The 228,222-nt window shown below is 74.9% G+C and carries 196 protein-coding genes and 2 pseudogenes (1 of these 198 cut by a window edge); 90 read left to right on the plus strand and 108 right to left on the minus strand.

Going from position 1 to position 228,222, the window contains the following annotated elements; translation table 11 throughout:
* The 3 genes and pseudogenes from Ae505Ps2_RS31390 to Ae505Ps2_RS23550 all read left to right on the plus strand — a co-directional run.
* Positions 1-156, plus strand: a pseudogene (locus tag Ae505Ps2_RS31390) (IS5/IS1182 family transposase); the annotation flags it as partial.
* A gap of 109 nt (positions 157-265) precedes the next feature.
* Positions 266-883 (plus strand): GGDEF domain-containing protein, encoded by a 618-nt coding sequence (locus Ae505Ps2_RS23545; RefSeq protein ID WP_075553999.1) that lies wholly within the window; start codon positions 266-268, stop codon positions 881-883.
* A gap of 307 nt (positions 884-1,190) precedes the next feature.
* Entirely contained in the window at positions 1,191-1,889 is a 699-nt protein-coding gene (locus Ae505Ps2_RS23550) for a hypothetical protein (RefSeq protein ID WP_139318705.1), read from the plus strand.
* Positions 1,890-1,947: 58 nt separating this feature from the next.
* On the opposite strand, the gene aroB is transcribed toward Ae505Ps2_RS23550, so the two are convergent.
* From aroB to Ae505Ps2_RS23570, 4 genes are read right to left on the minus strand one after another with little or no spacing between them, the layout of a single operon-like run.
* Positions 1,948-3,075, minus strand: a complete 1,128-nt coding sequence (aroB, locus tag Ae505Ps2_RS23555) for a 3-dehydroquinate synthase (RefSeq protein ID WP_075306061.1) — start codon at positions 3,073-3,075, stop codon at positions 1,948-1,950.
* Positions 3,072-3,752 (minus strand): shikimate kinase, encoded by a 681-nt coding sequence (locus tag Ae505Ps2_RS23560; RefSeq protein WP_075554000.1) that lies wholly within the window; start codon positions 3,750-3,752, stop codon positions 3,072-3,074. Before Ae505Ps2_RS23560 ends, aroB begins: the two co-directional genes overlap by 4 nt.
* Entirely contained in the window at positions 3,749-4,951 is a 1,203-nt protein-coding gene (aroC, locus tag Ae505Ps2_RS23565) for a chorismate synthase (RefSeq protein ID WP_075311707.1), read from the minus strand. Before aroC ends, Ae505Ps2_RS23560 begins: the two co-directional genes overlap by 4 nt.
* A gap of 13 nt (positions 4,952-4,964) precedes the next feature.
* Positions 4,965-5,633 carry an A24 family peptidase gene (locus Ae505Ps2_RS23570; protein WP_083702372.1) on the minus strand — a complete coding sequence of 223 codons (669 nt, stop codon included), beginning with the start codon at positions 5,631-5,633 and terminating at the stop codon, positions 4,965-4,967.
* Between the two features lie 87 nt (positions 5,634-5,720).
* Here Ae505Ps2_RS23570 and Ae505Ps2_RS23575 point away from each other — a divergent pair, with 87 nt between their 5' ends.
* A complete protein-coding gene (locus tag Ae505Ps2_RS23575; RefSeq protein WP_075554001.1) occupies positions 5,721-6,596 on the plus strand; it encodes a fused MFS/spermidine synthase in 876 nt (291 codons plus the stop codon).
* Between the two features lie 21 nt (positions 6,597-6,617).
* Here Ae505Ps2_RS23575 and Ae505Ps2_RS23580 read toward each other — a convergent pair whose 3' ends face one another.
* The 5 genes from Ae505Ps2_RS23580 to shbA all read right to left on the minus strand — a co-directional run bounded on the left by Ae505Ps2_RS23580 (position 6,618) and on the right by shbA (position 13,148).
* A complete protein-coding gene (locus Ae505Ps2_RS23580) occupies positions 6,618-7,670 on the minus strand; it encodes a 2,3-butanediol dehydrogenase (RefSeq protein ID WP_075554002.1) in 1,053 nt (350 codons plus the stop codon).
* A gap of 103 nt (positions 7,671-7,773) precedes the next feature.
* Positions 7,774-8,910 (minus strand): endolytic transglycosylase MltG, encoded by a 1,137-nt coding sequence (locus Ae505Ps2_RS23585; protein ID WP_158071495.1) that lies wholly within the window; start codon positions 8,908-8,910, stop codon positions 7,774-7,776.
* Between the two features lie 99 nt (positions 8,911-9,009).
* Positions 9,010-9,459, minus strand: a complete 450-nt coding sequence (gene ruvX / locus Ae505Ps2_RS23590; protein WP_075306053.1) for a Holliday junction resolvase RuvX — start codon at positions 9,457-9,459, stop codon at positions 9,010-9,012.
* Positions 9,456-12,116: an alanine--tRNA ligase gene (alaS, locus tag Ae505Ps2_RS23595; RefSeq protein ID WP_075306051.1), complete on the minus strand. Its 2,661-nt coding sequence runs from the start codon at positions 12,114-12,116 to the stop codon at positions 9,456-9,458. Before alaS ends, ruvX begins: the two co-directional genes overlap by 4 nt.
* Before the next feature lie 258 nt (positions 12,117-12,374).
* Positions 12,375-13,148, minus strand: a complete 774-nt coding sequence (shbA, locus tag Ae505Ps2_RS23600; protein WP_075306049.1) for an RNA polymerase sigma factor ShbA — start codon at positions 13,146-13,148, stop codon at positions 12,375-12,377.
* Between the two features lie 378 nt (positions 13,149-13,526).
* Between shbA and Ae505Ps2_RS23605 the strand changes: the two genes are divergently transcribed.
* Positions 13,527-14,579, plus strand: a complete 1,053-nt coding sequence (locus tag Ae505Ps2_RS23605; RefSeq protein WP_075306047.1) for a S1 family peptidase — start codon at positions 13,527-13,529, stop codon at positions 14,577-14,579.
* Positions 14,580-14,586: 7 nt separating this feature from the next.
* Here the strand turns inward: Ae505Ps2_RS23605 and Ae505Ps2_RS23610 are convergent, their stop codons facing one another.
* Positions 14,587-15,957 (minus strand): replication-associated recombination protein A, encoded by a 1,371-nt coding sequence (locus Ae505Ps2_RS23610; RefSeq protein ID WP_075306046.1) that lies wholly within the window; start codon positions 15,955-15,957, stop codon positions 14,587-14,589.
* Between the two features lie 43 nt (positions 15,958-16,000).
* On the minus strand, positions 16,001-17,302 hold the full coding sequence (locus Ae505Ps2_RS23615; RefSeq protein WP_075306044.1) for a hypothetical protein: 1,302 nt from the start codon (positions 17,300-17,302) through the stop codon (positions 16,001-16,003).
* 179 nt (positions 17,303-17,481) lie between these two features.
* Between Ae505Ps2_RS23615 and Ae505Ps2_RS31395 the strand changes: the two genes are divergently transcribed.
* From Ae505Ps2_RS31395 to Ae505Ps2_RS23625, 3 genes are all read left to right on the plus strand, one after another.
* Positions 17,482-17,700, plus strand: a complete 219-nt coding sequence (locus Ae505Ps2_RS31395) for a hypothetical protein (protein ID WP_139318704.1) — start codon at positions 17,482-17,484, stop codon at positions 17,698-17,700.
* Positions 17,701-17,777: 77 nt separating this feature from the next.
* Entirely contained in the window at positions 17,778-18,293 is a 516-nt protein-coding gene (locus Ae505Ps2_RS23620; protein WP_075306042.1) for an Lrp/AsnC family transcriptional regulator, read from the plus strand.
* On the plus strand, positions 18,290-19,444 hold the full coding sequence (locus Ae505Ps2_RS23625; RefSeq protein ID WP_075554003.1) for an aminotransferase class I/II-fold pyridoxal phosphate-dependent enzyme: 1,155 nt from the start codon (positions 18,290-18,292) through the stop codon (positions 19,442-19,444). Before Ae505Ps2_RS23620 ends, Ae505Ps2_RS23625 begins: the two co-directional genes overlap by 4 nt.
* 47 nt (positions 19,445-19,491) lie before the next feature.
* On the opposite strand, the gene Ae505Ps2_RS23630 is transcribed toward Ae505Ps2_RS23625, so the two are convergent.
* The 5 genes from Ae505Ps2_RS23630 to Ae505Ps2_RS23650 form a co-directional block, all read right to left on the minus strand.
* Positions 19,492-20,367 carry a GDSL-type esterase/lipase family protein gene (locus Ae505Ps2_RS23630; RefSeq protein WP_170917153.1) on the minus strand — a complete coding sequence of 292 codons (876 nt, stop codon included), beginning with the start codon at positions 20,365-20,367 and terminating at the stop codon, positions 19,492-19,494.
* Positions 20,368-20,476: 109 nt separating this feature from the next.
* Positions 20,477-21,682, minus strand: a complete 1,206-nt coding sequence (locus Ae505Ps2_RS23635; protein ID WP_075306039.1) for a hypothetical protein — start codon at positions 21,680-21,682, stop codon at positions 20,477-20,479.
* Between the two features lie 11 nt (positions 21,683-21,693).
* Positions 21,694-22,635 carry a DUF389 domain-containing protein gene (locus Ae505Ps2_RS23640; RefSeq protein WP_075306037.1) on the minus strand — a complete coding sequence of 314 codons (942 nt, stop codon included), beginning with the start codon at positions 22,633-22,635 and terminating at the stop codon, positions 21,694-21,696.
* Positions 22,636-24,480, minus strand: a complete 1,845-nt coding sequence (gene aspS / locus Ae505Ps2_RS23645) for an aspartate--tRNA ligase (RefSeq protein ID WP_075554004.1) — start codon at positions 24,478-24,480, stop codon at positions 22,636-22,638.
* A 58-nt stretch (positions 24,481-24,538) separates the two neighbouring features.
* Complete coding sequence (locus Ae505Ps2_RS23650) at positions 24,539-26,539, minus strand: intein-containing Rv2578c family radical SAM protein (RefSeq protein ID WP_139320207.1); 2,001 nt, start codon at positions 26,537-26,539, stop codon at positions 24,539-24,541.
* Positions 26,540-26,648: 109 nt separating this feature from the next.
* On the opposite strand from Ae505Ps2_RS23650, the gene Ae505Ps2_RS23655 reads away from it, so the two are divergent.
* Positions 26,649-28,334: a YibE/F family protein gene (locus tag Ae505Ps2_RS23655; protein ID WP_233147560.1), complete on the plus strand. Its 1,686-nt coding sequence runs from the start codon at positions 26,649-26,651 to the stop codon at positions 28,332-28,334.
* Between the two features lie 3 nt (positions 28,335-28,337).
* Here Ae505Ps2_RS23655 and Ae505Ps2_RS23660 read toward each other — a convergent pair whose 3' ends face one another.
* The 4 genes from Ae505Ps2_RS23660 to Ae505Ps2_RS23675 all read right to left on the minus strand — a co-directional run bounded on the left by Ae505Ps2_RS23660 (position 28,338) and on the right by Ae505Ps2_RS23675 (position 32,031).
* Complete coding sequence (locus tag Ae505Ps2_RS23660; protein WP_075306035.1) at positions 28,338-29,207, minus strand: dioxygenase; 870 nt, start codon at positions 29,205-29,207, stop codon at positions 28,338-28,340.
* Positions 29,204-30,001: a citryl-CoA lyase gene (locus Ae505Ps2_RS23665; RefSeq protein ID WP_075554005.1), complete on the minus strand. Its 798-nt coding sequence runs from the start codon at positions 29,999-30,001 to the stop codon at positions 29,204-29,206. Before Ae505Ps2_RS23665 ends, Ae505Ps2_RS23660 begins: the two co-directional genes overlap by 4 nt.
* Positions 29,998-31,149, minus strand: a complete 1,152-nt coding sequence (locus Ae505Ps2_RS23670; protein ID WP_075311700.1) for a CoA transferase — start codon at positions 31,147-31,149, stop codon at positions 29,998-30,000. The genes Ae505Ps2_RS23665 and Ae505Ps2_RS23670 overlap by 4 nt, the downstream gene beginning before the upstream one ends.
* Positions 31,150-31,221: 72 nt before the next feature.
* A complete protein-coding gene (locus Ae505Ps2_RS23675) occupies positions 31,222-32,031 on the minus strand; it encodes an IclR family transcriptional regulator C-terminal domain-containing protein (protein WP_075306031.1) in 810 nt (269 codons plus the stop codon).
* A gap of 180 nt (positions 32,032-32,211) precedes the next feature.
* Here Ae505Ps2_RS23675 and Ae505Ps2_RS23680 point away from each other — a divergent pair, with 180 nt between their 5' ends.
* Positions 32,212-33,633: an amidohydrolase family protein gene (locus Ae505Ps2_RS23680; protein ID WP_075554006.1), complete on the plus strand. Its 1,422-nt coding sequence runs from the start codon at positions 32,212-32,214 to the stop codon at positions 33,631-33,633.
* Positions 33,634-33,647: 14 nt separating this feature from the next.
* On the opposite strand, the gene Ae505Ps2_RS23685 is transcribed toward Ae505Ps2_RS23680, so the two are convergent.
* Positions 33,648-34,193, minus strand: coding sequence for a class I SAM-dependent methyltransferase (locus Ae505Ps2_RS23685; RefSeq protein WP_075306027.1), 546 nt, complete (start codon positions 34,191-34,193; stop codon positions 33,648-33,650).
* A gap of 8 nt (positions 34,194-34,201) precedes the next feature.
* Positions 34,202-35,503 carry a histidine--tRNA ligase gene (hisS, locus tag Ae505Ps2_RS23690; protein ID WP_020625475.1) on the minus strand — a complete coding sequence of 434 codons (1,302 nt, stop codon included), beginning with the start codon at positions 35,501-35,503 and terminating at the stop codon, positions 34,202-34,204.
* Positions 35,504-35,636: 133 nt separating this feature from the next.
* Here hisS and Ae505Ps2_RS23695 point away from each other — a divergent pair, with 133 nt between their 5' ends.
* The gene (locus Ae505Ps2_RS23695; protein WP_075306025.1) at positions 35,637-36,482 is read left to right on the plus strand and encodes a peptidylprolyl isomerase; all 846 of its coding nucleotides are present in this window, start codon (positions 35,637-35,639) and stop codon (positions 36,480-36,482) included.
* Positions 36,483-36,521: 39 nt separating this feature from the next.
* On the opposite strand, the gene Ae505Ps2_RS23700 is transcribed toward Ae505Ps2_RS23695, so the two are convergent.
* The 8 genes from Ae505Ps2_RS23700 to ruvC all read right to left on the minus strand — a co-directional run bounded on the left by Ae505Ps2_RS23700 (position 36,522) and on the right by ruvC (position 45,733).
* The gene (locus Ae505Ps2_RS23700) at positions 36,522-38,810 is read right to left on the minus strand and encodes a bifunctional (p)ppGpp synthetase/guanosine-3',5'-bis(diphosphate) 3'-pyrophosphohydrolase (RefSeq protein WP_139319000.1); all 2,289 of its coding nucleotides are present in this window, start codon (positions 38,808-38,810) and stop codon (positions 36,522-36,524) included.
* A 123-nt stretch (positions 38,811-38,933) separates the two neighbouring features.
* Complete coding sequence (locus tag Ae505Ps2_RS23705; RefSeq protein ID WP_075334272.1) at positions 38,934-39,467, minus strand: adenine phosphoribosyltransferase; 534 nt, start codon at positions 39,465-39,467, stop codon at positions 38,934-38,936.
* A 38-nt stretch (positions 39,468-39,505) separates the two neighbouring features.
* Positions 39,506-40,684: a protein translocase subunit SecF gene (gene secF / locus Ae505Ps2_RS23710; RefSeq protein ID WP_075306022.1), complete on the minus strand. Its 1,179-nt coding sequence runs from the start codon at positions 40,682-40,684 to the stop codon at positions 39,506-39,508.
* On the minus strand, positions 40,681-42,426 hold the full coding sequence (secD, locus tag Ae505Ps2_RS23715; protein WP_083695981.1) for a protein translocase subunit SecD: 1,746 nt from the start codon (positions 42,424-42,426) through the stop codon (positions 40,681-40,683). The genes secF and secD overlap by 4 nt, the downstream gene beginning before the upstream one ends.
* Before the next feature lie 152 nt (positions 42,427-42,578).
* On the minus strand, positions 42,579-42,953 hold the full coding sequence (yajC, locus tag Ae505Ps2_RS23720) for a preprotein translocase subunit YajC (protein ID WP_075306020.1): 375 nt from the start codon (positions 42,951-42,953) through the stop codon (positions 42,579-42,581).
* A 352-nt stretch (positions 42,954-43,305) separates the two neighbouring features.
* A complete protein-coding gene (gene ruvB, locus Ae505Ps2_RS23725) occupies positions 43,306-44,325 on the minus strand; it encodes a Holliday junction branch migration DNA helicase RuvB (RefSeq protein ID WP_170917155.1) in 1,020 nt (339 codons plus the stop codon).
* Positions 44,326-44,375: 50 nt separating this feature from the next.
* Positions 44,376-44,981: a Holliday junction branch migration protein RuvA gene (ruvA, locus tag Ae505Ps2_RS23730; RefSeq protein WP_075329803.1), complete on the minus strand. Its 606-nt coding sequence runs from the start codon at positions 44,979-44,981 to the stop codon at positions 44,376-44,378.
* Positions 44,982-45,082: 101 nt separating this feature from the next.
* Positions 45,083-45,733, minus strand: a complete 651-nt coding sequence (gene ruvC / locus Ae505Ps2_RS23735; RefSeq protein ID WP_075306014.1) for a crossover junction endodeoxyribonuclease RuvC — start codon at positions 45,731-45,733, stop codon at positions 45,083-45,085.
* Positions 45,734-45,875: 142 nt separating this feature from the next.
* On the opposite strand from ruvC, the gene Ae505Ps2_RS23740 reads away from it, so the two are divergent.
* The 3 genes from Ae505Ps2_RS23740 to Ae505Ps2_RS23750 all read left to right on the plus strand — a co-directional run bounded on the left by Ae505Ps2_RS23740 (position 45,876) and on the right by Ae505Ps2_RS23750 (position 48,535).
* The gene (locus Ae505Ps2_RS23740; RefSeq protein WP_075306012.1) at positions 45,876-47,024 is read left to right on the plus strand and encodes an alpha/beta hydrolase; all 1,149 of its coding nucleotides are present in this window, start codon (positions 45,876-45,878) and stop codon (positions 47,022-47,024) included.
* Positions 47,024-47,602, plus strand: a complete 579-nt coding sequence (locus Ae505Ps2_RS23745; RefSeq protein ID WP_075306010.1) for a molybdenum cofactor biosysynthesis protein — start codon at positions 47,024-47,026, stop codon at positions 47,600-47,602. The genes Ae505Ps2_RS23740 and Ae505Ps2_RS23745 overlap by 1 nt, the downstream gene beginning before the upstream one ends.
* A 279-nt stretch (positions 47,603-47,881) precedes the next feature.
* Complete coding sequence (locus tag Ae505Ps2_RS23750; protein ID WP_075306008.1) at positions 47,882-48,535, plus strand: hypothetical protein; 654 nt, start codon at positions 47,882-47,884, stop codon at positions 48,533-48,535.
* Between the two features lie 13 nt (positions 48,536-48,548).
* Here the strand turns inward: Ae505Ps2_RS23750 and polA are convergent, their stop codons facing one another.
* Both polA and Ae505Ps2_RS23760 read right to left on the minus strand, forming a co-directional pair.
* Entirely contained in the window at positions 48,549-51,344 is a 2,796-nt protein-coding gene (polA, locus tag Ae505Ps2_RS23755) for a DNA polymerase I (protein WP_083695858.1), read from the minus strand.
* A 131-nt stretch (positions 51,345-51,475) separates the two neighbouring features.
* Positions 51,476-52,225 (minus strand): YebC/PmpR family DNA-binding transcriptional regulator, encoded by a 750-nt coding sequence (locus Ae505Ps2_RS23760; RefSeq protein ID WP_075306718.1) that lies wholly within the window; start codon positions 52,223-52,225, stop codon positions 51,476-51,478.
* Between the two features lie 288 nt (positions 52,226-52,513).
* Between Ae505Ps2_RS23760 and Ae505Ps2_RS23765 the strand changes: the two genes are divergently transcribed.
* The gene (locus Ae505Ps2_RS23765; protein ID WP_249265332.1) at positions 52,514-52,792 is read left to right on the plus strand and encodes a DUF1490 family protein; all 279 of its coding nucleotides are present in this window, start codon (positions 52,514-52,516) and stop codon (positions 52,790-52,792) included.
* 40 nt (positions 52,793-52,832) lie between these two features.
* A complete protein-coding gene (locus Ae505Ps2_RS23770; protein ID WP_139318738.1) occupies positions 52,833-55,052 on the plus strand; it encodes a cation-translocating P-type ATPase in 2,220 nt (739 codons plus the stop codon).
* Here Ae505Ps2_RS23770 and Ae505Ps2_RS31400 read toward each other — a convergent pair.
* Positions 54,983-55,486 (minus strand): hypothetical protein, encoded by a 504-nt coding sequence (locus Ae505Ps2_RS31400; RefSeq protein WP_139318739.1) that lies wholly within the window; start codon positions 55,484-55,486, stop codon positions 54,983-54,985. The two genes, Ae505Ps2_RS23770 and Ae505Ps2_RS31400, sit on opposite strands and share 70 nt — an antisense overlap.
* A gap of 137 nt (positions 55,487-55,623) precedes the next feature.
* On the opposite strand from Ae505Ps2_RS31400, the gene Ae505Ps2_RS23775 reads away from it, so the two are divergent.
* Together Ae505Ps2_RS23775 and Ae505Ps2_RS23780 are read left to right on the plus strand one after the other, a co-directional pair.
* A complete protein-coding gene (locus tag Ae505Ps2_RS23775; protein WP_075306719.1) occupies positions 55,624-56,250 on the plus strand; it encodes a TetR family transcriptional regulator in 627 nt (208 codons plus the stop codon).
* On the plus strand, positions 56,247-57,428 hold the full coding sequence (locus tag Ae505Ps2_RS23780) for an oxygenase MpaB family protein (protein ID WP_020621854.1): 1,182 nt from the start codon (positions 56,247-56,249) through the stop codon (positions 57,426-57,428). Before Ae505Ps2_RS23775 ends, Ae505Ps2_RS23780 begins: the two co-directional genes overlap by 4 nt.
* Before the next feature lie 61 nt (positions 57,429-57,489).
* On the opposite strand, the gene pdxT is transcribed toward Ae505Ps2_RS23780, so the two are convergent.
* From pdxT to Ae505Ps2_RS23800, 4 genes are all read right to left on the minus strand, one after another.
* The gene (gene pdxT, locus Ae505Ps2_RS23785) at positions 57,490-58,119 is read right to left on the minus strand and encodes a pyridoxal 5'-phosphate synthase glutaminase subunit PdxT (RefSeq protein ID WP_020621855.1); all 630 of its coding nucleotides are present in this window, start codon (positions 58,117-58,119) and stop codon (positions 57,490-57,492) included.
* A 148-nt stretch (positions 58,120-58,267) separates the two neighbouring features.
* Positions 58,268-59,674, minus strand: coding sequence for an NAD-dependent malic enzyme (locus tag Ae505Ps2_RS23790; protein WP_020621856.1), 1,407 nt, complete (start codon positions 59,672-59,674; stop codon positions 58,268-58,270).
* Between the two features lie 61 nt (positions 59,675-59,735).
* Positions 59,736-61,010 carry a DUF4032 domain-containing protein gene (locus tag Ae505Ps2_RS23795; protein ID WP_075306720.1) on the minus strand — a complete coding sequence of 425 codons (1,275 nt, stop codon included), beginning with the start codon at positions 61,008-61,010 and terminating at the stop codon, positions 59,736-59,738.
* Positions 61,011-62,045 (minus strand): LacI family DNA-binding transcriptional regulator, encoded by a 1,035-nt coding sequence (locus Ae505Ps2_RS23800; protein ID WP_139318741.1) that lies wholly within the window; start codon positions 62,043-62,045, stop codon positions 61,011-61,013.
* 225 nt (positions 62,046-62,270) lie between these two features.
* Here Ae505Ps2_RS23800 and Ae505Ps2_RS23805 point away from each other — a divergent pair, with 225 nt between their 5' ends.
* From Ae505Ps2_RS23805 to ugpC, 4 genes are read left to right on the plus strand one after another with little or no spacing between them, the layout of a single operon-like run.
* Positions 62,271-63,566 carry an extracellular solute-binding protein gene (locus tag Ae505Ps2_RS23805; protein ID WP_075554008.1) on the plus strand — a complete coding sequence of 432 codons (1,296 nt, stop codon included), beginning with the start codon at positions 62,271-62,273 and terminating at the stop codon, positions 63,564-63,566.
* Positions 63,563-64,525 carry a sugar ABC transporter permease gene (locus tag Ae505Ps2_RS23810; protein ID WP_075306723.1) on the plus strand — a complete coding sequence of 321 codons (963 nt, stop codon included), beginning with the start codon at positions 63,563-63,565 and terminating at the stop codon, positions 64,523-64,525. Before Ae505Ps2_RS23805 ends, Ae505Ps2_RS23810 begins: the two co-directional genes overlap by 4 nt.
* Positions 64,525-65,358, plus strand: coding sequence for a carbohydrate ABC transporter permease (locus Ae505Ps2_RS23815; protein WP_075311884.1), 834 nt, complete (start codon positions 64,525-64,527; stop codon positions 65,356-65,358). The genes Ae505Ps2_RS23810 and Ae505Ps2_RS23815 overlap by 1 nt, the downstream gene beginning before the upstream one ends.
* A 42-nt stretch (positions 65,359-65,400) precedes the next feature.
* The gene (ugpC, locus tag Ae505Ps2_RS23820) at positions 65,401-66,639 is read left to right on the plus strand and encodes a sn-glycerol-3-phosphate ABC transporter ATP-binding protein UgpC (RefSeq protein WP_075306724.1); all 1,239 of its coding nucleotides are present in this window, start codon (positions 65,401-65,403) and stop codon (positions 66,637-66,639) included.
* 143 nt (positions 66,640-66,782) lie between these two features.
* On the opposite strand, the gene Ae505Ps2_RS23825 is transcribed toward ugpC, so the two are convergent.
* The 3 genes from Ae505Ps2_RS23825 to Ae505Ps2_RS23835 are packed head-to-tail and all read right to left on the minus strand — an operon-like array spanning position 66,783 to position 69,279.
* A complete protein-coding gene (locus Ae505Ps2_RS23825; protein WP_075306725.1) occupies positions 66,783-68,246 on the minus strand; it encodes a DUF2867 domain-containing protein in 1,464 nt (487 codons plus the stop codon).
* A gap of 53 nt (positions 68,247-68,299) precedes the next feature.
* Positions 68,300-68,608, minus strand: coding sequence for an AzlD domain-containing protein (locus tag Ae505Ps2_RS23830; protein ID WP_075306726.1), 309 nt, complete (start codon positions 68,606-68,608; stop codon positions 68,300-68,302).
* The gene (locus Ae505Ps2_RS23835) at positions 68,605-69,279 is read right to left on the minus strand and encodes an AzlC family ABC transporter permease (protein WP_075554009.1); all 675 of its coding nucleotides are present in this window, start codon (positions 69,277-69,279) and stop codon (positions 68,605-68,607) included. Before Ae505Ps2_RS23835 ends, Ae505Ps2_RS23830 begins: the two co-directional genes overlap by 4 nt.
* Positions 69,280-69,333: 54 nt before the next feature.
* On the opposite strand from Ae505Ps2_RS23835, the gene Ae505Ps2_RS23840 reads away from it, so the two are divergent.
* Positions 69,334-69,894, plus strand: coding sequence for an XRE family transcriptional regulator (locus Ae505Ps2_RS23840; protein ID WP_075306728.1), 561 nt, complete (start codon positions 69,334-69,336; stop codon positions 69,892-69,894).
* Here the strand turns inward: Ae505Ps2_RS23840 and Ae505Ps2_RS34065 are convergent, their stop codons facing one another.
* The 8 genes from Ae505Ps2_RS34065 to thrS form a co-directional block, all read right to left on the minus strand.
* On the minus strand, positions 69,895-71,688 hold the full coding sequence (locus Ae505Ps2_RS34065) for a glycoside hydrolase family 16 protein (protein ID WP_139320208.1): 1,794 nt from the start codon (positions 71,686-71,688) through the stop codon (positions 69,895-69,897).
* A gap of 246 nt (positions 71,689-71,934) precedes the next feature.
* Positions 71,935-72,852, minus strand: coding sequence for a pyridoxal 5'-phosphate synthase lyase subunit PdxS (pdxS, locus tag Ae505Ps2_RS23850; RefSeq protein ID WP_075333495.1), 918 nt, complete (start codon positions 72,850-72,852; stop codon positions 71,935-71,937).
* A gap of 16 nt (positions 72,853-72,868) precedes the next feature.
* On the minus strand, positions 72,869-73,456 hold the full coding sequence (locus Ae505Ps2_RS23855) for a hypothetical protein (RefSeq protein ID WP_075306731.1): 588 nt from the start codon (positions 73,454-73,456) through the stop codon (positions 72,869-72,871).
* The gene (locus Ae505Ps2_RS23860) at positions 73,453-74,577 is read right to left on the minus strand and encodes a glycosyltransferase family 4 protein (protein ID WP_020627808.1); all 1,125 of its coding nucleotides are present in this window, start codon (positions 74,575-74,577) and stop codon (positions 73,453-73,455) included. Before Ae505Ps2_RS23860 ends, Ae505Ps2_RS23855 begins: the two co-directional genes overlap by 4 nt.
* On the minus strand, positions 74,574-75,464 hold the full coding sequence (locus Ae505Ps2_RS23865; RefSeq protein ID WP_233147561.1) for a phosphatidylinositol mannoside acyltransferase: 891 nt from the start codon (positions 75,462-75,464) through the stop codon (positions 74,574-74,576). Before Ae505Ps2_RS23865 ends, Ae505Ps2_RS23860 begins: the two co-directional genes overlap by 4 nt.
* Entirely contained in the window at positions 75,457-76,071 is a 615-nt protein-coding gene (gene pgsA / locus Ae505Ps2_RS23870; protein ID WP_020626619.1) for a phosphatidylinositol phosphate synthase, read from the minus strand. Before pgsA ends, Ae505Ps2_RS23865 begins: the two co-directional genes overlap by 8 nt.
* A gap of 95 nt (positions 76,072-76,166) precedes the next feature.
* The gene (locus tag Ae505Ps2_RS23875; RefSeq protein ID WP_075306732.1) at positions 76,167-76,724 is read right to left on the minus strand and encodes an HIT domain-containing protein; all 558 of its coding nucleotides are present in this window, start codon (positions 76,722-76,724) and stop codon (positions 76,167-76,169) included.
* 9 nt (positions 76,725-76,733) lie between these two features.
* A complete protein-coding gene (thrS, locus tag Ae505Ps2_RS23880; protein ID WP_075306733.1) occupies positions 76,734-78,791 on the minus strand; it encodes a threonine--tRNA ligase in 2,058 nt (685 codons plus the stop codon).
* A 131-nt stretch (positions 78,792-78,922) separates the two neighbouring features.
* Here thrS and Ae505Ps2_RS23885 point away from each other — a divergent pair, with 131 nt between their 5' ends.
* The 3 genes from Ae505Ps2_RS23885 to Ae505Ps2_RS23895 all read left to right on the plus strand — a co-directional run bounded on the left by Ae505Ps2_RS23885 (position 78,923) and on the right by Ae505Ps2_RS23895 (position 83,714).
* Entirely contained in the window at positions 78,923-79,294 is a 372-nt protein-coding gene (locus Ae505Ps2_RS23885) for a nuclear transport factor 2 family protein (RefSeq protein WP_233147562.1), read from the plus strand.
* Positions 79,295-80,909: 1,615 nt separating this feature from the next.
* Positions 80,910-83,462, plus strand: coding sequence for a transglycosylase domain-containing protein (locus Ae505Ps2_RS23890; protein WP_249265336.1), 2,553 nt, complete (start codon positions 80,910-80,912; stop codon positions 83,460-83,462).
* A 39-nt stretch (positions 83,463-83,501) separates the two neighbouring features.
* Positions 83,502-83,714, plus strand: a complete 213-nt coding sequence (locus tag Ae505Ps2_RS23895) for a hypothetical protein (RefSeq protein ID WP_020626576.1) — start codon at positions 83,502-83,504, stop codon at positions 83,712-83,714.
* Positions 83,715-83,792: 78 nt separating this feature from the next.
* Here Ae505Ps2_RS23895 and Ae505Ps2_RS23900 read toward each other — a convergent pair whose 3' ends face one another.
* Positions 83,793-84,686 carry a LysR family transcriptional regulator ArgP gene (locus Ae505Ps2_RS23900; RefSeq protein ID WP_075306736.1) on the minus strand — a complete coding sequence of 298 codons (894 nt, stop codon included), beginning with the start codon at positions 84,684-84,686 and terminating at the stop codon, positions 83,793-83,795.
* A gap of 75 nt (positions 84,687-84,761) precedes the next feature.
* On the opposite strand from Ae505Ps2_RS23900, the gene Ae505Ps2_RS23905 reads away from it, so the two are divergent.
* From Ae505Ps2_RS23905 to Ae505Ps2_RS23920, 4 genes are read left to right on the plus strand one after another with little or no spacing between them, the layout of a single operon-like run.
* The gene (locus tag Ae505Ps2_RS23905; protein WP_060712024.1) at positions 84,762-85,358 is read left to right on the plus strand and encodes a LysE/ArgO family amino acid transporter; all 597 of its coding nucleotides are present in this window, start codon (positions 84,762-84,764) and stop codon (positions 85,356-85,358) included.
* A 60-nt stretch (positions 85,359-85,418) separates the two neighbouring features.
* Positions 85,419-86,249 carry an AraC family transcriptional regulator gene (locus Ae505Ps2_RS23910; protein ID WP_075306737.1) on the plus strand — a complete coding sequence of 277 codons (831 nt, stop codon included), beginning with the start codon at positions 85,419-85,421 and terminating at the stop codon, positions 86,247-86,249.
* The gene (locus tag Ae505Ps2_RS23915) at positions 86,246-86,638 is read left to right on the plus strand and encodes a VOC family protein (protein WP_075554011.1); all 393 of its coding nucleotides are present in this window, start codon (positions 86,246-86,248) and stop codon (positions 86,636-86,638) included. Before Ae505Ps2_RS23910 ends, Ae505Ps2_RS23915 begins: the two co-directional genes overlap by 4 nt.
* A complete protein-coding gene (locus Ae505Ps2_RS23920) occupies positions 86,635-87,021 on the plus strand; it encodes an MmcQ/YjbR family DNA-binding protein (RefSeq protein ID WP_075306739.1) in 387 nt (128 codons plus the stop codon). The genes Ae505Ps2_RS23915 and Ae505Ps2_RS23920 overlap by 4 nt, the downstream gene beginning before the upstream one ends.
* 1 nt (position 87,022) lies before the next feature.
* Here Ae505Ps2_RS23920 and Ae505Ps2_RS23925 read toward each other — a convergent pair whose 3' ends face one another.
* Complete coding sequence (locus tag Ae505Ps2_RS23925; protein ID WP_075306740.1) at positions 87,023-88,195, minus strand: serine hydrolase domain-containing protein; 1,173 nt, start codon at positions 88,193-88,195, stop codon at positions 87,023-87,025.
* 98 nt (positions 88,196-88,293) lie between these two features.
* Between Ae505Ps2_RS23925 and Ae505Ps2_RS23930 the strand changes: the two genes are divergently transcribed.
* Complete coding sequence (locus tag Ae505Ps2_RS23930) at positions 88,294-88,899, plus strand: TetR family transcriptional regulator (protein ID WP_075333498.1); 606 nt, start codon at positions 88,294-88,296, stop codon at positions 88,897-88,899.
* A 98-nt stretch (positions 88,900-88,997) separates the two neighbouring features.
* Here Ae505Ps2_RS23930 and Ae505Ps2_RS23935 read toward each other — a convergent pair whose 3' ends face one another.
* From Ae505Ps2_RS23935 to Ae505Ps2_RS23945, 3 genes are read right to left on the minus strand one after another with little or no spacing between them, the layout of a single operon-like run.
* Positions 88,998-89,933 (minus strand): ABC transporter permease subunit, encoded by a 936-nt coding sequence (locus Ae505Ps2_RS23935; RefSeq protein WP_075306742.1) that lies wholly within the window; start codon positions 89,931-89,933, stop codon positions 88,998-89,000.
* On the minus strand, positions 89,933-91,141 hold the full coding sequence (locus tag Ae505Ps2_RS23940; RefSeq protein ID WP_075333500.1) for a glycine betaine/L-proline ABC transporter ATP-binding protein: 1,209 nt from the start codon (positions 91,139-91,141) through the stop codon (positions 89,933-89,935). The genes Ae505Ps2_RS23935 and Ae505Ps2_RS23940 overlap by 1 nt, the downstream gene beginning before the upstream one ends.
* Entirely contained in the window at positions 91,138-92,094 is a 957-nt protein-coding gene (locus Ae505Ps2_RS23945; protein ID WP_075554012.1) for a glycine betaine ABC transporter substrate-binding protein, read from the minus strand. The genes Ae505Ps2_RS23940 and Ae505Ps2_RS23945 overlap by 4 nt, the downstream gene beginning before the upstream one ends.
* Positions 92,095-92,296: 202 nt before the next feature.
* On the opposite strand from Ae505Ps2_RS23945, the gene Ae505Ps2_RS23950 reads away from it, so the two are divergent.
* Positions 92,297-93,061, plus strand: coding sequence for an alpha/beta hydrolase (locus Ae505Ps2_RS23950; protein WP_075306745.1), 765 nt, complete (start codon positions 92,297-92,299; stop codon positions 93,059-93,061).
* Positions 93,062-93,148: 87 nt separating this feature from the next.
* On the opposite strand, the gene Ae505Ps2_RS23955 is transcribed toward Ae505Ps2_RS23950, so the two are convergent.
* Both Ae505Ps2_RS23955 and Ae505Ps2_RS23960 read right to left on the minus strand, forming a co-directional pair.
* A complete protein-coding gene (locus Ae505Ps2_RS23955; RefSeq protein ID WP_075306746.1) occupies positions 93,149-93,583 on the minus strand; it encodes a TIGR03668 family PPOX class F420-dependent oxidoreductase in 435 nt (144 codons plus the stop codon).
* A 5-nt stretch (positions 93,584-93,588) separates the two neighbouring features.
* Positions 93,589-94,473 (minus strand): SMP-30/gluconolactonase/LRE family protein, encoded by an 885-nt coding sequence (locus Ae505Ps2_RS23960; RefSeq protein WP_075306747.1) that lies wholly within the window; start codon positions 94,471-94,473, stop codon positions 93,589-93,591.
* Positions 94,474-94,554: 81 nt separating this feature from the next.
* On the opposite strand from Ae505Ps2_RS23960, the gene Ae505Ps2_RS23965 reads away from it, so the two are divergent.
* The 3 genes from Ae505Ps2_RS23965 to Ae505Ps2_RS23975 all read left to right on the plus strand — a co-directional run bounded on the left by Ae505Ps2_RS23965 (position 94,555) and on the right by Ae505Ps2_RS23975 (position 96,434).
* The gene (locus tag Ae505Ps2_RS23965; RefSeq protein WP_075554309.1) at positions 94,555-95,541 is read left to right on the plus strand and encodes a pirin-like C-terminal cupin domain-containing protein; all 987 of its coding nucleotides are present in this window, start codon (positions 94,555-94,557) and stop codon (positions 95,539-95,541) included.
* A 66-nt stretch (positions 95,542-95,607) separates the two neighbouring features.
* The gene (locus Ae505Ps2_RS23970) at positions 95,608-95,952 is read left to right on the plus strand and encodes a metalloregulator ArsR/SmtB family transcription factor (RefSeq protein ID WP_075306748.1); all 345 of its coding nucleotides are present in this window, start codon (positions 95,608-95,610) and stop codon (positions 95,950-95,952) included.
* Positions 95,949-96,434, plus strand: coding sequence for an SRPBCC family protein (locus Ae505Ps2_RS23975; protein WP_075306749.1), 486 nt, complete (start codon positions 95,949-95,951; stop codon positions 96,432-96,434). The genes Ae505Ps2_RS23970 and Ae505Ps2_RS23975 overlap by 4 nt, the downstream gene beginning before the upstream one ends.
* On the opposite strand, the gene Ae505Ps2_RS23980 is transcribed toward Ae505Ps2_RS23975, so the two are convergent.
* The gene (locus Ae505Ps2_RS23980) at positions 96,398-97,213 is read right to left on the minus strand and encodes a helix-turn-helix domain-containing protein (RefSeq protein ID WP_075306750.1); all 816 of its coding nucleotides are present in this window, start codon (positions 97,211-97,213) and stop codon (positions 96,398-96,400) included. The genes Ae505Ps2_RS23975 and Ae505Ps2_RS23980 overlap by 37 nt on opposite strands.
* A 173-nt stretch (positions 97,214-97,386) precedes the next feature.
* Between Ae505Ps2_RS23980 and Ae505Ps2_RS23985 the strand changes: the two genes are divergently transcribed.
* The 5 genes from Ae505Ps2_RS23985 (at position 97,387) to Ae505Ps2_RS24005 (ending at position 103,437) form a co-directional block, all read left to right on the plus strand.
* Complete coding sequence (locus tag Ae505Ps2_RS23985; protein WP_249265338.1) at positions 97,387-98,313, plus strand: VOC family protein; 927 nt, start codon at positions 97,387-97,389, stop codon at positions 98,311-98,313.
* Positions 98,313-98,933 carry a hypothetical protein gene (locus tag Ae505Ps2_RS23990; protein ID WP_020624661.1) on the plus strand — a complete coding sequence of 207 codons (621 nt, stop codon included), beginning with the start codon at positions 98,313-98,315 and terminating at the stop codon, positions 98,931-98,933. Before Ae505Ps2_RS23985 ends, Ae505Ps2_RS23990 begins: the two co-directional genes overlap by 1 nt.
* Before the next feature lie 9 nt (positions 98,934-98,942).
* Entirely contained in the window at positions 98,943-102,026 is a 3,084-nt protein-coding gene (locus tag Ae505Ps2_RS23995) for a DEAD/DEAH box helicase (protein WP_075554013.1), read from the plus strand.
* The gene (locus Ae505Ps2_RS24000; protein WP_075306754.1) at positions 102,019-102,846 is read left to right on the plus strand and encodes an SWIM zinc finger family protein; all 828 of its coding nucleotides are present in this window, start codon (positions 102,019-102,021) and stop codon (positions 102,844-102,846) included. The genes Ae505Ps2_RS23995 and Ae505Ps2_RS24000 overlap by 8 nt, the downstream gene beginning before the upstream one ends.
* A 90-nt stretch (positions 102,847-102,936) precedes the next feature.
* Positions 102,937-103,437 (plus strand): hypothetical protein, encoded by a 501-nt coding sequence (locus Ae505Ps2_RS24005; protein ID WP_139320209.1) that lies wholly within the window; start codon positions 102,937-102,939, stop codon positions 103,435-103,437.
* Between the two features lie 465 nt (positions 103,438-103,902).
* Here the strand turns inward: Ae505Ps2_RS24005 and Ae505Ps2_RS24010 are convergent, their stop codons facing one another.
* Positions 103,903-104,235, minus strand: a complete 333-nt coding sequence (locus tag Ae505Ps2_RS24010; protein WP_075306756.1) for a DUF3817 domain-containing protein — start codon at positions 104,233-104,235, stop codon at positions 103,903-103,905.
* Between the two features lie 175 nt (positions 104,236-104,410).
* On the opposite strand from Ae505Ps2_RS24010, the gene Ae505Ps2_RS24015 reads away from it, so the two are divergent.
* From Ae505Ps2_RS24015 to Ae505Ps2_RS24025, 3 genes are read left to right on the plus strand one after another with little or no spacing between them, the layout of a single operon-like run.
* Complete coding sequence (locus Ae505Ps2_RS24015; RefSeq protein WP_170917078.1) at positions 104,411-104,989, plus strand: TIGR03086 family metal-binding protein; 579 nt, start codon at positions 104,411-104,413, stop codon at positions 104,987-104,989.
* 20 nt (positions 104,990-105,009) lie between these two features.
* Complete coding sequence (locus Ae505Ps2_RS24020; protein WP_233147563.1) at positions 105,010-105,936, plus strand: TIGR03854 family LLM class F420-dependent oxidoreductase; 927 nt, start codon at positions 105,010-105,012, stop codon at positions 105,934-105,936.
* Positions 105,937-105,976: 40 nt separating this feature from the next.
* Positions 105,977-106,846, plus strand: a complete 870-nt coding sequence (locus tag Ae505Ps2_RS24025; protein WP_075333504.1) for a MerR family transcriptional regulator — start codon at positions 105,977-105,979, stop codon at positions 106,844-106,846.
* Between the two features lie 22 nt (positions 106,847-106,868).
* Here the strand turns inward: Ae505Ps2_RS24025 and Ae505Ps2_RS24030 are convergent, their stop codons facing one another.
* A complete protein-coding gene (locus Ae505Ps2_RS24030) occupies positions 106,869-107,630 on the minus strand; it encodes an SDR family oxidoreductase (protein ID WP_075554015.1) in 762 nt (253 codons plus the stop codon).
* 37 nt (positions 107,631-107,667) lie between these two features.
* Between Ae505Ps2_RS24030 and Ae505Ps2_RS24035 the strand changes: the two genes are divergently transcribed.
* Positions 107,668-108,174, plus strand: coding sequence for a DUF309 domain-containing protein (locus Ae505Ps2_RS24035; protein ID WP_139320210.1), 507 nt, complete (start codon positions 107,668-107,670; stop codon positions 108,172-108,174).
* 123 nt (positions 108,175-108,297) lie between these two features.
* On the plus strand, positions 108,298-109,812 hold the full coding sequence (locus Ae505Ps2_RS24040) for a GDSL-type esterase/lipase family protein (protein ID WP_075554016.1): 1,515 nt from the start codon (positions 108,298-108,300) through the stop codon (positions 109,810-109,812).
* Positions 109,813-109,840: 28 nt separating this feature from the next.
* Here Ae505Ps2_RS24040 and Ae505Ps2_RS24045 read toward each other — a convergent pair whose 3' ends face one another.
* The 3 genes from Ae505Ps2_RS24045 to Ae505Ps2_RS24055 form a co-directional block, all read right to left on the minus strand.
* Positions 109,841-110,920: a dipeptidase gene (locus Ae505Ps2_RS24045; protein ID WP_075306763.1), complete on the minus strand. Its 1,080-nt coding sequence runs from the start codon at positions 110,918-110,920 to the stop codon at positions 109,841-109,843.
* 7 nt (positions 110,921-110,927) lie between these two features.
* On the minus strand, positions 110,928-112,052 hold the full coding sequence (locus Ae505Ps2_RS24050) for an NDMA-dependent alcohol dehydrogenase (protein ID WP_020626236.1): 1,125 nt from the start codon (positions 112,050-112,052) through the stop codon (positions 110,928-110,930).
* 120 nt (positions 112,053-112,172) lie between these two features.
* A complete protein-coding gene (locus tag Ae505Ps2_RS24055; protein ID WP_075306764.1) occupies positions 112,173-112,928 on the minus strand; it encodes an SDR family NAD(P)-dependent oxidoreductase in 756 nt (251 codons plus the stop codon).
* A 180-nt stretch (positions 112,929-113,108) separates the two neighbouring features.
* On the opposite strand from Ae505Ps2_RS24055, the gene Ae505Ps2_RS24060 reads away from it, so the two are divergent.
* The 4 genes from Ae505Ps2_RS24060 to Ae505Ps2_RS24075 all read left to right on the plus strand — a co-directional run bounded on the left by Ae505Ps2_RS24060 (position 113,109) and on the right by Ae505Ps2_RS24075 (position 115,948).
* The gene (locus Ae505Ps2_RS24060; protein WP_075311890.1) at positions 113,109-113,747 is read left to right on the plus strand and encodes a nicotinamide mononucleotide transporter family protein; all 639 of its coding nucleotides are present in this window, start codon (positions 113,109-113,111) and stop codon (positions 113,745-113,747) included.
* A 22-nt stretch (positions 113,748-113,769) separates the two neighbouring features.
* Positions 113,770-114,612: a shikimate dehydrogenase gene (locus Ae505Ps2_RS24065; protein WP_075306765.1), complete on the plus strand. Its 843-nt coding sequence runs from the start codon at positions 113,770-113,772 to the stop codon at positions 114,610-114,612.
* A gap of 101 nt (positions 114,613-114,713) precedes the next feature.
* Positions 114,714-115,139, plus strand: a complete 426-nt coding sequence (locus Ae505Ps2_RS30570; RefSeq protein ID WP_249265339.1) for a DUF3253 domain-containing protein — start codon at positions 114,714-114,716, stop codon at positions 115,137-115,139.
* A gap of 5 nt (positions 115,140-115,144) precedes the next feature.
* On the plus strand, positions 115,145-115,948 hold the full coding sequence (locus Ae505Ps2_RS24075) for a methyltransferase domain-containing protein (protein WP_083695852.1): 804 nt from the start codon (positions 115,145-115,147) through the stop codon (positions 115,946-115,948).
* A 38-nt stretch (positions 115,949-115,986) separates the two neighbouring features.
* On the opposite strand, the gene Ae505Ps2_RS24080 is transcribed toward Ae505Ps2_RS24075, so the two are convergent.
* From Ae505Ps2_RS24080 to Ae505Ps2_RS24100, 5 genes are all read right to left on the minus strand, one after another.
* On the minus strand, positions 115,987-116,589 hold the full coding sequence (locus tag Ae505Ps2_RS24080) for a class I SAM-dependent methyltransferase (RefSeq protein ID WP_233147565.1): 603 nt from the start codon (positions 116,587-116,589) through the stop codon (positions 115,987-115,989).
* 9 nt (positions 116,590-116,598) lie between these two features.
* Complete coding sequence (locus Ae505Ps2_RS34305) at positions 116,599-118,251, minus strand: hypothetical protein (protein WP_212567665.1); 1,653 nt, start codon at positions 118,249-118,251, stop codon at positions 116,599-116,601.
* A 303-nt stretch (positions 118,252-118,554) separates the two neighbouring features.
* Positions 118,555-119,106: an ACT domain-containing protein gene (locus Ae505Ps2_RS24090; protein ID WP_075554017.1), complete on the minus strand. Its 552-nt coding sequence runs from the start codon at positions 119,104-119,106 to the stop codon at positions 118,555-118,557.
* 78 nt (positions 119,107-119,184) lie between these two features.
* Positions 119,185-120,867, minus strand: a complete 1,683-nt coding sequence (ilvD, locus tag Ae505Ps2_RS24095; RefSeq protein WP_075306769.1) for a dihydroxy-acid dehydratase — start codon at positions 120,865-120,867, stop codon at positions 119,185-119,187.
* Positions 120,868-121,121: 254 nt separating this feature from the next.
* Positions 121,122-123,056 carry a DEAD/DEAH box helicase gene (locus tag Ae505Ps2_RS24100; protein ID WP_233147566.1) on the minus strand — a complete coding sequence of 645 codons (1,935 nt, stop codon included), beginning with the start codon at positions 123,054-123,056 and terminating at the stop codon, positions 121,122-121,124.
* A 284-nt stretch (positions 123,057-123,340) separates the two neighbouring features.
* On the opposite strand from Ae505Ps2_RS24100, the gene Ae505Ps2_RS24105 reads away from it, so the two are divergent.
* Positions 123,341-124,090, plus strand: coding sequence for a tyrosine-protein phosphatase (locus Ae505Ps2_RS24105; RefSeq protein ID WP_075306770.1), 750 nt, complete (start codon positions 123,341-123,343; stop codon positions 124,088-124,090).
* An 80-nt stretch (positions 124,091-124,170) separates the two neighbouring features.
* On the opposite strand, the gene Ae505Ps2_RS24110 is transcribed toward Ae505Ps2_RS24105, so the two are convergent.
* The gene (locus Ae505Ps2_RS24110) at positions 124,171-126,702 is read right to left on the minus strand and encodes a Tex family protein (RefSeq protein WP_075554018.1); all 2,532 of its coding nucleotides are present in this window, start codon (positions 126,700-126,702) and stop codon (positions 124,171-124,173) included.
* 271 nt (positions 126,703-126,973) lie between these two features.
* Between Ae505Ps2_RS24110 and Ae505Ps2_RS24115 the strand changes: the two genes are divergently transcribed.
* Together Ae505Ps2_RS24115 and Ae505Ps2_RS24120 are read left to right on the plus strand one after the other, a co-directional pair.
* A complete protein-coding gene (locus tag Ae505Ps2_RS24115) occupies positions 126,974-127,411 on the plus strand; it encodes a hypothetical protein (protein ID WP_212567666.1) in 438 nt (145 codons plus the stop codon).
* 11 nt (positions 127,412-127,422) lie between these two features.
* Positions 127,423-129,081 carry a GMC oxidoreductase gene (locus Ae505Ps2_RS24120; protein WP_212567667.1) on the plus strand — a complete coding sequence of 553 codons (1,659 nt, stop codon included), beginning with the start codon at positions 127,423-127,425 and terminating at the stop codon, positions 129,079-129,081.
* A gap of 100 nt (positions 129,082-129,181) precedes the next feature.
* On the opposite strand, the gene Ae505Ps2_RS24125 is transcribed toward Ae505Ps2_RS24120, so the two are convergent.
* Complete coding sequence (locus Ae505Ps2_RS24125; RefSeq protein ID WP_020622697.1) at positions 129,182-130,393, minus strand: cytochrome P450; 1,212 nt, start codon at positions 130,391-130,393, stop codon at positions 129,182-129,184.
* Positions 130,394-130,513: 120 nt separating this feature from the next.
* On the opposite strand from Ae505Ps2_RS24125, the gene Ae505Ps2_RS24130 reads away from it, so the two are divergent.
* Positions 130,514-131,626 (plus strand): hypothetical protein, encoded by a 1,113-nt coding sequence (locus Ae505Ps2_RS24130; RefSeq protein WP_075306773.1) that lies wholly within the window; start codon positions 130,514-130,516, stop codon positions 131,624-131,626.
* A gap of 89 nt (positions 131,627-131,715) precedes the next feature.
* On the opposite strand, the gene Ae505Ps2_RS24135 is transcribed toward Ae505Ps2_RS24130, so the two are convergent.
* The 3 genes from Ae505Ps2_RS24135 to Ae505Ps2_RS24145 form a co-directional block, all read right to left on the minus strand.
* The gene (locus tag Ae505Ps2_RS24135) at positions 131,716-132,690 is read right to left on the minus strand and encodes an alpha/beta hydrolase (protein WP_075306774.1); all 975 of its coding nucleotides are present in this window, start codon (positions 132,688-132,690) and stop codon (positions 131,716-131,718) included.
* 179 nt (positions 132,691-132,869) lie between these two features.
* Positions 132,870-133,415, minus strand: coding sequence for a DUF4334 domain-containing protein (locus tag Ae505Ps2_RS24140; RefSeq protein WP_060712062.1), 546 nt, complete (start codon positions 133,413-133,415; stop codon positions 132,870-132,872).
* 92 nt (positions 133,416-133,507) lie between these two features.
* Positions 133,508-134,800, minus strand: a complete 1,293-nt coding sequence (locus Ae505Ps2_RS24145; protein ID WP_075554020.1) for an MFS transporter — start codon at positions 134,798-134,800, stop codon at positions 133,508-133,510.
* A gap of 188 nt (positions 134,801-134,988) precedes the next feature.
* Between Ae505Ps2_RS24145 and Ae505Ps2_RS24150 the strand changes: the two genes are divergently transcribed.
* From Ae505Ps2_RS24150 to Ae505Ps2_RS31405, 4 genes are read left to right on the plus strand one after another with little or no spacing between them, the layout of a single operon-like run.
* Positions 134,989-135,873: an alpha/beta hydrolase gene (locus Ae505Ps2_RS24150; protein ID WP_075306776.1), complete on the plus strand. Its 885-nt coding sequence runs from the start codon at positions 134,989-134,991 to the stop codon at positions 135,871-135,873.
* Entirely contained in the window at positions 135,873-136,616 is a 744-nt protein-coding gene (locus tag Ae505Ps2_RS24155) for an enoyl-CoA hydratase-related protein (protein WP_075306777.1), read from the plus strand. Before Ae505Ps2_RS24150 ends, Ae505Ps2_RS24155 begins: the two co-directional genes overlap by 1 nt.
* A 10-nt stretch (positions 136,617-136,626) precedes the next feature.
* Entirely contained in the window at positions 136,627-137,673 is a 1,047-nt protein-coding gene (locus tag Ae505Ps2_RS24160; protein WP_075306778.1) for a DUF4185 domain-containing protein, read from the plus strand.
* Between the two features lie 3 nt (positions 137,674-137,676).
* Positions 137,677-137,889: a hypothetical protein gene (locus tag Ae505Ps2_RS31405; protein ID WP_139318745.1), complete on the plus strand. Its 213-nt coding sequence runs from the start codon at positions 137,677-137,679 to the stop codon at positions 137,887-137,889.
* Here the strand turns inward: Ae505Ps2_RS31405 and Ae505Ps2_RS24165 are convergent.
* On the minus strand, positions 137,852-138,244 hold the full coding sequence (locus tag Ae505Ps2_RS24165) for a hypothetical protein (RefSeq protein WP_075306779.1): 393 nt from the start codon (positions 138,242-138,244) through the stop codon (positions 137,852-137,854). The two genes, Ae505Ps2_RS31405 and Ae505Ps2_RS24165, sit on opposite strands and share 38 nt — an antisense overlap.
* Positions 138,245-138,390: 146 nt before the next feature.
* On the opposite strand from Ae505Ps2_RS24165, the gene Ae505Ps2_RS24170 reads away from it, so the two are divergent.
* Positions 138,391-139,074, plus strand: a complete 684-nt coding sequence (locus tag Ae505Ps2_RS24170) for a VTT domain-containing protein (RefSeq protein WP_139319229.1) — start codon at positions 138,391-138,393, stop codon at positions 139,072-139,074.
* A gap of 21 nt (positions 139,075-139,095) precedes the next feature.
* On the opposite strand, the gene Ae505Ps2_RS24175 is transcribed toward Ae505Ps2_RS24170, so the two are convergent.
* The 8 genes from Ae505Ps2_RS24175 to Ae505Ps2_RS24210 all read right to left on the minus strand — a co-directional run bounded on the left by Ae505Ps2_RS24175 (position 139,096) and on the right by Ae505Ps2_RS24210 (position 148,205).
* Complete coding sequence (locus Ae505Ps2_RS24175) at positions 139,096-140,445, minus strand: solute carrier family 23 protein (protein WP_075554021.1); 1,350 nt, start codon at positions 140,443-140,445, stop codon at positions 139,096-139,098.
* A gap of 113 nt (positions 140,446-140,558) precedes the next feature.
* Positions 140,559-141,737 (minus strand): epoxide hydrolase family protein, encoded by a 1,179-nt coding sequence (locus tag Ae505Ps2_RS24180; RefSeq protein WP_075554311.1) that lies wholly within the window; start codon positions 141,735-141,737, stop codon positions 140,559-140,561.
* Positions 141,738-141,823: 86 nt separating this feature from the next.
* Positions 141,824-142,633: a molybdenum storage protein subunit alpha gene (locus tag Ae505Ps2_RS24185; protein ID WP_075306782.1), complete on the minus strand. Its 810-nt coding sequence runs from the start codon at positions 142,631-142,633 to the stop codon at positions 141,824-141,826.
* Complete coding sequence (locus Ae505Ps2_RS24190) at positions 142,630-143,457, minus strand: uridine monophosphate kinase (protein WP_020625931.1); 828 nt, start codon at positions 143,455-143,457, stop codon at positions 142,630-142,632. Before Ae505Ps2_RS24190 ends, Ae505Ps2_RS24185 begins: the two co-directional genes overlap by 4 nt.
* Positions 143,458-143,873: 416 nt before the next feature.
* A complete protein-coding gene (locus Ae505Ps2_RS24195; RefSeq protein WP_075306783.1) occupies positions 143,874-144,671 on the minus strand; it encodes an ABC transporter ATP-binding protein in 798 nt (265 codons plus the stop codon).
* Positions 144,668-145,789, minus strand: a complete 1,122-nt coding sequence (locus Ae505Ps2_RS24200) for an iron ABC transporter permease (RefSeq protein WP_075306784.1) — start codon at positions 145,787-145,789, stop codon at positions 144,668-144,670. Before Ae505Ps2_RS24200 ends, Ae505Ps2_RS24195 begins: the two co-directional genes overlap by 4 nt.
* On the minus strand, positions 145,786-146,982 hold the full coding sequence (locus Ae505Ps2_RS24205) for an ABC transporter substrate-binding protein (RefSeq protein ID WP_075306785.1): 1,197 nt from the start codon (positions 146,980-146,982) through the stop codon (positions 145,786-145,788). The genes Ae505Ps2_RS24200 and Ae505Ps2_RS24205 overlap by 4 nt, the downstream gene beginning before the upstream one ends.
* Positions 146,983-147,005: 23 nt before the next feature.
* Entirely contained in the window at positions 147,006-148,205 is a 1,200-nt protein-coding gene (locus tag Ae505Ps2_RS24210; RefSeq protein WP_075306787.1) for a cysteine desulfurase-like protein, read from the minus strand.
* A 107-nt stretch (positions 148,206-148,312) separates the two neighbouring features.
* Here Ae505Ps2_RS24210 and Ae505Ps2_RS24215 point away from each other — a divergent pair, with 107 nt between their 5' ends.
* Positions 148,313-149,641, plus strand: a complete 1,329-nt coding sequence (locus tag Ae505Ps2_RS24215) for an Ig-like domain-containing protein (protein ID WP_249265340.1) — start codon at positions 148,313-148,315, stop codon at positions 149,639-149,641.
* 31 nt (positions 149,642-149,672) lie between these two features.
* Here Ae505Ps2_RS24215 and Ae505Ps2_RS24220 read toward each other — a convergent pair whose 3' ends face one another.
* Complete coding sequence (locus Ae505Ps2_RS24220; RefSeq protein WP_170917079.1) at positions 149,673-151,277, minus strand: AMP-binding protein; 1,605 nt, start codon at positions 151,275-151,277, stop codon at positions 149,673-149,675.
* 942 nt (positions 151,278-152,219) lie between these two features.
* Here Ae505Ps2_RS24220 and Ae505Ps2_RS24230 point away from each other — a divergent pair.
* On the plus strand, positions 152,220-153,506 hold the full coding sequence (locus Ae505Ps2_RS24230) for an acyl-CoA dehydrogenase family protein (protein WP_075306793.1): 1,287 nt from the start codon (positions 152,220-152,222) through the stop codon (positions 153,504-153,506).
* 5 nt (positions 153,507-153,511) lie between these two features.
* Here Ae505Ps2_RS24230 and Ae505Ps2_RS24235 read toward each other — a convergent pair whose 3' ends face one another.
* Both Ae505Ps2_RS24235 and Ae505Ps2_RS24240 read right to left on the minus strand, forming a co-directional pair.
* Positions 153,512-154,003: a MarR family transcriptional regulator gene (locus Ae505Ps2_RS24235; protein WP_075306795.1), complete on the minus strand. Its 492-nt coding sequence runs from the start codon at positions 154,001-154,003 to the stop codon at positions 153,512-153,514.
* Positions 154,004-154,049: 46 nt separating this feature from the next.
* Entirely contained in the window at positions 154,050-154,820 is a 771-nt protein-coding gene (locus tag Ae505Ps2_RS24240; RefSeq protein ID WP_233147568.1) for an enoyl-CoA hydratase-related protein, read from the minus strand.
* A gap of 52 nt (positions 154,821-154,872) precedes the next feature.
* Between Ae505Ps2_RS24240 and Ae505Ps2_RS24245 the strand changes: the two genes are divergently transcribed.
* The 3 genes from Ae505Ps2_RS24245 (at position 154,873) to Ae505Ps2_RS24255 (ending at position 158,206) form a co-directional block, all read left to right on the plus strand.
* Positions 154,873-156,012 (plus strand): MBL fold metallo-hydrolase, encoded by a 1,140-nt coding sequence (locus Ae505Ps2_RS24245; protein ID WP_233147569.1) that lies wholly within the window; start codon positions 154,873-154,875, stop codon positions 156,010-156,012.
* A gap of 219 nt (positions 156,013-156,231) precedes the next feature.
* Positions 156,232-156,573 (plus strand): Lsr2 family protein, encoded by a 342-nt coding sequence (locus tag Ae505Ps2_RS24250; protein WP_020626846.1) that lies wholly within the window; start codon positions 156,232-156,234, stop codon positions 156,571-156,573.
* 97 nt (positions 156,574-156,670) lie between these two features.
* Entirely contained in the window at positions 156,671-158,206 is a 1,536-nt protein-coding gene (locus Ae505Ps2_RS24255; protein WP_075306799.1) for an acyl-CoA synthetase, read from the plus strand.
* Between the two features lie 36 nt (positions 158,207-158,242).
* Here Ae505Ps2_RS24255 and Ae505Ps2_RS24260 read toward each other — a convergent pair whose 3' ends face one another.
* Positions 158,243-159,514, minus strand: coding sequence for an MFS transporter (locus tag Ae505Ps2_RS24260; protein ID WP_139318746.1), 1,272 nt, complete (start codon positions 159,512-159,514; stop codon positions 158,243-158,245).
* 91 nt (positions 159,515-159,605) lie between these two features.
* Here Ae505Ps2_RS24260 and Ae505Ps2_RS24265 point away from each other — a divergent pair, with 91 nt between their 5' ends.
* Entirely contained in the window at positions 159,606-161,165 is a 1,560-nt protein-coding gene (locus Ae505Ps2_RS24265) for a long-chain-fatty-acid--CoA ligase (RefSeq protein ID WP_337819508.1), read from the plus strand.
* Positions 161,166-161,218: 53 nt separating this feature from the next.
* Positions 161,219-161,857, plus strand: coding sequence for an MOSC domain-containing protein (locus Ae505Ps2_RS24270; RefSeq protein ID WP_198932186.1), 639 nt, complete (start codon positions 161,219-161,221; stop codon positions 161,855-161,857).
* Here the strand turns inward: Ae505Ps2_RS24270 and trpS are convergent.
* On the minus strand, positions 161,835-162,896 hold the full coding sequence (gene trpS, locus Ae505Ps2_RS24275; protein WP_075306803.1) for a tryptophan--tRNA ligase: 1,062 nt from the start codon (positions 162,894-162,896) through the stop codon (positions 161,835-161,837). The genes Ae505Ps2_RS24270 and trpS overlap by 23 nt on opposite strands.
* 185 nt (positions 162,897-163,081) lie before the next feature.
* On the opposite strand from trpS, the gene Ae505Ps2_RS24280 reads away from it, so the two are divergent.
* The 5 genes from Ae505Ps2_RS24280 (at position 163,082) to Ae505Ps2_RS24300 (ending at position 170,295) form a co-directional block, all read left to right on the plus strand.
* Complete coding sequence (locus tag Ae505Ps2_RS24280) at positions 163,082-164,230, plus strand: GTP-binding protein (RefSeq protein WP_075306805.1); 1,149 nt, start codon at positions 163,082-163,084, stop codon at positions 164,228-164,230.
* Between the two features lie 11 nt (positions 164,231-164,241).
* Complete coding sequence (locus Ae505Ps2_RS24285; protein WP_075554023.1) at positions 164,242-165,678, plus strand: pyridoxal-dependent decarboxylase; 1,437 nt, start codon at positions 164,242-164,244, stop codon at positions 165,676-165,678.
* Between the two features lie 105 nt (positions 165,679-165,783).
* On the plus strand, positions 165,784-166,770 hold the full coding sequence (locus tag Ae505Ps2_RS24290) for an ABC transporter substrate-binding protein (RefSeq protein WP_075554024.1): 987 nt from the start codon (positions 165,784-165,786) through the stop codon (positions 166,768-166,770).
* Between the two features lie 52 nt (positions 166,771-166,822).
* Positions 166,823-168,529 (plus strand): ABC transporter ATP-binding protein, encoded by a 1,707-nt coding sequence (locus tag Ae505Ps2_RS24295; protein WP_075554025.1) that lies wholly within the window; start codon positions 166,823-166,825, stop codon positions 168,527-168,529.
* Positions 168,526-170,295, plus strand: coding sequence for an ABC transporter ATP-binding protein (locus Ae505Ps2_RS24300; RefSeq protein ID WP_075554026.1), 1,770 nt, complete (start codon positions 168,526-168,528; stop codon positions 170,293-170,295). The genes Ae505Ps2_RS24295 and Ae505Ps2_RS24300 overlap by 4 nt, the downstream gene beginning before the upstream one ends.
* 52 nt (positions 170,296-170,347) lie before the next feature.
* Here the strand turns inward: Ae505Ps2_RS24300 and Ae505Ps2_RS24305 are convergent, their stop codons facing one another.
* Both Ae505Ps2_RS24305 and Ae505Ps2_RS24310 read right to left on the minus strand, forming a co-directional pair.
* Positions 170,348-170,560, minus strand: coding sequence for an MbtH family protein (locus Ae505Ps2_RS24305; protein ID WP_020625570.1), 213 nt, complete (start codon positions 170,558-170,560; stop codon positions 170,348-170,350).
* A 34-nt stretch (positions 170,561-170,594) separates the two neighbouring features.
* A complete protein-coding gene (locus tag Ae505Ps2_RS24310) occupies positions 170,595-171,989 on the minus strand; it encodes a SidA/IucD/PvdA family monooxygenase (RefSeq protein ID WP_075306813.1) in 1,395 nt (464 codons plus the stop codon).
* 659 nt (positions 171,990-172,648) lie between these two features.
* Here Ae505Ps2_RS24310 and Ae505Ps2_RS24315 point away from each other — a divergent pair.
* Complete coding sequence (locus Ae505Ps2_RS24315) at positions 172,649-173,998, plus strand: GGDEF domain-containing protein (protein ID WP_075306815.1); 1,350 nt, start codon at positions 172,649-172,651, stop codon at positions 173,996-173,998.
* A gap of 40 nt (positions 173,999-174,038) precedes the next feature.
* On the opposite strand, the gene Ae505Ps2_RS24320 is transcribed toward Ae505Ps2_RS24315, so the two are convergent.
* From Ae505Ps2_RS24320 to Ae505Ps2_RS24340, 5 genes are all read right to left on the minus strand, one after another.
* A complete protein-coding gene (locus tag Ae505Ps2_RS24320) occupies positions 174,039-174,668 on the minus strand; it encodes a TetR/AcrR family transcriptional regulator (protein ID WP_020625567.1) in 630 nt (209 codons plus the stop codon).
* Positions 174,669-174,700: 32 nt separating this feature from the next.
* Positions 174,701-175,852, minus strand: a complete 1,152-nt coding sequence (locus tag Ae505Ps2_RS24325; RefSeq protein ID WP_020625370.1) for an acyl-CoA dehydrogenase family protein — start codon at positions 175,850-175,852, stop codon at positions 174,701-174,703.
* A 35-nt stretch (positions 175,853-175,887) separates the two neighbouring features.
* Entirely contained in the window at positions 175,888-176,649 is a 762-nt protein-coding gene (locus tag Ae505Ps2_RS24330; protein ID WP_075306817.1) for a 3-hydroxyacyl-CoA dehydrogenase, read from the minus strand.
* A 35-nt stretch (positions 176,650-176,684) separates the two neighbouring features.
* Positions 176,685-177,842, minus strand: coding sequence for an acetyl-CoA C-acyltransferase (locus Ae505Ps2_RS24335; RefSeq protein ID WP_020625372.1), 1,158 nt, complete (start codon positions 177,840-177,842; stop codon positions 176,685-176,687).
* Between the two features lie 112 nt (positions 177,843-177,954).
* The gene (locus Ae505Ps2_RS24340; protein WP_020625373.1) at positions 177,955-178,605 is read right to left on the minus strand and encodes a Pr6Pr family membrane protein; all 651 of its coding nucleotides are present in this window, start codon (positions 178,603-178,605) and stop codon (positions 177,955-177,957) included.
* 132 nt (positions 178,606-178,737) lie between these two features.
* Here Ae505Ps2_RS24340 and Ae505Ps2_RS24345 point away from each other — a divergent pair, with 132 nt between their 5' ends.
* Positions 178,738-179,640, plus strand: coding sequence for an SAM-dependent methyltransferase (locus tag Ae505Ps2_RS24345; protein WP_075306819.1), 903 nt, complete (start codon positions 178,738-178,740; stop codon positions 179,638-179,640).
* Positions 179,641-179,791: 151 nt separating this feature from the next.
* Here Ae505Ps2_RS24345 and Ae505Ps2_RS24350 read toward each other — a convergent pair whose 3' ends face one another.
* A complete protein-coding gene (locus tag Ae505Ps2_RS24350) occupies positions 179,792-181,090 on the minus strand; it encodes a dicarboxylate/amino acid:cation symporter (RefSeq protein ID WP_075311902.1) in 1,299 nt (432 codons plus the stop codon).
* Positions 181,091-181,620: 530 nt separating this feature from the next.
* On the opposite strand from Ae505Ps2_RS24350, the gene Ae505Ps2_RS24355 reads away from it, so the two are divergent.
* Complete coding sequence (locus Ae505Ps2_RS24355; RefSeq protein WP_233147774.1) at positions 181,621-182,085, plus strand: (2Fe-2S)-binding protein; 465 nt, start codon at positions 181,621-181,623, stop codon at positions 182,083-182,085.
* The gene (locus Ae505Ps2_RS24360; protein ID WP_075554027.1) at positions 182,085-183,062 is read left to right on the plus strand and encodes a xanthine dehydrogenase family protein subunit M; all 978 of its coding nucleotides are present in this window, start codon (positions 182,085-182,087) and stop codon (positions 183,060-183,062) included. The genes Ae505Ps2_RS24355 and Ae505Ps2_RS24360 overlap by 1 nt, the downstream gene beginning before the upstream one ends.
* A gap of 247 nt (positions 183,063-183,309) precedes the next feature.
* On the opposite strand, the gene Ae505Ps2_RS33705 is transcribed toward Ae505Ps2_RS24360, so the two are convergent.
* On the minus strand, positions 183,310-183,582 hold the full coding sequence (locus Ae505Ps2_RS33705; protein WP_249265405.1) for a hypothetical protein: 273 nt from the start codon (positions 183,580-183,582) through the stop codon (positions 183,310-183,312).
* An 86-nt stretch (positions 183,583-183,668) separates the two neighbouring features.
* Between Ae505Ps2_RS33705 and Ae505Ps2_RS24365 the strand changes: the two genes are divergently transcribed.
* Positions 183,669-185,267 (plus strand): xanthine dehydrogenase family protein molybdopterin-binding subunit, encoded by a 1,599-nt coding sequence (locus Ae505Ps2_RS24365; RefSeq protein ID WP_084786419.1) that lies wholly within the window; start codon positions 183,669-183,671, stop codon positions 185,265-185,267.
* A 197-nt stretch (positions 185,268-185,464) separates the two neighbouring features.
* Positions 185,465-186,907, plus strand: coding sequence for an alkaline phosphatase D family protein (locus Ae505Ps2_RS24370; RefSeq protein WP_075306823.1), 1,443 nt, complete (start codon positions 185,465-185,467; stop codon positions 186,905-186,907).
* A gap of 14 nt (positions 186,908-186,921) precedes the next feature.
* Here Ae505Ps2_RS24370 and Ae505Ps2_RS24375 read toward each other — a convergent pair whose 3' ends face one another.
* Both Ae505Ps2_RS24375 and Ae505Ps2_RS24380 read right to left on the minus strand, forming a co-directional pair.
* Positions 186,922-188,088: an acyl-CoA dehydrogenase family protein gene (locus tag Ae505Ps2_RS24375; protein ID WP_075306825.1), complete on the minus strand. Its 1,167-nt coding sequence runs from the start codon at positions 188,086-188,088 to the stop codon at positions 186,922-186,924.
* Positions 188,081-189,292, minus strand: a complete 1,212-nt coding sequence (locus tag Ae505Ps2_RS24380; RefSeq protein WP_075306827.1) for an acyl-CoA dehydrogenase family protein — start codon at positions 189,290-189,292, stop codon at positions 188,081-188,083. The genes Ae505Ps2_RS24375 and Ae505Ps2_RS24380 overlap by 8 nt, the downstream gene beginning before the upstream one ends.
* Positions 189,293-189,442: 150 nt before the next feature.
* On the opposite strand from Ae505Ps2_RS24380, the gene Ae505Ps2_RS32130 reads away from it, so the two are divergent.
* A complete protein-coding gene (locus tag Ae505Ps2_RS32130) occupies positions 189,443-189,589 on the plus strand; it encodes a hypothetical protein (RefSeq protein ID WP_020622758.1) in 147 nt (48 codons plus the stop codon).
* Between the two features lie 16 nt (positions 189,590-189,605).
* The gene (locus Ae505Ps2_RS24385; RefSeq protein WP_075311908.1) at positions 189,606-192,278 is read left to right on the plus strand and encodes an ATP-dependent helicase C-terminal domain-containing protein; all 2,673 of its coding nucleotides are present in this window, start codon (positions 189,606-189,608) and stop codon (positions 192,276-192,278) included.
* Between the two features lie 231 nt (positions 192,279-192,509).
* Here the strand turns inward: Ae505Ps2_RS24385 and Ae505Ps2_RS24390 are convergent, their stop codons facing one another.
* Both Ae505Ps2_RS24390 and Ae505Ps2_RS24395 read right to left on the minus strand, forming a co-directional pair.
* Positions 192,510-193,205, minus strand: a complete 696-nt coding sequence (locus Ae505Ps2_RS24390; RefSeq protein ID WP_233147570.1) for a class F sortase — start codon at positions 193,203-193,205, stop codon at positions 192,510-192,512.
* 228 nt (positions 193,206-193,433) lie between these two features.
* Positions 193,434-193,814: an excalibur calcium-binding domain-containing protein gene (locus Ae505Ps2_RS24395; protein WP_075306829.1), complete on the minus strand. Its 381-nt coding sequence runs from the start codon at positions 193,812-193,814 to the stop codon at positions 193,434-193,436.
* Between the two features lie 135 nt (positions 193,815-193,949).
* On the opposite strand from Ae505Ps2_RS24395, the gene Ae505Ps2_RS24400 reads away from it, so the two are divergent.
* The gene (locus Ae505Ps2_RS24400) at positions 193,950-194,924 is read left to right on the plus strand and encodes a threo-3-hydroxy-L-aspartate ammonia-lyase (RefSeq protein ID WP_170917081.1); all 975 of its coding nucleotides are present in this window, start codon (positions 193,950-193,952) and stop codon (positions 194,922-194,924) included.
* A 90-nt stretch (positions 194,925-195,014) separates the two neighbouring features.
* Here Ae505Ps2_RS24400 and Ae505Ps2_RS24405 read toward each other — a convergent pair whose 3' ends face one another.
* Positions 195,015-196,322, minus strand: a complete 1,308-nt coding sequence (locus Ae505Ps2_RS24405; RefSeq protein WP_043280253.1) for an MFS transporter — start codon at positions 196,320-196,322, stop codon at positions 195,015-195,017.
* 156 nt (positions 196,323-196,478) lie between these two features.
* On the opposite strand from Ae505Ps2_RS24405, the gene Ae505Ps2_RS24410 reads away from it, so the two are divergent.
* Entirely contained in the window at positions 196,479-196,727 is a 249-nt protein-coding gene (locus Ae505Ps2_RS24410) for a hypothetical protein (RefSeq protein WP_075554028.1), read from the plus strand.
* Here Ae505Ps2_RS24410 and Ae505Ps2_RS24415 read toward each other — a convergent pair.
* Complete coding sequence (locus Ae505Ps2_RS24415; RefSeq protein ID WP_075306831.1) at positions 196,712-197,728, minus strand: zinc-binding dehydrogenase; 1,017 nt, start codon at positions 197,726-197,728, stop codon at positions 196,712-196,714. The two genes, Ae505Ps2_RS24410 and Ae505Ps2_RS24415, sit on opposite strands and share 16 nt — an antisense overlap.
* A 39-nt stretch (positions 197,729-197,767) precedes the next feature.
* Positions 197,768-198,148: a VOC family protein gene (locus Ae505Ps2_RS24420; protein WP_043280256.1), complete on the minus strand. Its 381-nt coding sequence runs from the start codon at positions 198,146-198,148 to the stop codon at positions 197,768-197,770.
* A gap of 195 nt (positions 198,149-198,343) precedes the next feature.
* On the opposite strand from Ae505Ps2_RS24420, the gene Ae505Ps2_RS24425 reads away from it, so the two are divergent.
* Positions 198,344-198,766, plus strand: a complete 423-nt coding sequence (locus Ae505Ps2_RS24425) for a DUF6319 family protein (protein ID WP_020625785.1) — start codon at positions 198,344-198,346, stop codon at positions 198,764-198,766.
* A 40-nt stretch (positions 198,767-198,806) separates the two neighbouring features.
* Here the strand turns inward: Ae505Ps2_RS24425 and Ae505Ps2_RS24430 are convergent, their stop codons facing one another.
* The 5 genes from Ae505Ps2_RS24430 to Ae505Ps2_RS24450 all read right to left on the minus strand — a co-directional run bounded on the left by Ae505Ps2_RS24430 (position 198,807) and on the right by Ae505Ps2_RS24450 (position 212,044).
* The gene (locus Ae505Ps2_RS24430; RefSeq protein WP_170917082.1) at positions 198,807-201,479 is read right to left on the minus strand and encodes a LuxR family transcriptional regulator; all 2,673 of its coding nucleotides are present in this window, start codon (positions 201,477-201,479) and stop codon (positions 198,807-198,809) included.
* Positions 201,472-203,745: an ATP-binding protein gene (locus tag Ae505Ps2_RS24435; RefSeq protein WP_075554029.1), complete on the minus strand. Its 2,274-nt coding sequence runs from the start codon at positions 203,743-203,745 to the stop codon at positions 201,472-201,474. The genes Ae505Ps2_RS24430 and Ae505Ps2_RS24435 overlap by 8 nt, the downstream gene beginning before the upstream one ends.
* Complete coding sequence (locus Ae505Ps2_RS24440; protein ID WP_075554030.1) at positions 203,742-206,579, minus strand: LuxR family transcriptional regulator; 2,838 nt, start codon at positions 206,577-206,579, stop codon at positions 203,742-203,744. Before Ae505Ps2_RS24440 ends, Ae505Ps2_RS24435 begins: the two co-directional genes overlap by 4 nt.
* 97 nt (positions 206,580-206,676) lie before the next feature.
* On the minus strand, positions 206,677-209,436 hold the full coding sequence (locus Ae505Ps2_RS24445) for a LuxR family transcriptional regulator (protein WP_075306839.1): 2,760 nt from the start codon (positions 209,434-209,436) through the stop codon (positions 206,677-206,679).
* Positions 209,375-212,044 carry a LuxR C-terminal-related transcriptional regulator gene (locus tag Ae505Ps2_RS24450; RefSeq protein ID WP_075333527.1) on the minus strand — a complete coding sequence of 890 codons (2,670 nt, stop codon included), beginning with the start codon at positions 212,042-212,044 and terminating at the stop codon, positions 209,375-209,377. Before Ae505Ps2_RS24450 ends, Ae505Ps2_RS24445 begins: the two co-directional genes overlap by 62 nt.
* Before the next feature lie 144 nt (positions 212,045-212,188).
* Here Ae505Ps2_RS24450 and Ae505Ps2_RS24455 point away from each other — a divergent pair, with 144 nt between their 5' ends.
* The 9 genes from Ae505Ps2_RS24455 to Ae505Ps2_RS24490 all read left to right on the plus strand — a co-directional run bounded on the left by Ae505Ps2_RS24455 (position 212,189) and on the right by Ae505Ps2_RS24490 (position 224,653).
* On the plus strand, positions 212,189-212,458 hold the full coding sequence (locus Ae505Ps2_RS24455) for a hypothetical protein (RefSeq protein ID WP_139320211.1): 270 nt from the start codon (positions 212,189-212,191) through the stop codon (positions 212,456-212,458).
* Between the two features lie 251 nt (positions 212,459-212,709).
* A complete protein-coding gene (locus Ae505Ps2_RS24460; protein WP_075554031.1) occupies positions 212,710-215,400 on the plus strand; it encodes a LuxR family transcriptional regulator in 2,691 nt (896 codons plus the stop codon).
* The gene (locus Ae505Ps2_RS24465; protein ID WP_075306847.1) at positions 215,397-217,667 is read left to right on the plus strand and encodes an ATP-binding protein; all 2,271 of its coding nucleotides are present in this window, start codon (positions 215,397-215,399) and stop codon (positions 217,665-217,667) included. Before Ae505Ps2_RS24460 ends, Ae505Ps2_RS24465 begins: the two co-directional genes overlap by 4 nt.
* Positions 217,654-220,395, plus strand: a complete 2,742-nt coding sequence (locus tag Ae505Ps2_RS24470) for a LuxR family transcriptional regulator (RefSeq protein ID WP_075554032.1) — start codon at positions 217,654-217,656, stop codon at positions 220,393-220,395. Before Ae505Ps2_RS24465 ends, Ae505Ps2_RS24470 begins: the two co-directional genes overlap by 14 nt.
* A 444-nt stretch (positions 220,396-220,839) precedes the next feature.
* On the plus strand, positions 220,840-221,664 hold the full coding sequence (locus tag Ae505Ps2_RS24475) for a transposase family protein (protein WP_075553319.1): 825 nt from the start codon (positions 220,840-220,842) through the stop codon (positions 221,662-221,664).
* On the plus strand, positions 221,661-221,825 hold the full coding sequence (locus tag Ae505Ps2_RS32135; RefSeq protein ID WP_170917083.1) for a hypothetical protein: 165 nt from the start codon (positions 221,661-221,663) through the stop codon (positions 221,823-221,825). The genes Ae505Ps2_RS24475 and Ae505Ps2_RS32135 overlap by 4 nt, the downstream gene beginning before the upstream one ends.
* A gap of 408 nt (positions 221,826-222,233) precedes the next feature.
* Entirely contained in the window at positions 222,234-222,806 is a 573-nt protein-coding gene (locus Ae505Ps2_RS24480; RefSeq protein ID WP_158071499.1) for a LuxR C-terminal-related transcriptional regulator, read from the plus strand.
* A 27-nt stretch (positions 222,807-222,833) separates the two neighbouring features.
* Positions 222,834-224,432 (plus strand): acyl-CoA carboxylase subunit beta, encoded by a 1,599-nt coding sequence (locus Ae505Ps2_RS24485; RefSeq protein ID WP_075311914.1) that lies wholly within the window; start codon positions 222,834-222,836, stop codon positions 224,430-224,432.
* Positions 224,429-224,653, plus strand: coding sequence for an acyl-CoA carboxylase epsilon subunit (locus Ae505Ps2_RS24490; protein WP_075306855.1), 225 nt, complete (start codon positions 224,429-224,431; stop codon positions 224,651-224,653). Before Ae505Ps2_RS24485 ends, Ae505Ps2_RS24490 begins: the two co-directional genes overlap by 4 nt.
* 135 nt (positions 224,654-224,788) lie before the next feature.
* Here the strand turns inward: Ae505Ps2_RS24490 and Ae505Ps2_RS24495 are convergent, their stop codons facing one another.
* Complete coding sequence (locus tag Ae505Ps2_RS24495; protein ID WP_075306857.1) at positions 224,789-225,847, minus strand: DegT/DnrJ/EryC1/StrS family aminotransferase; 1,059 nt, start codon at positions 225,845-225,847, stop codon at positions 224,789-224,791.
* Positions 225,848-225,948: 101 nt separating this feature from the next.
* Positions 225,949-228,222: pseudogene (locus tag Ae505Ps2_RS24500) on the minus strand (type I polyketide synthase); it runs 18,280 nt beyond the window's last position.

The following is a 228,222-nucleotide window of genomic DNA, read 5'->3' on the forward strand; positions in this document are numbered from 1 at the left end:
CACTCAGCCCTTCGTGCTCTGGCCGAACGCGGAAACGCCCTGCTCAAGACCACCTTCGCCGCGTTGCGGCGAGTCACGCTATGTCCCTGGCGCACCGGCGCGATCACCGCAGCTGCGCTCGTACTACTCCACACCGAGTACGACCGCACGACATGATCAACCCGCTACTGAGAACACCTCACTGAGCCTCGGCGGAATCGTCGCGGCTGTCATCGTCCCCGACCACGTCCTGCTCGTCTGGCTGCTGATCCCTGCGCTCGTGTTGATGGAGCAGACGACCCTCATCAGGCAGCTGGAGACACGGGCATCGACGGACGCGAAGACCGGTCTGCTGAACGCCGAGGGCTGGCGTTCCCGCGCGCTGCAGCTGCTCGGCGCGGCGAAGCGCGACTGCACCTGTGCCGGCGTGCTCATCCTCGACCTGGACTTCTTCAAGGAGGTCAACGACCGCTACGGGCACCTGGTCGGTGACGCGGTGCTCCGCGCGGTCGGCGAGGCGATCGTCGCCGAGATCCGCGACGACGACGCGGCGGGTCGCTTCGGCGGGGAGGAGTTCGTCATCGCGCTGGCCGGGATGTTCACCTCGGCAAGCCGCAACGCAGAAGCGGTCCTGGAGGTGGGAGAGCGGATCCGACGCAGGATCGAGCGCCTGGCGGTCCACGTCGACGACGAGGTCCCCCCGGTCGCGGTCACCGACCTCACCGCCTCGATCGGGGCCGCGGTCTACCCGCAGGCCGGTCGCGAGCTCGACGTCCTGCTCGCGGCCGCCGACGAGGCCCTCTACGCCGCGAAGAACGCCGGCCGTAACCAGGTCCTGGTCAGCCACGGCCCGGCCGCTCCTCCGTCCAACCCGTCGGTGCCGTCACCACGCCCGGGACCATGAGGGACGTACGCACCGACGACGCGGGCGCCACCTGATCTCGACCGGTGTCGGCCTCTGTTCGGGGTCACGCCCTCGGCGAGCTCGACGGTCGGGTCGATCACTGCCGCCATGCTGCCCGTGCCGCCTTCAACTACCTGGCGTCACAAGATCCGTTGCGCTTCGTGTAGGCGGTTGGTCTCACCAGGTGACGGAGTGCTCGATCGTATGGCCCTACAGGACGCAATGTGTTGTATTCGCTGCTCCATCCCGCCGGATGAGCGCCAACGGGCTCGGGCGGGCAAGCGACGTGTTCACGGAGGCTGCGCAGGTGACCGCGCGCGACAGCTGGCAGCTCGGTGGAGCTGCTGCCCCGTCACGGGTCGGCGCCGAGCTGACCTGGTGGGGTGCAGCGCTGCCGCACGCAGGTCAGCTGATCGTGGCCGATCCGCTGTTGCCCCGGCCGTTGATGATGGCGTTGTTGTCCGACGCCGCCGACACCGCGTCCGCGCCGGGGCCCCGCCGGGCGCGCCTGATCGTGGTCTCGCTGCTGGTCGGTGGCGGGCTCGGCGCAGCAGTCCTGCAGGCGTCCGAAGCGCTGCTGGTGCTCCTTCTGCTCACTGTTGCGACCGGCTTCGTCGCCTGGGCGTGCCGCATGCGCAGCCGCGAGCGAGCGGTCCGGGAGCGCGAGGGGGCACGGCCGCTGTTCGCGGTACGTCCGGCCGCCGGCGAGCCGACCTGGGACCTGCTCGCCCATCTCGACGACCAACAGGCCTCCAGGTCGGACGACGCCTACCTCGCCGCGGCCCGTCATCTGCTGTGGCGGGTCGCGCACCTGAACCCGCGCGGCGACGCCGCCATCGCCCATCTCACCGCACGCGCTCACGACGGCGAGTTGTCGTCGGCCGAGCAGCTGTGGGCCGCGGCGGACGACCTGACGGCCCTGGCCGTCGCGTCCCCGCGTGACGTGCGCCGTTCGGTCCCCCAGCTGGCCGTCCTGTACCGCTACGAGTCCCACGCGACCCGCTGACCCCCCGGCGACCACGGCGAGCGGAGCGAGGACATCGGCCCGCGGCACGGGCACGGTCTCAGCGGGAGATCGCGGTGTACGCGGTCGCCAACAGCTCCGGGTCCGGGCCCTCCAGGCGGCCGGGCTCGGCGAGCCCGTCGAGGACCACGAACCGCAGCGTCCCGGCGCGGGACTTCTTGTCACCGCGCATGGTCTCCGTCAGCTCGTCGAGCACGCCGGGCTCGTAGCTCGTCGGCAACCCGACCAGCTCCAGCACCTCGCGGTGCAGGTCGGCGGTGGCGTCGTCGAGCCGCCCGGCGGCGCGGGCGAGCTCGGCGGCGAACACCAGGCCGACGGCGACGGCGTTCCCGTGCCGCCAGCGGTAGCGCTCGCGGCGCTCCACGGCGTGGCCGAGGGTGTGGCCGTAGTTGAGGATCTCGCGCAGGTGCGACTCGCGCAGATCCGCCCCGACGACGTCGGCCTTCACCCGGATCGCGCGGCGCACCAGCTCGGCCAGCACCGGCCCGGTCGGGTCCAGCGCGGCGGCCGGGTCGGCGCGGACGCGGTCGAGGATGATCGGGTCGGCGATGAACCCGGCCTTCCACACCTCCGCGGACCCGGCGACGAGCTCCGCGCGCGGCAGCGTGCGCAGCGTGTCGAGGTCGACCAGCACCGCGGACGGCTCGTGGAACGCGCCGACCAAGTTCTTCCCGGCGGCGGTGTTGATGCCGGTCTTCCCGCCGACGGCAGCGTCGACCATCGCGAGCAGCGTGGTCGGGACGTGCACGACCTTCACCCCGCGCATCCAGGTGGCGGCGACGAACCCGGCGAGGTCGGTGACCGCTCCCCCGCCGAACCCGACGACGACGTCGGCGCGGGTCAGCCCGGCCTCGGCGCAGGCGTCCCAGCAGTCGGCCAGCGAGGTCAGCGACTTGCCGCCCTCGGCGTCGGGGACCTCGTGCAGCGCGGCGGCCAGCCCGGCGGCGGCGAGCTCGTCGCAGGCGGCGGCAGCGCGGTCGGCGAGGGTCGGCGGGTGCAGCACGAGCACCCGGCCGGCGCCGGTCCCGGTGACGACCTCGGCGAGACGGGCGGCGACCCCTGCGCCGACGAGCACCGGGTAGGGCTGCTCGGTGCGCACGTCGATGCGGACCGCACCGTCGGACTCGAGGGTGCCGGAGGTGTCGGGCAGCGTGGTGGTGTCGGTCATCGGGCCTCCGCCCGCTCTGTGCCGGTCCCGGTGGCGTCCTGTGGTGAGCCGAAGCCGGGCGCCGGGAGCGTCGAGTCCTGGCGCGGGGTGGGACGGTCGAACGGGTCGGCCGCGTCGGGCGAGGCCTCGGGCAGGGTGTCCGGGCCCTGGCCGAACGCGGCCAGCACCGCGGCGACGACCTGGTTGGGGCTGCGCCGCACCGTGCTCACCTGCACGGTCGCGACCTCCGCGTAGAGCGGGGCGCGCTCGGCGAGCAGGGCGCGGAAGGTGGCACGCGGGTTCACCCCGGCCAGCAGCGGGCGCGCGGTGGACATGCCGGTGCGGCGCATCCCGTCGGCGAGGTCCACCTCCAGGGCGACGACGCGGTGCCCGGCGAGCAGCGCCCGGGTCTCGGCGGCGAGCACCGAGCCGCCGCCGAGGGCGAGCACGCCGTGCCCGGCGTGCAGCTGCTCGGCGACGACCTCCCGCTCCAGCGCGCGGAACGCGGGCTCGCCCTCCTGCACGAACATCTCCGCGATCGGCCTGCCGATGCGCTCGACGATCACCGCGTCGGTGTCGGCGAAGCTCAGCCCGAGCCACTGGGCGAGCAGGGTCCCGATGGTGCTCTTGCCGCACCCGGGCGGGCCGACGAGCACCAGCCAGGGGCGGCCCTGCGCATCGGGGCCCGGCGCGGTCATCGCTGCCCCGCGAGGTAGGAGGCGACGTTGCGGCGGGTCTCGTCGAGCGAGTCCCCGCCGAACTTCTCCAACGCGGCCTGCGCCAGGACCAGCGCCACCATCGTCTCGACGACGACCCCGGCACGCGGCACGGCGCAGGCGTCGGAGCGCTGGTGGATGGCGGTGGCCTCCTCACCGGTGGTGGTGTCGATGGTGCGCAGCGCCCGCGGCACGGTGGAGATCGGCTTCATCGCGACCCGGACCCGGACCGGCTCGCCGTTGGTCATCCCGCCCTCGATGCCACCGGCCCGGTTGGTGAGCCGGGTGACCGGGACGGTGCCCGCCGGGCCCTGCCCGGGCGAGCCGGCGGGGACCATCTCGTCGTGGGCGACGGAGCCGCGGCGGTGCGCGGTGCGGAAACCGTCACCGATCTCGACGCCCTTCATCGCCTGGATGCCCATCAGCGCGGCGGCGAGCCGGGCGTCGAGGCGGCGGTCGGCCTGCACGTAGGTGCCGACGCCGACCGGCATCCCGTAGGCGATGACCTCGATGACCCCACCGAGGGTGTCGCCCGCGTCGTGGGCGGCGTCGATCTCGGCGGCCATCGCGGCACCCGTGGCGTCGGTGAACGCGCGCACCGGGTTGGCGTCGATCCGGTCGAGGTCGGCGGGGCCGGGCAGCGGCTCGTCGTCCGGGGCGTCGACGGCACCGATGCCCACGACGTGGGACACGATCGTCACACCGAGCGCCTGCTGCAGGAACGCCTTCGCGACGGTGCCGAGCACGACGCGCGCCGCGGTCTCGCGGGCGCTGGCCCGCTCCAGGACCGGACGGGCCTCGTCGAAGCCGTACTTGGTCATGCCGGCGAGGTCGGCGTGCCCGGGGCGGGGCCGGGTCAGCGGCGCGTTGCGGGCGCGGTGCGCGATCAGCTCCGGGTCCACCGGGTCGGCGGCCATCACCGTCTCCCACTTGGGCCACTCGGTGTTGCCGATCCGGACCGCGACCGGGCCGCCCTGGGTGACCCCGTGCCGCAGGCCGCCCAGGACCTCCAGCTCGTCGGCCTCGAACGCCATCCGTGGGCTGCGGCCGTAGCCGAGCTTGCGGCGGGCCAGCTCGGCCTGCAGCTCCTTCGTGGTGACCGAGACACCGGCGACCATGCCCTCCAGCACGCCCACCAGGGCCGGACCGTGGGATTCCCCGGCGGTGATCCATCGCAGCACGGCGACCATCCTCTCACCCGGCCCCGACGGCACCCGACGGCACCACGACCGTCGCGGCGACGACCACCAGGGCGGCACCGAGCAGCACCGGCCCGTGCGGGAGCCTGCTCCCCCACCCGGCCCGGCCGGCCGCAACCACGACGAGCGCCACCACCGCCGAGGCGATCGCGGCGCCCACCGCCACCACCGGCAGCAGCGCCCACCCCGTCCCGGCGGCCGCGGCTCCCACCGGGGCGGCCAGCTTCACGTCGCCGCCGCCCATCGCGTGCGGCGAGACCAGGTGCACCACCAGGTAGGCGCCGCCGAGCAGCACCGCGCCGGCCAGGCCGCGCAGCACGGCGCCGCCCCCGGCCGGGACGAGCGCGGCCAGCACCAGCACGAACCCGGGCACCGTGAGCGCGTTCGGCAGCCGGCGGACCAGCAGGTCGGTCGCCGACCCGGCCACGGCCAGCCAGGACAGCACCGCGAGCAGCGCCGCCCACCGCGGGTCGAGCCGTCCGGTCTGCACCGCCAGCGCAACCGCCGCCCAGCACAGTGCCGTCCCCGCCGCCGTCCCCGCCGCCGTCCCCGGCCCGCACCACCGCTCCGGTACCGGCGCCCCGCGGGGCGCCCGGGCCAGCAGGTACCGGGTACCCGCACCGGCGACGAGACCCAGGGCGGCGGCGAGGACGACGAGGCTCATACCCCGATCCTGGGGCCCGGGGCGCCGCCCGGACCGACCGATCGCCCGCCTGTGGACAACTCGTCGGCCCGGGGCAGGATGACCGGAATGGGATCCCGTGCACCGCAGGACGACCGTCGGGCCGGCGCGGTGGTCCGCGCCGAGGTCGACCACGGCGTCGCCGAGCTGGTGCAGGACGCGGCGCGGCCGTCGTCGTGGACGTTGCTGCTCGACGGGACCGCCCAGTCCCACGTCGACCTCGACGCCCCCGAGCACCTCGAGTTCGAGTACGTCCGCCGGATCGGCCACCTCGTGGACCTCGCCGCGCCGCCCGCCGTGCCGCTGCGGGTGCTGCACCTGGGCGGCGGGGCCTGGACGCTGGCCCGCTACGTCGCCGCGACCCGCCCCGGGTCGGCCCAGACCGTCGTCGAGCTCGACGCCGAGCTGGCCGCCCTCGTCGCACACCGGCTGCCGGGCCCCGGCGTCGCGGACGGGCTGGCCGTGGTCACCGGGGAGGCACGCGCCACCCTGGGCCGGTTCGCGCCCGGGTCGTTCGACGTCGTCGTCGTCGTCGACGTGTTCGCCGGCGCCCGCACCCCGGCCCAGGTGACGACGGCGGAGTTCCTCACCGCCGTCCGCCGGGTGCTCGCGCCGACCGGGATGCACGTGGCGAACCTCGGCGACGGCGCCCCGTGGCCGTTCCTGCCCGGTCAGATCGCGACGGCCGGCGCGGCGTTCGCCGAGCTCGCACTCGTCGCCGCGCCGGACGTGCTGCACGGTCGCCGGTTCGGGAACCTCGTGCTCGCCGCGTCGGACCGGGAGCTCCCGGTGCCCGGCGTGACCCGCCGCGCGGCCGGGGACCCGTTCCCGGCCCGGGTCCTCGACGACGCCGACACCCGCGCCCTCGGCCGCGGCGCGGGCGTCGTCACCGATGCGTACGCGGTCCCCTCACCGCGGCCGCCGGAGGGCTTCTGGGGGCAGTGATCCCCGGTCAGGGACCCCCGGTCAGGCCAGGGACGGGTCGACCAGGACCTTCATCTTCCGGCCCGCGGGCAGCGCCTCGAAGCCCTCCTCGACGACGTCGCGCATCGCGATCCTCTCCGTCCAGCCGGTGGTGTCGTAGTGGCCGCCCGCCATCAGTTCGATCACCGCCCGGTAGTCGTCGTGGGTGTAGCAGAGCGAGCCCTGGATGCGGGACTCCCCGAGGACCAGGCTGAGCAGCGGGGTCACCAGGGGCGTCTCGTAGATCGCGACGCTGACCATCGGACGGCCGGCACCGAGGGTGTCCAGCGCCGTCGCGACGGCCGGGGCGACGCCCGCGGCGTCGTAGCAGGCGTCGGCGCCGCGGCCGTTCGTCAGGTCGGCGACGATCGCGGGCACGTCCTGGGAGGTCGGGTCGAGGGTCTGGGCGCCGAGCCGCTCGATCGCGCCGCGCCGGGTCGCCGACGGCTCGACGACGCGGACGTTCTCCACGCCCATGCCGCGCAGCGCGAACCACAGCCCGATCCCGATCGGCCCGGCGCCGAACACCAGGGCGGTGTCGCCCGGGTCCACCTCGCCGAGCTTCGCCGCGTGGTAGGCCACCGACATGGGCTCGACGAGCGCGCCCATCTCCAGCGACACGTTCTCCGGCAGCGGGTGCAGCATGTGTGCCGGAACGACGGTCGACTCGGCCATGCCGCCGTCGGCCATCAGCCCGTGGAAGCCGATCTGCGCGCACACGTTCTCGCGGCCCTCGGCGCAGCGCGAGCACGTCCCGCAGCTGTAGAGCGGCATCACCGCGACCCGGTCGCCCTCGGTGACGCCCTGGACCCCCGACCCGATCTCGACGACGGTGCCGGAGAACTCGTGGCCGAGGGTCAACGGCAGCTCGCGGCCGGTCAGCGGGTGCTTCTGCCCGTTCGGGATGAAGATCGGCCCCGCGTAGTACTCGTGCAGGTCCGAGCCGCAGATGCCGTTGAACCCGACCCTGAGCCGGACCTCGCCGGGGCCCACCTCGCCCTCGGGCACGTCGGTGATGTCGAGGTCCCCGCGTCCCCGGTAGACGACCGCACGCATCGTTGGCTCCTCTCGCCTGACGTCGTTGTCGGGACCGGTCTACCGGTGGCGGGTGAGCGCCGTCACGGGTTGGGGCGGGGTTGCATGCGCGCCCGGTGATGGGTCAGAACGCTCCGGCGGCGCGGGCACGGTCGACGTTGCCGAGGTGCTCGGGGTAGGTCGTGGCGAAGCAGGAGGCGCCCTCGGTCGTGCACCGCACGAAGAACAGCCAGGGCCCCGCGGCCGGTTTCTCCGCGGCCGCCAGCGCGGCGGTGGACACCGAGGCGACGGGCGTCGGTGGCAGCCCGGTGTTGAGGTAGGTGTTGTACGGGCCGGGGGTGTTGCGGGCCTCGGCGGTGGTGCGCAGCGCCTGCACGTCGAGCGGGTAGTTGACGGTGGAGTCCATCTCCAGTCGCTGGTTCGCGGCGAGCCGGTTCTCGATCACCCGTGCCACCTTGGGCATGTCGGGGACGAGCGCCTCCTTCTCCACGACCGAGGCGAGCACGAGGGTGCGGTAGGAGTTCGCGCCGCCCAGCCCGGCGGCGTCGAGCCGCTTCGCCGAGGCGGTGAGGACCTGCCGCAGCACCTGCTCGGGGGTGCCACGCGGATCCAGGTCGTAGGGGCCGGGGGCGACCAGGCCCTCCATCCGGCGCTCGGGCGCCGCGGCCCGGTAGCCGGCGCGGGCCCAGTCGGGGACGGCGATCGCGGCCGGGTCGGCGTCGGCCATCGCGGTGCGCAGGGCGTCGACGCTCGTGCAGGTGGGGTCGCCGTCGGCGGCGCCGAGGCAGGTGGCGCGGGAGATCTGGGACAGCACACCCGGGGAGACGGTGCCGTCCGGGGCGCGGGTGTCGTCGAGCTGGACGCCGCCCTTGACGTCGAAGAACCCGACGCGCCGCTCCGGGTCGAGCAGCGCTTCCACCGCGGAGTCGCCGGACATGTGCGAGCGGAGCTCGTAGTAGCCGGGCTGGACCCGCTGGATGCCGGGCTCTTCGGCGGCGGCCTCGACGAAGGCCGCCCGGGACTTCACCACGTCCAACCCGACCAGGGTGTCCCCGATCGCGCTGGTGGAGTCGCCGGACTCGACCCGCACCACCACCGAGCCGCTGCCGGAACCGGTGTAGTCGTCGGCGCCGCGCAGGTACAGACCCGCCGCGACGAGAACCGCACCGGCCAGCAGCGCCGACCCCAGCAGGGCGAGCCGCCGCCGCCGGAAGTGCACCGGGGTCGGACGGTGCCGCACGGGGCCCGCGGTCGTGCTCACACCGGGCCCCGGGACGTCACGTCGTACTCGCCGGCGCCGGTCACGGGCACGAGGGTAACGGCCCGGCGCCCGCCGGGTGGTCACCCCCGGTGGCGGTGATCAGCCGTCGCGGGTGGTATCCAGCCAGCCCTGCAGGATGGCGACGGCGGCCTGCTGGTCGATCACGGAGCGTTGCTTGCGGCCGCGCACGCCGCGCCCGGCGAGCTGCCGGGTCGCGACGACGGTGGTCATCCGCTCGTCGGTGAGCTCGACCGGCACCGCGCAGCCGGCGGCGGCGAGACCCGCCTCCAGCGCGGCCGCGAACTCCCGCGCGGCGACGGCTGCCGGGCCGTCCTCGCCGCGCAGGTTCCGGGGCAGCCCGAGCACGATGCCGACGACGTCGTGCTCGGCCACCAGATCGGCGATCCGGCGCACGTCGGCGCCGCCCTCGGCGTCGCGCGCGACGGTCTCGACCGGGGTCGCGAGGATCCCGTCCGGGTCGCACATCGCGACGCCGACGCGGACGGCGCCGACGTCGATGCCCAGGCGCCGCCCGCGGACCGGCGTCACGGACGCAGCGCGGTGCGCAGCTTCTGCACCGCGGCGTCGATCCCGGCCGGGTCGGTGCCGCCACCCTGGGCGAGGTCGGGCTTGCCGCCGCCGCGCCCGCCGACCGCCGGGGCGAACTCGCCGATCAGCTTCCCGGCGGCGACCCCGTTGTCCCGTGCCGCCTTCGTGGTGGCGACGACGAACGACACCTTCTCCCCGTCGACGCCGAACAGCACGACCACACCGGGCCGGTCTCCCAGCTTGCCGCGCACGTCGGCGGCGAGGGTCCGCAGGTCGTTGCCGGTCACCCCCTCCGGGGCGGTGACGGCGACGAGCGCGGTGCCGTCGAGGTCCTCGGCCCGCTCGGCCAGCGCCCCGGCCGAGGCCAGGACGGCGTCGGCGCGGTGCTTCTCCAGGTCCCGCTCGGCCGTCCGCAGCCGCTCGACGATCCCGTTGATCCGTTCCGGCAGCTCCTCCGGGCGGGCCTTGAGCTGGTCGGCGAGCTGGTTGACCAGCAGGTGCTCGGTCGTGGCGTGCTTGAAGGCGTCCAGTCCGACGAGCGCCTCGACCCGACGCACGCCGGAGCCGATGGAGGCCTCGGACAGCACCCGGACCAGGCCGAGCTCGCCGGTGCGCCCGACGTGGGTGCCACCGCACAGCTCACGCGAGTAGTCGCCCATGTCGACCACGCGCACGCGATCGCCGTACTTCTCGCCGAACAGCATCATCGCGCCGAGCGTGCGCGCGGAGTCGATGGAGGTCTCGTAGGTCTGGATCTCCCGGTCCTCCTGCAGGACCGAGTTCACCTCCTCCTCGATCTCGACCAGCGCCGCGGGCGGCACGGCCCCGGTCGGGGAGGTGAAGTCGAACCGCAGCCGGCCCGGGGCGTTGAGCGACCCGGCCTGCGCGGCGGCGCTGCCCAGCGCCCCGCGGACCCCGGCGTGCACGAGGTGGGTGGCGGTGTGGGCGCGCGAGATCGCGGACCGGCGGGTGCGGTCGACGTCGGCGACGACCTCGGCGTCGAGGGTCACGGTGCCGGCGGTGACGACGCCGCGGTGCACCCGCAGCCCGGCCACCGGCGACTGGACGTCGTCCACCCGGACCTCGAACGACGCACCGCGGAGCACACCGGTGTCGGCCTGCTGGCCGCCGGCCTCGGCGTAGAACGGGGTGCGGTCGAGCAGCACCTCGACCTGCTCGCCCTCCTCGGCCGCGGGCACGGTGGCGCCGTCGCGCAGCAGCCCGACGACCCGGGCCTCGGACTGCAGCGTCTGGTACCCGGTGAAGTCGGTGGCGCCGTGGGTGTCGAGGACGGCGCGGTACACCGAGGCGTCGACGAAGCCGACCTTGCGCCCGGCGGCGTCGGCCTTGGCCCGCGAACGCTGCTCGTCCATCAGCGCGGTGAACCGCTCCCGGTCGACGGTGAGTCCGGCCTCGGCGGCCATCTCCAGGGTCAGGTCGATCGGGAAGCCGTAGGTGTCGTGCAGCGCGAACGCCTGGTCGCCGGGCAGGGTGTCGCTCCCGGCGGAGCGCGCCTTCGACACCGCGCCCTCGAAGATCCGCTCCCCGGCGGTCAACGTGGCGCGGAAGGTGTCCTCCTCGGCCCGGATGACCGCGGAGATGCGCTCGAAGTCGGTGGTGAGCTCGGGGTAGGTGGGCGACATGGTCTCGCGCACGACCTCGGCGAACTCGCCCAGGCAGGGACCGGTGACGCCGAGCAGCCGGGCGGAGCGCACGATGCGGCGCAGCAGCCGGCGCAGCACGTAGCCGCGGCCCTCGTTGCCCGGGGTGACGCCGTCACCGACGATCATCATCGAGGACCGGGCGTGGTCGGCGATGACGCGGAAGCGGACGTCGTCGGCCTCGTTCTCGCCGTAGCGGCGGCCCGAGAGCTGCTCGGCCTTGGCGATCACCGGTCGGACGAGGTCGGTCTCGTAGACGTTGTTGACGCCCTGCAGCAGGAAGGCGACCCGCTCGACGCCCATCCCGGTGTCGATGTTCTTGTGCGGCAGCGTGCCGATCGGCGGATGCCCCTTCTTCGGGGACAGCTCGCCGCGCTCGTCCTGCATGAAGACGAGGTTCCAGATCTCGAGGTAGCGGTCCTCGTCGGCCTCGGGGCCGCCCTCGGCGCCGAACTCCGGGCCGCGGTCGACGTAGATCTCCGAGCAGGGTCCGCCGGGACCGGGGACGCCCATGTCCCAGTAGTTGTCGTCGCCGCCGCGGCGCTGGATGCGCTCCTCGGGCAGGCCCGCGATCTCCTTCCAGAGCGCGATGGCCTCGTCGTCGTCGTGGTAGACGGTGACCCAGATGATCTCCGGGTCGAAGCCGTAGCCGCCCTCGTCCTGGCTGCGGGTGATCAGCGACCAGGCGAACTCGATGGCGCCGCGCTTGAAGTAGTCGCCGAAGGAGAAGTTCCCGGCCATCTGGAAGAACGTGGTGTGCCGGGTGGTCTTGCCGACCTCGTCGATGTCCGGCGTGCGGACGCACTTCTGGATCGACGTGGCGCGCGGGTAGGGCGCGGGGACGTCGCCGAGGAAGTACGGCTTGAACTGCACCATGCCCGCGTTGACGAACAGCAGCTGCGGGTCCTCGAGGATCAGCGAGGCGCTGGGGACGGGCGTGTGCCCGTTGCTCTCGAAGTGGGCGGTGAAACGACGGACGATCTCGTGGGTCTGCACCGGTGGGTCTCTCGTGACGGGTACGGCTGGCGACGGGTCGGCGACGGGGCGGGCGCCCTGCGCCCGCGCCACACCGTAGGCCGCGCGGCGTGGGGACGCCGCGGGAGGCCGGTCGTGCCAGGTTACCGGCACCCGCAGCAGCGACGGCCGGTGCCGGTGCGCGCCCGAGCGCACCGGCACCGGCCGCCTGCGGGCCGCGCCGTGCTCCCGGTCCGGGGGGTCGACCGGGGAGCGGGCGGGCCCGCCGTCACGCCGCGGTCACACCGCGACCGGCAGCGGGGCGTCGAGTGGGGGCCGCGGCGCGGGGACCGCGGGGACGAGGGCCGCGGGGGCGCGGACGGGGGCCCGCGGGGCGGGGACGGCGACGACCGGGGCACCCGCCCGGCGGGACGCGCGGTCCTCCAGCTCGCGGCGCAGCCGCTGCAGCGCGCGGTGCTGGGCGACGCGGACCGCACCCGGGGTGGAGCCGAGCACGTCGGCGGTCTCCTCGGCGCTCAGCCCGACCGCGACGCGCAACGTGAGGATCTCGACCTGGCGCGGGCCGAGCAGGCCCATGAGGTCGGACAGCCGGTCGTTGCGCTCGGCGTGGAGCACGAACTGCTCCGGGTCCTCCTCGCGGCTGAACCGCTCGGGGACCTCCTCGACGGCGTCGCAGCGGTTGCGGGCCATCGCCCGGAACGCGTCGGCGACCTTGTGCCGGGCGATGCCGAACACGAACGCGCGGAACGACATGCCCGAGGGCCGGTAGTCCGGCAGTACGGAGAGCACGGCCATGCAGACGTCCTGTGCGACGTCGTCGGCGCAGCCGAGGATGGTCTCGCGCCGGCCCAGCCGGGCGCGGCAGAAGCGCGCCACCTGCGGATGCACCTTGGCCAGGAGCAGTGCGACGGCGCGCTCGTCGCCGGCGACGGCGGCGGCCAGCATCTCCGGCGGGAGCAGGTCCGGCGCCTGCCCGGGGTCGGTCTCCTCGACGGTGTCGTCGGGTGCGGTGTCGTCGGGTGCGGTCGCGATGGCCACGGGTCCGTCGTGCATCTACCCAGCTCTCCTCGGTCGCGCCCCGGGGGGGCGCGTCAGGCGCCGGCACCGCCCGTCCGACCCCGGGAGAGGTCGGGCGGCGCGACTGTCGCGCTGTCCTCCGCCGGTGGTGGTCGGCGCTGCCGGCAGGTCCGCCCGGCCGCGCCCCGGCCTGCGTTCAACCCTCGCGGTGCACCCTTTCGGGGTCAATTAATATGCACAATTTGCGGTATGTGACGACGGACAGTAGGAGCCTCGGGTCCTGACGGGGGTGACCCAGGCCACGGACGGACGTCTCCATCTCACAGTGGGGTGCCATCCGTCTGCGGGGCGTGACCCATGCGGAGCAGCGTCGTTGGGCCGGGTGTCACGCTCCGCCCGCCCGAAGGAACGCTCGTGCCTCTGCGTCGCCCGCACCGTCTCCTGCTCGCCGCTCTCGGCACCGTCGCGATCGGTGTGGCGGTGGCCGTGCCGGCGACCGCGGCGCCCGAGCCGGCCCCGGTCACGGTCGGCGACGACGCGGCCGCGGCGCTGGTGCCGGCGGTGACCGAGGCACTCGGCCCCGCACTGGCCGGGACGTGGCTGGCCGGCGACCGGCTGATGGTGGGCACCTGGGACGCCGGGACGGCTCCGCTGATCACCGCGCTCGGCGCGACGCCGGTGGTGCGCGACGAGCCGCGCCGCGACCCGGTCGCGGTGCTGTCGGCGCTGGCCGCCCGCACCGCGACCGGGATGCCCGCCGGCCTGGACTCCTACGGCGTCGACCCCCGCACCGAGCAGGTCGTGCTGAGCGTCGTCGACGGGCCGGGTGCCGACGCGCTGGCCGCGCGCCTGACCGGTGGGCTCGACCCGTCCGCGGTACGGGTGGAACGGGTCGCGGCGCCGGCGCACCGGCAGGCCGCGGTCGGCGGGGGCGACACCATCACCGACGGGACCCGCCGCTGCACGGCCGGGTTCGCCGCCTCGGACGGCAGCAGCGACTGGCTGATCACCGCCGGGCACTGCACCCGGAACTCGTCGTCCTGGTACGCCGTCGACGGCTCGACGATCGGCTCGGAGGTCGAGACCGCGGGCGGCGGGGTCGACGTCGGGGCGATCGCGGTCGGCCCGGGCAGCGTGTCGCCGACGGTGTCGGGCATCCGGGTCGCCGGCAGCCGTCCGGCGCCCGTCGGCTCCTCGGTCTGTCTCTACGGCTCCACCAGCGGGCGGTCCTGCGGCACGATCCAGCGCACCGACATGACGGTGAACTTCGAGGGCCAGAGCCAGTCCGGGCTGACCTCGGTGGCGGCGTGCGCCCAGGAGGGCGACTCCGGCGCCCCCTACATCACCTCGTCCGGGCAGGCCCAGGGCGTGCACACCGGCGCCGGCGGCGACGGCAACTGCACCAGCTACTTCACCCCGATCCGCACCGCGACCGGAGCGCTCGGGCTGACCCTGCGCACCGGCTGATCCGGGCTCAGTCCCGGGTACCGCGCACGACGCGCCGCAGCTTCGGCAGCCGCTCGGCCAGGACGCGCTCGTGCCCACGCCCGGACGGCGCGTAGTAGTCGACGCCGACGACGTCGTCGGGCGGGTACTGCTGGCGCAGGACGCCGTCGGGGTCGTCGTGCGGGTACCGGTAGCCGACGGCGTTGCCGAGCTTCTGCGCGCCGGCGTAGTGGCCGTCGCGCAGGTGCGGGGGCACCCCGCCGACCTTGCCGGAGCGGACGTCTGCCATCGCGGCGTCGATCGCGGTGATCACGGCGTTCGACTTGGGCGCGGTCGCCAGGTGCACGGTGACCTGGGCGAGCGCGATCCGCGCCTCGGGCATCCCGACGAGCTGCACGACCTGGGCGGCCGCGGTGGCGGCGGGCAGCGCGGTCGGGTCGGCCAGCCCGACGTCCTCCGAGGCGTGGATCATCAGCCGGCGTGCGATGAAGCGGGCGTCCTCCCCGGCGACGAGCATCCGGGCCAGGTAGTGCAGGGCGGCGTCGGGGTCGGAGCCGCGGATGGACTTGATGAACGCGCTGATGACGTCGTAGTGCTGGTCGCCGGCGCGGTCGTAGCGCACGGCGACCTCGGTGACGGCGCGCTCGACGGCGGCGAGGTCGATCACCGGGTCGCCGCCCGCGCCGAGGACGCCGTCGGCGGCCGCCTCCAGCGCGGTGAGCGCGCGGCGCCCGTCGCCCGCGGAGAGCCGGACCAGTGCCTCCTCGCCGTCCTCGGCGAGCTCGACGGTCGCGTTCAGGCCGCGCTCGGAGGTGACGGCGCGATGGAGCAGGGTGCGCACGTCTTCCTCCCCGAGGGACTGCAGCTGCAGCACGAGGGAGCGGGACAGCAGCGGGGACACGACGGAGAACGACGGGTTCTCGGTGGTCGCGGCGACGAGCAGGACGAGCCGGTCCTCGACCGCGCCGAGCAGGGCGTCCTGCTGGGTGCGGGAGAAGCGGTGGACCTCGTCGATGAACAGCACCGTGGTCGTGCCGCTGCGGTCGCGACGCCGGCGTGCCTCCTCGATGACCGCCCGCAGCTCCTTCACCCCGGCCGACAGCGCCGACAGGGCGACGAAGTGCCGGTCGGCTCCCCCGGCGCCGGCCATCAGCCGGGCGAGGGTGGTCTTGCCCGTGCCGGGCGGGCCGTAGAGCAGCACCGACGCCGCGGCACCGCCGTCGAGGAGGCGGCGCAGCGGGGCGCCGGACTTCAGCAGGTCGGCCTGGCCGACGACCTCGTCGAGGGTGCGCGGACGCATCCGGGCGGCGAGCGGCGCGTCGGGACGGACGGCGTCGCCGTCACCGGTGTCGCGCTCGTCGCCCCCCGGGTCGATGTCGAACAGGCCGTCGGTGCTCATCGCATCCAGCCTGCCAGGACACCGGCCCCGGGGGACGAGCGCCTCAGGCCCGGTCGATCTCGTCGGCGAGGACGGGGGTGTGCACCGGGTTGTGCTCGTGGAAGCGGCACTCCGCGTAGGTGACGATCATGGCGGCGACACCGGCCATCTGCAGCGGCAGCTGCAGCAGGACCGCCACGAGCTCACCCAGGACGGGGCTGAGGAACATCAGCGGCGTGGCGATGACCAGCGAGATGATCATCGAGTACACGACCGCGATCAGGAAGAAGACCACCAGCCGGCCGAGTACGGGGAAGAAACGCGGGTTGACCAGGGTGAACGCCCGGCCGATCCCGGCCCGCTCGATCACCACGACCCCCATCAGCGCGCCCGTGAACACCACGCCCAGGTAGATGGCCGGGATGACGAGCAGGAAGAACCCGATGACGAACAGCAGCCCGGCCAGCAACGACCAGCCGATCACCGGGAGTGCGCGGTTCTTCGCGAACGCGATGACCTGGTCCTGGTTCCACGGGCGCTGTGCCGCGTCGCGCACGACGACGAAGACCGACGCCGCATAGCCGAGAGCCGACAGCACGAGGGTGACCACGGCCAGGAGCAGGGTGGTCAGGCCGAGGCCCGCCACGACGCCGGCGCTGAGGTCGAGGTCGACGGGGTCGAACGACGACCGCGTGCTCCCGTCGAGGACGTAGCCGAGGGCGCTGAGGATCGCGGTCGGGATCAGCACGATCAGGTTGATGACCAGCAGCGGCTTCCAGCTCCGCTGCAGCACGCCGACGATCTTGGAGAACCAGTCGCCGAAGGAGAACGGCACCAGCGGATCCGGGGAGGTGCCGCTGGGCGGGGCGCCGCCGGCGGGGTAGGCGGGCTGGCCGTAGCCGCCCTGGGGGTACGGACCGCCGTACTGCTGGCCGGGCGGGTACTGGGCGGGGTACTGCTGCCCGGCCCCGGGGTACTGGCCGGGGTACGGGGTCCCGGGCTGCTGGCCGCCGTAGGGCTGGCCCGCGCCGGGGTACTGGCCGGGGTACGGCTGCTGACCGTACTGCGACCCCGGCTGGCCGTACTGCCCCGGCTGGCCGTACTGCCCGGGCTGGCCGGGCGGGCCGTACTGCCCGGGCTGGCCGTACTGCTGCCCCGGGTCCTGCCCGTACTGCTGGCCCGGCTGCCCGTGCTGCGTGCCGGGGTCCTGCCCGTGGGGAGCCTGGCCGTACTGCCCACCCTCCGGCGTGTCCGGCCGGTCGCCGCTCCAGGCCGCGTGGCCGGGCTCCTGGGCGCCACCGGGCGTCGCGGCGCCCCCGGGACCGGCCTGCGGGTCCTCGCCCCGCGGCGGTTCGTTGCTGCTCATGCGCGCGGACCCTAGTTGCGGACCGGGTGCGGCGGCGCCGAATTCACCGGCTCGCCCCCGATTCGTGACCGTCGCGTACGCACCGTGATCGTCTCCGACCCCGGATCGTCGCCGGAACGCAACGCCGCGGACGCGCGGTGTCACCGCCTCGCAACAGATCCCGTGCATGCTCACAGGGCATGGACACGATCCCGAGTTGCCCGCTCTGTTCTCGTCCGCGCACCCCCGCCGACGTCCGCGGACTCGCGTGGAGCAGCCACCACGGCCCGGCCGGCACGGTGTACGTGTGCGGTCCGTGTACGCGGCTGCACCTCGTCGACCTGGAGTGCGGGCTGCTCGACCCGGCCCGCGGCGCCGTCACTCCGGGCGTCGCGGCCCCGCTGCCGCGCGCGGCCTGACCGGTCGGACGGGGCGGGCCACGACCGACCCGCCCGGCCCGCGGCGCGACGACGGGCGGTCGTCGTAGGGTCACGCCGTGCGCGAGATCCTCGAGTTGCTCGAACGTGACGCGTCGTTGAGCCACGACACCGTCGCCACCATGCTGGGTCTGACCCGGGACGAGGTCGACACCCGGATCGCGGAGTGGGAACGCTCCGGGGTGATCCGCAGGCACAAGGCCGTCGTGGACTGGGCCCGCTACGAGGACGGCGGCGACGGCCACCCCGGCGCGGGCCGCGCCGGTGCGCAGGTGACGGCGTTCATCGACGTCTCGGTGGCCCCGGCCCGTGGGGTCGGGTTCGACGACGTCGCCGCTCGCATCTCCCGGTTCGACGAGGTCCGCGACTGCTACCTCGTCTCCGGTGGGCACGACCTGCGCTGCACGGTCGTCGGCCCGGACATCCGCGCGGTCAGCGACTTCGTGTCCCAGAAGCTGTCCACGATCGACCGGGTCCGCTCGACCGCCACGCACTTCGTGCTGGCCACGCACAAGCGCGACGGCGACTCCTTCGCCGAGCCGGAGCCCGACCACCGGCTGCCGGTGACCCCGTGAAGCCGCTCAACACGACGATCTCGGCGATCCCGCCGTCGGGGATCCGGCGGTTCTTCGACATCGCCGCCGAGATGGACGACGTCATCTCCCTCGGTGTCGGCGAACCCGACTTCGTGACGCCGTGGCGGATCCGCGAAGCCGGCATCTACGCCCTGGAGCGCGGCTACACCACCTACACCGGCAACGCGGGCCTGCCGAAGCTGCGTGAGCTGGTGTGTGCGGACCTGGCGTCGCGCTACGACGCCCACTACGAACCCGCCACCGAGTGCCTCGTGACGACCGGGGTGTCCGAGGGGCTCGACCTGGCGTTCCGGGTGCTGCTGAACCCGGGCGAGGAGGTCATCGTCCCGGAGCCCTGCTACGTCGCCTACCAGCCCTGCGTCGCGTTCGCGGGGGGTGTCCCGGTCGGGGTGCCGACCCACGCCGAGGACGGGTTCGCCATCGACAGCGCCGCGGTCGAGGCCGCGGTCACCCCGCGGACGAAGGCGATCCTGATCGGCTCGCCGGCCAACCCGACCGGCGCGGTGCAGCCGCCCGAGGTGCTGCGCGAGCTCGTCGCGCTGGCCGAGCGGCACGACCTGTACCTGCTCTCCGACGAGATCTACGACCGTCTCACCTACGTCGGCACCCACACCTGCCTGGGTGCGGTCCCCGGTGCGCGGGAGCGGACGGTGGTCCTGGGCGGGTTCTCCAAGGCCCAGGCGATGACGGGGTGGCGGGTCGGCTGGCTCGCCGCGCCGGAGCCGATCGCCGAGCTGTGTCTGCGGGTGCACCAGTACACGATGCTGTGTGCGCCGCACGTCTCGCAGATCGCCGCGGTGGAGGCGCTGACCAGCGCGGAGGGCGACGTCGCGGAGATGGTGGCCGACTACGACCGTCGCCGACGGGTGTTCGTGAAGGGCCTGCGCGAGGCCGGGCTGGACTGCCCGGAGCCCGCGGGCGCGTTCTACGCGTTCCCTTCGATCCGCGCCTCCGGCCTGGACTCGGAGACCTTCGCCGAGCGGCTGCTGCGGGAGGAGTCGGTCGCCGTCGTCCCGGGCAGCGTGTTCGGGTCGCCCGGGGAGGGGCACATCCGCTGCTCGTACGCGACGGCGCTGCCACAGCTGGAGCAGGCCGTGGAGCGGATCGGGAACTTCCTGCGACGCCTGTAGCGGGACTCCCCGGCTCCGACGGTGACCGACGCCGGCCGGGGCACGGGTCAGGCCGAGAGCCTGCGCACCCGCGCCCCCTCCACCAGGCCGCGCACCATCACCGGCCCGAGGTCCCGGCCCCGCCGCACGAGCCACGGCACGCCCTGCACCACCAGCCACGCCCCCCGCTGCCAGGCCGTCACCTCCCGGCCACCGGCGGCGTCGAGCCCGACCTCCCCCGGTACCGCGAACCCCGCGGCGCCGAGCAGCCCGGCGAAACCCCGCGCCAGCAGCCGGTGGCCCAGCTCGGACGGGTGCAACCGGTCCACGCTCCACGCCGCCGGGTCGTAGCTGCCGGCGGTGTCGAGGTCGAGGATCCCGACGGCGGACCGTCCCGTCGCGGCGACGGCGTCGGCCACCGCCGCGTCGACGGCCCCGTTCAGAGCGGAGATCCGGGCGGCGAGCGCCCGCTGCAACAGGCCCGGCAGCGGCCAGACGCGGGTGTGGTCGTGGAAGCGGAGCAGCAGCACGGTCGCACCGGCCCCCAGCAGCAGCTCCAGTGACTCCGCGCAGTCCCGCCGGATCCCGGCCGGGTCGAAGTCCGAGCGGAGGGTGTCGTTCATCCCGACGCACAGCACGACCACGTCGGGCCCCGACGCCGCGGCCACGGGAACCTGACCGTGCCGGGCGTCGGCCATGCGTGCCCCGGTCCGGGCGTGGTTGTCCAGCCGGACCGAGCCGGGGCGGGCGGGATCGTCGAGGGCGTCGCGCAGCAGTGGGCCGACACCGCGCCAGCCACCGCCCGGCAGGGGATCCCCCAGCCCGACGGCGGTGGAGTCGCCCAGCAGCACGAGGTGCCGGACGGGCCGCCCGGTCGCACGCGGTGCGGCGACGGGACGGACGGAGCGCAGGACCGGATCGACGACGGACGGGCGCGCGGTCATCGGGGACACGCCGACACCCTCACCGCCGCAGCCACCGTTTCCGTGTGCAACCGGTGACGCGTCTCGTACCGCCGCGGGAACTCTCGGGGCAGCGCTGTCGTGCAGACCCCTACCAGTCGCCGCCACGGAAGGCCGGGAACAGCGGCAGCGTCGACGACGCGTCCGGGAAGCGGGTGTCCAGCGCCGTCACCACGGCGTCGGCCAGCGCGGCCGTGCCGGGCCGGGCCGTCGCCTCCGCGGTGACACCGAGGCGTCGCCAGTAGTGCCGCAGTGCCGTCGAGATCCGGGGGGACCGGCCGGCGTCGGGGCCGATCGGCCCGTCGCGCTCGGGCACCCGCGGCAGCAGCCGCCAGGTCGACCACCACACCCACAGCACCTGGGCGTCGGCGAGGCGCGACTCCAGCAGCTCCGGGTCGTCCAGCTCGGGCCACACCGGCGCGACCTCGGCCCGCCAGGCGTCGAGCATGGCGTCGGCGACGGCGTCGGGCAGGGCGAAGCTCGACGAGCACCCGGGGAAGGGCACCCGCACGTAGGCCGCGTCGAGGACGACGTCGCGGAAGCAGCCCCACTCGAAGTCGACGAACCGAACCCCGCGGCTGGTGACCAGGTTGTTGTCCGGGCAGGTGTCGGACGGGCTGAACGCACGGAACCCGGTGCCGCCGAGCAGGCGCACCCCGCCCTGGGCCTCCCACGACGCCAGCTCCGGCACCTCGACCCCCAGGATCCCGGCCAGCAGCTCCGGCAGGCCGGCCAGCGCGGCGCGGGCCTGGTCGGCGACCGGGTCCCGGCGTGCCTTCTCCCCCAGCCGGCGCAGCAGCGCGCTGAAGTCACCCTCCCGACCGGCGGTCGCGGCCTGCATCCGGCCCAGGCCACGGGCCCAGCCGAGCAGGCAGGTGCGGGCGGCGTGGGCGTCCGGGCCGAAGAGCTTGTCGGCCAGGGTCAGGCTGCGGCCGAGATCCTCCAGGACGAGCAACCGCTGCTCGGGGTCGTGCGCGATGATCACGGGGCTGGGCCGGACGTCGCTGGGCAGCGCGGTGAACAGCTGGCAGGACGCGACCTCGTAGCGGAACGGGTCCGACACCAGGTCCGCGCCGGCCGAGCCGTCCTCGGGCGGCGCGTAGTGCTTCACGACGACGCTGCGCCGGTCGGAGAACGGGTTCTTCGCCATCCGCGCCCGGGCGACGACCGAGCGGCCGCTGCCGCCTAGGTCCTCGGGCTCGTACAGCTCGACCTCCGAGCCGGCCCGCCGCGACAGCAGGCGCGCGGCCCCGGCCACCGCCGCGACCGCGCCCGGAGTCGACTGCGGATCGGTCATCGAAGGCGACCCTACCCTTCGGAGAGCGCGCGGTCCGCGCCCCGACGTCGCGACCCGCGCCGGGCGAACGCCAGCACCGCGGCCGCGGCGCCGATCGCGCCCACCAGGTTGACCCCCAGCTGCAGCGCCGACAGTGCCGCCTCGTTCCAGCGTCCCTCGATCACCGCGACCGAGGCGTAGGCGGCGGCGGGGACGGTCGTCACCGAGATGACCACGCCGACCATCGCCGACGACCGCGCCGAGGTCAGCGAGAGCATCCCGGCCGCCCCGGCGAGCACGGCGACGACCAGCGAGAACGGCCCCACCTCGTAGATGAAGTCCATCTGCTCCAGGCTGTCGAGCCCGGCCGAGGACAACCAGCCGAGCAGGTCGAACACCAGGGTCGCGACGGCGGTCACGGCCATCGCCAGCGGGAACCCCACGGCGAGCGCGAGCGCGCCGCGCGAGACCAGGTCGCGACGACACAGCACCAATCCGACCGCCATCGCGGCCATCGGGCCGAACTCCGGGCCCAGCACCATCGCCCCGACCACGGTGACCGGCGAGTCGGTGACCGCGCCGACGGCGGCGAGCAGGCAGGCGATGGTGAGGAAGGTCAGGAACGTCCCCGACAGCCGCGACTCCTCGCCGGTGCGCTGGATCAGCTCGTCCCAGACGACGGCGTCGGCGCCGTCCCCCGGGGCGGCCTCCTCGGCGGCGTCGGCCCGGTCGGACAGCACCGTGTCGAGCTGTTCGAGGGTGATGCCGCCGTCGTGGTCGACGCCGAGATCGGACAGCCTGCCCAGCAGGTCGTCGGCGCACTCCCGGGCGACATCGGCCTCGATCAGGTCACCGGCCGGATGCACGGCCACCCCGGGGTGGACCACCAGGTGGGCCACCCCGGGTTCGGTGTCGAGGACGGTGCGGACGTCGGCGGTCCGTCCGGCTGGACAGACCACCCGTAGGTGCAGCACCTACGCGGCCGGGCCGGGCTTCTCCGGGGCGCCGCCGCCGGTCTCCGACGACGGGCCGGGCACGGAACCCCCGGGCGCGGGCGCGGCGGGCTTCGCGTCGACGCCGGCCTCCTTGCGCTGGGCGGCGGTGATCGGAGCGGGTGCCTGGGTCAGCGGGTCGAACCCGCCGCCGGTCTTCGGGAAGGCGATGACCTCGCGGATCGAGTCGACGCCGGCGAGCAGCGCGGTGATCCGGTCCCAGCCGAACGCGATCCCGCCGTGCGGCGGCGGACCGTAGGCGAAGGCGTCGAGCAGGAAGCCGAACTTCTCCTGCGCCTCCTCCGCGGACAGGCCCATGACCTCGAAGACGCGCTTCTGCACCTCGGCCGAGTGGATACGGATCGAGCCGCCACCGATCTCGTTGCCGTTGCAGACGATGTCGTAGGCGTAGGCCAGCGCGTTGCCCGGGTCCTTCTCGAAGCTGTCGATCCACTCCGGGGTCGGCGAGGTGAACGCGTGGTGCAGCGCGGTCCACGCACCGCCGCCGACGGCGACGTCGTCGGTGTCGGCGGCCGACTCGAACAGCGGGGCGTCGACGATCCAGACGAACGACCAGGCCGACTCGTCGATCGCGCCGATGCGCCGCGCGATCTCGCCCCGGGCGGCACCGAGCAGTGCGCGGGCCTCGCTCGGCGTCCCCGCGGCGAAGAAGATGCAGTCACCGGGGTTCGCGCCGACGGCCTCGGCCAGCCCGGACCGCTCGGCCTCGGACAGGTTCTTGACGACGGGGCCGCGCTCGTCGACCTGTCCGTTCTCGCCGATCAGCACGTAGGCCAGACCGCGGGCGCCACGCTGCTTGGCCCACTCCTGCCAGCCGTCGAGCGCCTTGCGGGGCTGCGACGCCCCGCCCAGCATGACGACGGCGCCGACGTAGGGGTTCTGGAAGACCCGGAACCCGGTGCCCGCGAAGTACGACGTGAGCTCGGTGAGCTCGATGTCGAACCGCAGGTCGGGCTTGTCCGAGCCGTAGCGGGCCATCGCCTCGGCGTAGGGCATCCGGCGGATCGGGGTGGGCACGTCGTAGCCGACGAGCTTCCACAGCGCGACCAGCACCTTCTCGGCCAGCGCGATGACGTCGTCCTGCTCGACGAAGCTCATCTCGATGTCGAGCTGGGTGAACTCCGGCTGCCGGTCGGCGCGGAAGTCCTCGTCGCGGTAGCAGCGCGCGATCTGGTAGTACCGCTCCAGCCCGCCGACCATCAGCAGCTGCTTGAACAGCTGCGGGCTCTGCGGCAGCGCGTACCAGGAGCCGGGGCGCAGCCGGGCCGGGACGACGAAGTCGCGCGCGCCCTCCGGGGTCGACCGGGTCAGGGTCGGCGTCTCGACCTCGATGAAGTCCTCGGCGGCGAGCACGTCGCGGGCGGCCTTGTTCACGTCGCTGCGCAGCTTCATGGCCGCGGCCGGCCCGGGACGGCGCAGGTCGAGGTAGCGGTGGGAGAGCCGGATCTCCTCGCCGACGCCGGTGTGCTCGTCGATCGGGAACGGCAGCGGCGCGGACTCCGACAGCACGGTCAGCCCGGTGACCGTGACCTCGATGTCGCCGGTCGGCAGGTCGGCGTTCTCGTTGCCCGCGGGCCGGCGGACGACCTCGCCGACGACCTGGATGCAGAACTCGGAGCGCAGCCGGTGCGCCCGCTCGGCCATCTCGCCCTCGCGGAACACCACCTGGGCCGATCCGGAGCGGTCCCGCAGGTCGATGAAGATCACGCCACCGTGATCGCGGCGGCGGGCCACCCATCCGGCGAGGGTCACGGTCTGGCCGGCGTTCTCGGCACGCAGGGTGCCGACGGGGTGGGTTCGCATCACGGCGGTCAAGGCTATCGGCACCACCCGGGCCGCCTGCCACCAGGTTTCCGGCGCCGCCTCACAGCAGGCTCAGCTGCCCCGCGTCCGGGTCCGGTGGCCGCACCGGCGCGACCGGCTGCCGGGTCCACCCCGGGTCCCGCGGGTTCGGTTCGGGCCGGTCCAGGCCGTGCCGGGCCAGCAGCGGGGAGACCCGCCGGGCCAGGGCCCTGCGGTAGTCCGGTGTGGCGTAGGCCCCGCCGCGGTAGAGCCGCGCGTAGCGCGGCAGCAGCGCGGGGTGGGTCCGCCCCAGCCAGGCCAGGAACCACTCCCGGGTCCCGGGGCGCAGGTGCAGCGCGAGGACCGTGGCCCGGCTCGCCCCGGCGGCGGCGATCTCGCCCAGCAGTGCGTCGAGGGCCTCGGTGGAGTCGGTCAGCCACGGCAGCACCGGGGCCACCATGACCCCGCAGGGCAGGCCCGCGTCGGTGATCCGGCGGACGAGGTCGAGCCGGGCCCGCGGGCTCGGCGTGCCCGGCTCCAGGTGCGACTGCAGCTCCCGGTCCAGCAGCGCGATCGACACCCCGGTGCCGACGCGCACATCGGCGTTCGCGGCCGCGAGCTGCGGCAGGTCCCGGCCCAGCACGGTGCCCTTGGTCAGGACGGAGAACGGCGTGCCGGAGCGGGCCAGTGCGCCGATCACCCCCGGCATCAGCCGGTAGCGGCCCTCCGCCCGTTGGTAGGGGTCGGTGTTGGTGCCCATCGCGACGTGCTCGCGCCGCCACGACGGCCGGGCCAGCTCCCGCTCCAGCACCCGGGCGACGTTCACCTTGACCACGATCTGGGAGTCGAAGTCCGCGCCGGCGTCCAGGTCCAGGTAGGTGTGGGTGTTGCGGGCGAAGCAGTTGTGGCTGACCACCCCGGCGGCGACGAAGTCACCGGTGCCGGTGGTGATGTCGACCATCGGACGCAGGGTGCCGGTGTCGCGGATCGACACCACCCGCGGCGCTCCCCCGGGCGGCTCCTCGACGCGGGCTCCGCCGACGTCACGCATCCGGGCCACGGCCGGGTCGGTCACCGCGACCAGCCGCAGCTGCTCGGCGACCCCGCCCAGCACCCGCAGCGCCCGCACCCCGGGCCGGGCCGACGGCTCCGAGGCCACCCGGAACCCGAGCCGCCGCAGCGCGTCGACGCAGGCGCGGGCGAGCGTCTCCTCGCCGGGCACGATCCGCAACACCCCGGCGGAGACCTCACCGCAGGCGTCGACGATCCCGCCGACGAAGCCGGCCGACCAGCCACGGGCGGGCCGGTGCGGCCAGGCCGTCGGCGACGGTGCGGGCGCCGCGAGCATCCCGGCGGCCACGGGCACCGGCCGCGCGGTCAGCAGGTGGTGGGCGCGGGCGAGCGCCTCCAGCTCCACCCAGCCGGTCGGGAACGGCTCGGCCCGCACCCGCCCGCGCACCGCGTCGGCCCGGACCAGCCCGCAGAGCCAGCCCTCGGCGTACCCCTCGGGCCGGGGCCCGCCCGGGACCGCGGCCGCACCGGGCCCGACCAGTGCCGTCCCCGGTGTCAGGTGCGGCCGGTCCGCCGAGGAACGGCAGCGCCCCGGGCGCACGTGTGCCCAGCCGGTGGTGGTGAGGAAACGGTGTTCGGCGGAGGTGACGAGCACAGTGCCGTCGTCGAGGGTCACCTCCTGCGCCCGGCGCCGGGTCGACCAGCGCGCGAGCACCGGGGTGCGGACGAACCGGCGCCGCCCGCCGCCGTCGGCGAGGGTGCCGACCACCTCGTCACCCGGGCGCAGCTCCCCGATGGGCCGGGACCGGCCGTCGGCGGTGAGCACCGGGGTGTCCGGGACGAGGCAGTAGGTGCAGGCGTGCGAGCAGCCGCGGTAGGGGTTGACCGTCCACCCGAACGGCACCGGCGACGACGACGGCACCCGGTTGAGCACCGAGCGCGCCTCGACCTCGTGGAACACCGTGTCCGCGAACCCGGGGGTGCGCACCGAGTGCAGCAACCCCCGCATCCCCGGCAGCGCCGTCGCGTGTCCGACCCCGTCCGCCCCGACCTGCTGTCCGTCCCATCGCACCGCTCCAGTCGAACACAAGTTCGAACGACGGACAACCGGTCGTCGCCGGGCGGTCGCGTCCGGGCGAACGGCACCCCGCAGGCCGAAGATCGTTTGCAAGGATGCGGAGGTGCCCCCGCCCCCGCCCGTCCCGCGCGACCCGTCCGCCCCCGACGGCGGCCGGCCCAGCGCTCCGCGGACGGACGGCGGCCGGCCCACCGCTCCGCGGACGGGGGGACGGCGGCGCGCCGAGGACCGGGCACCGGGCGCCTCCGGCGGGCACCTGTTCCCGGCAGAACCGGCGCAGCACCGGGCCCGGCGGACACCGGGCACCCGGCCACCCGCCCCGCGCCGTCCGTCCCGCGAGGAGAACGGCGCCTCCCCCGCACCGGCAGGACGTGCCGCGCCGGGCCCCACCGGCGGCACCGACAACAGCACCGACGACAGCGCCGAGACCGGTCCGATCCCCCGCGCCGGGCACCCGGGCGGCTGGGGCGACTGCCCCGGCGCGGCGGGGCCCGGCACCACGACCGGCGCGCCGGCACCGCCCGCCACCGGGCACGACCACGGCGCGGGACTCGGGGAAGGACACCGAGACGGACACAGCGCGGGACACCGAGAGGGACCCAGCGCGGCACACGGCCAGGGACACGAGCAGGGACACGGCCACGGCCACGGGCACGGCGCCGCGTCCCCGGCCGGACGACGGGTGCGGCGGCTGCTCGTCGCGCTGCTCGTGCCGTGCGTGCTCGCGACGCTCGCCGGGGTGGCCCTGCTGTGGCCGGGGGCGACCCCGGTCCCGGAGATCCCGCCCACCCAGCAGGTGCACGGCACCGTCACCACGGTGCAGGTCGCGGACTGCTCCCCCGGCGCCGGGGACCGTCGCTGCACCGGGGTGACGGTCGCGCTGTCCGACGGGCCCCGTGCCGGACGGGACCTGGTGCAGCTGGTGCCGAACGAGCCGTCGACACCGCGGTTCGCGGTGGGCGACCCGGTCACCCTGTCGTGGTCGGGCGCCAACCCCGACGACGCGGGCTCCTACCAGCTCGTCGACTTCCAGCGCGGCGCCCCGCTGGGGTGGCTGGCGGCGGCGTTCGCCCTGGCCGTCGTCGTGCTGGGACGGCTGCGCGGGTTCGCGGCGCTGGTCAGCCTGGCGCTGAGCTTCGTGATCCTGCTGTGGTTCGTGCTGCCGGCGATCCTGTCCGGTGGCTCCCCGCTCGCGGTCGCGGTCACCGGCGCCTGCCTGATCATGTTCGTGGTGCTGTACCTGACCCACGGGTTCACCGCGCGGACGTCGTGCGCGGTGCTCGGCACACTGGCCTCGCTCGCCCTGATCGGGCTGCTCGGCTACTTGTTCACCGTCACCTCCCGGCTCACCGGGCTCGACGACACCACCGCCACCCTGATCGGCACGCTCGGCCCCGGCGTACCGATCGACCCCCGCGGCCTGGTGCTGGCCGGGCTGGTGATCGGCGCGCTCGGGGCGCTGGACGACGTCACCGTCACCCAGGCGTCCGCGGTGTGGGAGCTGGGCGCGGCGAACCCGGGGATGAGCGTGGGCGAGCTGTTCGCCGCCGGGATGCGGATCGGCCGCGACCACGTCGCGTCCGCGGTGAACACCCTGGTGCTGGCCTACGCCGGGGCGGCGCTGCCGCTGCTGCTGTTGTTCACCGTCGCCGCCGGCGGGGTGACGCAGGTGCTGACCAGCCAGGACGTGGCGACCGAGATCGTGCGGACGCTGGTGGGCAGCATCGGTCTGGTCGCCGCCGTCCCGGTGACGACCGGGCTGGCCGCGCTGGTCGTCGGGCGGCGCTGAGTCTCACCCGGCGGGCTGAAGCACGAAGTCGTAGCGGGCCTCGTACCAGGGGGTGTCGCTGTGCCCGCCGTCCGGCGTGGGGCCGGGCTCGTGGCGGTCGAACGCCACGACGAGCTCGCGCTTCACACCGAACACGACGTCGGAGTCGAGGTACTCGGTGCCCTCCCGGAACAGGTGGGTGATCAGCGGTGCGTAGCCGGGCACGGCGAGCAGGAAGTGGATGTGCGCGGGCCGCATCGGGCTGATGTCGGTGCGCGAGATCAAGTCGCCGACCGGGCCGTCCATCGGGATGGCGTAGCCGAGCGGGGCGATGGTGCGCACGCAGTAGCGGCCGTCGGCGTCGGTCGTGTACTTCGCGCGCAGCCGGGCCTCGTCGACGTCGAGCTGGGCCTCGTAGGTGCCGTCGGCGTCGGACTGCCACACGTCGAGCACGGCGCCGGGGACGCCGGTGCCGTCGAGCGAGCGGACGGTGCCGTGCACGAACAGCAGGTCGCCGGGCAGCCCGTCGGACATGTCGGCGCCGAAGTCCTTCTCCGGGGAGCCGTCGATGTGGAACGGGCCCAGCACGGTCGCCGGGGTGGCGGCCGGGTCGAGGCGGTGGTTCTGCTGGACGACGAGCATGGACAGCCCGAGCACGTCGGAGGCGAGGATGAACTCCTCGCGCTTGTCGTCGGAGATCTGCCCGGTGGCGGTCAGCCAGCGCACGGCGGCCATCCACTCGTCCTCGGTGAGGTGGGTCTCGCGGGCGAAGTCGTGCAGGTGGCGCACCAGGGCGGTCATCAGCTCGGCGGTGCGCGGGTCGTGCGCGGTCGCCCAGCGCGCGACGGCGGCGTCGGTGATCGTGTCCTCGGTGACGGTGGTGGGCTGCGTCATCGCAGGTCTCCCTCGGGCTGGTACGGGTCGGGGTCGACGGACCGGTTGTGCAGGTCCACGGACAGGAAGATGTCGTTCGCGACGGGGTGGCGCAGCTCCTCCGCGAGCTGACCGATCAGACCGGCGGTCCGGGCGAGCAGCGCGAAGCCGCGCAGCAGCTCCAGCGGCAGCCCGAGGTCGGCCAGTGCCGCGCCGCAGACCCCTGCGCCGTTGAGCGGCAGCGTCCGGCCCAGCACCTGCGGGTGCACCCGGTCGATCGCGGCGAACAGGCGCAGGTGCGGGCCGAGCAGCCCCTCCTGTTCCGCGATGGCGAACAGCCGCGGGGTGCGGGGGTCGCCGTCCTTGTGGACGTGGTGGCCGAGGCCGGGGACGAACCGCTTCGCGGCCCGCTGCGCGGTGACGACGTCGAGCGCGACGGCGTCCCAGCCGTCGTCGTCGGTGGGGCGCTCGGTGGGCAGGTGGTCGTGCAGGAACCGGCCGCAGTCCTCGGTGACGCCGAGGAAGCGCGAGCCGCCACCGAGCAGGCCGGCGGCGAGCGCGCCCTGCACCGAGTCCGGCGCGGACAGGTGGGTGAGCCGCGTGACGATCGCGGTCGGGGTGAACCCGTGGTCGGCGAGGGCGGCGAGGACGGCCTCGAACACCCGGGTCTCACCGGGGGTCGGGCGGCGCTGGGTGGCGAGCCAGAACGCGAGCTCACCGAACCCGACGGTGCCCATCACGTCCTCGGCGAGGTCGTGGCCGAGCAGGGTGATGGCGTCCTTCGACGAGGCACCCAGGGCGGTGGGGTAGGTCATGAGTCGAGCCACTTCCGCAGGTCGGCGCCGTGCTCGTCGAGCTGCGGCGGGGGGAGCCGGTAGACGGCAGGGGTGGCGGAGAAGCGGACCGGGTGGCGCGTGGTGGGCACCGCCCGCTCCCCCTCCCCGACGGTGACGACGGGGTCGAGGCCGAACCGCTCCGCCATGGCGAAGCCGCCGTCGATGGTCTGGATGGGGCCCGACGGCACGCCGGCCTCGGTGAGCAGCTCGAACCACTCGACGGCGCCGCGGGTCGCGAGCCGCTCCTCCAGCAGCGGGCGCAGCGCCTCGCGGTGCACGGTGCGGTCGGCGTTGCGGGCGAAGCGGGGGTCGTCGGCGAGGTCTCCGACCCCGAGCACGACGCAGAGCTTGCGGAACTGGGCGTCGTTGCCGGCAGCGACGATGAGGTCGTCGTCGGCGGTCGGCATCGGCTCGTAGGGAAAGACCGACGGGTGGGCGTTGCCCATCCGGTACGGCACGGTGTCCCCGGCGACCCAGGCGGAGCTGTGGTTGACCAGCCCGGTGAGCGCCGAGGAGAGCAGGTTGACCTCGACGTGCTGGCCGGTGCCGGTGCGGTCGCGGTGGCGCAGCGCGGCCAGGATCCCGATCGCGGCGTGGTTGCCGGCCATCACGTCGAACACCGAGATGCCCGCCCGGTACGGCGGCCCGTCCGGATCGCCGGTGAGGCTCATGAGCCCGGACATCGCCTGGACCATGAGGTCGTAGCCCGGCACGTGCGCGCCCGCGCCGGAGCCGAACCCGGAGATCGAGGCGTAGACGACGCCCGGGTTGGTCGCGGCGACGGCGTCGAAGTCCAGCCCGAAGCGGGTCATCCCGCCGGGGCGCAGGTTCTCGATGACGACGTCGGCCCGCCGCGCGAGCTCGCGGGCGGCGGCGAGGTCGGTCTCGTCGCGCAGGTCCAGCGCGATGGAGCGCTTCCCGCGGTTGATGCCCAGGTAGTAGGTGGACTCCCCATCGCGCTCGGGCGGCATCCACGTCCGGGTGTCGTCGCCGGCCGGACCCTCGACCTTGACGACGTCGGCGCCCATGTCGGCCAGCAGCATCGTCGCGTACGGCCCGGCCAGGATGCGCGAGAAGTCGGCCACGAGGATGCCCTCGAGCGGCCCGCCGGTTCCGGCTTCCGCCATCATTTCCTCCGAAGTGATCGCTGTGCGGACGCCTGTCCGCCAGACGATCGTGGCCCCGACCGGGCCGGGAGGTCAAGCCGGGGCGGACACGGTCACGTGCGGGGCGGTGGCGAGCCGGGCGAAGTCGGCGCTGATGTCGCCCGCGGTCTGCAGCAGCAGCGGCAGGTGGTGTTCGAGGAGGGTCTCCAGCGAGGTCTCCGCGGCGTGGCAGTTGACGTTGACCCCGGCGATCACCCGGCCCTCGCCATCGCGCAGGGGGGCGGCGACCGAGCGGATTCCGGGCGCCAGCTGCTCGTCGGTGAGCGCCCAGCCGCGGGCGCGGACCTCGCGCAGCTCCGCGTCGCGCTCGGCCGGAGTGGGGGCGCTGCGCGGGGTCAGCCCGGACCGCGACGGCTCGGCCAGCACGCGTTCCAGCTCGTCCGGGGCGAGCGCGGCGAGCTGCACCTTCCCCAGCGAGGTCGACGCCGCCGGGAACCGGGTCCCGATCTGGACCGACAGTGCGACGATCTTGGGCACCGCGACCCGCGCGACATAGACGATGTCGCTGCCGTCGAGCTGGGCGATCGAGCACGACTCGTGCGTGCGCCCGACCAGGCGCTCCAGGTGCGGGCGGGCGACGTCCCACAGCCCGGTGGAGCGGACGTAGGCGACGCCGAGGTCGAGCACCCGCGGCGTGAGGGTGTACCCGCGCTCGCAGGCGCGGACGTAGCCGAGCTCGGCCAGGGTGAGCAGCACCCGGCGCACGGTCGGCCGGGCGAGCCCGGTCGCCGCGGCGAGGTCGGCCAGGGTCATCTCCGGCCGGCCGGGCCGGAACGCGGTGATCACCTCCAGGCCGCGGGCGAGCGCCTCGATGAAGTCCGGGCCGGTCCCGTCGCGTGGCATGGGCGTCACGGTAGCGCCTCGCGTCCGCCCTGCGGACACACCGCGACCGACCGCACGACGACGGCGGCCCGGACGGTGACAGCCCGGACGTTGACAGCACAACCAGCGTGCGCGACAGTGACCGCCGTTCCACGGTGTCCGTTCAGCGGACGTCTGTCCGGCAGATCGAGGGGTGCGCCGATGAGCGTCGTCTTCCGCAACACGACCGTCCTGACCGTCGATGCGAGCCGGACGGTCCTGTCCGGCCACGACGTCCTGGTGACCGGCGACCGGATCGCCGCCGTCGGCGTCGGGCTGGCGGTTCCCGAGGGCACCGAGGAGATCGAGGCGGCCGGCGGCATCGTGATGCCCGGCATGATCGACACCCACCGGCACATGTGGCAGACCTCGCTGCGCGGCTACGGCGCCGACTGGACGCTGACCCAGTACTTCGTGTGGAACTACCTGGAGTGGGGGAAGGTCTTCCGTCCGGAGGACATCCACGCGGGCAACCTGCTCGCGGCGCTGGAGGCCCTCGACGCGGGCGTCACCACCACGGTCGACTGGTCGCACGGGCTGCAGACCCCGCAGCACGCCGACGCCGCCGTCGACGCCCTGACCTCCACCGCGGGCCGGTTCGTGCTCGCCTACGGCAACATCCACGACGCCCCCGCGAACTGGACCGCCGACCCCGGGTTCGCGGAGTTCGTGTCGCGGCGCATCACCCCCGGCGACGACATGCTGGGCTTCCAGCTGGCCTTCGACGTCACCGGCGACCCGGCGTTCCCCGAGCGTCCCGCGTTCGAGGTGGCCCGCGAGCTCGGCGGCGGCGTCACCACCCACGCCGGGGTGTGGGGCGCCACCAACGACGACGGCGTCCGGCTCATGCACGAGCACGGCTTCGCCGGCCCGGACACCGTCTACGTGCACGCCGCGTCGCTGTCCGCGGACTCCTACCACCGGATCGCCGCGACCGGCGGCTCGGTGTCGGTGTCCACCGAGAGCGAGCAGAGCGCCGGTCAGGGCTACCCGCCCACCTGGGCGCTGCGCGAGCACGGCATCCCGGTGTCGCTGTCGATGGACTCGTCGATGTGGTGGAGCGCGGACCTGTTCTCGGCGATGCGCACCACGCTGGGCGCCGACCGGTCCCGCGAGCACCTGGAGGCGCACGGGCGCGGGGACACCGTCACCCACTCGTCGCTGCGGGCCGAGCAGGTCGTCGAGTGGGCCACCCGCGGCGGGGCCCGCGCGATCGGGCGCGAGTCGGACCTGGGCTCGGTCGAGGTCGGGAAGAAGGCCGACCTGGTGCTGCTGCGCAACGACCACTCACCGGTGTCGTTCCCGGTGCTGCACCCGCACGGCCACGTCGCGTTCCAGGCCCAGCGCGGGGACGTGCACACGGTCCTGGTTGACGGGCGCGTGGTGAAGCGCGACGGGCGTCTCGTCGACGTCGACCTGCCCGCCGCCCGCGCAGCGGTCACCGCGACCGTGGAGCACCTGCGCGCGACGATGGGCGAGCAGGCGTGGCAGGCGGGGATGAACCCGGAGATCCCGGAGACCAAGGTCCTCGACAACCCCTACACCTACACCGACTACCGCAGCGCGGCGACGCACGGCGGCTGAGCGGCGGCGCCCGTTCAGGCGGGGGCGCGGGCGACGAGGTGCGCCTCGCCGTTGCCCTCGCGGTGGGCGAGGACCTCGAGGCCGGCGAACGCCGCGGTGAGCTCCCCCGGCGCCGCCCGGAACGCCCCGCCCGTGTCGCCGACCTCGGACAGGACCGTGATCACCAGCAGCCCTCCCGGGGCGAGCGCCGCGGCCATCGCCGGGTAGAGCGCCGGGTCGCGGAAGCGCTGGCACACGACGAGGTCGTAGCGGTCGTCCTCGGCCGGGAACCCGGCGTCGAGGTCGGCCTCCACCCAGCGCACGCGACCGGGCGGCTGCTCGCGGGTGACGAGCTCGGCTCCCGCGGCGAGCGCGGCCGGCGACACGTCGACGGCGACGACGTCGAGCCCGCGCCCGGCCAGCCACACCGCGACGCTCCCCCGCCCGCAGGCCACGTCCAGCGCCCGGCCGGACGACGGGAGCAGGTCGAGGTGCTCGCGCAGGGCGTCCGGCGGGGCGGGGGTGCCGGTGCCGAGGGCGCGGTGCTTCGCGTCCCACCGGTCCCGGTCGGTCCGGGCCACGGTGGGCCTCAGCCCGCCAGGGCGGTCACGACGGCGTCGGTGACCGCGTCCAGCGGGACGTCCTGCTGCTCGCCGGAGACGAGGTCCTTGAGCCCGACGGTGCCGTTCTCCAGGTCCCGGTCCCCCAGGACCAGCGCGAACCGCGCCCCGGACCGGTCGGCGGACTTCATCGCGCCCTTGAGTCCCCGGCCGCCGTAGGCCAGGTCGACCCGCAGGCCCCGGGCCCGCAGCTGCGCGGCGATCACGACCAGGCGGCGCTGCGCGGCGTCGCCGAGGGACACCCCGAACACCTCGACCCGCGCGTCCGACCAGGGCGCGACGCCCTCGGCGCGGCAGGCGAGCAGCGTGCGGTCGACGCCGATGCCGAACCCGACGCCGGACAGCTCCGGTCCGCCGAGGGTCGCCATGAGACCGTCGTAGCGGCCGCCACCGCCGATGCCGGACTGCGCGCCGAGGCCGTCGTGGACGAACTCGAAGGTCGTCTTGGTGTAGTAGTCCAGGCCCCGGACCATGCGCGGGTTCGGCGTGTAGGCGACGCCGAGGTCGTCGAGGTGGGCCAGCACGCGGGCGTGGTGGTCGGCGGCGGCGTCGGACAGGTGGTCCATCAGCAGCGGCGCGTCGGCCATCGCGGCGCGGATCTCGGGGCGCTTGTCGTCGAGCACCCGCAGCGGGTTGATCTCCGCCCGGGCCCGGGTCGCCTCGTCGAGGTCGAGCCCGGCCAGGAACTCCTGCAGCAGTGCGCGGTAGGCGGGGCGGCACTCGGCGTCGCCGAGGGAGGTGATCTCCAGGCGGTAGCCGGTCAGGCCGAGGGCCTTGAACCCCTCGTCGGCGATCGCGATGACCTCGGCGTCCAGGCCTGCGTCGTCCACCCCGATCGCCTCGACGCCGACCTGCTGGAGCTGCCGGTAGCGGCCGGCCTGGGGACGCTCGTAGCGGAAGAAGGGTCCGGCGTAGCGCAGCTTGACCGGCAGCCCCTGCTTGTCGAGGTTGTGCTCGATCACCGAGCGGACGACGCCCGCGGTGCCCTCGGGGCGCAGCGTCACCGAGCGGTCGCCGCGGTCGGCGAAGGTGTACATCTCCTTGGAGACGACGTCGGTGGACTCCCCCACCCCGCGGGCGTAGAGGCCGGTGTCCTCGAACACCGGCAGCTCGATGTGGCCGTACCCGGCGCGCTCGGCGGCGGCGGCGAGGGTGTCCCGCACGTGCACGAACCCGGCCGAGGACGGCGGGAGGTACTCGGGGATGCCCTTCGGCGCGGCGAACGGCTCGGGCCTGCGGGCCCGGCTCACCTGCGGCTCGGTGGCGGTCACGGTGGTTGCACGTCCTCTCCGGGGATCAGATCGGTCCTCCCAGCCTAGAACCGGTGTCTCTCAGCTTTCTCCCCAGGTCGCCCCGATACCCTCACCGCGCGTACGGATGATCAAGTCAGGGAGTTGGCGGGACGTGGCGACGAACGAGCAGCGCCGGGAGGCGGCCAAGCGCAAGCTGGAGGCGCAGCAGGCCCGCCGGGCCGAGCGCGAGCAGAAGCGCAAGCGGAACACGACGATCGCGGCCGTGGTGACCGTGCTGGTCGTCGTGCTGGCCGCGGTCGGGATCTACGCGCTGACCTCGGCCTGGGGCGGCCCCGACGACGCCACCCCGGCCGCCGCCCCGCCCGCCGGTGACGGCCCGGACACCTCCGGGCTGCCGACCGTCCCCCTGCCGAAGCGCCCGACGGCCCTGCCGGCCTCGGTCGACTGCACCTACCCCCGGGCTCCCGAGCCCGCCGCGAAGCCGGTGAACCCGCCGGCCGCCGGCGCCACCCCGGCGCAGGGGACGGTGACCGCGGACCTGCAGACCAGCGCCGGCCCGATCGACCTGACGCTGGACCGCGCCCTCGCGCCGTGCACGGTCAAGAGCTTCGCGAGCCTCGCGCAGCAGGGCTACTTCGACGGGACCTCCTGCCACCGGCTCACCACCAGCCCTGGCCTGCAGGTGCTGCAGTGCGGCGACCCGTCCGGCTCCGGCCGCGGCGGCCCCGGCTACTCCTTCGCCGACGAGGTGTTCCCCGGCCTCACCTACGGCCGCGGCCTGCTGGCGATGGCCAATGCCGGGCCGAACACCAACGGCAGCCAGTTCTTCATGATCTACGGCGACGCCCAGCTGCCCCCGAACTACACCGTGTTCGGCTCGATCGGCACCGCGGGGCTCGCGACCCTGGACAAGGTCGCCAAGGGCGGCGAGTCCGTCGGCTCCGGCGACGGCCTGCCGAGCATCCCGGTCGAGATCCAGCGCACCACCCTCGGCTGACCGGCGCCCCGGCCCGCCCCCGCGTGGGGTGGGCCGGGGTCAGGCCGCGCTGGTGACGCGGTAGACGTCGTAGACGCCCTCGATGTTGCGCACCGCGTGCAGCAGGTGCCCGAGGTGCTTCGGGTCCCCCATCTCGAAGGAGAACCGGGAGATCGCGACCCGGTCGCGCGACGTGGTCGTCGTCGCCGAGAGGATGTTGACCTTCTCGTCGGCCAGGACCTTCGTGACGTCGGACAGCAGCCGGTGCCGGTCGAGCGCCTCGACCTGGATGGCGACCAGGAACACCGACTCCGGCGACACCGACCAGGTCACGTCGACCAGGCGCTCCTCGCGGGCGGTGAGGTCGCCGGCGTTGGTGCAGTCGGTGCGGTGCACGCTGATCCCGCCGCCGCGGGTGACGAACCCGAGGATCTCGTCGCCGGGCACCGGGGTGCAGCAGCGGGCGAGCTTGACGTAGAGGTCACCGAGGGACTGGCCGTCGGCGCCGGTGACGACGACACCCGCGTTGCCCGACGGGCGGCGGTGGCGGACCGTCGACGGCGTCGCCCGCTCGGCGAGCTCCTCCTCGGCCTCCTCCTCGCCGCCGAACCAGGCCACGAGGCGCTGCACGACGTGCTGGGCGCTGGCCTGGTGCTCGCCGACGGCGGCGTAGAGCGCGGAGACGTCGGAGTAGTGCATCTCCCGGGCGAGCGCGGACATCGCGTCGGCGGAGATGAGCCGCTGCAGCGGCATCCCGGTGCGGCGTGCCTCCCGGGTGATCGCCTCCTTGCCCTCCTCGACGGCCTCCTCGCGACGTTCCTTCGCGAACCACTGCTTGATCTTGGCCTTGGCCCGCGGGGACTTCGCGATCTGCAGCCAGTCCCGGCTCGGCCCGGCGTCCTCGGCCTTCGAGGTGAAGATCTCGACGACGTCGCCGGAGGACAGCTGGCGCTCCAGCGCGACGAGCTTGCCGTTGACCCGGGACCCGATGCAGCGGTGCCCGACCTCGGTGTGCACGGCGTAGGCCAGGTCGATCGGGGTGGAGCCGGTCGGCAGGGTGACGACGTCGCCCTTCGGGGTGAAGACGAAGATCTCCCGCGCGGCGAGGTCGAAGCGCAGCGAGTCGAGGAACTCGCCGGGGTCGGCGGCCTCGCGCTGCCAGTCGAGCAGCTGGCGCATCCACGCCATCTCCTCGACCTCGACCTCCTTGTTGCCGCCGCCCTTGACCTCCTTGTACCGCCAGTGCGCGGCGATGCCGTACTCGGCGGTGCGGTGCATGGCGTGGGTGCGGATCTGCACCTCGAGGGGCTTGCCGTCCGGTCCGATCACCGTGGTGTGCAGCGACTGGTAGACCCCGAACCGGGGCTGGGCGATGTAGTCCTTGAAACGGCCGGGCATCGGCTGCCACAGCGCGTGCACCATGCCGATCGCGGCGTAGCAGTCGCGCACCTCGTCGACGAGCACCCGGACCCCGACGAGGTCGTGGATGTCGTCGAAGTCGCGGCCCTTGACGATCATCTTGCGGTAGATCGAGTAGTAGTGCTTCGGCCTGCCCTCGACCTTCGCCGGGATCCGCGCGGAGTCCAGCTGGGCGGACACCTCGTCGATGACCTGGCGCAGGTAGGTGTCGCGCGAGGGCGCCCGGTCGGCGACCAGCCGCACGATCTCCTGGTACTTCTTCGGCTGCAGGATCGCGAAGGACAGGTCCTCGAGCTCCAGCTTCACCGTGGCCATGCCGAGCCGGTGCGCGAGCGGGGCGAACACCTCGAGGGTCTCGTTCGCCTTCTTGACCTGCTTCTCCGGGCGCAGGAAGCGCATCGTGCGCATGTTGTGCAGCCGGTCGGACAGCTTGATGACCAGCACCCGCGGGTCCCGCGCCATCGCGACGACCATCTTGCGGATCGTCTCGGCCTCGGCGGCGGTGCCGAACTCGACCTTGTCGAGCTTGGTGACCCCGTCGACCAGGTGCGCGACCTCGTCGCCGAAGTCGGCGCGCAGCCGTTCCAGGGAGTAGTCGGCGTCCTCCACGGTGTCGTGCAGCAGCGCCGCGACCAGCGTCGTGGTGTCCATGCCCAGCTCGGCCAGGATCGTGGCGACGGCGAGCGGGTGGGTGATGTAGGGGTCCCCGGACTTGCGGGTCTGCCCGTCGTGCTTGTCCTCGGCGACGTCGTAGGCACGCTGCAGCAGCACCAGGTCGGCCTTGGGGTGCAGCGACCGGTGGACCGCGGCGAGCGGCTCCAGCACCGGGGTCACGATGGCGACGCGCTGCGGGGTCATCCGCCGGGCGATCCGGGCGCGGACCCGGCGGGTCGCGGACGGGCGTGGCGGCTCGTCGTCGGCAGGCGACAGCGGCCGCGTGGCCGGGTGGGTGCTCGTCCGGTCGACCTCGGTCACCGCACCTCCTGCTCGTGCTCGGGTGGCGGGGAGGTCCCCGCCACCCGAGGATAGTCCGCGTTCGGGCCCGCGTCGTCGTCAGGCGTTCAGCAGGGCGTCGATCCGCAGGTCACCGAGCTTCGCCCGGCCGTTCAGCGCGCTCAGTTCCAGCAGCGTGCCGAACCCGACGACCTCGGCCCCGACGTCGGTGAGCAGCGCGCAGGCCGCGGTGGCGGTGCCACCGGTGGCGAGCACGTCGTCGACCACGTAGACCCGGGCCCCCGGCTCGACGACGCCGGCCGGCAGCTCCAGGGTGGCGCTGCCGTACTCCAGGTCGTAGCTGCGCGACGCGGCGACCGCGGGCAGCTTGCCCGCCTTGCGGACCGGTACGGTCCCGACCCCGGCGACGAGCGCGACGGCGGCGCCGAGCAGGAACCCGCGCGCCTCCACCCCGACGACGAGGTCCGCCTGGCCGGCGCCCGCGGCCAGCTCGGTGGTGACGGTCGCGAAGGACTCCCCGTCCGCCAGCACCGGGGTGATGTCCCGGAACAGCACGCCGGGCTGCGGGTAGTCGGGAACCGAGCGGACCAGCTCGGCGACCCGGAGCAGGTCCTCTGCGGAGTCGCCGCTGATGCCGGGCCCGACCCGGATGCCGTCGACCTGTGCCCCGCTCACCCGCGACGCCGTCCGGTCTTGCCGGTCGGGCGGGCGCCGGGCCGCGGGGCGGCGGGTGCGGAGGAGCTCACGGCGGCGAGGGTGTCGGTGGCCGGGCCGCCGTCGACGTCGGAGTCGGGCCCGGTGTCGGGCCCGGAGTCCGTCCCGCCGCGGCCGGCCGCGCGGGCACGCCGGGCCTCGACCCGGGCGGCCTGGTCCCGGACCCGCTTGTCGCGCAGCTTGATGTCCACCAGCACGGGGGTGGCCAGCAGCAACGAGGAGACGACACCGGAGATCATGCCGACCAGCTGGACCAGGGCCAGGTCGGCCAGGGTGCCGACGCCGAGCAGCCCGACGCCGATCACGAGCAGGCCGAGCACCGGCAGGATCGCGATCAGCGAGGTGTTCATCGACCGCATGAGCGTCTGGTTCAGCGCGAGGTTCGCGGCCTCGGCGTAGGTGCGCCGGGTCAGCTTGAGCAGTCCGCGGGAGTTCTCCCGGACCTTGTCGAACACCACGACGGTGTCGTACAGGGAGAACCCGAGGATGGTGAGCAGCCCGATCACCGTGGCCGGGGTGACCTCCAGACCGATGATCGAGTACACGCCCGCGGTGACGACGATGTCGTTGATCAGAGCCACCAGCGCGGCGGCCGCCATCGCCCGCTCGAAGTAGAACGCCAGGAACAGCGTGACCAGCACGATGAACACGGCGAGCGCGATCAGCGCCTGTGTCGTGACCTCGCCGCCCCAGGTGCCCGAGACCTGCGAGTCGCTGATCGAGGCGGCGCTGGGGGTGCCGTCCGCGCCGAGCGGCTGCAGCTGGGTGAACAGCGCCTCGCGCAGCGGCACGAGCTGCTCGGAGGTCAGCGGCTCGGACTGCAGCACGATCGACGCGGCGTCGCCGGACCCGACGGACTGGGTGACCTCGGGCGCGGAGCCGATCACGCTCTCGTAGACCCGGTCGACCTGCTGGGTGCTGATCGCGCCGTTCGCCCCGGTGGCGGGCATCTGGATCTGGGAGCCGCCGGTGAAGTCGATCCCGAGGTTGAAGCCCCGGAAGACCAGCGACAGCAGGCAGATCGCGATGAGCACGCCGAACCCGATGTACCAGGTCTTCCGGCGGCCGATGATGTCGACGTTCGCGGTGCCGGTGGTGAGCCGGGTCCAGCCCGACATCGACTCGGGGTTCGTCATGCGCCCGCTCCCTTCCCGGTGGTGGCCGCGCGCCTGCCGACGGCCGGCTTCTCACGGCGGTGCCGCTGCCCGATCCGGTCGACGGCCGCGAGCCCGGACAGCCCGGGCCTGCCCAGCGACTTCGACCGGGAGATGAGCACGACCAGCGGGAACGTCACGAGGAACACGACGACGAGGTCGAGGATCGTGGACATGCCCAGAGTGAACGCGAAGCCGCGGACCTCGCCGACGGCCAGGATGTAGAGCACCGCGGCGGCGAGGAAGCTGACGGCGTCGGCGGTGAGGATCGTGCGCCGCGCCCGCTCCCAGGACCGCGGGACGGCCGAGCGGAACGTGCGGCCCTCCCGCATCTCGTCCTTGAGCCGCTCGAAGAAGATGACGAACGAGTCGGCGGTGATGCCGATGGCGATGATGAACCCGGCGACGCCGGCGAGGTCGAGGGTGAACCCGATCCAGCGCCCGAGCAGGATCAGCACCGCGTAGACGACCAGGCCGGACAGGGCCAGCGACAGGATCGTCAGGATGCCGAGCAGCCGGTAGTAGAACAGGCAGTAGGCGAACACCAGGGCCAGTCCGACGGCGCCGGCGAGCAGCCCGGCCTCCAGCGAGGCGAGCCCCAGGGTGGCCGAGACGGTCTGGGCGTTCCCGGAGTCGAACGACAGCGGCAGCGAGCCGTAGCGCAGCACCTGGGCGAGCTGCTGGGCCCGCTCCTGGTTGAACTGCCCGGAGATCTGGGTCTGCCCGTAGATCGGCTGGTTGATCGTGGGGGCCGAGACGACGTCGCCGTCGAGCACGAACGCCACGTTCTTGCCGACGTTGTTCGTCGTGTACTGCCCCCAGGTGTCGGCGCCCTGCGGCTTGAAGGTCAGCGAGACCACCCAGCCTGCGCCCTGCGGGTTCTGCTGGGCCTGGGCCGAGGCGATCTCGGTGCCCTCCAGGAAGGAGGGGCCGAGCAGGTACTTGTTCTGCTTGTCCTCGCTGCACGCGACCAGCGGCTTCGTCGGGTCGTCGTAGCCCTGCAGCGGGTCGGGGGCGTTGCAGTCCAGGGTCAGCAGCGCCTGCAGCTGGGTGGCCTGGTCGGTGCTCTGCCGGGTCTCACGGAGCTTCGTGACCTCGGCGGCGACCCGCGGGTCGTCCGGGGCGAGCCCACCAGGGCCCGGTGCGGGGGACGGCGCGGGCGTCGGCGGCGGGTCCTGCAGCGGCGAGACCTGCGCGACCGGGGCGACGGGGCGGCTCTGCTCGCCCATCCCCTGCGGCTGCGCAGGGGCAGGGCTCGCGGGGGCCGGGCTCGCCGGGGCCTGACCGGTCTGCGCGCCCTGGCCCGGTGCGGGCTGCCCGCCGGCGGCCTGGTTCGCCGGGACCGGGCCCTGCAGCACCTCGCGGAAACGCAGCTGCGCGGTCTGCCCCAGGGAGCGGGCCTGCTCGCCGGCGTCACCGGGGACGGTGATGACGATGTTGCTGCCGTCCAGCTGGACCTCGGCGCCGCTGACACCGAGCCCGTTGACGCGCTGCTCGATGATGTCCTGCGCCTGGACCAGCTGGTCACGCGGCGGTGGCTGCCCGTCGGTGGTGCGCGCGGTGAGCGTGACGCGGGTGCCACCCTGCAGGTCGATGCCCAGCTTCGGCGTGAGGTTGCCGCCCCCGGTGAGGAACACCAGTGCGTACAGCACCACGACGATGCCTGCGAAGGCCGTCAGGTAGCGCCAGGGGCGCACGTGCTGCTGCCCCGACGACGTTGCCACGTGATCGTTCTCCTGATCCGACTCGTGCGGCGGCCGCGGCCTGCCTCACGGTCGGTCGCCGTCCCACCGGGCCGGTGCGGCAGAGCCGCGGCCGGGCCCGGTACGGACGCCGAGGCCGCCGGAACGGGCCGTCCGGCCCGTTCCCGACGTGCTCAGTGGATGGTCGGCTTGTTCTCCGACGCGTCCTTGTCGGCCGACTCGGCGACGGTCTCCTCCGTCGCCTCCTCGGTCGTGACCTTCTCCCGGATCGCCGCACGCAGCCAGGTGGTGACCACGCCGTCGGCGATCTCGAGGTCGATCGTGTCCTCGTACGAGGCGTCGACGATGGTGCCCCGCAGCCCGGACGTGGTGACGACGACGTCGCCGTCCTCCAGCGCCTGCTGCATCGCCTGCGTCTCCGCCATCTGCCTGCGCTGCTTGCGGCCGTTGAGGAACAACGGCACGAACAGCAGCAGGATGATGAGGAACGGCAGCAGTGAGAAGATGCTCGAGCCGCCACCGGCCTGCTGGGCGAGAATTGATGTCATCGTGCGGGGTCTCCGTCTCGTCTCGTAATCGTGAGTGTGCCAGCCGGGACCGACACCGACGGCCTGCCCCCTCCCGGTGGCGGACCGCTCGTCGCAGTGCGGCGGGCCGAACGGCGTCGTCCGGGAGCTGTCGACTGTCCGACCTGCCCCGGAACGAGTCGCACGCCCGGATCGTTCCGACGTCCCGGTCCGGGTCGCCGGTCGGGGCACGCGGTGTCCGGAGGGCTCCGCGCGGTGTGCGGGCACCAGGGTGCCCGTCGTCCCGGCCGGGCGCTGCCCGATCCGTTCGGTCCGTCCGGATCCTCCCATGTGCGACCGGTCGTGCGCTCCGGCGCCCCGGCGGCGCGCCGGGTCAGAACAGCGGGTCGATCCGGTGTCCGGCAGGCGCGTCCGCGGGCGGGGTCAGCCCGAGGTGGGTCCAGGCCAGCGGGGTCGCGACCCGCCCGCGCGGGGTGCGGGCGATCATCCCGGCCCGCACCAGGTAGGGCTCGCAGACCTCCTCGACGGTCCCGGGCTCCTCCCCGACCGCGACGGCGAGGGTCGACACCCCGACCGGGCCGCCGTGGAAGGAGCGGACCAGCGCGCCGAGCACCGCGCGGTCGAGGCGGTCGAGGCCAAGCTCGTCGACGTCGTAGACGGCCAGCGCGTCGCGGGCGACCTCCCGGGTGACGACCCCGTCCGCGCGGACCTCGGCGTAGTCGCGGACCCGGCGCAGCAGCCGGTTCGCCACCCGGGGGGTGCCGCGGCAGCGACCGGCGATCTCAGCCCCGCCGTCGGGGCGCAGGTCGATGCCGAGGATCCCGGCGGCACGGCGGAGCACGAGCTCCAGCTCGGGGACGTCGTAGAACTCCATCTGCCCGGTGAACCCGAACCGGTCGCGCAGCGGACCGGTCAGCGAGCCGGCCCGCGTCGTGGCCCCGACCAGGGTGAACGGCGCGACCTCCAGCGGGATCGAGGTGGCACCAGGGCCCTTGCCGACGACGACGTCGACCCGGAAGTCCTCCATCGCGAGGTAGAGCATCTCCTCGGCGGGCCGGGCGGTGCGGTGGATCTCGTCGATGAACAGCACGTCGCCGGGCACGAGGTTGGACAGCATCGCGGCGAGGTCCCCGGCACGCTCCAGCGCCGGGCCGGAGGTCAGCCGGATCGCGGCCCCCATCTCCTGGGCGATGATCATGGCGAGGCTGGTCTTGCCGAGCCCGGGCGGGCCGGACAGCAGGATGTGGTCCGGCGGGTCGCCGCGGCGACGGGCGCCCTCCAGCACCAGCTGCAGCTGCTCGCGGACCCGGGGCTGGCCGACGAACTCGGCCAGCGAGCGGGGCCGCAGCGACGCCTCGACGTCGGTGTCCCCCGGCTGGACCCCGGCGTCCACGGCGCGCTCGTCGAGCCGGCCGTCGACCCCGGCATAGGGGTCGGGGTCGGTCACCGCGACCGGCCCAGGCTCGACAGCGCGGTGCGCAGCAGGTCCCGGGCGTCGGTGTCGGGGGCGTGGGCCAGGACCGCGTCGACGGCCTGCTCGGCCGGGCGCTGGGTGAAGCCGAGCCCGAGCAGCGCCTCGACGACCTGGTCGCGCACCCCGAGCATCGGGGCCGGTGCGGCCGCGACGGCGCCCGCGGGCACCGCGGCCGGCGCGGTCACCTTGTCGCGCAGCTCCACGACCAGGCGTTCGGCGCTCTTGCGCCCGACGCCCGGGATGCGGGTGAGCACGGCCAGGTCGCCGTCGGCCAGCGCGCGGCGCAGCGTGTCCGGCTCCAGCACCGCGATCGTGGCGAGCGCGAGCCGCGTCCCGATCCCGGACACCGTCTGCAGCAGCAGGAACAGCTCGCGTTCCTCGGCGTCGGCGAACCCGTAGAGGGTCAGCGAGTCCTCGCGCACCACCAACGTGGTCGGCAGCCGGGCCTCGTCCCCGCGACGCAGCCCGCCCAGCGTGGCGGGGGTGGCGTACACCGCGAGCCCGACCCCACCCACCTCGATGACCGCGTGGTCCAGCCCGATCTCCAGCACCGGACCGCGCACCGAGTGGATCACTGACAGGTCCCCTTCCGACGAACGACCGTTCGAGCACCGACGCTACCGGGCCGCACCGACCGGACCGCACGCGACACCACGCCACCACCGGGCGAGAGGGATCAGCGCGCGCGCCACCCGCCGGTCGAGCGGGCGTCGGCGGCCGCGCGGGCCGCGGCCCACTGCTCGGCGGCACCGGGCCGGGCGCCGCCGCGCTCGCGCTGGGCCTCGGCGAGCCGGGCACGGTGCACCGCGGCCAGCTCCTCGGCGCGGGCCTGGGCCTGCGCCATCCGGTCGATCATCGGTGAGCGCCAGCAGTGGCAGATGGCGAGCGCGAGCGCGTCGGCGGCGTCGGCGGGCTTCGGGGGTGCGTCCAGGCCGAGGAGCCGGGTGACCATCGCGGTGACCTGCGCCTTGCCCGCGCGGCCCTCCCCGGTGACGGCGGCCTTCACCTCGCTGGGGGTGTGGAAGGCGACCGGCAGCCCCGCCCGGGCCGCGACGAGCGCGACGACGCCGCTGACCTGCGCGGTGCCCATCACGGTGCGGACGTTGTTCTGGCTGAACACCCGCTCGACGGCGATCACGTCGGGTCGGTGCCGGGCCACCCAGCGCTCCACCTCGTCGGCGACGGCGAGCAGCCGCCGTTCCAGCGGCAGGGCCGGCTCACTGCGGGCGACGCCGACGTCGACGAACCCGACGGTCCGGCCCGCACCGGCCTCGACGACGCCGATGCCGCACCGCGTCAGTCCGGGGTCGACCCCGAGCACCCGCACCGCGTCCCCCTCGCCTCGGACCGCACAGCCGTTCGAGAACCGTACCGGTCGGGACGGTCCCGTCCGGGCGGGCACGCCGGACCGGCGGGTCCGGACCGGGCCGGGCGGACCGGGGTGACGCCCGGGATGACAGGGTGCGCAGGTGACGTCGTTCCTCCGGGTCCTCGCGTGGGTGTGGGCCGCGCTGCTGCTGGTCGTGCTGGTGGGGACGTTCCGCCCCGAGACCCCGGCGATCGGGCTCGCGGGGTCGTTCCTGTCCGGGGCGTACCCGCTGCACGTCGCCCTCGCCGGGGTGCTGGGGATCCTGTTCGGGCTGGCCGCGCGGGCCGCGGGCGCACGGTTCACCGGCGTCGCGACGGCGGTGCTCGCCCTGGCGGCGGTCGTCGGGTCGGTCACGGTGCTGGCCGCGCAGGGCCGGGCCGCGTCCGAGCAGGGCGTCCCGCTGGACTGGACGGCGGCGCTGACCGAGCTGGGCCAGCCCGACGGGAAGCCCGACCGGTCGGTGGAGTTCGCCCCCGGCCGCACGCTGGACCTCTACCTGCCGACCGGCGCGGGTCCGCACCCGACGATGGTGTGGGTGCACGGCGGGTCGTGGACCAGAGGGGACCGCAGCGACCGCACCGCGCTGAATCGGTGGCTCGCCGAGCGCGGCTGGGCGGTCGCCGCGGTGGACTACCGGCTGCCGCCACCCGAGCCCGTCGGCCGCGACCAGCAGCGCGACGTCGCGTGCGCCGTCGACTGGGTCCGCGCGCACGCGGGCGAGGCGGGTCTGGACCCCGCGCGGCTGGTCCTGGGCGGGCAGTCCGCCGGGGCGACGCTGGCGCTGTCGGTCACCTCCGGACTGCTCGACGGGACGCTGGCGTGCTCCGAGGCACCCGCCGCGTACGGCGGCACCGGCCCGGCCGACGCCCCACCGCCGACGCCCGGCCCGCCGCCGGTCGGCGTGGTCGCCTACTACCCGCCCGTCGACCTGACGCTGGTCGACCCCGACCTACAGCGCACCCTGTTCGGCGGCACCGCCGACCAGGCGCCGGGCCTGCTGCGGCTGCTCTCCCCCGCCGAGCAGGTGCGCCCCGGGCTCCCACCGACCCTGCTGCTGCTCGGCTCCGCGGACCACTACGTCCTGCCCGACCGGGTCGCCGCCTACGACCGGCAGCTCCGCTCCGCGGGGGTCGACGGCAGGCTGGTCACCGTCCCCTACGCCGACCACGTCTTCGACCGCCCCTTCGGCAGTCCCGGTGCGCAGCTGACCCGGGAGGCCGTGATCCGCTTCCTGACCGGGCTGAACTGATGCGGGTCGAGATCACCGCACTGGTGGTCGCGTCCCGGCACGCCTACGAGGGCAGGCCCGCCGACGGGCCGCGTCCCGACCCGGAGCCGCCGCTGCGCGACGAGGTCCGGGTACGCGCCGGCCACGGGATCGTCGGCGACCGCTACGCCGGCCACCCGGCGCACGCCCGCGCCGCGGTGACGCTGCTGGCCGCGGAGTCGCTGGACCACCTGCGCACGGTCCTCGGCGACGTCGTCGAGGCCACCGCGACCCCGCGGGCGGCGCGGCGCAACATCGTGCTGCGCGGCGCCCCGGTCGACGCGCTCGCCGCACCGGGCCGGGGCGGCACCGGCGCGCTGTTCGCCCTGGACTCCGGCGACGGCCCGGTCCGCTTCCGCGCGCACCGCGCCGCCGCGCCGTGCCGCTGGATGGACACCGAGATCGGCGACGGCGCGTGGGCCGCGCTGCGTGGCCGGGGCGGGGTCCGCTGCGAGCCCCTCGACGACGGCGTGCTCCGCCTCGCCCCCGCCGAGCTGACGATCCTGGAACCGGCGGCAGCCGCACCGCAGGGATCCACACAGCGGGGATCCACACCGTAGGGACCCGCACAGCACGGATCCGCACCACACGGATCCGCACCACGGGGATCCGCACCACGGGGATCCGCACCACCGAGAGCAGCACCACCGAGAGCAGCACCGCGGGGATCCGCGACGTCGAGAGCAGCGCCACCGAGGCCAGCGCTGCCGGGATCCGCACCGCCGGACGCCGGGCACCGACCGTCCGGCGGGGGGCCCGCACCGTCCGCCGCCACGCTGTAACAGCAGGTAGGAGGGTTTGCGACCCTACCGACGTCGGCACCGCAGGAGGTGACGCCGATGTCGTCCCCGGTCCCGCATCCCCGCCGCCCCGACGTGCCGCCGGCCGTCCCCGCGCAGGCGGGCGTCGTCGTGCACCGGGGTCTGCCCGGGGACCGGGCGACCTGGGCCCGCCGGGCCGTCCTGATCGGGGAGCTGCTGGTCGCCCTGGCCGATGCCGAGGCCGGCGGGCTGGAGCTTCCGCCGTCGCTGGCCGGGCGGCGTGCGCTGCGGGCATGGTCGCGTTCCGCGGAACGCGCGGTGGCCGCGGCCGGGGACGCCGACGCGGTCGTCGCGGTCCACACCGACGACGCCGACGTCCTCGCCGCCGCCGGGCGCGACCTGGCCGCGGTGCTGCGCCACGAGCGCGACACCCGACGCCGCACCGGCCCCCGTGCCACCCCGATCGGCCTCGCGGCCGGTGGCACGACCGACACCACCACGGGCGTCACGGCCGGCACCACAGGCACGGAGGGCACGGCCGGCACGGTCGGGCGGCTCTGCGCGATCCTGCACGCCGCGGCCCGCCGTCAGGACGTCGCGGTCGAGCAGCTCGTCGCGGAGCTGGGCCGCGCCGGCCGCATCCTCGCGCCGGGACATCTGCGCCACCGCTCCGCAGCCGCACACGGCACCGGAGCCGGCACCGCGCCCACCCGGGGAGCGGTCGCCGGCTGACCCGGGCGCGAGGTCAGTGCGCCGCGGCGTCCCAGCTGCGGCCGGACCCGACCGACACCTCCAGCGGCACCGACAGGTCCGCCGCGGCCGCCATCTCCCGACGAACGAGTGCCTCCAGGGCCTCGCGCTCACCCTCGGCGACCTCGAGGACCAGCTCGTCGTGCACCTGCAGCAGCATCCGGCTGCGCAGCCCCTCGGCCTGCAACGCCCGGTACACCCCGAGCATCGCGACCTTGATGATGTCCGCGGCGCTGCCCTGGATCGGGGCGTTGAGCGCCATCCGCTCGGCCATCTCCCGGCGCTGACGGTTGTCGCTGGTGAGGTCGGGCAGGTAGCGCCGCCGCCCGAGGATGGTGGCGGTGTAGCCGTCCTTGCGGGCCTGGTCGACGACTCCCGCGAGGTAGTCGCGCACTCCGCCGAACCCGGCGAAGTAGTCGTCCATCAGCCCCTTCGCCTCCTCGGTGGAGATCCGCAGCTGCCCGGACAGGCCGTAGGCCGACAGCCCGTAGGCCAGGCCGTAGTTCATCGCCTTGATCTTGGCGCGCTGCTCGGGCGTCACCTCGGTGGCCGCGACGCCGAAGACCCGGGCGGCGGTCTCGGCGTGGAAGTCGTGCTGTGAGCGGAAGGCCTCGATCAGCGCGGCGTCCTCGGACAGGTGCGCCATGATCCGCATCTCGATCTGGCTGTAGTCCGCGGTGAGCAGCTCGGCGTACGGCGTGCCGTCCGGCGCGGACCCGACCACGAAGGCGTCCCGGATCCGGCGCCCGGCGGCGGTGCGGATCGGCACGTTCTGCAGGTTCGGGTCGGTGGAGGACAGCCGGCCGGTCGCGGCGATCGTCTGCGAGTACGTGGTGTGGATCCGGCCGTCCTCGGCGACGGACTTCATCAGCCCGTCGACGGTCACCTTCAGCCGGGTCGCGTCGCGGTGCTGCAGCAGGAACTGCAGGAACGGGTGCTCGGTCTGCGCGTAGAGGCTCGCCAGCGCGTCCGCGTCGGTGGTGTAACCGGTCTTGGTGCGCTTGGTCTTGGGCATCTCCAGCTCGTCGAACAGCACGACCTGCAGCTGCTTGGGCGAGCCGAGGTTGATCTCCTTGCCGATCACCTCGTAGGCCTGCCGCGCGGCCTCCCGGACCTGGGTGCCGAAGTCGGACTCCAGGTCGGACAGGGTCTCGCCGTCGACGGCGATCCCGGCGGCCTCGCAGTCGGCCAGTACGAACGCCAGCGGCAGCTCGAGGTCGGCCAGCAGCTCGCTGCCGCCCCGCTCGGCGAGGTCGGCGTCGAGGGCGTCGGCGAGCTCGGCGATCGCCGAGGCCGCGAGCATCTCCTGCTCGGCGGCCCGGGCGTCGGCCTCCTCCTCGCCGCCCAGCAGCGACAGCTGACCGTCGGCGGGCTCCTCGGTGCGCAGCTCGCGACGCAGGTAGCGCAGCGCGAGGTCGGCCAGGTCGAAGGTCCGCTGCCCCGGCTTGGCCAGGTACGCGGCGAGCGCGGTGTCGCTGGTCAGCCCGCCCAGGGTCCAGCCCCGCGCACGCAGCGCGTGCAGCACCGGCTTCACGTCGTGCGCGGCCTTGGGCACGGACGGGTCGGCGAGCCAGTCGCCCAGCGCCGCCTCGTCGTCCGGGGTGAGGCCGGTCAGCGCGAGGTAGCCGGCGGCCGGGACGCCCGCGGTGGCGCCGGCGGCCCGCTGCTCGACCGTCGGCTCACCCGCGGCGAGCGCGATCCCGTCGAGGTCGCGCCCGGCGATCGGGCCGGTGACCCCGGCGAAGCTCACCGCGACGCGACGGCCGTCGCGGGCGTGGGTGTCCAGCCAGGCCCGCACCGCGCCGGGGGCGACGACCTCGCCGGCGACCTCGAAGACGGACTCGGCCTCGGGCTCGGCGGAGGACAGCGTGGAGAACAGCCGCTCGCGCAGCACCCGGAACTCCAGCTCGTCGAACAGGCGGTGCACCGCGTCCCGGTCCCAGGGGCGCAGCTCGAGCTCCTCGGGGTCGGCGCCGAGGTCGACGTCGCGCACCAGCTCGGTGAGCTGGCGGTTGAGCAGCACGTTCGCCAGGTTGGCCCGCAGGTTGTCCCCGGCCTTGCCCTTCACCTCGTCGACCCGGTCGGTCAGCTCCGCGAGCGAACCGAACTCCCGGACCCACTTGGCCGCGGTCTTCTCCCCCACCCCGGGGATGGAGGGCAGGTTGTCCGAGGGGTCGCCGCGCAGCGCCGCGAAGTCCGGGTACTGGGTCGGGGTGAGCCCGTAGCGCTTGTCGACCTCGGCCGGGTCGATCCGGCCGAGGTCGGACACGCCGCGCTTGGGGTACAGGACGGTGACGTCGTCGGTGACCAGCTGGAACGCGTCACGGTCCCCGGTGGTGATGAGCACCTGGAAGCCGCGCGCCTCGGCCCGGGTGGCGAGGGTGGCGATGAGGTCGTCGGCCTCGTACCCGTCGACGGCGAAGACCGGGATGTTCAGCGCGCCCAGGACCTCCTTGATGAGGTCGATCTGGCCGCGGAAGTCGTCCGGCGTCGACGAGCGGTTCGCCTTGTACTCGGCGTAGCGCTCGGAGCGGAAGGTCGTGCGGGACACGTCGAAGGCCACCGCGAGGTGGGTCGGCTCCTCGTCGCGCAGCAGGTTGATCAGCATCGAGGTGAAGCCGTAGACCGCGTTCGTGGTCTGCCCGGTTCCGGTGCGGAAGTTCTCCGCGGGCAGCGCGAAGAACGCCCGGTAGGCCAGGGAGTGGCCGTCGAGCAGCAACAGGCGCGGCTTCGCCGGTGCCTTCTTCTTCGCCGAGGCCGACTTCTGGGTGCCCTGCGTCGCTGTGCTCATCGGCGGCGAGTCTAGAACCGACCCCCGACAGTGAACGCGGCCGCGGGTCGGCTCCCGGACGGGCCGGCCCCGGAGACGACGGTGCGGCCGCCCCACGAGGGGGACGACCGCACCGGGACGGGACGCGCCGCTCAGCCGACCTCGGCCATGACCTCGTCGGAGACGTCGAAGTTGGCGTAGACGTTCTGGACCTCGTCGGAGTCCTCGAGCGCCTCGATCAGCTTGAAGACCTTCTTCGCGCCCTCGGCGTCCAGCTCGACCTGCATCGACGGGACGAAGACCGCCTCGGCGGAGTCGTAGTCGATCCCGCTGCGCTGGAGCGCGGTGCGCACCGCGACGACGTCGGTCGGCTCCGAGACGACCTCCCAGCTGTCGCCGAGGTCGTTCACCTCCTCGGCGCCGGCGTCGAGGACGGCCATCAGCACGTCGTCCTCGGACAGGTCGGCCTTCGGCAGCACCACGACGCCCTTGCGGTTGAACAGGTACGCCACCGACCCCGGGTCGGCCATGGTGCCGCCGTTGCGGGTCATCGCGGTCCGGACCTCGGTCGCCGCCCGGTTCCGGTTGTCGGACAAGCACTCGACCAGCACGGCGACCCCGTTCGGGCCGTAGCCCTCGTAGGTGATCGTCTGGTAGTCGGCGCCACCGGCGTCGGCACCCGAACCACGCTTGACCGCACGGTCGATGTTGTCGTTCGGGACCGAGCTCTTCTTCGCCTTCTGGATGGCGTCGTAGAGCGTCGGGTTGCTGTCGGGGTCACCGCCGCCGGTCCGGGCCGCGACCTCGATGTTCTTGATCAGCTTGGCGAACATCTTGCCGCGGCGGGCGTCGATCACGGCCTTCTTGTGCTTGGTCGTCGCCCACTTGGAGTGACCGCTCATCGGCTCGTCTGCCCACCTCTCGTGCTCGCACCACGCACACGACGCGCGGTGAGGGGCAGGTCCGACGCCCCGCAGCGCGAGCTGCGGTCGGGCCGACCTGCGGGAACCCGTCAATGCTACCGACGACGCGGCTCCGCGCCGGGTCGGGCCCGAGCAGACCCCGCCCCACGAGGACACATGCATGAACCGCTATGGTTCGCCACCACGTCCCGTCGGGAACCCGGCGAGGACTACTCTGACAACCGTTGTCGGCACCTGCACCGGGCGCCGGTCGCGAGAGGAGCGCACGTGTTCGGAGCAGTGGCAGGCAAGGCCGTGGGGCTCGTCGTGAGCGGGCTGGCCGGCGCGGTCGCCTACGACGGCGTCAAGAAGGTCGCACGCTCCGGCGCCGTCCGCGAGGCCGCCGTCTCGGTGACCACCTGGGGCCTCAAGGGCGCCCGCGCCGCGGAGACCGGCGCCGAGAAGGCCCGCCTGGCGACCGCCGACATCGTCTCCGAGGCCCGCGGCCGCATCGGCGAGGAGGCCCCCGCGGCGGGCAACGGGCACGGGCACGGCCACGAGCACTGATCCCGGTCCTCCGGGCACGACGAGCGAGACGAGCGAGACCGTGAGCAGCGACACCGCCGGCCCGGAGGCCACCGTCCTCAGTGACGCCGCGGGCCGCGTCCGCTTCGCCGTCCCCGCGCTGCGCGGGCGGACGGCGCTGGCCGTGGCCGTCGAGGACGAGCTGGACCACGTCGGCGGGGTGCGCCAGGTGCACGCCTACCCGCGCACCGGCAACGTCGTGGTCTGGTACCGCCCCGGCTGCCACCGTGTCGAACTCGTCGAGGCCATCGGCAAGGGCCTGGGCGCCGAGCCGGAGGCCACCGCGGCGCGCACACCGCGCTCGGCCGACCAGCACAACGGCGAGCTGGCCCGCCTGGTCGTCGGTGGCGTCGCGCTCGCCGCACTGGGATTCCGCCGCTACGCGCTCCGCCGCCCGCCGCTGCTGGGCCCCGCCAGCCGCACCGTCGCCACCGGCGTCACGATCTTCACCGGCTACCCGTTCCTGCGCGGGGCGCTGCGCGCGCTCGCCGGCGGGAAGGGCGCGGGCACCGACGCGCTGGTGTCCGCGGCGACCGTCGCGAGCCTGGTGCTGCGCGAGAACGTCGTCGCGCTGACCGTGCTGTGGCTGCTCAACATCGGCGAGTACCTCCAGGACCTGACGCTGCGCCGCTCCCGGCGCGCCATCTCCGAGCTGCTCACCGGTGCCACCACCCGCACCTGGACCCGGACGCTCGCCCCCGACGGCAGCACCGTCGAGGTCGAGGTCGACATCGCGGACCTGTCCGTGGGCGACGAGGTCGTGGTGCACGAGCGGATCGTGCTGCCCGTCGACGGCGAGGTCGTCGAGGGCGAGGGCGTCGCCGACCAGGCCGCGATCACCGGCGAGCAGCTGCCGGTCTCGGTCGCCCCCGGCGACACCCTGCACGCCGGGTCGGTGCTGCTGCGCGGGCGGATCGTGGTCCGGGCGACGGCCGTCGGCCAGGACACCGCGATCGGCCGGATCATCGACCGGGTCGAGCAGGCCCAGGGCGACCGGGCCCCGATCCAGACCGTCGGCGAGAACTTCTCCCGCCGGTTCGTGCCGGCGTCGTTCCTGCTCTCGGCACTGACCCTGATCGCCACCCGCGACGTGCGGCGCGCGATGACGATGCTGCTCATCGCCTGCCCGTGCGCGGTCGGCCTGTCCACCCCGACCGCGATCTCCGCGGCGATCGGCAACGGCGCCCGGCGCGGCATCCTCATCAAGGGCGGCGCGCACCTCGAGGCGGCCGGGCGGGTCGACGCGGTCGTGTTCGACAAGACCGGCACCCTGACCCAGGGCCGCCCGATCGTCACCAACGTCATCTCCTTCCACGACGACTGGTCGCCCGAGCAGGTCCTCGCCCACGCCGCGTCGTCGGAGATCCACTCCCGGCACCCCCTGGCCCAGGCGGTCATCCGCTCCACCGAGGAGCGGCGGATCGAGATCCCGCCGCACGAGGAGTGCGAGGTCCTGCTCGGCCAGGGCATGCGGGTCCAGGCCGACGGCCGGGTGCTGCTCATCGGGTCGCGCGACCTGCTCCGCGCGCAGGGCGTCACGGTGCCGCGCAAGGCCGCGGACTGGGTGCGACGGCTGCAGAAGGCCTCGGAGACCCCGCTGCTGCTGGCCGTCGACGGCACCCTGGTCGGTCTGGTCTCGCTGCGCGACACCGTGCGTGCCGAGGCCCGCGACGTGCTGGAGCGGCTGCGCGCCGACGGCGTCACCCGGATCGTCATGCTCACCGGCGACCACCCGCAGACCGCGAAGGCCGTCGCCGAGGAGCTCGGCATCACCGAGTACCGGTCCGAGGTCATGCCCGAGCAGAAGCAGGACGTCGTGCGGGCGCTGCAGGAGCAGGGCCACACCGTCGCGATGATCGGCGACGGCACGAACGACGCCCCGGCACTGGCGCTGGCCGACATCGGGATCGCGATGGGCGTGGCCGGGACCGACGTCGCGGTGGAGACCGCCGACGTGGCCCTCGCCGCGGACGACCTCGGCGCGCTGCTGGACCTGCGTGACCTGGGACGCCGGTCGATCACCCTGATCCGGCAGAACTACGGCATGTCGATCGCGGTGAACGCGGCGGGGCTGCTGGTCTCCGCGGGCGGCGCGATGTCACCGGTGGTCGCAGCGATCCTGCACAACGCCTCCAGCGTCGCGGTCGTCGCGAACAGCTCCCGACTGATCCGCTACCGGCTCCCGGCCGCCGCACCGGCCACGGTCGTCGACGGCGAGGTCGTGCGGGCGGACGCCCGGTAGAAGGTCTGCGCAGCGGGGTGGAACAGCAGCACGACGGCGGCGAGCAGCTCCGCCACGTGCAGCGCGCGCAGCGCGGCGGCGGCCAGCTCGGGGCCGGTCGCGGTCGTCAGGAACAGCCCGACCGATCCCCCGCCCGCCAGCGCCCGCAGCGGCCCCACCACCAGTGACGCCGTGCCGAGGACCCCCAGGACACCGACGACGGTCCAGCGGTGCACGTCGTGCCCGGAGAGCAGCTGCACGACCAGCACGCCCAGCACCAGGTAGATCCCGCCGCGCGCGAGGATCTCCACGACCGAGGGTGGCACCGGGCCCGCCAGCCGGACCAGGGTCTCGGCGAACCCGGCCAGGATCGCGCCGAGCCACAGCGCCACGCTCAGCCCCACCGCGGACGGCAGGGCCGGGCGCGACCCGGTGGGCACGACGGTGCTGGTCATGACCCCATGCTCCCCGCGGCGGGCCGATCGGCCCACACGGCGCTCCCCCGGGTGCACCTGGGGCAACCCCCACCCCGGGGGCCCGGTGACGGAACCGAGTTGCCCCTCGCCCATCAATTCGTACTACCGTACAGATTGTGGACGGACGACACACCCGCAGCGCACGGACCCGCGCCGCGCTGCTCGACGCCGCCATCGAGATCATCTGCACCGACGGCGTCGCCGCGGTGACCCAGCGCGCCGTGGCCGCCAAGGCCGGGACGTCCCTCGCCTCGACGACCTACCACTTCCGCACCGCCGACGACCTGCTCGTCGCCGCGTTCGAGGCGACCAGCTCCCGGACCATCGCCGACATGCGCCGGACCGCGCGCGAGGCCGTCGAACGCGGGGCCGGGATCGTCGACGCGGCCATGGCCGTCGTGGCCCGCGCCCCCTACGGCGACCGACTGCCACCGGACGGGGTCGTCCAGCTGACCCTCAGCGCGATCCACAACCCGCGGCTGCGCCCGATGGCCGAGGCGTTCGTCGAGGAGCTGGCCGCGCTGTTCGCCCCGCTGACCGCGTCCCGCGACACCGCACGCACCCTCGCCCGCTCGCTGTCCGGGCTGATCCTGCACGAGATGGCGCGTGGCGCCGACGCACCCACCGCGACCATGCGCGCCGACGTCACACGGCTCTTCGCCGCGTTCGGCGTTCCCGACCACCCGACGCCCGGTCGGCCACCGGCCGACCCGCCACACCACGAGGACCAGGAGCCACGATGACCGTCACCGCCGCATGGCCGACCGCCCGGTCGAGCCGGACCGCCGTACTCGCCCAGTTCGGCGAGACCCGCGCCGACCTGATGCAGTGGGCCCTGACCACCGGCGATCCGCTCGCCGACGCCGTCGTCGACGAGATGCACGCGCTCGGGACGGCGACGGCGCGACCGCTGCTCAACCGCGGGATCGAGCACGGCCTCGACGCACTCGACGACCCGCCGCCCGCCCTCGCCGCGCTGCTGCGGCAGACCGAGACCCCGCCCGACTACGTCGACGACGAGCTGCTCGACGAGTTCCCTCGCCCCTGGTTCAGCTCGCCCACCCCGGTCCACATCCTCTCGCTCAGCGCGGGCGCCCTCGTCCGCGTGTACGAGTCACCGTCGATCGCGAAGGTCCTGTCCACCACCGGCCGCCTCGTCGACCGCGCCGACAAGCGGCTCTCCGAGACCGGGGCCTGGCTGACCCAGGCGATGCTGCCCGGCAACCTGCGCCGCGGGCGGCCCGGCTACGTCGCGACCCTGAACGTCCGCATGCTGCACGCCCACATGCGCAGGCTCGCACTCGACCGCGGGTACGACAGCACCGCCGACGGCGTCCCCATCAACCAGGTGGACCTCGGGCGGACCTGGATGGACTTCACCCTGACCTCCTTCGTCGCGGAGGAACGGTTCGGGTTCGACCTCACCGGACGCGAGCTCGACGGCCTCTACCGCTACTGGTGGTACATCGGACACCTGCTCGGGATCGATGCCCGGCTCGTCGAGGGGATCACCAGCCACGACGCGGCCCGCCGGATCGACGACGTCCTGCAGACCGTCACCGGGCCCGTGTCCGACGACTCCGCGCGTCTCGCCGCCGCGACCCTCGACTCGATCTCGGTGCTGCTCCGGGGCCTGCTCGGAGTCCCGCCGCGGCTGTCCCGGCCCGCACTCGACGCGATCACCCGCCGCATCCACGGCCCGGCGATGAGCCAGGACCTGCAGATCCGGCACGCTCCGGTCGCCGACGCCCTGCTGACCCCCGCCGTCGCCGGGTTCCGCCGTGCCCGGACCGTGCGCCGACGCTCCCCCGAGCGGTGGCACGCGGGCATCGACTCCACCGTGGCCGCGGAACGCCGGCGGACCGCCGAACCCGGCGAGCCCACCGCCTACCAGCGCGGCGCCACCGGCTCGACCGACTGACCCGCCGCGGCGCCACCCGGTGGTGGCCGCGCCGAACCACCCCGTGGCGGCCCGCACCGCATCAACCGGTGGCGGCCCGCACCATGTCGACGAACAGTGCGTGCACCCGCCGGTCCCCGGTCAGCTCCGGGTGGAACGAGGTGGCGAGCACCGGGCCCTGCCGCACCGCGACCGCGCGGCCCGAGGCCTCACCGGCATCGGCACCGGTGCTGGTGACGGCGGGGACGGTGGCGAGCACCTCGACCTCGCCGCCGGTCTTCTCCACCCACGGGGCCCGGATGAACACCGCGTGCACCGGATCACCGGTGAGCCCGGTGAACTCCAGGTCGGTCTCGAAGGAGTCGACCTGCCGGCCGAACGCGTTGCGCCGCACGACGACGTCGAGCCCGCCGAGCTGGTGCTGATCGGGCCGCCCGTCCAGGATCTCCTCGGCCAGCAGGATCATGCCGGCGCACGAGCCGTAGGCGGGCAGTCCCTCACGCAGCCGGGCACGCAGCGGCTCCAGCAGCTCGAAGGTGTCGAGCAGCTTCGACATGGTCGTCGACTCACCGCCGGGCAGGACGATGCCGTCCACCGCGGCCAGCTCGGACGCACGGCGGACCGGCACGGCCTCGGCACCCGCCCCGGTCAGCGCCGCCACGTGCTCGCGGACGTTGCCCTGCAGGGCCAGCACACCGATCCTCACCGCCATGCCGACCAGCGTAGACCCGCCCGACCTGCGGCAACCGCCCGTCCGGGGGTGAGCCGCGGCACCGTACGGCGACCTCCCCGTCGAACGCGGCCCGGCGTCCGCGCCGGTGCCCGCGCCGACCGGGGTGGTCGCCCGCCGCAGGGCCGGGTCAGCCCGCCTCGACCTCGCCGCGCTTGGCCTGCTTCGTGGCGGCGTTGCGGAGCGCCTCGGCGACGGCCGGGGCCACGCTCTGGTCGAACACGCTCGGCACGATGAACGACGGGTTCGGCTCGGCGACGACGTCGGCGATCGCCGCGGAGGCCGCGAGCATCATCTCGTCGGTGATGTCGTGGGCCTGCGCGTCGAGCAGGCCGCGGAACACGCCGGGGAAGGCGAGCACGTTGTTGATCTGGTTCGGGTAGTCCGACCGCCCGGTCGCGACGACGGCGGCGTGGCGCATCGCCAGCGTCGGGTCGACCTCGGGGTCCGGGTTGGCCAGCGCGAACACGATCGCGTCGTCGTTCATCGACCGCAGCTCGGTCTCGCCGAACAGGTTCGGCGCGCTGACCCCGATGAAGACGTCGGCCCCGACGAGCGCGTCGGCCAGCGTGCCCTGCTTGCCGTCCTTGTTGGTCTGCGCGGCGATCGAGGCGAGGTTGTCGTCCATCCCCTCGCGTCCGGTGTGGACGATGCCGTCCACGTCGACGGCGACGACGTCGGCGGTCTCCTCCGACCCGAGCAGCCGGATGATCGCCGAGCCGGCCGCACCGACCCCGCAGACGACCACGCGGACGTCGGAGAACTTCTTGCCGACCACGCGCAGCGCGTTGCGCAGCGCGCCGAGGACGACGACGGCGGTGCCGTGCTGGTCGTCGTGGAAGACCGGGATGTCGAGCAGCTCGCGCAGCCGGCGCTCGATCTCGAAGCAGCGCGGCGCCGCGATGTCCTCCAGGTTGATGCCGCCGTAGCCCGGCGCGATCAGCTGGACGGTGCGGATGATCTCCTCGGTGTCCTGGGTGTCGAGGCAGACCGGCCACGCGTCGACGTTGGCGAACTGCTTGAACAGCGCCGCCTTGCCCTCCATGACCGGCATCGCCGCGGCGGCGCCGATGTTGCCCAGGCCGAGCACCGCGGACCCGTCGGTGACGACGGCGACGGTGTTGCGCTTGATCGTCAGACGGCGGGCGTCGGACGGGTTCTCCGCGATCGCCATCGACACCCGCGCGACGCCCGGGGTGTAGGCGCGCGACAGGTCGTCACGGGTGCGGAGGTTCACCTTGGAGCGGACCTCGATCTTGCCGCCGAGGTGGAGCAGGAAGGTCCGGTCCGAGACCTTGCGGACCGAGAAGCCCTCGAGCTGCTCGATGGCGGCCTTGATCTCCTCGACGTGCTCGGTGTTGCGGGCGTTGACCGAGATGTCGACGACGAGACTCTCGGTGCGCGCCTCGACGACGTCGAAGGCGGTGACGACGCCGCCGACCTGGCCGACGGCGGCGGTGAGGTCACCGGCCGAGGTCGGGTTGGCGGGGGCGTCGACGCGTGCGGTGATGGCGTAACCGGGACCGGGAATGGACACGGCCCCGAACAGTACCGCCAGGCGTGTGGTTACCGGGGCGTCAACGATGTGACGACGCACGTCACCGGTCGTCGGGCTCCTCCGCGGGGATCCGCGGCAGCGGCCCGGTGGGCGCGTCGGCGACGGCCATCTTCGCCGCCGAGTCGGTCGGGGCACCGGCCCCGAGCGCCGCGAGTGCCGCCTCGTTGCCGACGTCGGCACCGGCCCGTTCGGACAGCAGCCAGCGCACCTCCAGCAGGTCGCAGTAGGCCTGCACCGGATCCCCGGCACCGCCGAGCGCGGCGTGCGCGCGGGCCGAGCCGGGCTCGAGACAGTGGTCGATCCAGCTGCGTGCGGCCGCGCGGTCCGAGACCGGCTGACCGGTGCGCCGCTGCATCCAGTCGCGGTGCGCGTTGAGGTCGCCGAGCAGGATCCGGGCCTGGCCCTCCCCCACCTCGACGCCGGTCAGCCTGCGCAGCGTCGCGGAGTGGTAGTTCCGGTCACCGACGGCGATGTGCAGCCGGGACCGGCCGTCGCCGACCGGCAGCAGGGAGACCTCGTCCACGGCGAAGCCCAGGTCGTTGAGCTCACGGATGGCACCCTCGACGCGGTAGCGGTCGCCGAAGGCGAAGACCGGCGAGGCGTGCAGGGCGTCCCACAGCTCCCGGTAGCGCTCGGGCAGCGCGGTGGCCTCGTCGATCAGCTGCGGGATCATCTCCGGCGGCCGCTCCAGCGAGGTCGCCAGGTCGATCATCCCGGCGGCGACGTTCTCGACCAGGATCGTCACGTCGTGCTCGCGCTGACCGTCGGACAGGCCGTCCGGGTGCACCTCGCTGGTCTCGGCGTCGACGAGGAAGGCCTGCAGGGTCTGCCCGTCGCGGGTGAGCAGGGTGTTGTTCAGCGAGCAGTCGCCCCAGAACACGCCGTGCCGGTGCAGCTCGACCAGCAGCGAGATCATCGCGTCGAACAGCCGGGCGCGGTGCCGCGGCCGGTTCGGGGGGAGCCGCAGGAACAGCCTGCGGTACTGCCAGGACCCGCTCAGGTACCGGGTCACCAGGATCGCGGTCTCGTGCGCCGGCTGGTTCACCAGCCCGGCCGGGCGGACCGCGGGCAGACACTGGTGCCCGAGCCGGCGCAGCACGTCGTACTCGCGACGGGCGATCCGCTCGGGCATGTCCTTGAGCGCCCACAGTGCACCGTCGGCCTCGACGAACCGGACGAGGTGCCGGCTGGGACCGACCTCCATGTCGCGCAAAGGGACCCGCGTCTCGTCCCAGTCCTCCAGCGGCTCGTTCCACGGCAGGGCGATCAGCTCGGGGCCGGGTGCCCGCAGCACGAGCTCCGGTGAGGCATCCATTCAGGACACTCCCCGGGCGCCGCGGGCCGGTGGGGCGGTGGAGCCGCGGATGACCAGCCGGGTCGGCAGGGTGGCGAGCGGGTCGACCGGGTCGCCGGCCAGCGTCGCCAGCGCCATCCGGGCCGCGACGGCGCCCTGCTCGGCCGCCGGCTGGGCCACGGTGGACAGATCGGTCAGCGCGGCCAGGGGATGGTCGTCGATGCCGATGACCGACACGTCGCCGGGCACCGCGAGCCCGGCCCGACGCAGCGTCCCGACGGCACCGAGGGCGACCTCGTCGGTGTGGGCGTAGACCGCCGTCGGGGGGTCGGACAGCCCGAGCAGCTCGCCCATCGCGCGCGCCCCGCCCTCCGGGCTCCACGGCACGCGGACCGTCAGCGCGGGGTCGTACCCGACGCCGGCGTCGGCGAGCGCGGCCCGGTAGGCGGCGGCCCGCCCCGCGGGCTGGCCCGGGTCCAGCTCCGGGTCGGTGGTGACGATCATCCCGATCATCCCGATCCTCCGGTGTCCGAGGTGGAGCAGGTGGTCGACGGCCTGGCGGCCGGCGACGCGCTCGTCGATCGACACCGACGGATGGTGCCCGATCCGGGTCCCCGCCGACACGATCCCGACACCGATCCGCTCCAGCCGGGCACGCTCGGCGTCGTCGACGCCGAACCCGAGCAGCACGACGGCGTCGGCGCGGCGCCGGGCGGGCAGCTCGGCGAAGAACGCGCGCCGGGCCGCGGCGTCGCCGAGGTGGTACAGTAGCAGGTCGCGCCCGGCCTCGCGCAGCACCTCGGACAGCCCCTCCAGCGCGGCCCCGAACCACCACCGGGACAGGTGCGGGACGACGACGGCGATCCGCCCCGTGGTGCCCCGCGCGAGCCCGGCGGCGTCCGGGCTGACCACGTACTCCAGGGCGCGCGCGGCCTCCCACACCCGGGCACGGGTGGCCGCGGCGACGTGGGGGTGATCGCTGAGCGCACGTGACGCGGTGGCCGGTGAGACCTTGGCCAGCCGGGCCACGTCCGCCAGGTTGACCGGCTCGGGCACGACACATGTATGCCGAAAGCTGGAAGCGATTGCAAGAGCGGATGTTATCCGTCCGCGCTGGACCAGCGCCTGTTGATCAGTAAGGATCGTCGCCTACCAGCGCGGGCGCTGTGAGCCTTGACACTCCCGAGTGAAGGGCTCACAGTCTCGGCTGGAAACGCTTCCAGCGACGCCGACGTGCGTCGGGACAGCAGCGGTATCGAACACGGGAGTTCGGAGTTGACCATGCGTCGCACACGGTGGAGGAGGACGCTGGCCGCCGGTGCGGCCGCCGTCGCCCTCGCCCTGCTGGCGGGCTGCGGAGGCGCACCCGCGGGCCCGCCGGTCCTCAACTGGTACATCAACCCCGACGACGGCGGGCAGGCCGAGATCGCCCAGCGTTGTTCGGCGGCGTCGAACGGCGAGTACTCGATCGCGGTGTCGGTGCTGCCGCGCCAGTCCGCGGAGCAGCGCCAACAGCTGATCCGCCGGCTCGCGGCGAACGACAGCTCGATCGACATCATGTCCATCGACCCGCCCTACATCCCCGAGTTCGCCGAGGCGAAGTTCCTCGCCCCTGTTCCCGAGGACGTCGCCCGGCGGACCACAGCGGGGATCGTGAACTCCGCGAAGGAGGGCGCGAGCTGGAACGGCAGGCTGGTCACGGTGCCGTTCTGGGCCAACACCCAGCTGCTCTGGTACCGCAAGTCCCAGGTCGCCGGCACCGGGCTGGACATGTCGAAGCCGGTCACGTGGGACCAGGTCGTGGCGGCCGCACGGTCGAAGAACTCGATCATCGCCGCGCAGGGCATCCGGGCCGAGTCGCTGACCGTCTGGCTGAACGCGCTGGTGGAGGGCGGCGGCGGCCAGATCATCACCAACGCCTCGCCGCAGGACCCGGAGGGTGTGCAGCTCGGGCTGGACTCCCCCGCCGCGACGAAGGCCGCGGAGATCATGAAGGCCGTCTCCGCCGTCGGCGGTCCCGGGTTCTCGACCAACTCCGAGGACGAGAACTCCAACGCCTTCCAGGCCGGTGAGGCGATGTTCCAGGTGAACTGGCCGTTCGTCTGGGGCAAGGTCAACAGCGCGGTCGAGGCGGGTACCGTCCTGCAGTCCACACCGGACGACTTCGGCGCGGCGCTCTACCCGCAGACCGAGGCCGGCAGGCCCTCGTCGCCGCCCTACGGCGGCATCAACCTCGGCGTCGGCGCGTTCAGCAACCACGTCGACCTGGCCTACAAGGCCACCGAGTGCATCGTCTCGACCGAGAACCAGAAGCAGTACTTCCTCACCAACGGCAACCCGGCCGCCCGGATCTCGGTGTTCACCGACCCGGACGTGGTGGAGAAGTTCCCGATGGCCCCGGTGATCGCCCAGTCGCTGCAGCAGGCCAAGCCGCGCCCGCAGACCCCGTACTACAGCGAGGTCTCCGAGTCGATCCAGCGCACCTACCACCCGACCGCGGGCATCGACCCGCCGACCGTCGGTCCCGCGACCGCCGCGCTGATCAAGGCGGTCCTGGCCAAGGAGGAGCTCCTGTGACGACGACGGAGTCGACGACGGCGCGCCCCGCCGCGGGGGCGGCGCCCGCCCCGCGCGGTGGCAGCGACCGGGCCCGTGCCGAGCAGAAGCTCGGCTGGTACCTGGCCGGGCCGGCGTTCGCCGTGATGTTGCTGGTGACGGCCTACCCGATCGTCCAGGCCGTCTACTACTCGCTGTTCGACTACCGGCTGACCGACCCGGAGAACATCTCGTTCGTCGGCCTGAAGAACTACGCGGTCATCCTCACCGACTCGATCTGGTGGACCTCGTTCGGCGTCACGGTGTTCATCACCGTGGTCACCGTCGCGGTCGAGCTGGTGCTGGGCTTCCTGCTGGCGCTGGTGATGATGAACGCGCTCAAGGCGATCCGGCCGGTCCTGCGCGCGGCGATCCTGATCCCGTACGCCGTCATCACGGTCGTGTCGGCGTTCTCCTGGCAGTACGCGTTCTCCCTGGACTCGGGCTTCGTCAACTCCTGGTTCGACTGGCTGCCCGGGGTCTCGGCGGACACCGACTGGTTCGGCTCGACCGGCTCGTCGCTGTTCGTGATCTGCCTGGCCGAGATCTGGAAGACCACCCCGTTCATCTCGCTGCTGCTGCTCGCGGGTCTGGCCCAGGTGCCCGACGTGCTGCAGGAGGCCGCCCGCGTCGACGGCGCGACCTGGTGGCAGCGGATGTGGAAGGTGACGCTGCCGAACATGAAGGCGGCGATCATGGTCGCCCTGCTGTTCCGGACCCTGGACGCCTTCCGCGTGTTCGACTCGGTGTTCGTCATGACGGCGGGGGCGAACAACACCGAGACGGTGTCGTTCCTGGCCTACCGCCAGACCATCGCCCGGGTCGAGATCGGGCTCGGCTCCGCGGTGTCGGTCCTGCTGTTCCTGTCCGTCGTGATCATCTGCGTCGGCTTCATCAAGGGGTTCAAGGTCGACCTGTCCCAGGCCCGAGGGGAGAAGTGATGTCCACCCGCGAGCGAGTCCTCTGGATCGTGGCCGGCATCGCGATCGTCGTCTACGCCCTGTTCCCGGTGGGCTGGATCGTGTTGCTGTCGCTGAAGTCGAGCGAAGACATCGCCAACAAGCAGTTCCTGCCGACGTCGGTGTCGTGGAGCAACTACGAACAGATCCTCGTCGGCGACGCGGCCGAGCTGTTCCTGCCCGCGCTGCGCAACTCCTTCGGCATCTGCATCATCGCGACGTTCCTGGCGTGCGTGCTGTCGATGTTCGCCGCCTACGCGATCGCCCGGCTCGATTTCCGGGGCAAGAAGCTGATCCTGTCCACCGCGCTGGCGGTGGCGATCTTCCCGGTCATCTCGATCGTGACGCCGCTGTTCAACCTGTGGCGCCAGATCGGGCTCTACGACACCTGGCCCGGCCTGATCATCCCCTACCTGTCGCTGACCCTGCCGCTGTCGATCTGGACCATGTCGGCGTTCTTCCGCGAGATCCCGTGGGAGATGGAGCAGGCCGCCCAGGTCGACGGCGCCACCACCTGGCAGGCGTTCCGCAAGGTGATCGTCCCGCTGGCGACGCCCGGGGTGTTCACCACCGCGATCCTGGCGTTCTTCATCGCCTGGAACGACTTCGCCTACGGCATCTCGCTGACCTCGACCGGCGCGTCCCGCCCGGTCCCGGCCGCGCTGGGCCTGTTCTCCGGAGCGTCGCAGTTCGAGTCGCCCAACGGCCCGATCGCCGCCGCCGCGGTGATCGTGACCATCCCCGTCGTCGTGCTCGTCCTGATCTTCCAGCGGCGCATCGTCGCCGGTCTGACCAACGGCGCCGTCAAGGGCTGACACGCCCTGCCGCTCCGCAACACGGAAAGGAACCGACCGGCCATGGCGTCGATCGAGATGAAGAACATCGTCAAGAAGTACGGGGACGGCTTCCCGGCCGTGAACGACGTGAGCATGGACATCGCCGACGGCGAGTTCATGATCCTCGTCGGCCCGTCCGGCTGCGGGAAGTCGACGCTGCTGCGGATGATCGTCGGCCTGGAGGACATCACCTCCGGCGACATGATCATCGCCGGCAACCGGGTCAACGACAAGGCCCCGCGGGACCGCAACCTGTCGATGGTGTTCCAGAACTACGCGCTCTACCCGCACCTGTCGGTCTTCGAGAACATCGCGTTCCCGCTGCGCCTGGCCAAGGCACCCGAGGACGAGGTCAGGCAGAAGGTCGACGCCGCGGCGAAGGTCCTGGAGCTGCAGGAGCACCTGCAGCGCAAGCCCGCGAACCTGTCCGGAGGTCAGCGCCAGCGGGTCGCGATGGGCCGCGCCATCGTCCGTGACGCCGACGCGTTCCTGTTCGACGAGCCGCTGTCCAACCTGGACGCGAAGCTGCGCGGGCAGATGCGCACCGAGATCGCCCGGCTGCAGCGCCGCCTCGGCATCACCACGGTCTACGTCACCCACGACCAGACCGAGGCGATGACCCTCGGCGACCGCGTCTGCGTGCTGCGCAAGGGCGTCATCCAGCAGGTCGCCTCGCCCCGCGAGCTCTACGAGCAGCCGGTCAACCTGTTCGTCGCCGGGTTCATCGGGTCGCCGCCGATGAACTTCCTGCCCGCGACGCTCTCCGGGAGCACGCTGGAGACGCCGTTCGGTCCGATCGAGCTCGACACCGCGCGCGCCGAGAAGATCGCCGGTCGCGACCTGGTACTGGTGGGGATCCGCCCGGAGTACTTCGAGGACGCCTCCCTGGTCGACGAGGCGAAGAAGCACGTCGGGTCCACCTTCACCGCGAAGGTCGACGTGACCGAGTGGCTGGGCGACTCGCAGTACGCCTACATCCCCTACGAGGCCCCGGCCGAGGTGGAGACCAAGCTGAAGGAGCTGTCGCGCGAGCTCGATGCCGACCAGCTGCGTACCCAGGCGATCGTGTCGATCGACTCGACCAGCCGGATCCGGGAGGGCCGCGACGCCGAGTTCTGGCTGGACGCGCGGAAGATCCACGTGTTCGACCCGGAGTCGGGCGAGAACCTCACCCGCGACCCCGACGCCGGCGCCGAGCTGACCCGGATCGCGGCCGAGGACCGCGCCGAGCAGGTGGCGCAGGCCCGCGGCCAGGGCTGACGCGCCGCGTGGTGCCGCACCCGTGCGGGTGCGGCACCGCGGGCGGCGCTGTCCACGCGTCCCTGCGCCCGCCTCGCGCATCCCGGCAGCCGCCTCCCGGGCGCAGCAGCACCCCACACGTCGGAGCTGCGGGGGCGTGGGAGTCAGAGGGCGCGGACCTCGCGCCGGTAGCGGGTCTCGGCGACCCCGGCCAGGGTCCGGGCCATCACCGCGAACACGAAACGCTGCGAGGGGTAGGCCGCCAGCCACCCCAGCCGCCCGGCCATCCCGCGCGGGGCGAACCGCAGGGTCTGGGTGTAGCGGCTGGTCAGCCGGTCGGTCGGGGTGACGGCGAGCTCCAGCCGGGCGTCGCCGGGCAGCCGGTCGGCGGCCCGCAGCACCAGCCGGTGCCCCGGCTCGACCGCCTCGACGATCCAGCGGTCCAGGGGCTCCCCCGGGACGAGCCGGGCCGGGCCGTCGCCCTGCCGCCGCGGGACCACGCCGGGCCCGCCGGCCAGGACGTCGAGGTGGCCGGTCAGCGTCGCGACCCCCGGGACGGTGTACCAGCCGTGCGGGCCGCCGAGCGTCTCGATCACCGACCAGACGGCGTGGGCGGGGGCGGCCACGTCGCGGGTGTCGGTCGTCGACCACTCCAGCGGGCCGGTGCCGGGCGGGTCGGACGGCCCCGGTCCGGCCGCGCCGACGCCGTCGAGGGCACGGCGGACCGCGGTGCGGTACGGGGTCCGTCCGCCGGGCGGGGTGCCGATGAGCGCGTCGAGGGCCGCGAGGTCGTCGGGGTCGGCCACCAGCTCGTGGCGCATCGACTCGACCAGAGGCTCGGCCAGGCCCCGGCCGACCGGGGTGAGCGCGGCGACGGCGCGGGCAGTGAGCCGCGGCGCGGACAGCGGGACGGGCACTGGGAACGGCCGCAGCAGCCCGGCCTCGGCGGCGAACTCGCTCATCAGGGAGCGGTAGGTGTGCACGTCGGGGCCGCCGACGTCGAACGCCCGGTCCACCTCGGCGGGCAGGTCGAGGCAGCCGACGATGTCGTACAGCACGTCGTCGACGGCGATCGGCTGGATCCGGTTCCACGCCCGGTCGGGCAGCGGCAGGAGCAGGGGACCGCCCATCGCCGTCTCGGTGAGGTGGCGGATCATCTCGAAGCTGGCCGAGCCGGTCCCGACGACGATCCCGGCACGCAGCACCGCGGTCGGCACCGGACCGGCGAGCAGGATGTCACCGACCTCCCGGCGCGAGGACAGGTGCTGCGACACCCGCCGGGTGCCGGCCGCGGGCTGCAGCCCGCCCAGGTAGACGATGCGACGCACACCGGCCGCGGCGGCCCCGTCGGCCAGCGCGTGCGCGGCGGCGCGGTCGCGTGCGGCGTAGCCGGGGCCGTCCATCGCGTGCACCAGGTGGACGACGGCGTCGACGCCCTCGCAGGCCCGGCGCACGTCGGCCGCGTCCTGGGCGTCGCCGCGGGCGACGTCGACCCGGTCGCCCCACGGGTGCGCGGCGAGCTTGGCCGGGGTGCGGGCGAGCACCCGCACGTCGTGGCCGGCGTCGAGCAGGCATGGGACGAGCCGGGACCCGACGTAGCCGGTGGCACCGAGGACGAGCACGAGCATGGGGTGATCCTCGCGGTCCCCGGCGCGGGGCGCGCGCCGGGGTGACGACCGGCTCAGCCGATCCCGGCCAGGCGCAGCCCGGCCGTCGTCGCCGCGGCGAGGACGACGACCAGCACGAACGGCATCCGCAGCAGCAGCGCACCCGCGGCCACGGCCACCCCGGCCGGGCGGGCCCAGCCGGCGAACCCGGCCCCCTCGAACCATGTTCCGGTGGCGACGAGCGCGACGAGCAGCCCGGCCGCCCCCAGCTCGACGAGGCGGACGGTGCGCGGTGACAGGGCGACCCGGTCGTGCAGGACGAGCGGCAGCAGCCGCATGAGGTAGGTCCCGCCGGCGAGGACGAGCAGGGCGGCGACGGTCACGACTGCTCCTCCGTCCGTCCGGCGGCGGTGACGCCGAGCAGGCCGGCCAGCACGGGCAGCCCCGCCGGAAGGAACGGTGCACAGGCCAGCGAGACCGCTGCCGCGGCGGCACCGACCCGGCGGGCGTCGACCCGGCGCAGCATCGGGACGAGCATCGCCAGCATCGCGGCGGGGAAGGCCGCGTCCAGGCCGAACGCGCCCGGGTCCGGCACGCTCGCGCCGAGCACGAGACCGGCCGCGGTGCCGGGCTGCCAGCACAGGTACTTCACGACGCCGAGGATCCGGAACGCACGCCACCCCCTCCCGGGGACGTCGGTGCGGGCCAGCACGAACGCTGTCGACTCGTCGGTGACGACGTGGGCCGCGGGCAGCCGCGCCCAGCCCCCACCCAGGTGGCGGGCCAGCGCCAGGCCGAACGGCAGGTGCCGCAGGTTGAGCACCAGCCCCGCGGCGACGGCGGCCCACATGCCTCCGCCGGCGGCGAGCACCCCGGTGACGAGGAGCTGGGCGCCGCCCTCGAACACCAGCAGCGACATCGCCATCGTCATGGCCGGGGACAGCCCGGCGGCCGGCGCGAGCGCGCCGAAGGACACCCCGACGACGGCGACGGCCACCGAGATGGTGAGCGCACCGCGGACGTCCCCGCGGGTCGTTCGCTGTATCGAACGCATGCCCGATACAGTGAACAACACCGCCTGTGTTCGTCAAGTCGAACGAGGAGAACGATGAACCGAACGCCTGAGCCGCCGCTCGCGACGATCGCGGCGGCCATCCGCCGGGAGCGCGAACGCCTCGGGATCTCCTCGGCCGAGTTGGCCCGGCGCGCGGGGATCGCGAAGTCGACGCTGTCGCAGCTGGAGGCGGGCACCGGGAACCCGAGCGTCGAGACGCTGTGGGCGATCGCCGTGGTCGCGGGGGTGCCGTTCAGCGCCCTGGTGGAGCCGCCGTCGTCGCCGCTGCGGGTGGTGCGCTTCGCCGACCGTCCCGCGATCCGGTCGGAGGAGGCCGCGTACACCGGCGCACTGCTGTCGCGCTGTCCGCCGGGCGCTCGCCGCGACCTGCACCTCATCACCTGCGAACCCGGGCCGGCGCGGACGGCCGACGCCCACTCCCCCGGCACCGTCGAGCACCTGGTGGTGTCCACGGGCCGGTGGAGCGTCGGGCCGGACGACGAGCAGGTCGAGCTCGACCCGGGTGACCACGTCACCTTCCCCGCCGACCGGCCGCACAGTTACCGGGCGCTCACCCCCGGGGCCACCGCGGTGCTGGTGATGGAGTACCGCTGATCAGGTGCCGCTCGCGCCGCGGGTCGCCGAGCCGGGCTCGGGGTCCGGACCGCCCTCGGTGATGCGGTGCAGCAGTCCGTCGAGGAGCCCCTCGTCGTTGCCGCCCGAACCGCCCGAGCCCCCCTCGCCCTTCTCCGACTCGGGCAGCGCGTACTGACGGACCCAGTCGACCTGCATCTCCGAGGGCTTCACGTCGCCGCCGCCCTTGGGGAACCAGTCGAGCTGGATGGTCAGGTGCATCGGCCCGGGAGGCAGGATCGAGGTGTCGTCGGTGTGCCACCACTGCTTGCCGTCGACGAAGGCGGTCACGCCCTTCGGCGTCCACTCGACCGCCCAGTTGTGCCACTGGGTCGCGTCGATGTCGACCGAGCCCTGGACCTGGGAGTTGTCCTCTCCGTAGTGCAGGAACAGGTTGGTCTTCTGCCGGGTGTGGTCGGTCATCTCCATGAAGTCGATCTCGCCGCCGACCGGGAAGTTCTCCGCGGTCGGCCAGAGCAGCAGCAACGCGTTGTACGACGGGTCCGACGCGGGCGCCCGCACCCGGCCCTCCCAGCGGCCGTACTTCTGGCTGCTGTCGGACCAGGCCATGCCGCCGGTGGTGCCGTCGGCGTCGCCGTCGATGGTGAGCACACCGTCCTTCACCGAGATCGCCGACGGGGAACGGGTCCCCTTGCCGGCGTGGCCGGGGCCGTCGTAGGGGCTCCAGCCCGTGAGGGCGTCGCCGTTGAAGTCGTCGACCTTGGTGGGCTCGCCCCAGCCGTGCTCGACGGCGGCGCTGGTCGCCGCACCCGGATAGGACGGGACCGCCGGGGCCGCAGGGCCTGCCGGGGCCGCGCCTGCGGCGCAGTCCGCGGGGGCCGGGGTCGCGCCGGGGGCCGAGGTGTCGGTCGGGGTGGCCGTGGCGCCGCCGGGCGCCGCGCCCGGGGTCGCGGTCGCCGAGGTCGTGTCCGAGGGTGAGCCCTGCTCTCCGCCCTGCTCTCCGCCGGATCCGGCCTGGTCACTCTGGTCGCCCTGGTCGCCGGCCGAACCGCCCTGGCCGTCGCCCGAGGTCGTGTCGTGGCCCGAGGTCGGGTCGGAGCCCTTGTCGTCTCCGGGGCTCTTGTCGTCTCCGGCGCTCTTGTCGTCTCCGGCGCCCTTCTCGTCTCCGGCGCCCTTGCCGCTGCCGGAGCCGCCGCCGGACCCCTGGTCGGCTCCGTGGTCGCCGCCGGAGCCGGAGTCGCCACCGGAGCCCGTGGCGCCGTCCGATCCGTGGTCCCCGCCGGAACCCTGGTCGCCGCCGGAGCCGGAGTCGCTGCCCGGGGACGTCGTACCGCCCGGGGATGTGTCGTCGCCGGGCCCCGTGTCGCCGGAGCCGGAGTCGCCCGTGCCCGAGGTCGTGTTGCCGGAGTCCCCACCGGAACCCGACCCCTGGTCTCCGCCGGAGCCCGAACCCGAGCCGGAGCCGGAGCCGGAGCCACGGTCACCACCCGAGCCGGACCCCGCATCGCTCCCCGAGCCACCCGACCCCGACGATCCCCCGTCGCCACCGGAGCCGCTCCCGGACGCACCGTCTCCCCCGGGCTCGGCCGTCCCGGGGGTGGCGGAGGCGCCGGGCTTCCCCGACCCGGCACCTCCGTCACCGCCGGTGGCCGGACCACCCGAACCGGCTCCCCCGCCCGGGGTGGCGCCCGTCGTGGGGCAGTCCGCGGTCGTCGTCGCAACCGCTCGACCGTCTCCGGTGTCCGCGAACGCCGCGGCCGGAAAACTGATCAACATCGCGGCGGCGATCGCCACGACCCTCACAGAGTGTCCCATCAGGCTCCTCCGTAACAGTGGTCTCCTGATCCACATCGCACGTTAGATGCCACAGCGTCACCACGAGCCCCTCTGTCACCACATCGAGTAGGCAACCCCTCCACCGAGCGACCGCGGAACGTGTCCGGAACGGACGACCCACGCGTCCGAGGGACCGATCGGGTCACCGGACCGTGGTCCCCGGAACGACGAGAGCCCCGTCCGGCGGCGTGCCGGACGGGGCTCTCGGGGCGGAGCGGGGGGTGCTTACCAGCCGCGAGCGGCGTAACGCTGCTCGTCGGGGATGTCGGCGATGTTGATGCCCACCATCGCCTCACCGAGACCGCGGGAGACCTTCGCGATCATCTCGGGGTCGTCGTGGAAGGTCGTGGCCTTCACGATCGCCGACGCGCGCTGCGCCGGGTCCCCGGACTTGAAGATGCCGGAACCGACGAACACACCCTCGGCGCCGAGCTGCATCATCATCGCGGCGTCGGCCGGGGTCGCGATGCCGCCGGCGGTGAACAGCACGACCGGCAGCTTCCCGGTGCGGGCCACCTCGGCGACCAGCTCGACCGGGGCGCGCAGCTCCTTGGCCGCGATGTAGAGCTCGGCGGCGTCGAGCGAGGCGAGCCGGCCGATCTCGGCGCGGATCGAGCGCATGTGCCGGGTCGCCTCGACGACGTTGCCGGTGCCGGCCTCGCCCTTCGAGCGGATCATCGCCGCGCCCTCGGAGATGCGGCGCAGGGCCTCGCCGAGGTTGGTGGCGCCGCAGACGAAGGGGGCGGTGAAGCTCCACTTGTCGATGTGGTGCGCCTCGTCGGCCGGGGTCAGCACCTCGGACTCGTCGATGTAGTCCACACCCAGGGACTGCAGGACCTGGGCCTCGACGAAGTGGCCGATGCGGGCCTTCGCCATGACCGGGATGGACACGGCCTCGACGATGCCGGTGATCATGTCCGGGTCCGACATGCGGGCCACGCCGCCGTTGGCGCGGATGTCGGCCGGGACGCGCTCGAGGGCCATGACGGCGACGGCCCCGGCGTCCTCGGCGATCTTGGCCTGATCCGGGGTGACGACGTCCATGATCACGCCGCCCTTCAGCATCTCGGCCATCCCGCGCTTCACCCGCGCGGTGCCGTGCTGCGGACCGGCGGTGTCGGGGGTGTTCTCAGCTGCGGACACGGGTGATCGGAGCTCCTCACATGACGGTCGGACTGCGTCGCGATTCTACGTGAGGTCGCGCAGGTGAACGCGGCGGTTCCGGATCGGCGATCTCGAAGTACACCGGCTCCGGTGCGGTCCCGTACAACCGCAGCATCCGGACCAGCCGCCGGGACCGCAACGCACGGGTGTCGCGGACGGCGTCGTTGTGCACCCGGCGGGCCAGCACGACCAGCGCCTCCGCCTCGGCGAGGTCGCCGCAGGGCGCGGGCTCCCCCGGTCCCCGCCGGACGGCGGCGAGCTGCCTGGTCAGGGCGTTCTCCGCGGCCTCGCGGGCGGCGCGGCTCCCGGCCGGGTCGCGGCCGTCCGGCGCCGGGGCGGGCAGCGCACGCGCGGCGACGGCGGCCCGGCGCAGGTCCGGTGGCGCGGCGGGACCGAGCGCGCCGGCGACGGCGAGCGCGACCCGGGCCCTGGCGTCCAGCGCCGCGGCCAGCCCGGCGCGGGCGGCGTCGACCCGCACGTGCAGCCGGTGCAGGCGTCGGACCCGTGTCACGCACCACAGGGTGAGAGCCGCCACCAGCAGTGCCGCGAGGACCGCCGTCCCGGCGACGACGGCGGTGCTCACCGTGCGCCCCCGCGCACCAGCGGTCGCGGTGCGGCGGCGATCGCGGCCCGGTACACGCGCAGCACGTCCCCGGCGACGACCGGCCAGTCGTAGCGCTGCACCCGTTCCCGACCGGCGGCGGCGAGCCGGGCCCGGGCGGTGTCGTCGTCGAGCAGGCCGGACAGCGCGGCGGCCAGGGCGGCGTCGTCGCCGGGCGGGAACAGGGCGCCGGCGCGGCCGTCGTCGAGGACGGCGCGGAAGGACTCGAGGTCCGCGGCCAGCACCGGGGTGCCCGCGGCCATCGCCTCGGTCAGCACCATCCCGAAGCTCTCCCCGCCGCGGTGCGGTGCGCAGAACACCGCGACCGAGCGCAGCGCGGCGGCCTTGGTCTCCTCGTCGACCGGACCGAGCAGGTCGATCCGCTCGGCCAGCCCGGGCCCCGCGGTGCGCAGCAGCCGGTCGCCGTCGCCGCGGCCGACGACGAGCAGCCGCACGTCCGGCCGGTCGGCGACGACCCGGCGCAGCGCGTCCAGCAGCACCGGCATGCCCTTGCGGGGCTCGTCGAAGCGGCCGACGTAGCCGACCCGCACCGCGGGCGGCAGGTCCAGCGCCGGTCCGTGGGCGAACCGGGCGACGTCGACGCCGTTGGGGATCTCGGTGGCGTCCCCGCCCAGGTGCTCGACCTGCACCCGGCGCGCGGTCGCCGACACCGCGATCCGCGCCGTCACCCGTTCCAGCAGGGGTCGCGCCATGGGTCCGAACGCCGCGAGCGCCCGGGATCGCTCGGTGGAGGTGTGGAAGGTCGCGACGACCGGCCCGCGGGCGTCGAGCAGCGCCAGCGCCGACACCGACGGGGTCGTCGGCTCGTGCACGTGCAGCACGTCGAAGTCGTGCGTGGCGAGCCAGCGCCGGGTGCGATGGCGGGTCATCGGGCCGAACGCGACGCGGGCGACGGAGCCGTTGTAGGGGACGCCGACGGCCCGTCCGGCCGGGGTGACGAACTCCGGCGCCGTGCCGGTCGCCGGGGCCAGGACCTCGACCGTGTGCCCGAGCCCGCGCAGCGCGGCGGCGAGGTCCAGGACGTGGCGCTGCACTCCCCCGGCGACGTCGAGGGAGTACGGGCAGACGATCCCGATCCTCATCCCGCACCGACCGGTTGGAGCATGTGCCAGTCCCACGGGCGGCGGGCGATCATGTCGCCGAAGGCGTCGGCGAGGCGCTGGACGGCGTCGGGACCGGGCGGGACAGGCGCTCCGACCTCGACGCCCCAGGCGTCGTCGGTGAAGTAGGGGTAGGCCGGGTGCAGGGCGGCACCGGTGAGCCGGGCCAGCCGGGCCGGGCCGGACGGCAGCCGGGCGGGCCCCCCGAGGAAGGTCACCTCGGTGCCGGTGCCGGACAGGTCGCGGTCGGCGACCAGGCAGACCACGCCGCCGCGGCGCAGCCGCCCGGTCAGCGCCCGGTGCGCCGTGCGGGGGTCGTCGGCGGTCACGACCTCGAACCCGAGCCCGGACCGGTAGGCGAGGAACCGGCGGAACAACGGCTCCGGGCGCAGCCGTTGCACGACGGTGGTCAGCGCCGGTTCGAGCCCGAGCCGGTCGAGCTCGCGCAGCAGATAGAGCCCGGCCAGGTCCCAGTTGCCGGCGTGCGGGAGGGCGAACACGACCCCGCGCCCGGACCGGACGGCCGCGAGTGCGTCGGCGACGCCGTGGGCGTGCGGCGCCATCGCGGCGTGCACCGCGGCGGGGTCGAGCCCGGGTAGCGCGAACGCCTCCCGCCAGTAGCGGGCGTAGCTGCGCATCCCGGCGGCGACCAGCGCGTCGAGCTCGGCGAGGGTCGCGTCGGGGCGGACCCGGCGCAGGTTGTGCCGCAGCCGCCGCACCCCCGGGCCGTCGCGGCGCACCGCGAGCGCGGCGCCCGCGTCGAACACCCGCTCCACCACACCCGCGGGCAGCCGCCCCGCAACCGTCCAGCCCGCCGCGTACCCGGCGGCGCCGAGCGCGGCAGCCGTGCGTTCCCGCAGGTCAGGCACGGGGGGCCTCGCGGGAGCTCCGCCGTACCGCCAGGATCCGCTGGCCGAGGGTCACCGCCGTCCCGAGCGCCAGCACGACGAGGGTGACGGTCAGCGCCCACGGCACCCCGACGCCGGACAGGAACGCCCCGACCAGGCCGAGGATGAGCCGTTCGGCGCGTTCGACGAGACCGCCCTCGGCGGTGAGCCCGACGGACTCGGCGCGGGCCTTGACGTAGGACACGATCTGGCCGCCGACCAGCGCCACCAGCGCGGCGGCACCGGCGAGGGGCTCGGCCCCGCCGGTCAACGCCCACCAGGCGAGCCCGGCGAACAGGGCACCGTCGACGATCCGGTCGCAGGTGGAGTCGAGCACCGCCCCGAACGGGGTGCCGTGCCCCCGCGCGCGGGCCATCGCGCCGTCGATCAGGTCGGTGAGCACGAACAGGGTGACCAGCACCGCGCCGAGCGCCAGCCACCCGGTGGGCAGGAACGCCAGCGAACAGACCACGGCCCCGACGGTGCCGAGCACCGTGACGGTGTCCGGGCTGACACCGCGGTCGATCAGGGCTCGTCCGACGGGGTCGGTGAGCCGGTTGACGTGCGCGCGGGCGAACAGGTTCAGCATCGGCGGCTGCGTGCTCCCGTGCAGGACGGCAACGGTGGGGGGACCCTCCCAGCCTAGTCCGACACCGGATCCGCCCGCCGCAGGTGCGGCCGGAGTCAGCGGCGTGGCGGTTCCCACGCCTGGGCCAGCTGGTCGCGGGTCTCGGCGAGCAGCTGCGGGATGACCTTGGTCTGCCCGACGACGGCGATGAAGTTCGCGTCCCCACCCCACCGCGGGACGACGTGCTGGTGCAGGTGCTCGGCCAGCGACCCGCCCGCGACGTGGCCCAGGTTCAGCCCCACGTTGAACGCGTGCGGCGCCGCGACCTTCTTCATGGTCACGACGGCCTGCCGGGTGAACGCCATCAGCTCACCGGCCTCGGAGTCGGTGAGGTCCTCCAGGTCCGCGACGTGCCGGTAGGGCAGCACCATCAGGTGCCCCGGGTTGTACGGGTGCAGGTTCAGCAGCGCGAACACCTCGTCGCCGCGGGCGACGACGAGGTTGTCCGCGTCCGGGTCCGCCGACTCGCCCAGGGTCTCCCCCCGGGCGATCCGGCAGAACGGGCAGCCGGTGTCTCCGGCACCCTGGATGTAGGCGAGCCGGTGCGGGGTCCACAGCCGGGCGAAGCCGTCGGGCGTCCCGGTCCCCTCCTGCGGGACCCACTCCTGCTCCATGCGCCGATCCTAGGCGCCGGCCGGGAAGCTCTCCGCGGTCGGCGAGGTGTTCGTGCGCGAGCGCACCCACTCGATGATGGAGGCGACCGCCTGCTCGACCGGCACCGCGTTGGTCTGCGAGCCGTCGCGGAACCGGAAGCTGACCGCACCGGCCTCGACGTCGCGTCCGCCGACGAGCAGCAGGAACGGCACCTTCGCCAGGGTGTGGGTGCGGATCTTCTTCTGCATGCGGTCGTCACCGGAGTCGACGTCGACCCGGATGCCGGCGGCGCGCAGCCGGGCGGCGACGTCGCGGACGTAGTCGTCCTGGGCCTCGGTGACCGGGATCCCCACGACCTGGACGGGCGCCAGCCACGCCGGGAAGGCGCCGGCGTAGTGCTCGGTGAGCACGCCGAAGAAGCGCTCGATCGACCCGAACAACGCGCGGTGGATCATGACCGGGCGCTGCCGGGAGCCGTCGGAGGCGGTGTACTCCAGCTCGAAGCGGTCCGGCAGCATCAGGTCGACCTGGATGGTCGACATCTGCCAGTAGCGGCCGATCGCGTCACGGGCCTGCACCGAGATCTTCGGGGCGTAGAACGCGGCGCCGCCCGGGTCGTCGCGCAGCTCCAGACCGAAGCTCTCGGCGGCGTCGCGCAGCGCCTGGGTGGCCTCGGCCCACGACTCGTCGGACCCGATGGACTTCTCCGGGTTGCGGGTGGAGAGCTCCAGGTAGAAGTCGTCGAGGCCGTAGTCGCGCAGCAGGTCGAGCACGAACTGCAGCAGGCTGCGGATCTCGCCCTGCATCTGCTCGCGGGTGCAGTAGATGTGCGCGTCGTCCTGGGTGAAGCCGCGGGCCCGGGTCAGGCCGTGCACGACACCGGACTTCTCGTAGCGGTAGACGGTGCCGAACTCGAACAGCCGCAGCGGCAGCTCGCGGTAGGACCGCCCGCGCGAGGCGAAGATCAGGTTGTGCATCGGGCAGTTCATCGGCTTGAGGTAGTAGTCCACCGCGGGCCGCTTGAGCTCGCCGTCGGCGGTGTACTCCGCGTCGAGCTGCATGGGCGGGTACATGCCCTCGGCGTACCACTCCAGGTGCCCGGACTTCTGGAACAGCGCGCCCTTGGTCGCGTGCGGGGTGTAGACGAACTCGTAGCCCGCCTCGGCGTGCCGCTCGCGCGAGAGGTCCTCCAGCTCCTTGCGGACGACCCCGCCCTTGGGGTGGAAGACGGGCAGGCCGGACCCGATCTCGTCGGGGAAGCTGAACAGGTCCAGCTCGCTGCCCAGGCGGCGGTGGTCGCGGCGCTCGGCCTCGGCGATGCGCTCCAGGTAGGCGTCGTGCGCCTCCTGGGACTCCCACGCGGTGCCGTAGATCCGCTGGAGCTGGGCGTTGGCCTGGTCGCCCCGCCAGTACGCGGCGGCCGAGCGGGTCAGCGAGAACGCCGGGATGTACTTGGTGGTCGGCAGGTGCGGGCCGCGGCAGAGGTCCGACCAGACGGTCGCGCCGGTGTGGGCGTGCACGTTGTCGTAGACGGTGAGCTCGCCGGAGGAGTCGACCTCCATGACCTCGCCGTCGGAGTCGGCACCGCCCTTGAGGTCGATCAGCTCCAGCTTGTACGGCTGGTCGGCGAGCTCGGCGCGGGCCTCGTCGCGGGAGGCGTAGCGGCGGCGCTCGAAGCGCTGGCCGGACTTGACGATCTTCTTCATCGCCGACTCGATCTTCTTCAGATCCTCGGGGGTGAAGGGGGTGTCGACGTCGAAGTCGTAGTAGAAGCCGTCGGTGACCGGCGGGCCGATGCCCAGCTTCGCCTTCGGGAACAGCTGCTGGACGGCCTGTGCGAGCACGTGCGCCGCCGAGTGCCGGATGACGCTGCGCCCCTCCTCGGTGTTCGCCGGGACCGGCACGACCTCGGCGTCGGCCTCGGGGGCCCAGGCCAGGTCGCGCAGGACGCCCTCGGCGTCGCGCACGACGACGATCGCCTCGGGACCGCTAGTCGGCAGCCCGCCCTCCCGGACGCGCCCACCGGCCGTCGTCCCGGCCGGCACCCGGATCGGGGCGGACGCTGGCGGGGCGGACAGTGCGGACACGGGGGTGCCTCCTGCGGTGGTGCGAACGGATGGACCTCCGATGCTAGTCGGGGGGCGCGAACCGGTTTCGACCGCGGGGAACACGGGCGCCGGGTGGCCCCGGACCGGGGCGCCCGGGGATGATCGCGGACGTGAACGACGCCGCCGCCCGCTTCCGGGCCGCGATCGAGGCCGGAGACCTCGACGCGGCCGTCGCCCTCTGCCGCGACGACGTCGAGTTCCGCTCGCCCGTCGTGCACCGCCCCTACCGGGGCCGGGAGGCGTTGCGCCCCATCCTCGGCGCGGTGTTCACCGTCTTCGGCGGGTTCCGCTACGTCGCCGAGTACTCCGGCGACGACGGCCACGTGCTCGAGTTCACCGCGACCGTCGGGGAGCGCGAGGTGCAGGGGGTCGACGTGCTGCGCACCGACGACGAGGGCCGCATCCGCGAGCTGACCGTGCTCGTAAGGCCGCTGTCGGCCGCGGTCGCACTGCGCGACCGCATGGGCCCGCTGCTGTCCTGACCCTGCCCGTCGCCGCAGGTCGGGGGCGGGGTTGCCGCCGCCCGGCGACCGACGACGGCCGGTCGTCCCGCCGGATGCGGCCGTCCGGCCGTCCGGCCCCGGCTCGCTCGCGCGTCGTCGCACACAACCGGCCGTTGCTCGATGCAGTGATCGCCTCGCCTGTGCAGCCCTTCGGCCGCGGGCACGATGGTCCACATGCCGCACCATGATCGGGCGATCCGGTCACGGAGCGCGCCATCACCCCGCTGACGTGCCGACATTCGAGTGACGTCGATCAGGTGGGCACAACGCCGCCCTCCGGTCCCTCGTTGAGGCAGGGAGCTCGTTGACCGGGTGAGACCACGCCACCGTCCGGCTGCGCCGGCAGACGACCAGAAGGGAGAGCCGGTTGCCCGCAGGCCCGCCCCCACCGCCGCGGTCGCGCCGCTCTCCCGAGTCCGATTCCTACGGTGTGTCCGGCTCCCACGGTGCCTCCGCTCCCGGTCGTGCGGTCGACACCGAGGAGCGCCCGACCGGACGACACCAGACCGGACGACACAGCAGCGACGAGGTCGCCCGCGCCGACTCCGGCGCCCCGGCACGGCACGGCGCCCCCGCCGCCGACGGGCGTGTGCGGTCCGGTGACCCGGAGGCGCGGTCCTTCACCGACGTCGTGCGGGCCACCGGGTCCACCGCGCGCCCCGGCCCGGGCCGACCGCGAAACGCCGGCGCGGACGGGTCACGAGGTTCCGGCGCGAACGGGTCTCCCGGTGCCGGTGAGGACGGCCGCCGTCGACGCTCCCGGCGGGCCGACGAAGCCGTCTCCGCCGGCGCAGGGACACCGACGAACGGCGCCCCTGCGCACGGCGCCCGCACCAACGGATCCCCTGCGAACGGTGCTGCCGCGAACGGTGCTGCCGCGAACGGGTCGTCCGCGCACGGCGCCGCGACGGGCTCCGGGGCCCACGGCTCCGGGGGCAGCACGAAGGTCGGGCTGCGTGTGCGCGGCGGCACCGTGCCCCGCGAACCCGGCCGCGGCCCGCAGCCCGGCACCACCGGCGCGACGCCGGCTGGCCCGCCCGCCCCCACGGGGGCCACGCCAACCGGGGCCACGCCGACCGGGGCCACCCCGAGCAGAGCAACGCCGACCGGGAACCGGCACACCACCGGCCCACAGCGGCGCCCCGGCACCGGCAGGCCCGGCGGCCCTGCCGGGTCCGGCCCTGCCTCGCCCGGCCCTGCATCGCCCGGCCCTACCGTGTCCGGTCCTGCCGCGCCCGGCTCGGCGGCGTCCGGTTCCCCGCCCTCCGGCTCTGCGACCTCCGGCCCCGCGTCGTCCGGCGTGTCGGCAGGCCCCGCGCCGTCCCGTCCGGCCGGGACGTCCGCGCCGGCCGGCCGTCCCACCCCGCCCGCGGCCACCCCGGGGCGCCGGGACACCGGGCCCCGCCGGAACCCCGCCGCCGGCCCGCCCGCCGCCGCACCCCGGGCCGCCGCAGCCCGCCCCGGGGAGCACCCGTCGCTGCCGCCGGTCCCACGGCCCGCCGTGCCCCCGACCCGATCCGCACGGCCCGCCCCGGCGTCGGCCGCCCCGGCGACCACCGCGACACCGGCGACCACAGCGACCCCGGCTACCACCGTGACCCCGGCTACCACCGCGGCCCTCGCCGCGCCTCCGGCACCGAGCCCGGGCCCGGCGGCCCAGGGCGGCACGAGCGGCACCCTCCGCACCGGACGCCGTCGTCGTCCCGAACCGGACGGGAGCGCCGGCAGCGCCACGGACGCCCTGCCCGCGCACACCGGCGGCCGCCGCCGATCCGGCCCCGACGACGCCGCGACCGCGCTCGCCCCCGCCGCCGCGGCCCGCACCGGGCTCGTGCCCGCCGCCCGCCCCCGCAGCGACGGCGGAGCACCCACCGCGCTGGTCCCCGCCCCCGGCGACGACCCGGGCACCGAACTCGTCGACGCCGCGGCCCCCGGCCCGCGCCGCCGGCGCCGGGCCGAGCCCGACGGACCGTTCGACCGGGTCATCGCACTCGTCGGCCCCGGAGTGGGTGTCGTGCGTCGCCGCCTCGGCATCCTCGACGCCGACCAGAAGGCCGCCCTCACCCCCGAGGAGCGCCGGACCCGGCGCCGCCGGCAGATCGTGTACTCGCTGGTCGGGACGGCCGCGTCGATCGTGCTGCTGCCGCTGCTGCTGCTCGGGATCGGCTGGCTGCTGTTCCCGATCCCCAGCACCGACGACGCCGTGCAGAACCAGATCGCGACCGTCTCCTACGCCGACGGCGGGCAGCTCGCCCGGCTGGTGCCCGAGCAGGGCAACCGGATCAAGGTCGGGATGGACGCCATCCCGATCCACGTGCGCGAGGCCGTGCTCGCCGCCGAGGACCGGTCGTTCTACTCGAACCCGGGCTTCGACTTCACCGGCATCCTGCGCGCGATGGTCAACCAGCTGACCGGCGGCGTCGGCGGCGGGTCGACGATCACCCAGCAGTACGTCAAGAACACCCTGGTCGGCAACGACGCGACCTACTGGCGCAAGTACAAGGAACTGATCGTCTCGCTGAAGGTCTCCGGGCAGAAGTCCAAGGACGAGATCCTCAACGACTACCTCAACGCCATCTACTTCGGCCGCGGCGCCTACGGCATCGAGTCCGCCAGCCTCGCCTACTTCGGCAAGCCCGCGGCCCAGCTGACCCCCAGCGAGGGCGCGCTGCTCGCCGGGATCATCCAGTCGCCGTCCAACTGGGACCCGGCGAACTCCCCGGACCGGGCGAAGCAGCGCTGGAACTTCGTCCTCGACGGCATGAACGCCCAGGGCTGGATCTCCACGGCCGACCGGCAGGCAGCGGTGTTCCCGCAGACGATCCCGCCGCAGAACACCTCCCGGTCGTCGTCGCTGACCGACGCACGCGGCCACATCCTCAACGCCGTCCGCTCCGAACTGGGCTCGCTGGGCATCTCCGAGCAGGCGTTCGCCCAGGGCGGCCTCCAGGTCACGACGACGATCGACCCGCAGCGCCAGCAGCAGCTCACCGACTCGGTCGAGCAGAAGCTGCGCGGCGAGCCCGAGCTGCTGCGCACCGGTGCCGTCGCGATCGACCCGCGCACCGGCGGGATCGTCGGCTACTACGGCGGATCGAACGGCACCGGCCTGGACTACGCCCAGGTCATGAAGCAGCCCGGGTCGACGTTCAAGCCGTTCGCCGTGCTCGCCGGGCTCCTGAACGACCCACCGATCGGCCTGGGAACCACCTTCGACGGGTCCGAGCGGCCGGGGCTGCGCAACGCCGAGGGCGCCAACTGCCCGCGCTGCGACCTCAAGCAGGCGATGACGATCTCCAACAACGTCGTCTTCACCAAGCTCGCCGCGCAGGTCGGACCGCAGAAGGTCGCCGACGCCGCCCGGCTCGCCGGGATCACCGCGCCGCTGGACAACCCGGACGCGCGGCTCCCGCTGGGCAACAAGGAGGTCACGCCGGTCCAGCTGGCGTCGGCCTACGCCACCATCGCCGCGGGCGGCGTCTGGCACCCCCCGCACATGGTGTCCAAGGTCGTCGACTCCGACGGGCGCGTGCTCTACGAGTACCAGCCCGGCGAGGGCGAACAGCGTTTCCCCGAGCAGGTGGCACGCAACGTCGTCGAGGCGATGATGAACGTCGTCGACAACGACGGGCTGCAGCTGCCCGACGGGCAGGAGGCCGCCGGCAAGACCGGCACCGTCCAGTCGCGCTTCGAGGGCCAGAACAACGACGCCTGGTTCGCCGGCTTCACCCCCCAGATCGCGACGGCCGTGTGGGTCGGCACCGACCGCAACGACCCGATCCAGGACTCCTCCGGCCGCCCGATCAACGGCTCCGACCTGCCCGGATCGGTGTGGAAGGAGTTCATGTCCGACACCGTGCGCGCCACCGGCACGACCGAGTTCCCGGCGTTCAGGCCGATCGGCGAGGCACCTTCCACCCTGGCGCCCAACGAGCCGACCGCCCCGGCGACGCCGACCAGCACGCCCTCCGCCGAGCCCACCCCGGAGCCGACCGCGGAACCGGCCGCCCCCGCCGAGCCGCCTGCCCCGGCCCCCGTGGACCCGACCGGCGCCCCGGAGGCCACCGGCGACCCGCTGCCCGCCCCGCAGGACGACACCCAGCCCGGCGGCGACGCGGGCCGTGCCGCGGACCCGACCGTCGGCTGATCCGCCCCGTTCGCGCCACCGCCGGGCTACCGTGGACGGGTGACCGGTGACCATCACTTCGAGGTGGTGGCCTGGCGGGCGGACCGCAGGCTCACCCTCTACGTGCCGGGCATCGAGGCGTCGACCACCGTCGACGACCCCCGGGCGGCCGAGGACGCGGTCCGCGACCTGATCGCGGACCTCACCGGCGTCGACCGCGGGGTCATCACCTGCGACATCCGGCTCGGGCGACCCTGGCGCTCCGGGATCTGAGACCTCCCGGGCCCCGGGATCCGCGACCGGTCGGTGTGATCCGGGACCTCCCGGTCGGTGTGATCCGGGACCTCCCGGTCAGCGGGACGGCGGCACCAGGATCGTGGCCGCCGCCGCACAGACCGACTCGGTGAGCGCGTCGAGCACGGTGGTGCTGAGCTTCCAGTGCTGCCAGTAGAGCGGGACGTCGAGGTGGCGATCGGCGTCGAGCAGCACGAGCCGCCCGGCGGCCGCCGCCTCCCGCGCCGGGCCGTCGGTGAACATCCCCCAGCCCAGACCGGCGCGGATCGCCTCGTGGTAGCCGTCGGCGGCGGGCACCCGGTGGGCCGGACCGGTGCACGGCCGGTGGGTGAGCCCGCGGACGAACCGGGTCTGCAACACGTCCTTCGACCCGAAGTCGACCCGCGGCGCGAGCGGGAACGCCTCGGCCGGGTCCCGCCCGGCGAACCACCGGTCGTACACCGGCCGGGCCGCGACGGGCCGGTAGCGGGTCGCGCCCAACGGCCGGACCGCGCAGCCCTGCACCGGCGCCGACGACGTCGTGACCGCCCCGACCACCGAACCCTCGCGGAGCAGGGCCGCGGTGTACTGCTCGTCGTCGACGTGCAGATCCAGCCGGACCCCGTGCCGGGCGGCCAGGGGCACCACCGCGGACAGGAACCAGTGGGTCACCGAGTCCGCGTTCACCGCGATCGGCAGGTGGGTGCCCGCGGTGTCGGCACTGCCGAAGCCGGCCTCGACCTCCCCCTCGAGCACCGCGATCTGGCGGGCCAGCCGCAGCAGCGCGGCCCCCTCCTCGGTCGCGACGCACGGACGCGTGCGGCGCACCAGGATCCGGCGCGCCTGCCGTTCCAGGGCCTTGATCCGCTGGGACACCGCGGACGGCGTGATCGACAGCCGCGCGGCGGCGGCGTCGAAACCGCCCTCCTCGACCACGGCGCTCAGGGTGGCCAGCTGATCCCGGTCGTACATGAAGCAAAGCTACACTTCATGAAGTTCTTTCAGTTCTCGACGTCCTCCTGACGCGGTCGGCCTAGCGTCGACGACGTGAGTGTGCTGGCGGGATTCGGGACGGGACTGTCGCTGATCGCGGCGATCGGGGCGCAGAACGCGTTCGTGCTGAGGCAGGGGCTGCGCCGCGAGCACGTCCCGGCGGTGGTGCTGTTCTGCGTTCTGGCCGACCTGGTGCTGGTGACCGCGGCGGTCGCGGGTGTCGGGCTGGTGGTCGACCGCGTACCGGGCCTGGTCGAGGTGGTGCGGTGGGGCGGCGTCGTCTGGCTGACCGGCTACGGGCTGGTGGCGCTGCGGCGCGCCGTCCGTCCCGGCTCGCTCGACGCCGACGCGCACGGCTCGGCCCGGCCGCTCGTACCCGTCCTGGGGAGCGCGGCGGCGCTGACCTTCCTCAACCCGCACATGATGCTGGACCTGCTCGTCCTCGGGTCGCTGGCCGCCGCCCACGGCGACGACGGCCGGTGGGCGTTCGGCGCCGGGGTGGTCGTGGCCAGCCTGACCTGGTTCTCCGGGCTGGGCTTCGGCGCGGCGCGGCTCGCCGGGCTGTTCGCGCGGCCGACCGCGTGGCGGGTGCTCGACGGCGTCGTCGCGGCGGTGATGCTCGGGCTCGCCGCCGGCCTCGCCGTCTCCTGAGTCCCGCTCGGACCATCCCGGCGGTGCGCGACCCGGCCGATCCGGAGTAGAACCTGACCCGTGTCCGCCGAGTACGTGTCGGTGCAGCCGCCCGTCGCGCTGCGCGGCCGGGTGCTGCGCCTGCTCGGTTACCGCGAACACGCCTCCGCGCCGCGGCGGCGTCGTCAGCCCGCGGCCGGCGGGGTCGCGCTGATCCTCGGGCTGCATCCGCTGACCCTGTCCGGCCCCGCGCTCGGCACCGCGACGGCGGACGCGTTCGTCGGCGCGCCGAGCGACACCTGGGTGCTGACCGAGTTCACCGGCCCACAGGCCGGCGTGCAGGTCGACCTCACCCCGGCGGCGGCGTTCACCGTGCTCGGCGGGCGTGCGCTGCCCGGCGGCGCGGTCCCGCGCCTGGAGGAGCTGCACGACCCCACGCTGGCCGCGCTGCCCGCACGCCTCGCCGCCGAACCGACCTGGGCCGGACGGTTCGCACTGGTCAACGCACTACTGGCGGAGCGGCTGCTCGACCCGCGCGCACGCGTCGTCGCACCGGAGGTGTGCTGGGCGTGGGACCGGCTCCTCGCCACCGACGGCCGGGTCGGCGTCGCGGAGCTGGCCGCGGGGACCGGGTGGAGCACACGGCACCTGCAGTCCCGCTTCCGCGACCAGGTCGGTCTGACCCCGGGTACCGCGCGCCGCGTCCTGCGCTTCGGCCGGGCCGCGGGCCTGGTCGGGCGTGGCCGCGAGCCGCTCGCCGGGATCGCCGTCGCCTGCGGCTACGCCGACCAGGCCCATCTCACGCGCGAGTTCCGCGCGCTGGCCGGGCTGCCGCCCGCCGCGTTCCGGGCCGAGGTGTTCGCATCCGTTCAAGACCTCCCGCCCGGCCCCGGCCAGGATCGGGCGTCATGAGCATCCATCCCACCCTCCGCTACGACGACCCGCGCGCCGCGATCGCGTTCCTCACCTCCGCGCTCGGCTTCCGGGAGGCCGCCGTCCACACCGGCGAGGACGGCACCGTCGCCCACGCCGAGCTCGCCTGGGACGACGGCGACGACACCGGCCTCGTCCTGATCGGACCGCGCCGGCCCGGTGGCGACCGTTTCGACACCGACCCGGCCGTGATCTACCTGACGTGCGACGACCCGGACGCGGTGCACGCCCGTGCGGTCGCCGCCGGGGCGCAGATCGCCATGGCACCGGTCGACCAGGACTACGGTTCACGCGAGTGCGCCGTCACCGACCCGGAGGGCACCACATGGAGCATGGGGACCTACCGGCCGTCCCCGGGGCGCCCGTGACCGCACGCCACCCGGACCCCGCCGACCCGCTGCCGTGGCTGCGGGAGATCTGCCTGTCGCTGCCCGAGGTGACCGAGAAGCTCAGCCACGGGTCGCCGTCGTGGTTCGTACGCAGGATGTTCGTGTCCTACGCCGACCACCACCACGGCCACCCGCACCGGGCGTTCTGGTGCGCCGCTCCCCCGGGCGTCCAGTCCGAGCTGGTCGCCGAGGACCCGGCCCGGTTCTTCCGGCCCGCCTACGTCGGCCACCGCGGCTGGCTCGGGGTGGTGCTGGACGGCACCGGACCCGACGCCGCCGACCGCGACGAGATCACCGAGATCGTGACCGACGCGTGGCGCTGCGTCGCCCCGGCCCGGCTGACCGCCCGGCTCGAGCGCTGACTCAGGCCGCGGCGCCCGACTCCCGGACCGACCGGAGCAGCGCCGTGAGCAGCCGGGCGTGGTCGGCGTCGGCCTGGCTCGGGACGAGGAAGCGGCGGCGCAGGAAGGCGTAGGACAGCTCGTTGCGCGGGTCGGCGAGCGCCTGCTGACCGCCGGCCCCGCTGTGGCCGAACGACCCGGCGGCCAGCATCGGGTAGATCTCGGAGGAGGCGTGGAACCCGACCGCCCACGCCTTGTGCTGCCGCAGGACCAGGTCGAAGCCGGCGGTCTGGATCTGGGCGAACGCCGCGAGCGTGTCCGGGCGGAGCAGCGCGGGGCGGCCGTCGACCGGACCGGTCGCGGCCGCGTAGAGCGCCGCGAGGGCGTGCGCGGTCCCGATCCCGCCGAGCGAGGCGGGTCCCCGGGAGCGGACCACCGGGTGGGCAGGCAGCTCCCAGACCTCGCAGCCCTCGGGGTGCTGCCGGTTGAACGCGATCCCGGGCAGGCCGTCCGCTGCGCCCGCGCCCGCGGCGAGCTCCCGCAGGCGCTCGGGTGTGGCGATCATGGGCTGCGGGGCGAGGAACCGGCGCTCGGCCTCCGCAGGCAGCCCGAGGTGCAGGTCCAGGCCCAGCGGGCCGGTCAGCAGCTCCCGGACGAGCACACCCACGTCCGACGAGGTGGCCCGGCGGACCACCTCGCCGGTGAGGGCCGACTCGACCAGGGCGTGGTAGCCCGACGAAGTGCCGGGACGCCAGAACGGGCGCTGCGCCCCGAGCCGCCGGGCCACCAGCCGATCGTCGGAGAGCTCGTCGACGGAGAAGCCCTCGGGCGTACCGACCAGACCCGCCTGGTGGGCGAGCAGCTCACGCAGCAGCAGGTCCTGCTTCCCGCCGGTGGCGAACTCCGGCCAGTAGTGGGAGACCCGCTCGTCCAGGTCCAGGACCCCCTCCTGGACCAGCAGCGCGACGAGCAGGTGGGTCACGCCCTTGGTCGCCGAGTAGATGCCCAGCAGGGAGTCGGGGCCGGTCTCCGGACCGGCCCACAGGTCCACCACCGGCCGGCCCCGGTGCCGGGCCGAGACCTGGACGTCGAGCGGGGCGCCTTCGGCCGCGAGCAGTGCAGCGAACGCGTCCCGCACGGGTTCGAAACCGTCGGCGACCGTGCCCTGCACCGTGGGCCTCTCGAGTGTCCGCATCGCCTGGTCCTCCCTCTCCTTCGGTAAGTGACCATTGGATACTAACCCAGGCGGGCGGCCGTCGTGCCGTGACGGGCGCCTCGCCTACAGTCCGGCCCATGACACCGACCACGGAGGCGGGCGGTCCCGGACGCCGGCCGGGCCGGCCGCCGCGGCTCAGCCGCGACGCGATCGTCGAGGCCGTCGCGTCCGCCGCGAACCTCGACACCCTGACGGTGCGCGAGCTCGCCGCCCGGCTGCAGGTGAGCCACGGCGCGCTCTACCGCTGGGTGCGCAACCGCGACGAGCTCGTCGACCTGGTCAGCGCCACCGTGGTCGACCGGGTCCTCGGCAGGCTCGACGACGACCCCCGCGGACCGGCCCCCACGGCCGCGGACCAGCTGGAGCGGCTCGGCACCGCCATGCACGCGGAGTTCCTGGCACTACCGGGCTACGCCACGCACCTGTCCCGGCCGCACCGCCACCACACGCCCTCGGTCGAGCGGCTCCGGGACACCGCGGTCGCGGCGTTCGTGCGCGACGGCGTCGCCGAGGACCTCGCGGTGCAGAGCTGGCAGATCTTCGTGACCTGCACGGTCGGGTGGCTGGCCGCGGTGGAGAACGCGCAGCATCCCGGGGCCGGGGTGCCGGACTTCCCGGTCGTCCTCGACGTGCTGGTCCGCGGCCTGCCCGCCCGTCCCCTCGGCGGCGTGGACGGGTCGTGATCACCGGTCGTGGAGCGCGGCGTCCGCGTCACGGACGGCACGGACGGTCCGCTCCACAACCGGTGATCATACGGGGCGGGCGGACGCCGCCCGCCGCGTCACACGGTCGCGTTGTTCCCCGCCAGACCGGCGAGGTTCGACGGGTTGCGCAGCCCGGCCGGGTCGACCGCCTTCTGCGGGCGCCGGGCACGCAGCTTGGCCAGCAGGCTGCCCTCCGGCCGCTCGGCCAGCGCCGAGGTGAACCGGTCGAGGAAGATCGCCACGATGACGACGGCGAGCCCACCCTCGACGCCGGTCGCGATGTCGAGCTGGGTGACCGCGCTGACCACCGTCGTGCCCAGCCCGTCGGCTCCGGCGAGGCCCGCGACGACCACCATCGACAACGCCAGCATGATCACCTGGTTGACGCCGGCCATGATCGACGGGAGCGCCATCGGCAGCTGCACCTCGCGCAGGATCTGGCGGGGGTGGGCCCCGAAGGCGTGCGCCGCCTCGACGACCTCGCCGTCGACGCCCCGGATGCCCAGCTCGGTGAGCCGCACCGCCGGCGCGATCGAGAACACGATCGTCGCGATGACGCCCGGGACCACGCCGATGCCGAACAGCAGCACCACGGGGATCAGGTAGACGAACGCCGGGACCGTCTGCGCCAGGTCGAGCACCGGTCGCAGGGTCCGGCTCGCCGCGCGGCTGCGCGCGGCCCAGATCCCCAGCGGTACCCCGATGACCACCGCGATCAGCGCCGCGACGAGCACCAGACCGAAGGTCTCCATCGTCTCGGTCCACAGGTCGAACGAGGACACGAGGAGGAAGCCGAGCAGGGTGAACACGGCGAACCCGACCCCGCGCACGAGCAGCGCGAGCGCGACCAGCAGCACCAGCCAGACCCACCACGCCGGGGTGGTGAACACCGCGGTCACGGCCTCGACGACCGCGGTGATCACGACCCCAATGGCGTCGAGCACGACGCCGGCGTTCTGCAGCAGCCAGAGGATGAAGGCCTCGACGTAGCTCCCGAACTCGAACCTGGGCATCAGGCGTTCCTCCCGTCGGCGGTGGCCTCGTCATGGGTCGACAGCGCGGCGAGCACGGCACCCCGCGGGACCACCCCGGTGAGCCGGCCGTCGTCGACCACCGCGAGCGGGACCGGGTTGCGCCCGACCTGGTGCAGCAGGTCGATCAGCGGCCGGTCCGGTTCGGTGGTGCGGTACTCCTCGACCAGCGCGGACCGGTCGATGCCGGTGGCGTTCCGGCCCGCGGCGTGGCCGAGCCAGTCGTCGCGGACGACGCCGAGGATGCGCTGGTCGTCGTCGACGACGTAGGCGCCGGTCGCCTCGGCCTTGCCGAGCCGGACCAGCACGTCCGCCGGCCGCTCGTCGAGGGTGACGGTGATGCGGGCAGCCCGGATCACGTCGGCGGCGGTGAGGACGCGGCTGCGGTCGACGTCGGAGACGAAGTCGGCGACGTAGTCGTCGGCCGGGGACGCCAGGATCTGCGGCCCGGTGCCGACCTGGACCAGCCGGCCGTCCTTGAGCAGCAGGATGCGGTCGCCCAGCAGCATGGCCTCGTTGAGGTCGTGGGTGATGAACACGATCGTCTTCTTGAGGTCCCGCTGCAGGCGGACGAGCAGCTGCTGCATGTCGCGCCGGATCAGCGGGTCCAGCGCGGAGTAGGGCTCGTCCATCAGGAGCACCTCGGTGTCGCTGGCCAGGGCCCGGGCCAGCCCGACGCGTTGCTGCATGCCACCCGAGAGCTGACCCGGCAGCGCGTCGGCGCGGTCGCCGAGGCCGACCTGATCCAGCGCCCACTCCGCCTTCTCCCGGCGGGTGCGGGCGTCGACGCCGCGGATCTGCAGCCCGTACTCGGCGTTCTGCGCGACGGTGCGGTGCGGCAGCAGCGCGAAGTGCTGGAACACCATCGCGATCCGCTCGTTGCGCAGGGTCCGCAGGTCGGCGGCGCCGAGGGAGCCGAGGTCGCGGCCGTCGACGGTGATGCTGCCCGAGGTCGGCTCGATGAGCCGGTTCAGCAGCCGGACCAGGGTCGACTTGCCCGACCCGGACAAGCCCATGATCACGAACAGCTCGCCGTCGGCGATGTCGAAGGACACGTCGTGCACGGCGAGCGTCGCGCCGGTGCGGCGCTGGATCTCCGACCGGCCGAGACCCTCGCCGGCCAGCCGGACGGCCTCGTCGGCGGCGCGGCCCTCGCCGAAGACCTTGGTCAGGTTCCGTACCTCGATCATGCTCCCGCTCCCACCCACTGGCGGACGCGGTCCGGGTGCGCGGCCACGTAGTCCCGCGCCACCGCCTCCACGTCCTCGTTGTCCACGTCGACCCGCTGGAGCATCTGCTCGACATCGGCCAGCGGCAGCTCGAACCGGCGCAGCATCGACGCGAACCCGGGGCTGGTGCGCGCCAGGTCCGGGCTCGCCGCGGTCCAGGCCGAGTACGCCGGCATGGCGCAGGCACCGTCCCCGGTGGTGTAGCAGTCCTCGCGCGCCGGGGTCGGCTCCGTCAGCTTGGTCAGCGCGAGCTCCTCGAAGATGTAGTGCGGCCGGTACAGGTAGACCAGGATCGGCTGGCGGCGCTCGTAGGCGCGGCGCAGCTCGGCGATCTGCGCGGCCTCGCTGGAAGTGACCTGCTCCAGGTTCAGCTTGTACCCGGCGAGCCGCTTGGCGTTGTACTCGGTGGTGAGGAAGCTGGGGTCGGAGTCGACGAGCCGGTCGCCCAGGGCGTCGGCGTAGTCGTTCAGCTGGGTCACGCTGGTCAGCCCGGCCAGCGGCTGGCCCGGCTCGACCGCGTAGCTCGGGACGTACCAGCCCTGCTCGGCGCCGGAGTAGGTCGGGTGCACCAGCTCGATCCGGTCCTTCGCCTTCGCGGCCAGCTCGGACTGGTTGGGCATCGCGACCTCGGACAGGGCGTCGACGTCGCCGCGCTGGGCGCCTGCCCACGCCGTCGCGGGTCCGACCTGGATGGTCTTCAGCCGGCCGACGCCGAGCTCCGGGTGGGGCGCGACGACCTCACCGAGGATGGCGTTGGTCAGCTTCGCCGCGCTCCACGGGAACTGGGCGAGCCGGACGGTCGGACCGTCGGCACCGGCGGACGCACAGCCGGATGCGGCCACCAGCACCGCGAGCAGCGCGGTGACCAGGCGGACCGTCCTGGTCCGGGGTACGGGAACGGGCGGATCGGCCACGGGGGCACGTCCTCTCGGGGGTCGTCGGCTCTCCGCGTCCCGATCGGCTCCAGGACACGCGGGCGGGGGTCAACGACAGGCGGACGACCACATCCGGCACAGGTCGACGTGCAGCCGCGACGTCAGCCGGAGGTCGGGAATCACGCGAACGACCCTTCACGACCCTTCCGGACGGCGCAACAGCGGGCACTACGATCGTGACGTGTCTGCGACGTCGCTGCTCGAACTGGACGGTCTGCGCCACGAGTACTCCGACACCGGCGATCCGGGCGACGGCCGCGCACCCCTGCTGTTCCTGCACGAGGGACTCGGCTCGGTCGGGCTCTGGCGGGGCTTCCCCGAGCGGATCGCGGCGGAGTCCGGGCGCCGGGCCATCGCGTACTCCCGGCTCGGGCACGGCCGCTCCGACCGGCCGCGCACCCCGCGGACCACGACGTTCATGGCGACCGAGGCGACGACGACCGTCCCGGCCCTGTGCGCGGCCCTCGGCCTGGAGCGTCCGATCCTCGTCGGTCACTCCGACGGCGGCACGATCGCGCTGCTCGCGGCCGCGGCGATGCCGGCGAGCGGGGTGGTCGTGCTCGCCCCGCACGTGCTGACCGAGCCGTTCGCCCTCACCGCGATCCGGGCGGCCCGCACCGCGTTCACCGAGGGTGACCTGCGCACCCGGATGGCCCGCCACCACGACGACCCCGACACCACGTTCCACGGGTGGAACGACATGTGGCTGGCCGAGGAGTTCACCTCCTGGGACGTCCGCGACGCGCTGGCCGGGATTACCGCGCCGGTGCTGGGTCTGCAGGGCGACGACGACCCCTACGGCAGCATCGTGCACGTGCGCGCGGTGGAGGAACGGGCGTCCGGGCCGGTCACGGTGACCGAGCTGCCCTGCGGGCACGCACCCCACCTGGAGCTCCCCGACGAGACCACCGCCGCGATCACCAGGTTCCTCCACCCCCTCCCCTGACCCCCGCGCTCCCGCGTCCGCGCGCGGATTCGCGGTGCGCGCGCGACGCGACGCGCGCGGGGGCCGGTTCCGCGCGCGGACGCGCGATCACGGCGGCGGGGTGGCGGTCCAGGCGGTCCAGCGGGTCGGGGTCAGGGCGACGACCGGCCCCTCGGGGGGACGGGCGGCGTAGGGGGCGTACCGGTCGGCCAGTGCCGCGACGGCGCGGGAGTGCAGGTCGCCGTCGTCGTGGATCGCGGCGGTGGCGTCGAGGCGGACCCACCACAGTCGGGTCCAGTCGTCGTCGTAGTGGTCGGCCAGCAGCGCCACCCGCGGCTCGACCTCGATGTCGCGCAGCCGCGCGAGCCTGCGGTGCCGTTTGGGCTTGACGTCGTCGACGGCCGACACCACCAGCCCGTCGACCAGGGCGAAGGTGATCGGCACCAGGCGCGGGGTGCCGTCGGTCGCGCGGATCGTCGCGAGCCGCGCCACCCGCGCGCCGGTCAGCAGCGCGCGGGCGGCGGTCTCGTCGAGGGAGGGCACAGCGGTCAGGCCGCGGGGACGGCCACGCGCACGGCGAGCAGCTGCGCCAGGCAGGTGTCGCGGCGCTCGTGCTCGGCGAACCCGGGGGCCGTGCAGAGGAACAGGGTGCGGCCGTCGTCGCCGCCGAGGGCGCAGGCGTACGTGCCGACCTGCCCGGTGGACACCTCGCCGTCGACGAGACCGCCGGGCCGGACCCGGATCGCGCGGTTGCCGATGGCGTCGGCGACCCAGATCGCGCCCTCGGCGTCGGGGACGGAGATCCCGTCCGGGGCGACGGTCAGCTCGGCGATGGCGTCGGACGGGTCGTCGGCGGCCGACGGCGGACCGAACAGGGCCCAGTCCCGGCGCGGGCCGAGCGTGCCGTCGTCGCCGATCGCGAAGGCGGACAGCCGGTTGCCGAAGGTCTCGGCGACGACGAGGTCCCCGCCGGTCAGTGCGGGCCCGTTCGCGAAGTGCAACGGCTCGCTCGCGACCGACACGGTGCCGTCGGGCGCCACGCGCAGCAGCGGGGCCGCGGCGCGCGGGGCACCGTTCATCAGGTCGAAGCCGAAGGTGCCCACCCAGAGCCCGCCGCCGTCGTCGACGACCATGTCGTTGAGCAGGTGCTCGGTGTGGCCGGACAGGTCGGCGTGGGTGACCAGGGTGCCGTCGGACTCGCGGCGCAGGATCCGCCGGTCGCGCATGGACACCACGAGCAGCCGTCCGTCGGGCAGCCAGCCCAGCCCCGACGGCTGCTGCGGCACCTCGGCCTCGGTGCGCAGGTCCGACCCGTCGGCGCGGGCCGAGAGCACCCGGTGGGTGTAGAAGTCGCTGAGCCAGATCCTCCCGTCGTGCCAGCGTGGGCCCTCGAGGAAGGACATGTCCGACAGCACCGTCGACAGCTCCGCCATGGTGATCAGTCTGGCCTGCCGGGAATCGGGACGCCAGCACAGTCGTTGACCGTGCAACAACCACCGACCGTGGAGGTCCCGATGCCCGCCGTCTCCGTCGCCGACGTCAGCGCCCTGCCCCGCGTGCCCGTTCCGGGCCCGACCGACCTGGACCGGGGCGTTCGCAGCGTCACCACCGCCCCGCGCGGCTACGAGGGCGAGGGCTTCCCGGTCCGCCGCGCCTTCCAGGGGGTGGACCTGCGCGACCTCGACCCGTTCCTGCACATGGACCAGATGGGTGAGGTCGAGTACGCCCCGGGCGAGCCGAAGGGCACTTCCTGGCACCCGCACCGCGGGTTCGAGACCGTCACCTACACCATCGACGGGACCTTCGAGCACGGTGACAGCCACGGCGGCGGCGGGACGATCACCGACGGCGACACCCAGTGGATGACCGCGGGATCGGGCCTGCTGCACATCGAGCGCCCGCCGGAGTCGCTGGTGCGCAGCGGCGGCCTGTTCCACGGCCTGCAGCTGTGGGTGAACCTGCCGCGCGCGGACAAGTGGCTGCCGCCGAAGTACCAGGACCTGCGCGGCGGCGAGTCCGCGCTGGTCGCCACGCCCGACGGCGGCGCACTGCTGCGGGTGATCGCCGGTGACGTCGCCGGCGTGTCCGGGCCGGGCTCGACGCACACCCCGATGGCGATGGTGCACGCCACCCTCTCCCCCGGCGCGCAGCTGCGGCTGCCCTGGCCGCGGCCGTACAACGCGCTGGTCTACGTGCTGTCCGGGGCGGGCACGGTCGGTGCCGACCGGCGCCCGGTCCGGACCGGTCAGCTCGCGGTCTTCGGGCCCGGGGACCTGATCACCGTCGAGGGCAACACCGCGCAGGAGGCCCGCCACCCGTCGCTGGACGTCGTGGTGCTGGGCGGGCAGCCGATCCGTGAGCCCGTCGCCTGGGCAGGGCCGTTCGTGATGAACACCCGCGAGGAGGTCCAGCAGGCGTTCGAGGACTACCAGCGCGGCCGCCTCGGCGTGGTGCCGTCGGACTACGTGCCGCACGGGTCGCTCCCCGGCTCGTTCAACTGACGGGTTGAATACGAGCCGTCCCCGCGCTACGGTCTGTTCAACCGCGAGGTTGAACGAGGAGGAGACGTGGAGGACCGGCTGAACCGGGTCTTCGCCGCGCTGGCGGACCCGATCCGGCGCGACATGGTGGCCCGGCTGGCGACGGCCGACGCGACCGTGAACGAGCTGGCCGAGCCCTACGACGTCTCCGTGCAGGCCGTCTCCAAGCACATCCGGGTACTGGAGGACGCCGGCCTGGTCCGGCGCAGCCGGCAGGCCCAGCGCCGTCCGGTGCACCTGGAGGCGGAGGTCTTCGACCTGATGACGGCCTGGATCGAGCGGTACCGGCGGCAGGTGGAGGAGCGCTACGCGCGCCTCGACGCCCTGCTCGCCGAGGAGACCGCGCCCACCGAGCACGAGGAGACGGCATGAGCACCACCGGCACCCGCGGCACCGCCATCGACACCGTCGAGGACCTGCCCGCCATCCGCGTCACGCGGGAGTTCGAGGCACCGCCCGAGCGGGTCTTCCGCGCCCACGTCGAGGTGGACGAGGTGCGACGCTGGCTCGGCCCGCGCAGGCTGCGGATGACCGTGGACCGCTGGGACGCGGTGACCGGCGGCGGCTACCGCTACACCCACGCCGACGACGACGGGGAGTACCGCTTCTTCGGCTCGTTCCACGAGGTCCGGGCCCCGGAGCGGATCGTGCAGACCTTCACCTTCGAGGGCTTCGGCGACAGCGTCTGCCTGGAGACGATGACGCTGACCCCGCTGCCCGGTGACCGGACCCGGCTGGTCGCGGAGTCGCTGTACGACTCCTGGGCGGCCCGGGACGCGATGCTGGCCTCGGGCATGGAGGTCGGGGTGAACGAGGGCTACGAGCGACTCGACGAGCTGCTGGCCTCGCGGTAGGCCGCCGGGGTCAGCCCGGTCGCGCGCTTGAACACCTGCCCGAAGTGCGACGGACCGCGGAACCCCCACCGCGACCCGATCGCCGCGGCGGGCACGTCGGCCAGCGCGGGGTCGGCCAGGTCGCGCCGGCACATCTCGACCCGCCGCGCGCGGATCCAGGCCGCGGCGCTCGTCCCGGTCCCGGCGAACAGGTTGTGCAGGTGGCGGGCGGAAACGAAGTGCGCGACGGCGATCCCGGCGGGGGCGAGGTCCGGGTCGCCGAGGTTCGCCTCGATGTGGGCCTTGATCCGGTCCAGCAGGTCGCAGTGCGGGGCGGGTTCGACCCCGGCCACGCTGCGCAGCAGCACCCCGACCAGGTCCACCGCGTGCCGCACCGCGACGGCGGCGTGCGGCCCCATGGCGAGCCGGTGGGCGTCGAGGTGGCGCAGGGTGTCGCACACGTAGCCGGCCAGGCCGGGACCCGCCTCGAACGCCGTGCCCGCCACCCCGGGGAGCGGCTCACCGCGGGGCTCGACGCGGTCGCGGGGGAACCGCACGCACAGCGCGCGGAACGCCCCGTCCGCGGTGGGCGTGCCCGGACGGGCCGGGTCCAGCAGCGCCCACCGCCCGGGGACCAGCGGCTCGCCGTCGCCGAGCAGGGCGCTGCCCGCGAGTGCCACGACCAGGACGAGACGGTCGTCGCCGGGGGCGGGCAGGTCGCCGGTGACGGTGGCGAACTCGACGCCGTCCGGGCCGGGAGCCGGGCCGGAGTGGGTGGGACGGTCGGCGACGGTCGTCATCGGCGGCTCCTGGTCGTGCTGGTGGCCGCCCCCAGCCTAGTCACGCAGCAGCCGCCCGCGGGCCGCGGCGGGCGTGCACTCCGACGACAGCGGTCTGCGCCCGTCGGCGATGTGCCGCGGCCGCGGCGTTCCTAACGTCTCCGAACGTGGCTCATGTCGAAGGCTCGCACCATGTGACCCTGTCCGTCGCCGGCGCCCAGGAGGACGTCGACTTCCACACGAAGATCCTCGGCATGCGCTTCATCAAGCGCACCGTGCTGTTCGACGGCTCGCTGCCGATCTACCACCTCTACTACTCCAACGCCGACGGCGACCCGTCCAGCGTCGTCACCACGTTCCCGTGGGCGCAGGCCGGCCAGTTCGGCACCCGCGGCACCAACCAGGCCCGCGAGGTGCTGCTGTCGGTGCCGGACGGCTCACTGGACTTCTGGGCGCAGCGGCTGCGCTCCCACGACATCGAGGTCGCCGACGTCGAGCGGTTCGACCAGCGGCGGCTCGCGTTCGCCCACCCGTCGGGCATCGAGTACCAGTTCGTCGCGAACGCCGCCGACCCGCGCCGCGGCTACGAGGGCAACGGGGTCTCGGCCGAGCACGCGATCCACGGCATCCACGGTGTCGGGGTGCACATGACCACCCCGGACCGGATGGTCGAGTTCGCCGACACCTCGTTCTTCGCCCAGGGCGCCCCCGCCGAGGACGGCGACGTGGTCGGGCTCCGGATCGGCGACGCGAAGGTCGGCAACCACCTGGAGATCACCGTCAACCGCCGCGACGACCAGGGCACCTGGCGCTACGGCGCGGGCACCTACCACCACTTCGCCTGGAACGTGTCCGACCTGGCGAACCAGGACGCGGTGAAGTTCGACATCGAGGGCGCCGGCTACACCGACATCTCCGAGCTCAAGGACCGCAAGTACTTCAAGAGCGTCTACGTCCGCACGCCGAGCGGGGCGCTGTTCGAGCTGGCCGTCACCCACGAGGAGGGCGGCTGGACCTGCGACGAGTCGCCGCACGAGCTCGGCACCCGGTTCCAGCTGCCCGAGCAGTTCGAGGACCGGCGCGAGGAGATCTTCGCCAAGCTGGAACCGATCGAGGGCTGATGACCACCTGGGGGGACCCGGACGCGCCGCTGGTCGTGCTCGCCCTGCACGGGCGGGGCCGCGACCCCGACGACATGCGGGCCACCGCGGCCCGGTTCGGGGACGTGCCCGCCCGGTTCGTCGCGCCGGCGGCACCGGGCGGCAGCTGGTACCCGAAGCCGTTCCTGGAGCCGTTCGACGAGAACCGGGACGCCCTGCTGCGCGCGCTCGACGTCGTCGACGACCGGCTGGCCCGGCTGGCGGACGACGGTGTCGGCCGGGACCGGGTCGTGCTGTGGGGGTTCTCCCAGGGCGCCTGCCTGGCCGCGCACCACCTGCTGGTGCGCGACCCGCGCCCGTGCGCCGGGCTGGTGCTGTTCACCGGCGGCTTCGTCGGGCCGGACCCGGTCCCGGCGCCGCCGGGCGGCTCGCTGGCCCCGACGCCCGCGGTGCTGCGGTCGATCTCGCACGACCCGTGGGTACCGGCGCACCGGGTGGAGGAGACGGCGTCGCTGCTGGTCGCCGGAGGTGCGCGGGTGGACCTGCGGATCGACGACGGCGACGAGCACGTGATCACCGACGAGGCGTGCGCGGCCGCAGCGGGACTCCTGCACGCGGTCGCTGTCGGGGGTCGCCTCTAGCGTGGGGGTGTGTTCGTCGTCCACGCCCTGCACTCCCCCGCCCGCGGCGTCCTGCTGTGGGCGGAGGACGGCGAGCGCACCCCGCGCACCGACCGGCGGTCGCTGCGCACGGCGCGGCCGCACCCGTTCGCGGTGCCGTCGGACGAGCTGGCCGCGATCCATCCGGGCAAGCCGGCGTCGGTGACGGTGCTGCTGCCCTCGCAGCCGTCGGGCCCGCAGGACTCCCCCGGGCTGGTCCGCTCCCGGCCACGTACCCGGAGCCGGGCCACGCCGACGCTGGCGCCGTGGACGGTGCCGGCGGTGGTCGTCGACCCCTCCGAGCTGACCGACCCCTCCGACGAGGTCCGCTACGGCGCCGGGTTCGCCCATCTCGCCGACCTCGCCCGGCTCGCCGAGGAGCTCGCGGCGCGCGGCCGGGTGCTGCCGGTGCTGCTGACCGAGTCCGGGCGACCCGCGGCACGCTGGCGCCCGGTCGTCCAGGGTCTCGACGCGGTGGCCCGCGCGGACCTGGTGCGGCGGCTGCCGCCGGTCGCGCGGGCCGAGCAGCGGCGCCCGGGCGACGTCGCCGGGCAGGACCCGGACGCCCTGGTCGACGCCGCGCTGGCCCGGTTCACCGACGCCGCGGTCCGCGAGCGGCTGGGGCGCAGCGCCGCGATGCCGCTCCCGCTGCCCGCCCGCGCGGACGCCCCGGCGGCGTTGCTGCACGCGCTGACCGGGCCGTCGGCCGACCTGCCCGCGACCGGGGCCGGGCTGCAGGCGCTGCGCGAGGCGCTGTCGGTGTGGGAGGACGTCGGTCGCGAGCAGCCCGGCGCCGCCACCGCCCTGTTCCGGCTCGCCGAGGTGTCCACGCTGCACGACCCGGCGGACCCCGGCACGGACCTCGACGACCAGACCGGTGACGGCACCCGGTGGGAGCTGCACTTCGCGCTGCGCTCCACCGAGGACCCGAGCCTGGTGTTCGACGCGGCCGGGGTGTGGGCCGGCGAGGCCGACGCCCTGGTCGCCGGCGCGCAGGACGTGCTGCTGGCCGAGCTGGGGCGGGCCGCCCAGGTGCTGCCCGGGCTGGTGCCCGCGCTGCGCCGGGCCCGGCCGACCGGCCTCCCGCTCGACGTCGCCGGCGCGCACCGGTTCCTCACCCGGGACGCGCCGGCGCTGCTGGCGGCCGGGTTCGGGGTGGCGCTGCCGCGCGGCTGGGACGGGCGCCGGCCCCTGGGGCTGCGGCTCTCGGCGTCGTCGGCCCCTGCGCCGGGGGTGATCACCCGCGGCGGGCTGGGGCGCGACGAGCTGGCGGAGTTCCGGTGGTCGCTCGCCGTCGGTGACGAGGAGCTGGGCGAGTCCGAGATCGCCGCGCTGGTGGCGGCGAAGGCACCGCTGGTCCGCCTGCGCGGGCGCTGGGTCGCCGTCGACGCCGAGGCGCTGGCGCAGGGGCTGGACTTCCTGCGTCGCCACCGGGACCGGCCGCCCACCGTCGGGGAGGTGCTGGCCGCGGCCCGCGGCGACGCGGACGCCCCGCTGCCGGTGACCGACGTGTCCGCCCGCGGGCACCTCGGGGCGTTGCTGGAGGGCACCGCCGACCAGGCGCTGACGCCGGTGCCGTCCCCGCCGGGGTTCACCGCGACGCTGCGCCCCTACCAGGAGCGCGGGGTGGCGTGGCTGGCGTTCCTGTCGTCGCTGGGGCTGGGGGCCTGCCTGGCCGACGACATGGGGCTGGGCAAGACCGTGCAGCTGCTGGCCCTGGAGGCCCACGACCGCGCCGGTGGGCCGACCGGCGCCCCGACCCTGATCGTGTGCCCGATGTCGATGGTCGGCACCTGGCAGCGGGAGGCCGCGACGTTCGCCCCCGGCCTGCGGGTGCACGCCCACCACGGTGCCGCCCGTCCGCGCGGCGACGCGCTGCACGCCCGGCTCGGCGCGGTGGACCTCGTCGTCACCACCTACGCGACCGCGACCCGCGACGCGGAGGACCTGCGGGCGTGGCGGTTCCACCGGCTCGTCCTCGACGAGGCCCAGATGATCAAGAACGCGCACGCGGCGGCGTCGCGCACGATGCGCTCGTTCGACGCGGGCCACCGGGTCGCGCTGACCGGCACGCCGATGGAGAACCGGCTGGCCGAGCTGTGGTCGGTGATGGACTTCCTCAACCCGGGGGTGCTCGGGGTCCCGGAGGTGTTCCGGCAGCGGTTCGCGGTGCCGATCGAGCGTCACCGCGACGCCGGGACCGCCCGCACGCTGCGCCGGATCACCCGGCCCTACCTGCTCCGGCGGGTCAAGACCGATCCCACGGTGATCGACGACCTGCCGGAGAAGATCGAGATCGTGGCCGACCACCGGCTCACCCAGGAGCAGGCATCGCTGTACCGGACCGTCGTCGACGACATGATGGAGAAGATCGAGGACAGCGACGGCATCGAGCGCCGCGGCAACGTGCTGGCCGCGATGACCAAGCTCAAACAGGTCTGCAACCACCCCGCCCAGCTGCTGCACGACGGGTCCCCGATCCACCGGGCCGGCGGGCGGCACCGCTCGGGCAAGGTCGCCCGGCTGGAGGAGATCCTGGAGCCGGTGCTCGCCGCCGGGGACCGGGCGCTGCTGTTCACCCAGTACACCGAGTTCGCCGCCATGCTGCGCCCGCACCTGTCGGCGCGGTTCGACACCGAGGTGCTCTACCTGCACGGCGGCATCCCGAAGAAGCGGCGCGACGAGATGGTCGCCCGGTTCCAGTCCGGGGAGGGGCCGCAGCTGTTCCTGCTGTCGCTGCGCGCGGGCGGCACCGGGCTCACGCTCACCGCGGCGAACCACGTGATCCACCTGGACCGGTGGTGGAACCCGGCGGTCGAGGACCAGGCCACCGACCGGGCGTTCCGGATCGGGCAGCGGCGCGCGGTGCAGGTGCGCCGGTTCGTGTGCCCGGGCACGGTCGAGGAGCGGATCGAGGAGCTGGTCACGTCGAAGCGGTCGCTGTCGGACATGGTGGTGACCGGCGGGGAGGACTGGCTGACGTCGCTGTCGACCGCCGAGCTGCGCGAGGTGTTCGCGCTCGGCTCCGACGCGGTGGCCGATCCCGACGAGGACACCGGAGACGGCGATGAGTGACCGGCCGTTCTGGGCGCAGGAGGACTTCACCGGTGGGCCGCCGCGCCGTGTCGAGGGCGGGATCCGGATCCACGCGACGAGGGGCGCGGTCGCCCGGACCTGGTGGTCGGGGCGGTTCCTGGCCGTGCTGGAGCGGCTCGGCGTCGGCGGGCGGCTCTCGCGTGGCCGCAGCTACGCCCGGTCGGGGCAGATCGTGTCGCTCGACGTCGACGCGGGCGCGGTGGTCGCGCTCGTCCAGGGCACCCGGCCGCAGCCCTACCGGGTCCGGATCGGGCTGCGGGTCTGGGACAAGACCGAGTGGCGGCGCGTGGAGGAGGCCCTGGCCGCCGACGCCTGGTACACCGCGGCCCTGCTGGCGGGGACCGTGCCCCCGGAGATCGAGGAGCTGCTCGACGGCCTGGGGCTGTCGCTGTTCCCGGCCGAGGGCGCCGACCTCTCGCAGGACTGCTCGTGCCCGGACCACACGGTGCCGTGCAAGCACCTGGCCGCGGTGTTCTACGTGCTGGCCGAGCGCTGCGACACCGACCCGTTCACCCTGCTCACGCTGCGTGGACGAGACCGGGACGCGCTGCTGGAGCGGTTGCGGGCCGAACGCGACCGCACCGACGGCCCGGCCGCACCGGCCGGGCCGGTGCCGCTGGCGGACCTGCTGGACCGCTTCTGGGAGGGAGCGCCCGGGTCCGCTCCCCCGCGTCCGCCGGACACCGGGCCGGGTGCGGTGCTGGACCAGGTTCCCGAGCCGCCGCTGCGGGCCGGCGGCGGGCGGCTGACCGACGCGTTGCGGCCGGTGTACGAGGCGCTGGCCCACCCGGACGCGTGAGGAGCCGGGCGGAGCAGCTGTTCGCGCTGCCCACCGCGGAGACCGACGAGATCCGTGCCCGACATGACGCACCGCAGACGGGAGGCCGGGATGCGTAGTCCGTGGACGGCCCTGCGCACGTCGCAGGAGCAGATCAGGAACGAGACCGACGAGCGCGCGGAGCTGGTGCAGCTGCGACGGCGCTGCCTGGAGCTGCAGGCGGTGGTGGTCGCCGGGGGGCTCGGCATGGTCACCCTGCTGGGCCGCCCGCTCGGACTGCGGGACGCATCGGGGGCGACCTGGTCCGGTGCCGTGCTCGTACTGGTAGCAGCCCTGCTCGCCGTGTGGCTGGTCGCGCGGGCGAGCGGCCGACGGCGGTACGGGACGCACGTGACACCCGAGCGGGATCGTGCGGAGACCCTTCACGCACTGCTGCTGCTGCCGCTGTTCGTGATCGTCGCCGGGGCCGCCCACTGGTGGGTGGGTGGCGACCTCGCCGACACGGGTTTCTACGTCGTAGTGCTCGCCATCGCCATGGGTGCGGAGCTGGGGCTGCGTCTGTGGTTGATCCGGAAGCCCGCCCCGGGCGACGACCGAGCCGGAGAAATGTGAGGGCCCGGTCGCCGTGGTCGAGCGACCGGGCCCTCGTCCCGAACTGACGCGCCGCTCCCACCACGAAGCGACACGTGAAACTTAGCCAAGGCTTACCTATGTTGTCAACGGCCTCCACCGGATTCCCCCGGCAGCGTTGCCGAACGACCGACGAGCCGGCCGTGCCGTGGCGCGCGAGCAGGCCCGAGCCGACGCTCGTGACCTCGCCGTACCCGCCGGGGGCGCCGTGACACCGGGGACGTGGACACCGAGGACGTGAAGACCGAGGCCGCAGCACCGGCGACACGGCACCGGCGACACGGCACCCACACGGACCCCGGAACGCGGGACGGCCCGGCCGCTGTGGTCGATGCGGCCGGGCCGTGTTTCCCGAACTGACGCGCCGCTCCCACCACGAAGCGACGTCCTGAAGTTAGCCTAGGCTTACCTCAAAAGTCAAGAGCGGCGCGCGGATCCGGGAGGCCCTCAGCCGGCGACGGCCCGGGCACGGGCCGGGTCGAGGCGGCCGGTGGACCCGGTGTGGCGCTCGAACCAGATCGTCGTCAGCGGCGGGATGCTGGCGAGCAGCCCGATCACCGTGGTGCGCAGGTCCCAGCGGAACAGCCGCGCGGTCCACAGCGTGACGAGCACGTAGGCGATGAACAGCGCACCGTGGATCGGCCCCATGACCTGCACCCCGACCTCGGTGGTGGCCAGCACCCACTTGACGAACATGCCGATCAGCAGACCGGTCCAGGACAGCGCCTCGGCGATCGCCACGGCACGGAAGACCTTGGCGACGAGGGACGGGTCGTTCATGACGGGGGCTTCCTCCAGTCGGGCGGGACGTCTGGCGTCCACTCTGCCGTAGTCCCCGCCCCACCTTCTACCGGGTGTCGAAATACACGTCCCGCGATGAGATCCGGCGCCGTGGCCGGTCGGAGTGGGCAGGGGCCCCGTCCGTGGGGCGCCGACCCGACCGGAGGTGGCATCCGTGCTCGATCTCGCCCCGACAGCCCGCGCCGTGGCCGACGTCGTCACGGGTGTCCGCGACGACCAGCTCCACGACCCGACCCCGTGCGACGGCATGTCCGTCGCCGCCCTGCTCGACCACCTGCACGGTCTGGCGTGGGCGTTCCGGGTCGCGGCGCAGAAGTCCCCCGAGGCCGCGGGCACCGCGCCGAGCGCCGATGCCGCGCACCTCGTCGCGGACTGGCGCACCGCGATCCCGGCCCGGCTCGACGCGCTGGCGCAGGCCTGGCGCGAGCCGGCCGCCTGGGAGGGGTTCACCGCGGCGGGCGGGCTGGACCTGCCGGCCGACGTCTCCGGGGTCATCGCCCTCGACGAGCTGGTCCTGCACGGCTGGGACCTCGCCGTCGCGACCGGGCGCCCGTTCACCCCGGACGACGACGCCGTCGCCGCCGTCCTGGAGTTCACCAGCGCCATGTCCGCACCCGGTCAGGAGGCGTCGCGGGAGGGGTTGTTCGGACCGGTCGTCGCGGTGCCGGCCGACGCGCCGCCGTTCGACCGGGCGCTGGGCAACAGCGGTCGGGACCCGCGCCGGGGCCGCTGACGCGGGTACCGTCGACCGGTGTGGTGGCCTCCCCGCACGGCAAGGTCCGCATCGGCGTCGGCTCGGTGGGGCTGCGCACCACCGACCCGGGCTCGGAGTTCGACGAGTTCGTCGACGCCCTCGACCGCGCGGGCGTCGACTCGCTGTGGCTGCCCGACCTGGTCTCCGCCCCCGGCGTCGACGCGCTGGTCGGCACCACGTGGGCGGCCGCCAGGACCCGGACCCTCAAGGTCGGCACCGGCGTCACGATCCTGCCCGGCCGCAACCCGATGCTGCTCGCGGCCGAGCTCGCATCGCTGGCGGTGCTGGCGCCGAAGCGGATCCTGCCGGCGTTCGGCTTGCGTGCGGCGACGCCGTCGGAACGCCAGCTGTTCCCCGTCCCCGGCACCCGGGCCGCGGTGTTCGAGGAGTCCCTGGTGGTGCTGCGCCGGCTGGTGTCCGAGGAGACGGTGACCCACCACGGTGAGTTCTTCACCCTCGACGACGCGTCGGTCGCACCACGCCCGACCCGCCCGCTCGACCTGTGGCTCGGCGGGCGTGCCGAGGTCGGGCTGCGCCGGGTCGGCCGGCTCGCCGACGGCTGGCTGGGCAGCTTCCTCACCCCCGACGAGTCCGCCCGCGCCCGCACCGTGATCGAGGCCGCCGCCCGCGACGCGGGCCGGGCGATCGACGACGACCACTACGGCACGAACGTCACCGTCGTGCTGCCCGGCGACGGGTCCGACGCCGCCGCCGAGCAGGCGCTGCACCGGGCCGCCCAGCAGCGGCCCGACGCCGACCCCGAGCAGCTCGTCGCCCGCGGGTGGGACGGTGCCGCCGAGCAGATCCGCCGCCACGTCGAGGGCGGGCTGACCAAGTTCGTCGTGCGCCCCGCCGCCCCGGCGCGGGACTGGGCCCGGTTCCTCGACGAGTTCGTCGCCGAGCTGGGGCCGCTGGAGTCCGGGTGAGGCTTGCTCCTCCCCCGACGGGAGGTCCCACACTGCGACCATGTTGAGCATCGGGGAGTTCGCCCGGATCACCGGCCTCACGGTCAAGGCCCTGCGGCACTACGACGAGCGCGGCCTCATCAGGCCGACCCGGGTCGACCCGTTCACCCGGCACCGCTCCTACGGCAACGGACAGCTCGCTGACGCCGTGCTCGTCGCAGCCCTGCGCACGGCGGACACGCCCCTGGAACGGATCCGAGCCGCCCTGGCCTCCCCGGCCGACGCCCGCGCGGTGGTGGCCGGGTTCCGCTCCGAGCTGGCCGCGGCCCGAGCCGCACAGGACGCCGCCCTCGCCGCCGCGGAGGTCTTCGTCGACGCGTTCGCCGACCCCGGTCCGGTCGTCGAGCGGGACGTCGACGCCCGGCACTGGGCCGGCGTCGAGCTGAGCGTCCCCGTACCCGACGATCCGGAGACCACCGCCGGGGCCGACGCGGCGCTGTCCCGGGCCGCCGGACGACTGCGCGCCGAGCTCGAGCACGCCGGGGCGTCGCCGCAGCAGCCGATGTGGACGGCGATGGCCGAGGGCGACGACGGCGCGGCCCTGGTGACGCTGTGCTGGCCGCTCACCGCACCGGCTCCGCAGGGGCTGCCGACGACCGTCGAGGACCTGCCCGTCCGTACCGGGACCCTGCCGAGGCGTCGTGAGCTCGTCGCACGCTGGGACCGGGGGCCGGAGGACGCGACCGGCCACGGACTGCCGCACCCCGCGATGATCGCGTTGATGCACGAGCTGTCCGCCCGCGAGGCCGCGGGGCTGCCCGACCCGTTCGACGGCACCGACGCCCTGCGCCAGACGGTGTGGCCCACCGAAGGACCCGACGGCTCCGCGGTCGTGGAACTGGCCCTCACCCTCGTCGCCCACGAGCACTGACCCCGCCGACCCGCGGCACGGCTCAGCGCGTCGTCCAGATCCCCCCGTCGACCGGCAGCACCGCGCCGGTCACGTAGGACCCGGCGGCCCCGGCCAGGAACAGCGTCGCCCCGACGACGTCGGACGGCTTCCCCAGGCGCCCGAGCGGGGTGGAGTCGGCGATCTGTTCGCCCGCCGCCTCCAGTGTGGCGCGCATCATCCGTGACGGGAACGGCCCCGGCGCGATGGCGTTCACGGTGATCCCACGCCCGGCGAGGTCACGGGCCAGCACCCGGGTCAGCTGGTGCACCCCGGCCTTGCTGGCCGAGTAGCTGTAGTTCGGCAGCTCCGGCACGCGCAGCCCGTCGATGCTGCCGATGTTGATCACGCGGGCCGGGTCGTCGGCCGACCCGGCGGCCTCCAGCAACGGCAGGAACGCCCGGGTCAGGAAGAACGGCGCCTTCAGGTTGAGGTCGAGCACCTTGTCCCAGGCGTGCGCGGGGAACTCCTCCAGTGGCGCGCCCCAGGTGGCGCCCGCGTTGTTGACCAGCAGGTGCACCCGCTCCTCGTGCGCCCCGACCTCGGCGGCCAGGCGGACGCACTCGTCCTCCGACGACAGGTCCGCGGCGATGCCGGTGCCGCCGATCTCCGCGGCGGTCCCCGCGCAGGCGTCGGCCTTGCGGCTGGACACGTAGACCCGCGCCCCGGCCTCGGCGAGGCCGCCCGCGATCATGCGGCCGATGCCGCTGGTGCCGCCGGTGACCACGGCCACTCTGCCACGGACGTCGAACAGTTCGGTGATCATGACGCACGCTAACCGGGAAGCTGGCACGCTCGCAGCCATGACCCGTTCCCGCGACCGCGACGGCCGGGGCCGTGCCCGCAACGCCCGCCCCCGCGACGCCGCCGGGCGTCCGCTCCCGCACGGCGCCCCCGGCGTCGAGCGGGTGCCCGAGGACCTGGCGCTCTCCCCCGCCGAGACCGTCACCGAGGCCCAGCGCCTGCTCGACTCGGGCCGGCCGTTCCACGCCCACGAGGTCCTGGAGGGCGCCTGGAAGGACGCCGACGACGACACCCGTGAACTGTGGCGGGCGCTGGCCCAGCTCGCGGTCGGGCTGACCCACGCCCAGCGCGGCAACGCCCGCGGCGCCGTCGCGCTCCTGCGTCGCGGCGCGGAGGGCGTCCGGCTGTGGCGGGTGCTCGACGTCGCCGTCCCGGCCGGGCTGGACCTCGACGGTCTGGTCGCGCACGCGGACGCCCTCGCCGACGACGTCGAGCGGGACGGCACCGGCGCCGTCACCTCGGCACGGCTCGCTCCGCGGTTGCGGGTCACCCGGCCGGGGGTCTGAGCGCCGGGGAGTCCGACGCCACCCCACGACGTCCGTGACTCCGGTACGGCCGCGGGGCCACCATGGCGCCGTGCCCATCCCGACCGCGCCCGCCCCGACCGCGCCGTACGGAGCCCGCTGACGGTGCCCACCCGTGCCACGTCCCGGTCCTGGCCGCGTGCGCTGCTGCGCGAGGCCCGGTCGCTGCCCACGCTGCTGCTGCTCGCGCTGATCGCCGTCGTCGGCGTGCCGCTGGTGATCCTGCTGACCCCGGAGAACCACGTCGAGGTGTTCGGCCAGGACGTCGGCGTGGGCGCCAGGGTGCCGCCGCTGACGCTGTCCGGGCCCGCGCAGATCGCCCAGCTCGGCAACGCCGAGTTCGACCTCACGACCGTGCAGGTGTGGGGTCCGATCCGGCCGCGGCTGTCGATCGGGCCGTTGAAGCGGCCCGCCGACAACGGCCCGGCCCTGGGCCCGCACACCGTCGACGGCGCCGGTGACGCGGTCCGCGACCTCGGTGAGGGGTTCGTGACCTGGTACCTGTGGGGCGCCACCGGCATCGTGCTGGTCGCGCTGTTGGGCAGCGGGCTGATGGCGACCGCGCGGCTGCTGATGGCGCTGCACCGGACCCGCGCCCGCCGGTACCGGCCGGTGCACTGGGACGACCTGGCCGGGCCGATCGGGCGGATGACCGTCGTCGCGGTGACGGCCTCGGTGCTGCTGTGGGCGGGTGCCGGGGTCGCCGCGCTGCACGGCACCCTGACCGGCCTGGGCCGGGTCACCTCGCTGACCGACCTCGTCGGGGCGGCGACGGTCACCCCGTCACCGGTCGGGCCCGCGGTGACCGGGGTCGCGGGCGCGGTGATCGGGGACTCCCGCGCGGCCCGGATCGGCGGTCCTGCGCTGCGCGGCGAGGACGGCACCGTCACCCCGGAGGACCGCGCCTGCGGGCGCAGCACCGACTCCCTCGCCGCCGAGCTCGCCCGGCTGCGTGGCGAGGACGTGCTCAACCTGGCCTGCGCCGGGGCGGGCGTCGCGGCCGGGCTGCGGGGGCCGCAGCTGCGCGAGGGCGTCACCGTCGACCCGCAGGTCGGGCGGCTCAAGCAGGTCCGGAACCTGCAGTGGGTGGTCGTCGCGGTCGGCCCGAACGACCTGGCCTGGTCGGACTTCCTGCTGTACTGCTATGGCCTCGCCACCTGCGACGACCGGCTCTCCGACGGCGAGTTCGAGTCCCGGCTGGCCGGGTTCGCCCGCGACGTCGGCGCCCTGTTCACCGACCTCGACACGCTGCCGGGCCGCCCGCGGGTGGTGGTCACCCTGTCCTACGACCCGTTCCCGGCCCGGTTCGACCCGACGTGCGCCGACATGCGCGGACCGGCCGGCACCCCGGGCCTGGACCAGGCCAAGCTCGACCTCCTCGCCGAGCGGAACCGCCGTCTCAACGACGTGCTGACCGACGGCGCCGCCCGCTTCGGGTTCGCCACCGCCGCGCCGGCCCTGGCGCCGCTGTGCGCCCCGGACCGCGACCGGATGCCGCCGGACATCATGGGGCTCGCCACCCCGGACCCGTTCCACCCGACCGCGATCGGGTCGCTGCGCATCGCCGCCTCCGCCGCCGCGGCGCTCGCGTCGGCGCGCCCCGGCGGCGGCACGCCCTGACCCAGGCCTGCCGCCGCCGGCGCGGCGGTCAGGCGTCGGCGTCGCGCAGCACCCGCAGGGCGTTGCGGTGCGCGAGCTTGGCCAGGTCGTCGGCGCTCCACCCGCGGTCGGCGAGCGCGTCGAGCAGCCGCGGGTAGGTCGAGACGTCGGAGAGCTCGTCGGGGAGCTCGGAGGTCCCGTCGAAGTCGCCGCCGATGCCGACGTGGTCGATCCCGGCGGCCTCGCGGAGGTGCTCGACGTGGGCGACGACGTCGGCGAGGGTCGCGCGCGGCGCGGGCGGACCGTCCCAGGTCGCGACGAACCGGTCGCGGGCGCCGAGGTCGCGGTGGTCGACACCGGCCGCGGCCATGGCCTCGCGCAGCCGGGTGTCCCAGCCGGTGACCGCCGCGGAGACGAAGCGGGGCACGAACGTCGCCATGACCACGCCGCCGTTGCCGGGCAGCGCCTCCAGCACGTCCGCGGGCACGTTGCGCGGGTGGTCGGTGACCGCGCGGGCACCGGAGTGGGTGAACAGCACCGGCCGGGTGCTGACGGCGAGGGCCTGGTGCATCGTCGACGGTGCGACGTGCGACAGGTCGACGATCATGCCGATGCGGTTCATCTCGGCGACGACATCGCGGCCGAACGGCGAGAGCCCGTCGTGGCGGGGCGTGTCGGTGGCCGAGTCGGCCCAGTTGTTGTTCAGGTTGTGGGTCAGGGTGAGGTAGCGGACCCCGAGCCCGCGCAGGACCCGCAGCACGGCGAGCGAGTCGGCGATGCAGTGCCCGCCCTCGGCCCCCATCAGGGAGGCGACCCGCCCGGATCCGACGACGGCGTCGACGTCGTCGGCGGTGTCGGCGAACGCCAGGGCGTCCGGATGGGCGGCGAGCAGCCGTCGCACCCGGTCGACCTGGTCGAGGACGGCGGTCACCGCCTCGTCGTGGCCCAGCTCGCCCGGCACGTACACCGACCAGAACTGCGCACCGACCCGCCCGGCACGCAGCCGGGGCAGGTCGGTGTGCAGCCGTCGGTCGCCGGCGGCGACGTCCGGCTCGGCGGCCGGGTCACCCCCGGACAACTCGCGCAGGGCCCAGGGGAGGTCGTTGTGGCCGTCGAGGACGAACGTCATGCCCCCATCAGTAGCGGATGACGCCGCGGATGTTCTTACCGGCGTGCATGTCCTCGTAGGCGGTGGCGACCTGGTCCAGGGTGTAGGTGGTGGTGACCAGCTCGTCGAGCTTCAGCGCGCCGGCCCGGTAGAGCTCCAGCTGGCGCAGGATGTCCCAGTTCGGGTTGGACATGCCGAACATCGCACCCTGGATGCGCTTCTGGAACAGGGTGACGTCGGCCAGCGACACCGGCAGCGGCTCGGTCGAGTTGATGTCCCCCAGCGCGGTGACGACGACGGTGCCCGCCTTGCGGATCGACGCCATCGCCTGCCCGATGTGGTCGGGCTTCACGACGCCGACGGTCACGACGGTCTGGTCGGCGCCCTGACCGTTGGTGAACTGCTTCGCGATCTCGGTGGCCTCCTCCATCGTCTCCACCGCGTGCGTGGCGCCGAGCTCCTGGGCCTTCTCCCGCTTCAGCGCGACCGGGTCGACGGCGATGATGTTCGCCGCGCCGGCGTGCGAGGCGCCCTGGACCGCGTTGATGCCGATGCCGCCGATGCCCATGACGATCGTGGTGTGCCCCGGCTGCACGCCGCCGGCGTTGACCGCGGAGCCCCAGCCGGTGCCGACGCCGCAGCCGACCAGGCAGGCGACCTCCAGCGGGATGTCGTCGGGGACCTTCACGCAGGAGTCCTCCGAGACCAGCGTGGTCTCGCAGAAGGTCGAGATGCCGCACATCTGGCCGACCGGGGTGCCGTCGTCGGCCAGCCGCAGGCGGGTGGTGTTCTCCTCCCAGCGGGTGCCGGCGAGCAGCCCCGCGCCGAGGTCGCACAGGTTCTGCATGCCGCTGGCGCACCAGCGACAGTGCCCGCAGGACGGCAGGAACGAGAAGACGACGTGGTCGCCCTCCTTGAGGCCCTTCTTGTTCGCCCCGGCGCGAGTGACGATGCCGGAGCCCTCGTGGCCGCCGGCGAACGGGTAGGTGCCGACCGGGATGTCGCCGGTGGCGATGTGGTCGTCGGAGTGGCACAGGCCCGACGCGACCATCTTCACCTCGATCTCGCCGGCGCGCGGCTCGTCGAGTTCGAGGTCGACGACCTCGTACTTGCCCGGAGCGCTCCGGACGATTGCTCCACGGGTGTGTCCCACGGTGGTTCTCCTCAGACGTCGTCGTCCAACGGGATGCGCACGCGACGATATGAGCCAGGCCACTCCAGGGGAAGTGCCACACGCAGATCGCGGGACACCATTCACCTGTAGATCGTGTCGCTAACGGGGCATCCGCCGCCAGACGGCGCGGGGCAGCAGCCGCAGCCCGAGGAACAGCAGCCGCAGCGTGCCGGGCACCCAGACGTCGGCGTTGCCCCGACCGCGCCGGACCGCGCGCACCGTGGCGTCGGCGACCTGCGCGGGCGTCGACGACAGCGGCGCCGGGCTCATGCCCTCGGTCATCCGGCCGACGACGAACCCCGGGCGGATCAGCACCAGCCGCACCCCGGTGCCGTGCAACGCGTCGGCCAGGCCGGAGGCGAACCCGTCGAGCCCGGCCTTGGCGCTGCCGTAGACGTAGTTGGCGCGCCGCACCCGGACCCCGGCCACCGAGGAGTAGACGACCAGCGTCCCGCTCCCCTGCGCGCGCAGCACCTGGGCCAGCTCGGTGAGCAGGTGGACCTGGGCGAGGTAGTCGGTGTGCACGATCGCGGCGGCGTGCGCGGCGTCGGTCTCGGCACGGGCCTGGTCGCCGAGGATCCCGAACGCGACGACGGCGACGTCGATCCGCCCGTGCCGGGCGGTCACCTCGTCGAGCAGCGGGCGGTGGCGGGCGAGGTCGTCGGCGTCGAAGGCGACGGTGTCCACCGCGGCGCCCGCGGCCCGCACCCGGGCCGCCTCGGTGGTCAGCTCGTCGGGGCGGCGGGCGGCCAGCACGACCGTGTCGGTGTCGCCGGCGGCGAGCCGTTCGGCGACCTCCAGCCCGATCTCGCTGCGACCACCCAGGACCAGGACCGTGCGTTCCGAACCACCCACACGGTGCAGCCTCCCACCCGGGGGCGGAGCGTCGTCGCCGTGGGGTCGGACGGGGAGACCCGCTCGACCGAGGGTGGTGTGGGTCCGCTCACACCGGCCCGGGTGGGGATGGGCGGGGACGGCGCCGTCGTTGTGTGCTGTCACGGGGCGTGCCCGCCGCGCTCCGGGAAGGGGACCGTCGTGGACCTCCTGCTGCACCACGGGCTGACCGCGTTCGGGCAGTTCGTGTCGTGGGCCGAGCTCGTCGGGCAGATCGGCGCCATCGCCGTGGTCTTCCTGGCGCGCCGGCGCAGCCTCGCGACCTGGCCGGTGCAGATGGCGGCCTGCGTGCTGCTGTTCACCGTCTACGCCTCGGCCCACCTGGGCGGGCTCGCGTTCCGGCAGGTCATCGTGCTGGCCATCTCGGTGTTCGGGCTCGTCGCGTGGCTGCGCAGGCGCGACCCGGTCTACGGGCTCGCCGTGCGCCAGGCGAGCACCGCCCAGCGGCTCGGGCTGACCGGGCTGCTCGTCGGCGGCACCGTCGTCATGGCGCTGGTCCTCGACGCGCTCGACGCCAGCTGGGCGCCCTGGCCGGATGCCGCGATCTTCGTCGGCACCGCGGTCGCGTTCCTCGCCCAGGCTCTGCGGTTCGTCGAGTTCTGGGTGATCTGGCTGCTGGTCGACGCCGTCGGCGTGCCGTTGCAGCTGGCCTCGGGGCTGTGGTTCTCCGCCGCGGTCTACGTCGTGTTCGCCGGGCTGGTCGTGCACGGCTGGTGGAGCTGGGCGCGGACCCGGCGCACCGTGGCGGCCGCGCAGCGGGAGCCGTCGCGGGCGGTCTGAGCCGCCGCGGGATACTGCCCGGATGAGCACGTCCCCCGTCCGCCGCGCCGCCGTCCTGGGTTCCCCGATCGCCCATTCGCTGTCCCCGGCGCTGCACAACGCCGCCTACACCGCACTCGGGCTGGCCGGCTGGCACTACGACCGGTACGAGGTCGACGAGGCGGGCCTGGCCGGGTTCGTCGCCGGGCTCGGCCCGGAGTGGGCCGGACTGTCGCTGACGATGCCGCTCAAGCGGGTGCTGCTCGACGTCGCCGACCACGTCGCGCCGGGGGCGGCCGCGATCGGCGCCGGCAACACCCTGGTCTTCGAGGGCACCGGCGCGACGGCGCACAACACCGACGTCACCGGGATCGCGCGCTCGCTGCGCGCCGCGGGTGCCGGCGGCGGGCGCGCCGTCGTGCTCGGGGCGGGCGGGACCGCGCAGGCCGCCGTCGCCGCGCTGCACGACATGGAGGTCGACGCCGTCGACGTGCTGGTCCGCGACGCCGGGCGGGCCTCCGCGCTGCGCGGGACCGCCGAGCGGCTCGGCACCGAGGTGACGGTGCACGCGGTGCTGACCGATCCCCCCGCCGCGGCGCGGCTGCTCGAGGGCGCCGACGCGGTCGTCTCCACGCTCCCGGCGGGGGCGGCCGACGCCCTGGCCGGCGCCCGCTGGCGGCCGGGGACCGTGCTGCTCGACGCGGTCTACGCGCCGTGGCCGACGGTCGTCGCGGGCGGCGCGGCGGCGGCCGGCGCGCGGATCGTCTCCGGTCTGGAGATGCTGCTGCAGCAGGCGGTCGCGCAGGTCGAGCTCATGACCGGGCGCCCCGGCCCGGAGGCCGCCATGCGCGAGGCCCTCGACGCGGCCGTGCTCGCCCGCAGCTGAGGCCCCCGGTCCGACGGCCGCACCCGCGCCCCGCTCCGCCAACCGGGCGCCCGACGACGCTCGGCGAGCGGAGCGCCGCGGGCGCAACGACCATGGTGGTCGTGGAGGAGACGACGGGGGCCGACGACGGGGACCAGGGCAGCGACCACTCCCGGGACCGGCACCGGCGGAAGGGCCGTCCGGTCGACACCGAGCTGGAGTCGGCGATCACCGGGCTCCTCGACCGGCGCAGGAGCGGGGCGACGATCTGCCCGTCCGAGGCGGCCCGCGCCGTCGACCCCGACGGCTGGCGCGACCTCATGGAACCGGCGCGGACGGCCGCGCACCGTCTCGTCGACGCCGGGCGGGTGGAGATCCTGCAGTCCGGCCGGGTGGCGGACCCGTCGATGGCGAAGGGCCCGATCCGGATCCGCCGGGTGCCGGACCGAGCGGCCCGCCCGGCCGAGCGGCGCGCCGGACCGAGCGGCCCGCCCGACCGAGCAGACCGCCGGCCGAGCGCCGGGCCGGCTGACGGCGTGCCAGGCTGACCCCCGTGCCCCGCGACACCTACACCCACGGTCATCCGGGCGTCGTCGTCCGGTCGCACGCGGCCCGCACCGCGCAGGACTCGTGCGCCTACCTGCTGGACCGGCTCGCGCCCGGCACCAGCCTGCTCGACGTCGGTTGCGGCCCCGGCAGCATCACCGCCGACCTCGCCGAGCGGGTCGCGCCCGGCCGGGTGCGCGGCGTCGAGGTGGTGCCCGGCCCCCTGGAGCAGGCCCGCGCCGGTGCCGCCGCCCGCGGCCTGGACGTGGAGTTCGCCGTCGACGACGGCTACGCCCTGTCCGACCCGGACGACACCTGGGACGTCGTGCACGCCCACCAGGTGCTCCAGCACGTGTCCGACCCGGTCGCGGTGCTGCGGGAGATGGGCCGGGTCGCCCGCCCCGGCGGACTGGTCGCCGCCCGCGACGCCGACTACGCCGGGTTCCACTGGTGGCCGCACGACCCGCGCCTGGACCGCTGGCTGGAGCTGTACCGGGCCGTCGCCCGCGGCAACGACGCCGAGCCCGACGCCGGACGGCGGCTGCTCGGCTGGGCGCACGCGGCCGGGTTCAGCGAGGTGACACCGTCGGCGTCGGTCTGGTGCCACGCGACCCCGCGGGCCCGCGCCGCCTGGGGCGGGATGTGGGCCGACCGCATCCACACCGGGGTCGGCCGGATGGCCGTCGACCGCGGGCTGGCCGAGGAGCCCGAGCTGGCGGACATCTCGGCGGCGTGGCGGGAGTGGGCCGCGCACCCGGACGGCTGGCTGGTGATCCCGCACGGCGAGATCCTCGCCCGGGTGCCCGGCTGAGCGGGGCCGGCCGGGCGGCCGACGGGGTTCAGTCGCGTTCAGTCGCGCCGGTGCAGCGCGACGACGTAGTCGCCCCCCGACCACGGCTCGCGGTCCCAGGTGGCCCAGCGCGCGACCGGCACGAGCCCGGCGGCGGCGCACCACGCGTCGTGGTCGTCGGGGGTCGGCCAGCCCGGCTGCGTCGCGAACCCGGCGAGCAGCAGCCCGCCGGCGCGCAGGTGCGCCGCGCACCCGGCGACCACTCCGGCACGGTCGCTCGCGTATGGGATCACGTTGCCCGCGAGCACCACCAGCGCGAACCGGTCCGGCAGGTCGAGGCGCTCCAGACCGGTGGCGACCCAGCGCAGCGCGGGCGCCTTGGCCCGGGCCGCGGCGATCATGTCCGGGTCGGGGTCGACGCCGGTGACGGCGATCCCGCGCCGGTCCAGCTCGATCGCGACGCGGCCGGTGCCGCAGCCGCCGTCGAGCACGGGGCCGTCGCCGCACAGCGCGGTGACCAGATCGGCCTCGCCGTGCGGGTTCTCCCCCGCCGCGGCCATCGCCGCCCACTTCCGGTCGTAGTCGGTGAGGTCGACGCGGTCCTTCCAGGAGTCCCAGTCGTCGGGCAGGTTCCCGGGGTCGAGCGTGCGGTCGTCGGACACCCCGACAGGCTAGACGGGGACGCCGGCGGCGAGCCGCCGCCGCAGCCACCGGCCCAGTCCGCGGCGGCGGTGCAGCGGGTGCACCACCACGACGGTCTCGGCACCGGTGTCCGGCGCGGTGAGCCGCGCAGCGACGGCGACGAGGTCTCCCGCCCGCGAGCGCAGCAGCAGGCAGCGCCCGCTGGGTGGCAGCAGCACCGAGCGCAGGTCGGCGTCGGTCCAGCTGGTCCCGGCCTCCGGCGACCCCGCGACGCAGGTGCGCAGCAGCGTCGCGAGCTCGGCGGTCTCGGCACCGGTCGCCGGGGTCGCGGTGAGCGCGTCACCGTCGTCGAGGAGCAGCTCACCGACCGGGCCCGCCGCGCCCGCGCGCAGGAACGCCTCGGCCCGGGCCCGCTCGGTGACGGTGAACGGCGCCCAGCCCCGGCGCGCGACGAGCGGGGTGCCGTCCGGACCGGTCAGCTCCAGCACGTGGGTTCCGGTCGCCGGGCCGGCGACGACGTCGTCGGCGTGCAGCAGGGCGGCGAGGGCCTCGCGCAGCCCGTCCGGGGTGCGGGACGCCGCGACGAGGTCGAGCGCCCGGGTGGGGGTGTCGACGAGCTCGTGCGGGTCGGCCGGGGTGACCCGCACCGTGTCCGGGGCGGAGCCGCGCAGCCGTCGCCGGATCACCCGGGAGAGCCGCTCGGCGGTGACCGGGCCGCCGACCAGCATCTCGTCGACCACCGACCCCGCGTCCTGGGCGTGCACCGACAGGGACAGGATGTTGCCGCCGACCTCGGCGACGGCCGCGGTGAGCCGCGCCAGCGCCCCGGACTCGTCGGGCAGCCGGACCCGGACCTTGTGCAGCTCCGGTGCCCCGACCACCCGCAGCACCGTCGGCTCCGGCAGCGCCGGGGCCTCCGACGGCACCGGGGGCTCCGACGGCGCCGCGACGGCGGGGCGCCCCTCGACGAGCGTCTGCCCCGGCCCGTCGGCGTCACGACCGACCGCGCGCAGCGCGGCCCACACCGTCACCTGGTTCGCGGTGAGGACGGGCTTGCCGAGCTCGCGTTCGAGGCCGGCGACGGCGTCGTAGGTGGCGAGGTTGGTGCACGAGACGAACACCGCCTGCGCGTCGGGGTGGTCGGCGGCACGCACGGCGGCGGCGACGTCGTCGGCGCGGACCTGCCAGATCCCGCCGAGCAGGCCCAGGCCGTGCCGGGCGACGGTGGCGACGCCGTGCTCGGCGAGGAAACCGGCGAGCAGGTCGGTGAGGTCGTCGACGTAGGGCGTGGCGACGGCGAGCCGGGTCACGCCCAGCTCGGCGCAGGCCGTGACGAGCGCTCCGGCCGTGGTGACCGCCGCCGGGGCGCCCGCGTCGAGGACCGCGGCACGCAGTGCCCGCTCCCCCGCGGCGCCGTCGACGAAGCTGCCCGAGGTGCACGAGTACGCGACGACGCCGGGCCCGGGTGTCAGCACCTCGCGCACCGCGGTCCGCACCATGGCCGGGTCCGAGATCAGCCGGGCCTGTCCGGCGTCGGCCGGGGTCTCGACGAACGGGGTGCGCGTGAGGTGCAGCGTCGCCCCCTCGGGGACCCAGCGCCACATCTCGTGGTCCAGCGCGAAGTCGTAGGGCACGACCACCCCGACGCCGCACCGCGGCGTCCCCTGCTGCTGCTCGTCCATGCCGGCCTCCACGCCGATGACGATCGCCGTCGTGGGTTGCGGCGGCGGGTCACCTGTGTTTCACGATGATGAGGACGCCGCCGGAGGCCGTGCGTTCCGTCCCGCCGTGGGCGGTGTGGAGGTCGTGCCCAGTTCTCGGATGTCCTGCGCGCAGGATGGCAGCGCCGCGGACGCGGTCACAAGCGTGCGCGGCGACCGTCGGCGCCGACCGGTGTCGGCACGTCGCCGAGCGCGGTGCCCGACCGGGAGCGTGCGCCGTGCCGCCGTGCCGCAGCGCCGCCATGCCGCAGCGCCGTCGTGCCGTCAGGCCGTCGGCCGGCCGCGCGGGTCGGACTCGGGACGCGTGGCGACCGCCCGCAGGAACGCCTCGGCCCTGGCGACCTCGGTCACGGTGAACGGCGCCGCCCGGCGGGCGACGATCCGGGTGCCGTCGGCGGCGCGCAGCTCGATGTCGTGCTCGTCGCGGACCCCGGGGTCGTCCGGGCCCGGGGTGCGGACCGACGCGGCGCCGAGCAGCGCCGCGACGCCGTCGGCCGCCGTCCGGCCCGCCGCGACCAGGTCGAGCGCCCGGGTCGGCGGGTCGACCAGGTCGTGCGGGTCGGCCGGCAGCACCATGACCCCGCCGCCGGTGACCGCGTCGCAGATCGCGACCGACAGCTCCCCGACGCTGCACGGCCCCGACACCAGCAGCTCGTCGACGACCGAGTGGGCATCCTGGCCGTGCACCGACAGGGCGAGGATGTTGCAGTCCACCGCGGCCAGGGCCGCGGTGAGGCGGGCCAGGGCGCCCGGTTCGTCGGGCAGCCGCACCCGTACCCGGTAGAGGCCGTTCACGGTCCCGGCATCGGTGCTCATCCCCACCAGCGTCCGTCACCGATGTTGCGAACCCGTGTCGGCGCGATGTCGGCCGGGTCGCGACGGCGCTCGCGCGGGTCAGCCGCAGACCGCCCCGTCGGCCGCCGAGGAGACGAGCTTCGCGTACTTGCCGAGCACCCCGCGCCGGTTCGTCGGCTCGGGGCACGTCCACCCCGCGCGACGCCGCTCCAGCTCGGCGGGCTCGACGCCGATGTCGATCGTGCGGGCCTTCATGTCCAGGGTGATCGTGTCCCCGTCGTGGACCAGCGCGATCGGTCCGCCGTCGGCGGCCTCGGGCGCGACGTGCCCGACGCACAGCCCGGTCGTCGCCCCGGAGAAGCGGCCGTCGGTGACCAGCAGGACCTCCTTGCCGAGGCCAGCGCCCTTGATCCGCCCGGTGACGGCCAGCATCTCCCGCATCCCGGGTCCGCCGCGGGGGCCCTCGTAGCGGATCAGGACGATCGTGCCGGGCCCGATCTCCCCGGCGTCGACGGCGTCGAGCGCGCCCTGCTCGCCGTCGAAGACGCGGGCGGTGCCGGTGAAGGTGGTGGCGTCGAACCCGGCGGACTTGACCACCGCGCCGTCGGGGGCGAGCGAGCCGCGCAGGATCGTGAGCCCGCCGGTGGGGTGGATCGGGTTCGCGAGGTCGTGGATGACCGAGCCGTCGAGGCCGGGCGGGTCGAGCTCGGCGAGGTTCTCCGCGACCGTGCCGCCGGTGACGGTGCGGGCGTCGCCGTGGATGAGGCCGGCGTCGAGCAGGGCCTTCATCACCACCGGCACGCCTCCGACCTGGTCGACGGCGTACATCAGGTGCCGCCCGAACGGCTTGACGTCGGCCAGGTGCGGAATCCGGTCGCCGACGGTGTTGAAGTCGTCCAGGGTCAGCGGCACCTCGGCCTCGCGGGCGATGGCGAGCAGGTGCAGCACCGCGTTGGTGGACCCGCCGAAGGCCATGACGACGGCGATCGCGTTCTCGAAGGCCTCGCGGGTCAGGATCGACCGCGCGGTCAGCCCCTTCGCGATCATCCCGACCGCGGCCTCGCCGGAGGCCCTGGCGACGCCGTCGCGGCGCCGGTCCACCGCGGGCGGGCTGGCCGAGCCGGGCAGCGCCATCCCGAGCGCCTCGGCCGCCGCGGCCATCGTGTTCGCGGTGTAGAAGCCGCCGCACGCCCCCTCCCCCGGGCACATCGCGCGTTCCAGGGTGTCGAGCTCGTCGGGGGTGATCAGGCCGCGGGCGCAGGCGCCGATGCCCTCGAAGGCGTCACCGATGTTGACCTCCCGGTCGCCGACCCGGCCCGGCATGATCGATCCGGCGTAGACGAACACCCCGGCGAGGTCCAGCCGGGCCGCGGCCATCAGCATCCCGGGCAGCGACTTGTCGCAGCCCGCCAGGAGCACCGTCCCGTCGAGCCGCTCGGCCTCGACGACGGTCTCCACCGAGTCGGCGATGATCTCCCGGCTCACCAGCGAGTAGTGCATGCCCCGGTGTCCCATGGAGATGGCGTCGGAGACCGAGATCGTGCCGAACTCCAGCGGGTAGCCACCCGCGGTGTGCACGCCCTCCTTCGCCGCGGTCGCGAGCCGTTGCAGCGACAGGTTGCACGGGGTGATCTCGTTCCAGGACGAGGCGATGCCGATCTGGGGCTTGGCGAAGTCGTCGTCGCGCATGCCGACCGCGCGCAGCATGCTGCGGGCGGCGGTGGCACCGATGCCGTCGGTGACCTGGTGGCTGCGGGGCTTGCGGGAACTGGTGGTGGTCATGCGCGCTCCTCGGCCGGACTCCGGTGGTCGGGACGGGCCGATCCTCCCGCAGATCGCCGGTGCAGGCCCGGCGGCATCGCCTTCCACGGGGGGCGACTCCGGGTCCGCGGGCTGCCTGACGATGCGGGACCAGGACGCGACGGTCTTCCTCGGCACGCTCCGCCACGGTGGCCGGGCCGAGGCGGCTGGCCCTCCCCCACCGACGACAGGGGCCCCGCGCGGATCGCGCGGGGCCCCTGTCGTGTGTACCGGGTCTAGCGGGCGCCGGCGTTGTCCCGGTCGCGACGTACGTTGGCCTTGCGGCCCTTCAGCGTCGTCGCACCGCGCAGCGAGCGCAGCACGTCGTCCGCGGCGTGCTCGGGCACCTCGACCAGCGAGTGGCGCTCGTGGATCTGGATGGCGCCGATGTCGCGGCCGGACAGCCGGGACTCGTTCGCCAGCGCACCCACGATGTCCTGCGGGCGCACACCCGAGGCACGGCCCGCCGAGACGAACAGGCGGGTCGCACCGGCCTTCGGCGGACGGGCACCCTGACCGCGGGCACCGGTCGGACGACCGTCGCGGTCGCGGCGCGGGCCACGGTCACCGGGGCCGCTGTCGCGGCCACCGCGCGAGCGGACCTGCGGGATCTCGATCTCGTCGTCCGGCACCGAGTTGCCGGCGCGGGCGATCCGGATCGCCGCGGCGGCGATCGAGGCGAGGTCGTGGTCGCGGGCCAGCTCGACGACGAGCTGCTCCACACCGTCCTGCGGCGGGGTGTCGGCGTCCTGACCGGCCTGCTCGCGCAGGGCCAGCGCGGTGCGGGCGAGCCGCACGGTGCGCAGGTCCTCCGGCGAGGGCACCGGCGCGCTGGGCACCGACGCGCCGATGAGGCGCTCGATGTTGCGCAGGTGACGCACCGACCCCGGGGTGACCAGGGTGATCGCGACGCCCTCTCGGCCCGCGCGGCCGACCCGGCCGATGCGGTGCACGTAGGACTCCGGCGACGACGGGACGTCGTGGTTGACCACGTGGGTCAGCGAGTCGATGTCGAGACCACGGGCCGCGACGTCGGTGGCGACCAGCAGCTCGGTGCGGCCGGCGCGCAGGCGCTCGACGACCCGGGTGCGGTGCTCCTGGTCCATGCCGCCGTGCAGCGCCTCGGCGCGCAGCCCGCGCGCGGTCAGCGTCTCGGTGACGGCGTCGACGTCGGCGCGGGTGCGGCAGAACACGATCGCCGCGGTCGGCTGCTCCATCTCGAGCACCCGGCCCAGCGCGACGGTGACGTGGCTGCGCGGCACGTGGTAGGCGGTCTGGCGGACCCGCGGGGCCTCGCCCTCGGGCGTGGCCTCCTTCTTGATCCGGATGTCGGCCGGGTCGCTCAGGTGGGTCCGCGCGAGGCTCTGGATGCGGCCCGGCATGGTCGCGGAGAACAGCACGGTCTGGCGGCCCCGCGGCGTGGCGCCGAGGATCGTCTCGATGTCCTCGACGAAACCCATGTCGAGCATCTCGTCGGCCTCGTCCAGGACGGCGACCTCGATCGCGTCCAGCGCGAGCGCACCGCGGTTGACCAGGTCGATCGCCCGGCCCGGGGTGGCGACGACGATGTCGACGCCGCGACGGAGCTGGCCCAGCTGCGGGCCGATGGGCGCGCCGCCGTAGACGCAGGCGACCGAGGCACCGAGCGCGGCGCCGTACTTGGAGACCGCGTCGCCGACCTGCATGGCCAGCTCACGGGTCGGGGCGAGCACCAGGCCGAAGGGCTTGGCGCCGCGGGAGCGGGAGGTGCGGCCGTCGGCGAGGCGCTGCAGCATCGGCAGCGAGAACGCGGCGGTCTTGCCGGTACCGGTGGCGGCCTGGCCCAGCAGGTCGCGCCCGGCGATGAGCGGGCCGATCGCGGCGGCCTGGATCGGGCTCGGCGAGGCGTAGCCCAGCTTCTCGAGGGTGTCGAGCAGCTGGGGCGCGAGGCCCAGGTCGGCGAAGGTCGGGCCGGCGGGGGTGTCGTCGACGGGCTCGTCGGTACGGTCCTCGGTGCGCTCGTCCTCGGCGACCTCGTCCGAGGAGGTGTGCTCCTCGACGGCGGTCGCATCGGGGGTGGCGGCGACCTCGGTGTCGAGCTCGGCGGTGTCGGTGTCCGTCATGGCGGCGGAAGTGGTGATCTCGTCTCCGGAGTCGTTCAGGTCGGGGTGCTGGTCCAGCAGAATGGTCACTCGGTCCTCAAATGGCGTGCGCAGGGGGTGCGCTGTGTCGTCGGGCGGCTCTCGCCCGCTCTCCCAGCCCGCCAGGCCCGCGTGCGGCATCTCGATCCAGATGATGTGCCGGTGAACCCAGACCTCCGGGGCTCGCGGCCGTGCGTCATCGCCTACGGCCGTCGATCGACCAGTGTGCCATGTCCCGACGCGACGCGTGCGCCGGGTCCGGGTGACCGACGCCACCGATGCCCCTGGTCACGCCCCCCCGGCGCGGCCACGGCGAGATCACCCACCCTGGTCGGGTGACGGCATTCCTCTCCGGCGCGGCGACCCGGCGCCCGGCGAACCTGCGCGATCTCGGCGGTCTCCGCACGACGGACGGCTACCGGGTACGGCGCGGGGTGCTCTATCGGTCCGACGCCCCCCGCCCCGGCGACCCCCACGACGCCCGGTCCCTCGACCTGCCCGACGGCTCCCCGTGGCCGCCGCGGACCGTCGTCGACCTGCGCTCGGCGGCGGAGACGCGCGAGCCGCACCCGCTCGCCGACGTCGCCGACGTCCGGCCGGTCCCGCTCGGCTCGTCGCTGACCCCGGAGCGGGTCGCGACGGCCGCCGCCGGCCAGGACGGGCTCGGATGGGCCTACCGGCTACTGGCGTCGGAGGCAGGCGCCGAGCTGGCCGGGATCGTGCGGACCGTCGCCGACGCGCCCGCCCCCGTCCTCGTGCACTGCGCCGCGGGCAAGGACCGCACCGGGATCGTGGTCGGGGTGCTGCTGGCCGTGCTGGACGTCCCGCGCGCGACGATCGTCGCGGACTACCTGCGCACCAACGAGGTCCTGCCGACCCTGTGGGACCGGCTGCGCGCCTGGGGGCAGCCCGAGCCCGACCACGAGGCGCTGCTCGGGGTGGACGCCGCCGCCCTGGAGGCCGTGCTCGACGACCTCGACGCCCACCCCGGCGGACCGGCGGGCCGGCTGCGCAGCTGGGGCGTGACCGACGACGACCTGCGCCGCCTCGCCGAGCGGCTGCTGGAGCCGGACCTCCCCCGCTGACCCCGCCCACACCCCTCTCCTACGAACGGGCCCCCGTACGCACGGTGCGTACGGGGGCCCGTTCGTGCGAGGGCTCGGGGTCAGGACTTCCCGAAACCCGCCTTGCGCAGGGCCTCGGCCATCGCGTCGTTGGCGGGACCGCGGTCCTGGCGACCGCCGGAGCCGCCGCGACCGCCCTGCCCGGCGGAGCCACCACGGCCGGCGCCCTGGCCACCACGCCCGCCGTCGCGGCCACCCCAGCCACGGTCACCGCCGCCCTGACCGCGCCCGGCACCCTGGCCGCGTCCGCCGCCCTGGCCACCGCCCGGACCGCGCCCGCCGCCGTCGCGGCCACGGCCGCCCTGGCCGGCCCCCTGGCCACCGCCCTGACCCTGGCCGGGCCCGGGGGACCGGCCGCCGCGCTCGCCCGCGCCGGGCTCGTCGTCCAGCCGCAGGGTCAGCGAGATCCGCTTGCGGGCCTCGTCGACCTCCAGGACCTTCACCTTGACCACGTCACCGGACTTGGCGACGTCGCGCGGGTCGGACACGAAGTCCTTGCTCATCGCGCTCACGTGCACGAGGCCGTCCTGGTGCACGCCGACATCGACGAACGCGCCGAACGCGGCGACGTTGGTGACGACGCCCTCCAGCAGCATCCCCGGCCGCAGGTCGGAGATCTTGTGGACGCCCTCGGCGAAGGTCGCGGTGCGGAACGCCGGGCGCGGGTCCCGGCCGGGCTTCTCCAGCTCGGCCAGGATGTCGGTGACGGTCGGGAGCCCGACGGTGTCGTCGACGTAGTCCTTGGGCTTGATCTGGTGCAGCCGCGCGGCGTTGCCCATCAGGGCGGAGACGTCCAGCGAGGTGCGCTCCACCATCTTGCGCACCACCGGGTAGGACTCGGGGTGCACGCCGGTGACGTCGAGCGGCTCGTCGCCGCCGCGGATCCGGAGGAAGCCCGCGCACTGCTCGAACGCCTTGGGCCCGAGCCGCGCGACGCCGGTCAGCGCGGTCCGGTTCCGGAACGGGCCGTTCTCGTCGCGGTGGGCGACGATCGCGGCGGCGAGGGACTCGGAGATGCCCGAGACCCGGCGCAGCAGCGGCGCGGACGCGGAGTTCACGTCCACCCCGACGGCGTTCACACAGTCCTCGACGACCGCGTCGAGCGACCGCGACAGCGACGACTCGGGCAGGTCGTGCTGGTACTGGCCGACCCCGATCGACTTCGGGTCGATCTTGACCAGCTCGGCGAGCGGGTCCTGCAGGCGCCGCGCGATGGAGACCGCGCCGCGCAGCGAGACGTCCATGTCGGGCAGCTCGGCCGAGGCGTAGGCCGACGCCGAGTACACCGACGCGCCGGCCTCGGACACCATCACCTTGGTCAGCTTCAGGCCCGGGTTGGCCGCGATCAGCTCACCGGCCAGCGCGTCGGTCTCGCGCGAGGCGGTGCCGTTGCCGATCGCGATCAGCTCGACCGCGTGCTTCGCGCACAGCGCCGCCAGGGTCTTCAGGGCCCCGGCGCGGTCCTTGCGGGGCTCGTGCGGGTAGATCACCGCGGTGTCGACGACCTTGCCGGTGGCGTCGACGACGGCGACCTTGACCCCGGTGCGCAGGCCCGGGTCGAGGCCCAGGGTCGCGCGGGTGCCCGCGGGGGCGGCGAGGAGGAGGTCGCGCAGGTTCGCCGCGAACACCCCGATCGCGCCCTCCTCGGCGGCGGTGCGCAGCCGGACCCTGATGTCGATGCCGAGCGCGGTGAGCAGCCGGGTCCGCCACGCCCACCGGACGACGCCGAGCAGCCAGGCGTCGCCGGGACGGCCACGGTCGGCGATGCCGTACTCGGCGGCGATCAGCGCCTCGTAGGGGTTCGGCTCGTCGTCGGCGACGCCGGCGTCGAGGGTGACGTCGAGCGCCTCCTCGGACTCGCCGCGGAAGGCCGCGAGGATCCGGTGCGACGGCAGCGTCGTGAACTTCTCGGCGAAGGCGAAGTAGTCCGAGAACTTCGCCGCGGCCGGGTCGTTCTCCTTGCCCTCGCGGACCGTGGTGACCAGCCTGCCGTGGCTCCACATCCGCTCGCGCAGGCCACCGACGAGGTCGGCGTTCTCCCCGATCCGCTCGACCAGGATCGACCGGGCGCCCTCCAGCGCGGCGCCGGCGTCGGCGACCTCGTCGGTCACGTAGCCCGAGGCGGTCTCGTGCGGGTCGAGCGTCGGGTCGGCGAGCAGCGCGTCGGCCAGCGGCTCCAGACCCTGCTCTCGGGCGATCATCGCCTTGGTGCGGCGCTTGGGCTTGTAGGGCAGGTAGATGTCCTCGAGCCGGGCCTTGGACTCGGCGGCGAGGATGGTGGCCTCGAGGGCCTCGTCGAGCTTGCCCTGCGAGCGGATGGAGTCGAGGACGACGGTGCGCCGCTCCTCCAGCTCCCGCAGGTAGCGCAGCCGCTCCTCCAGGGTGCGGAGCTGGGCGTCGTCGAGTCCGCCGGTCGCCTCCTTGCGGTACCGCGCGACGAACGGGACCGTCGAGCCCTCGTCCAGCAGGGCCACCGCGGCCCCGACCTGGTCCGGCCGGGCGCCGAGTTCGTCGGCGATGCGTTGGTTGATCGAGCGGTGCTGCTGGATGTCCGGGGGTGCCGTGCCTGTCACCGCCCCATCGTCGCGAACGGTGTCGCGGGCGCCACCGCCGGGTGGGGGTCGGGCCCGCGCCCGTCCGGACGGGTGCCTCCGGGACCGCGGACAAGTGTCCGACATCCGATGGAGAACCCGGTGGGTGAGCGCCCGCTCACCCGTGCCAGACTTCCGTCGTGACCCGCTGTGGATCATGGCCCGCCCGCGGGCCCGGGTCCCGTCACCTCGTCCCCGACCGCTCCCCCAGGTCCCGGAGGTTCCCGTGAGATCGCTCGGTCCAGTGCTGTCCGTGCTCGTCGCAGTGGTCGTCGCAGTGGCCATCGGCGTGGTCGCAGCCGGGGCGGGTGCGGGGGTCGCGTCCGCGTCCACCTGTGACGACGCCTGCCGGGTCGACGGGGCCCGCGCCTACGTGGCCGCGCTCGTCGACCACGACCCCTCCGCGGTGCCGTTCCACCCGGCCGCGACCCGGGTCGAGGCGGGGCTGCCGACCGGGTTCTCCGGCGACCAGTTGCGCGCCGACCTTCGGTACGGCCCGCAGTACCGGATCATCCACGGCGTCTCCGACGAGACCTACCGCGTGCGCGAGGACGGCGTCGTGGTCGCGGACTTCACCCTGTCCGTCGGGGTGGGCCCGGTCGGCCTCACGACCGCGCGGGTGCACGAGACCTTCCGCTACGAGAGCGGCCTGATCCGCGAGATCGTCGCCGACATCCGGATCGGGGGCTGACCGGCATGCGGGTGACCAGCCGCCGGGGTTTCCTGACCGGTGCCGCGCTCGGCGCCGCCGCGCTGGGCGCCGCCGGGACCGCGAACGCCGCGCCCGCCCTGCTGCGCCGGGACGTGACCGCGATGTCCGCTCCGGCCGTCGTCGTCGGGAGCGGGCTCGGCGGGTCGATCGCCGCGGCCCGGCTCGCCGAGGCGGGCGTGCGCACCCTGGTCCTCGAACGCGGCCGCCGCTGGACCACCCCGGCAGCCGACACGTTCCCGCCGTTCCTGCGCCCGGACCGTCGCTCGTCGTGGCTGACGCCCGCGCCGGTGTTCCCCGGCCAGCCACCGACGCTGTACAAGCCCTACACCGGGCTGTTCGAGAAGGTGTCCGGGCGCGGGATGAGCGTGCTCTGCGGGGCCGGGGTGGGCGGATCGACCCTGGTCTACGCCGGGGTCTGGATCCGGCCGGACGCGGCGGTGTTCTCCGCGGCGATCCCCGGCATCGACCACGACGAGCTCGCCGCGGTCCACTACCCGCGCGCGGCCGCCCGGGTCGGGGTCTCGCCGATCCCCGACGACGTCCTGGCCCACCCCGCGCACGTCGGCACCCGGCTGTTCCTGGAGCAGGCCCGCCGCGCGGGGCTGACGGCCCAGCTGCTGCCCAACGCCACCGACTGGGACGTCGTGCGCGCCGAGTTCGCCGGGCGCGCGACCCCGTCGATGTCGGTCGGCGAGTACTTCTCCGGGGTCAACTCCGGGGCGCGGCTGTCGTCGGACAAGAACTACCTGCGCGACGCCGAGGCCTCCGGTCTGGTCACCGTCGCCCCGCTGCACCGGGCCACCGACCTGCACGCGCTCGGCGGCGGCCGCTACCGGCTCGACGTCGAGCGGATCGACACCGACGGCGTCGTGCAGGAGCAGATCGCGCTCACCACCGGCGCGGTGTTCCTCGCCGCCGGGTCGACCGGCACCTCCCGGCTGCTCGTACGGGCCCGCGACACCGGGACGCTGCCCGACCTCACCGCCGACGCCGGCCGGTTCTGGGGCAACAACGGCGACCGCATCCAGCTGCGCGTCGGTGTCCCCGAGCCCGCGGGCGGACCGCAAGCCGGACCGATGGCGGCCGGCATCCGCCCGCCCACCGACGACCGCGCCGAGGCCGTCACGCTCACCTACGGTCCCGCGCCGCTGCCGTTCGACATCCGGGCGATGTCGCTGCCCGGGTTCGGGGCCTGCGACCCGGTGGGCGAGTTCCGTTTCGACACCGCCACCGGCGAGGCCGTCCTGCACTGGCCCACCGACGGCGACGCCGACGCCCAGCGCACCGTCCGCGACCTCACCCAGCGGTTGATCGCGCCCGACGCCCCGCTCGGCGTCGGGCTGGGCCGGACCGTGTCCGGCCTGGCCGCGCAGTTGCCGGCGGGCCCGTCCGGGCTGGTCGCCCGCGCCGCGGACGCCCCGACCGGGGTGCTCGACCTGGGCACCCTGGACCCGGTGACGTGGCACCCGCTGGGCGGCGCGGTACTGGGCCGGGTGACCGACGACCGCGGGCGTGTCACCGGGCACCCGGGGCTGCACGTCGTCGACGGGGCGCTGGTGCCGGGGTCGACCGGCAGCACCAACCCGTCCTGGACGATCGCCGCGATCGTGGAGCGGGCAATGGACGGGATCCTGCGCGACGGCCTCTGACCGCCGCGCCGTGGCGACCCGCCGCCGTCCGTGGCACCCCGGGCACGGGGCGCCACGCGAGATCAGCGGGTGCCGCGGTCCGCGGTCACCAGGTCACCGGTCACCAGGTCACCGGCAGCGACCGCACGCCGCCGGTGACCTGCTCGGCCCGCACCTCCAGATCCTCCGGGGCGACGGCGAGGCGCAGCCCGGGCAGCCGCCGGAACAGCCGCGCGAACACCGTCGCGAGCTCGGTGCGCGCCAGGCTCGCGCCGATGCAGAAGTGGCCGCCGTAGCCGAAGGACACGTGCGGGTTGGGCCGGCGGGTCGGGTCGAAGGCGTCGGCGTCGGCGAAGACCTCGGCGTCCCGGTTGGCCGAGGCGGTCGCGATCATGACGGCGTCGCCGCGGCGGATCGTGACGTCGCCGACCTCGATGTCGGTGTGGGCGTAGCGCAGCAGGGCGAGCCCACCCGGCGAGGACAGCCGCAGGACCTCCTCGACGGTGCCGTGCAGCCGCCCGTCGATGTCGGCGACGAAGGCGTCGCGGCGGGCGGGGTCGGTCAGGAGCAGGAGGACGCCGAGGTCGATCCGCCCGACGGTCGTCTCGTGCCCGGCGAACAGCAACGCGGCGGCGAGCCGGGTCATCTCCTCCTCGCCGAAGTCCGGGTCCTGCTCGCGGGCGCGGACGAGGTCGGTGACGACGTCCTCCCCCGGCTGCGCACGCTTGGCATCCGCCAGACGGCCCAGGTAGGCGCGGAACTCCCCCATCGCGACGTCGGCGTCGCCACCGGAGCGGATCGTGGCGACCCGCTCGGACAGCCCGTGGAAGTAGCCGCGATCGGCGAACGGCACCCCGAGCAGCTCGCAGATGACCAGCACCGGCAGGGGGAACGCGAGGTGGGCGTGCAGGTCGGCGACGCCGTCGGCCGCGTCCTCCTTCGCCGCGACGAGGTCGTCGAGACACCCGTCGACGAGCTCGCCGACGTGGTCGCCGAGCAGCCGCATCCGCTTGGCGGAGAACGCGGGCACCAGCAGCCTGCGCATCCGCTCGTGCTCGGCCTTCTCCCGCTCGAAGGCACCGCTGGGCCCGCCCAGGATCGCGGCCTCCGACACCCGGGCGGCGTTCTCCGGCTCGGGGTGCGAGCGCCCGAGCCGCGGGTCGGCGAACAGGGCACGGGCCTCGGCGTGCCGGGTGACCAGCCAGGCCGGGTCACCGACCGGGGTGCGCACCGGGACGACCGGTCCCTCGCGGCGCAGCACGGCGTAGAGCGGGGCGACGTCGATGATGTTCGGACGGTCGAACGGCAGCTGCGGGGCCTCGGTGGTCGTCACGGTGACACTCCCTCGTGCGCACGGTCTGCGAGCACGTAATGGTAGCCGACTATCGTTTCACGGTGCAAGACGATCTCCGGCCGACGCGCGGCCACCGGCCCGCACGACGATGCTGGGGAGATGGCGACAGTCGGACGCACGACCCGTGGGGCGCCGACCGTCCCGGCGCCCCCGGCGCTCCTGACCACGGCGCTCCTGACCACGGTGCTCCTGACCACCGTGCTCCTGGTGGTGGGCTGTGCGGCCCCGCCTGCCGACACACCGGCGGCGCCGGGGCGGGCGGGCACCCCGGTGCGTTTCGCCGAGCCGCTGCCGCCGCCGGCCGAGCCGGGCGTCGCGCCCCCGGTGACCGGCACCCCGCCCGGGCGGATCGTCGCGGTCGGGGCGGTCCCGGAGGGCATCGTCGCCGACGGGCCGACGCGGCGCGTCGCGGTCGGGGTGCGCCGGCCCGACCGGCTCGTGCTGCTCGACGCCGACACCGCCACCGTCGCCGGGCGGGTGCCACTGCCGGGCGTGCTGCGTCACCTGCAGCTCGCCGGGCCGGGCGGGCCGGTGCTGGTCCCGAGCGAGAGCGCGAACGGCCTGCTGCGTGTCTCGCTCCCGGACGGCCGGGTGTCCTCCGAGGTCATGACCGGCCCGATGGCCCACGACGCGACCGAGACCGCGGCCGGGACCGTGTTCGTCGCCAACGAGGCGGGCGGCAGCGTGTCCGTGGTCCGCGGGGACCGGGTGGTGCGACAGCTGACCGACGTCACCCAGCCCGCCGGGCTCGCCCCGGCCGGGGACCGGGTGGGACTCGTCGACGTCCGCGAGAACACCCTCACCATCTACGACGCCGCGACCGGCGACGGAATCCGCGAGCTCCCGGCCGGGGACGGCCCGACCCACCTGGTCGCCGACCGGCACGGCCGCCTGATCGCGACCGACACCCGGGGCGGGCACCTGATCGTCGTCGACCCGGCCGGCACCCCGGCCGAGGTCGGACGGGTGGACCTGCCCGGGGAGCCCTACGGCATCGCCTACGACCCGGTCCGCGACCGCGTGTGGGTCACCGCCACCGGGGCGAACCTGCTCGTCGGCTACGACATGACCGAGCCGACGCCGCGGGAGGTCGCCCGGATCCCCACCGTGCGCCAGCCGAACACGGTCGCCGTCGACCCGGACACCGGGCGGCTGTTCGTCACCGGCACCGCCGACGGCGTCGTCCAGGTCGTCGACGGGCCCGCCTCGTAGCCCGACGCGACGAGCGCCGGACGGCACGGGCGGGACCCGCTCTCCCCTCGATCATCGACGGCCTGTCGGTGCCGCTCGCCCGGTCGCGATCAGGGCTGTGGGGCGAAGTGGGTCCGCACCGCGTGCCCGAACCACTGGTCACGGAACGCGGCGGCAGCCCGGCTCGCCGACGCCTTCGGAACGAGCACGTCGAAGCCGTGGTAGGCGCCGGCGAACTCACGGAACTCCACCGGGACGCCTGCCGCACGCAGGTTGTCCACGTAGTGGACGGTCTCGTCCCGGAACGGGTCGAGACTGCCCACGAAGGTCATCGTCGGGGGGAGCCCGGCGTGGTCCGTCGCCCGTGCCGGAGCGGCGTACGCCGGAACATCCGCGGCCCCGAACAGGTCGCCGAGGTACAACCGCCACGCCGACCGGTTGGTCACGGAGTCCCAGACCGGCGCGTCGTTGTCCCGCCCGGACTCGGTCTCTCCGCGATCGTCGATCATGGGGTACAGCGGCATCTGGAAGGCGACGGCGACCTCGCCCTCGTCGCGTGCGTAGAGCGTCGTCGCCGCGGTCAGCCCGCCGCCCGCGCTGCCGCCCGCGACCGCGATCTGGTCGGGCCGCACGCCGAGTCGGACGGCGTTGTCCTTCAGCCAGACCAGCGCCGCGTACGAATCGTCGAGCGCAGCCGGGTACGGCGCCTCCGGGCTGAGGCGGTAGTCCGGTGAGACGACGACGGCGCCGCTCCCCGCGATCAGGGGCCGGAAGGAGGACGCCTCGAACTCGGGGGCTCCCGTGGCGTACCCGCCGCCGTGGAGCCAGAGCAGTCCGGGAGCATCGGGCCGGGCGTCCCGCGCCCGGTAGACCAGGATGCGCAGCCGCGACCCGTCCGGCCGCCGGATCCACTCCTCGCTGCGGACCAGACCGGCGGGCACCCGTCTGCGCAGCAGCCGGTCGACGGGCCCGGGGAGGGCGCTCGATCGGCGCAGCTGCTCCTCGGTCCGCGCGGACCGGATCCTGCGGATCAGCGTTCCGCGGCGCCGCAGCTCCGGGTCGATCTGCGAAGGGTGTACGGGCATGGCGGCCCTCCTCGTGGGGTCCGTCGCGTGGCTCTCGTCGTGAGACCGTGGCCCACCATAAGCAGTGGAGCCCTCCGTTTAGCTCTCACGGTCCGGGGCCCCCGGGCTGGTCACCTCGCCCGTCCGGCGGCCGATGTCGTCAGCCTGCTCGCGACCAGCACACTCGGGGAGACACCCGGTCACTCGCGACGCAGGAAGAACAGGAACGGCTGGGGCAGGCCGCGCATGTCCATGGCGCCGAGCACGGTGTCGTCGTCGACGCGACGGAAGACGTCGTGGATCGGGAGGTCGTCGTAGCACATGGTGGCGCTGGCGACCCCGCGGTACTCGGTGGTGCGCAACCGTGCCTTCGGGGCCCGGGTGGCGAGCGCGGGGCCCGCGGTGCGGGCGATCCGCGCGAGGGTCGCGTTGCGCAGCGCGGCCGGGTAGCGCAGCAGCGCGGGCAGCGGGACCAGGGCGGGGTTGAGGGAGAACCGGCCGCCGCGGGGGTGGTCCATGACGAGCGGGTGGACGTCGTCGACGCCGTCGAACCGCTTGCCGTGCCAGCCGAAGCGGCCCAGCAGCCCGTCCATCGGGTTGCCGGTGGGGATCTCACCGCCCGACCAGTCACCCAGCATCTCCTCGACCCCGACGGCGGGCAGCGCGTCGAAGAAGCCGAGGCCCTCCTCCAGGGTGGCGCCGTGCGCGAGGTGTCGGAGCGTGTCGGCCGGTGCGGTGCTGGTCATCGCGAGCTCTCCATCGAAACGTCGGCGTGTCGATCAACGGTACAACCCGCACCTCGCTCCGCCCCTGCTCGCGGGGTACCGGGCTACCGGGGTCAGCTCAGGGCGGAGCCCTTCGTCTCCGGCAGGGTCAGCACCGCGACGAAGGAGATCACCGCCCCGACGGCGACGTAGACGAAGAACAGGATCGCCAGGTCCGCCTCCTGCAGCGAGGCGATGACCAGCGGCGCCGTCCCGCCGAACACGGCGACGGTCAGGTTGTACCAGGCGCCGATGCCCAGGGCGCGGACCGTCGTCGGGAACAGCTCGCTCATGATCGCCGGCGCGACCGAGGTCATCGCTGTGTAGAGCCCCAGCCCGACGGTGAACACGACGAACATGTTCCAGAAGCCGGGCCCGATGAGGAACGACAGCGGGACGACGAGCAGCGCGGTGGCCGCGGACCAGACGAGCATCTGGGGTCGGCGGCCCCAGCGGTCGGCGGCGGCCCCCATCGGGTACTGCAGGAGGACGAAGATCGCCGTGGCGATCGAGAGCGCGAGGAACACCTCGGTCGCGTCCGCGCCGCGGGAGCGGGTGGCGAACGGCGTCAGCGCGGAGAAGAACGTGTAGTAGCAGAGGGTGTGCAGGATGGTGAAGCCGACGAGCTGCGCCACCGCCTTCGGGTGCTCGCGCAGGGTCAGTAGGAGCGGGTTGCGGATCCGGGCCGCCGACTCCTTGTTGTCCTCGAACTGCTCGGTCTCGCTCATCTGACGGCGCATCCAGAGCCCGATGATGCCGAGCACCCCGCCGAGCAGGAACGGGATCCGCCAGCCCCAGGCGGCGAGCTGGTCGTCGGTCAGCGTCGCCGCCAGCACGAAACCGGTGAGCGAGGCGAACAGCACCGCGGTGCCGGTGGAGATGTAGAAGAACGACGAGTAGCGCCCGCGCCGCTCACGGGGGGCGATCTCGGCGAGGTAGGCCGACGCGTTGGAGACCTCCCCGCCCAGCGACATGCCCTGCGCGATGCGGGCCAGCAGCAGCAGGACCGGGGCGAACCAGCCGATCATCGAGAACGTCGGCAGCAGGCCGATCACGAACGAGCCGCCCGCCATCAGCAGGATCGTCACCAGCATCGCGGTCCGGCGCCCCTTGAGGTCGGCGAACCGGCCCAGCAGCAGACCGCCCAGCGGCCGGAAGAAGAAGGCGAGCGCGTAGGTCGCCAGCGTCGAGATGAGGGCTAGCGCCGCGTTCTCGGGCGGGAAGATCTGCGTCGCGAAATAGATCGAGAACGTCGCGTAGATCGTCCAGTCGTACCACTCGACCGCGTTGCCGATGGACGCCGCGACGAGCGTCCGGACCGGAAGGCGGTGACGCTCCGTCGTTCCGGTGCTGGCTGGCTGGGGCACGGTTCCCCCTGACGTGTCGGCCGAACGGTCGGCGAACCGTATCCGGTGCGGCCCGACACATCGACCGGACCGATCGGGAGAGGAACGGACCGAGTATCGCTGCCGCGCGCCGGGCACCCCATCATCACTTCTCGGTAGACCGGGCCGGGCGGTCCGGTGCCGCCCCACGACCCCGGAGGATCCCCGCGATGCCACTGTCCACCGCCACCGACGGCTTCCGGCTGGCCTACGACCGCCACCGCGAGCCCGGTGCGCCTCCGGTCCTGCTGCTGCACGGCTGGCCGGGCGACCGGACGGACATGGCCGCCGTCGCCGCACGGCTGGCCCCGGCGCACGAGGTGGTCGTCCCCGACCTGCGCGGGTTCGGCGCGTCCGAGAAGCACGACCGCGACCCGGCCGAGCAGTACTCGGCGGCCGCGCAGGCACGCTCGCTGACCGCGCTGCTGGACGAGCTGGGCCTGTCCGGGGTGGTCGTCGCGGGCTACGACGTCGGCAGCCGGGTCGGCCAGCAGATCGCCGCGGACCGGCCCGACCTGCTGCGCGCGCTCGTCGTCACCCCGCCGGCGCCCGGTGTCGGCAGGCGGATCCTGGGAGAGGACCCGGTGCGCGAGTTCTGGTACCAGTCCTTCCACCAGCTCGACCTGGCCCGCGAGCTCGTCGACGGCGACACCCGTGCCGCCCGCGCGTACCTGCGCCACTTCTGGTCGCACTGGTCCGGGCCCGGGTTCACCCCCGACGACGAACGCCTCGACCACCTCGCCGCCGTCTACGGGGCGCCGGGCGCGTTCGTCGCGTCGATCAACTGGTACCGCTCCGGCGGCGGCGCGGTGGCCCGCTCGCTGGCCGAGACCGCGCCCGACCCGGCCGACCGGGTCACCGTCCCGACGACGTTCCTGTGGCCCGAGCACGACCCGCTGTTCCCGCGCGACTGGTCCGACCGGCTCCCGGAGTTCTTCACCGAGGTGACCGTCACCCCCGTCGACGGCGTCGGGCACTTCGTCCCGGTCGAGGCACCGCAGGTGTTCGCCGACGCGGTGGCCGCGGCGGCCGCGCCGCCGCGGACGGTGCGCTGATGGGGACCCCGCGGGTGCGCGACGACGGCCCCGTCCGGACCGTCACCCTGGACCGCCCCGACGCCGCGAACGCCCTGCACCTCGTCGACGTCGACGCGGTCGCCGCGGCCGTCACCGACCTCCCGGACCGGGTGCGGGTCGTCGTGGTCACCGGTGCCGGGGACCGGGCCTTCGGCGCCGGGATGCACCTCGACGTCTTCCGCGACGCCGACCCCGGCGACGGTCGCGCGATCATCACCCGGCTCGCGGCCTGCCTGCGTGTGGTGCGCACCGCGCCGGTCCCGACCATCGCCCGGCTGAACGGCGCCTGCCTGGGTGCCGCGTTCGAGCTGGCCATGGCCTGCGACCTTCGCGTCGCCCACACCGGGGTGCGGGTGGGGCTGCCCGAGGTGCGCCTCGGGATCCCCTCGGTGGTCGACGCGGCGCTGCTGCCCCGCTACGTCGGCGCCGCGCTCGCCCAGGAGATGGTCCTGACCGGCAGCGTGCACCGGGTCGACGAACCCGGGACGGCCCCGCTGGTGAACCGGCTCGTCGACTCCCCCGCCGGGCTCGACGCCGCCGTCGACGAGCTGGTCGCGGCCCTGCTCGCCCCGACCCGCGAGGTCCTGGCGGCGCAGAAGGAGCTGCTCGAGACCTGGCGCGAGCAGGGCATCACCGGATCGGTGGAGGCCAGCGTCGACACCTTCGCGGAGGTGTTCGCGCTGCCCGCGACCCGCGCCGCGATCGCGCGGTACCGGCCGTAGGGTCGCCGCCATGGCCGTCACGACCAAGATCGCCGACCTGACCGGGCCCGGGCACACCGACCGGTTCGGGATCGGCGGCACCGACCTCGGCATCCTCGCCACCGCGCCGGACGGGCGCCTGGTCGCCGTCTTCGGCGACACCTTCGAGCGGGCCGGCGTCGGTGGGCCCGGCTGGCGCTCCCCGGTCGTGCTGTTCGCCGACCCGGACGGGTTCCGGACCGGCCTGCGCTGGACCGGTTCCGGTGGCGACACCGCGGACTACGCCTGCCGGCTCGTCAGCAAGCCGGCGACGAACTGGTTCCGGCTGCACCGCCGCGTCACCACGATCCTGCCCGCCGACGTCATCACCGTCGGCGACACGATGTACCTGCACGTCATGGCCAACAAGGGCCTCGGCAACGTGCTGTGGAGCGAGATCATCGCCTCCCGCGACAACGGCGTCACCTGGGAGCGCACCGGCTGCGACTGGCCCGGCGACCACCACGACGGCCTGTTCCAGCAGCTGACCTGGTGCGACGGCGACGACGGGTACGTCTACGCCTACACCACCGGCTTCCAGCGCCGCGACGGTCTGCTGCTGCACCGGGTGCCCGCCGACCGGATCACCGACCGCGACGCGTGGGAGCCGTGGGGCTTCGCCGGGGAGCGCTGGGACTGGGGCAACCCGCCGACGCTGACGCTGCCGGGTGCCTTCGGCGAGCTCAACCTGCGCCGGGTCCCGGGCCCGGACGGGCGCGAGCACCTGCTGCTCACCGTCTTCGACGCCGGGAACTACCGGATCGACACGCTGCTGCTCGATCGGCCGAACGCCGACCTGCACCGTGCCCCGCGGACCACCGTGCTCACCGGCTGCGGCTGGGACGACGAGGACCACGCCACCGGCCGCGTCGCGCAGCTCTACGGCGGCTACGTCGTCCCCGGCTCGACGCTCGACGACCTGCACCTCGTCGTCAGCCAGTGGAACACCACCACCCACTGGCCGTACCGCGCGATGCAGTTCCGGACGGACGTCACGGAGCTGCTGCGGACGGAGCAGTCCGAGGTCCGGGCGTCATGAGAAGTGGGTAACGGGGAGCTGGTCCTGCAGGCCCGCCTCGACGACATCGACGCTCCCGCCGCCGTCCGGCGGCTGCGCCGGGTCGTGCCGCGGCTGCTGACCGGGTTCCCCGGTGTCGTCGTCGCGGCCGCCCCCGGGCCCGCACTCCGGCCGAGGAGGCCGTGGCGGTGCCCCGGGGTCAGCCGGGTTCCTGCCCGCCGGGCGGCAGGAGGCTGAGGTACCAGCGGCCCGCCTCCTCGGTGACCGACAGCGTCACCAGCACCGGACCCGAGCGGATCTCGACCCGGTCCGCTCCGGTGGGCAGCACGACGGGTGACCCGGCCGCCTGCAGGCGTTCGACGTAGTCGTCGGCGAAACCCCGGTCCGGGGCGTCGAGCAGCAGCTCGTGCAGCCGGGCACCGCCGTCGGGGCTCCGCAGCGCGGCGCCGGCCCGGTCGTGGAGCGCAGCGGGGTCGTCGGCGCCGCGCTCGCCGGCCGCCGCGATCAGCGCGACCGTCCCGACGATCCACACTCCGACGAACGCGACGGCGATCCACCCCAGCAGGGTGCGGGTGCGCGCAGGACGTCTCATCAGGGCGACAACTGTGTCATACCGGACACCCTCGCACCGGACACCTGTCGGCCGCCGCACACCGGTCGCCGTTCACCGGGTCGTGCCGATGCTCGCCCGAACCCCGCGGGTACCCCGCTCGTAGATCCGGGTGGAGGTGGTCGACGGTGGCCCGATGGTGGCGACCCGTGCTGCTGGTGACGCTGGTGATCGCGGGCTCCGCGGTCCTGCTGGTCACCGGCTGGCCGACGGTCGAGGGCGTCCGTGCGACGACGGCGGCCGCGGGCTGGGCGGCGCCGGTCCTGTTCACGCTGCTGTTCGTCGGGTTCACCCTGGTCCCGGCGCCCGCGACCGTGATGGGCATCGCCGCCGGCGTCCTGTTCGGCCTGCCCGTCGGCCTGGCGACGACGATGACCGCGGTCGCCGTCGGCTCGCTGATCGGCTTCGTGCTGTCGCGGACGCTGGGCCGCGAGGTCGTCGCCGGGATCGGCAGCGCCCGCATCCACCGTCTCGACGCGCGGCTGCGCCGGGGCGGGCTGTGGGCCGTCGCCGGGGGCAGGCTTCTGCCGGTCATCCCGTTCCCGGTGCTCAGCTACGCCTGCGGGCTGACCGCGATCCGGCTGCGCGACTACCTCGCCGGGTCCGTGCTGGGCGTGCTGCCCTCGGCCGTGGCGTTCGTGACCATCGGCGCCTATGGCGGGGACCCGGGCTCGGTGCCGTTCCTCGTCGCGGTCGCCGGGCTGGTGGTGCTGACCGTCGCGGCGCTGGTGGCGTCCCGGACACGGCGGCGGGCCGGGCGGACTGCCCGGCGGACGGAGACGGCACCGGTGCCGCCGGCCCCGGTGGCCTGACCCGCCACGGCCGGCCGGGCCTCACGCGGGCGGTGTGCCCGCCGTCGCGGCGTCCCGCTCGGGACGGCCCGGCAGCACCAGGTTCAGCAGCACCGCCACCACCGCCGTCACGACGACGCCGGACTCCAGCAGCGGGCGCCACTGCCCGGGCACCAGCGCCAGCAGGTTCGGCACCGACGCCAGGCCGCGCCCGAGCCCGACCGACAGCGCGACGACCACCAGGGCACGCTGGTCGAGACCGCGCTCGGTGAGCATCTCGATCCCGATCGCGCACACCATTCCGAACAGCAGCACGACCCCGCCGCCGAGCACCGCGGGCGGCGTCGCCCCGATCACCGCCGCGGCCTTGGGCAGCAGCGCCATCGCGACGAGGACCCCGGCCGCGATCGTCACCACGTGCCTGCTCATCTGGCGGGTGAGCGCGATGAGCCCGATGTTCTGGCTGAACATGGTGGTGGGCAGCGCGGAGAAGACCTCGCCGAGCAGCGCGCTGCCGCCCTCGGCGAGGATCCCGCCGCGCAGCTCCCGGGTGGTGGCGGGGCGCCGGGCCCCGGCCTGGGTGACGGCGTTGACGGTCCCCACGGAGTCGACCATGTTGACCACGCCGACGACGGCCACGGTCAGGATCGCGACCACGTCGAAGCTCAGCCCGAACGCGAACGGCGTCGGGAACGCCACCCAGCCCGCGGGCCCGACCCCGGCCAGGTCCACCATGCCCAGCGCCAGCGCAACGAGGTAGCCCACGACCAGCGAGATCAGCACCGCCGCCGTGCCGAGCAGCCCGCGCCCCCACCGGTTGAGCACGACGGCGAGCACGAGCACGAACGCGGCCAGCCCCAGGTTCGCCGCGGCGCCGAAGGTCGGCGAGCCCGCCCCGCCCGCGGCGAGGGTGAACGCCGACGGCAGCAGACCGAGCCCGATCACCAGGATGATCGTGCCGGTGACCAGGGGCGGGAACAGCCAGGCGATCCGGTGGATGTTCAGCGCGATCACCACCTGGACGACCGCGGTGACCAGCACCGCGCCCCACACCGCGGCGAGCCCGCGCTCGGCGGCCAGCGGCACCGCGACCGAGATGAACACGAACCCCGAGCCCATCATGATCGGCAGCCGGCCGCCGACGATGGAGAACCCGATGGTCTGCAGCAGCGTCGCGAGGCCGGCGCACAGCAGCGCACCCTGGATGAGCAGGGTCCGCTGGGCCGGTGTCGCCTCCACCGCGGTGGCCAGCAGGAACGCCGGGGTCAGGTTGCTGGCGAACATGGCCAGCACGTGCTGGAGCCCGAGCGGGACGGCCTCGCGCAGCGGCGGCATCGTCTCGATGTCACTGCGGTCCGGCGTGGGCGCGGGTCGGGGTGCGGTGGTCGCCATCGCTCCTCCTCGGTCGGATGCGACGACGGTGCCCCGTCCGGATGACCCCCGTGTGACGCGCCGTTACAGCTGTTTCGTCCGGTTCGGGGTGCGCCGGCGCAGCCCGGCTGCGCTCAGGTGCCGATCGCCCCGGACAGGGTCGCGGCGAAGGCCCGGACGTCGTCGAGCAGCAGGTCCGGGGCCTGCAACGCGGCGAAGTGCCCGCCGCGGTCGTGCTCGGTCCAGCGCACCACCCGGTGCGACCGCTCCACGAACGGCCGCACGGCGTGGTCGCCGAGCAGGTTCAGCACCGCGGTCGGCACCCCCGAGGGCGGGCGGGTCTCCCGGAACGCCGTGGGCGCGATCTCCCGGTACAGGCGCATCGCGGACCCGGCGGTGCGGGTGAACCAGAAGCTCGCGACGTCGGCGAGGTAGGCGTCCGGGTCCACGGGGGTCTGCCGGGTCGTGTCCGGGTCGTAGTCGACGAACCACTCGAGGTGCCAGGCCAGCAGCCCGACCGGGGAGTCGATCATCGCGTAGCCGAGCGTGGACGGGCGGGTGCTCTGGATCGCGGCGTACCCACTGCGCCCGGGCCACGTCTCGCCGAGCTCGGCGACACGGGCCCGCTCGGCGTCGGTCAGGCCGGCGAGCGGGTCGGCCGCCGACGGGTCGGGGGACGCGCCGACCAGCGCGTTGAGGTGCACCCCCAGCACCCGGCCGGGGTCCCGGCGGGCGATCTCGGGCGCGATCATCGAGCCGTAGTCGCCGCCCTGGGCCAGGAAGCGGTCGTGGCCCAGGGCCGACATGAGGTCGGTGAGGCAGCGGGCGTGCCGGTCGACGTCCCAGCCGAGGTCGCGGGTCGGACCGGAGAACCCGAACCCGGGCAGTGACGGGGCGACGACGTGGAACGCCGGGAGCGTCGCGTCCCCGGGCTCGGTGAGCGGCCCCAGCAGCCCGAGGAACTCCGCCGGGGTGGACGGCCAGCCGTGCACCAGCAGCAGCCCGACGGCATCGGGCCGCGTCGAACGGCGGTACAGCGCGTGCACCCCGACGTGGTCGGGGGTGTCGAGGACGACGGAGTCCGCGGCCAGCCGCTCCTCCACGGCCCGCCAGTCGAAGCGGTGCCGCCAGCGGTCGGCGAGCTCACGCAGGTGACCGGGCGGGACGCCGTAGGACCACCCCGCACCGGACGGCACGTCCGGCCAGCGGGTGTCGTCGAGGCGGGCGTGCAGACGGTCGATCTCCGCCTGCGGGACGGGGAACGGGTTCGTTGCCGTCGTTGCCGTCGTTGCCGTCGTTGCCGTCGGTGCCATAGGTGCCATAGGTGCCATAGGTGCCATAGGTGCCATGGCCTCGACCGTGGCACCGAACCCGGACTCCTCCGGTCCGCGTGCCGCGGTCAGGCGGAGACGACGGTCCCGACGTGCTCCCCGGCGAGGGCCTTCGTCACGGTCCCGGCGACGGTGCCGTTGACGATCTGCACCGACCGGACGTGCCGGGCGCGCTGCAGCGTGCGCAGGGCCTCCCGGTCGATCGGCAGGGGCCGGGCGGGGTCGGCGAGCAGGTCGGCCGCGGTCGCCGTGCGCAGCACGGTGCCCCCGTCGAGGTCCCCGTCGAGCACGCCGTCGACGTCGCGGACGTAGGTCAGCGACGCCGCGCCCCAGGCGTCGGCCAGCAGCAGCGCGCCGGTGTCGGTGCGGTGCGGCGGGATCTTCCCCGCCGCCGCGGGCAGCTCGTGCACGCCGTAGGGCGGGTAGCCGTTGGTGACGGCGGCGTTGGACGCGGCCAGGTGCACCGGCAGCTGGTGGGCGACGGTGCCGTGCCCGAGGTAGGCGACGCCCTGCTCGGCGAGCAGCGCGGCGACGAGATGCCCGTTCTGCTCGGCCTCACGACCGGCGATCTCGGCGAGCGCGCCGGTCGGCAGGCCCAGGTCGAGGCCGACGCCGAGCGCGTGCCGAGCGCGGATCCCGGCGCCGGTGGCGATCAGCAGCGGGTCCCCGGAGATCGCGGCGCGCAGCTCCTCGACGATCGGCAGCAGCACGTCGCGGCCGCGGTCGACGATCGAGCGGCCGCCGAGCACGACGACGCGCAGGCGGGGCAGCATCCGGATGACCGGCTGCTGCTGGTCGACGGGGCGGACCTGCTCGCGGTCGAGCAGGGTCTGGCGGGCCAGCGGCGACTCGACGTCCTTGGGGTGGGTGGTGCTCATCGGGCGTCTCCCGCGGTGATGATCGTGCCCACGTGCTCGCCGGCGAGCGCGCGGGTGAGGTTGCCGGGCTTGAGACCGTTGACGATCTGGATCGAGCGGACGTGCGTCGCGTGCCGCATGAGCTCCAGCACCGGGCGCTCGACGATCAGGTCGGGCAGGTCCCGCTCGATCAGCTCGTCGACGGTGATCTCCGGGATCAGCGTCGCCGACGGGTCGTTCTTCGGGTTCGCGGTGTAGAGGCCGTCCTCGTCCTTGACGAAGATCATGTTCTTGCAGCCGTAGGTCTCGGCGACGAGGTAGCAGCCCGCGTCGGTGCGGTAGGGCGGGATCACGCCCTCGTCGGGCAGGGGCTGCCACATCGCGTACGGCGGCATGCCCGCGAAGATCGCCGCCCGGACCTCGGACAACGACAGGGGCAGCGCGTCGAACCCGCCCCCGGCGACGACCGGCACCCCGTGCCGGGCCATCAGGTAGCCGAGCATGGTGGCGTTCTGCCCGGCGACGGCGCTGCCGACCGAGCTGAGCACACCGGTGGGCAGGCCGAGCTCGGCGGCCAGGGAGTACGCGTGCCGGGCGCGGGTGCCCCCGCCGGTGCCGATCAGCAGCCGGTGCGTCGACCGGGCCTCCAGCAGCTCCTCGACCAGCGGGAACACCGCCTCACGACCACGGTCGATGAAGCTCTGTCCACCGACCTTGACCACCGACACGTCGGGTAGGACCCGGGTGTCGGACGTCCGCTCGGTGGCCGCGGCGAGCTCCGGGTCATCGAGCGACCGGGTCAGCAGCAGCGACTCGAGCTCGGCCGCGCTCGCGGCGTGCGTCATCGCATCTCCTCGTGTTCGGGTGCGCGCACCCGGACGGGCTGCGCGGTCGAGGCGAACCTAGCGACTCCGGGCCACGTCGTGCCGCCGACGCCACGGGCGCCATCGGCCGGGCTGCGGTACCGGACCCGGGCGGCGCTCCGTCGGCGCGGCCGGTCGCGCTCGACCGGCCCGCATCCGCTGGTCACGACGCCGTCCGGGTGATCCCTGCCACTGGCCGGAGCCCGCTCCGCAGCTCCGGCCCACTCCGCGCTCCGCCCCCGCACCCACGGCACACCCCCGCTACGCGCGGCGTCGCACGGGTTCCGGCCCCGCCGCTCGTGTCCCGGGACGCCGAGCACGAGCGGACGGGGCGACGGCCGGACGGGTGCAGGGCAGCGCGCCAGCACGACGGCACGGCAGCGCGACGGCACGGCGCCTCAGACGCGCAGACGGAACGTGCCGGTCGACGCGTCGAAGGCCAGCTCGTCGGTGTCGAACGCCGCCCCCACCGCCCCGGAGGCGGCCAGCTCGCCGGGCGTCCCCGTGCACAGCGCGCCGGCGCCGTCGAGCAGCCAGGCCCGGTCCGCCAGGCGCAGCGCCGGTTCCAGGTCGTGGGTGGACAGCAGCACCGCGAGGTCCTGCTCCCCCGCGAGCCGGCGCAGCGTCCCGAGGAGCGCGACCCGCGAGGAGACGTCGAGGAACGCGCTCGGCTCGTCGAGCAGCAGCAGCGACGGCTGCTGGGCCAGTGCGCGGGCGACCATCATCCGCTGCCGCTCACCGTCGGACATCCGGGCCATCGGACGTCCGGCGAGGGGGCCGGCGCGGACCGCGTCGATCGCGGCGTCGACGGCGGCCTCGTCCCCCGCGGTGAGCACACCGGCGGCGCCGGTGTGCGGCAACCGCCCCAGCTCGACGACGTCGCGGCCGGTCAGCTGCCCGGGGTCCGGCCGGTCGGTCAGCACCACACCGACCCGGCGGGCCCGTTCGGGCGGCCGCAGCGCCAGCAGGTCGGTGCCGTCGAGGGTCACCGCGCCGCCCAGCGCGGGCGCCAGCCCGGCGAGGGTCCGCAGCAGCGTCGACTTGCCCGTGCCGTTCGCCCCGAGCAGCACGGTCAGCTCGCCCCGCGCGGCGACGGCGTCCACCCGGGACAGCACCGGGCACACCCGGGCCCGGCGCAGCGTCCTGCCCTGCGCGTACCCGGCGACGAGCCCGGTCAGCACCAGCCCGGCGTTCACGAGGCCGCGCCCAGGCGTCGGGAGCGCAGCAGCACCGCGATCACCACCGGTGCCCCGACCAGTGAGGTCACCACGTTCAGCGGGATCACCGTGCCGACCCCCGGCGGGTTCGCGACGACCGCACACGCCAGCCCGACCAGCGCACCGGTCAGCGCGGTGGCCGGGACGAGCACCCGGTGCCGCGAGGTGCCGACCGCCAACCGGGCCAGGTGCGGCACGGCGATGCCGAGGAACCCGATCGGCCCGCAGAACGCGGTGACCGTCCCGGCGAGCACCGCGGCGACTCCCAGCACTGCCAGCCGCACCCGGGCGACGTCGACGCCCGCGGTGCGGGCGTAGTCGTCGCCGAGCAGCAGTCCGTCCAGTGGCTTGGCCAGCACGAGGACCCCCACCAGCCCGGCCGCGACGATCCCGCCGAGGATCGGCAGCTCGCCGCGGCCGACGCCGGACACCGAGCCGAGGCCCCACATCAGGTACTGCTGCGCGGTGCGCGGGTCGGTCCAGACCAGCAGCAGGCTGACCACCGAGGTGACCGCCGACCCCAGCATCACGCCGATCACCAGCAGCGCGGTCACCGACCGGGCGAACCGCGACAGCGCCAGCACCAGCGCGAGCACGGCGGCGGCACCGACCGCCGCGGCCGCGACCGTGGTGAACCGTCCCCCGACGACCGGTGTGGCCCCGAGCCCACCGGTGGCGAACGCGGCGGCCCCCGCAGCCGCCCCGAGGGTGGTCACCAGCGCGACGCCGAGCCCGGCGCCCGCGCTGACCCCGAGCACGTAGGGCTCGGCCAGCGGGTTGCGGAACAGGGTCTGGGTGAGCAGCCCCGCGGTGCCCAGCCCGACACCGACGGCCGTCGCGGTCACCGCCCGCGGCACCCGCAGGTCGGTGACGAGCAGGTCGAGCCGGGCGTCGGGGGTGCCGGTGCCGAACAGCGCCGACAGCGTCCGATCGAGCCCGATCACCACCGAACCGGTCGACACGGCGAGGGCGAACAGCACGACGACCCCGACCGCGAGCAGCATCAGGACCAGCGGTGCGCGGCGCCCCGAGCGCTGCCCGGCCCGGTCCGGGACCCGGCTCGCCGCGGCGGGCGACGCCGGTGCGGCCGGCCTCATCCGGCGGGCACCTGCCGGTAGTAGGTGAAGGCGTGGCCGGGCAGGACCTGTGGGTGCAGGATCGCGACGAGGTCGGCGAGGATCTCGTCCTGGTGGAGCGCGCCGCGCTCGTAGAGGGGGTTGCCGCCGTCGGGGGTGGTGGCCCTGTCGCGGGTCCACAGCTGCCCGCCGGGGCGGACCGCGGCGAGCGAGGACAGCCGCGGGTCGACCGCGGCGACGTCGGCGGTCGTGGCGAACGGGCCGTCGGCGAGCCAGATGCGGGCGTCGCCGTCGTCGGCCAGCACCCGCTCCAGCGACTGCGCCTGGGTGCCGGTGCCCGGCATCCCGGCACCCAGCCAGGTGGCACCGGCGTCACGGAAGAGAATGCCGGCGGTCGACTCGGCGGCCGGGACGTTCCAGGTGCCCTGGTAGGGCTGACCGGCGACGATCGGGGTCGGCGGCAGGCCACGCACGCGACCGACGAGGTCGGCGTAGCGGCCCGCGATGCCGCCGAAGATCTCCGCGGCGCGGGCGTCCTGACCGGTCAGCGCCCCCGCGACCTTGATCCACTCGGCCTGGCCGAGCGGGCCGGTCTCCAGGTAGTCCGCCCAGCCGACCACCGGGATCCCGGCCGCGGACAGTGCCGGGAACGCCGCGTCGTCGGTCCCGGCCGAGAGCACGACCGGCGGCGCGGCGGCGACGACCGCCTCGGCGTCGATCGTCGAGTTCGGCGCGAAGTCGACGGCGGCGCCGGAGGCGACGCGGGCACGAACGGCCGGGTCGGTGACCAGCGCGGCCCCGCCGACGCCGGTGATCCGGTCGAGCCCGCCCAGCTCGGTGATCATCGGCAGCTGGGTGGTCGAGCCGGCGAAGATCCCGCTCACCGGGGTGTGCACGACCGGGGCCCCGGCGAGTGCCGCGGGCAGCGCCGGGTCGCCCTGCCCGCAGCCGACGAGCACCACCGACTGCGGCTGCCCACCCGGGAAGGGCGTGCGGACGGTCAGGACCCGGTAGCCGTCGCCGCCGGTGATCGTGACGTTGGTGGCGTGGGTGAAGGCGACCGTGTCGTCCGGGGCGGACGCGGCGCCCGGCACGCAGTCCTGCGCCGCGGCGCCGGCCCCACCGGGGGCGGGCGGTGCCGTGGCGGGCGCGGAGCAGCCTGCGACGACGGCCAGTGCGAGCAGGGCCGCGAGGACCCATCGATGACACGTCACCTGAACAGTCTCACATATGTGGATCAGGCCCCGACGAAGGCGGAGAGCCCGTCCAGGAGCCGGTCGACGTCGTCGTCGGCGGTGTAGCAGGCCAGCCCGATCCGCAGGGAGCCGGTGTCCCCCAGGCCGAGCCGCCGCGAGCACTCCAGCGCGTAGAACGACGAGGCCGGCGCCGCGATCCGCCGCTGCGCCAGGTACCGGTAGGCCTCGACCGGGTCGCGGTCGTCGAAGGTCACCAGCAGGGTCGGGGTCCGCCGGGCCGCCCGGGACCGCACCGTGACCCCGGGCAGCGCGGCCAGGTGGGTCTCGATGCGCTCGCGCAGCGGGCGCTCGTGCTCCTCGACCGCCGCCATCGACGCCAGCAGGCGCGCCCGGCGGTCCCCGGTCGCCGACGGGTCCAGCGCGGCGAGGAACTCGACGGCGGCGGTGGTGCCGGCGAGCAGCTCGTAGGGCAGGGTGCCGAGCTCGAACCGCTCGGGCACCGCGTCGCTCGACGGCGCCAGCTTCGCCGGGCGCAGCGTCTCCAGCAACGCCGGGTCGGCGGCGAGCACCCCGCAGTGCGGGCCGACGAACTTGTAGGGCGAGCAGGCGTAGAGGTCGGCGCCGATCGCGGCGAGGTCGATCGGTGCGTGCGCCGTCAGGTGCACGCCGTCGACCATGAACAGCGCCCCGGCTGCGTGCACGGCGGCGGCGATCGCGGGCAGGTCGGGGCGGGTCCCGACCAGGTTCGACGCACCCGTCACCGCGACGAGCCGGGTGCGGTCGGACAGCAGCGGCGTCACGTCGTCGAGCTCGGTGGTGTCGGGGTCGAAGTCCAGCCACCGCACCGTCACCCCGGCGGCCTGCGCGGCGATCACCCAGGGGCGGATGTTCGCGTCGTGGTCGAGGCAGGTCACGACGATCTCGTCGCCCGGCGACCAGGTCGCGGCCAGCGTCCGGGCGAGGTCGAAGGTCAGCGCGGTCATGCTGCGCCCGAACACGATCCCGCGCGGGTCGGCGCCGAGCAGGTCGGCCATCGCGGCGCGGGCGCCGAGCACGATCGCGTCGGCGGCGCGCTCACCGCTGGTGACCGTGCCGCGGTTGGCCAGCGGGGAGGTCATGGCGGCCGCGACCGCCCCCGCGACCGAGTCCGGGACCTGGGAGCCGCCCGGCCCGTCGAAGTGGGCGATCCCGGCGCGCAGGGCGGGGAAACGGCTGCGGACGGCGGCGACGTCGTAGCTCATGACCGCACCCTGTCACGCCGGCGCCCGGCCCACGCCCGGACAACGAACACATGTCATCGGGGTGTCGTACCGCCCGTGTGGGTGACACGCGGGCCATGATTCCTCCCATGTCGAGGTCCTGGGAGCACTCGCGCGGGCGCCACGCCCCACGTCGACGGCGACGCTCGGTGCACCGTCGCGCCTGGGCGGTGCTCGTGACCTCGCTGGTCGCACTGGTGGTCCTCGTCGCGGGCGGGACCGCCGCGATGGCGGGCGGGCGGATCGGTGACGCCGTCAGCGGCGGCGTCGACTCGCTGGCCCGCAACCTCGCCGGCGCCGTCGACCGCCTCCGGCCGGCCCCGGCCGTGCCCCCCGCACCCCCGGTCCCCGAGGTCCTCACCAGTGTCCCGGCCGGTGAAGCGCCGGTCGCCCCGCGCGGCCCGGTCCGCACCGAGGTCAGCACCGGGACCCTCGAGGGCGTCGCGCTCACCGCCGACTCCGACGACGGACCGGTCACCGTCGCGGGCACCCTGTCCCCCGACGGCCGCAGCTGGACCGCCACGGAACCGCTGGACTTCGCGACCACCTACCACTGGTCGGGCAGCTGGGTGCTGGGCCCGCAGGACCGTCGCCCGGTGCCCGCGGCCCCGTTCACCACCGTCGACCCGGACGACACCGTCGACGCCACCATGAACATCCGCGACGGCGGCGAGGTCGGCATCGGCGCCCCGGTCGTGCTCACCTTCGGCGAGAAGCTCCCCGACGCCGCGAAGGCCACCGTCGAGCGGGCGCTGAGCGTCACCACGTCGCGGCCGGTCGAGGGCGCCTGGGCGTGGCTGCCCGACACCGCCGAGGGCTCGCGGGTGCACTACCGGCCGAAGTCCTACTGGCCCGCGCACACCCGGGTCCAGGTGCGGGGCGCGCTGCGCGGACTCGACCTCGGCGACGGCACCTTCATGACCGAGGACCTCGACCGGACGTTCACCGTGGGGCGCAGCCAGGTCGTGAAGGCCGACACCCGCAGCCACGCGATCGTCGTCGTCCGCGACGGGAAGGAGATCGCCCGCTACGACGCCTCCTACGGCCTGGAGTCCGACCCCCGCCGGGTGACCCGCTCCGGGATCCACGTCGTCATGGCGAAGTCGGAGAAGGTGCTGATGAGCAACCCCGACTACGGCTACGTCGACGAGCCCCAGTTCTGGGCGGTCCGGATCTCCAACAACGACGAGTTCATCCACGCCAACCCCGCCTCGTCGTGGGCGCAGGGCAGCCGCAACGTCAGCCACGGTTGCATCAACCTGTCCACCCGCGACGCCAAGGAGTTCTTCGCGAGCGCGACCTTCGGCGACCCGGTCGAGGTGACCGGCAGCTCGCAGCCGCTGACCGCCCGCGACGGCGACCTGTACGACTGGACGATCCCCTGGGACGAGTGGCGCTCGCTCAGCGCCCTGTCCTGACCCCGCTGTCCCGAGCCGCTGTCCCGACCCGCTACCGGATCCGGCGTTCCTGCCCGGCCCACGCCTCGTCGCGCAGGACGAACTTCTGGATCTTCCCGGTCGAGGTCTTCGGCAGCTCGCCGAAGGTGACCCGCTTCGGTGCCTTGAACCGCGCCAGCCGCCCCCGCACGTGCTCGACGATCTCGTCCTCGGTGGCGCTCTCGCCCTCGCGCAGCGTCACCCAGGCGGCCGGGACCTCGCCCCACCGCTCGTCGGGGACGGCGATCACCGCGACCTCCAGAACGGCCGGGTGGTCGGCGATGGCCTGCTCCACCTCGACGCTGGCGATGTTCTCCCCACCAGAGATGATCACGTCCTTGGAGCGGTCCCGGAGCTCGACGTAGCCGTCGGGGTGCATGACTCCGATGTCGCCGGTCCGGAACCAGCCGTCCGGTGCGGCGTCGCGGGTGGCCTGGTCGTCGTCGAGGTAGCCGAGCATGACGTTGTTGCCGCGCAACGCGATCTGGCCGGTCGTCGCCCCGTCGCGCGGGACGTCGGCACCGTCGTCGTCGATCACCCGGACGGCACAGGCGATCATGTTCCCGACGCCCTGGCGGGCCTTCATCCGGGCCTGCGCGTCGGCGTCGAGGTCGCTCCACTCCGGACGCCAGTCGCAGATCATCGCGGGCCCGAAGGTCTCGGTGAGCCCGTAGAGGTGGGTCACCTCGAACCCGAGTTCGGCCATCCGGCGCAGGATCGCCGGGCTCGGCGGCGCTCCCCCGGTCGCGACGGCCACCGGCGTCTCCACCGGCCCGGCCTCGGGCGCGTACGCGATCATCGACAGCACGGTGGGGGCGCCGTTGAGGTGGGTGACGCCCTGCTCGCGCACGAGCTCCCAGATCCGGGACGGCTCGACCTTCGGCAGGCAGACGTGGGTGGCGGCGGCCGCGGTGACCGCCCACGGGAAGCACCAGCCGTTGCAGTGGAACATCGGCAGCGTCCACAGGTGCACCGACGACGCGGTCAGCCCGGTGTGCCCGACCATGGCCAGCGCCTGCAGGTAGGCGCCCCGGTGGTGGTACATCACGCCCTTCGGGTTCCCGGTCGTCCCGGACGTGTAGTTGATCGACAGCAGGCCGCGCTCGTCGGCGGGACGCACCGCGGTGGGCTCGCCGTCGGCGACGAGGCGCTCGTAGTCCGGGCCGACCCGCACGGTGTGCGGCGGGGTGTCGAGGCGGGCGAGCACCTCCGCGACGAGCTCGTCGAACACCGGGTCGGCCACCAGCACCGAGGCGCGCGAGTGCTCGAGGATGTAGGCGACCTCGCCCGCCGCCAGCCGGGTGTTGACCGCGACCAGCGCCGTCCCCGACCACGGCACCGCGTGCGCCGCCTCCAGCCCGACGTGGGTGTTCGGCACGAGGACCGCGACCGGGCGCCCGTCGTGCAGCGCGGCGAGCGAGCCCGCCAGGCGCCGGCAGCGGTCGCGGAACTCGGTGTAGGTGAACCGCAGGTCCCCGTCGACGACCGCGACCCGGTCACCGTGCGCCGCCGCGGCCCGGTCGAGGAACGCCGTGGGGGTCAGCGGCTCGAACGACAGGTCCACCAGATCGGCCGGGACACCCGCCGGGTGCGTGGGGACGGGAGCCTCGTCGGTCATCCCCCGAGCCTCCCCCGGCGACGCGGACGCGCGCAATGTCGCCGCCCCGCGACCCACCGTCGCGCGGGCCTCCTCCCCCGGCGCGTCGGTGATCGCCCGCCCGATCCCCCGCCGCCCGGCAGCCCACCTGCACGGTCGCCGTCCGCCCGGCCCGCCGCCCGCGGTGCCCACCGTGCGCGCGCTGCTGCACCGGCGCGCGGTGATCCGTCCGGCGCGCGCCGATCCGTCGCGCGCACGATGATCCGCTGGGCGCTCGGTGATCCACCGGCCGCGCGGTGATCCGCTGGGCGCGCGGTGATCCGCTGGGCGCGCGCGTCACAACACACGCGCGGAGCGGATCAGCGCGCGAACTGTCGATCACCGACGCGTCACCGAACCTGTACCCCTCGACGCGCCGCGCCGGAGTCGACGCGCCGTGCCCGAGTCAACGCGCCGCTCCACCGGGCACGGCTATCCGCCGTGCGCGTGCTGATCCACCGGCCGCACTGTGATCCGCCGGGCACGCGGAGATCCGTCGGGCGCGCGCGTCACAACACACGCGCGGAGCGGATCAGCGCGCGAACTGTCGATCACCGACGCGTCACCGAACCTGAACCCGTCGACGCGCCGCGCCGGAGCCCACGCGCCGATCCACCGAGGGCACAGCGATCCGCCGGGCGCACGATGGTCCGCCGGACGCGCGCCGCTCCACCGGTCGGACGGCGATCCGCCGGGGCGTGCCCGATCTACCGGGCGCGCATGGAGATCCGCCTGGCGCGCGATGATCCGTCGTCCGCGCGCGTCCGAGCACACGCAGGATGCGGATCACCGCGCGGACTGTCGATCACCGGGGTGCCGCCGGGACTCCTCCGCCCCGTCGTCCTGTGTCGCCGGAACTCCCCCCGTCGTCGCGGGCTGTATTACGTTCGCGGTGGCAACGAGGCTCGTCGGGAGGCGGACGCGATGGCGTGGGACTTCAGTACCGACCCGGAGTTCGAGGAGAAGCTGACGTGGATGCGCGGCTTCGTCCGCGACGAGATCATCCCGCTGGAGACCCTCGACCTGGACCGGGAGACCTTCGCCCGGATCACCGCGCCGCTCAAGGAGCAGGTCCGCGAGCAGGGTCTGTGGGCGGCGCACCTGCCCCCGGAGCTCGGCGGCGGCGGGTTCGGCCAGGTCTCCCTCGGGCTGATGCACGAGATCCTCGGCCAGTGCCGCTACGCGCCGGGGGTGTTCGGCAACCAGGCGCCCGACTCGGGCAACGCCGAGCTGCTCGCGATCGGCGGATCGCCGGAGCAGAAGGAACGCTGGATGCACCCCCTGCTGCGTGGTGAGCTGCGGTCCTGCTTCTCGATGACCGAGCCCGGCGCCGGCGCGGACCCGACGATGCTGTCCACCCGGGCCGTGCGCGACGGCGACGACTACGTCATCAACGGCCACAAGTGGTTCTCCTCGAACGCCACCGGCGCGGACTTCCTGATCGCGATGGTGGTGACCGACCCGGACGCACCGCCGTACCAGCGGGCCTCGATGATCATCGTCCCGACCGACACCCCCGGGCTCGACGTGGCCCGCGACATCCCGGTGATGGACCACCCAGAGGTCGGCGGCGAGATCTACGGCGGCCACGCCGAGGTCTTCTACCGCGACGTCCGGGTGCCGGCGACGAACCTCGTCGGCAACCCCGGCGACGGGTTCAGGCTCGCCCAGCAGCGGCTCGGCCCGGGCCGCATCCACCACGCCATGCGCTGGCTCGGCCAGTCCCGGCGGGCGTTCGACATGATGTGCGAGCGCGCGGTGTCACGGTCGGCGAGCGGCACGCGGCTGGCCGACAAGCAGATGGTGCAGGACATGGTCGCGCAGTCGGCGGCGGACATGGCCGCGGCCCGGCTGCTGACCCTGCACGCGGCCTGGACGATGGACCAGGTCGGGGCCTCGAACGCCCGGATCGAGATCGGGATGATCAAGTACTGGGGCGCGAAGGTGCTCCACGACGTGATCGACCGCGCGATCCAGGTGCACGGTTCGCTCGGCTTCTCCGGGGACCTGCCGCTGGAGCAGATGTACCGCGCGGCCCGCGCCGCTCGGATCTACGACGGTCCCGACGAGGTCCACAAGGAGTCCGTCGCGCGGCGCATCCTGCGCGGCTACACCCCGGTCGAGGTCCCCACCGAGCACGTCCCGACCCGCACCGAGGCCGCGCGACGCAAGTTCGCCGAGTACCTGGACACGGCGACGGCGAACGCCTGACCGCGTCAGGCCGGTGCGGGCCTCGGCTCCGGCGAGGCTGCGAGGTCGGCGCGGTAGTCCGCGACCAGCGCGTTCATCGCACTGAGGAAGCGGGCCGCCGCGTCGAGCTCGTCGTCGTCGAAGCCGGCGAGCAGGGCGTCCATCCGGGCGCCGAGCGGGCCGAAGAACGCCCCGCCGACCTCCGCGGCGTTCTCGGCCTGGCGCAGGGTCACCCGCCGCCGGTCGGCGGACTCGCGGCTGCGGCGCACGTGGCCCGCGCGTTCCAGGCGGTCGACGAGCGCGGTCGTCGCACCGGTGGACAGGCCGAGCCGGGCACCGAGGACGCCCGGGGTGAGCGGTTCACCCGCGGAGTCCGCGCGCATCACCGCGAGCAGCGCGTGGAGGTCCGTGGGATGCAGCCCGTGCCGCCCGGCGAACTCCTGGCCGAGCAGCTCGGACTCGCCCGCGTAGTCCTGCAGCAGCGCGACCAGGTCCTCGCGTCGCGTCCGGGCAGGCATGCCGACGAGCCTAGTCGCCGTCAGCGGGCCCGTGCCGGGCGCAGGGTCAGCGCCCCGTCCACCGCGGCGGGCGCTTCTCCAGGAACGCCGCGACCCCCTCCGTCCTGTCGGCCGAGCGCAGGATCGCCGCGGTGGCGACCTCGGTGGCGCTCCAGCCGCGCTCGTCCGGCTCGGACACCACGCGTTCCAGGGCGCGCAGCGACACCGACACCGCGAGCGGCGAGTTCTCGCAGACCGTCGCGGCGAGCTCCAGCGCCGCGGTCTCGGCCCGCCCCGGCTCGACGAGCTCGTTGACCAGCCCCAGGGTGTACGCACGGTCGGCGTCCAGCGGGCGCCCGGTCACCAGCAGCTGCTTGGCGACGTTGAGCGGCAGCGGCCGCGGCGCGCGGAACAGCGCACCGCAGTTCGCGACCAGGCCGCGGGCGACCTCGGGCAGGCCGAACCGCGCCGTCGTCGAGGCGACGACCATGTCGCAGGCCAGCACGATCTCGAACCCGCCGCCGTAGGCGACGCCCTCGACGGCGGCGATCAGGGGGCGCCGCCGGTCCCGCCGGACGACGCCGTAGTTGCCGCCGCGCGGGGTGGGGCCGCCGGCTCCGGCGGCCAGGTCGGTGCCCGCGCTGAACGCCGTCGCGTCCCCGGCGAGCACGCCGCACCACAGGTCCGGGTCGTCGTCGAGGGTGTTGAGCGCCTCGTCGAGGCCGGCCGTCATCGCCGCGTCGACGGCGTTGCGCTTGTCGGGCCGCGTCATCCGGATCAGGAGCACGTGCCCGTGCCGCTCGGTGCTCACCCTGGTCCCCGCCATGCCGTCGGTCACGATCGTGACTGTAGGTGGGAACCGCGCCCGGGGCGTTCGTAGTCTGGTGATCGTGTCCCGCAGCAAGCGCCTCCCCACCGCGGCCGTCCTGTCCGTCCCGCTCGCCCTGACCGGCGCCCTGGCCGCGCTCGGGCTGCACGTGCGCCGGAACATGGGGGCCCGCCCGGGCGAGCTGCGCCGGATCGCCTCCGCCTCCCCGAACGCCGTCGACGGGCTGTTCGCCAACACCGAGCCCGGGCTGCCGCGGGCCAAGGCCTCGGCCCGGATGATCCTGAACATGCTGGTCGGCCGCCGCTCCGCGGGCGGCGCGCCGGCGACGGTGCCGCTCGCGCCGCTGCGGACCCCCGCCGAGCCCGCCGGGCTGGCGGTCACCTGGCTGGGCCACGCCGGGGTGCTGCTGGAGATCGACGGCCGGCGGGTGCTGGTGGACCCGGTCTGGTCGGAGTACGCCTCCCCCGTGCCGCGCTTCGGGCCGCGCCGCCTGCACCCGCCGGTCGCGCCGCTGTCCGAGCTCGGCTCCCCGGACCTCGTGGTGCTCAGCCACGACCACTACGACCACCTCGACCGTCCGACGGTCACCGCGCTGGCCCGCGACACCTCCGCGGTGTTCGTCGGGCCGCTCGGGGTGGGCGCGCACCTGCGTTCCTGGGGCATCCCAGGGCACCGGGTCGTCGAGCGCGACTGGGAGGGCGTGGTGACCGTGGCGGGGCTGGAGCTGACCTGCCTGGAGACCCGGCACTTCTCCGGGCGCGGGCTGCGCCGCAACACCACGCTGTGGGCGGCCTGGAAGGTCGCCGGACCGCGGCACACCGCCTACCTGGGCGGGGACACCGGCGCCACCCGGGCGCACGCGCGCACCGGGGCCGTGCACGGCCCGTTCGACCTGACGGTGCTGCCGATCGGCGCCTACTCCGACCTGTGGCCCGACATCCACGCCGACCCGGAGCAGGCGGTCGCCGCGCACCGCGAGCTCGGCGGCCGGGTCCTGCTGCCGATCCACTGGGCGACGTTTACGCTCGGCTTCCACCCCTGGGACGAGCCCGCCGAGCGGGCCCGCAAGGCCGCCGCCGACCAGGACGTGGTCCTGGCCCTGCCGCGCCCGGGCCAGCGCATCGACCTGACCGGCGTCACCACCGTCGACGACGCCCGCGCCGCGGTTCCCACCGAACCGTGGTGGCCGACCACACGCTGATTCGCGTCACCGTCACCGCTGCCCCTTTCCGCCCATTCCCGTCACCCGGACGCCGTATCCCCTCCCCGGAAACGCCGGCACCGGACCATTTCCGGGGAGGGGTTCGACAGATCGGTTCGGTATCCCTTATCGTTCTGCTCGAAGAATCGGTTCCGGTACCGACCGGGCGATTCCCGTCTCCGGCCGGGTCCGGCGATTCCCCGCGGAAGGAATGACGACGTGGCGCAGCAGACGACCATCACCCTGGTCGACGACCTGGACGGCACCGAGGCCGACGAGCAGGTGGAGTTCTCCGTCGACGGCCGCGCCTACGAGATCGACCTGTCCACGAAGAATGCCGAGAAGCTGCGCGAATCGTTGGCACCCTACGTCGCGGCCGCCCGTCGCGGGTCCGGTCGGCGCAGCACCTCTTCCGGCACCTCGTCGAACGGTTCCAGTGCCTCGGAACGCGCCGCGAACCGCGCGGTGCGGGAATGGGCAACGGCCCAGGGCATGAAGATCTCCGAGCGCGGGCGTATCCCGTCCTCGGTTCTCGAGGCCTATCGGAACGCGCACTCCTGACCGCTGCCGCCGCCGGGGCCGCCCCGGATGGCAGGATCAGGGCCGACGAGAGACGTGCGCCGGGCGATCCGCGGCGCACACCGACGGAGAGGGCCCGATGTACCCAGGCACGCATGCCGCGACGACCCCCGACAAGCCGGCCGTGATCATGGCGGGCTCGGGCGCGAGCCTGTCCTTCCGTGAGCTGGAGGAGGGGTCCGCACGGCTCGCGAACCACCTGCGCGCCGCCGGACTCCGGCGGGGCGACGTCGTGGCGCTCGTCGCGGAGAACTGCGCGCGGGTCTACGAGGTCTACTGGGCGGCCCAGCGCTCGGGGCTCTACATCACCGCGGTGAACCACCACCTCTCCGCGCCCGAGGCCGCCTACATCGTCCGCGACTGCGGTGCGAAGGCACTCGTGGTCTCGGCCGGTGTCGCCGGTCTGGCCGCGGCGATCGAGGACCACGTCGACACCCCGGTGCGGCTGGCCTTCGGCGGCGAGATCCCCGGCGCGTCCCGCTACGCCGACTACGACAAGACCCTCGCGTCGGTCTCCGCCGAGCCGCCGGCCGACCAGCCCCGCGGGGCGGACATGCTCTACTCCTCGGGCACCACCGGGCGCCCCAAGGGCATCAAGCCCACGCTGCCCGACCGGCAGATCGACGAGCCGGGCGACACCTACCAGGCCCTGTTCGGGCCGATGTACGGCTTCGGCACCGACACCGTCTACCTGAACCCGGCCCCGCTCTACCACGCCGCGCCGCTGCGGTTCACCGCCACCGTGCAGGCGCTCGGTGGCACCGTCGTGGTGATGGAGCGCTTCGACCCGGAGAAGGCGCTGGAGCTCATTCAGCGGTACTCGGTCACCCACTCGCAGTGGGTGCCGACGATGTTCGTGCGCATGCTCAAGCTCCCCGAGTCCGTCCGCTCCGCCTACGACGTGTCCTCGATGCGGGTCGCGATCCACGCGGCCGCCCCGTGCCCGGTGGACGTCAAGCAGGCCATGATCGACTGGTGGGGCCCGATCCTCCACGAGTACTACGCCGCGACCGAGTCCAACGGGGTCACCTTCATCGACTCGGCGCAGTGGAGCGAGCGTCCCGGGTCGGTCGGCAGGGCCGGGCTGGGCACCATCCGGATCGCCGCCGACGACGGCACCGTGCTCGGGCCGGGCGAGATCGGGACCGTCTACTTCGAACGCGACGAGCGCCCGTTCGAGTACCACAACGACCCGGGCAAGACCCTCGCCGCGACCCACCCCGAGCACGAGAACTGGACCACCACCGGGGACCTGGGCTACCTCGACGAGGACGGCTACCTCTTCCTCACCGACCGCAAGGCGTTCATGATCATCTCTGGCGGGGTGAACATCTACCCGCAGGAGGTCGAGGACGCCCTCGCGCTGCACCCGAAGGTGCTCGACGTCGCCGTTATCGGAGTGCCCGACGACGAGATGGGCGAGAAGGTCAAGGCCGTCGTCCAGCCCCCGGAGGGCGTCGACGCCGGCCCGGAGCTGGAACGCGAGCTGATCGAGTTCGTGCGGGAGCGGATCGCGCACTACAAGGCGCCGTCGTCGGTGGACTTCACCGACTTCCTGCCGCGTACCCCCACGGGCAAGCTGGTCAAGCGGGAGCTGCGCGACCGCTACGTGTGACCTCGCCGCGAGCCCGGGGCGTGACCGGGGCGGGGGTCAGGCGGCGCGGCGGGCGTAGCGGGCACGGGCCAGGGCCGCGACCAGAGCCAGCGGCACCGAGGCGACCAGGGCGGCGGCGAACAACGGGGCGAAGCGCCCGGCGTCGGCGAACGGGGCGCCGAGCGCGGTCCCGGCCGAGCTGCCCAGGAACAGCAGCGTCGCGAACAGTGCGACGGCGGTCGCGCGGGCCTGCGGGACGACCTCGGTCGCCCAGGTCTGCAGGGTCGAGTGCAGGAACGCCCACGCCCCGCCCAGGCAGAGCCCGGCCGCGGCGACCGTCACCGGGTGCACCGTCACCAGCGGGAACATCCAGGCGACCACGAGGAACCCGCCGCCGACGCCGGCCAGCGCGGCCGGGCCGAGTCGGCCGACCAGGCGTCGCACGACCCGGGAGAACAGCACCGCACCGACGCCGTAGCCGCCGGCGGCGAGCCCGGCCAGCGCGGCGGAGCTGCCCCCGGCCTGCAGCGACGGCGCGAGGTAGGTCAGCACCCCGAGCACGACCGCACCCTCGACGAAGGCGAGCGCCAGCACCAGCCGGGCCCAGCCGTTCCCGGCGACGGCGGCCAGCGGGCGGAGCACCGCGTCGGTGATCCCGCGCGACGGCGTGCGGGCGCCGTCGGGTTCGGGCAGCGCCCGCAGCGCGACGAACAGCACCGCGCAGCCCGTCGCCGTCGCCCCGAGGACGACGCGCCACCCGGCCAGGTCGGCGAGCAGACCCGCCCCGGCCGTGGCGACGGCGGTGCCGAGCGCGGTCGCGGCGAGCAGGTCCGACAGCGGCCGCTGCCGGACGGCGGCGGGCCAGGTGTCGCCGACGTAGACCAGCGCCGCCGGGATCAGTGCCGCCGTGCACGCGCCGGTGAGGACCCGCGCGACGACCAGCACGGCCAGCGTCGGGGCCAGCACCGAGGCGACCCCGCCCAGCACCGCGCCGACCAGGGCCAGGCGCATCACCCGGACCCGGCCGATCCGGTCGGACAGCACGCCCCACACGACCTGCATGAGGCCGTAGGCGAGGAAGTAGCCCCCGGCCGCGCCGGCCGCCGCCGCCAGCGGCGCGTCGAACGACGCGGCGATCGGCACGAGCAGCGGCGCGATCGCGAACCGGTCGACGGTGCTCGTCAGCGACGCCAGCTGCAGCAGCCGGAGCCGCCGGGTGCCGTCGGGGACGGCGCCCCCGGGGTCGGCCCCGCCGGGACCGCTGCGGTCGAGGCCGCCGCCCTCGGGACCGCTGCCGTCGGGACCGCTGCCTTCGGGGGTCGTGCTCACCGGCGTCACCCTCCACGGCGGGACGAGCTGTTGCCCCACCGGGGTGGCCGGGACCACAGTGACAGGGCAGTCGAGGCTCGGGAGGCCACCGGTGGGCACGATCACGGGACACGGGATGACGGCGGCGGACATCGTCGCGCGGCACGCACGGACCACACCGGACGCTCCGGCGCTGGCCGACCCACGGACGTCGCGGACCTGGGCGCAGCTCGACGACCGGGTGTCCCGGCTGGCGACCGTCCTCGCCGGACGCGGGGTCGACCGCGGGGACCGGGTCGCGGTGCTCGGGCTCAACTCCGTCGAACTCGTCGAGAGCTACCTGGCGGTGCTGGGGATCGGCGCGATCTGCGTCCCGCTGAACTTCCGGCTGACCGCCGGCGAGATCGCCTTCCAGCTGACCGACTGCGGCCCCACCGCGGTCGTCTGCGACGACCGGTTCGCCGCGACGGTGGAGACCGCCCGGGCCGACGCGCCGTCGGTGCGGACGGTGCTGGGGCTCGGCGAGGGCCTCGACGCGCTGCTCGCCGAGGCCGGGCCCGGGTCCTGGGGCGACGACGTCGCCGACGAGGAGCCCGCCTACATCATGTACACCTCGGGGACGACCGGCCGTCCCAAGGGCGCCGTGCTGACCCACCGCAACCTGCTGCTGCACGCGTTCCTGTCGATCACGCACATGGGCACCGCCGGCGACGACCGGGTCTCGCTGTCCGGGGCGCCGCTGTTCCACATCGCCGGGCTCTCCGGGATGCTGCCCACCCTGATCGCGGGCGGCCGGGTGATCATCCCGCCGTCGGGCGGCTTCGACCCGGTCGCGACGGTCGACACCCTGGAACGGGAGAAGGTGTCGTCGTGCTTCTTCGTCCCGGCGCAGTGGCAGGCGATCTGCGCGGTGCCCGGCCTCGCGGAGCGGGACCTGTCGGCGCTGCGCCGGATCAGCTGGGGCGCGGCACCGGCGTCGACGACGCTGATCCGCACGATGATCGACACGTTCCCGCAGGCCACCGTGGTGACCGCGTTCGGCCAGACCGAGTGCAGCCCGATCACATGCGTGCTGCGCGGCGAGGACTCGGTCCGCAAGATCGGCTCGGTGGGGACGCCGATGATCGGCGTCGAGGTGCGCGTGGTCGACCCGGAGATGAACGACGTGCCACGCGGCGAGGTCGGCGAGATCGTCTACCGCGGACCGACGGTGATGCGGGAGTACTGGGGGCGTCCGGACGCGACGGCCGAGGCGTTCCGCGGCGGCTGGTTCCACTCCGGAGACCTGGTCCGCGAGGACCCCGACGGCTACCTCTACGTCGTGGACCGGGCCAAGGACATGATCATCTCGGGTGGTGAGAACGTCTACAGCGCCGAGGTGGAGGACGTGCTGGCGGCGCACCCGGGCATCGCCGACGTCGCGGTCATCGGGGTGCCCGACCCACGCTGGGGCGAGACACCGCTGGCGGTGGTCGTGCCCGCCGACCCCACCGCGCCGCCGGACCTCGACGCCGTCGTCGCGTGGTGCGCCGACCGGCTGGCCCGCTACAAGCGCCCGACACGGATCGCCGTCGTCGACGCGCTGCCGCGCAACCCGACGGGCAAGGTGCTCAAGACCGAGCTGCGCCGCGACCACGGCGCGCTGGACTCGGTCTCCGCGCCCGCGCAGTAACCCGGTCGCCGACCCGGTCGCGACGGCGGCGGGGCTCGCCTACCGTCGCGACCGTGAGCGTCGTGGAATCGGTGAACACCGGGGTGTCCCGCCCGATCCTCGCCAAGGCGGGGGCCTCGGGGATCGACAAGCTGCCGGTGGCCGGACCGGTCCGGGTGGCCGTCCCGGCGGCTGCGGCGAGCGGGCTGGCCGGCGACACGATCTGCGACGCCGACCACCACGGCGGCCCGGACAAGGCCGTCTACGCCTACGCCCGGGAGGACCTGGAGTTCTTCGCCACCGAGCTCGGGCCGCTGCGGGCGGGGACGTTCGGGGAGAACCTGACGACCCGCGGGATCGACGTGTCCGGGGCCGAGCTCGGCGAGTGCTGGCGGGTCGGCGGGGTGGTGCTGCAGGTGACCGCGCCCCGCGTGCCGTGCCGGACCTTCGCCGCGCACCTGGAGCGGGCGGGCTGGGTGAAGCGGTTCACCGCGGCCGCCCGCCCGGGCGCCTATCTGCGGGTCCTGTCCCCCGGCGAGATCCGCGCCGGGGACACCGTGACCGTCGAGCACCGGCCCGGGCACGGCGTCACCGTCGCCGACGCCTTCCGGGCGCTGCTCGGCGAGCCCGACCGGCTCCCGGACCTGCTGGCCGCGGGCGAGCACCTGCTGCCGCAGATCCGGGACACCGTCACCCGGCGGACCGCGTCCTGACCCGGTCGTAGCGCATCCCCATCGCCGCACGGACCGCGTCGAGGGTCTCCTCCGCCAGCTCGTTCGCACGCGCGTTGCCCCGCGCCAGCACGTCGTCGACCAGCCCGGGGTCGCGGGCCAGCTCGGCGCGCCGCGCGCGGTGCCCGGCGAGATGGTCGTTGACCGCCTCGGTGGTGAGGCGCTTGAGCGCGGCGGCCCCGTCGAGGGTCGCGGCCAGCTCGTGCGGGTCGCGCCCCAGACACAGCGCCGCGGTCGTGAGCAGCCCGTACACCCCGGGCCGCCCCTCGGGGTCGACGGTGATCCGCCGCTCGGAATCGGTACGGGCGCGGCGCACGATCGCCGCCGTCTCGTCGGCGGTCGCGCCGAGCGGGACGGCGTTGCCGCGGGACTTCGACATCTTGTGCCCGTCGAGGCCGGGCAGCTCCGGGGTGTCGGTCAGCATCGGCTCGGGCGGGGTGAACACCGGGCCGTAGCGCTCGGCGAAGCGCCGCGCCAGCACCCGGGTCAGCTCGATGTGCGGGAGCTGGTCCTTCCCCACCGGTACGAGGTCGGCACGGCAGGACAGGATGTCCGCGGCCTGGTGCACCGGGTAGGTCAGAAGCAGCCCCGACAACGCGCGCCCGGACGCCGCGTGCTCGGCCTTCACCGTCGGGTTGCGGTGCAGCTCGGCCTCGGTGACCAGCGACAGGAACGGCAGCATCAGCTGGTTCAGCGCGGGCACCGCGGAGTGGGTGAACACCGTGGTGCGGTCCGGTTCGAGCCCGGCGGCGAGCTGGTCGAGCACCGCGCCGCGCACGTGGTCGGCCAGCCGGTCCGCGACGTCGCGGTCGGTGATCACCTGGTAGTCGGCCAGGATCACCAGCACGTCCACACCGGACCGTTGCAGCCGTACCCGTTCGGAGATGGTGCCCACCAGGTGCCCCAGGTGCAGCGGGCCGGTCGGCCGCTCCCCGGTCAGCACCCGGTGCGACGACGGGTCGGCGGCGACGGCGGCACGCAGCGCGGGCATCCGGGCGACGGTGGCAGCGAGGGAATCCATGATCAGCTCCTGGGAACGGGGAGCTGCACGAGACACACCGGGTTGCGCCGGGCTGCTCGGGCAGCCCGGGGTGACGGTGACGTGCGTCTACGCGGCTGCGGGGAGCAGCCGCCACCAGACGGGACGGGAGGAACGCACGGAGGCAGCCTACACCCGCCTAATCGACTATCGTTATCATCATCGGTATGGCCGACCGTCGCGTTCCCGTCACGATCCTGTCCGGCTTCCTCGGCGCGGGGAAGACGACGCTGCTGGAGCACCTGCTCGCGAACCGGGAGGGCAGGCGGATCGCCGTCGTCGTCAACGACATGAGCGAGGTGAACATCGACGGCGCGCTCGTCGATCTGCACCGCAGCCAGGAGAAGCTGGTCGAGCTCACCAACGGCTGCATCTGCTGCACGCTGCGCGAGGACCTGCTGACCACGGTCGGCGAGCTGGCCGCCGAGGGGCGCTACGAGCACGTCGTCGTCGAGTCGACCGGGATCTCCGAACCGATGCCGGTGGCGGCGACGTTCGAGTGGACCTTCGACGACGGCACCGCGCTCTCCGACGTGGCGCGGCTCGACACCATGGTCACCGTCGTCGACGCCTCCACCTTCGAGCACCTGCTGACCAGCGAGGACTCGCTCGCCGACCGGGAGCTGCAGGCCGCCGAGGGCGACGAGCGGACGCTGTCGGACCTGCTCGCCGACCAGGTCGAGTTCGCCGACCTGCTGGTGCTGAACAAGACCGATCTCGTCGCGCCGCACGCGCTGGGCCGGATCGAGGCACTGCTGTCGCGGATGAACCCGGGCGCCCGCATCGTGCGCGCCGTGCGCGGGGACCTGCCCATCACCGACCTGCTCGACACCCGTCGCTACGACCCGGCGGCGGCCTCGGCGACACCGGGCTGGGCCCAGGAGCTCAACGGCTCGCACACCCCCGAGACCGAGGAGTACGGGATCGCGAGCGTCACCTGGCGGGCGGCGCGCCCGTTCCACCCGGCACGACTGCTCGACGCGCTCGGCGACTGGCCGGGCCTGCTGCGCAGCAAGGGCTTCTGCTGGCTGGCCACCCGGCCCGACGTCGCGGGCCTGTGGTCGCAGGCCGGGCCGAACATGGCGCTGGACCCGGCCGCGCCGTGGTCGTCGTTCGACGGGCCGCGCGGGCAGGAGATCGTGTTCATCGGGCTCGGCCTGACCCGCGACACCGTCACCGCCCGGCTCGACCCGGCCCTGCTCACCGACGACGAACTGCTCGCCGGGCCCGACTCCTGGCGCGACCTGGACGACCCGCTGCCCGCCTGGGACCTCGACGACCTGCACGACCACGAGCACGCCTCCGTGGCCGGGTAGCGTCGGGCCGCGTGCCCGACCTCACCCCGGACGAGTTCCGCGCCCTCGGCCACCTGTTCGTCGACGCCGTCGCCGACGCCCGCGCCGGGATCGAGCGTCGCCCGGTTCGCGACGTCGTGGAGCCCGGCACCGTGCGGGCCCGCTTCCCCCGCGAGGCGAACGAGGACCCCGAGCCGCTCGCCGCGTTCCCGTCGCTGGTCGAGGCCGTCACCGGCGACGCCGACACCCGCTGGCAGCACCCCGGCTTCCACGCCTTCTTCCCGGCGAACGCCTCGCTGACCTCGCTGCTCGGTGAGCTGCTCTCCGGCGGCGCCGGGGCGCAGGGGATGCTCTGGTCCACCTCGCCCGCCTGCACCGAGGTGGAGCAGGCGGTCACCGACCAGCTGGCCAGGGCGCTCGGGCTGGACGAGTCGTTCACCCACGACGGCGGCGGGGGCGGCTCGATCCAGGACTCGGCGTCCTCGGCGGCGCTGGTCGCGCTCACCGCCGCGCTGCACCGGGCAGCCCCGGACCCGGGCTCCGGCTGGCGGGCGCGCGGAGTGACCGGGCGGGAGCGCGTCTACGTCACCGCCGAGACGCACTCGTCGCTGGCCAAGGCGGTGCGGGTGGCGGGGCTCGGCTCCGACGGGCTGCGGACGGTCCCGTGCACCCCGGGCTCCCGGGCGATGGACCCGGCGGCGCTGGCCGACACCCTCGCCGCGGACGTCGCCGCCGGGCTGATCCCGGTGCTGGTGTGCGCGACGGTCGGGACGACCTCGACCGGGTCGAGCGACCCGGTCGCGGCGCTGGTCACGGCGGCGCGGCCGCACCGGGCCTGGGTGCACGTCGACGCCGCGTGGGCCGGCGTCGCGGCGCTCTGCCCGGAGCACCGCTGGGTGCTCGACGGCGTCAATCCCGGGCCGGGCCACGGTGTCGACTCCTTCTGCACCGACGCCCACAAGTGGCTGCTCACCGCGTTCGACGCCTCGCTGCTGTGGGTGCGCGACGCCCGCGCGCTGCCGGCCGCGCTGTCGATCACCCCGGCCTACCTGCGCGACGCGCACTCCGACTCCGGCACCGTCGTGGACTTCCGGGACTGGCAGGTCCCGCTCGGGCGGCGGTTCCGGGCACTGAAGCTGTGGGCGGTGCTGCACGGGCAGGGCCTGTCCGGGCTGCGGGCGCACCTGCGCGGGCACGTGGACCTCGCCGCCGAGCTGGCCGAGCGGGTCCGCGGGCACAACGACCTGGAGCTGGCGTGTACACCGGTGCTGTCGCTGGTCTGCCTGCGCTCGCGTGCCGGCGACGCGGCGACCACCGCGCTGCTGGAGCGGGCCAACGCCGACGGTCGGGTGCTGCTCACCGGCACCGAGGTCGACGGGCACCCGGTGGTGCGGGTGGCGTTCGGCGGGGTCACCACCGGCCGCGCGCACCTCGATGTCGTCTGGGATGTCCTGTCCGCCCGATCGTGACCGCCATGGGTAAGGTTCGCCTGTCCACCCAGAAGGGTGTACTGACCTGATCCCCCGGCGCCCGGTGCACCCGCCCGCACGGGTCCCGTCGAAAGGACCGCCCCTATGCCCCGATCCCTGCTCCGTGCGCTCGCCGCGTGCGTGGTCCTGCTGCTGGCGCTGGCCGGCTGTGCGTCCGGGGGTACCGGCGACACCGCGCAGCCCGCCCCCAGCGGCGAGGCCGCCGGAGCCTTCCCGGTCACGCTGAAGCACGCCTTCGGCGAGACGACGATCCCGGCCGCACCGCAGCGGGTGGTCACCGTCGGTTTCAACGACGCCGACTTCGCACTGGCCGTGGGGGTGAAGCCGGTCGGGGTCCGCGAGAACATCGGCGACTACGACTACGCGAAGCGCCCCTGGGCGCAGGAGGCGCTCGGGGGGACGCAGCCGCAGCTGCTGACCGGAGCCGAGATCCCGATCGAGCAGGTCGCCGCGCTGAAGCCCGACCTGATCCTCGGCGTCTGCTCCTTCATGGACCAGGCGACCTACACCGCGCTGTCGCAGATCGCGCCGACCGTCGCCCAGGGCACCCCCGACGGCACGAACCCCGCAGGCTGGGAGGAGCAGACCCGCATCACCGGGCAGGCCACCGGCCGCACCGAGCAGGCCGAGCAGGTCATCGCCGCGACCCGCGCGAGGTTCGACGAGGCCAAGGCCGCCCACCCCGACTTCGCGGGCAAGAACCTGAAGATGGACTTCTTCATCGAGGGTGTCCCCTACGACATGGGCACCGACGACCTGCGCGCCCAGATCTTCGCCGGCCTCGGTTTCGCCGTCCGGCCGGACTCGCAGACCCTCTCGCTGGAGCGCCAGGGCGACCTCGACAGCGACGTGCTCGTGGTGCTGGGCCGCTCGCGCGCCGAGTCCGAGGCCGACCCGGTGTTCCGGGCGATCCCGGCGGTGCAGCAGGGCCGGGTGGCCTACCTCGGGCCGTTCGAGACCGAGTTCGCCGCCGCACTGGGCTACTCCAGCCCGCTGTCGCTGCCCTACGCACTCGACACCGTGGTGCCGCAGCTCGATGCGGCGCTGAAGGGGCAGGCACCGGGGAACTGAGCCCACCGCCGACCGCGTCGGGCGTCGATGTTGGCAAGGCTATCCTGACACAATGGACGTTCCCACCCGCCAGGCGGAGTCCGGCCGGTCCGTGTTGCGGGGGTCGCTGGGGGCCTTCCGTGGACGGCTCGCCGCGGCGGCGGCGCTGTTCTGCGGCCACCAGGCGGGTGAGGCACTCGTCCCCGTCCTCGTCGGGGTGGTGATCGACCGCGGGATCGCGGCCGGCGACCCCGTCGCCCTCACCGGCTGGTTGCTGGTCCTCGGACTGGACTTCCTGTTCCTGTCCACCTGCTACCGCTTCGGCGCCCGGCACGCCTGGTCGGCCGACGTACGCGGCGACGCCCGGCTGCGGCTGCAGGTGGCCGGGCGGCTGCTCGACCCCCGCGGCGGCGCCGAGGCCGGACGGCTGCCCGGTGAGCTGGCCTCGATCGCGGTGTCCGACGCGAAACGTGTCGCCGTGGTCAGCTTCATGCTCCCGCTCGGGCTGGCCGCGGTGACCGCGGTCGTCGTCGCGGCGATCGCGCTGCTCACCATCTCGCTGCCGCTGGGGCTGCTCATCCTGCTGGGCTCCCCGCCGCTGCTGTGGGCGATCCAGCGCATCGGCACCCCGCTGGAGCGGCGCAGCCACGCCGAACAGGAGCGGGCGGCCGCGGCCTCCGGGGTCGCGGCCGACCTGATCGACGGCGTCCGGGTGCTGAAGGGGCTCGGGGTCGAGCCGGCGGCCCAGCGTCGCTACCGCCGGGTCAGCCGGGAGGCGCTGGGCGCGACCCTGTTCGCCACCCGGGCCGAGGCCGGCTTCCTCGGCTCGGTCCAGCTGGTCAACGGGCTCTTCCTCGCCCTCATCGCACTGGTCGGCGGGCGACTCGCCGCCGACGGCCAGCTCAGCATCGGCGGCCTCGTCGCCGCCGTAGGCCTCGCCCAGTTCCTGGTGGGCCCGCTCGAGGTGTTCGGCGCGGTGAGCCGCCAGCTCGCCCAGGGCCGCGCGTCCGCCGGCCGGATCGCGACGCTGCTCGGCAGCGAGCACGCCGTCACCGCCCGGCCCGGGTCCGGGAGCGCCGCCGCGGCCGGGGACGGCGGGCTGACCCTGCGCGGGGTCCGCACCGTGGGCCTGTCCGGCGTGGATCTCGACGTCGCACCGGGAACCATGCTGGGTGTGGTCACCGACGACGCGGCGACCGCACTCGGGCTGGTCCGGCTGCTGGGCCGCGAGACCGACCCCGTCGACGGCCGGGTCGAGGTCGGCGGGACCGACCTCACCGCGCTGGAGTGCATCGACGCCCGCGCCGGTGTTCTCGTCGCCGCGCACGACGCACACCTGTTCGCCGGCACCGTGCGCGACAACGTCCTCGCCGGGTGTGCGCCCGGGACCGACCCGGCCCCGGCGATGGCCGCGGCTCGCGCCGACCAGGCCGCGGAGGTCCTCCCCGACGGGGCGGACACCGCGGTCGCCGCCCGGGGCAGCTCGCTGTCCGGGGGTCAGCGGCAGCGGATCGCCCTCGCCCGGGCCCTCGCCGCCGACCCCCCGGTGCTCGTGCTGCACGACCCGACCACCGCGGTCGACGCCGTCACCGAGGCCGCGATCGCCGACGGGCTGCGCGCGCTGCGTCGCGGCCGGACCACCGTCGTCGTCACCACCAGCCCGGCGCTGCTGGCCGCCGCCGACCGGACCGTCGTCCTGCGCGGCGGCCGGATCGCCGCGGACGGGACGCACAGCGAGCTCATGGCCGACCCCGACTACCGGAAGCTGGTGACCGGATGACCACCCGCCTGCCCGTCGCCGACGGGGCACGGATGCGGGCCGTCCGCGGCGAGCTGCTGCGGCCCCAGCGCGGCACCGCGCTGCTCGGGCTCGTGACGCTCGTCGGGGCCGCCGCGGTCAGCCTGCTCACCGCACCACTGCTCGGCCGGATCGTCGACCTGGTCGCCGACGGCCGGGGTGCCGACGCCGTCACCGCCCCGGTGCTCGGCCTGGTCGGGGTCGCGGTCGGGCAGGGCGTGCTCGCGATGCTCGGCGTCGCCCTGGTCGCCCGCGTCGGCGAGACGGTGCTGGCCGGGCTGCGCGAACGGTTCGTCGACCGGGCGCTGCACCTGGACCTGGAGCAGCTGGAACGGGCCGGGTCCGGGGACCTGACCTCGCGGGTCACCGACGACGTCAGCGTCGTCGCCGAGGCCGTGCGCGAGGCGCTGCCCGAGTTCGCCCGCTCCGCGCTGCTGATCGGCCTGACCCTCGTCGCGCTGCTCGCGCTGGACTGGCGGCTGCTCCTCGGCGCGCTGCTCGCCGTCCCGATCCAGGCCTGGACCGCGCGCTGGTTCCTCGCCCGGTCCGGCCCGATCTACGCAGCACAGCGGATCGCCTACGGCGACCAGCAACAGCAGCTGCTCGACACCGCCGCGGGGGTGTCGACCGTGCGGGCGTTCCGCCTGCACGACCAGCACCGGGACCGGGTCGCCGAACGCGCCGACGCCGTCGTCGGGCTCGCCATGCGGGTGATCCGGCTGCAGACCCGGTTCTTCGGCCGGCTCAACGCGGCGGAGTACCTGGGTGTGACCGGTGTCCTGGTCGCCGGCTTCTGGCTGGTGACCTCCGGTGAGGCCACGATCGGCACGGCCAGCGCGGCGGCGCTCTACTTCATCAACCTGTTCGGCCCGGTCAACGTGGTGCTGTTCCAGCTCGACGTCGCCCAGTCCGCGATCGCCGGGCTGCGCCGGATCGTCGGGGTCGCCGACCTCGCCCCCGAGCCCGATCCCGCCGAGCCCGCCCGGCCGGACGGCTCCCGTGTCCGCGCCCGCGGCCTGACCCACGCCTACGTCGACGGACACCCGTCGCTGCGCGGTGTGGACCTCGACGTCGAGCCGGGCACGCGGGTCGCCCTGGTGGGCGCGAGCGGCGCGGGCAAGTCCACCCTGGCGAAGCTGGTGGTGGGGCTGCACCGGCCGTCGTCCGGCCGGATCGAGATCGGCGGCGCCGGCCTCGACGAGCAGGGCCCGACCGTCCGCCGGGACACCGTCGCGCTGGTCACCCAGGAGGTGCACGTGTTCGCCGGGACGCTGGCCGAGGACCTGCGCCTGGCCGCCCCGGACGCCGACGACGCGCAGCTGCGCGCCGCGCTCGACACCGTCGGGGCGCTGGCCTGGGCCGAGGAGCTGCCCGGGGGCCTGGCGACCCCGGTCGGGAACGGCGCGCACGAGCTGGACGTCGTGCAGTCCCAGCAGCTCGCGCTGGCCCGGCTCGTGCTCGCCGACCGGCCGGTCGTGATCCTGGACGAGGCCACCGCGGAGGCGGGCAGCTCCGGGGCCCGGGCGCTGGAGGACGCGGCGCTCGCCGCGGCTCGCGGGCGGACGACGGTGGTCGTCGCGCACCGTCTGACCCAGGCGGCCACCGCCGACCGGGTCGTCGTCCTCGAGGACGGCCGGGTCATCGAGCAGGGCCGTCACGACGAGCTGGTGGCCGCCGGGGGCACCTACGCCCGGCTGTGGAGTGCCTGGTCGGGTCTGCGACCCGACCAGGCACCCGATCTCGGCTGAGTGGCGCGGCGCCCCGGACCAGGCGGCGCCGGGGATCAGGCGTCGGTGCGGATCAGGCGTCGGTGCGTTCGCGCAGGCTGCGCGGTCGCAGGTCGGTCCAGTTCCGTTCGACGTAGTCCAGGCACGAGGTCCGGTCGGCCGGCCCGTGGACCGAGGTCCAGCCCGCCGGGACCTCGGCGAAGTCCGGCCACAACGAGTGCTGACCCTCGTCGTTCACCAGCACCCGGAAGGTGCCGTTCTCGTCGTCGAAGGGGTTGGTGGACATGGTTCTCCTCCGGTGCGGGGACGTGGTGGGGAGCTCAGACGGTGGCGGTGTCGCGTCCGCTCGCCTCCGGGGAGGCGACCGCCGTTCCCCGGACGAGCGAGGCGACGATCTCTCCGGACCGCACGGCGATGTTGGACAGCAGGGTCGAGGTGATGCCGTGCGTGTGCTCGGTCGGACCCTGCAGGTAGACGCCGGCCCGGACCGTTCCGCCACCGGGGAGCGCACCGGTGCGGACGCGGTAGTCGCGCTGCACGTCGAGCCGGCCCTGTCCGTCGCGCCCGCAGGCCTGCTGCAGGCCGGCGTCGAGCAGCCACAGCGGGTCGGCCGACCGGTACCCGGTCGCGTAGACCACGGCGTCGGCGGTGATGACCTCGCGCTCGCCGTCGATGAGCGACTCGATGGCCAGTTCCACCCGGTCCCCGACGTCGACGACGTCGGCCACCCGGGAGACGTTGCGGAAGCGCAGCCGCTCCCGGCCGGCGACCCGCTCGTGGTAGTGCGTGCGGTACAGGCCCTCGATCAGCTCGGGGTCGACCACCGAGTAGTTGGTGTTGGCGTGGTAGCCGAGGATGCGGTCCTTGACCTCGTCCGGGGCGGTGAAGAAGTCGTCGACGGCGGCCGGGTCGAAGATCCGGTTGGCGAAGGACGTGTCGTCGGCGGGGCTGTAGCCGTAGCGGGCGAACACCGCGTGCACCTCGGCGGTCGGGAAGGTGCGGTGCAGGTGCTCCACGGTCTCCGCCGCGCTCTGCCCGGCCCCGACGACGGCGAACCGCGCGGGCGAGGCGCCGGCGAGCTCGCGGGTGCGGAAGAGCAGGTCGCGGTTGTGCCAGATGCGTCCACCTGCGGTGATCCCGCGCGGGAGGACCGGGGTGAGCCCGCAGGCGAGCACGACGTTGCGGGTCCGCAGCCGCTCCACCCGTTCGCCGGTGCGCACCACGACGTCGAGGAGGTCGACCACCCCGTCGCCGGGCACGGGCTCGATCTCGACGACCTCGCTGCCGTAGTCGACGGTCACCGGGGAGCCCGCGGCGTCGCTGACCTCGCCGACCCGTGCGGCGGCCCACTCCAGGTAGTCGTGGAACTCGCGGCGGGTGGGGAACGACGAGCCGTAGTTGATGAAGTCGGCGAGCCGGTCGCGGTCGTGCAGGTAGGACAGGAAGGAGAAGCCGCTGGTCGGGTTCCGCAACGTCACGAGGTCCTTGAGGTAGGACACCTGCATGGTCGCGTCCTCGAGCAGCATCCCGCGGTGCCAGCCGAACCGATCCTGGCGCTCGACGAACCGGGCGGTCACCCGCGCGTCGGCCGGGGCCGCCGCGTTGTGCTCCAGCAGGGCGATCGCGATGCCGAGGTTCGACGGCCCGAACCCGACCCCCACTACGTCGAGTACCTCCGGGGCGGAGTGGGGGTTCGCGTTCGCGGGGTTCGCCATCACGGTCCTTTCGTTGCTTCGGCACGCCTCAGATAAGGCGAGGCTAACTGCAACACGAAGGTGGACGTCCCGCCTAGGGGGTGATCGTCGGAACCCGGCCGCAACGGCTCGTCTGCGCTGGTCGGAGCAGTGGAGTGACGAACGTGTCACCCGTTCAGAGTATGGAGTGCAGGCGCGCACACACCGCCGGACGAGGGTGTCGCATGCCCCGTCCGAGCGTCACCGGTTCTGACGACAGGGACACGGGCAGGGACGGGTACGTGCCCGGGACCCGACCCGACACCGGTCGGCGGCCACGGACGGCGGCGCCGCGCGGGACGACCGAGCGTCCCGCGCGGCGCCGATGACGGTTCACCAGTCCCAGTTGCGCACGAGCACTCTCCCCTCGACCGGAGTACTTCTCACCGTCCCGGAACGGACGCCGTTGCGGTCCGCACGTCAGGACGCACGGCACGCTCCACGATCGAGTGATGACAGGTCCAGCGTAAGCGATGGACAACGCTCCGTCACGGTTTAACGCAATCCTGAGGCGTTCGTCGTCGGTTTCGGGCCGCTCGGCGCGGACTCGGGCCGCTGCGACACGAACGGCAACCGCTTGCCCTACTCCCGCGTAGCCTCGACCCGATACCCCTAACGCACCCGACGAACAGGCAGGCGACGTGACCTCTGGCCCGGTGGCACCGCGCCCGGCACGGCGTCGCCGTCGTGTGCTGGACGCCCGGTCGCTGCTCGGCCTGCCGGTGCGCCCGCTGCTGCTCGTCCTGGCCGTGGAGTCCGCGGCGGTGGCCGCCGTCGTCGCGGGCGCGCTGACCGGGGCCGCGCCGACGCGGACCGACGCGCTGCTCTGCGGGCTGCTGATGCTGGTGGCCGCGGTGCACACCGAGCTGTCGGTCAACGCCGAACGCCTGCGGCGCCGGATCGCCGAGACCCGCTACATCAACATGACCTCGGTCTGGACCTTCGCGGCGGCGCTGCTGCTGCCGCCGGTGCTCGCGACGGCCGTCGTCGCCGTCATCTACGTCCACCTCTACCTGCGGGTGGTGCGCCCGAGCGGCACGCCGCCGCACCGCCAGGTCTACAGCGCCGCCACGGTCCTGCTCGCCGTGCACACCGTCGCGGGACTGCTCGCGCTGGTCGGCGGCTGGGGCGGGGCGCCGGCGACCGCGCAGAACGCGGCGCTGGTGCTGGGCGCGCTGGTCGCCTACACGACGGTGAACACGCTGCTGGTCGTGTCGGTGCTGCGACTGACCGCACCGGGGTCGCGGTTCCTCGCGATCCTGTGGGGCGGTGACATCGGGCTGGAGCTGGCGACGCTGTCGATCGGCGGGCTGGTCGCCGTCGTGCTCGCCAACACCTCCCCCTGGTTCGCGCTGCTCGCGGTGCTGCCGCTGCTCGTCGTCGAACAGACGACCCTGGTGCGTCAGCTCGAGGCACAGGTCGACACCGACGCCAAGACCGGGCTCCTCAACCCGGCGGCGTGGCGCTGGCGCAGCCGCCAGATGCTGGAGCGGGACACACGCACCGACCGCGCCGGCGCGGTGCTGATCCTCGACCTCGACCACTTCAAGGCGGTCAACGACCGGCACGGCCATCTGGCGGGCGACGACGTGCTCCAGGCCGTCGCCGACGTCCTCACCACCGAGGTGCGCGACGAGGACCTGGCCGGCCGGTTCGGCGGCGAGGAGTTCGTGGTCACGCTCGGCGGGATGCGCGCCGACGACACCCTGGACGACCGGGCCCGCGAGGTCGCCGAGCGGATCCGCCGGGGCGTGCGCGCGCTGGAGGTCGACACGGCCACCGCGGGCCGGGTCACCGGGCTGTCGGTGTCGGTCGGCGTCGCGACGACACCGGACCACGGCACGGACCTCGACGGGCTGCTGGCCGCCGCGGACGCCGCGCTCTACGAGGCCAAGCACGCGGGCCGCGACCGGGTCGCGGTGCGGCCGCCGGCGCCGCCCGTCGTTCCCGAGGGTGCGACGCCGCCGTTCGGGCTGAGCTTCGGCACCTGAGAGCTACCGCACCTGAGGACTCCGACACCCGGGGCGCCGGTCACGGCCCGAGCAGCACCCGGGCCAGGTCCTTCCACTGGGGCAGCATCGGGTCGCTGCCCGGGTCGCGCGGGTCGAAGGTGTAGGTCAGCGAGGTGCCGCGCATCGAGGTGAGCAGCAGGTCGCGCAGCTGCTTGAACCGCGGGCGGCCGGCGAGCTCGTCGCCGAACATGCGGGCCATCGACGCCCGGATCGCCGCGCCGAGGCGCTTCTCCTCGGGTCGCAGCGCCTCGGCGATCTCGGCGTTGGACCGGGCCGCGGTCCAGAGCTCCACCGCCGCCCAGAAGTGGGGCTCGGAGAAGCTCTCCCACAACAGCTCGATGACCCGGTCGGCCCGCTCGAACGAGCCGACCGGGTCGGTCTCGACCACCCGTCGCACGCGTTCCTCGGTGTCGGCGACGCGCTTCACCGCCAGGTGCTGCGCAGCCGCGACCAGCAACCGGTCCCGGCTGGGGAAGTGGTGCAGCAGCCGGCCGCGCGACACGTCGGCGGCCGACTGGATGGTCAGGGTCGTGGAGCCCGAGTAGCCGCCGTCGATGAGGCAGGCCACGGCGGCGTCCAGGATCCGGGCGCGGCTGTCCTCCGACCGCTGCGCCCGGCTCCTGACCGCCGGAGGGTGTTCGGAGTTCATGATGTGCTCATGATCGCCTGTCGGTCATCGGCTCAGAGTCCCAGACCCCGGCCGATCACCTCCTTCATGATCTCGGTGGTGCCGCCGTAGATCCGGGTGATGCGGGCGTCGGCGTAGGCCTTGGAGACCGGGTACTCGCTCATGTAGCCGTAGCCGCCGTGCAGCTGCAGGCAGCGGTCGGCGACCCGGCCCTGCAGCTCGGTGCACCAGTACTTCGCCTTCGACGCGTCGACGGCGGTCAGCTCGCCCGCGTTCAGCGCCCGCACGCAGTCGTCGACGTAGTGCTCGGCGAGGTCGATCTCGGTGTCCATCTCGGCCAGCGCGAACTTCGAGTTCTGGAACGAGCCGACCGGGGACCCGAACGCCTTGCGCTCCTTGACGTACTCCAGGGTGTTCGTCAGCACCGTCCGGGCCGCGGCCACCCCGGCGACGGCGATCGACAGGCGCTCCTGGGGCAGCTTCTCGACCAGCTGGACGAAGCCCTTGCCCTCCTCGGGCCCGAGCAGGTTCTCCACCGGCACCTTCACGTCGGTGAAGGAGAGCTCGGCGGTGTCCTGGGCGTGCATGCCCAGCTTGTCGAGGTTGCGGCCGCGCTCGAATCCCTCCATCCCGCGCTCGAGCACCAGCAGGCTCATGCCCTTGTGCTTCTGCGACGGGTCGGTCTTCACCGCGACGACGACGAGGTCGGCGTTGATCCCGTTGGTGATGAAGGTCTTCGCGCCGTTGACGACGTAGTGGTCGCCGTCGCGGATGGCGGTCGTCGACATCGACGCCAGGTCCGAGCCGATGCCCGGCTCGGTCATCGCGATGGCGAGGATCTTCTCCCCCGCCACGACGCCCGGCAGCCATCGCTGCTTCTGCTCGTCGGTGGTGTAGGCGAGCAGGTAGGGCAGCACGATGTCGTTGTGCAGAGTCAGGCCCAGCCCCGAACCGGCCGCACCGACGCGCAGCACCTCCTCGGAGACGATCGCGTTGAACCGGAAGTCCCGCACCCCGCCGCCACCGAACTCCTCGGGCGCGTCCATGCCCAGGAACCCGTTGGCGCCGGCGGTGGTGAACAGCTCCCGGGAGACGACGCCGTCGCGCTCCCACTGCGCCTCGTGCGGGGCGATCTCCTTCTCGACGAAGGCCCGGAAGGCCTCGCGGAAGTCCTCGTGGTCGGACTCGTAGAGCGTGCGCTTCACGGCGCCGCCTCCTCTCTGGGGTACCGGCAGGGGGACTAGCGGGGCTGCATGCGGATCGCGCCGTCGAGACGGATCGTCTCGCCGTTGAGCATCGGGTTCTCCACGATGTGGGCGGCGAGCTTGCCGTACTCCGCGGGCTGCCCCAGCCGCGACGGGTGCGGCACCTGCTTGCCCAGCGAGGTCTTGACGTCCTCGGGCAGACCGGCCAGCAGCGGCGTCTCGAATAGACCGGGGGCGATGGTGTTGACCCGGATGCCGATGCTCGCCAGGTCACGGGCGATCGGCAGGGTCATGCCGACGATGCCGCCCTTGGACGCCGAGTAGGCGGCCTGGCCGATCTGGCCCTCGAAGGCCGCCACCGAGGCGGTGTTGATGATGACGCCGCGGTCGCCGTCGACGTGGTCGGACTTGGCGATGCGCTCGGCCGCCAGCCGGATCACGTTGAACGTGCCGATCAGGTTGACGTTGATGACCTTGGTGAAGTCGGCCAGCGGGAACGGGCCGGTCTTGCCGAAGGTCTTGATGCCGTTGCCGATACCGGCGCAGTTGACCGCGACGCGGACGGTGCCGAGCTCCTCGGCGGCGTCGAGGGCGGCCGAGACCTGCTCCTCGCTCGTGACGTCGGCGGCGACGAAGCGGACGTTGTCCCCCAGCTTGTCGGCGACGGCCTCGCCCTGCGACGACGGCAGGTCGATGATCAGGACCTTGGCGCCGAGCTCCACGAACTTCTCCGTGGTGGCCAGGCCCAGGCCGGACGCACCGCCGGTGACGACGGCGACGGAACCGTTGATGTCCATGTTCTGTCTGTTTCCTTCCGGGTGGGGAGCGGGTGTCAGAGGAGTTCGAGGATGGTGGCGTTGGCCTGGCCGCCGCCCTCGCACATGGTCTGCAGGCCGTAGCGGATGCCGTTGTCGCGCATGTGGTGGACCAGGGTGGTCATGATCCGCGCGCCGGAGCCGCCGAGGGGGTGGCCCAGCGCGATGGCGCCGCCGTTGGGGTTGAGCCGCTCGCCGACACCGGACGCGGTGTCGGTGGTGCCCGCGATGTCGGCCAGCCAGGCCAGCGGCACCGGCGCGAACGCCTCGTTGACCTCGAACGCGCCGATCTCGTCGAGCGACAGACCGGAACGCTTCAGCGCCTTCTCCGTCGCGGGGATCGGGGCGGTCAGCATGATGACCGGGTCGGCGCCGGCGAGGACCGCGGTGTGCACGCGGGCGATCGGGGTCAGGCCGAGCTCGCGGGCCTTCTCGCTGGTGGTCATGAGCAGCGCGGCGGAGCCGTCGGAGATCTGCGAGGAGTTGCCCGCGTGGATGACGCCGCCCTGGTCGGCGTCCTTGAACACCGTCTTGAGCTGGGCGAGGCCCTCGACGGTCCCGCCGCGGCGGACCCCCTCGTCGGCGGTCACGCCGGCCAGCGGGGCGAGCTGACCGTCGAACCGGCCGTCGTCCTGCGCGGCGGCGGCGCGCTCGTGCGACAGCAGCGCGAACTCGTCGAGCTGGGTGCGGGAGAAGCCCCACTTCTCGGCGATCATCTCCGCGCCGACGCCCTGGTTCGGGGCGACCCCGTAGCGGGTGGCGAAGTCGCTGCCGAACGGGTCCTGGCCCTGCAGCGAGGACCCCATCGGCACCCGCGTCATGGACTCGACACCGCCGGCGACGGCCACGTCGTACTGCCCGGCGATCAGGCCGGCGGCCGCGAAGTGCACCGACTGCTGGCTGGACCCGCACTGGCGGTCGACGGTCACACCGGTGACGGTCTCGGGGAACCCGGCGGCCAGCGCGGCGTTGCGGGCGATGTCGAAGGTCTGCTCCCCGGTCTGGGACACGCAGCCCCACAGGACGTCGTCGATCTGCGCCGGGTCCACGCCCGAGCGCTCGACCAGGCTGCGCAGAACGTGCGCGGACAGGTCCGTGGGGTGGACGTCCGCCAGGCCGCCCTTGCGCTTGCCGACCGGGCTGCGTACGGCCTCGACGATGACTGCGTCTCGCACGGTGTTCGCTCCTTCGCGACGGTGGACGGCACCCGGGTCGGGGCCGTCGACTCACCTGCGACGGTAGCAGGAAACAGTCAGAGTTGACTGTCACGAATCCGTGCGACGCCGCTCACGCCCGCCCGGGGACGACCTCGCCCACCGCCCGCCCGGGGACGCGGGACCCGGTCCGCCCGGCCAGCAGGACCAGGTAGCCCAGGACCAGGAATCCGGCCGCCAGCCGGAGGACGTTCCAGGCCAGCCCACCCGCCCCGACGGCGTCCGGGTCCAGGAAGTAGTACGGCGCGCGCCGGCCGGCCCCGTTGAGCACGGCCAGCGCCAGCCCGAGGTACGCGGCCGGGAACAGCAGCCACACCGGCGGGTGCCACCAGCGCAGCCCTCCGCGGGCGGGCCGGACGAGGACCCAGTCGGCCAGCGCCAACACCGGCACGACGATGTGCAGCAGCACGTTGGCCGGGGTGAAGCCCGTCGAGCGCCCGGACAGGAACAGCACCCAGACCAGGCCGGCGACCAGCAGGTAGACCACGACCGCACCACGGACCGCGGGCCGCGCGTCGTACCGGCGCCCCAGCAGGGTCCAGAGGTAGAAGGCCGCGGCGAGCAGGTTGACCTGGTAGGTGAAGGTGGTCAGACGCCAGGCCACGCCGCTGCGCGAGGTCAGTTCGACCACGACCAGCGCCGCCAGCACGCAGGCGACGACCGCCCCGCGCAGGACGACGGCGACGACGGCGACAGGGACCTTGCGGGGCGCCGGGAGATGCACGGGGGATCAACGCCGGGTGCCGCCCACCGGGTTCCCGTGATCCGGACGAGTGATCCCGGTCATGCCGCGGTGCGCCGTCGCACGGCATGCCGCACCATGATCGTGAGCATTGCTCACCTCCTGGGAGGACCGATGTCCGGAGTACCGCACGGCAACGTCCCGGCCGGTGGCAACAGTGTCCCCGGCGGGTGGGACGTCACCCGCAGCGTCGGCGCGACCGCACTGGCCGTCGCCGCGGCCCGCGCCGCCGAGGCCGAGCGCCCCGACCCGCTGGTGGTCGACCCGTACGCGCGCGCACTCGTCGACGCCGCCGCGCCGGGGCTCCCGCTCCCCCGCGGTGCCGACGACGACGGCGGCGTCGGCTGGCGGGCGCTGGTCGACATGATGGCGATCCGCACCCGGGTGCTCGACGCCGCGCTGCTGGCGGCGGCCGCGGACGGAGTGCGGCAGGTCGTCGTCCCGGCGGCCGGGCTCGACGCGCGCCCCTACCGGCTGGCCTGGCCGGACGGCACGTCGGTGTACGAGATCGACCAGCCCGAGGTGCTGGCCCACAAGCAGCGGGTCCTCGGCGCCACCGCTGCCCGGGCGCGGCGGGTCGCGGTGCCCTGCGACCTGCGCGACGACTGGCCGGGCGCACTGCGCGGGTCCGGTTTCGACCCCGGCCGCCCCACTGCGTGGCTGGTGGAGGGCCTGCTGGCCTACCTGCCGCCGGAGGCGGAGGCGGACCTGCTCGCCCGGGTCGACGAGCTGTCCGCGCCGGGCAGCAGGGTCGCGCTGGAGGCGGTGGACCTGGCCGTCGCCGACGAGTACCTGCACACCGACGAGGTCCGGGCGATGGCCCCGGCGATGGGCAGCGACCTCGCGCAGCTGTGGGACACCCGGCGCCGCCCCGCGCCGGCGTCGGTGCTGCGCGCGGCGGGGTGGGACGTGCGGGAGCGGCCCCTCGGCGAGCTGGGCGCGGATCTCGGCCGGCAGCTCACGGGCCCGGTCGGCACGCTGGTCGCGCACGTCCTCATCGTCGAAGCGTCCCGCTGACCCGGCTCGGGACGCGCCACGGCCCGCCGTCCGCGCGACGGGCGCGGTACGGCGGGCCGGGCGGTCCGACCGGCGGCGGTCAGACCGAGGAGGTGCGTCCGGCGACGGACGCGGCCTCCTGCGACGCGCCCGCCGTGTCCGGCTCGGCGGGCTAGGCGGTGACCGGGCCGGTCGCGTCCCCGCGGTCGAGGATGCCCTCCTGCGCGGCGACGAGCGTCGGCACGGTGATCTGCCCGGCGACGTTGGTCGCGGTGCGCATCATGTCCAGGATCGGGTCGATCCCGATGACCACGGCGATACCGGCGGCGATCACCGCGGGCGGCATCCCGACCGCGGCCAGGGTCAGCGTCAGCATGGTGAACCAGCCGGTGGTCCCGGCCGTCGCGAGCGCACCGAACACGGCGACCGCCGCGATCACCACGTACTGCCACGCGGCCAGCTGGATCCCCGAGATGTGCGCGATGAAGATCGTCGCCAGGGCCGGGTAGACGGCGGCACAGCCGTCCATCTTGGTGGTGGTGGCCAGCGGGACGGCGAACCCGGCGTAGTTGCGGTCCACACCCAGGTCGATCGCGGCCTGCCGGGACATCGGCAGCGTCGCCCCGGACGAGCGGGACACGAAGGCGAACTGCAGCACCGGCCAGGTGGTGCCGAAGAAGCGGCGCGGGCCGATCCCGGCCACGACCCCGAGAAGCAACGGGTAGACACCGAACAGCACGATCGCGCAGCCGAGGTAGACGGTGACGATGAGCCCGGCCAGTGAGGAGACGACGCCGCTGCCGTAGGTGGCGAACGCGTTGCCGATCAGGCCGAGCACGCCGATCGGGGCGAGCACGACGATCCAGCGGATGATCGTCAGGACGACCTCGAAGGCGGAGCGGGAGAACGCGACGAACGGCTCGGCCTTCTCCCCCAGCGCGTAGGCGGCGGCACCCACCAGCAGCGCGGCGAGCACGACCTGCAGCACGTTGTCGTCGGCGAAGGCCGCGACCGGGTTGTCCGGCACCAGGTTCGACAGCAACGCCTGCCAGGACCCGGCGGTGCGCTTGCCCACCGCCTCGACGGCGGCCGGGTCGGCGGCGATCGTGACGCCCTGCCCGGGCCGTCCGACGAGCCCGATCGCGATGCCGATCAGCACCGCGACCAGCGACGTCCCGGCGAACCACGCGACGGTGCGGCCGCCGAGCCTGGCCGCGGCGCGCCCGCCGCCGAGGTCGCGCAGGCTGACGATGCCGACCACGATCGCGAGGAACACCAGTGGTGCGACGGTGAACTGGAGCAGCCCGGTGAACAGGCTGCCGACGGTGTCCAGCGTGGACGCCAGCCCCTCCGAGCCGGTGACCCGGGCGGTCAGCCCGAGCAGGGCACCGAGCACGAGCCCGGCGACGGTGAGCAGAGCGAACACACGCGGGCGCTGCCAGGCGCGCGCGGCACGGACGACGAACGACACGGGGATCCCCCAGGAGATGCGGAACGGGCGTGGGCGGGGTGGCAGCGCCGACAGCCCGTGCTGGGACGACGACACAGGTCGATCACCCGCCGGCTCACCAGCCGCACACCCGTCCCCCGCACGGGTGATCACAACGCCTCCGTCCGCCGTGTTCTTCCCGCCGGACGGACCAGCTGCTCGGGCACGCGGGGCACCTGGACCATCGGGGGTGGGCCGAAGGGCGGATCGACGGTCCCTGGTTGAGCTCTCCGCAGCTCGCCAGTATCGACGCCGTCGACGTCCTGCTCGGACGGCCGGTCGTTCCGAGCCCTTCCACCGTTCTTCCAGCCCCGCGCGTCGGGGCGCGTTCGTGAGGAGTAGCGATGTCTCCCACCGACCCACAACAAGATCGTCCACACGGGACACGACGGTTGTCCCGCAGGTGGTTCCTCGGGGGCACCGGCGCCGTCGCGGCCGGGGCGGCGCTCGTCGTCGCGCCGAGGGTGGCCGAGACCGTGACCACGCCGACGGTGACGGCACCCGGGCAGAACCTGGTCGAGCTCACCCTGCGGGTGAACGGCGACCGGATCCACCTGCAGACCGACCCTCGGGCCACGTTGCTGGACACGCTGCGGGAGCGGCTCGCGCTGACCGGCACGAAGAAGGGCTGCGACCGCGGCCAGTGCGGAGCGTGCACGGTCCAGGTCGACGGCCGCCGGGTGCTGTCGTGCCTGACGCTCGCGGCGACCCTGGACGACACCGAGGTGACCTCGATCGAGGGCCTGGCCGACGGCGACGAGCTGCACCCCATGCAGCAGGCGTTCATCGACCACGACGGGTTCCAGTGCGGCTTCTGCACCCCCGGCCAGATCATGTCGGCGGTGTCGCTGGTGCAGGAGGGGCGAGCCGGATCGGACGAGGAGATCCGCGAGAGCATGTCCGGCAACATCTGCCGGTGCAGCGCCTACCCGGGCATCGTCGAGGCGGTCAAGTCCGGTCGGGAGGCGATGCGCTGATGCGCCTCTACGACTTCACCCGGCCCGGATCGGTGCGCGCGGCCCTGACCGCGGCGCACGAGAACAGCGCCTACCTCGCCGGCGGCACCACCCTCGTCGATCTCATGAAGCTGGAGGTGCTGGCCCCCTCCCGCGTGGTGGACATCAACCGGCTGCCGATGCGCGGGATCGGCGTCGACGCCGGCGGCCTGCACATCGGCGCGCTGGAGCGGATGAGCGACGTCGCCCTCGACGAGCGCGTCCGCACCCGCTACCCGATGATCAGCCAGGCGCTCGAGCTCAGCGCGTCGCCGCAGCTGCGGAACATGGCCAGCATGGGCGGCAACCTGCTGCATCGCACCCGGTGCGGCTACTTCCGCGACCTCACCACGCCCTGCAACAAGCGCGAACCCGGTAGCGGCTGCGCGGCGCTCACCGGGCACAACCGGATGCATGCGGTGCTGGGCACCAGCGAGAGCTGCGTGGCCACCCACCCGAGCGACGTCGCCGTCGCGCTCGTCGCGCTCGACACCCAGGTGCACCTGGAGGGCCGGCAGGGTGCGCGCACCGTCGCGCTCGCGGAGTTCTACCGCCTGCCCGGCGACAGCCCGCAGGTCGAGAACGACCTGCGGGACAGCGAGCTGATCACCGGGCTGACCGTGCCACCGCTGCCGTGGGCCACCCGGTCGACCTACGTCAAGATCCGGGACCGACAGTCCTACGAGTTCGCCCTGACCTCCGTCGCGGTCGCGCTCGACATCAGCGGCAGCCGGATCCGCAGCGCCCGGGTCGCCGCAGGCGGGATCGGGACCCGCCCCTGGCGCCTGGGTGCGGTGGAACGCGCCCTGGTCGGGCAGCCCGCCACCCTCGCCACCTACGAGGCGGCCGCGGCACCGGCCGCCGACGGCGCCCGGACGCTCCCGCACAACGTGTTCAAACCAGCCCTGCTCCGCCGCACCCTGGTGCGCGCCCTTCTCGCCCTGGGAGGGCAGTCGTGAGCACTCCGATCGGCAGCGACGTCGCCCGCGTCGACGGTCGCCTCAAGGTCACCGGCGCCGCCCGCTACACCGCCGACCACCCCGTCGACCGCCCCCTCCACGGGCACGTCGTGGTCAGCGCGATCGCCCGCGGCCGGCTCCGCTCCATGGACGTCGACGCCGCCCGCGGGGCACCGGGTGTGGTCGCGGTCCACACCCCGTTCGCGCCACTGCGGCTCTACCCCGCGCCGCCAGGGTTCGGCGAGAACTACGTCCCGCTGCAGGACCGGGAGGTCCGCTTCCGCGGCCAGATCATCGGCCTCGTCGTGGCCGTGACGTCGGAGCAGGCCCGCGACGCCGCCGCGCTGGTCACCGCCACGTACGACCAGGCATCCGCGCGGACCTCCCTGTCCGCCGGCCTGCCGGGGGTGCCCTCACCGGGCATGTCCCCCGAAGGCCCCTCGCCCAACCCGACGGTGCTCGCGCCCGGGGTGCGCTCGATCGACGCCGCGCTGCGCGCGAGCGCGGTCGTGGTGGACACGACGCTGCGCCAGGAGCCGCAGAGCCACGTTCCGATGGAGCCGCACGGGACCACCGCGGTGTGGCAGCACGACCACCTCACCGTCTATTCCGGCAGCCAGATCCCCCCCGCTCTACGCGGCCACCGTCGCGGCCCGCGTCGGGGCCACCCCGGACCGGGTGCGGGTGATCAGCACCTTCGTCGGCGGCGGCTTCGGCGCCCGGGTGCCCGCCTGGAGCGAGGCCGCGCTCGCCGCGGTGGCCGCCCGGGAGCTCGGCCGCCCCGTCCGGCTCACCCTCACCCGGGAACAGAGCATGATCCTGACCGGGCACCGACCGGCGCTGACCCAACGGGTCCGGCTCGGCGCCGACCGCGACGGCACGCTCACCGCGGTCTCGCACCAGAGCGCCGCCGAGATGCCCGCGGTCGGTGGCTGGCCCCTGACCCCGGCGACCGAGACGACCGGCGTCCTGTACCGCACCCGCAACCTCGCGATCGACCAGCGGCTGGTCCCGATGGACACCCCGGCCACCTGGGCGATGCGCGGCCCGAACGAGGCGCCGGGCGCGTTCGCGCTCGAGACCGCGATGGACGAGCTCGCCGTCACCCTGGGCATGGACCCGATCGAGCTGCGACTGCGCAACGAGGCCACGACCGTCCCCGCCACCGGACAGACCTGGACGAGCAGGCGCCTCGCCGACTGCTACCGCGCCGGGGCCGAGCGGTTCGGGTGGGCCGGCCGCAACCGGGTCCCCGGCACCCGGGTCGAGGGCGACTGGCTGATCGGCACCGGGATGGCCAGCGCGGTCTACCCCGCCCACGCGGACCCGGGGGCGGTACGGATGCAGCTGCGCGACACCGGGCAGGTGGTGGTGTCGGCCTCGACCCCCGACCTCGGCACCGGGACCTACACCATGGTCTCGATCGTCGCCTCCGACGCGCTCGGCGTACCGATCGACCGCGTCGTCGCCGAGCTGGGCGACTCGAGCCTGCCCCTCGGTGCGCCCGCCGTCGGCTCCCGCGCCGCCGGCATCCTCGCCCCGGCGATCCGGTCGGCCGCACGGGCACTGATCACGACGCTCACCGACCTCGCCGTGCGGACCGCGGGGTCACCGTTCGAAGGACGCGACCCGGCCGGCCTGGCGTACCGGCAGGGCCGCATCGAGGGTGGCGCCGACTCCGCCTCGTTCGCCGAACTGCTCGAGGTCGCCCACCGGCCCGCGGTCGAGGCCATGACACCGCCGCCACCGGCCCCGCCCGACTCGAACCTGGCCGCGCACGGCTTCGGCGCGCACTTCTGCGAGGTCCGGGTCCATCGCCACACCGGCGAGCCCCGCATCAACCGGTTCACCAGCGTCTTCGACGTCGGCCGCGTGCTCAGCGCCCGCACGGCGCGCAGCCAGCTCGTCGGCGGCATCGTCTTCGGCATCGGCGGCGCGCTCCTGGAGACCAACCCCATCGAGGAGAACGGACGCTTCGCCGCCGGCAACCTCGGCGACTACCTGGTCGCCGTCAACGCCGACATCCCGCCGATCGACGTGACCTGGCTCGACTACACCGACACCGCCTTCAGCCCGGCGGGCGCCCGCGGGCTCGGCGAGCTCGGCACCGTGGGCAGCGCCGCCGCCGTCGCGAACGCGGTCTTCGACGCCACCGGCATCCGGGTACGCGACCTGCCGGTCACCCTCGACGCACTGATCAGGTGACGTCGTGCGGGGCCCGTCGGCGCGGGCGCATCGCGGGCCCGGACGTGCATCGGGCCGGTTCTGTCCGAGTCCCCGTGCCCGGACACGCGCTGTGATTCACTCGTCCGGCGAGACCGGCCCCGGCGCGTGCACCCCGCCGTCCGGTCCGCCGGGGCGGAGCATGGACGGCTCCGCCGGACCCGCGCTCAGGAGGACATGTGACCGCACTGCCACGCCGCAGCGTGCTGCTCGGCACCCTCGGGGCCGCGGCCGCCGGTCTGGTGCCGGCCACACCCGGTGGCGAGCCCGCCGCCGTGCCCCGCTGGTTCGCCGGCGCGCTGCGACAGGCGACGACGCCGGACCCGTTCACCCTCGGCGTCGCCTCGGGCGACCCGTCGCCCGACGGCATGGTGCTGTGGACCCGCCTCGCCCCCGAGCCCGACGCCGAGGACGGCCGCGGCGGCATGCCCGACCGGGCGGTCGAGGTCGAGTGGGAGGTCGCCGAGGACGAGCGCTTCGCCCGGGTCGTGGCACGCGGCACCGAGACCGCCACCCCCGAGCTCGCGCACAGCGTGCACGCCGAGCCCGCGGGGCTCGCCCCGGGACGCGAGTACTTCTACCGGTTCCGCACCGGCGGACACCTCTCCCCCGCCGCGCGCACCCGGACCGCGCCCGCCGCAGGTGCCGCGGCGGCGTCGCTGACGATCGCGACGGCGTCGTGCGCGAAGTTCGGGGCGGGCCACTTCACCGCCTACCGCGGGCTGGCCGCCGACGCCCCCGACCTCGTCCTGCACCTGGGTGACTACTTCTACGAGACCGACCGGGGCGAGGTCCGCGACCCGGGGCCGCCGGAGCCGACGACCCTCGCCGGGTACCGCCGTACCCACGCCCACCAGCGCTCCGACGAGGACCTGCGCGCCGCGCACGCCGTCGCCCCGTGGGTGGTCGTGTGGGACGACCACGAGGTCGTCAACGACTGGGAGGGCGCGACGACCGACCGGCGCCGGGCCGCGGCCCAGGCCTACTACGAGCACATGCCGCTGCGTCGGGCCTCGGTGCCCGACGGCCCGGACATCCAGCTCTACCGGCGGCTGTCCTGGGGCTCGCTCGCCACCTTCCACGTCCTGGACACCCGCCAGTACCGGATGCGCGGCTCGATGCTCGGCGCCGACCAGGAACGCTGGCTGCTGCGGGGCCTGCGGGACTCCGCGGCCGGCTGGGACGTGCTGGCCCAGCAGGTGTTCTTCGCCCCGCGCCGGGGCGGCAAGTCCGGCACCTGGGGGGAGTTCACCGGCTCCCGGGAACGGGTGGTCCGCGGCTGGACCGAGGCGGGCGTGCGCAACGCCGTCGTCCTCACCGGGGACGAGCACGTGCACCACGCCAACGACATCCCCGGCGACGACGACAGCGTCGCCGGCACCGAGCTGGTCACCACCTCGGTGACCTCCGGCGGCGACGGCGACGGCGACGCGAAGTCCGGTGGCAGCGGCAGCTCGGTGTGGTCGCTCGACCGGCGCGGCTACGTGCTGGCGACCTTCACCCCCGCGCAGATGCGTGCGGACTTCCGCACCGTGTCCCGGGTCAGCGAGCCCACCGCCACGGTGCGCACGGCGGCGTCGTTCGTGGTGCCGGACCGGGAGCCGGGTCTGAACAAGGTCTGACCCGGCCCCGGCGTTCAGCCGGTCGCCACCCGGGGCTCGCGGACGTCGTCGCCGAGGGTGTCGAGCACCAGCGCGGCGATGCGCTCGCGGTGGGCCTCGGCGGACCCGAGCAGGGCCGCGTCGGCGACGGCGCGCTTGTAGTACAGGTGCGCGACGTGCTCCCAGGTGAACCCGATCCCGCCGTGCAGCTGCACCGCGTCCGCGGCCACCCGGTACGCCGTCTCCGAACAGGTGGCCTGCGCGATCGACACCGCGAGGTCGGCCTCGTCGATGCGCGGGTCGTCGACCGCCCAGGCCGCGTGCAGCGCCGCGGTCCGGGCCTGCTCGACGGCGACGAGCATGTCCGCGCACCGGTGCTTGACCGCCTGGAACGACCCGATGGGCCTGCCGAACTGCAGCCGTTCCTTCGCGTAGGCGACGGTCAGGTCGAGCAGCCGGCGGGCGATGCCCGCCTGTTCGGCGGCGAGCAGCGCCCCGGCGGTGCGGAAGGCGTGGCGCAGTGCGCCGTCGGCGTCCGCGCCGGTGGCGAGCACGGTGCCGGTCGCGCCGTCGAGGACGACCCCGGCGACCGGGCGGGTCACGTCGAACGAGCCGCGCCGCTCCACCCGCACCCCGTCGGCGCTCGCGTCGACGACGGCCAGCACCGGGCCGTCGACCCCCGCTGCCGCGACGACCAGCACGTCCGCGGCGCCCGCGTCCGGGACGTGGGAGACCGTGCCGGTGAGCCGGTCGCCGTCGGCGGTGACTCCGGCCGCGGACGCGCCGTCGTAGGGCGCGGTGAGCACGGCGACCAGGGCCGCGGTGCGCGAGCCGTCGGCCAGTGCTGCGAGCAGCGCGTCGCGCTCGGCGCCGGTCGGGGCCGCGACCAGCGCCGGGACCGCGAGCGCGACGGTGCCCAGCAGCGGTCCGGTCACCAGTGCCGCACCGAGCTCCTCGGCCGCGACGGCCTGGTCCACACAGGTCCCGCCGGCGCCGCCGAGGGCCTCGGGGACGGCCAGCGACAGCGCGCCGAGCTCGGTGCCCAGGCGGCTCCAGAGTGCCCGGTCGAACCCGTCGGCGGTGTCGACGAGCCGGCGCAGGGTGGCTTCGTCGTGCTGGCGCTCGGCGAAGCGGTGCAGTGCCGCGCGCAGCTCGCGCTGCTCGTCGGTGACGTCGAACTCGCGGAGTTCCTGCTCAGCCACGGGGGACCTCCTTCCAGGGGCGGTCGGAGTCCGACCGGGGCTCGCCGGGCAGGCCGAGGACGCGCTCGCCGAGGATGTTGCGCATGACCTCCGAGGTGCCGCCCTCGATGGTGTTCGCGCGCGAGCGCAGGAAGCGCTGCTGCACCGTGGAGTTCGGGTCGGTGTGCACCCGGCTGCGGTCCATCGACCAGTCGTCGTAGAGCAGCGCGTCCGGACCGAGCAGGTCCATGCAGAACTCGTAGACGTCCTGGTTCAGCTCGGCGCCGACCAGCTTGGACACCGAGCCCTCCGGGCCGGGCTGCCCGGCGCTCGCGGTGCGTCGCGCGCGGGCGAGGGTGAGGCGGTGGGTCTCGGCGCGGGTCCACAGGGCCGCGAGCCGGTCGCGCAGCACCGGGGTGTGCCGGTCGGGGTGGGCCCGCCACAGGCCGAGCGCCTCGCCGATGACGCCGCTGCCGCGCCGCCCGGTGACCCCGCCGATGGCGGTGCGCTCGTTCATCAGGGTGGTGATCGCGACCTTCCAGCCGGCGCCGACCTCCCCGAGCCGGTGCGCGTCGAGGACGCGGGCGTCGGACAGGTGGACCTCGTTGAACTCGGCCTGCCCGGTCATCTGGCGCAGCGGGCGCACGTCGACGCCCGGCTGGGCCATGTCGATCACGAAGTAGGTCAGTCCGCGGTGCTTGGGCTGCTCGGGATCGGTGCGGGCGACGAGCATCCCCCACCGCGCGACGTGGGCCAGGGTCGTCCAGACCTTCTGCCCGTTGACGACCCACTCGTCGCCGTCGCGGACCGCGGAGGTGGCCAGACCCGCGACGTCGGAGCCGGCGCCGGGCTCGCTGAACAGCTGGCACCAGATCTCCTCGCCGGTGGCCATCGGCCGGAGCCATGCCGCGACCTGCTCGCGGTCCGCGCCGTACTCGACGACGGTCGGCGCGCCCATGCCGTAGCCGATCGGGTTGACCGCGAACATCCGCTCGCCGCCGGCGTCGGTGACGATCTGGTCGACCACCGGCTGCAGCCCGCGGGACAGACCGAGCCCGCCGAGCCCCTCGGGGTGGTGCACCCAGGCGAGGCCGGCGTCGTAGAGGGCGCCGAACAGCTCCTCGCGTGGCACCGACCGCGGGTCGTGGGCCTCGACCACCTCCCGGGCGGCCTGTGCCACGCGGGCCGCGTCGGATGCCGGTCGGGTCGTGGTGGGCGAGCTCATCGCACCTCCGGGGAGCTGGGCCTGACATCGTCGTCGATGTCGATCCCGACGGTAGCCGTCATCAGTTTCGGGGACCACGGTTAACGATTCGTGGTCCGGGTGCGACATCAGGTTCGTCCGTATGACGCAGCCCGAGCCCCAGGAGCAACGATGCCCGCCACCGCCGCCACCCACCGTCCCGCGGCCCCGGTGCTCGACCGGACCGTGCTGCCTGGCTGGGCGCTGCTGCTGATCACCACCGGGCTCGCCGCCGCGGTCGTCGTGATCATGGTGCTGTCCTACAGCGGGCTGGCCTGACCCATACTCGGGGGTGATGTCCCCACTCCCCGACCTGCCGGTCCGCGTCGTCCTCGACGACCTGCGCGCGGCGCTGGACGACCGCGGCGGCGCCGTGCTCGTCGCCCCGCCCGGCACCGGCAAGACCACCCTCGTGCCGCTCGCGCTGGCCGGGCTCGACGGGTTCGCCCCGGCGCCGGAGGGCACGGTGCTGGTCGCCGAGCCGCGCCGGGTCGCCGCCCGCGCCGCCGCGGCCCGGATGTCGTCGCTGCTGGGGACCGAGGTCGGCGGGCCGGTCGGCTACCGCGTCCGCGGCGACGCCCGCACCGGGCCCGGCACCCGGATCGAGGTCGTCACCTCCGGGCTGCTGCTGCGCCGCCTCGCCGGGGACCCGGAGCTGGCCGGGGTGTCCACCGTCGTCCTCGACGAGGTGCACGAACGCCACCTCGACGCGGACCTGCTGCTCACCCTGCTGCTCGACGCCCGCGACGGGCTCCGTCCCGACCTGCGGCTGCTGGCCACCTCCGCGACCCTCGACGCGGCCCGCCCGGCCGTACTGCTGGGCGACGACGACCGGCCCGCGCCGGTGCTGGAGGTCGCCGCACGCAGCCACGACGTCGCGGTCACCCACGTCCCGCCCGCCCGGGCCGGCCGCGGCGGGACCGAGCGGATCGAGAGCACCGTGGCCCGGACGTGCGTGCGGGCACTCGAGCACGGCAGCGTGCTGGCGTTCCTGCCGGGCGTCGCGGAGATCGGGCGGACCGCGTCGGCGCTGCGCGAGCTCGGACCCGACGCCGACGTCCTCGCGCTGCACGGCAGGCTGCCCGCCGCCGAGCAGGACGCGGCGCTGCGCGACGGGCCACGGCGGCGGATCGTGCTCGCCACCGCCGTCGCCGAGTCCAGCCTGACCGTGCCCGGGGTGCGGGCCGTCGTCGACTCCGGGCTGGTCCGGGTCCCGCACACCGACCACCGGCGCGGGTTGTCCGGCCTCGTGACCCGCCGGGTCTCGCGCGCGGTCGCGACCCAGCGCGCGGGCCGCGCCGGGCGGGAGGCACCCGGCGTCGCCTACCGCTGCTGGCCCGAGGGCGAAGTGCTCGCCGACGCCCCGGACCCCGAGATCCGCACCGCCGACCTCACCGCGCTCGCGCTGGACCTCGCCGTGTGGGGCACCCCCGACGGCAGCGGTCTGCGCTGGTGGGACGCCCCGCCGGCTGGTCCGCTGGCCGCCGGACGCGGGGTGCTGACCGCGCTCGGCGCGATCGGCCCCGACGGCGCGGTCACCGACCGGGGACGACGGATCTCCGCGCTGGGCCTGCACCCGCGCCTCGCCAGGGCGCTGCTCGACGGCGTCGCCGCCGGAGGGGACCCGCGGGAGGTCGCCGGGATCGTCGCGGTCCTCGACGACGACACCCTCGCCGGCCCCGCCGACGACCTGACCGCCGCGCTGGCCCGGCTGCGCTCCGGCGACGCCCCCGGCGCCGGGCGGTGGCGCGGGGACCGGGACCGCCTGACCGGCGCACTGCACCGCGCCCGCGCTGCCACACCCGCGGCCTCCTCGTCCCCCGCGGCTGCCGCGTCGCCGGCCACGGGGTCTCCGGGCACCGGGTCGCCGGGCACGGGGTCGCCGGGCACGGGGTCGCCGAGTACCGGGGCCCGCTCCGGCGCTGCCGCCGGGACACCGGCGCGGGCCCGGGGACGGACCGTTCGCGCCGAGGGGGCTGCGGGCGCCGAGCTCGTCGCGCTGGTCACCGGGCTCGCCCACCCGGAACGGCTCGCCCGGCGCCGCGACACCGCGGCCGGGGTGTTCCTGATGGCCGGTGGCACCGCCGTCGAGGTCCCGCCCGGTCCCCTGCGCGACGCCGAGTGGCTCGCCGTGGCCGTCGCCGACCGGAGACCCGGGCAGACCCACGGCCGGGTCCGCCTCGCCGCGGCCACCGATGCCCCGACCGCGCTGCGGGCCGCCGCACCACTGCGGGTCACCGGCTCGGAGGTCGTCTGGAGCGACGGCGACGTCCGCGCCCGCACCGTCGACCGGCTCGGCGCGATCGTGCTGTCGGAGAAGCCCGACCGCTCCCCCGACCCGGGTGCCGTCCGCGACGCGCTCGTCGCCGGGCTGCGCGCCGAGGGCACCGGTCTGCTGCGCTGGACGGCGGGCGCGGTGTCGCTGCGCGAGCGGCTGGGCTTCCTGCACCGGGTGCTGGGCGCACCGTGGCCGGACGTGTCCGAGGAGGCGCTCCTCGACTCCGCCGCCGATCCCGCCGGGTGGCTGGCGGGTCCGCTCGCCACCGCCCGGCGACGCTCGGACCTGGCACGGGTCGACGCCGGGCCCGCGCTGCGCCGGTACGTCGCCGCGGCCGTGGGCGGGCTCGCCGGGCGGATCGACGAGCTGGCCCCGGAGCGGCTCACCGTCCCCACCGGGTCCCGGATCGCGCTGGACTACTCCGGGGCGGCCCCGGCGCTGCCGGTGAAGGTGCAGGAGGTGTTCGGGTGGACCGGCTCCCCCGCCGTCGCCGACGGGCGGGTGCCGGTGGTGCTGCACCTGCTCTCCCCCGCCGGGCGCCCGACCGCGGTCACCGCGGACCTGGACTCGTTCTGGGACAACGCCTACCCGCAGGTCCGGGCCGAGCTCCGCGGGCGCTACCCGAAGCACGCCTGGCCGGAGGACCCGCGCACCGCGACACCGGGACGGGGCACCGGGCGCCGCAGGTGAGCGCGGCGCCCCGGTTCCGGCCGTCCCTGCCCCGGCCGTCCCTGCCCCGGCCGTCCCTGCCCCGGGGCGGCCCTGCCGTCGAGATGCAGCTCAGCGGGAGTTGTCGATCTCCGCAGCCCGCTGAGCTGCATCTCGACGAGCGAGGGGCGACGGACCGCGACGGCGCGGCGGGCCCGGGTCCCACTCGGCGGGGCGCGGAGCGCGGACGGGGGGCGCGGACGGCCGGGCCGCTCAGCGGACCTGGTCGGCGAACACCACGACGTTGTCGAGGTAGCTGCGGGCCGACCGGTCGAACACCCCACCGCAGGTGATCAGGCGCAGGCCCGCGTGGTCCAGGTCGCCGTAGACCTCGGCGGTCGGGAACTCCGCCTTGGGGAAGCGCCCGACCCGGCGCACCGCGAACACCACCGACGTCCCGTCGGCGCGGTCGACGCGGATCTCGTCGCCGGGCTCCAGGGTGTCCAGGTCGGCGAAGGCTCCGGGGAGCCCCTTCCAGTCGACGTGCGCGGTGAGCACGGCGGGCCCGACCTCACCGGGGGTCGGCGCGCCGGTGTACCAGCCGACGGTGCCCGCGTCCGCGGGGACCTCCATCGACCGGTCCGCGGTCAGCCCCATCGGCCGGGGCACGGTGTCGAGCCCGAGCCGGTCGACCCGGAGCCGGACCGGCTCCGAGCGCACCAGCGGCGCGGGCCCCGGCGGCAGCAACGCGCCCGGTGCGGGCCCCGGAGCGGTCACCGGGACCGACGCGACGGCCGTCGCCCCGGGCTCGGGTGCGCCCGCGGGGTCGGCGAGCAGCAGCGTGGCGGTGAGGACACCGAGCGGCGCCAGCACCCGTGTCACCCGGCGCAGCGCACCGGCCCGGCGCCGCGCCCATCGCCGCCGGTCCGGGCTCCCGCGCCGCACCGTCCCGGCCCGGTCACCGGCCACCGGCCCATGTCCAGACCAGTCCGCGGCCACCGGCCCATGTCCGGACCGGTCTGCGGCCGCCGTTCTGCCTCCGGACCGGTCCCCGGCCACCGATCCGCCTCCGGACCGGTCCCCGGCCACCGATCCGCCTCCGGACCGGTCCCCGGCCACGGCGCCGTGCCCGGCCCGCGCACCGGACGGTGCGGCGGGGCCGGGCACCGGGAGGGCGGAGCCGGGCACGTGCCGGGATCAGCCGCGGCGACCGACGGCGACGCGGCGCACCGCGACCGCGCCGATACCACCGGCGGCGACGGCACCGAGCGCCAGCGGCAGCACGTCGGCCGGGCCGCCACCGGCCTCGACGCCACCGACCGGCGTCGCGGTGACCTGGGTGGAGTCGTCGGACGCGGCCGTGGCGGTGGACGCGACGCCGTAGTCGTAGTCCTCGCAGGCCACGCCGTTGTCGTTCGCGTCGAGGTTCTCGGGGTCGCCCGGGGTCAGGGCCGCCTGGGCGTCGGCCTGGCTCGCGAAGTCCTTGCAGTTTCGGTCCTGGGCGAAGGCGGTGCCGGCGAGCGGGAGGGCGGCCACGGTCGCGAGGAGCGCGGCGGCGGACAGGGAACGGAGGCGCATCGGGGGTGTCCTTCCGGGGGACGTGGGGGGAGCCACGCAGGTAGCAGCGATCCGGACGTGTCGGTCGTTACACCCGAACGGGAATGAACCCGAACGGGCTTGAACCTGCTCCGCCGGGCGGCGGAAGGTGGTCCGGTGATTGCTCTCCCCACCCCCGACGACGTCGGTGCCGCCGCGGCGATCCTGCGCGGGCACGCCCACCACACCCCCGTCCTGACCTCCCGGCTCACCGACGCCGAGCTCGGCGCGCAGCTGCTCGTGAAGGCGGAGAACCTGCAGCGCACCGGGAGCTTCAAGTTCCGCGGGGCGTTCCACACGCTGTCCCGGCTGACGGCGGCCGAGCGGCGAGCCGGGGTGGTCGCGTTCTCCTCGGGCAACCACGCCCAGGCCGTCGCGCTGGCCGCGCAGCTGCTGGAGGTGCCCGCGACCATCGTGATGCCGCACGACGCCCCCGCCACGAAGCTCGCCGCCACCCGCGGCTACGGCGCCGAGGTGATCGGCTACGACCGCTGGACCGAGGACCGCGACGCCATCGCGACCGCGCTGTCCGAGGAGCGCGGGCTCACCCTCGTCCCGCCCTACGACCACCCGAACGTCATCGCCGGTCAGGGCACCGCGGTGCTCGAGCTGCTGACCGACCACGGTCCGCTCGACGCGCTGTTCGTCTGCCTCGGCGGGGGCGGGCTGCTGTCCGGGTCCCTGCTCGCGGCCCAGGCCCTGTCCCCCGACGCCCGGGTGTACGGCGTCGAGCCCGAGGCCGGCGACGACGGCCTGCAGTCCCTGCGCGCCGGGCACGTCGTGCGCATCCCGCAGCCCCGCACCCTCGCCGACGGCGCCGCCACCACCCACCTCGGCGACCACACGTTCCCGGTGATCTCGCGGCTCGTCACCGACATCGTGACGGTGCCCGACGCCGCCCTGGTCGAGTCGATGGCGCTGTTCGCGTCGCGCTACAAGGTGCTCGTCGAGCCGACCGGGGCGCTGGCGTTCGCGGGAGTCCGGGCCGCCGTCGCCGCGGACCCGCAGCGGTGGGCGGGGGCGCGGATCGGCGTCACGATCTCCGGCGGCAACGTCGACCTGGACCGCTTCGCCGCCCTCGTCACCGGCTGAGCCACCGGCCGGGCGCACCCACCGCGGCGCACCCACCGCGGCGGCCCCCGTCCGGACGGTCCGGGCGGGGGCCGCTCGGGCGGATCCTGCTCAGCGCCGGTCGTGCTGCAGCGCGTCCTCGGCGATCACGGCCTCGGTCGGCAGCCCGGGCACCTCCCGGACCGCGGCCTCGGCGTCGGCCCGCTCGTGCGACGGGCCGGGCTGCTCGGCCTCGGCGTCGGCGGCGTCGAGATCGCGGCGGATCGTCGCCAGCAGCACCACGCCCACCAGCACGACGACCGCGGCGATCAGGAACGGCACCGAGGCACCGACGGCCGCGGCCATCAGACCCGCGGCGAACGGGGCGAGGCCGCCGCCGATGAACCGGACGAACCCGTAGGTGGCCGACGCGGTCGGGCGGGGCACCGGCGAGATCGACATGACCGCCGTCGTGACCAGGGTGTTGTTGACACCGACCACGATGCCGGACAGGACCACCGCGACGATCACCACGGCGGGCACGGTGTCGAACAGCCCGATCGCCGCGAGCAGGACCGCGATGCCGACGAGCGCGCCGTAGAGGGTGCGCGCGGTGCCGAAGCGGTCCTTGAGCCAGGGCGCGCCGAACACCGCGAAGACCGCGACGAGCAGGCCCCAGCCGAAGAACACCGCGCCGAGCGAGATCGGGTCGAGCCCGCCCATCAGGAACGGTGCGTAGCCGAGCAGGGTGAAGAAGCCCCAGTTGTAGAGCAGCCCGACCCCGCTGGTCGTGGCGAGCGCGCGGTGGCGCAGCGCGGTCAGCGGCTCGGAGAACGTCGCCTTGCGGGTCGGGACCGGCGTCGGCTCCAGCAGCACGACGGTCGCGACGAGCGCGATCAGCATCAGCACCGAGACACCGAAGAACGGGCCCCGCCAGGACACGGTGCCGAGCAGCCCGCCGAGCAACGGACCCGTGGCGATGCCGACGCCGAGCGCGGTCTCGTAGAGCACGATCGCGCCGGCGAACCCGCCCGAGGCCGAGCCGACGATCACCGCGAGCGAGGTCGCGATGAACAGCGCGTTGCCCAGGCCCCAGCCGGCGCGGAAGCCGACGATGCCCCAGATCCCCGACGACGCCCCGGCCAGCGCGGCGAACACCACGATCAGCGCCAGGCCGGTGATGAGGGTCTTCTTCGCACCGATCCGGGACGACACCCAGCCGGTCACCAGCATCGCGATCGCCGTGACGACGAGGTAGCTGGTGAACAGCAGCTCGACCTCGGCGTGCGAGGCGTTCAGCTGCCCGGACAGCGACGGCAGGATCGGGTCGACCAGCCCGATCCCCATGAACGAGATGACACAGGCGAAGGCCACCGCCCAGACGGCCTTGGGCTGACGGAACGGGCTGGGGGCGTGCTCCGCACCGGATGTTCGGGACATGTCATCGCCTTTCCCCGGGAACGGACCCCGGAGAGATCATGGACGTTTCGGACCTGTTGAACATTGCATCACGCAACCCATCTCATGAGCAATGCGAACGACCGTGACCGTGCCCATGTCCCGCTACGGTCGGGGTCCCGACGTCGAGGAGGCTCCGTGCCGCACATCGCCGCCGAGGCCGACCGCCTCGCCCGGCAGGCCGCGTTCCTGGGCGCGCTCGCCGCGATCGGCGCCCTGCTGCTGGCCGTGCTCGGCTGGGCCGGTGGGGCGGTCGCGATGTGGATGGGCGTCGCGGCCCGCCGGCGCGGGGCGGGGCGCACCGCCGTCGTCGCGATCACCCTCGGCGCACTCGGCCTGGTCGCCGGCCTCGGGAACGCCCTGCTGGGCTCCTACGTGTTCCGCTGACCGGTCCGCAGGACCGGCTTGCCGGGGGCACGGTCCGGTGACTCCAGGTGCTCGTGCGCGGCGGCAACGGCCGCGACGCCGTCGTCGAGGTCGAAGACCCGCTCGACCAGCGGGACGAGCGTGCCCGCGGCCAGCCCGGCGCGGGCGAACGCCTCGGCGCGGGCCAGCGTCTCCGCGTCACCGGTGACCTCGCGGACGTGGAAGCGGCGCAGCCAGACCGGCGCGTACCCGGCCGCGGGCAGCGGTGTCGGCTCCCCGGACAGCCCGCCGTGCACGATCACCGCACCGCCCGGCGCGCAGGCCCGCACCAGCCGCGCGACGCCCGGGCCGCCCTCGGCGTCGAGGACCAGGTCGGCGCCTCCGCCCAGCGCCGCCCGCAGGTCGTCGGGGCCGGGCGTACCGGCCAGCACCTCCGCGGCACCGGCGGCACGCAGGACATCGGCGTGCCGGTCGTCGGACACGACGGCGACGGCGTGCACCCCGAGGTGCCGCGCGACCTGCAGCGCCGCGGCCCCGACGCTGTTCGCCGCGGCCGTGACGACGAGCCGGTCGCCCTTCCGCAGCCGGGTGGCGTGGCGGGTCATGCCCCACACGGTCAGCAGCGGCATCCACAGGGCGGCGGCGCCGTCGTCGTCGAGACCGGGTGGGCGGGCCAGCAGCGACCGGACCGGCACGACGGCCTCGTCGGCGTAGACCGGGTGCTCGTTCTGCGACGACGCCGGGATCACGCACACCTCGTCGCCGGGTGCCCAACCCGTCACCCCCGGGCCGGTGTCGAGCACGGTGCCCGAGCACTCGCTCCCCAGTCCCGCGGGGAGCACCGGGGCGTCGAGGTAGGTGCCGCGGCGGAAGTTCACCTCGGAGCGGTTGAGCCCGACCACGTGCACCCGGATCCGCACCTCCCCCGGGCCCGGGTCGCGCAGCGGCAGGTGCTCGATCCGCAGCACCTCCGGGCCGCCCGTGGCGTGGAAGCGGACGGTGCGCACGAGCCGTGACGTCACAGCGGTCCAGATTAGGGCCGGCCGGAGGCGTGCGACGGCTCAGAGCTCGTTGCTGATCTCGACCAGGTTCCCGTCGGGGTCCCGCAGGTAGACGCTGAGCAGCGGGCCCCGTGCCCCGGTCCGCTCGACCGGCCCCTCCTCGACGGCGACGCCGGCCTCGGCCAGCTCACGCCGGACCTGCTCGATCGGGTCGAGGGTGATCAGGCACAGGTCGGCGCTGCCCGGGGTGGGCCGGTCGGCCTTCGGCTCGAACTCGTGCCCCGCCCGGTGCAGGTTGATCTTGCTGGGGCCGAAGGCGAGTGCGCGGCGCCCACCGCCGAACTCGACGGCCTCCATGCCGAGCACGCGGGTGTAGAAGGCGACGGTGGCGTCGACGTCGGCGACGGTCAGCACGAGGTGGTCGAGGTGGTCGATGCGCATGCTCACGATGTTGGCAGCCGGGCCGCACGCACGCGGGACCTCCTGTGGGTGACCTCCGCCGCACCGGACCGTCACCGAAGGCCGGACGTCGACACCCACACGGACCAATCCGGCGGGTCGCTACCGGCGAACGGGCGTTCGTGAATCACCCTTGTAGCTGGCCGTGCAGCCGAGTGGAGAGGGACGAGGACGCACGTGGACGACGAGCTGACGACCGGCGGGGAGACCCCGTCCGCGGGCACCGCAGACACCGCGGACCCCACGGGGGCCGCGGGGGCCGCGGGGGCCGCGACGCCCGAGCCGCCGAAGCGGAGGCGGGGGCGGCCACCGGGCTCGACGGCCCGCACCACCCGGGTCGTGACCATGACCCTGACCGTCAGCGGTTCCGCCGACGGCGACTGGCAGGCGGAGCTGAAGCAGGGCAGCACCTGGGTGGCGCGGGGGCTGCCGGTGACCGCGTCGGCGGTGTCCGCGGCCGCCGCGGCGCTGCACGCCGACCTGTCCGGTCCGGTCGACGAGCTCATCGAGGGGGCCCGGTCGGCGAAGGCCGCGCGGGTCGCGGAGCTGGAGGCGGAGCTGGAGCGGGCCCGCAAGGACCTGGCCGCGCTGGAGCAGTGACCGCGACGGGTGAGGGCGGCCGGGCAGGCGGCCGCCGGGATCACCCGCGGGGCCGCAGCTCCGCCCGGCCGCTGATGCCCAGCCGGCGGTAGGCGCTGGTCAGCCGCTTCTCCACGGCGCGGCGGCTGAGGCCGAGGCGCGCGGCGATCTGCTGGTTCCCGTCGCCTGCTGCGGCGAGCTCGACGACGCGCAGCTCGGCGGCGGTGAGCCGGTCGGCCCCTGCGACGCCGGACCCGGCCGTGCCCGCCGGATCCGCGGTCCGTGCGCGGGTGGACGCGGCCGGATCCGGGCGGGTCTGCTCGGCGGGGAGCACCGGCGGGGGCGGCACCGGAGCGACGGGCGAGAGCCCCGTACCCGGTCGGTCGTGCCCGGCGGAATCGTCGGTGCCGGTCCCGAGGACCCGGTCGCGGAGCCGTCGTGCCCGCTGCACGGGCCCGGGAGCGCCCCAGGCCAGCGCCCGCTCCAGCTCCTCGTCCAGCAGGCGGAGAGCCGCGGCCCGGTCGCCGCGACCGGCGAGCAGCTCCGCGGCCCAGCCGCGCCACGGGAACAGAGCGGGGTTGCACCATCCGAGATGGTCCAGGTGCCGTCCGGCGTCCCACACGCATTCCAGGGCGAGCGCGGGGGCGTCCTCGGCGAGCGCGGCCGTGGCCCGGACGAGTCGGCGTCGGATGTGGGCGGCGAGTCCGGCCCGGTCCGGGTCCCGGTCGTCGAGCCGGGCCCCGGCGGACGCGGCGGTGCAGGCCAGGGCGATGGTGAACGCGACCGGCCGGCCGTCCGGGTACGGACGTGCCGCGGCCGGCTGCTCGGACGGCACACCGCAGGCGAGTCGTACCAGCTCGGCCTCGGCCCGGTCGCGGGGATCGGCACCGGGGCGCTCGGCGAGCCAGACGGTCAGTGCTGCTGCCCGACCGGCCGCGACCAGTGCGGTGATCAGCAGCCCGCGGTGTCCGTCCCCTGCGGCCACTCCGGCCGGGGACCGCAGCTCCTGTGGTGAGGCGACCTTCAGGACCCGGGAGGCGACGTGGGCGACCGCCGCGGCGGACCCGGTACCGGCCTCCGCCGCACCGTGCAGCACCACCGCGAGCAGCTCCCGGCCGGCGGCGGTGCTCAGGAGCGGATCGGCGGAGGCGAGAGCCTCGTCCAGCATGCCCGCGACGGCGTCGGTCCCACCGGGTTCGTCCTCGTCGAGGCGCAGCGAGCGGGTCAGGATGCGCAGCCGCAGCTCGCGGGCGTCGTCGTCGTCGAGTGCCTGCGCGTCGTGCGCCGTGGGCAACCCGGGCGGGGACGCGGCAGCGAGGTCCCGCACGGCGGCACGCAGCGGCTCGGGGGCGTCACGCAGCAGCGCCGGGTCGAGCACAGCGAGGGCGCGTGCCCGGTCGCGCGGGGAGTCGAGCAACCGTACCGCCTGGCCCACGTGACGGACCGCGGTCGACGACTCCTCGGTGTACTCGGCGGCGGCGAGCTCGACGAGCAGCGCACCCCGGTCCCGGCCGGTCGAGTCGTCGTCGAGCAGGGCACGGCGGAGGTAGCGGACCGCGCGCGACGAGCCGGGGTCGAGGGTGGCCGCCCTGTGGGCGGCGGCCCGCAGGATCTCGATCCCCCACCGCTGCAGGGGCGCGGCGACGGCGAGCAGGTGGGCGGCGATCTCCTCCGAGCCGTGGCCCAGCTCCAGACGGAGCCGGGCGGCGCGCAGGTGCAGGTCCTCCCACCCGTCCGGGTCGGCGGCAACCTCCCCGAGCAGCGGGTGCAGGACCCGCGGCGGATCCCCCACCAGCAGCCCGTCCCCCACGAGCCGGGCGACGGCGGCAGCCCGGTCCACCGGGTCGAGCCCGGACAGCCGGTCGGCCGGCGAGCCCGGTCCGGCACCGTCGAGGACCGCGACGGCCTGCAGGTACGTCCGGGCCGGGTCGGGGAGCAGACGAGCCGCCCGACGCAGCCGCTCGCGCAGTGCGGAGGGCCGGGCGGCACGGACCGCCGCGACGGCGTCGTCGTCCGGGCGGAGGCCGCGGACCTCGTCGAGCACGGCGTGCAGGACCGACGGGACCCCGTGGCAGACGTCGCCGACCGCGTCGAGGAAGGCCGAGGTGGCGCCGGGGCCACACCGCTCGCGCACCAGGGCGGTCGTCGCCGGCACGTCCAGGGGGTGCAGGTGGACCGATCCGCAGACGGCGAGGAGAGCACGCAGCAGGGCCCCGTCGTCGGCAGGACCACCGGTCGTGGCCTGCCCGGCCAGTACCGTCCCGACGAGGGCGATCGGCTGCCCGGCGGACCGGTCCGCGAGCCGGGTCAACCAGCGCAGCGACGCCGGATCCGACCACTGCAGGTCGTCGACCAGCACGGCCAGCGGCACCCGGCCGGCCAGCGCCTCGACGAACCGCCACAGCGTCCGGTCGCGGGCCCCGGCTCCGTACTCCACGGCCGGGTCGCGGCCCGGGAGCAGCCCGGTCGGTGGCGCGGCGAGGTGCCAGCCCCGGGCGCCGAGCAACAGCGGGTCGACGAGCTGGTGGGTCACCCCGTGGTCGAAACCGGTCTCGGCCGGTGCCGCCGTGGCACGCAGCACCTGCATCCCCCGGGCGGCCGCCGCTGCGGCGGCGTCGTCGAGCACGGTGGTGCGGCCGGAGCCGACACCGCCCCGGACCACGACGGCGCCGCCTCGGCCCTGCACCGCGCCGGCCAGGAGTCGCTCGACCGCGGCGTCCACGGCGTCACGCATCGGAACGGGGAGTGCCGGCGGGGTGGGGCACGGGAGCTCGGTCGGTGTGTCGGCAGGCGGCGGCGACCGGGGCGGGCGTCCCCCAGCGGCGTGCCAGCCGCAGCTCATCGGCCAGGAGCCGGTCGGCGCCGTCGTGGTCACCGCGCGCCGCCAGGACCCGGGCCGCGCCGGAGCGCCACGGTGCCAGGACCGGGTTGACCCGGCCCCGGTCGAGCAGCAGCCGGCCACAGGCGAGGTACTCGGCCAGTGCACCGGGCGGGTCACCGCAGCGGTGCCGGGCGAGCCCGGCGGCGTACCGCAGCAACGCGGACCCGGGCCGGTCGATGTCGGGCTCGGCCGGTCGGGCCAGCACGGCCAGGGCGGCGTCCGGGCTGTCGTCGGCGAGGTTCAGCAGGACGGCGGCCGCCGCGACGAGGGGGGCCCCGTCCGCTTCGGGTGACGACCAGGCGCTGTCGAGGTCGCGCCGAGCGGCGTCGCGCCGGCCCGCGGACAGCTGCATCAGGCTCGACACGGCCCAGACCGCGGCGGGGACCCGGCCGCGGCGGGTCAGGCCGAGCAGCAGGTGCCCGGTCGCGTCGAGGGCCTCCGACCGGTGCCCGGCCGCGGCGAGGGTGGCCGCCGCCAGGACACGCGGGGTCACCGCGACGGCGTCCCCGCCGGTCGCGGCGAGCGCCGCACGGGCGAGCGCGACGGCACGGTCCCGCGCCTGGGCGCGCAGCGTGAGGCTCCACGCGGCCACCCCGTCCGGGACCGCCGTCGCCCCGGACGCCGGGGCCTCCTCGCCGAGCGCGGGCGTGAGGTCGTAGCCGAGCTCGTCGGCCATCCGGGCCGGCACGAGGACGGCGGGCCGGTTGCCCCCGGGGGCCGCCGACCGGCGGACGGCGGCGACCACGTTGCGCACCGCCCGCACCTCACCGCGGCACAGCAGCGTGTCGACCACGACCGGGTCGAGGTCCACGGGCCCACCGGGAAGGACCGGCACGACCGCGCAACGGGCCAGCAGCCGCGCGGCCGTCGCGGGATCGGTGCGCTCGCGGGCGCGGACGAGCTCCTGGGTCAGGTCCGCGCGGGTCCGGGGTGGGACCGGTTCGCCCAGGGCTCGTTCGACGAGCCCGGCCGCCTCCGCCGCACGCCCGGCGGCCCGCCGCCGCCGCGCGACCGCCAGCAGCAGCTCGCCCAGCGGGGGGTGCTGCAGTGTCGGCGCGGAGCGGGCGATGCGGGCGACGGCGTCGTCGGGCAGGCCGCAGCGTATGGCGAGCTCGATCGCCTCGAGGAACAGCGCGCGCCGCTCCGGTGCGCCGATCCGTGCGAGGACCTCCTCGACGACGACCCGGCCGTCCGGCACCAGCCGGGCACCGGTGACCAGGCCGGTGGCGCGCAGCCGGTCCCGGACCCGGCCGGCGGTGCCCGGTCCCGGCCCGCCGAGGCGGGCCGAGACCGGTTCGAGCTCACCCCCGCAGACGGCGAGCGCCAGCAGCGGGGCCGACAAGTCGGCGGGCAGCCTGTCGAGCACCGAGCCGACCTGCTCCCGGCGGGCATCGACGGCCGCGCGGCACAGCGCCTCGGCGGTCGCGGCTCTGCTGCCGAGCCTGGCCAGCGCGGCGTCCAGCACCGCGGGGTTGCCGCCGGTGGCGCGCCGGGCCAGCACGGTGGTGCGCCGGTCGGGGGCGACGCCGGCCGCGACCAGGACCGCGCGGACGCCGCCCAGGGTGAGCGGCGCGGTGCGCACCAGCAGGTCGCCGGGGCCGGCGGGAGGCACGTCCCATCCGGACGGGTCCTGTGCCCCGTCGAGCACGACGAGTCCGGCGATCGGGGCGGAGTGCCTGCGCCGCAGCAGCATCTGCAGCCACACCCGGCTCCGGGGGTCCGCCCGCAGGAGGTCGTCCACCACGACGAGCACCGGGCGCGACGCCGCGGCGGCGAGCACGACCCGGCACCGGTCGTGCAGGACCGCGGCGCTCAGGTGGGCAGCTGCGGACCCGGCCGGCCCGGCGCCCGGCAGGTCGTCGACGAGGTCGGCCACGAGATCGGCGACGAGGTCGGCCGCAGCCCCCGGCTCCCGGCCCGCCGCGGGCGGCAGCGCACGGGCGCGCAGCACCCGCACCCCGCGGTCCACGGCCCGTTCTGCGGTGCGCCGCGCCAGCAGCGAACGGCCGGTGCCGGGGAGGCCGGTCACGACGCAGAGGGGAGCCTCGCCCCGGGCGGCACGTTCGACGAAGCCGTCCAGCGCGGCCAGCGCCGCGGAGCGCTCGACCGGTTCCGTCATCCGGTGGCGCTTCCCGACACCGGTGCGATGCCCTCGCCCGCGGTGGCCGCACAGACCAGGGCGGTGAGCGCGGAGCGGTCCGCGACGCCGAGCTTGCGGTAGGCGCCCGTGAGGTGCACCTCGACCGTGCGCAGGGTCACGAACAGGGCCTCGGCGATCTCCCGGTTGCGCAGGCCCTGGGCGGCGAGGCGGACCACACGGTGCTCGGCGGCCGTCAGCGAGTCGAGCGGGGATCCGCGGGGGCGGCGCATCCGCCCGCCGGCGGCGACGAGCAGGTCGCGGGCGGTCCCGGCCTCGTGGACCGCGCCGCAGCGCGCAGCGAGCTGGGCGGCGGTGCGCAGCTGGCTCCGGGCGGCCCGTACCCGGCCCTGGCGCAGCAGCTCCGTCCCGAGGCGGCGACGGGCACGAGCCTGGTCGAGCCGGGCGGGGCTGCGTTCCAGGGCGTCCACGGCCTCGGCCAGCAGCGGGTGGGCGCGAGCAGGGTCCGCCGCGGCGGCCGCGAGCAGGGCGAGGCCCGCCCCACGCGGGGTGCCCCAGCGGTCCGCGAGCTCCGCGCCGTGCTCGGCGGCAGCGGCGGCCTCCCGGTGCCGGCCCAGGTCACCCAGCAGCATCGCGGCCTCCGCCCACCACGGCGCGAACACCGGGTTGGCGATGCCCGCCTCGGCCAGGCTGCGGCCGCAGCGCTCGTAGGTCCGCAGCGCCCCCTCGGTGTCGCCGGCGACGGCGCGCGCCCCGGCCCGGCCCATCAGCAGGTCGTGGTACTCCCACGCGAAGTCCTCGGTGCGCGGGCGGGAGATGCCGTCGAGCAGCTCCTCCGCACCGGCCGGGTCGCCCCGGTGGACCCGGACGCTCGCCAGCGCGATCGTGGGGACGACGGCGTTGTCCGACCAGGTCTCCCGGCTGGTGATCTCCAGCGCGGCCAGCGCGTCGAGCTCGGCCTCCAGCAGGTCGCCGGTCGCGAGCCGGTTCGTCGACCGGGCCCCGGTCACCAAGGCGTAGGTCCACGCCGACGCGCGGTCGCGGGCAGCCACCACGAGCCGGTCGAGCACGGCGTCGGACTCCGCCGTCTCGTCGCCGAGGCGCAGGACCAGCGACGACGCCAGCGCCGCCCAGCCACCCAGCCCGCCGTCGTCGCCGAGCAGGACCCGGCGGGCCCCGTCGACGGCGGCGACGGCCGGGCCACCCTGCATCGCCGTGGCGACGGTCATCATGGCCAGCTTCTGGCGTTCGGCGGGCGTGCGTCCCTCCGGGACCGACATGGCGCGCATCCGCGCCATGGTCGGGGCGACCGTCCGCTTCTCGTCGAGCCCCACCACGAGCAGCGCGGCCTCGAGGTGCGTGCGGAGCTCGGCCGCGGCCGGCGTGGTGTCACCGTCGAGCTCGGTGAGGACCCGTTCCAGGAGCTCCACGCCCTCGGGGGCACGCTGCACGGCCAGGGCGGTCATCGCGAAGGCGGCCGCCGCCCGTGCCCGCCCGGCCATGTCGTGCGCGACGTCCAGTGCGTGCTGCAGGTGGTCCAGCGCGCGGTCCGGGTCCCGCTGGCCGATCGTGGCGGCCAGCCGCAGCCGGACCTCGACGTCGTCGGGCCGGGCCCGGACCACCAGGTCGAGGAGGCGGGCCTCGGTGCCGGGCGCGCCGCGCCGGGCGGCGGAGTCGGCGGCCTCGGCGAACACGTCGACCATCCACGGCTCGGGCGGCGCCGGGAGCGGTTCGAGGATGCCGGCGACGAGCTCGGCGGGGCTCCCGGCGTCCGAGAGCACCCGTCCGGCGCGCCGACGCAGCGTGTCGAGCTCCCCCGGGCCCGCGCAGCGACGCAGGACCGCGCCCCGGAGCCGGTCGTGCCGGAACGCCGCCCGCCCCGGCAGGGTCAGCCCGCACGCGGCCAGCGCCGCGAGCGACTCCCGGACCGTGGCGGTCGGGACCCGGGCGACGGCGGCGAGGAGATCCTCCCCGGCCTCGCCGACGACGGCGAGCGCGACCGCCGTGGGCGCCGCGCCACCGAGCCGGACCTGGTGCTCCACCAGGTCGTCCACGACCTCCTCTGAGGCCTCGGCGGGGAGCACGATCTCGCCGCCGCCGTCCGGGACGAGCTGCTCGACGAGCAGCGGGTTGCCGCCGGAGACCCGGACCAGGGTGTCCAGGCGGGACTCCTCGGGCGGCGCACCGGCGCGCAGGGCGGCCAGCCGTCGGACGTCGTCGCGGTCCAGCGGGGCCAGCGTGCGCACCGCGTCGCCGGCCGCCGCGGCGATCCCGGCCAGCCGCTCGCCCGGACCACCGCCGGGGCCGGGCCGCGCGGCCAGGACCACTCCCAGCGGCAGCCCGGACAGACGCCGGAGCAGGAAGCCCAGGAACGCGAGCGACTCGTCGTCGGACCACTGCAGGTCGTCGACGACCAGGAGCAGCGGACCGTCGCCGGTCAGGTCGACGGTCAGCCAGTACAGGGCGTGCAGGGCCCCGTGCAGCTCGGGAACCGCCCCGACCGCACTGCCGCCGTCCGTGCGGTCGGTCCCGGGGTCGGCGAGAGCGGCCCGCGCCCAACGTGCCCCGCCGGGAAGGGTGGCCGCCCTGGCGGCGGCGTCGGGGCCGAGCAGTTCCCGGACCACGCCGAACCCGGACTCGGCGCGGCCACGCGTCGCCGCGGCGCGCAGTACCCGCACCGGGCCGGAGGTCGCCTCGCACAGCTCGGTGAGCAGTGCGGTCTTGCCCAGACCCGGGGCGCCGAGCAGCAGCCGGGCCGCCCCGGAACCGTCGGCCGCGGCGGCGGAGGCACCGCGGAGCCAGGACGCCTCACGGTCACGGCCGACCAGCGGCGTGGGACCGGGGCGTTCCCTCATCCAGGTGCTCCTGTCTCGCTCAGCGTGACCTCGGGAATGGTAATCGATCTCCGTCACGGCGGCCGTCGAGCGCGGTCGTCGGCTGCGGGGTCGGCCGTCACGGTGCCCGGGGCGGTCGCGCGGGGGTCACCGCGCCGCCGAGGGCCTCCCCCAGCTCGTGTCGCCCGCAGATGCCGAGCTTGCGGTAGGCCCGGGTGAGGTGGAGCTCCACGGTCCGTCGGGTCAGGTGCAGCGCGCCCGCGATCTCGGGGTTCGTCATCCCCGAGGCGGCCAGCCGGGCGATCTCGCGCTCGGCGGCGGTGAGACCTCCGTTCCGGCGACCCGTGCCCACGCGATGCTCCTCGCCGGCCGGGAGCAGCGCGTGGGCACGGTCGGCCTGCAGCCGCGCGCCACGTGCCTCGGCGAGCGCCAGTGCCTCGGTGGCGAGACGGGTCGCGTCGGGGTCGCCCGGCCCGAGGCGCTCGGCGAGATCGAGACCGCACCGGATCCACTCCAGGGTTCGTGGCGAGCCGGCCAGCTCGTCGTGGGCCCGCCGGAGCAGTGTCGTGCCGGCCCGGCCGGGGGTCACCAGCCCGGACGTACGCAGTGCGGACCCCAGCGCACCGGAGGCCCGCCAGCGGCGGGCCAGACCCAGCTGCTCGCGGGCCAGCTCTGCGGCGCGCGTGGTGTCGCCCGCGCCGAGGGCGAGCAGCGACAGCCGCTCCCACCAGTCCAGCGGTGCCGGGTTCAGCGCCCCGGCCGCACGCATCCGCCGCTCGACGTCGTCGAGCAGCCGCAGCGCCTCCTCCGGCCGGCCCGACGCCTGGGCCGCGGCAGCCCGCGCGGTGAGGACCCAGCTGTGCCGCCACGACCAGCGGTCCGGCTCGTCGGGGCCGGGACGCAGCCGTCGGACGGCCTCCTGCGGGCGGCCGGCCTCGATCAGCGCGATGCCCACGACGTACCGGACGGGGCCGACGACGTGGTCCATGTCGTCACCGCGGTCCTCCAGCGCCTGCAACCCGTCGGCCAGGGCGTCGAGCACGTGGCCGGAGCGCAGGCGTTCCAGAGCGCGCTCCGCGCGGAGCAGCGCCCGCACGACGGGCCGGTCCCGGCGCCGGGCGCTCCTCAGGACACGCTCGTCCTCGGCGTGCCGGGACGCATCGCCACCGGTCCGCTCCACCACGCCCAGCGCGGCGACCCGTAGGGGCCGCAGGAAGGACTCGTCGGTCTCGCCGAGCGCGGCGGCGAGCCGCCGCTCCGTGGTGGCGGCGGTCGCGCGTAGAGCCCACGCGGAGCAGAGCGCGTGGGCTCCCCGGACCGCCCGGGCGCCCGGGCCGGATGCGGTGCGGGCGCGCTCCGTGCCCGCCGACCAGGAGTGGATGCGGCCGATGTGGCGCAGGTCCCCCGCCGCGACGTGCGCTTCCAGGGCCGCCAGCCGCATCCGCAGGTCGGACGGCGGGTCGGCGGCGGGCAACCCGTCCCGGGCCGCGTCGATCCGGCGGAGCAGCGCACCGGTCCCGGCGCCGGCCAGCAGGGGGACGAGCCGCAGCGTGGTCCGTGCTCGCTCGACCGGGTCCGCCAGCACCGCCAGCGCGGCGTCCAGGTGGGACAGCGCACGGCGGGGGTCGGCGCTGCGCTCGGCGACGGCGAGATCGGTGAGCAGGGCGGCTCGGTCGCTCACGGGGACCGGCCCGGTCAGCGCGTGCCCGAGATGCAGCGCCGCCCGGCCCGGCTGCCCGCCGGCGAGCAGCGCCGTCCCGGACGTCCGGAGGACCGCGACCGCCGCGGCGTCGGACGGCGGTCCCGCACCGAGCAGCTGGTCGGCGACGGTCTCCGGGGCGGCACCGCCGGCGTCGAGGATCCGCGCGGCCCGCGCGCGGGTGGACCGCAGGGTCGCTGGGTCGGTGGTGGCGAGGACGACGGCGGCGGCCTGCGGGAGCAGGAACCGGACGCCGTCGGCCTCCAGGACCCCGAACGCGGCCGACCGGGCCGATGCCGCCTCCCGGGCGATGTCGTCCAGCTCGGACAGCGCCGCGACGGTGTCCCGGCCGGCCCCGGTCCCGAGCACGGCGACGGCGCGCACCAGCGCGGTCGCCTCGGGGCCGAGGCGCCGCAGCACGGCCGGCAGCCGGTCGGCGGTGGCCCGCTCGGCCGCCGCGCGCACGAGAGCGGGCTTCACGGCGCGGCCGGTCCGGTCCGCGCCGTCGGCGGCGAGCTCGGTGCCCAGCGCGGCCAGCCATCCGGGCAGTCCCGCGGTCGCCGCGCGCGCGGCCTCGACCGCGTCGACCGGCCAGTCCGCGGCGTCCAGCACCGTCCGCGTCGACGCCGACCGCAGCGGCAGCAGCGGCAGCAGCCGGGCACCGGCAGCGGTCAGGAGCGCGTCGATCGCCGGCCGCGCCGCCGGGGGCGCCGGGCCGAGGCAGGCCGCCACGTCGTCGGCGGTCACCGCCCCGGGCGTGCTGCGGCCCGAGCCCGTGCCGCGCAGCGCGGCGACGATCAGGACCGGCGCCGGGCCCGCCGACCTCCGTGCCAGCCCGGCCGCACGCAGGCCGACCTCCGCACCAGCGTCGTCGAGGTCGTCGACGAGGACGACGAGCGGTCCGCCGGGGAGGGGGCCGGGCCCCCCGAGACGCCGTACGGGCAGCCCGCGGGCCGCGGCGAGCCCGGCGGTCACCTCGAGCAGCGTCGTGCGACCGGATCCGGCCGGCCCGACGACGACCACCGTCCGTGGATGCCCGGCGGCGACGGCGTCGACCGCGGCCCGGACCGCGGCGAGCTCGGCGTCACGATCCAGCAGTCGTCCGGGGTCCGGACCGTCAGCGGTGGAGATCGGACCCCTCCTCCCACATCCGGCCCAGTGCCGGCCGACCGGCCACACCGAGCTTGCGGTAGATCCGCGTGAGGTGCTTCTCGACGCCCCGGACGCTGGTCCCGAGCACCGTGGCGATCTCGGGGTTCGTACGCCCGCCCGCGGCCAGCTCCGCCGTCCGGTACTCCCTCGGGGTGAGACCGTGCCGGCGGTCCGCCGGTCGTCCGGCCAGCCGTGACGGACCACAGGCGTCCTCGGGGGGCACCGGCACCGGCCCGGCCGTCCGGCGGCGCAACGCCAGGGCGGCCCGTCGGCCCTCCGCCCGGTCCGAGCTCTGCCGAAGCACCTCGACGGCCTCCCGCAGCAACGCGACGGCGGCGGTGCCGGACTCCAGCTCCCCGGCCGTCCTCAGGGCACGGCCCAGCCGGGCAGGTGCCCCCCACGCCCTGGCGAGCCCGAGCTCACGCGCGCTGAGCTCACGCGCGCCCCCGACGTCACCGACCCTGCGCCGGAGCTCGATCGCCCAGCTCCGCCACGGCTGGGGCGCGTCGACCCAGCCGATCCGGTCGAACTCGCGTCCGGCCTCCAGACTCAGGCGCAGTGCGTCCGCCGGGAGACCGTCGGCCACCGCGACCTGGGCCCGCAGCATGGCTGTCCCGGCGACGACGTCGTCGGGCACCTCGGGCAGCGCATCGGTGTCCGCGACGACCCGACGGGCCAGGTCCGGGTCGTGCACCGCGGTGAACAGCGGGACGAGCAAGGTCGCGGCGAGTGCGGTCCCGGGGGCACGGGCGACGAGCTCCCGGTAGGCCGTCCGGCTCAGTTCCCCGCCCTCGTCCGGCCGGTTGCCGCACACCAGCACCGCGGCGTACTCGGCCTGCAGCACGGCGGCGGTGACCGGGGCGATGCCCGGGGTCGCCGACGCGGTCGTGAGTACGGCCGGGAGCCCGGAGGTGGCCTCGGACATGCACAGGCAGGGGATCACGGCGGCGGTCGGGGTGTGCACGTGCGCGCTCGCGGTGGGGTCGGCGTCGAGGATCCGCCGGGCGAGCTCGGCGACCTGCGCCGCCGGGAGTGCCCCGGCCACCGCGGCGGAGTGGACCAGGACCGCCATCCGCTCCCGTTCACCGGCCGTGCCGAGGGGCGGCTCCCCGCCGCGGGTGAGCTCACGCAGACGCGCGACGTTGCGGGCCACCCCGGCCGCCTCGAGACCGTCGAGCTGGTGGACCCGGGCCTGTAGTCGCAGTCCGAGGTCGCGCAGGTCGTCGTCGGGGTCCTCGACCCCTGCGACCTCGGCCGCGGTGCGGCGCAGCAGGGCGACCGACGGAGCGGGGTCGAGATGCAGTCCCAGCGCACCGGCGTCGCACAGCGCCGCGGCGCGCTCGCGCAGTCCCTGCAGCAACGGGACCGCCTGAACCGCACGGAGCCGGGCCCGTCCGGGATGCAGGCCGCGCTCCACGACGGCGAGCCGCGCGAGCACCTCCGCCCGGCGCGCGGCGGTCGGATGGGCGAGGAGCGCGCGCTGCAGGTGCCGGGCCGCGATGTCCGGTGCGTCCTGCCGGAGCGACCAGTCGGCCGCGTCGCACAGGACCGCGACCATGTCGTCGGGCAGCGTTCCCGCGACGTCGTGCAGCACGTCGGCGGCCGCCGACGGCTCGCCCGACTCGGCGAGCAGCGCGGCCGCGTCGAGACGCAGGCGGCGGCGCTCCTGCGGATCCAGGACCGCCAGGGCCGCGGAGCCGACCAGCGGGTGCCGCAGCCGCGGGGCTGCCTCGTCCAGCAGCAGCCCGGCGGCAACCGCGTCACGACGGGCTGCGGCGAGGTCCGCCCCGGCCGCGGGGACCAGCGCGGCGCACCGTTGCGGGGTGGCGTGCTCCCCCAGGACCGCCACCGTCGCGAGCAGCTCCCCGACGTCCCGGGACGACCGGCGCAGCGCATCGTCGAACCGCAGCCGCAGACGGGGCGAACCGGCTCGTCGCACCCGCGCGGGGTCGGGCGGGTCCGGGAGGTCCAACAGCCCGGCCAACAGCAGCGGGTTCCCCCCGGTGACCTCCCGGACCGCGGCGAGCACACCGTCGCCGACCTCCCGGCCCCAGCGGGCGCGCACGGCCGCGTCCACCCGGACGGGTTCCAGGGGCTCGAGGACGTGCACCACCTCCGCCCGTGCCGCCAGCGGGTCGGGGAGGCCCGACGCACCGTTCCCGAGGGCCCCGAGGAGAACGACGACCGGAAGCCGCGCGCCGGGATCGACGAGATCGGCCAACCACCCCGCCGACAGGTCGTCGCAGTGCTCGGCGTCGTCGACGACGAGCACTCCCGGCCGGCCGGTCAGCAGGTCCGCGAGGTCCGCCTCCGGTCGCCCGGTCGGGCCCGCGACACCGGTTCCCGCGCCCCGGGGACCGAGCAGGCTCCGCACGACCGCGCCGGGGACCTGCCGGTCGACGGGGTGGCAGCGCGCGGTCAGGGTGACCGCCCCACGCCCACCGGCACGCACGGTGCAGTCCCCCAACGCGGCGGTCCGCCCGCTCCCGACCGGGCCGGCGACCACCAGCAGGCTGCCGCGGCCGTCGTCGGTGCGGGGGCCGAGGGGCCGGTCGACCGCGGTGTCGAACAGGGCGAGCAACGCGCGGTCGGCGGGTGTGAAGACCGCGCCGGGCCCGGACCCGAGGTCGGTCATCGCGTCTCCCCCGCTCGTCGGCCGTGCCGACGCCCAGCCTCCTCCATCCCGTCGTCCTCGGCACGCGGCCGACGGGCACCCGCGGCGCCCTCGTCCTCGGAACCGGCGTGACATCCATGGCGGCCGTCGGCCAGGGTGGGCGGCGTGACCGTCCGACCCGTGCCCGGTGTCGACGCCCGCGTGTTGGACAACGGCTGGATGGAGCTGCACCACCCCGGTGGTGGTGCGCTGCTGTGCAACCTCGAGGAGACCGCGATGTGGCTCTGCCTGGCCGAGAACGGATGGCACGTCGGCGACGCCGCGATCCGCCTCGCCGACGCGTGGGGCTGCCAGCCGTGGAACGTGCGCGACCGGATGAACGACTGGCTGGACGGCCTCCTGGCCGCCGGCCTCGTGACGCACACACCGAAGTGACCTAGACCACACACCGAACCACACCTCCCTCACGAGCCGCCGGGCGGTCCACAATGTTAAGCGCTTACGGGGCCAGGTCGTTGACGCCCTCGTTTCGATCTTCGTACCGTCATACGTGAGCTCGCGGCCGAGTTTCCCCACGTCGAGGGGGGTGCCCGGCGAGGCGTCCCCCCACCGACCGCACCCGGGACGCCCCGGCGCAGGCCGCCGACGGCACGGAGTCGACCGGGCGGTACCGGGAGAGGAGGGCGGTGACGGTGCGGGAAGGACCGCCGGCCCACCTGTCCTGGTGGGCCACGGAATGGGCCTGGCTCACCGCAGCACCCGCGACCGTCGCCGCCGGCAGGCCGATCGCCCGGTTGCTGACCGGCGCACCCGGGACCGGCAAGACGGCCCTGCTCGACACCCTGCGCCGGCACCACGACCACGACGTCCGGCTGCTGCACGCCACCGGCCGACAGGACCCCGAACCCACCCCGTTCGGAACGGTGGGCCACCTGCTGGGTCCGACCGCGCGTCACGCCGACGACGTCGCGACGGTCCTCGACGAGCTCGGCCCCACCGCGACACCGGACGAGCTCCACCGCCGGCTGCGCGCTCTCCACCGGTTCACCACGAGCCTCGTCGCGCGCGGTCCCCTCCTGCTGGTCGTCGACGACGTCCACTGCTGCGATGCCGGGTCGCTGGCCTTCCTGGGGTTCCTCCTGCGCCGGATGCACCGCCTCCCGATCGGACTCGTCCTCGCGGCGCGCACCGACGTCGACGGGGTCCTCCCCGAACGGCTCTGGCCCCTGCGTGCCCCGTCGACCGAGACGCTGGCCCTGCGCCCCGCGGAGCGGGCCAGGACCGCGACACCGCTCCCCCCACCTCCGGTGGCGGAGCGGACGGGGAGCTCCCGCCGCCGGACCGACGAGACGGTCGACTGGCACCTGCGCTCCGGAGGTCCGTGCGTCGGACGCCTCACGGCGGCGCTCGCGGTCGCGGGGCCGTCCACCATCGGGACGCTCGCCGCCGTCGCGGGGGTCGGCCCCGTCCCGACCGCCGGCGCCGTGCGTGCCCTCGCCCGGACCGGGGTGCTCACCCCCGACGGCACGGACCTCGGTGACGACCGCCTGCGTACAGCGGTCCTGGACCGGATCCCCGACCACGAGCTGGGACGGCTCCGGCGGCGCGCCGCACGCGTGCTGAACGACGCGGGCGCGCCGGCCGAGCGCATCGCGGAGCTGCTGCTGCAGCTGCCCGACCCCGCCGAGCCGTGGATGCTGACCGTGCTCCAGGAGGCCGCCGACCGTGCGGCCGACCGGTCCGCGTTCGCCGACCTCGCGCGGTATCTCGCCCCGGTGGTGGACGCGCGGCCGGCCGACGTCGCCCTGCGGTCGCGCCTGGCCTCCGCGCTCGCCGTGTCCGACCCGACCGGCGCGGTCGAGCACCTGCGCGTCGCGCACGCGTCGGCGGTGGACCCGGCCCGTCGGATGCAGGTCGCCGTGCAGCTCGCGATGGCCTCGCTGCCGGCCCGGGGCCCCGCGGACGCGGCCGCGGTCCTCCGGTCGGCGCTGGAGGAGCTCGACCACCGCGACGCCGTGGACGACGAGCCGCAGGTCCTGCCACGACCAGCGGACCTGCGCACCTCGGCCGAGGCGGTGCTGCTCGTCGTCGGCCTGGACCGGCGGCGGACGGTCGCCCGCACGATCGAGCGGGCGTACCGGACCGACGTCCCCGAGGGCGACACCGAAGCCGGCCGGCACAAGCTCGCGATGCTCGCGACCGCCCTGCTCCTCGCGGGACGCGATCCCGCGAGGACCGTCGAGCTGGCTCGTCGGGCGGCACCCCGCGAGCACACCGAGCTCGCCGGCTGGACGGCGCTGGCCTGTGCGCGGGTCCTGCGCCTGGCCGACCGCTGCGAGGAGTCCGTCGCCCTGCTGGAGGGCGTGCTGCGGCGCCCCGGGCACGAGGTCTCGTCCTGGACGCGGACCCTGGCCACGAGCGGGCTGGCCGAGGCCCGTCTCGCCACGGGGGAGCTGGCCGCGGCGGAGGCCGCTGCGTGCGAGGCGATGGAGACCGCCCGCCGGGCGGGTCGGGACTGCGGCACCGGAACCCCGTCGATCGTCCTGGCGGGGGTGCACCTGCGTCGGGGCGCGGTCGACCGGGCGACGGAGGTCCTGGCCGCACGGCAGCACCGGTGGGACGAGGACCTCACCTGGGAGCACCACGACCTGCTGCTCGCCCGGGGCGACGTCGCGGCGGCCCGCGGCCGGCACACCAGGGCACTGGCGCTGTACCGGCGGTGCGGCGCCGCCCTCGACGAGGACGGCATCGCCAACGCCGTGTTCGCGCCCTGGTGGGCGCGTGCCGCCCTGCTCCTCGCCGATCTCGGGAGACCCGACGACGCGGCCCCGGTCGTCGAGCACGGCGCGGCGCTGGCCGCGCGGTGGGGCACCCCCAGGGCCCGCGGGCTCGCGCTCACCGCCCGCGGTGCGACGACCCCCGGTCCGGACGGGCTGGATCTGCTGGCCGAGGCGGTGGCGGTGCTCGACGACTCACCCGCCCGGTCGGAGCTGGTGGAGGCCCGTCTCCGATGGGGTACCGGCCTGCTCGCCTCGGGGCACGTGATCGAGGCACGCCGTCAGCTGCGCGAGGCCGCGACCCTCGCCGCCCGCTGCGGGGCGACGCGGGAGGCCTCCCGGGCGCGGGCGGCCCTGCACCGCGCGGGCGGCCGGATGCGGCGGCCGACGGGTTCTCCGCTGGACCCCCTCACCTCCGCCGAGCGGCGGGTGGTGCGCCTGGCCGCCGGGGGTGCCCGCAACCGGGAGATCGCCCGGGCGCTGTTCATCACGGTCCGCACCGTCGAGGTGCACCTGACGAGCGCGTTCCGGAAGCTCGACGTCACCGACCGGACCGGGCTCGCCCCGTTGGTCGCCGCCGACCGTGGCGGCGCGGCGTGACCGCGGGCCCGGACCGGCGCAGGCCGCACGCCGCGCTCCTGGAGACGGTGCGCCGGGTCGCGGGCGGCACTCCGACCTTCACCGTCGTCCTGGGCGAGCCAGGTACGGGGCGGTCCACGTTGCTGCGGTGGGCAGCGGACAGGGCCGGGGAACGCGGTGTCCGCGTACTGGCCGCGCGCGCCGTCGAGGGCCGCCACGACCGTCCGCTGTCGACGACGTCCCGCCTGATCGCGGCGTGCGGGCCCCGCCCCGGCGAGCCGCTCCCGCCCACCGCGCCGGGCCGGGTCGACCATGCGGCGCTGCACCGGTACTGCCGCACGGTCCTGGAGTCCGCGCGTCGACGGCCGCTGCTCCTCGTGGTCGACGACCTGCAGTGGGCCGACCCCCTGAGCCAGGAGTGGCTGCAGATGCTGCTCCGACGACGGCACCACGCCTCGTTCGGGGTCCTCGTGTCCGACACCGGCACCCACGGGGGCTCGTCGTGGGCGCTGGCGCCGGGTCCGCCGGAGGACACGGTCGTCCGGACCGCCCGGCTCACCCTCGCCGAGGTCCGCGACACGGTCACCGACCGGCTGGGCCACGTCCCGGACCGCGCCACCGCCGTCCGGCTGCGGCGCGCGACCGGCGGCGTGCCGGCGGTCCTGTCGACGGTTCTCGACCGCTGGGACGGCGACGGGGACCCGGCCCGGCTGGCCCGCGTCGTCGACAGGGCCCGGCAGGACCACGCGAACGCGGTCGTCGACGGCCTCCCCGACGACCTGCGCCACGCGCTGACCGGCATCGCGGTGTGCGGTCGTCCGCTCGCGGCGCTGGCCGGGCGCATCGGACCGGCCACCGGACACGGCGGAGACCTCGGTCCCCGGCTCGCCGCGACCGGGCTCCTGGCCGGGACCCACCCGGCGGTGCTGGACCCGGTCGCCGCGGACGTCGTACTGAGCCGCGTGCCCCTCGCCGAGCGACGCGCCCTCTTCACGCGGGCGGCACGTGCGGCCCGCCGGGCCGCGCTGCCCGAGTCCGACATCGCCCGGGTGCTGCTGGCGGCGCCGGTCCAGGGCGAGCCCTGGGTCGCCGGTCTGCTGCACCGGGGCGCCCGCGAGCTGCTCGCCACCGGCAGACACGCCGAGGCGGCGGCCGTTGCCGAACGCGCGTTCGACGAGAACGTGCCCGCGGCTCTGCGCGGCCCGCTGACGACGACGCTCGCCGCGGCGCGCGCACACCACGACCCGGCTGCCGCGCGCCGGCTGCTCTCCCGGCTCGCCGCCTCGGGCCCGGACCCGGAGCCGCACGACGACCCGGCGCCGGACCGCGGGGACGCACCCCGTCCCCGCACGACACGTTCCGCGATCGACCTGCTGCTGGCCGAGGGCGACACCGGGGCCGCGCGCCGAGCACTCGCCGGCGCGGCTGCGCCCTGCCGACCGTCCGCAACCCAGGTCCGGCAGCTCGGCTTCGACGGTGCGGGAGTCGACCACGGCCCGCCACCCGAGGGCGCCGGCGGCGCCGAGGCGTACTCGCTGCTGCTGCTGGGACGGGACCGCCGACGGGCGCTCGCGCTCGCCCGGGAGGCCGCGGCCGTCGTCGGGGACCCGGACGCGGACCGCCCGATCGTCCCCCGGGTGACGGCCGCGATGACCCTGCAGGCCTCCGGCCACCACGACGAGGCGCGCGCCGGCATGCGCCGCCTCGTCCTGGATCTGGCCGGGGCCGGGCGCGTGCCCACGCTGGTGCTGGGCGTCTCGGCCCTGCTCGAGCTGCGCGCCGGGGCCTGGGAGGGTGCGCGCCGCGACCTGCGTGCCGCCCGGCGCGGCCCTGCCGCCGTCCGGAAGCCGGGCTGCGATCCGCTGCTCGACGCGGTCGAGGCGCTGCTGCACGTCGTCGACGGTGACCTGGCCACGGCGACCTCGGTCGCCCTCGCCGGGAGCACCTCGGACACCGACCGTGCGGGGGTCGCGTTGCTCACCTACGTCCGGGGGATCGTGCACATGCTCTCCGGCTCCCCCCAGGACGCGGTCGACGAGCTGATGGCGTGCGGTCGCCTGCTCCTCGACCGGGGCCGGGTCAACCCGGCGATCGCACCGTGGCGCTCGACGGCCGCCCGCCTGCTGGCCGGGCTCGGCTCCCACGCCACCGCCCGCAGGCTGGCACTCGACGAGCACCGGCTGGCACTCCGGTGGGGGGCTCCCGCGCCGATCGCACTGGTCACCGCGACACTGCGCGAGCTGCCCCCCGTGGGATCGACACCGGAGGTGTCGCGTGCACGGTCGTGAGCGCGAACTCGAACGGCTCGGGTCGCTCCTGGCCGGAGCACGGGACGGGCTCGGCGGGACCGCCGTGGTGAGCGGGGGGATCGGCTCCGGTCGGACGACCGTGCTCGGGGCCGTCGCGGCGAGGGCCGGGAGCACCGGGATGCAGGTGCTGCGGGCGTGTGCCGCCCCGGCTGAGCGCGAGTTCGCCCGCGGGGTGGTGCACCAGCTGGTCGATCCGTTGCTGCCGGGGGACCGTGTCGAGGACGACCTCCCGGTCGGTGTCGAGGACGACCTCCCGGTCGGTGCCGAGGACGACCTCCCGGTCGGTGCCGAGGACGCCGCCCTGGCCGACCCCGTCGGGTTCCTGGACCGCACGACGGCACCCGGCAGTCCCCTGGTGGTGCTGGTCGACGATCTCCAGTGGGCCGACGACCCGTCCCTGGACTGGCTCGTCGAGCTCGCCCTGTCCGCCCACGAGCGACCCGTCGCCCTCGTGTGCTCGGTGCTCGCCGGGGACCGGGGAGCCGACCGCCGATCGGTCCGCAGACTGCTGGCGACCGCTCGTGACGTCCGGCTCCACCCCTTGTCGGAGCGGGCCACCACCGCCGTGGTCGAGGAGTGGATCGGGGCCGGGTCGGCGCCGGGGACAGCGGGCGTGTTCCACGCGGCCAGCCTCGGCAACCCGATGGTGCTCACCCAGCTGCTGTCCGAGGCCGCTGCGTCCGGGGACGACACCGCAGCGCGGACGCCGGTCGGCGCACTCCGCCCCCCGGCCCTGCTGGAGCGGTTCGCCCGGGCCGTGCGCGACCTGGACGACGAGGCCCTCCGCTACCTGCGCTCCGTGGTCGTGCTCGACCACGACGGCGACACGGGGACGATCCGCCGGCTGTCCGGTCTCGATGCGGCGGCGGCCAGGACGGCGCGGGCCCGCCTGGTCGACGCCGGGCTGCTGCTCGACCGTGACCCGCCCGGCCCGAGCCATCCGGCGGTCGCCGACGTCGCCCTCGGCCCCACCGACCGGTGCACCGTGCACGCCGAGGCAGCCCGCCTCCTGCACGAGATCGGACGGCCCCCGGCGGAGGTGGCCGGACATCTGCTGGCCTGCACGACGCCGTTGGAGCGGTGGGCGGTGCACACCCTGCGGACGGCCGCGTCACTGTGCCTCGCCGAGGACCCGGTCGGCGGGGGCCGGACCGCCGCCGACCACCTGCGGCGGGTACTGCTCGACGGGGACCTGTCCCCCGCCGAGCGGGGATCGGTCCTGGCCGACCTGGCCGCTGCCGAGTCCGGGTACGCCCCGACGATCGCCACCCGGCACGTCGCCCAGGCCCTTCCCCTCCTCGACGGGCCGCGCGCCAGGGCCCGGGCCATCGCCGCCCTCCCGGTGGGAGCCGTCGTCACCGCGCCCGCCGAGGTCCGCGACGCGGTCCGGCAGGCCGACGCCGACCCGGCCACCGCCGGCGACCGGCCGCTCGCCCTGCGCATCCGGACCCGTCGGCACCGGCTCGACGAGCAGACGCCCGAGGGACTGGAGGCCGGCTGTGACAGGCTGCAGGAGGTGCTCGCCGATCCGGACGCGGAGCTGTCCACCTCGGCGGGGCAGGAGCTGATCACCGTCCTGTTGCACGGCGCCGCGCTCTCCGGTCGGGTGCCGGCCGCCTCCGTGGCGGGGCTCGGGGCGCGGCTGCTGCGGATCGTCCCGGCCCGCGAGCTGGATCCGACCGGCGCGCTGCCCGAGCTCCTGGGACTCGCACTGGTGGCGGCGGACCGGGCAGGGTCGCTGGCGCACCGGCTCGCCGTGCAGCAGGGCGCGGCGGCGGGCGCCGGCCGTTCCGCGGATCTGCACGCCCTGCTCGCACTCGCGCGTGGACGCGAGGTCCGTCTCGCCCCCCGCGATCCGGACGCGCCGGTCACCCCGCTCGCGGTGGCCCTGACGGCCACCGCCGTGGTGAAGGAGGTCCGGATCCGGGGCACCGACACCGACACCGATCTCGCACGTCCGCGACTGCCCGAGCGCGCGATGCACCGGCTGCGCCGCAGCGGTGCGGCGTCGGCCGCCGGGGACCTCCCACTGGCGCTGGAGTGCCTGCTCGACGCCGGTCGTCACCTGGACCACCTGGGCTGGCGCAATCCGGCGGTGTTCCCGTGGCGTGGGCGGGCCGCCCTGCTGGCCGCCCGGCTGGGCGAGGTCGGCACCGCCCGCGACCTCGCCGAGACCGAGCTCTCGCTCGCCACGAGCTGGGGGGCACCGGCCGCACTCGGCCGTGCGCTGCGGGTCCGTGCCGAGCTCGCCGAAGGGCCGGAGCGCCTGCGCCTCCTGCGCTCGGCGTCGGCGGTACTCGCGGACTCCGAGGACGGCGCCGAGGCCGACCGGGTCGCGGTGGCGCTCGAGCACTGCCCCGACACCGTCCCCCGGCCCGGGGCTGCCGGCGGGGGGGCGGTCCCGCCCCGCCCCGTCCCCCGCCCGGTGCTCGCCCCGCGTCCCGCGGCAGGCGCACCGGCAGAGTCGGCCGAGGCGCCGCTCGGCGCCGCCGTCGCGGCGCATGCCGGCTCGTCACGGTCCACGGGGACCGGGGCCGGCCGGCTCACCGCGGGCGAGCAGGAGGCCGTGGCCCTGGTCCGGGCCGGGGCCTCCAACCAGCAGATCGCGCAGCAGCTGAGGGTCAGCCGGCGCGCCGTCGAGAAGCGCCTCACCAGCGCCTACCGCAAGCTCGGAATCGGTGGCCGCGGCGACCTCGGCCCGGGCTGAACGCCGGCGAGCCGCTGTCACCCGACAGGAGTCGGATACTGGTGATATCCGCACATGACGTCCTCGACACTGGTCGTCATGAACAGCGGTCGCGCCGTAGATGACATTCTGATGTACGTCGCGTCCGAACTCGATGACGAATTGCCGCGCCATGTCGCGTGAGACACGGAATCGACGGATCGGCCCCGCCCCCGGAATGACGGTCAGCGTGCTGAGCAACGGGTGGATGGAAATCCGGCTCGCCGGAAGTCCCGACACGCTCCTCTGCACCGCCGCGCAGACGGCGATGTGGGTCAGCCTCAGCCGGGCCCAGTGAGGTGTTCTCAGTAGCGGGGTGGCAGGTCGTGGCGACACGCCGAGGGTGGTGAGATGAGCGGGAACGGGGCAGGACCCCGGTAGATCGGTTCGGTCCAGCACAGATCGACACCGTCACCGAGGTCCTGCATGTCTGATCCTGTCACCTACACCGCTGTCCTCCCGATCGGGGAGCGCACCGTGGCCTATCTGGCGCGGCTCCTGGTCCTTCAACGCCGTCGACGTGGCACCCGGCGGCGGGCGTTGACCCCGTTCGCCCAGGCAGTGCTGGTGATCCGCTGGTTCTGTGATGCTACCCGGGTCCGATGTTCGGCCGGTGACAACGCGATCAGCACTGCAACGGCCTACCGTTACCTGCACGAAGGCATCGACGTCCTCGCCGCGGCCGCACCCGGCCTGCACGGAGCCCTGCTCGCCGCCCGCACAGCCGGGCACACCCACGTGAATCTCGACGGCACCCTGATCGCCACCGACCGGTGCCGCGCGCTCGGCCTCACCCCCGGGGTCGACCTGTGGTGGTCGGGCAAGCACCGCCGCCACGGCGGGAACATCCAGGTCCTCACCGCACCTGATGGATGGCCGCTATGGACCAGCGACGTGCGGCCGGGCCGCGAGCACGACACCCGCTGCGCCCGTACCCACCCCGGGCTGCTCGAGGGCCTGGCCGCGTTCACCGACGACACCCACGCCGCGCTGGGCGACCTCGGCTACGAAGGCGAAGCCGACCGGCTCACCGTGCCCATCAAACTCGCCCCCGGCCGCGGGCAGACGGTCAACCAGCGCACCGTCAACACCCTGCACTCAGCCCTTCGTGCTCTGGCCGAACGCGGAAACGCCCTGCTCAAGACCACCTTCGCCGCGTTGCGGCGAGTCACGCTATGTCCCTGGCGCACCGGCGCGATCACCGCAGCTGCGCTCGTACTACTCCACACCGAGTACGACCGCACGACATGATCAACCCGCTACTGAGAACACCTCAGTGGGTCCTGGGCGATGCCGCCCTGGAGCTGGCCCGCGCCTGGCAGGCCGATCCCTGGGTCGTCCGCGACCGCATGACGGGATGGCTGGCCGAACTCGCCGCGAACGGCTTCGTCCGCCTCCTCGACCGCACCTGACCTGCGGCGATGGTTGCCATGACTCCAGCATGACCACGGTATGACCGTGACATGACCCGCCCCCGGACCTGCCGTGCAGGTGCCCCGGGTGAGCCCCCGACGATGCCGCAGACCGTACTGAGGAAACCCCCAGAATCCGCCCCTCCACACCGTAGTGACACCCATCACACACCGCCCCCTCTCGCCACCCGGCCGAGTGACTGCACAGCCACAGTGTTAAGCGCTTGCGGCCACTCCGCGTTGACGCTCCGGCGTAACGGTTCATAACGTCGGTGGAAGCCGTTCGGCGTAAAGAGTTGATCCTCCCGAACACGCCGGGATCCCGATTCGCAGGGGAGCGACATGAACCAGTCGACGACAGGGACACGCTCGTCACAGTCACGCGGCCCCGGGGCGCACCAGTCCTGCATGGTGTCCCTGGACCGATCGCTGCGGATCGTCGCGGCGAATCAGGAGATGTTCCGGCGGTTCCGTCAGCAGCTGCACGAGGACCTCTGCGGGTCGGCGTTCTGTGACCTGCTCGACCCGAGCGTGCGGACCGCGGTGCACGGTCGGCTGCAGCGGCTGCTCGACGGTCAGCAGTCCCGGTTGAAGGACACCACGGTCACGCTGCAGTCCCCCGAGGGGCAGCTCCAGGGCGAGCTGACCGCGACCCCGTTCGCCCGCGGGGCGGGCCGGATCGAGGGCGTCATCGCCGTCCTCGCGCCGCACGCCGAGCGCGGCGCGCCGGTCCCGCGACCGCGCCGGATCCTGTCCGACATGGACGCCAAGATCCTCGAAGGGGTGGCATCGGGGGCGTCCACCGTCCAGCTCGCCTCGACGTTGTTCCTCAGCCGCGGCGGGGTGGAGTACCACGTCACCTCCCTGCTGCGCCGCATGAAGGTCAAGAACCGTCCGGCGCTGATCTCGAAGGCGTACGCGCTCGGGATGTTCGAGATGGGGTCGTGGCCCCCGCAGGTCGTCGCCGACCACGTGAAGTGAGCGGAGCCGACCGACGGAGGGATGGACATGACCACGACCAGGGACGGCGTCGGCACGACCGGGGACCCCACCGAGCCCGACCTGCGGTCGCGGGTCGGTGAGCTCGCCGAGCTGCGTGAGCAGGCCCGCAGCGGCCCGTCGGCGCAGGCGACCGCGGCCCAGCACGCCCGCGGGAAGCTCACCGTGCACGAACGGCTCGAACTGCTGCTCGACCCCGGTTCGTTCCGGGAGATCGAACGCTTCCGCCGGCACCGCGCCCACGGGTTCGGGCTCGAGGACCGCCGGCCGCACTCCGACGGCGTCGTCACCGGCTGGGGGCGGATCGACGGACGGACGGTCTTCGTCTACGCCCACGACTTCCGCATCTTCGGCGGCTCGCTCGGTGAGGCCCACGCCAGCAAGATCCACAAGGTCATGGACATGGCCGAGGCGGCCGGGGCACCGCTGATCGCGCTCAGCGACGGGGCCGGGGCCCGCATCCAGGAGGGGGTCACGGCGCTCGCGGGCTACGGCGGGATCTTCCGCCGCAACGTCCGCTCGTCCGGGGTGATCCCGCAGATCAGCGTGATGCTCGGGCCGTGCGCCGGTGGCGCCGCCTACTCCCCCGCACTCACCGACTACGTGTTCATGGTCCGCGACGTCGCGCAGATGTACATCACCGGGCCGGACGTCGTGTCCGCGGTCACCGGTGAGGACATCGACCACGAGGGGCTCGGCGGCGCGCACGTGCACGCGACGCGGTCGGGTTCCGCCGGCTTCGTCCACGACGACGAGGCCTCCTGCTTCGCCGACGTCCGGCACCTCGTCTCGCTGCTGCCGTCCAACAACCGGGAGGCGCCACCACGGGTCCAGACCGGTGATCCCGCCGACCGGCCCACCTCGTCCCTGCTGGACCTCGTCCCCGCCGACACGACGCGCGCCTACGACATGCGCGCGGTCGTCGCGGAGATCGTCGACGACGGCGACCTGTTCGAGGTGCACGCGGACTGGGCGCCGAACATCGTCTGCGGGTTGGCCCGGCTCGACGGGCACACCGTCGGGATCGTGGCGAACCAGCCGGCCTCGCTCGCGGGCGTGCTGGACATCGCGGCCTCGGAGAAGGCGGCCCGCTTCGTGTCCACCTGCGACTCGTTCAGCATCCCGCTGGTCACGCTGGTCGACGTGCCGGGCTTCCTCCCGGGCGGCGACCAGGAGCACCGCGGGATCATCCGGCACGGTGCGAAGCTCCTGTACGCCTACTGCAACGCCACGGTGCCCCGGGTGCAGCTGATCCTGCGCAAGGCCTACGGCGGTGCCTACATCGTCATGGACTCCCGCTCCATCGGCGCCGACATCTCGCTCGCGTGGCCGACCAACGAGATCGCGGTGATGGGGGCCGAGGCCGCCGCGAACGTCGTCTTCCGGCGGGAGATCGCCGGCTCGCCGGACCCGGAGGCGACGCGGCTGCAGCGGATCAAACAGTACCGCCAGGAGCTGATGCACCCCTACTACGCCGCCGAGGCCGGCCTGGTCGACGACGTCATCGACCCCGCCGACACCCGGTCCGCCCTGGTCGACGCCCTGGCCGTGCTGCGTGCCAAGCGTGCCGACCTGCCGTTCCGCAAGCACGGGAACCCGCCGACGTGAGCGGCCGCACGACCGCGGGCACCGGCTCCCCCGGGCCGGTGCCGGCGGCGGTCCACGTCCTGCGCGGGCGACCGGACGACGCCGAGCTGGCGGCGCTCGTCGCCGCCGTCCTGGCCGCTCGGCGGCCCGCCCCCGCCACCGCCACGCCGCGGGCCCGGCCGGTGTCGTGGGGCGGCCCGCCCGGCTTCGTCGCTCCGACCAGCTGGATCGGACCGGGCTGACGGCGTCGGTCCGGGATCGCTGTCCCGGACCGGGCCGGCTCTCTCGGTCCGGGCCGGCACCGCCCCGGCCGACGCGGCACTCATCGCCGACGCGGCGCTCACCGCGGGCACCTGCCCGCGATGAGCGCCGCGCCCTCAGCCCTCGTGCGGGAAGGACCGGACCGCGTCGATGATCGCGTCCTGGTCGGCCGTGGACAGCCCGGTGTGGGTGGGCAGGTAGAGCCCGGTCTCGGCGTAGCGGTGTGCGGTGAGCTCCGGCCAGCGCGGGTCGAGGTACATCGGCTGACGGCTCATCGGCTTGAAGAACACCCGGGTCTCCACACCCGCGGAACTCAGGTGCGTGCGCAGGTCGTCACGGCGTTCGTGCAGCAGGTCGTACATCCACAGCACGTCGCGCGGGGGCATGCGGGTCAGGCCCGGCACGTGCTCGAGGCCGGCGTCGTAGCGCTTCTCGATCTCCCGGCGGCGCTCGAGGATCTCGTCGAGGGCCTCGGTCTGGGCGAGCGCCACGGCGGCCTGCAGGTTGGTCATCCGGAAGTTGAAGGCGAGCTTGCGGTGCAGGAACGTGTGGTCGGGGTCGAACGCCATCCCCCGCAGGTGCGCCATCTGGGCGGCGAGGCGCGGGGAGTCGGTCAGGCAGATCCCGCCCTCCCCCGAGGTGATGATCTTGTTGCCGAACAGCGAGAAGCAGGCGATGTCCCCCACCGGGCGGACGCCGTGGGCCTCGGCCGAGTCCTCGACGACGGAGAGGTTGTAGTCGTGCGCCAGGGCCATCACCGCGTCCATGTCGCAGCGGCGGCCGTAGACGTGCACCGGCATGATCGCCCGGGTGCGCGGGGTGATGGCCTCCTCGATCCGGGTGACGTCGATGTCGAGGTCGTCGGCGCAGTCGACGAAGACCGGGGTGGCGCCGTTGTAGGTGACCGCGAACGCCGACGCGATCATCGTGAACTCCGGGACGATCACCTCGTCCCCTGGCCCGATGTCCAGCGCGCGCAGGGCCAGGGTCAGGGCGGTGGTCCCCGACGAGCAGGCCACGCCGTGGGCGGAGCCGTTCCAGTCGGCGAAGGCCCGCTCGAACCGGGCCACGTAGGGGCCCTGCGAGGAGATCCAGCCGGACTCGACGGCGTCGGTGACGTAGTCGCGTTCCCGGTCGGTGAGATACGGCTTGGACACCGGATGGACGATGGTCATGGGCTCCTCGCAGGGGCTGGTGCGGACGCTCTCCCGGCGCGACGCTAGGTCCGCGGCGCCCCGGAATCGCCTAGTACGGGGCGCCGCGCGACCCGGATCGCTCACCCGTCGCCGAGCTCCTGGTCGAGCAGGGCGAACATCTCGTCGTCGGTGGCGTCGGCGAGGTCGACCGAGCCCGCGCTCGCGCCGTCGCGGGCGTGGCGCACATCGGCCCAGCGGTCGCGCAGCGCGTCGAGCCGGCCGGTGACGGTGCGGTGCAGCCGGTCGTCGGCCTCGATCCCGGCCAGGGCCCGTTCGAGCCGGTCGAGCTCGTCGAGCAGGGTCTCGGCCGCCGACGGCGGGTCGAGGTCCAGCTGGTCGAGGACGTGCGCGGCGAGCTCGGCGGGGGTCGGGAAGTCGAACACCAGCGTCGCGGCGAGCCGCAGTCCGGTCTCGGCGGAGAGCCGGTTGCGCAGCTCGACCGCGGTGAGCGAGTCGAACCCGAGGTCGGTGAACGCCCGGTCCGGTCCGATCGCGGACGCGTCGCCGTGGCCGAGCACCTCGGCGGCCCGCTCCCCGATCAGCGTCTCCACGATGCGGGTGCGGGTGCCGGCGTCGGCCGCGGTGAGCCGGGCCAGCAGCTCGGCGGCCCGGGCCGGGTCGGGGGCGCCGCCGGCGTCGCTGCGGGGCCGGACCAGCCCCCGCAGCAGCGGTGGCACCTCGCCGCGGGCGGCGACCGCGGCGGTGTCGAGCTGCAGCGGCAGCACGACGGCGGACCCGGCCGCGGCGCCGGCGTCGAGCAGGGCGAGGCCCTGCTCGACCGGCAGCGGCGGCAGTCCCGCGCGGGCGAGCCGCTCGGCGGCGACGTCGTCGAGCATGCCGGGCCCCCGCCAGGTTCCCCAGGCCAGCGAGACGGCGGGGAGGCCCGCGGCACGACGGCCCGCGGCGAGCGCGTCGAGGAACGCGTTGCCCGCGGCGTAGTTGCCCTGTCCGGGGTTGCCGAAGGTGCCGACGGCCGAGGAGAACAGCACGAAGGTGTCGACGCCGGTCGCCAGCTCGTGCAGGTTCCAGGCGGCGTCGACCTTGGGCCGCAGGACGTCCCGCACCCGCTCGGGGGTGAGCCCGGCGAGCGTCGCGTCGTCCAGGACGCCCGCGGCGTGCACGACGGCGGTGACCGGGTGCTCGTCGAGGACGCGGGCCAGCGCGGCGCGGTCGGCCGCGTCGCAGGCGAGCAGCGTGGCCCCGGTGCCGAGCGCACGGACCTCGTCCAGCAGTTCGGCGGCGCCGGCGGCGTCGGGTCCGCGCCGGCTGAGCAGCACCAGCGTCCGCGCCCCGCGCTCGGCCAGGTGCCGGGCGACGGCACGGCCGAGGCCGCCGGTCGCGCCGGTGAGCAGGACGTCGGCGTCCCGCCACGGGTCGGTGCCCGTGGGCAGCTCGGTGCGGACGAGACGGGGCACGCGGACCTGCCCGTCGCGGACCCGGGTCTCCGGTTCGCCGACCGTGAGTGCGCGGGCCTCCGTGTCTCCGGGTGCCGTGTCCGGGTCGAGGTCGAGCAGGCCGATCCGGCCCGGGTGCTCCGACGCCGCGGAGCGGACCAGGCCGCGCACGGCGGCCACGGCCGGGTCGTCGCCCCGGGTGACGACGACGAGGCGTCCGTCGCCGTCGTGTGCGGCCCACTCCTGGAGCAACGCCAGCGCGCGCCGGGTGAGTGCGTGCGCTCGTGTGGCCTCGGTGCCCTCGGGGCCGGCGTCGAGTGCGACGAGGACGGTGCCGCCGCCGGTGGTGGTGAGCGCGGCCGGGTCGGTGTCGTGGATGTCCACCCAGGACAGTCCGGCGAGCGCGAACGGGTCAGGCCCGACCAGGGTGACGGGGCCCGTGGTGCCGGTCCCGCCGCCGGGGGCCTCGACGTGCTCGACGAGGTAGGCCGTCGGTGCGCCGCCCAGCCGGGAGGGGTCCAGCGGGCGCACGGTGAGCCGGTCGACGGTGACCACGGGCGCGCCGGTGGCGTCGGTGACCAGCACCGACATGGCGTCGCCGGTGGGGCGCAGCCGGGCCAGCGCCGCACCGGTCCCGGAGCGGTGCACGGTGACCCCGCTCCAGGCGAAGGGCAGACCGCCCGCTCCACCGGATCCGTCGCCGGAGAGCATCCAGGCGTGGAGGACGGCGTCGAGCAACGCCGGGTGCACGCCGTAGGCGGCGTCCCGGACGTCCTCGGGGAGCCGGACCTCGGCGTAGACGTCGTCGCCGTCGCGCCAGGCGGAGGTCAGCGCCCGGAAGGCGGGGCCGTAGGCGAAGCCGCGGTCGGCGAGGACGTCGTAGCCGCCGTCGAGCGGGACCGGGACGGCACCGACCGGGGCGTTCGCGGTGTCGCCCGGCGTCCCGCCGGTGCCCGCCGG

Origin of the sequence: Pseudonocardia sp. Ae505_Ps2 (assembly GCF_001932425.1) — a bacterium.
Classification (GTDB): domain Bacteria; phylum Actinomycetota; class Actinomycetes; order Mycobacteriales; family Pseudonocardiaceae; genus Pseudonocardia.

What these genes read in the sequence shown, in the direction of transcription:
- Ae505Ps2_RS23965 (WP_075554309.1), top strand. Translation starts at nt 94,555, where the DNA reads ATGCCCGCCGTCTCCGTCGCCGACGTCAGCGCCCTGCCCCGCGTGCCC.
- Ae505Ps2_RS24440 (WP_075554030.1), bottom strand. Translation starts at nt 206,579, where the DNA reads ATGAGGGAACGCCCCGGTCCCACGCCGCTGGTCGGCCGTGACCGTGAG.
- Ae505Ps2_RS24235 (WP_075306795.1), bottom strand. Translation starts at nt 154,003, where the DNA reads ATGCCTGCCCGGACGCGACGCGAGGACCTGGTCGCGCTGCTGCAGGAC.
- ilvD (WP_075306769.1), bottom strand. Translation starts at nt 120,867, where the DNA reads ATGACCACCACCAGTTCCCGCAAGCCCCGCAGCCACCAGGTCACCGAC.
- Ae505Ps2_RS24230 (WP_075306793.1), top strand. Translation starts at nt 152,220, where the DNA reads ATGGCGTGGGACTTCAGTACCGACCCGGAGTTCGAGGAGAAGCTGACG.
- Ae505Ps2_RS32135 (WP_170917083.1), top strand. Translation starts at nt 221,661, where the DNA reads ATGATCAACCCGCTACTGAGAACACCTCAGTGGGTCCTGGGCGATGCC.
- Ae505Ps2_RS23580 (WP_075554002.1), bottom strand. Translation starts at nt 7,670, where the DNA reads ATGCGTGCGGTCGTCTACCGGGGACGCGGGGACCTCGACATCACCGAC.
- Ae505Ps2_RS24305 (WP_020625570.1), bottom strand. Translation starts at nt 170,560, where the DNA reads ATGTCCACCAACCCCTTCGACGACGAGAACGGCACCTTCCGGGTGCTG.
- Ae505Ps2_RS24330 (WP_075306817.1), bottom strand. Translation starts at nt 176,649, where the DNA reads ATGGACATCAACGGTTCCGTCGCCGTCGTCACCGGCGGTGCGTCCGGC.
- Ae505Ps2_RS24140 (WP_060712062.1), bottom strand. Translation starts at nt 133,415, where the DNA reads ATGACCAGCACCGCACCGGCCGACACGCTCCGACACCTCGCGCACGGC.
- Ae505Ps2_RS24185 (WP_075306782.1), bottom strand. Translation starts at nt 142,633, where the DNA reads ATGAGCACCACCCACCCCAAGGACGTCGAGTCGCCGCTGGCCCGCCAG.
- Ae505Ps2_RS24450 (WP_075333527.1), bottom strand. Translation starts at nt 212,044, where the DNA reads ATGACCGACCTCGGGTCCGGGCCCGGCGCGGTCTTCACACCCGCCGAC.
- Ae505Ps2_RS24200 (WP_075306784.1), bottom strand. Translation starts at nt 145,789, where the DNA reads ATGAGGCCGGCCGCACCGGCGTCGCCCGCCGCGGCGAGCCGGGTCCCG.
- polA (WP_083695858.1), bottom strand. Translation starts at nt 51,344, where the DNA reads ATGAGCACAGCGACGCAGGGCACCCAGAAGTCGGCCTCGGCGAAGAAG.
- trpS (WP_075306803.1), bottom strand. Translation starts at nt 162,896, where the DNA reads ATGGATTCCCTCGCTGCCACCGTCGCCCGGATGCCCGCGCTGCGTGCC.
- Ae505Ps2_RS31400 (WP_139318739.1), bottom strand. Translation starts at nt 55,486, where the DNA reads ATGACCAGCACCGTCGTGCCCACCGGGTCGCGCCCGGCCCTGCCGTCC.
- Ae505Ps2_RS23960 (WP_075306747.1), bottom strand. Translation starts at nt 94,473, where the DNA reads ATGGCGGAGCTGTCGACGGTGCTGTCGGACATGTCCTTCCTCGAGGGC.
- Ae505Ps2_RS23745 (WP_075306010.1), top strand. Translation starts at nt 47,024, where the DNA reads ATGCGGGTCGAGATCACCGCACTGGTGGTCGCGTCCCGGCACGCCTAC.
- Ae505Ps2_RS32130 (WP_020622758.1), top strand. Translation starts at nt 189,443, where the DNA reads ATGCCCGCCACCGCCGCCACCCACCGTCCCGCGGCCCCGGTGCTCGAC.
- Ae505Ps2_RS23665 (WP_075554005.1), bottom strand. Translation starts at nt 30,001, where the DNA reads ATGACCTACCCCACCGCCCTGGGTGCCTCGTCGAAGGACGCCATCACC.
- Ae505Ps2_RS24010 (WP_075306756.1), bottom strand. Translation starts at nt 104,235, where the DNA reads ATGAACGACCCGTCCCTCGTCGCCAAGGTCTTCCGTGCCGTGGCGATC.
- Ae505Ps2_RS24380 (WP_075306827.1), bottom strand. Translation starts at nt 189,292, where the DNA reads ATGAGCTCGCCCACCACGACCCGACCGGCATCCGACGCGGCCCGCGTG.
- Ae505Ps2_RS23900 (WP_075306736.1), bottom strand. Translation starts at nt 84,686, where the DNA reads ATGTACGACCGGGATCAGCTGGCCACCCTGAGCGCCGTGGTCGAGGAG.
- Ae505Ps2_RS31395 (WP_139318704.1), top strand. Translation starts at nt 17,482, where the DNA reads ATGGACACGATCCCGAGTTGCCCGCTCTGTTCTCGTCCGCGCACCCCC.
- Ae505Ps2_RS23860 (WP_020627808.1), bottom strand. Translation starts at nt 74,577, where the DNA reads ATGAGGATCGGGATCGTCTGCCCGTACTCCCTCGACGTCGCCGGGGGA.
- Ae505Ps2_RS23825 (WP_075306725.1), bottom strand. Translation starts at nt 68,246, where the DNA reads ATGCTCGTGCTCGTCCTCGGTGCCACCGGCTACGTCGGGTCCCGGCTC.
- Ae505Ps2_RS24025 (WP_075333504.1), top strand. Translation starts at nt 105,977, where the DNA reads ATGTTGAGCATCGGGGAGTTCGCCCGGATCACCGGCCTCACGGTCAAG.
- pgsA (WP_020626619.1), bottom strand. Translation starts at nt 76,071, where the DNA reads ATGCTGAACCTGTTCGCCCGCGCGCACGTCAACCGGCTCACCGACCCC.
- Ae505Ps2_RS24485 (WP_075311914.1), top strand. Translation starts at nt 222,834, where the DNA reads ATGACCACGACCAGGGACGGCGTCGGCACGACCGGGGACCCCACCGAG.
- Ae505Ps2_RS24360 (WP_075554027.1), top strand. Translation starts at nt 182,085, where the DNA reads ATGCGCCTCTACGACTTCACCCGGCCCGGATCGGTGCGCGCGGCCCTG.
- Ae505Ps2_RS24135 (WP_075306774.1), bottom strand. Translation starts at nt 132,690, where the DNA reads ATGCCCGTACACCCTTCGCAGATCGACCCGGAGCTGCGGCGCCGCGGA.
- Ae505Ps2_RS24180 (WP_075554311.1), bottom strand. Translation starts at nt 141,737, where the DNA reads ATGGCACCGACGGCAACGACGGCAACGACGGCAACGACGGCAACGAAC.
- Ae505Ps2_RS24045 (WP_075306763.1), bottom strand. Translation starts at nt 110,920, where the DNA reads ATGACGTTCGTCCTCGACGGCCACAACGACCTCCCCTGGGCCCTGCGC.
- Ae505Ps2_RS24300 (WP_075554026.1), top strand. Translation starts at nt 168,526, where the DNA reads ATGACCACCCGCCTGCCCGTCGCCGACGGGGCACGGATGCGGGCCGTC.
- Ae505Ps2_RS24280 (WP_075306805.1), top strand. Translation starts at nt 163,082, where the DNA reads ATGGCCGACCGTCGCGTTCCCGTCACGATCCTGTCCGGCTTCCTCGGC.
- Ae505Ps2_RS24395 (WP_075306829.1), bottom strand. Translation starts at nt 193,814, where the DNA reads ATGCGCCTCCGTTCCCTGTCCGCCGCCGCGCTCCTCGCGACCGTGGCC.
- Ae505Ps2_RS23835 (WP_075554009.1), bottom strand. Translation starts at nt 69,279, where the DNA reads ATGCGTTCGATACAGCGAACGACCCGCGGGGACGTCCGCGGTGCGCTC.
- Ae505Ps2_RS23990 (WP_020624661.1), top strand. Translation starts at nt 98,313, where the DNA reads ATGACCACCTGGGGGGACCCGGACGCGCCGCTGGTCGTGCTCGCCCTG.
- Ae505Ps2_RS24320 (WP_020625567.1), bottom strand. Translation starts at nt 174,668, where the DNA reads ATGAACTCCGAACACCCTCCGGCGGTCAGGAGCCGGGCGCAGCGGTCG.
- Ae505Ps2_RS24215 (WP_249265340.1), top strand. Translation starts at nt 148,313, where the DNA reads ATGTCGAGGTCCTGGGAGCACTCGCGCGGGCGCCACGCCCCACGTCGA.
- Ae505Ps2_RS23915 (WP_075554011.1), top strand. Translation starts at nt 86,246, where the DNA reads ATGAGCATCCATCCCACCCTCCGCTACGACGACCCGCGCGCCGCGATC.
- Ae505Ps2_RS24295 (WP_075554025.1), top strand. Translation starts at nt 166,823, where the DNA reads ATGGACGTTCCCACCCGCCAGGCGGAGTCCGGCCGGTCCGTGTTGCGG.
- shbA (WP_075306049.1), bottom strand. Translation starts at nt 13,148, where the DNA reads ATGCACGACGGACCCGTGGCCATCGCGACCGCACCCGACGACACCGCA.
- Ae505Ps2_RS23635 (WP_075306039.1), bottom strand. Translation starts at nt 21,682, where the DNA reads ATGACCGATCCGCAGTCGACTCCGGGCGCGGTCGCGGCGGTGGCCGGG.
- Ae505Ps2_RS23575 (WP_075554001.1), top strand. Translation starts at nt 5,721, where the DNA reads ATGGGATCCCGTGCACCGCAGGACGACCGTCGGGCCGGCGCGGTGGTC.
- Ae505Ps2_RS24190 (WP_020625931.1), bottom strand. Translation starts at nt 143,457, where the DNA reads ATGACGCACGCCGCGAGCGCGGCCGAGCTCGAGTCGCTGCTGCTGACC.
- Ae505Ps2_RS23840 (WP_075306728.1), top strand. Translation starts at nt 69,334, where the DNA reads ATGAACCGAACGCCTGAGCCGCCGCTCGCGACGATCGCGGCGGCCATC.
- Ae505Ps2_RS24475 (WP_075553319.1), top strand. Translation starts at nt 220,840, where the DNA reads ATGTCTGATCCTGTCACCTACACCGCTGTCCTCCCGATCGGGGAGCGC.
- Ae505Ps2_RS23660 (WP_075306035.1), bottom strand. Translation starts at nt 29,207, where the DNA reads ATGACGCAGCCCACCACCGTCACCGAGGACACGATCACCGACGCCGCC.
- Ae505Ps2_RS24005 (WP_139320209.1), top strand. Translation starts at nt 102,937, where the DNA reads ATGCGTAGTCCGTGGACGGCCCTGCGCACGTCGCAGGAGCAGATCAGG.
- Ae505Ps2_RS23795 (WP_075306720.1), bottom strand. Translation starts at nt 61,010, where the DNA reads ATGGATGCCTCACCGGAGCTCGTGCTGCGGGCACCCGGCCCCGAGCTG.
- Ae505Ps2_RS24430 (WP_170917082.1), bottom strand. Translation starts at nt 201,479, where the DNA reads ATGCGTGACGCCGTGGACGCCGCGGTCGAGCGACTCCTGGCCGGCGCG.
- Ae505Ps2_RS24495 (WP_075306857.1), bottom strand. Translation starts at nt 225,847, where the DNA reads ATGACCATCGTCCATCCGGTGTCCAAGCCGTATCTCACCGACCGGGAA.
- Ae505Ps2_RS34305 (WP_212567665.1), bottom strand. Translation starts at nt 118,251, where the DNA reads ATGGACGAGCAGCAGCAGGGGACGCCGCGGTGCGGCGTCGGGGTGGTC.
- Ae505Ps2_RS23680 (WP_075554006.1), top strand. Translation starts at nt 32,212, where the DNA reads ATGAGCGTCGTCTTCCGCAACACGACCGTCCTGACCGTCGATGCGAGC.
- Ae505Ps2_RS23925 (WP_075306740.1), bottom strand. Translation starts at nt 88,195, where the DNA reads ATGCGGACACTCGAGAGGCCCACGGTGCAGGGCACGGTCGCCGACGGT.
- Ae505Ps2_RS24155 (WP_075306777.1), top strand. Translation starts at nt 135,873, where the DNA reads ATGGGGACCCCGCGGGTGCGCGACGACGGCCCCGTCCGGACCGTCACC.
- Ae505Ps2_RS23630 (WP_170917153.1), bottom strand. Translation starts at nt 20,367, where the DNA reads ATGACCGCGCGCCCGTCCGTCGTCGATCCGGTCCTGCGCTCCGTCCGT.
- Ae505Ps2_RS23780 (WP_020621854.1), top strand. Translation starts at nt 56,247, where the DNA reads ATGACCGTCACCGCCGCATGGCCGACCGCCCGGTCGAGCCGGACCGCC.
- Ae505Ps2_RS24220 (WP_170917079.1), bottom strand. Translation starts at nt 151,277, where the DNA reads ATGACCGACGAGGCTCCCGTCCCCACGCACCCGGCGGGTGTCCCGGCC.
- Ae505Ps2_RS24165 (WP_075306779.1), bottom strand. Translation starts at nt 138,244, where the DNA reads ATGAGACGTCCTGCGCGCACCCGCACCCTGCTGGGGTGGATCGCCGTC.
- Ae505Ps2_RS23750 (WP_075306008.1), top strand. Translation starts at nt 47,882, where the DNA reads ATGTCGTCCCCGGTCCCGCATCCCCGCCGCCCCGACGTGCCGCCGGCC.
- Ae505Ps2_RS24030 (WP_075554015.1), bottom strand. Translation starts at nt 107,630, where the DNA reads ATGATCACCGAACTGTTCGACGTCCGTGGCAGAGTGGCCGTGGTCACC.
- Ae505Ps2_RS24090 (WP_075554017.1), bottom strand. Translation starts at nt 119,106, where the DNA reads ATGAGCACCGATGCCGGGACCGTGAACGGCCTCTACCGGGTACGGGTG.
- Ae505Ps2_RS23975 (WP_075306749.1), top strand. Translation starts at nt 95,949, where the DNA reads ATGAGCACCACCGGCACCCGCGGCACCGCCATCGACACCGTCGAGGAC.
- Ae505Ps2_RS34065 (WP_139320208.1), bottom strand. Translation starts at nt 71,688, where the DNA reads ATGGGACACTCTGTGAGGGTCGTGGCGATCGCCGCCGCGATGTTGATC.
- Ae505Ps2_RS24255 (WP_075306799.1), top strand. Translation starts at nt 156,671, where the DNA reads ATGTACCCAGGCACGCATGCCGCGACGACCCCCGACAAGCCGGCCGTG.
- Ae505Ps2_RS23610 (WP_075306046.1), bottom strand. Translation starts at nt 15,957, where the DNA reads ATGAGCACCGACGGCCTGTTCGACATCGACCCGGGGGGCGACGAGCGC.
- Ae505Ps2_RS24405 (WP_043280253.1), bottom strand. Translation starts at nt 196,322, where the DNA reads ATGTCCCGAACATCCGGTGCGGAGCACGCCCCCAGCCCGTTCCGTCAG.
- Ae505Ps2_RS24385 (WP_075311908.1), top strand. Translation starts at nt 189,606, where the DNA reads ATGTCCCCACTCCCCGACCTGCCGGTCCGCGTCGTCCTCGACGACCTG.
- ugpC (WP_075306724.1), top strand. Translation starts at nt 65,401, where the DNA reads ATGGCGTCGATCGAGATGAAGAACATCGTCAAGAAGTACGGGGACGGC.
- Ae505Ps2_RS23875 (WP_075306732.1), bottom strand. Translation starts at nt 76,724, where the DNA reads ATGGAGCAGGAGTGGGTCCCGCAGGAGGGGACCGGGACGCCCGACGGC.
- Ae505Ps2_RS24175 (WP_075554021.1), bottom strand. Translation starts at nt 140,445, where the DNA reads ATGGCGACCACCGCACCCCGACCCGCGCCCACGCCGGACCGCAGTGAC.
- secF (WP_075306022.1), bottom strand. Translation starts at nt 40,684, where the DNA reads ATGACGAACCCCGAGTCGATGTCGGGCTGGACCCGGCTCACCACCGGC.
- Ae505Ps2_RS24035 (WP_139320210.1), top strand. Translation starts at nt 107,668, where the DNA reads ATGACCCGTTCCCGCGACCGCGACGGCCGGGGCCGTGCCCGCAACGCC.
- Ae505Ps2_RS24130 (WP_075306773.1), top strand. Translation starts at nt 130,514, where the DNA reads ATGGCGACAGTCGGACGCACGACCCGTGGGGCGCCGACCGTCCCGGCG.
- Ae505Ps2_RS23935 (WP_075306742.1), bottom strand. Translation starts at nt 89,933, where the DNA reads ATGCCCAGGTTCGAGTTCGGGAGCTACGTCGAGGCCTTCATCCTCTGG.
- Ae505Ps2_RS23760 (WP_075306718.1), bottom strand. Translation starts at nt 52,225, where the DNA reads ATGAGCGGTCACTCCAAGTGGGCGACGACCAAGCACAAGAAGGCCGTG.
- Ae505Ps2_RS24420 (WP_043280256.1), bottom strand. Translation starts at nt 198,148, where the DNA reads ATGCGCATCGACCACCTCGACCACCTCGTGCTGACCGTCGCCGACGTC.
- Ae505Ps2_RS24310 (WP_075306813.1), bottom strand. Translation starts at nt 171,989, where the DNA reads ATGGCGAACCCCGCGAACGCGAACCCCCACTCCGCCCCGGAGGTACTC.
- Ae505Ps2_RS24160 (WP_075306778.1), top strand. Translation starts at nt 136,627, where the DNA reads ATGGCCGTCACGACCAAGATCGCCGACCTGACCGGGCCCGGGCACACC.
- Ae505Ps2_RS24210 (WP_075306787.1), bottom strand. Translation starts at nt 148,205, where the DNA reads ATGAGCTACGACGTCGCCGCCGTCCGCAGCCGTTTCCCCGCCCTGCGC.
- Ae505Ps2_RS24065 (WP_075306765.1), top strand. Translation starts at nt 113,770, where the DNA reads ATGAGCACGTCCCCCGTCCGCCGCGCCGCCGTCCTGGGTTCCCCGATC.
- aroB (WP_075306061.1), bottom strand. Translation starts at nt 3,075, where the DNA reads ATGACCGACACCACCACGCTGCCCGACACCTCCGGCACCCTCGAGTCC.
- Ae505Ps2_RS23980 (WP_075306750.1), bottom strand. Translation starts at nt 97,213, where the DNA reads ATGACGACCGTCGCCGACCGTCCCACCCACTCCGGCCCGGCTCCCGGC.
- Ae505Ps2_RS24345 (WP_075306819.1), top strand. Translation starts at nt 178,738, where the DNA reads ATGTCCGGAGTACCGCACGGCAACGTCCCGGCCGGTGGCAACAGTGTC.
- Ae505Ps2_RS23545 (WP_075553999.1), top strand. Translation starts at nt 266, where the DNA reads ATGGAGCAGACGACCCTCATCAGGCAGCTGGAGACACGGGCATCGACG.
- Ae505Ps2_RS23815 (WP_075311884.1), top strand. Translation starts at nt 64,525, where the DNA reads ATGTCCACCCGCGAGCGAGTCCTCTGGATCGTGGCCGGCATCGCGATC.
- Ae505Ps2_RS23615 (WP_075306044.1), bottom strand. Translation starts at nt 17,302, where the DNA reads ATGAGCAGCAACGAACCGCCGCGGGGCGAGGACCCGCAGGCCGGTCCC.
- Ae505Ps2_RS23940 (WP_075333500.1), bottom strand. Translation starts at nt 91,141, where the DNA reads ATGATCGAGGTACGGAACCTGACCAAGGTCTTCGGCGAGGGCCGCGCC.
- Ae505Ps2_RS23670 (WP_075311700.1), bottom strand. Translation starts at nt 31,149, where the DNA reads ATGGCGGAAGCCGGAACCGGCGGGCCGCTCGAGGGCATCCTCGTGGCC.
- Ae505Ps2_RS24000 (WP_075306754.1), top strand. Translation starts at nt 102,019, where the DNA reads ATGAGTGACCGGCCGTTCTGGGCGCAGGAGGACTTCACCGGTGGGCCG.
- Ae505Ps2_RS23930 (WP_075333498.1), top strand. Translation starts at nt 88,294, where the DNA reads ATGACACCGACCACGGAGGCGGGCGGTCCCGGACGCCGGCCGGGCCGG.
- yajC (WP_075306020.1), bottom strand. Translation starts at nt 42,953, where the DNA reads ATGACATCAATTCTCGCCCAGCAGGCCGGTGGCGGCTCGAGCATCTTC.
- Ae505Ps2_RS24435 (WP_075554029.1), bottom strand. Translation starts at nt 203,745, where the DNA reads ATGACGGAACCGGTCGAGCGCTCCGCGGCGCTGGCCGCGCTGGACGGC.
- Ae505Ps2_RS24290 (WP_075554024.1), top strand. Translation starts at nt 165,784, where the DNA reads ATGCCCCGATCCCTGCTCCGTGCGCTCGCCGCGTGCGTGGTCCTGCTG.
- Ae505Ps2_RS23570 (WP_083702372.1), bottom strand. Translation starts at nt 5,633, where the DNA reads ATGAGCCTCGTCGTCCTCGCCGCCGCCCTGGGTCTCGTCGCCGGTGCG.
- Ae505Ps2_RS23560 (WP_075554000.1), bottom strand. Translation starts at nt 3,752, where the DNA reads ATGACCGCGCCGGGCCCCGATGCGCAGGGCCGCCCCTGGCTGGTGCTC.
- pdxT (WP_020621855.1), bottom strand. Translation starts at nt 58,119, where the DNA reads ATGGCGGTGAGGATCGGTGTGCTGGCCCTGCAGGGCAACGTCCGCGAG.
- Ae505Ps2_RS24150 (WP_075306776.1), top strand. Translation starts at nt 134,989, where the DNA reads ATGCCACTGTCCACCGCCACCGACGGCTTCCGGCTGGCCTACGACCGC.
- Ae505Ps2_RS23805 (WP_075554008.1), top strand. Translation starts at nt 62,271, where the DNA reads ATGCGTCGCACACGGTGGAGGAGGACGCTGGCCGCCGGTGCGGCCGCC.
- Ae505Ps2_RS23675 (WP_075306031.1), bottom strand. Translation starts at nt 32,031, where the DNA reads ATGCCACGCGACGGGACCGGCCCGGACTTCATCGAGGCGCTCGCCCGC.
- Ae505Ps2_RS24480 (WP_158071499.1), top strand. Translation starts at nt 222,234, where the DNA reads ATGGTGTCCCTGGACCGATCGCTGCGGATCGTCGCGGCGAATCAGGAG.